We start from the raw sequence: 230,686 nt of genomic DNA, 5'->3' as shown, positions 1-230,686 counted from the left end.
TTCTTTGTTGGAGCATGATCTTTTCCAAAAACCGGTTCCCACTTTTTGGGATCATGTTCTAGTGCCCGCCCTGCCGCATTCCGTCCTGTTCCTGTGCGGCATGAACGCCGTGCGCTCGCCGATCGCCGAGCAGCTGGCGCGCCGCATGCTGCCCGCCACCACCTTCGTCGCTTCGGCCGGCGTGCGCGCCGGCGAGCGCGACCCGTTCGTCGACGCGGTGCTGGCCGAGGAGGGCCTGTCGCTCGGCGAGCGCCAGCCCAGGACGCTGGAGGAGCTGGAAGACGACTATTTCGACCTGATCGTCACGCTGGCGCCGGAAGCGCATCACGCGGCGCTTGAGCTCACCCGCTCGCTCGCCGTCGAGGTCGAATACTGGCCGATGCCCGACCCGACCGACACCGGCGGGACGCGCGAGCACATCATGGCCGCCTATCGCGACGTGCGCGAGCGGCTGAAAGCGCGCATAAGCCGACGTTTTGCGGCACCAGGGCCCAAAAGCGCCCCGGATTAAGCTTGTTCACAAGCGCACGATTATCATATAGGTTCCGCGCAAATTCCGGCCCGGTGCTGGAACGCCCATCCAAGCAAAGGTATCGAATGCCGAAGGAAGAAGTCCTCGAGTTTCCAGGTGTGGTCACCGAACTGCTGCCCAATGCGATGTTCCGCGTGAAGCTCGAAAACGAACACGAAATCATCGCCCACACGGCCGGCCGCATGCGCAAGAACCGCATCCGCGTGCTGACCGGCGACAAGGTCCTGGTCGAGATGACGCCTTACGACCTGACCAAGGGCCGCATCACCTACCGTTTCAAATAGCAAACCGGCCTCAAGCGCGATGAGCATCCTGCAGAAGCTCGTGCTTGCCTCGGGTTCGCCGCGCCGCATCGAACTCTTGCAGCAGGCCGGCATCGAGCCGGACCGGGTGCTGCCTGCCGATGTCGACGAGACACCGCTGCGCGCCGAGCATCCGCGCTCGTTGGCCAAGCGCCTTTCCAAGGACAAGGCCGAGAAGGCCCTGGCCTCGCTGAAAGGCGAGGAGGACTATGCGCCCGCCTTCATCCTCGCCGCCGACACGGTGGTGGCGGTCGGGCGGCGCATCCTGCCCAAGGCCGAGACGATCGACGACGCCATCAATTGCCTCGGCCTGCTTTCCGGCCGCTCGCACCGGGTCTATTCCGGCATCTGCCTGATCACGCCCGGCGGCAAGCTGCGCCAGCGGCTGGTGGAGACCAGGGTGCGCTTCAAGCGGCTGCCGCGCGAGGAGATCGACGCCTATGTCGCCTCGGGCGAATGGCGCGGCAAGGCCGGCGGCTATGCCGTGCAGGGCCTGGCCGGCTCCTTCGTCGTCAAGCTGGTCGGCTCCTACACCAATGTGGTCGGCCTGCCGCTCTACGAGAGCGTGGCGCTGCTTTCCGGCGAAGGCTTCAAGGCGCACCAGAACTGGCACGCCGCGCGCTCATGAGCATAGTCTAAACATGAGTTCGGACGACAAGGTCACGCCGCTGAGGCCGAAGCGGCCCTGCCCCGAATGCGGAAAACCTTCCTCGCGCGAGCATTATCCGTTCTGCTCGGCGCGCTGCAAGGACATCGACCTCAACCGCTGGCTGAAGGGCGCCTATGTCATTCCCGGCCGCGACGGCGAAGAGGAAGAAGACGACGCGCCCAAGCCGGGCCCGACGCCCAAGGACGAGCCCTGAGCGCAGCCGGCGCCCGGCCGTTTCCGAGCGATTTTTCTTTCCTGACGAAATCAACACCTAGGCGCTGGACAGGCAGGATTCCCGTGCTATAACCCACGCGCTTTCAAGGGGCGCCGCCTGGTGCCTTCGCGAAACCCGGCGGGCGTATCCCGTTAGCCGGCACAGGCCCAGATAGCTCAGTTGGTAGAGCAGCGGACTGAAAATCCGCGTGTCGGTGGTTCGAATCCGCCTCTGGGCACCATTTCACTTTCCCATCGCTTCTCACGACGTCTCACCAATCAATACAAATCAATGACTTAGCCTAGTTTGGCGGTTTATGATGACCCACCGCGTACCGTTGCAACGCATCGGTTTGTGGGTAACGATTTAGGCGTTACCCATTACCCGGGAGGTCCGTTACCCATGTCTCTCTCCGACTTCGCCTGCAAGAACGCTAAGCCCAAAGACAAGCCGTATCGTCTTGCTGATGGCGACGGGCTTTATCTCCTCGTCCGGAACAACGGCTCCAAACTCTGGCAACTGCGGTACCGCTACCTGGCACCATCTCTTCATGGTCCGTTCCGGGCGCATGTCCCGGCATTCGCTGAGGCGTCCATGCCTCAGTTTCCACACTTGGCTCAATTTGTCTGTCTTTCGACGCGAGCGTCGTGGTCAGGCGAATTTCATCGCATTTCGGCAAACCCGCGCAACGGGCTCACCGCCCTGCGCCGCGTTCGGAACGACCGCTCATCGTGTCATCGTTGATGAGCCGTGGCGCGCTGATTAAGCCGAACCGTCAGCCGCCATCCGGCTGAGCATCACAAAGTTCCGGATCTCAACCGGGCTCGCCAGCAGTTGATCGAGCCGATCAAACAGCGGCTTCAGATGAGGCATCGCCAGATGCCGGTCGAGATCGTCTTTCGTGCGCCAGTTCTCATAGAACATGAACACGCATGGGTCGGCCGGATCGACATGGAAGTCGTAGTTGATGCAGCCATCCTCGGCGCGGGTCGGCTCGACGAAGCCCGACAGGATCGCCTGCAGTTCCTCGCGCGTTTCGGGCCTGGCCACGACCGTGCCGATGATGGTGTAGGGAGCCGTCACGTCACTTCCTCCCTTGGCTCAACGCGACCGCGAGGATGATGATGGCGCCGCGCGCGATGAGCTGCTGGCTGAACTCCAGCCCCATAAGGATGAGGCCGTTGTTGATGAGGCCGATCATCAGCGCGCCGACGATCGTGCCGATCACCGTCCCGGAACCGCCAAACAAGCTGGTGCCGCCAAGCACGGCGGCGGCGATAACGGACAGTTCGTCGCCCTGCCCAAGCTGGAATCTGCCCGATTGCAGCCGGCCGGCGTAGAGCATGCCAGCCAGCGCCGCCGCCATGGCCGAGATGATGAGGACGCGGAACTTGATGGACTTGGTGTCGATACCTGAATAGCGCGCCGCGACCTCGCCACCACCCGTGGCAAGCACGCGCCGGCCGAAGCTCGTCCGCCGCAGCACGACATGACCGATCGTGCCCAGCGCCAACATCCAGATCAGCAGCACCGGCACCGGTCCGACATTGCCGCCGCCGAATATCCAGGAATAGGTTTTCGAAATGATCGGCACCGCGGCCGTATCGCTGATCCACATCGCGGTGCCGGTGGCGATCCCCATCATGGCCAGCGTCGTGAGGAAGGATGGAATGCCGATCCGCGTCGTCAGCAGCCCGTTGAAGGTGCCAATGACGGCGCCGGTGGCAAGACCGGCCACGATGCCGGCGAGCGGTCCTCCCGCGTCGATCGACATCGCCGTGGTGACCGAAGCCAGCCCCGCCACCGCCCCAACCGAAAGGTCGATTTCGCCGGCGGACAGGACGTAGGTCATGGCGATCGCCATCACCGCGATCATTGCCGTCTGGCGCACGATGTTGAGCAGATTGTTGGGCTGGAGGAATCCCTTGTCGAACAGCGTGACCGCGAAGACGACGAAGATGGCGACGAAGCCGATATAGATGATGTTCTGCCGCCAGTTGGCCAGGCCAAGCCTCGCCGTCAACGAGGCTTTGGGTGCGGTTGCCTGGCTAGTGGACATGTGTTTCTCCCTCACCCTTCGCCAGCGCGTTCTGGATGGCGATCTGCAGCTTGCGCTCGGCGGCCTGCAGCCGCGCGACCGGATCGTCCACCGGCGCCGACGGATCGTCGAGGTCGGCGCGGCTGACATCGTCCACCAGGCGGCCAGCCGAGACGATGATGATGCGGTCGCAGGCCGACAGCATCTCGGACAGCTCCGACGAGATCAGGACGATCGCCTTGCCGGCTTTCGCCAGCTCGCGCACCAGCGTGATGATCTCGGACTTCGAGCCAATATCGATGCCGGCGGTTGGTTCATCAAGGACCAGGATTTCCGGGTCGGTCGAAAGCCATTTGCCGATGACGACTTTCTGCTGGTTGCCGCCTGAAAGCGTACGCACCGCGCTGTCGCGCGATGCGGTCTTGATCCGCAGCCGCGCGATCTGCTCATCCGTAAGGTCGCGTAGTTTCTTTCCCGAGACAAATGTCTTGCGGCTCAGCCGGTCCAGCACTGCGAGCGTGACGTTGGAGGCGACGGAATGCTCGGCTATCACGCCTTGGCGCAGGCGGTCCTCGGGCACCAGCGCGACGCCGGCTTCGATGGCTTCGCTCGGCTTCGTGATCGCCACGGGTTTGCCGGCGATGCGTATCTCGCCTTCGACGACCGGATCGATCCCGGCAATGACGCGCGCGATTGCCGAACGCCCGGAACCGAGCAGTCCGGCCAGGCCGACCACTTCACCCCTGTTGACGACGAAGCTGACATTCTTCGGCTTTTCCGGGCCTGAAACGTTGTGGAGTTCCAGCAGCGGTTCGCCGAGACTGGATTGGCCGCGCACCACGTCCGACAGGCCGCGCGAACGCTTGCCGACGATATGCTCGATCATCGTCTCGATCGGCAGTTCCGACAGCGGCGCGGTAATGACGTGGCGGCCGTCGCGCAGGATGGTGGCGCGGTCGGCGATGCGGGCGATCTCGTCCATCCGGTGCGAAACATAGATGATGGCAACGCCTTGCGACTTCAGCTTGCGCAGGAAAGCGAACAGGCGTTCGACGTCGGAAATCGCCAGCGCCGTCGAAGGTTCGTCCAGCACCAGCACCCTTGCGTCTTGCGAGATCGCCTTGACGATCTCGGTCAATTGCCGCTGTCCCGCGCCCAGATTGCCGACGGTAGCCTTCGGATCGACCTCGACCTCGAGCATCTTGAACAGGTCCGCGGCGCGCCTCTCGGCGGCACGGTCGTCGATCAGGCCGAACGCACCCTTGGTTTCTCGGGTGAGAAACACGTTCTGCGCCACCGTCAGCGTCGGGATCAGGCTCATTTCCTGGAAGATCATGGCGATGCCGGCTCGGCGCGAGGCTTCGGGCGATATCTCCGTCAGCGGCTTGCCATCGACGAGAACGGTGCCGGCGTCAGGCACATGCACGCCGTTCAGCACTTTGAGGATGGTCGACTTGCCGGCGCCATTCCCGCCGAGCAGCGCGTGGATCTCGCCTTTTTCCACCTGCAGGTCGACATCGATCAACGCCTTGACCCCGCCAAAGGATTTGCTGACGCCCTTCATCTCCACCGCATGAACGGGCGTCGCAGCGGTCATGGTCGTACCTTGGTCCACTGACCGCTTTCACCGGATTCGATCAATGCGTCGGCGACGCGCTCGGTCCTGTAGCCATCCTCGAAATTGGGCGACGGCTGCTTGCCCGAGGCGATGGCCGAGAAGAAATCGAAACACTCGACAATCTTGGTTTCGGAGTAACCGATGCCGAGCGCCGGGATAGGCCAGAGGCCTGAGCCATAAGGGTGCGCCGGACCGGAATACACAGTCCTGAAGCCGCGGGCATCGGCAGGGTCGTCGGCAAACATCACCTGCAATTCGTCGCGCCGTTCGTAGTTGAATGCAATCGAGCCCTTGGTGCCGTGGATCTCGAAGGTGATGAAATTGTTGCGGCCATAGGCGTTGCGGGTCGCCTCGAGCGAACCGATGGCGCCGTCGGCGAACTTCAGCAGTGTCACCACCTCGTCGTCGACATCGACTTCGACGCGCTCGGCTCCGATGTTCCTCTCGGCGGCGCCGAGCCTGTCGAGATTGCCGTGCTGGACGGGCCGCGTCTTGTTGTAGGTGCGCACCAATGCGCTGACCTCGGCGATCTCGCCCACCAGATAGCGGGCAAGGTCGACGACGTGGCTGCCGATGTCGCCGATCGAGCCCGAGCCGGCGATCTTCTTCTGGAAACGCCATGACAAGGGCGAGTCCGGGTCGGCCGACCAGTCCTGCAGATAGGTGCCGCGGAAGTTCAAAATCCTGCCGATGCGGCCTTCCTCTATGTACTGGCGGGCGAGCGCCACCGCCGGCGTGCGCCTGTAGTTGAAGGCCACCATGTGGATGACGCCGGCCTTGTTGACCGCATCGAGCATGGTCTTTGCTTCGTCGCCGCCGCGCGCCAGCGGCTTTTCGCAAATGATATGCTTGCCGGCCTGCGCTGCCGCGATCGCAATCTGGGCATGGCTGTCGTTCGGAGTGACGATGTCGATGACGTCGATGTCCGGCCGCGTCACCACTTTGCGCCAGTCCGCGGACGATTCCTCGAAGCCGTAGCGGCGGCGGCCTTCGTCGGCCAACGCATCGGTGATGTCGACCACCACTTTGCGCACCGGGTTGGCGGGCGCGGGCCAGAAAAACATCGGCATGGCCGCATAGGCCATTGCATGGGCCTTGCCCATGAAGCCGCCGCCAATCATCGCCACGTTGAGCGTCCTGGTCATGATGGTCTCCTGATCGAATGAAGAAGGGGCGGCCGGCAGGGAGTGCGCCGGCCGCAGGGCGCGCTACATGCTGCCCTTGATCTTGTCGGTGGCCTCGGCGTGGTAGACGGCTTTCCAGCCCTCGAGCAGCGTGTCCTTGGTGACTGGAAGTGCCGGCAGGGCGACGAAGGCCGGCGCCTGCTTGCCGATCAGGCCGTAGCCGGCGAGCAACGCCTCGGTGACACCCTGGTCGAACGGACGCTGAGCACCCAGACCCTTCACGAAGCCGCCGCTCGCCATGTTGATGGCGACGTTCTCACCGAGGTCGCAAGTGGTGATGACGAGGTCGTCACGGCCGGCGGTGCGCGCCGCCGAGATGACGCCCTCGGCCGGCACGTCCCACACGGCCCAGATGCCATTGATGGTCGGGTGGGAGGTGAGGATCGCCGATGCCGCCTTGTCGGCGTCTCCAGAGAAGTCGGGACCGCCGATGCCTTGCTCGGCGACGATCTTGATGTCGGGATAATTGTCGGCGATCGTCTTCTTGAAGGCGTCATAGCGCTGCTTGGTGACGAAGAAGTCGGCGGCGTGGAAGATAAGCCCGATGTCACCCTTGCCGCCCAATGCCTTGGCCATCAGATGTGCCGCCGCGACGCCGTTGCCGTAGTTGTCGGCCGAGACGACGGAAACGTAGTCCTTGCCGGCGACAAGGCCGGCCGGGACGTTGTCCATGAACACGAGCTTCACGCCCTTGTCGGCCACGGCCTTGTAGGCGGAGGCTGTCGCGGACGGGTCGGTCGGAATCGAGACGATGATCTTGGGGTTCTGCGCCATCACCGTTTCGAGGTCCGCGACCTGCTTCTCCGGCTTGAAGCCGGCATCGGTGGTGGCGATCACCTCGATGCCCATCTTGCCGAACTGGTCCTTGAGCCCGGCGATCTGAGCGCGCGACCAGTCATTGCCGCCATAATGCATGACGATCGCCGCCGTCGCCTTCATCGCTTTGATCTTTGCCAGTTCCTCCTCGTTCAATGACACAGCCGAGGCCGGAGCCGGCGTTTCACCGTTCGGTCCTTTCGAAAGGACGGTCTTCTGCAGCTCGGCAAGCGCTGAATCCGGATCGGCGAAGGCGGGGGCAGCCGTGTAGAGGCTGGTGGCCAGCAGAGCCGCCGTGAAAGCTCCGGCTATTGTCTTGAAATGCGTCATTTCGGTCTCCTCCCTGATGACAGGCGCAATGCCCGTTGGTTCAACTCGGCCCCAAGGCCTTTTTCAGATAGTCCATGCTGAGTTCCGCGCCTTGCTTCGGATCAGGCCAGGCATCGAGCTCGGCGGCAATCCATCCGGAAAATCCGATATCCTTGAGCGCCTCGACGATCGGCGCCATGGCGAGATCGCCGCGGTCGAGCGGCGTGAAGGCGAAGGGATCACGCTGCCAGCCCTTGAGATGGACGTAGCTGATACGGTCCCTGAATTCGCGGATCTGCGCGGCCGGATCCCCGCCGGCGGCAGCCAGATGCGCGGTGTCCGGACAGAAATCGATTGCGGTATGCCTGAAGACCTCGCGGACTTCATCGGGGCCCTCGACAATCGTCGACAAATGCGGGTGATAGTGCGCGCGCAAGCCCGCCTTGGCCGCGATGTCGATGACCTTGTCCAGCGCCGCGCCGAGGCGCTTGAAATCGTCTTGCTGGCGGCCGCTCGCGCGCTTGGCGCCACCGCCGACCACAAGGTGCTCGGCGCCGAGTTCCGCGGCTGCACCGGCCACGCGTTCTATGCGCGCCAGTTCCTCGCCCAGTATATCGTCGAAAATGAAGTTGGCGCCTGAATAACCGGCGACGAGCACGACGCCACACTGTTTCAACGCGCCGCGCAACTCGCCATAGCGGCCTTCATAATCCAGAAGATTGCCGTCGAAGAGTTCGGTGCCCGCATATCCGGCGGCGCCAATGTCGCGGATCGCCTGCTCCATATCGCCGAAAGTGCGATAGGTCAGCTGGGTGATCGACGTCACACCGACGGCATTTCCGCCGAGCGCGCCCCAGCAATTCGCGTGATAGGCCAGCTTCACCTGCATGTCTATTTCCTCCTGCGCAGCCAGAAGCTCAGGTCGCCTCGCCGCGGCCAGACCCGATTTTCAAGCCGGCTCTCCTCCAACTAAACCCGAACTTATGCGCGCTGTTCCGCCGCCGTCAATCATTAAAATGCAAAAGCTGCCATACTTTTGTTTTAAAACAGCATAAGTTAGCGCTTGATCCGTAAATGTGTGCGCGCTACCCATGCCGAGCGGGACGACTGGCCAGAAGCTCGATATGAGGCGCGACAAGGGTATGGACGAGGGCAGCACGGCGGCCGGAGACATTGCCAAGCCGCGGCGCGCAGCCGGCCGGCCACGCGCCAGCGAATCCGCACATGGAAGCCTGGCCATGCTTCTCAACCTTGTGCGGACAGGGGCGGCGACCACCCGCCAGGGGCTGGAGAACCAATCCGAACTTGGGCGAGCCGTCGTTGCCGACCGTCTGGCTACACTGCTTCGGCTCGGGCTGATCGAGGAAGGCGAGCTTGGGCCGGCCATTGGCGGTCGCGCACCGCGCCATGTTCGCTTCCGGCCGCGTGTGGGAATGATCCTTGTCGCCGTGCTGGATCATTCGTCGCTGGCAGTCGGTGTGTCCGATCTCGCTGGAGGTCTGCTGGCGGAGCATCATGAGGCCGTCGAGCTTGCGGCGGGACCTGAACCGGTGGTCCAGCGGCTGGCAACGCTATTTGCCTGGATGCTGGAGGAGCATGGCAGCGAGGCTGCCATCTGGGGCGTTGGCCTGGCGGTGCCGGGAGCCGTCGAGAAATCGGATGGCCAGCGGCTGTTCGCCCCGGCGCTGAACGCGTTCCAGAATTGGGACGGCTTTCCCTTCGTCGAGCAGCTGGCCACCGCGGTCGGCGCGCCGGTGTGGGTGCGGAGCGGCGTCCAGACGATGACCATGGGCGAGCTGAAATCCGGCAGCGGCATCGGCCTGACAGATATGATTTTCGTCAAGCTTGGACGCTCGATCGGCGCCGGCGTGATATCGGAAGGCGTGCTGCACAGGGGCGCGCAGGGCGCGGCAGGCATGATAGGCCACACATTCATCGAGGGCGGAACCCTCGAGAGCGTCGCGGGCAGCGAAACGCTGGGCCGCGAGGCGCGTCTCGCCGCGGAAAGCGGACGCAGCGCATATCTCGCCGAAGTGCTGGCGCGCGCAGGCGATGTCACCGTCACCGATGCCGGCCACGGCGCCCAGCTGGGTGATATGTTTTGCATCGATCTTCTGGGGCGCTGCGGCCGCGCCGTTGGCGAGGTGCTGGCGCCCCTTGCCAATCTTCTCAACCCGTCGCTGATCGCGCTCGGCGGCAACGTTGCCGAGACCGGCGATATCCTGCTGGCGGCGGTGCGCGAGGCGGTCTACCGCCAAGCGCATCCGGTCGTCACCCGCGACCTGCGCATCGTGCGCTCGCAGATGGGGGGGTCGGCGGGGCTGGTCGGCGCCGCGCAGGTTGTGGCGGAATCGCTGTTCGATGCGCGGTTCCTTCAGGGCTGGATCACGCTAGGTTCGCCGCGCGAGCATCCCGAATTCAAGGAATTCCTCGCGCAGGCTTCAGCCGAAAGCAGCAACCGGCCAGTCAGACCAAGACCGCCGGCAGGGATGCCGGCCTAGCATTTGCCGATCGACTCAACGCCGCGACAATCCGGGGAGGTTAGAAAATGGCGATCACGGGCCTTGGGCCGCATGGCGAAAGAGCGGTTCCCGCCGATCAGGTCGGACTGTCGGAAGCCGACGCCGATGCCGCCCGCAGCCGGCGTTTCGCGGTCGCCGTCGTTCTGCACACCACAAAGAGCGACTGGGCAAAGGAGGAACTGGCCGGAATGGTCGCGACGCTTGGCCGCTACGGCGCCGCGGTGGTCGAGGTCATCGATTGCGCCTTCGATGTCGACAGGCAGGTTTCCGAATTGCTCCGCCTTGCCGGCGAGCCGGTCGACGCGGTGGTTTCGATTCCCATCGGCAGCAGCCGGGCCGCCGATGCGCATCGCGCCATAGCCGGCGCGGGAAAAAAGCTTGTCCTGCTCGACAACGCTCCGACAGGCATGCTTCCTGGAAAGGATTATGTCAGCGTCGTTTCCACCGACAATTTCGGTCTCGGGCAAATCAGCGCGGAACTGCTTGCGCCGCATGTGCCGCAGGGCGGCAAGGTCGGCGTTCTGGCCTATGGCGTGGATTTCTTCGCCACCCATGAGCGCGAGATCGCTTTCCGCAAATGGATGGCGGCCCGGCGCCCGGATCTTGCCGTAGTGCGCGGCAAGTTCGCCGATGTGACACAGGCGAAAACCGTGACCGCCGCCCTGCTGCAGGACAATCCCGATCTTTCCGGGCTGTTTGCCGTATGGGACGTGCCTGCAATGGGCGCCGCCGCGGCAATCCGGGAGGTCGGGAAGGCGATACCGATAACCACCGTCGACCTTGGCAACGAGGTAGCGACCGACCTTGCCAATGGCGGTCTCATCAAAGGAATTGCCGCGCAATTGCCTTACGACCAGGGGAGCGCTGCCGGCGTCGCCACCATCCTTGGGCTGCTGGAACGCCGGCCTCCGCCGTGGATCGCGCTTCCCGGGCTGAGTGTGACAGCCGGCAATGTGGTGGAAGCCTATCAAGTCGTATGGCGTGCTCCGGCCCCCGCCGGCCTGCTCAGAGCTCGCAGGCTTCGAAACGACTGAACCGGCCGGGCCCAACGACCCGCCTTTGCCTTGTTTTGAGAGTCCCGTCGTTACCCGGTCTTGTCGAGGCTACTTGCCCGACTGCGAAACATTGCCCTGGACGATGCGGTCGATCACCATGGCGCAAAGCAGGATCGCGAAGCCCGCCAGAAGCCCCTGCCCAACGGCGGCGTATTGCAGCGCGTTCAGCACGTCCTCGCCGAGGCCCTTGGCTCCGATCAGCGAAGCGATGACGACCATGGAAAGGCACATCAGGATGGTCTGGTTGATGCCGGCCATGATCGACGGCCTGGCCAGCGGCAGGTCCACCCGGGTGAGGAGAAACCATCGCGTCGCGCCATAGGCCTGCGCGGCCTCGCGGATGCTGGCTGGAACACCCTGCAGGCCTAGCGCCGTCAGGCGCACGACGGGCGGCGTGCCGAAGATCAGCGTGGCAATGATGCCCGGCGGCTTGCCGATGCCGAACAGTGCGATGACGGGGATCAGGTAAACGAAGGCCGGCATGGTCTGCATGAAGTCCAGCACCGGGCGGATGGCGGCATAGACGCGCGGCCGACGTCCGCACCAGATGCCGAGCGGAATGCCGATCGCCAGACACAGGATCGCCGCCGTGCCGAGCAGCGCGATCGTGTCGAGGCTTTTTTCCCAGAAGCCGAGCAGTGAAAGATAGGCGAGTGCCGCGCCAGTGAAGATGGCGACGCGGGGACCGGCGAGTTGCCAGGCAAGCAGCAGGACCAGCGCCATCGTCACCGGCCACGGCATGGCGGTGAGAGCATAAGCCAGGGCATCGAGGAAGCCTGACAGGCCACGCGTGATGAGGCTGAAGAACGCATCGCCCGACTGCGCGATCTGGTGCATCACCGCATCGAGCCCGGACGACAGCGACGCCTGCCAATCCCTGTTCGATGGCGCCGCCGCCAGCCAGGGCGCGGGTGCGGCGACGGCAAAACGATAGGCCGTGAGCGCAAAAATCGCGACGCAGAAAAGCGCGGCAAATGACGCAAGCAGATGGTTGCGACCGCGATGAAGGGTGCGATCCGAACGCCATCGGGTAAAACGGCGTTCAAGCATGCCGTTGGCGAGCAGCCCGCCGAGCGCGGCGCTCACGAGTAGCGTGGCAAGGCCTGTTGCAAGGAAGCGCGGACCTTGGGCGCGCGCCGCCGTCGCGGTGGCCACGGCCTGGGTCGCGGCGCGCTCAAGCGCCTTTGCCGATTTGTCGAGGCCATCGGCGTTGGCGGCGCCTGAATCCTTCGCGGCCTGCGCCTGCTTGGCTCGCTCCTGCGCCTGTTGCGTCAGACGCTCGGCGCGGCTCTGCTCCGCGGCTCCCAGATTGCCGGAGGCGCCGATGCTGATCTGCGCGACGGCCGCCATGTGGAGCAGGAGCGTTATCCAGAACAGCAGCAGCAGATTTCGCGAGGCCGCCCAGACAGGGCCCAACAGTGCTGCGGCCAGGTTGAACGACCAGGCTGTTCCGGTGGCGTTCCTGATGCTTGCAAACGCGCGGACATAGTAGTCGGAACCCTGGACCGCGAATTCGCGGGCGAGCGCGTCCTCGGACTCGGCCTGCGGCTGGATCATCCCATCGGGAGTTGGGGGCATATGCGTGTTCACACCGTGTCCCCCTTTCTCAAGCCGTTGAGGATCGACTGCCGGTCGACGATGCCGACGATGTTGCCTTTAGCGTCCTCGACGGCCAACGGATCCGGCGACGCCGCGGCGATGTCCACGAGGGTGGACAGAAGATCCTGCTCGGCGACCCGGCGCAATTTGTGTTCCTGCGGGCCAGCCTTGGCGACGGGCCGCATGACGCGCCGCGCGGTGATGACGTTGAGGCGCGGAATATCGGCGATGAACCTGGCGACGTAGTCGTGCTTCGGCGCCGTGACCATCTCCTCCGGCGTGTCGGTTTGAATGATCACGCCGTCCTTCATGATGGCGATCCGGTCACCGATGCGGATCGCCTCGTCGAGGTCGTGGGTGATGAAGATCACCGTCTTGCCCATCGACTTGGAAAGCGCCACGAACTCGTCCTGGAGCTGCCGCCTGATCAGCGGGTCGAGCGCGCTGAACGGCTCGTCCATCAGAAGGATCGCGGGATCGGCCGCGAGCGCGCGCGCCAGTCCGACACGCTGCTGCATGCCGCCGGAAAGCTCCTGGCAGTAGCGGTCCCCCCAGCCGGCGAGATTGACCTTGGCGAGCGCCGCCTCGGCGACGTCGAAGCGACGCTGCTTGGTTGCGCCCTGAATTTCCAGCGGCAGCGCGACATTGTCGCGGACCGTGCGATGAGGCAGAAGCCCGAAGCTCTGGAACACCATGCCGATCTTGCGCGAACGCAGCGCGCGAAGCTCGGCTGGCGTCTTCGCCAAGATGTTCTCGCCATCGATGAAGATTTCGCCTGCCGAAGGTTCAAGCAGGCGATTGATGTGGCGGATCAGCGTCGATTTTCCGCTGCCCGAAAGACCCATCACGCAAAAGATCTCGCCGCGGGCAACCGAAATGTCGATGCCGGCGACGCCGACCACGCAGCCGAAGCGCTCGGCGACCTGCTGCTTGTCCAGCCCCTCGCTTCGGATCGCCGCGATGGCCTCGCGCTCGCGGATGCCAAAAACTTTCCACACCGCCTTCATGACGATGGCGGCGTCCGAACCCTTCGCGGCGTCGCGCGAAAAGGAGGCTGGAGGATGCGCTTGCATCATCGCTCCCGCCTCTTATGCGCAACGGCTTCGCGCATTGTCGCCGCGAAGCCGTCACGATCAGCAGGTTTTGCCCTCTCGGTCAGTGGCCGAACCACTTCGAAACCGTTTCGGGATTCGCCTTGATCCAATCCTTCGCCACCTCGTCGGCAGGCTTCTTGTCCACGATGATGGAGTATGCCCATTTGCTCACATCGTCAGGCTTGAACTGCATGCGCTCGAGCGCGGCGACGAGGTCCGGCTGGCGGTCGGCCAAGGACGACGCGTAGGCGATATGAACGGTCGTCTTGGCGTACGCCGACGATATCTTGGATTTCTCGAACCATTGCGGGTCTTCGTTTGCCTGGACGACGACAAACTTGGCCGCATCATATGCCGGCTCTTCGAGGAATTTCAGCTTGTAGCGGGCGAAATTCTGGTGCGGGCCGTAGCAATATCCAACCCAGGGCTTGTCCTGCTTGGCCGCGGTGTCGAGCGTGGCGTTCGAAATCGCCTCGTCGGTCGCCTCCAGATTGAAGAAATCTGCAAAGCCGTAGTCCCGGGCGCGGACCTTCTCGATGTTGGTCGACTGCCAGCCCGGCGCTCCGATCCAAATGTTGCCCTTGCCGTCGCCGTCACGATCGAAGATCTTGGCGTTGTCGGGATTGGCCAGATCCGAGACATTCTTGATGCCGAATTTGTCGTAGGTGACCTCTGTCACGCAATAGCCCTGCTGGGCTTCGTAGCTGTTCTGCGCCAGCTTAACCGACTTCTTGTCCTTGACGTATTTGTCGACGAGACCCTGCTGGTTGGGAAGCCAGGTGTCTGGCCAGATGTCGACCTCGCCCTTGTTGCGGTCCATCGCTTCCCAGATCACCGGCACGGCGGTGGTGGTGACCGTCGATATCTGCAGGCCGAGTTCCTGCTCCGCCGCAGCCTTGATGACATTCATCACCGCCGTGGCGGTCGCGTAGTTTGGATCTGGCATCGTGACGTCGGCCGAGAAAGCCGATGTCATCGAGCCAGCAAACGCCATGGCCGATAGTCCGAGAAGATAAGGTTTCATTCGGGTTCCCCAATCCTGGTGTCTTTGTTGATCTTGGCGTCAGGTTAGCGAAACGGGCAGGCAATCCATCCCCTATTCTTCTGCATTAGCAAAAACGATGACTCGCATAAGGCCTTGACGCGCAACGTGCTTTTCAACGCTCAGAAATAATCCTGGTCGGCCATGCTCTCCTTGCGCCTGGCGATGAAGGCCCGCAGTTCTTCGTCGATCGCCGGGTCGAGGCCGGGGTCCGCATAGTCGCTGAGAAGCTTCTTCCACTGGCGATTGGCGCGCTGGGCGGCGTCCAGGCCGCCCTCGGAATTCCACTGCTCGAACGAATTGTTGTCGCTGATCGTCGAGCGGTAGAAGGCCGACAGGAAGTTCGACTGCGTATGGGCGCTGCCGAGGAAATGCGACCCCGGCCCGACTTCCTCGATGGCTTCCATCGCCTGCGCGTTCACCGACAGGTCGATGCCCTCGAACAGGCTCATCACCTTGCCGCAAAGATCGGCGTCGATGATGGTCTTCTCGAAGCCGGTGACGAGCCCTCCCTCCAGCCATCCGGTCGCGTGGTTGATGACGTTGGCGCCGGCGAGGAGCGACATCAGCAGGCCCCAGGTCCCTTCCTGCTCCGCCTGCGCGTCGGGCAGCTTGGATGCCGAGAGCGTGCCGACGGTGTGGAACGGAACGCCGACCCTTCGTGCCAGCTGACCCGCCGCCAGAACCATCTTTGCCGCTTCCGGCGTGCCGAAGGTCGGCGCACCGCTTTGCATCGAGATGGTGCTGGCGAAGCTTCCCATCAGGCAAGGCGCTCCGGGATTGATGAGCTGGACGAGCGAAAGGCACGCGAGCGCTTCCGCCAAGACCTGCGCCAGCGTGCCGGCGACGGTGCAGGGGCTCATCGCACCGGCGAGCGTCCATGGGGTGCAGGCGACCGGCTGGTTGTTGCGCGCATAGACCTTGAGCGATCCCGACATGTTGGCGTCGAGCACCAGCGGAGCGTTGGTGTTGGAGACGTTGTAGAGCACGGCGTTCTCTGCGACGAACGCCTCGCCGAAGACGATCTTGGCGATGTCGACCGCGTCCTGCGCCCGCATGGAGCCGATGAACGCTCCCATGAAAGGGCGGTCGGAGTAGCGCACATGCGTGTAGAGCATGTCGAGGTGGCGCTTGTTCGCCGGAAGGTCGACCGGTTCGCACACCACGCCACCGGAATGATGCAGGTAAGGGATCATCTGGTGGATCCGCACCAGGTCGCGGAAATCGTTCAGCGTCGCATAGCGACGGCCCCGGTCGAGATCGTGCACGAAGGGCGGGCCCCAGGACGGGCAAAGCACCGTGTTGTCGCCACCGATCACGACGGTGTTGGCCGGGTTGCGGGCATGCTGCTTGAATTGCCGCGGCGCCGTCGCCTGGACCAGCTTGCGGCACATGCCGGGCTCGAAGCGGACACGCGTCCCCTTCACATCGGCTCCGGCGTCGCGGAAAAGACCGAGGATTTCCGGATCGTCATGGAATTCCATGCCGATCTCCTTGAGCAGGCGGTCGGCATTGGCCTCGATCAGGCTCAGCCCCTCCTCGTCGAGGATGTTGAACGTGCCGATCCTGCGGCTGATATAGGGACGGCGCGGTGCTGGCGCGCCGCGTTGTACGAGACGCGCGGCGCGGCCACGCGAGCGCGCCGGGGATGCTGCCTCGCCAGGTTTGACGACATCTTCCATGGTGTGCCTCCAGACGTTCAGATGGATGCCGCGGACTGCAAATGGTCCAGCCCACGCAACCGCAGATTTCGTGGATCGTAGGGAGCTTCCCGCAGCTCGCGCGCCGCGCGTTCATTGCCCAGGATCGAGACGCCGAACTCAAGTTCGGGCACCCCCGGCCTGAGATAGGCAAACGCCAGCACCTTGCTGGTACGGAAGCCGTAGCCGCCGCTGGTGATGACGCCGACCGGCCGGCCCTCGTGCAGGACGGCATGACTGTAGAACGGGAGCCGTTCGCCATCGTCCTCGATCTCCAGCAGCGCCATCCGCCAAGGGTGCGCCTTCTGCCGTTCGAGCATCGCCTCGCGGCCGACGAAGGAACGCCCGTCCGCCTTGACCAGGGCGCCCAGTCCGGCCTCGAGCGGCGTACGCTCGGTCGTGAGGTCCGCGCCCCAGCCGCGATAGCCCTTCTCCAGCCGCATGAAGTTCAAGGCATAGACGCCGAAGGGGCGCAGGCCGTGCTTGGCGCCGGCCTTGCCGATGGCCTCGTAAAGCCGGCGGAACTGCGCGAGCTGGACATGCAGCTCCCAACCCGGCTCGCCGGCGTAGGACACACGAAGCGCGGTCACCTTGATGCCGGCGATCCTGATCGTCTGCGCCGACAGCCAAGGGAAGGCCGCGTTCGAGAAATCGACCTCGCTGACCGCCTGCAGAATCTCGGCGGCGTTCGGTCCCATGACGCCCAGCACACCACGCCTCTCGGTGATGTTCTCGATGACGACACCGGCAAAAGTGGCCGACCGGGCGCGAAGCAGGTCTTCGTCATGCCGTTCGGCCAGCGCCGCGCTGGTCAGGTAGAAACGGTGCTGCTCGAGCCGCGTGACCGTGAACTCGGACGCGACACCGCCCCGCTCTGTGAGAACGTGGATGAGACCGATGCGGCCGACGCGCGATGGCGGCGTGTTGGCGCCCAGGGAAGCCATGAAGGCTTCGGCGTCCGGCCCGCTCACCTCGAATTTCGAAAAGGCCGAAAGGTCGATGACGCCGGCGCCGTCGCGGACCGCGAGGCATTCCCCTTTTACCGCGCCGAGCCAGCCCGGACGTTTGAAGGTCAGCTCCGGGTTACGGTCGATGCTGCCGGTCGCGAACCAGTTGGGCCGCTCCCAGCCATAGGCAGCGCCCAGCACCGCGCCTTGCGACAACTGGATATCGAGCGCCGGTGTGGTCCGGCGCGGGCGCGCCGCCTCGCGTTCCTCGTAAGGGTAGTGGACGCCGAATTGCAGGCCGAAGCATTCGACCGCCTTGTCGACGCGATAGTCGCGGTCGGCATAGTTGCCGAACCGCCGCGGATCGATGGCCAGCGCATCGCGCGGCGGCTCGCCGTCGACGATCCAGTCGGCGAGGAAGGCGCCGGCGCCGCCGCCTTCCATCACGCCCATGCTGGACCCTGTCAGAAGCCAGCCGTTCCTAAGGTTGAACGCAGGGCCTACCAGCGGATTGGCATCCGGCGTGAAGGTGATCGGGCCATTGACCACGGTCTTGATGCCGGCATTGGCGAGCGCCGGCACCCGTTCCATCGCCAGCGCGATGATATGCTCGACGCGGTCGAGATCGGGCGGCAGCAGCTCCATGCCGAACTCGGGCGGCACGCCGTCGATCGCCCACGGATGAGCCGCCTTCTCGTAGGGCCCGACGATGTAGCCATCCCGCTCCTGCCGCAGGTACCAGCTTTCCTCCGGATCGCGGATGATCGGCAGTTCCTTTTCGCCGGCCGCGATGCGCGCGGCAATTTCAGGCACGGTGTCGGTGACGACATATTGATGCAGCATCGGCACGACGGGCAGGTCGATGCCCATCATCGTGCCGATCTCGCGGCACCAGGTGCCGGCAGCGTTCACCACGTGCTCGGCCGTGATATCGCCTTGCGCGGTACGGACCAGCCATTCGCCCGAAGCCGTGCGCTCAATCGACAGCACCGGATTGTGCCGGACGATTTCGGCGCCGCGCGAACGCGCGCCGGCAGCCATCGCGTTGGTGGCCAAAGTCGGATCGACATGGCCGTCATGCGGCTCGTGGAAGGCGCCGAGGATGCCGTCGGTTTCGCAGAGCGGGTATATTTTCTTCAGCTCGGCCGGCGTCAGGATGTTGAAGTCATAGCCGACGAAGCGGCCAAGGCCTTGCACATGACGAAACTCAGCCATCCGCTCCGGCGAGCGCGTCACGCGCAGCGCGCCGCTTGCATGGAAGCCGGTCGGTAGCCCGGTTTCGGCGGTGAGCACCTCGCGATAGAGACGCACGGAATGGGCCCGCATCTCCATGATCGTGGCGTTGTGGGCAAAATGCGTGCAAAGCCCGGCGGCGTGCCAGGTCGAGCCCGCTGTCAGCTCCTGCCGCTCGACGAGCACGACGTCGCCCCAGCCGCGCTTGGCGAGGTGATAGAGAAGGGAAACCCCCATGGCGCCGCCGCCGATCACGACGACGCGGGCATGCTGTCTCATAATGTCTCCTGTTGGCCGCGCATTCTGCTGCCGGTTGGATCGTAGGGTGGTCTTTCGAGAAGCCTGAGGCCGAAGCGTTGCCCGGCGACCGCGATCTCGTAGTTCGAAGCGGCCAATTGCTGCCTGGTTTCGCCCGGATCGCAGGCGACATAACCGAGGCAGAGGCTCAAGCCGGTGCGGAAGCCGAAGCCGCCCGAGGTGGTCAGTCCGGCGAACTTGCCGTCCCGGTAGATGGGCTCGTCATGCAGCAGAAGCGGATTGGCGCCGTCGACCGCGAAATGCAGGAGGCGGCGCCCAAAGCCCTGCGCCCTCTGCGCTTCGAGCGCTTCACGGCCGATGAAATCGCCCTTGGTCCAGGAGACGGCAAAACCCAGTCCGGCCTCGATCGGCGTCTCCTTCGGCCCGATATCGTGGCCCCAGTGCCGATAGCCCTTTTCCAGGCGGCAACCGTCCAGCGCATAATGGCCGCAAAGGACCGCGTCATGCGCCTTGCCGGCGTCCCGGATGGTCGACAGCAGGCTTTCGGCGCATTCGACGGGGACATAGAGCTCATAGCCAAGCTCGCCGACGAAGCTGACCCGCGTCGCCCGCACATCGACCATGCCGACGTCGATGCGCCGTGACGCCGAGAAGGGAAAGGCCGCCTCCGACAAGTCCGCGTCGGTCAGTTCCTGCAGCAATTCACGGGAACGCGGCCCCATGACGCCGAGGACCGCTTCGGCCGAGGTGGCGTCGAACACCAAGGCGTCCAGCCCGAGATCACCGGCGTGCCTGGCGATCCAAGCGAAATCCTTCTGCCGGGTCGCCGCGCCGGAAACGATCCGGAAGGCGGTCTCGCCGCAGCGCGTGACCGTGATGTCGGCCTCGATCCCGCCATGGCGGTTGAGCATCTGCGTGTAGACCGCCCTGCCCTCCGCAACGTCGACATTGTTGGCCGCCAGCTGTTGCAGCAGTTTCGTCGCATCGCGCCCGGTGACATCGAGCTTCGTGAACGGGGAAAGCTCGAACAGCCCGACGCCGCTCATCATGGCGACCGCCTCGCGTTCTGCCGCCGGCCACCAATGCTGCCTGCCGAAAGTGTAGCGCGGCTCACGCTCGCCTTCATTGCGGGCATACCAGAGCGGCCGCTCCCAGCCGGTCGGCGCGCCGAACACCGCTCCGGCCTCGGCCAGCGTGCCGTGCCAGGTTGAGCGGCGCAGGCCACGGCCGGCCTTGGACTGCTTGTACGGCCAATGCATGCGGAAGAGGTCGGCGACCGATTCCTCCATGCGCGCCTGCACGAAGCCGCGGGACGCGGCGCTGCGGTCGAAACGCGCGATATCGAGGGGCCACAGATCGAGACCCGGCTCCCCATCGACGATCCACTCGGCCATCGCCTTGCCGGCGCCGGCAGACGACATCATGCCAGTCGAATTGAAACCGGCGGCGACGAAGAAGCCGCGCAGATAGGGCGACTCGCCCATCAGGGGCTGGGTGTCAGGGGTGAAACTCTCCGGCCCGTTCATGAAGTGGCGGATGCCCGTCTCGGCAAGCGCCGGAAAGAGCCGCAGCCCGGCCGACATGAAGGGTTCGAACTGGTCCCAGTCTTCCGGCAATTCAAGGAAGGGCCTGTCGCCAACCGGGCCGGTGAGGTCGAGAACCTTGGCGTTGGGCTCGAAGCCGCCGAGCACCAGCTTGCCGGAATCGCCCTTGACGTAGATGCCCTGGTCCAGGTCGCGCACGATCGGGAAAGGACTGGGCAACCCGGCCAACGGTTCGGTCACCGCATACATGTGCTCGGCCGCCTGCAGCGGCACCGGCACGCCGGCCATGGCGCCGATTTGCCTTGCCCAGGCGCCGGCGCAGTTCACCGCAACCTCGCAGCGGATCGTCATGCCCGAGGCGAGCTTGACGCCGGCGACGCGGCCGTTCTCGATGATGAAGCCGGCACAGGCCGTTCCTTCCAGGATCCGGATCCCGGCGGCGCGTGCCCGCCTGGCGTAGGCCGCGCAGATATCGACCGGATTGGCCTGGCCGTCTTCCGCCACCCAAAGCGCGCCCACGAGCCCGTCCAGCGCAATTCCTGGAACCCGCTCGCCGACGACATCCGCTCCAACGATCTCCACCTTGAGACCGCAGACGTCGCCCATATGCGCGATGCGTTTGAGCTCGTTCATCCGCTCTTCCCGGCGCGCCAGCCAGACCCCGCCGGTTTGCCTGTAGCCGGAAGTCTGGCCGGTCAAATCCTCGAGCTTCGGGAACAGTTCGGTCGCGTATTGCGCCAGGCGCGTCAGGTTGAGCGTCGCCCTGAGCGGCCCGACGATCCCGGCCGCGTGCCAGGAGGTGCCGCTCGTCAACTGGTTGCGCTCGATGAGAACGACATCGGTGACGCCAAGCTCGGCAAGGTGATAGGCGACACTCAAGCCGATCACGCCGCCGCCTATGATAACGATCCTCGCGTCTTGCTTCACCGATGCGATACCCTTGTCGTCGAAACGGCGCGATCTTTCCCGCCAAGCAGGCTTGCGCTCAATGGGATTTCTGCAACATTAGGAAAACTTATGTACGGTCCCGCGAAGGAGCCCTGGTGAAGAGCGGCAGCTTCGACTTCAACCTTTTTCGATCGATCGAGGTCTTCGCGGCCGTCGTCGAAACGCGGCATGTGACGCAGGCCGCGCAGATGCTCGGCATGACGCAGTCCGCCGCATCGCAGCATCTGAAGAACCTGGAAATAGCCCTCGGCGTCAGCCTGATCGACCGCAATCTGAGGCCCATCGAGCTGACCAAGGCCGGGATCGCGCTGCATCGGCGGGCCACCGCGATCCTGGCGGAAGTCGAGGGGCTGCGCACCGACGCCCGCCGCATCAACGCCGCACCGCTGCCGCTGCTCAGGGTAGCGCTGCTGGCCTCCATCGCCACCACGCTGGCGCCGGCGCTTTCCGTGCTGGCGCGCAAGAATTTCGGCATTCCCGAGCTCAGCCTCTTTGCCGGGCTTGCCACCGACCATGTCGCGCTGCTTCGCGCACGCCGCGCCGATCTTGCGGTGACCTCGGGCGAGCTGTTCGAGATCGAGGGGCTGACGCGCTACCCGGTCATGACGGAGCGGTTCCTGCTGGTGACGCCCAAAGGCTTTTCCGGCGACGTCGGCGACATCACGAAGCTTGCAAGAAAGCTCGCATTCGTGCGTTTCTCCAGGGAGACGCCGGTCGGTTTGCGCGTCGACCAGCATCTCAGCCGGCTGCGCATAGAATTGCCGCGGGCGATGGAAGGCGACCGCTCCAGCGTCGTGATGGCGCCCGTTGCGGCAGGCATGGGTTTCGCCATCCTGACGCCGACCCTGCTCATCGACGGCCTTGCCGAGGGCATGGAGATCGACATCCATCCGTTGCCGTTCACCAGCCTGTCCCGCAACATCCTCCTGGTCGCGCGCGAGCGCGAGCTTGGGGATCTGCCCGAGGCCTTTGCCGCACGTACCGCCGAAGTGCTCAAACAGACGATAAACGAACGCCTGCCCGATCTGCCTCCAGACCACTACGCCTTGGACCCGTCCGTCGCCTCAACATGAGGCAGACCGCATTGCCTTCGTCAGATCCGCCAGCTGCTAATCGGCTGCATCAGTTATCCTGATGGATGATTTTGCCGGATGCCTTCGGCGCGCGTCCATGTTCTATCCTGCTCCCATCCAATCCGGGAGGCCAAGATATGAACGCTCCTCATACCCATTCATCGCTCGCGATCGACTGGTCGACGCAAGGTATCGTCGACCGCAGGAACCGCTTCTACTCCGCCTCCCAGCGCAAATTCGTTCCCTACAAGGATCCGCTGATCATCAAGCGTGGCCGAGGGCAATATGTGTGGGACGAGCAGGACGGGAAATACATCGACCTGCTTGGAATGAACCTTTGCATCTCGGTGGGACACGCCCACCCGCAGGTCGTCAAGGCGGCGAGCGAACAGGTCGCCGAACTGACCCACTGCACGACCATGTTCTACCATCCGGTGCCTGCCCAATATGCCGAAGAACTGGCGGGCACGATGCCGGCCGGTCATGAGTGGGTCGTCCATTTCACCAACTCCGGCGCCGAAGCGATCGACCTCGCGCTGCTGATGGCGCGTTCGCACACCGGCAACATCGACATGCTGGCGCTCGCCTCCAGCTATCACGGCGCCACCTTCGGCGCACAGTCGGTGACGGGGATAGCCGGCTTTCGCCACTCGGTCCCGCAGCTTGGCGGCGTGGCGTTCGTGCCCGAGCCGAACCAGTATCGCGGCATCCACGGCGAAGGCGTGGAGCCTTACCTGAAGGAGATCGACCGGGCGATCGCGACGTCGACGAGCGGCAGGCTTGCGGGCATGATCATCGAACCCGTGCAGGGCTATGGCGGCATCGTCCCCATCCCCGAAGGCTACATTGCGGGCGCGTTCGAGCGCGTGCGCGCCGCGGGCGGCCTTTGCATCATCGACGAGGTGCAAGCCGGCGTCGGACGCACGGGCGAGGCCTTCTGGTCCTTTGAATCGCATGGCGTGGTGCCCGACATCGTGGTGGTGGCGAAGGGCGTGGGCAACGGCATCCCGCTCGGCGCGGTCATCGCCAAGCGCGCGGTTGCCGAAACGATGGCCGACAAGTTCTTGTTCCATACCTACGGAGCCAACCCCGTCGCCTGCGCGGCCGGCAGGGCCGTCCTAAAGGTGATGCGAGAGGAGCGGCTGCAGGAAAACGCGCGCGTTGTCGGCGGCGCGCTCAAGGCCCGGCTCGAGGGCCTGAAGGAACGCTATCCGATCATCGGCGACGTCCGAGGCCGCGGCCTGATGCTTGCGATCGAGCTCGTCAGGAACCGCGCGACGAAGGAGCCGGCGCCGGAGGAAACGCTCGCGGTCTTCGAGGAGACGCGCCGCAACGGGCTCGTCGCCAGCCGATCCGGGCCCTATCGGAACGTCATCCGGATGTGCCCGCCGCTCTGCCTGGCGATGGCGGACGTCGATGATGTCGTCGACAAGTTCGAAAGAAGCTTCGCCGCCATAGCTCGGTGACGGCGTGGCTGCGCAATGCACGGCATCGGCCATTGTCCTGTCTGGCCGTGTGTTGCGCGTTACAGGGCTTGTGGTTGCGGCGAGCGACGATCGTTCGGCGACAATCCACGTTGACCGTGGTCACATGCCTATGATGTGGCTTGGCCGTTTTTTTGCGTTCTGCCGGCCGCTTGCGGCGAGGCATAGAGCTGCGATGGCGCCGCCCAGGCCTCGTCGCCGTCCCTGCGCTCGCCGGTGATCAGAGTGCGCATCTGCGCAAGATAGGTCTCTATGAAAAAGGCCGTCTGCGATTCCAGCGGCGTATAAGGCCCGGGGCGATAGGCGCGCGAGGCAATCCCGTCGGCGTTGTCTTCCGTGATCTTCTTGTCCTGAACGGTCGTCACATCCCACATCCATGAAATCTTGTCGGCGTCGACCGACACGTCGGCGTCCTTGTCGACCAGCCACGTCAGGATCACGTCGGTCTCGTTGGCGTTGCGCGGAATCATCTGGAACATGGTCAGATAGTCGTTGGGGGCGCTCAGGAACGAGAGCCGACCGATCCGGAAGCCATTCTCGCCGCCGTCGAACTTGCCGCGTCCACCCATCAGGCACGAGACCGGCTGGCCATCGTCGGAGAGCGTGAGACGGCCCGAGCCGATCGGCTTGCGATGCATGGCGTAGGGCATCGTGTCCAGGTCGCCAGGCTCCCACACGCCCTTGTGGAATTCGGCATCGCCGATGGCGCTGTGCCAGGCGTCGATCTCCTGCTTCCATTCGGAGGCGTTGTAGTCGTCGCGCATGGCGGTCACCTTCACATGGCCGTTGACCCGGAAATATTCGGGGTGAGCCGGGCGACAGTGGTAGCACTCGAGGAAATTCTCCAGCACCAGCTTCCAGTTCGCCTTGGTCAGGTAATTCTTGCGCGCGACGATGCGTGCGTTAGCGACCCCGTTCTCGCGCAGGAGATCGGTCAGCCCGGCCGCCGCCGGCTCGATGTCAGGCAGGCTGGAGGCATCGAGGCCGCATATCACCAGGCCGCCGATCACCTTCATCGGCACCTTGTGCAGCCCTAGACTGTCGCCATCGACGCCTTCGGGCAGGTCGCGCCGGGTCTGCAACTCACCGGTCAGCCGGAAGGACCAGGCATGATAGGGGCAGACCAGCAGCTTGCCGCGGCCATCCTTGACGCACAGGCGCGAGCCGCGATGGGTGCAGACGTTGTAATAGGCGGCAATGTCACCCTCGCCGTCGCCATGACGGGCGACGATGATCTCCTCGTCGAACAGATGACGGATGACGTAACTGCCCTTCTCCGGAACTTCGCACGAATGGGCCACGATGACCCACTGGCGAGGGAACCACAATTCGCGCTCGAGCGCGAAGATATCCGGGTCGAGGTAGAAGGCCTGCTGCAGCGACCAGTCCTTGCGGTGCTCGTCAATCAAGCCGACCACGCGCGCGCGATCGAGATCGGACAACATCTTGTCGTTTGCATACATGGTGGGCTCCAGGGCTGGCTAATGCCTTTTGATCAGGGTTGCAGCGAATTGCAGCACTCATCAACCATGGATTTGGCAGGCTTCCATCTCAAAAAGTCATGGAATACTGTTACCGTCGATGAAGACGCTCAAAGCCTCGCTCCCCCTGCTCAACGCGATGGTCGCTTTCGAAGCGACCGCGCGACGCGGCAACCTGACGGCCGCCGCCGAGGAGCTCGCCATTGCGCAGTCGGCGGTGTCGCGCCACATCGCCAATCTGGAAAAGCGGCTCGCGCTGGACCTTTTGGCGCGCAAGGGCAACCGCGTCTCGCTGACCGAAAACGGCGCCGCGCTGGCCGAGGCGATACGAGACGGACTGGGCACGATCCGCGACGCCGTCGCGCGCCTGCAGGAGGCCGATCGCGATTCCCTCGTCATCGCCAGCGGCTACGACCTCGTCCAGGCGTGGCTGATGCCGCGGTTCGACCTCGTGACCTCGCTCGTCACGCATGGCCGTGTCACGCTGCTGACCTCCAGCAATCCCGACGATTTCGGCCGGCCGGAGGTCGGGATTTCGATACGCTTCGGGCGCCCCGAGCTTTGGCCTGGCTTCGCCGCCCGCAAGCTGTTCGACGGGGAGTGGTTTCCCGTCTGCTCGCCGGGCTTCCTCGAACGGCACCCGGCTCTGGCCTCGGAAGATCCGGCGGCCTTCCTCAACGTGCCGCTGCTGCATCTCGCCGCTCCCGAAGATGCTATCGACAATTGGAGATCCTGGATCGGCACCACCCGGAGCCTGCCCGGACCGACATTCTCCAGCTATCTGTCGATGATGCATGAGGCGATAGCCGGCCGCGGCGCGGCGCTCGCCTGGACCGGCTTCGTCGAAGAGCAGCTGAGGCTCGGGCACCTGGTGCAGTTGACCGGGACCCCGCGCCGCCATGCCGATGCGTTCTACATCGTCACCCGCAGGAAGACGACGCCAACCGAACAGATGGTGGCGCAAGCCCTGCTCGACAGCGCGACGGCGCGCTGATCTTACTCCGCGGCGGTGGCGAAACGCCTGGCGCCGTGGCGCGCGCTCCATGCGGGCATCGAGGCCTCGACATCTTCCTCGCTCGGGAAGGCATCGCGTGCGTAGCGATCGATCCTGAACCGAGCCGGATCGACCAAACGCGGCGCGTCCAGCAGGATATCGGTGGCCAGCCTGCCGAGGCCCGGCCCGTGGCTGACGCCGGTCTCGTTGTCGCCACCCGCGACGACGATGTTCGCATGGCCCGGCACATGCCCGACCATCAAGCCAACGTCGGGCGTGTAGCAGGGAATGCCCTGCGACCAGTTCGCGACCTTCGAGCCGCGCAGCGGCGGGAAGACGTCCTGCAGCTTCTCCATCTGCTGATCGACCATGGATTGCATCAGCTCGCGGTTATGCGGCTGGCCGGGTTCGAGGTCGCTCTCTTCCAAGCGATGCATCGGCGTGTAATGGCTCCCCGTGCCCCACATGATCGCGCCAAAGGTCTCGCGCAGCCAAAGCCGCAGCTCGCGGCACTGGATGGTCGGCAGCGTCGAGGGCAAGCCTCGATCATCGGTGACCACGCGCGTGGCCAGCACCCGCAGCAGCGGCAGATGCCAGTCTAGGCTGGCGAGGATCTCGTTGTTCCAGGCGCCCGCCGCCACGACCACGCCATCCGCCTCGATGATATCGCGGTCGGTTTCCAGCGTGACCTTGCCGCCGACGTCGCTGATCTTCCGCACCTTGGTCCTGTCGCGCACGACGCCGCCGAGCTTCTTGATCTCGCTGACCAGCACGCCAAGCGCGAGCTTGGTGTCGAGCTGGATGCCATGCGGATTGTAGGCGCCGGAGTGAACTTTCGCCGGATCGACCAGCCCGCCCATCTTCTCGCCGATCTGCGCGGCGTTCAGATCCTGCATCTCCTTCGGCGCATAAGGCGAGCTGAGCACCGGCATCACGAAATCCTCGCGCCCTTGCGGCGTCAGCGCCATGATCAGCGTGCCGTTCGGCCGGTAGCCGATCTCGGTGCCCAGTTCATGCAGCATGCGGTAGAAGTCGAGGCCGTATTGCTGCAGGCGAAGGCCTTCCTCGCCGGCCGGGATCATGCCGGCCGACCAATGCGAGACGAAGCCGGCGCCGGCGCTGGTCGTTGCCGCGCCCGGCTCGGTCGCCTCCACGAGCGTCACCGTCTTCACACCCGATTTCAGCAGATGGTAGGCGGTGGAGCAGCCGATGATGCCGCCACCCACGACCACGATATGTTTGCTGTTGGTTGCTGCCGGCATTTCTCTTCCTCCTTAAACCGTCGCGGTCGAAGAACCGCCAACATAGGTGTCAAGCCACCAGACGATGCGGGCGGCGGTGTCGATGTATTCCGGATAGCCGCGCAGGCTATGGCCGGCGTTCGGATAGGTCGCGAGCGCGCTTGGCGAACCCGAGCGCAGGGCGGCGAAATGGCACTCCAGCGCCTGGCCGGGCGGCGTGCTCTTGTCGATGACGCCGGCCATGACCAGCGTCGGCACCTTGCTGAGCTGCCGGTAAAAGGCGGGGCTGCGGGTAAAGTAGGCGCCGCCCTCTTCCCATGGCGAGGATTCCAGCATCAGCGCGTCGAATTCCGGTATCTGCGTCGTGCGGTGCTGGCTGTACCAGTCGCCGACGGGCGAGATCGGAATGGCGGCGGCGAAGCGGTCGCTGCGCGTCGGCAGCCACGCGGACATGAAGCCGCCATAGCTGGTGCCGGTGACGGCGACGCGGCCCCGGTCGACCAGGCCTTTCTCCACCAGGGCATCGATGCCGCTCAAAATGTCATCGGCATCGGCGCCGCCCATGTCGCCCTGCACGGCGCGGGCGAACGCATCCCCACGCCCCGTGCTGCCCCTCGGATTGGGAAACAAAATCGTCCAGCCGCGCGAGACGAGCAGCGGCGCGGCGCGCGTCCGCGCCATCCAGCGGTTGCGATGGGACGAGATCGGCCCGCCATGGATATCGACCAGCAACGGCGTCGGCCCGGCCGACGCCCGCGGACGGACAAGCCATCCCTGGATTTCGAGTCCGTCGCGGGCGCGCCAGGAAAATGGCTCGGCCTTGCCACGGCCGGCCATCGCGGATTGCGCATCGGACGCCACGAGCGAGGCGAGCTCGCGCAGTCCGCCGTCGGCGATCTCGGCAAGGAACGGCGCCCGGTCGTAAGCCTCCGCGATCAAGAGCGAGCCCGCCGCCCCAACCGGCGCGCTGGAGGGCGCCCACTCGCCGCAGGTCAATTCGGTCGACGACCAGCGTTCGATCACCCCTGCACCGGAGGCATCGCAATCGGCCACCACCGTCTCGTGGCTACGGATGCCAGCCATATGCAGGCTGGTGGCGGAGCGCCATTCGATCGACGTGACGTCGATCAAATTGGTCGGAACGATCGCAACCTCGCCGCTCAACGGATCGAGGATCGACAGCTGCCCGGCAACAAGGCCGCGGTCGCTGCAGAAGGCCTCGATGAAGGCGATGCGAGCACCATCGGGCGAGCCGCGAGGAACGCCGATCTGGTCGCGCGGCGTGTGAAGAAGCCTCGCCGATCCCGACTTCGGGTCGATGAGCGAAAGCTTCGCCGCATACCAGCTGCCTTCGCCATGGTCATCGCTGGTCACGGCGGCGATCCTGTCGGTGCCGCACCAGCTCGCTTCCCAGACATTGACGGGCGCCGATGTGAGCGGCGCAGGTTCGGCCTGCATATCCCAGAGCCAGATCCGGCGCCAAAGGTCCTCACCCTCGCCCCAACCGACTTCGGGCAGCCAGGCGGGCGCATCCGTCTTCTGCTTCTGCGCGTAGCCGCCGTGAATTCCAGCCAGATCCGCGCCGGTGCCGGCAACGACAAGCAGCAGCCTTTGGCCGTCTGGCGACCAGTCGATCATCTCGATCCGGCCGGGGACGTCCGCCACCGCCGTGCCCTCGCCGGCGGACCAGATCTCGATGCGGTCGACGCCCGCCTCGCCACCCGCATAGGCGACCGCCAGGATCTGGCCGTCCGGCGAAAGACTGATTTGCCTGGTCTCCGCATCATTGAGCCGTCGAGGCGATCCATCGCCGCGCCGCACCTGGTAGAGACGGCTGACCGGCGCGCTATCGAGGCCGCCTTCGAAGCTCTGGCCGATGAAAAACATCGCATCGTCGGAGGTGTGGCCGCAAAGAGAGCGGGCCGCGAAGACGTGCCCATCCGGTCCGAAGAGGGCGGCATAGAGGCCCTGTGCCTCGGCGAATTCCGTTGCGGAGCGGAAATCCCCGGACATCCGACCGGTGGCCGGCGCGATCACAGATCCGGAATTCCGCACCCTGCTCATCTCGACTTCCCAATGCCGCGCTCAACCTGGCGCTATCGCCACGGCAAGCTCACGGACCCAACCATAACGACAGCCCGCGCATTGTCTAGACACCGGTGTACATTAGATTGGGCCAGGGGCCTTGGCGGCACGATGGGCGGTTGACCCGCCATGATCGGAACGCGCAGATTTCGAAGGCGACGAAAACAATCCGGACACAGACACGATGAGCCTTGACGACAAAGTCCAGTCGATCCTGAAAAGCGAAGTCGTCTGGGATGCGCATTCCGGTTTCATGCCCGACCCGGCCGCGGACCTGAACAATCTGCGGATCTGGCGCGACGCGGGCGTCGACTATCTTTCCATCGATGTCGGCTTCGATCTCCTGCCCTGGGAAAAGACGGTCGCCACGCTTGCCTATTTCCGGCACTGGATCCTGGCGCGCCCGGCCGACTATGCGCTCGTCTCGTCGACCGATGAAATCCTCGCCGCGAAGGCGCAAGGCAAGCTGGCGGTCACCTTCGACATCGAAGGCATGAACGCGCTGAACGGCCGGGTCGAAATGGTCGAGTTCTACCATCGCCTCGGCGTCCGGCAGATGCTGTTCGCCTACAACCGCAACAACCTCGCCGGCGGCGGGTGCCACGACGAGGACACGGGTCTGACTGCGTTCGGCCGCCAGGTGATCGACGAGATGAACCGCCTCGGCATGTTCGTGGACGTGACCCATACCGGCTATCGCACCACGATGGACGTGATGGAGTATACGGACCGGCCGGTGATCTTCTCGCATTCCAACCCGAAAGCGCTCTGCGCCCATGGGCGCAACATCACCGACGACCAGATCAAGGCTTGTTCCCGAACCGGCGGCATCATCGGCGTCGTCGGCCTCAACCGCTTCCTCGGCGAGGGCCGCACCGATTCCGAACGGCTGGCCGACCACGTCGAATATCTGATCGACCTCGCCGGGCCGCGCCATGTCGGCATCGGGCTCGATTATGCTTTCCCGGTCGAGGTCGAAGGCATCGAGGACATCATCTCCAGCAATCCGCATTTCTGGCCGAAGAACGAATATCCCGAAGGCAAGACCACCTATTCCACCCCGGGCCAGACGAAAGAACTCATCGAGGTCCTGCTGCGCCGCGGCCACTCGGAACGCACTGTTCGCGACGTGATGGGCGGCAACTTCATGCGGCTGGCGCGCGAGATCTGGAAATAGCGATCGAAACGGCTGTCGCGTCGATCGCACATCACCGGAAAAGGCGTCCCATTCGACGACATATGACGCATTTTTTTCACTAGACATATGTGTATAGCCGGGGCAGGCTGAGGCAAACAAGACCTTTGGAAGGGTCTCCCGCAGCCGAGCCGGCGCTGGCGGGCAACATAAACAAGAGGGGCAGGGCAATGATCAAAGCCGCGAACATCAACGTGACGCGCCGTGGGGTGCTGGCCGGTGCCGGGGCTCTGGGCCTCGCCTCGCTGATCTATTCCACCAAGCGCTCACAGGCGGCCGGCTCGGTTCTCAAGGTGCGCTCATATGGCGATATCCAGACGCTCGATCCGGCCTTTCGTCTTGCCGCGCCCGAAGGCGATATCACCAATGTCATTTTCGCCGGCTTGGTCGTCGCCACGCCCGGTGACAGCTGGGGCTGGAAGCCGATGGCAGTGGAGAAGATCGAGCAGCTCGATCCGCTCACCGTCGCCTTCAAGCTGCGCGACAATATCGGCTTCACCGACGGCTTCGGCCAGATGACGGCGGAGGACGTGAAATTCTCTATCGAGCGCCTCGCCGATCCTGCCAACAAATCCCCTTATGCGGGCGACTGGGCGACGCTGAAGGAAGTCGAGGTCAAGGACAAGCTCTCGGGCATCATCCATCTGAACAAGGCGTTCGCGCCGTTATGGACCTCGACCTTGCCGACGCCGTCGAGCACGATCCTGTCCAAGCGCGCCGTGACCGAGGCCGGCGGCAAGCTCGGCGTGAAGCCCGTGGCGCAGTCGGGCCCTTATCTGCTCAAGGAATGGACGCCCAAGCAGCGCACCGTGCTCGTGCGCAACCCCGACTGGAAATACGAGCAGGGCGGCTATGACGAGATCCACGTCCATCCGATCGAGGACGAAAAGACCGCCGAGCTCGGCTATGAGGCGGGCGACCTCGACTACACCTGGACGTCCGTGTCCTCGATCAAGCGGCTGAAGGAAACGCCGCCGGCCGACACCGTCGTGGTCGAGAAGCCATCGCTCGCCTTCGTCTGGCTCGGCATGAACCAGATCGCGGCGCCCTTCGACAATCCGGACCTGCGCCGCGCCGTGCAGTACGGCGTCGACCGCAAGGCCGTGGTCGACGCGGCCTATTTCGGCGCCGCCGCCACCTCCACCGGCATCATCGCGCCTGGGCTCATCGGCCACCGCGAGAAGAACCTCTACGAATACGATCCCGACAAGGCGCGCGAGCTGGTCAACAAGGCCGGCGCCAGCGGCGTCACCGTCACGCTCGACATCCTCAACAAGGCGGAACGCCTGTCGGCGGCGCAGGTCGTGCAGGCGAACCTGCAGGACATCGGCGTCAACGTCGAAATCAAGCAGAACGACAGCGGCACGTTCTGGACGCTGGGGTCGAAGCAAAACCCTTATTACAAGAAGCTCCAGATGGTGCTGTCGCGCTTCTCGATGCAGCCCGACCCGAGCTGGGCGACGGAGTGGTATACGACCAGCCAGATCGGTGAGTGGAACTGGGAGCAGTTCAGCAGCGAGGAATTCGACAAGCTGGTCACCGAAGGCAAGATCGAGCTCGACCCGGCCAAGCGCGACGTCATGTACAAGAAGATGCAGGACCTGATGGAGGAGAGCGGCTGCTACGTCTTCCTCACCCACGAGGTCACCGGCGTGATGTACCGCAAGAGTGTGGCGGCCGCCCTCAAGCCGAATGGCGAGCCCTGCTTCGCGGACTTCAAACCTGCCTGACGTGATGGAAGACGACGGCACGGCGCGGGGCGGGATGGCCGGCTCCTGAGATGCTCCGCTATGCGCTGAAACGACTGGGGCTGGGCATCATCATCGTGAGCGTCGCGATGGTGATGCTGTTCGCTATGATCTATGTGATCCCGGGCGACCCGGCATCCGTGGCGCTCGGCCCGCGCGCCACGCCCGAGATGATCCAGGCCTTGCGCAGCCGCATGGGGCTGGACCAGCCGATCTGGATCCAGTTCTTCAGGTTCTATTTCTCGGCGCTGCGCGGCGACCTCGGCACCGAGGTGCTGTCCGGGCGGCCGGTGCTGGACGTCGTGTTCGAGCAGCTGCCCTACACCCTGGCGCTGATCGCGGGCGCGATCTCATGGTCCGTGCTGCTCGGCATTCCGCTGGGCTGCATCGCGGCGGTGCGGCGCGGCGGCTTCGTCGACCGCGTCATCGGCATCCTGTCGGTCGCGGTGATCGCGGTGCCATCCTTCGTCATCGCGATCTATTCGCTGCTGATCTTCGCCGTCGCCCTGCAGTGGCTGCCGGCCATCGGCGCCGGCGAGCCCGGCAATCTCGCCAGCCAGCTGAAACATCTTGCCCTGCCTTCGCTGGCGATCGGCGTCGGCTGGGTCGGCTACATCGCGCGCATGGTGCGTGCTTCCATGCTGGAAACGCTGGAAGCCAGCCACATCCGCACGGCGCGCGCTTTCGGCCTGACCGATCGTCGCATCACCTATTCCTATGCCTTGCGTATCGCCATCCTGCCGACCGTCACGCTGCTCGGCGTCGGCATCGGCAACATGGTGTCTTCGGCCGTCTTCGCCGAGATCGTCTTTGCCCGCCCCGGCATCGGCAAGCTGGTCTACGAGGCGATCTCGGTGCGCAATTATCCGGTCGTCACCGGCGCCGTGCTGGTGACGACGGTTTTCTTCGTCGTCGTGAACGCTCTCGCCGACATCCTCATTGGTGCGTTGGACCCCCGTGTCAGAACAAGTCTTAATTGACCGGCCATCGCGGCAGCGCGTCGCCAAGATCGGCCGCGTGCTTCGGCGCATCCTTCGCGAGCCGCTCGGCGCGTTCGGTCTCACCCTGGTCGTGATCGTCGTTCTGTCGGCTGTCTTCGCCGACGTGCTTACCAGCTATTCACCGACGAAGCTCGCGCCGGCCGAGCGCTTCGCGCCCGCGAGCCTGCAGCACCTGCTCGGCACCGACCATCTTGGACGCGACCTGTTCTCGCGTGTGCTCCATGGCGGCCGCATCGCGCTGGCCATTGCGCTTGGCGCGACCGGCCTGTCGCTCATCGGCGGCATCGTGCTCGGGCTCATCGCCGGCTACGGGCCCCGCTGGCTCGACAATCTGATGCTCCTGCTCTTCGATGCCATCAAGAGCTTCCCGACCGTGATGCTGGCGCTCACGCTGGTCACGCTGACCGGACCTTCGCTGCTTGCGGTGCTGATCGTGGTCGTGCTGGTCAATGTGCCCGGCTATGCCCGCATCATCAGGACACAGACGCTTGTCCTGAAGTCGGCCGAGCATGTCATGGCGGCGCGCTCGATGGGCGCGAGCACCGCGCGCATCCTCACCATCCACATATTGCCCAACGTCATCGGCCCGATCCTCATCCTCGCATCGATGGACATCCCGGTCGTCGTGGCGATCGAGGCGGGTCTGAGCTTCCTCGGCCTCGGCGTCAGGCCGCCTCTGCCAAGCTGGGGCGCGATCCTGAACGACGGCTTCGTCAACATCCGCGATTCATACTGGATCGTGGTCGCCGGCGGCCTGCCGATCATCCTCACCACGCTCGGCTTCACCTTCCTCGGCGAGACCCTGCGCGACGTTTTCGACCCCCGGCTGAAGAGGCGCGAATGACCGTCCTCGACGTCAAGGACCTCAGCGTCGACTTCGCCACCGAAGCCGGCACGTTGCAGGCGCTGCGCAAGGTGAGCCTGAAGGTGCCGGCGAACCGGATCGTCGGCGTCGTCGGCGAGTCGGGCTGCGGAAAATCGACGCTGATCAACGCCGTTCTCGGCCTGCTCGCCGACAATGGCAGGGTCACGGCAGGCCAGATCCTGTTCGAGGGCAAAAGCGATCTCGTTCATCTCGACGGCACAGGCATGCGGGCGCTGCGCGGTCAGAGGATCGCAACCGTCTTCCAGGACCCGATGGGGGCGCTGAACCCGGTGCTGTCCGTGGGTAAGCAGATGCGCGACATCCAGTACCGCTCCGGACGGTCGCGCAAGGAGAAGGACGCGCTCTCCGTCGAGATGCTGCGCAAAGTCCGCATTCCAGATCCCGAGCACCGACTGGCGCAGTTTCCGCACGAATTCTCGGGTGGCATGAAGCAGCGTATCGCCATCGCCATGGCGCTGCTGATGCGGCCCTCGCTGCTGATTGCCGACGAGCCGACGACGGCGCTCGACGCCACGCTCGAAGTCGCCATCATCGAGTTGCTCAGGGACCTGCAGAAGCAGATCGGCTGCTCCGTGCTGTTCATCTCGCATCATCTGGGCGTCATCGCCGAGCTGTGCGACGAGATGATCGTCATGTATGCCGGCGAAGTGGTCGAACGCGGCTCGACCCGCGACATCTTCCACAACCCGCGACATCCCTACACGAAGAAGCTGCTCGCTTGCGATCCGGCAAGGCTCGCGCGCCGCGAGCCGCGGCTGCCCACCATTCCCGGTACGCTGCCGGACCTGCGCAACCGCCCCAAGGGCTGCGTTTTCCAGTCACGCTGCGAGCTAGCGGACGACGTCTGCTCCACGATGCCGCCCGACACAGCGCTGAGCACGTCCCATGTCGCGCGATGCTGGCACACCGACGAGACGGCCGGAGCGGCCGCATGACGACAGAGCCCCTGCTTTCCGTTTCCGATCTTCGGGTGCGTTTCCGCATCGGCGGCATGATGAGCGCGCTGGCCGGCCGGCGGACGGAAATAGAAGCCGTCTCCGGCGTCGGCTTCACGCTGGAGCGCGGCCAGACGCTTGCGCTGGTCGGCGAATCCGGATCGGGCAAGACGACGCTGGCGCGCGCCGTCGACGGGCTGCAGCCGGCCGCGGGCGGCTCGATCCGCTTCGAGGGCCGCGAGTTGCGCGACCTGCCGAAGAAGGACTGGAAGCCGCTCCGGCGCAAGATGTCGATGATGTTCCAGGACCCGGTCGGCTCGCTGTCGCCGCGCCTCAGCGTCCGGTCGCTGCTGGCGGAGCCTTTCGCCATCCACGGCCTGTCCGGCCGCAGCCTCGATGCCGAGGTCGAGCGCCTGCTCGCCCTGGTCGGACTGCCGCGCGATTTCGCCGACCGTTATCCGCACCAGCTCTCCGGCGGCCAGGCACGCCGGGTCGGCGTCGCAAGGGCCGTCGCGCTCGACCCGGAGCTGATCATCGCCGACGAACCGACAGCCGGGCTCGACGTATCGATCCAGGGCGAGGTGCTCAACCTGCTCAACGACCTGCGCGACCGCATGGGCCTGTCGATGCTCATCATCACCCACAATCTGCACGTGGTCCGGCAGATCGCCGACCGGATGGCGGTGATGTATCTCGGGCGCTTCGTCGAGGAAGGCGAGACCGAGGCGATTTTCCGGGCGCCGCATCATCCCTACACAGCGGCATTGCTGTCCGCGAACCCCGAACCAGATCCGGACAAGGTGCATAACCGCATCGCGCTGCCGGCCGAAGTGCCATCGCTGCTCGACAGGCCTTCGGGCTGCGAGTTCCACACACGCTGTCCGTTCGCGCAAGACATCTGCCGGACGCAGGCACCCACCCCGTCCGCGCTCGGCTCGAGCCGGCTCACCTGTCACTTCCCGCTCAATGCCGGCCCAAGCGCCGTCGAGGCAATCGCCGCAAGTTAAAGAAGGTCCGTCCGATGAAAGACATCCGCGTGGTCACCGATTTCCCGCGCAAAGTCCGTGAGATCGAGAACCTGTGGATCCCGATGCCGGACGGCGTGAAGCTCGCCGCGCGCATCTGGCTTCCGGAGGACGCCGGGGCCGATCCGGTGCCGGCCATCCTCGAATACCTGCCCTACCGTAAGCGCGACGGAACGGTGGAGCGCGACGCGCTCACCCATCCCTATTTCGCCGGCCACGGCTATGCCGGCGTGCGGGTCGACATGCGCGGCACCGGCGACAGCGAAGGCGTCTGCAAGGGCGAATATCTGAAGCAGGAACAGGACGATTGTCTCGCCGTCATCGAATGGCTGGCGGAGCAGCCCTGGTGCTCGGGCGCGGTCGGCATGATCGGCATCAGCTGGGGCGGCTTCAACGGGCTCCAGGTCGCCGCCCGTCGCCCGCCGGCGCTGAAGGCAGTGATCTCGCTCTGCTCCACTGACGACCGCTATAACGACGACGTCCACTATCTCGGCGGCGCGCAGATGTGCGACAATCTGTTGTGGGGCACGACCGCCTGGGCAATCGCCATGACGCCGCCCGATCCGCTGATCGTCGGCGACCGTTGGCGTCAGATGTGGGAGGGTCGCCTCAACGGCAACAGCATATGGATGCAGGACTGGTTCGAGCATCAGCGCCGCGACGACTTCTACAAGCACGGCTCGATCTGCGAGGACTATGCCGACGTTGAGATTCCCGTCTATGCGGTCGGCGGCTGGGCGGACGGTTATCCGAACCCGATCTTCCGCATGCTCGAAAGCCTGCCGGGCGTCCGCAAGGGGCTGATCGGCCCGTGGGGCCACAAATATCCGCATTTCGCCATGCCGGGGCCGCGCATGGGCTTTCTCCAGGAATGCCTGCGCTGGTGGGACCAGTATCTCAAGGGCATCGACACAGGTATCGCCGACGAACCCATGCTGCGCGCCTGGATGCAGGACCCGGCGGCGCCGGCCGCGATCTATGACGAGCGCCCCGGGCGCTGGGTGGCGGAACCGTCCTGGCCGGGTCCCGGCGTCGGCCAGCACACCCTCGCGCTCTCGCCCGGCAAACTCGCCGAAGACGCCGGCAGCGGCGATGTCCTGACGATCCGCTCGCCCTCAACGGCGGGGCTCTCCTCTGGCGCGTGGTGCGGCTACGGCGTGCTGCCGACCTTGCCTGTCGACCAGCGCATGGAGGCCGGCAACGCGCTCGTCTTCGAGACCGAGCTGCTGGAGGAAGCCGTGGAAATCCTCGGCTTCCCGGAATTCGAAGTGAAGCTCGCCTCGGACAAGCCGGTCGCGCTGATCTCCGCGACCCTGTCGTTGGTGCAGGAAGACGGCGCCGCCTCGCGCGTGAGCTACGGCGTCCTCAACCTCACGCACAGGCATGACGATCTCGATCTCAAACCGATGACGCCGGGCGAGGCCGAGGCGGTGCGCTTCAAATTGCGCTGCTGCGGCCAGCGCTTCGAGAAAGGCCAGCGCATCCGGCTCGCCATCGCCACCGGGCATTGGCCGATCGTCTTCCCGGGGCCGGAGAACGCGACGCTTTCGATCTATTGCGCCGGCAGCAGACTGATCCTGCCGGTGCGCAAGCCGCAGCCGCTCGACAAGACGCTCGCGGCATTCAAGGGGCCGGAAAGCGCCGCGCCGATGGCGCAGGACGTGATCAAGGCGGGCGAGCCTTTCCGGCGCGAGGTGACCACGAACCAGATCACCGGCGAGGCCACCTACACAGTCGTCATCGACGGCGGCACGGTGCGCCATCCGCATACCGGGATCACCCTGTCGCAGAGACAGACCGAGATCTTCATCGTCCACCCGGACGATCCGAACTCGGCGCGCGGGACCGTGACCTGGGACAAGACCTATTCGCGCGGCGACTGGAACGCCCGTGTTTCGGTCTCCGCCACGGTGCGCGCATTGCGCGATGTCTGGCGCATGGAAACGCATCTCATCGCCCGCGCCGGCGAGGAGGTCGTGGTCGACCGCGAGGAAGTCAAGGAATTTCCACGCGATCTGAATTGAAGTGATCGCGGAACGGGGAGCGGTCAGCCGGGGCTTTTCAGCAGCATCTTTTCGGCGAAGGCCTCGACCTCTCCTGCACGAGGCTCTTCGCCGGTGTGCGTTAGCAGGTAGGCTGGCGTCAGGAAAAGACGGTTGCTGACCGGCTCGACGATCTCGAGCGAGTAATAGCCGATCTGCGTGAAGTAGAGCACGCGCGCCCGCACGAACGCTTCCGTGTCGGCATAGCCGTGCCGCGAGAACATCGCGCGGACGGCGTCGACCCGCGTATCGTCTTCCTCGCTGACGATCCGATGCACATCGGCGGACTGGCGCGACCAGGCGCGCACGGCGAAATCCAGCCGCGGATTGAACAGCGATTCATCCAGCCAGCACTCGAAGACATTGAGCACCGCCTGCGTGATCGACGCGGCCGGCCGGCCGGCCTGCTCGACGATGAAACGCGTGTTGTTGTTGCGCCAGTAGTCCAGCAGTTGGTCGAGCAGGTCCTGGCGGCTCTTGAAGTACCAGTAGAAACTGGAACGGGAGACGTTCAGCTTCTGCCCCAGCGCAAGCACGCGCACCGCTTCGACGCCTTCGGAGATCAACGTCTCCAGCGCGAGGTTCATCCAGTCCTCGCGCGTCACCTTTGTATTGCCGATCAGACCGGACCGCCGCATGACTTCATCAGCATTGGAATCGGAGAACATAGCGGGCCGGCCAAGTTTGAACGCCGGCTAGATAGACCTGAAACCACCCCACTACAACACTTGCGCTTGTTCGAACCACTCCCAAAGATACGGGGCAAGGCCGCGGTCGACGTGGAGCCGCGCCCGATCGGGGTTGCCGAACCGGTAGAAGAGAACGCCGGCGCCGGCAAAGAGGATCGAAGCCGAGCGGCTTGCTGCCCCCGGATCCAGCGCCGTGCCCCTGGCGATCAGGCGGTCCAGGCCCGACCCCTCGATCTCGAACACATGCAGCCCGGCATCCATGACCGTGACCGCGAAACCGGCCGCGTGCCAGCCGGCCACGATGGGGAACGGCTGTCCCCCGACCGCAAGAACGCGGTCGCGCGCGATCCGCACCATGTATTTGTCGCCGTTGGCAATTGCGCCGGCTCCGACACCTTCGCCAGCAAGCCCCGAAGCCTTCGACCAAGCCGCAAGGTCGCCGCTGACCAGAAGCTGGTTCAGCCCGCCAAGCGTTCGCACGCTGACGCTGCCTTTGCTGAGCGTAGCAGTGGCGAAGTCGGGCGCCGCCGGCCACTTTTCGGCAAGGTTACGCATGGAGCCGACTCCCTTCCGGATCGAAGGCGCAAGGCGCGACGATCGTCGCCTGCCGCACAACGCCAAGATGCTGAACGTCGATGGTCTCGCCGTGCCGCGCCGCGCCGCGTTCGATGAGCGCCAGGCCAACCGGACGTCCCAGGGTTGGGCTCTGATAACTGGAGGTGACGAAGCCGATGCTTCTGAGCCGGCCCTCGCGCTTCTCCACGCCATGCGCGCCGGTCGCCAGCGGCGCCTCGCCTTCGCGAAGCGCGAGGCCGACGAGATGATTGCGGTCCGCGCGGTTCCCCGCTTCGGTGAAAAGCGAGCGCCGACCGACGAACTCGCTGGCGCGTTTGGTCCGCGGTCCGGCGACGCCCAGATCATGCGGCATGGTGGTCCCGTCGGTGTCCTTGCCGATGACGATATATCCCTTCTCGGCGCGCAGGATCATCAGCGATTCAAGCCCGAGCAGCACGGCGTCGAAGGCGCGGCCCTCCTGCTGCATCCTTGCCCACAGCGCCTCCGCCCGATCGGCGCGGATGGAGATTTCGTAGCTGCGGTCGCCGGTGAAGGAGACCCTGGCGATGCGAACCTCGTTGCCGGCAAAGCGGCCGGCGGCGACGGCCATGTGCGGCAGGCTGGCATCGTCAAGTGCTGCGCCCAGGTCGAGCGCTTCCACGACCTGGCGCGCATTCGGACCCGAAACGGTCAAGGTCGCGTATTGCGCGGTGGCATTGTGGATATAGACCGCGTCGCGGCCGAAGCGGTCCTGCCGCCATTCCTCGAGGCGCGCATGGACCGCGGTGACATGCGACGACGAGCAGGAGACGATGAAGCGATGCTCGTCCAGGCGAACCAGGACGCCGTCATCGAAGACGACGCCGTTTTCCGACAGCATGAAGCCGTAGCGGCAATGGCCCGGCTTCAAGGTCGACATGGTGTTGTAATAGATGAAGTCGACAAACTCGGCCGCGCGCGGGCCGATTACTTCGATCTTGCCCAGCGTCGAGCCGTCGAAGAGCGCCACGGATTGCCGGGCGCGCCGCGCCTCATCCTGGATCGACGCGCCAGCTTCGCCGCCGCCATAATAGGCAGGCCGCAGCCAACCGCCATATTCCTGGAACACCCCGCCTGCCGCACGGTGGTTTGCCTCCAGCGGCAGACGGCGGACCGGAGCGTGCATGCTGCCCCGGCGCGACCCGACCAGGCTGGCGAAGGGGACAGGCGTGAAGGGCGGGCGGTAGGTGGTGGTGCCGACCTCCGGAATGCCGCGCCCGGTGATGTCAGCGAGCAGCGCCAGGCCGTTCAGGTTCGACGTCTTGCCCTGGTCGGTCGCCATGCCGAGCGTGGTGTAACGCTTCAGGTGTTCGACCGAGACGAAGTTCTCCCGCGCCGCGAGCTCGACGTCCTTGGCGGTGACGTCACTCTGGTAGTCGATCCAGACGCGGCCCTTGGCCTTGGGTTTCGGCCACAGGCTGGCGACGCCGAGCGTTGCTTCCGCTCCCGTGCCGCGAGGCGCTGGCGACGATGAGCCGAAGTCACCGGGGGCCGCGGCGCCGCTGGCCAGAGCATCCGAAAGCGAGACTGTGCCGGCCACGGCGCCGGCGACGCCAATCCCGTCGACGGCTTCGCCGGGGATGAAGGCCGCAAGTTGATCGCTCCAGGCGAGCTTGCCTTTCGCCTGCGAGAACAAATGCACGGTGGGTGTCCAACCACCAGAGACAAGCACGCAGTCGGCCGCAAGCGTCGTGCCGTCGTCGAGCAGTACACCCTGGACAGCATTGCGCCCGCGCGCCGCCATGATCGTACGACTCGCCAGAACGCGAACACCTGTTCCCGCTTGCGCGCCGCCCTCACGCCGGCAATCGACCACCGTCACCGAAGCGCCGGCCGCCGCGAGCGCCGAGGCCGGCTCATAGGCGCTGTCGTTGTTGGTCGCGACGACGATCTCGCGGCCGACAAGCACGCCATGCCGGCGCAGATAGCTGAGCGCCGCATCGGCGGACAGGATTCCCGGAAGGTCGTTGTTGGCGAACGGCACGGGACGTTCGATCGCGCCCGTCGCAAGCACGATGCGGCGGGGCCGCACGCGCCAGAGCGTGTCCGGCCTGCCGTCGGAGTGGCGCTGGTTGAGCGCGACCAGATTGGGGTCGTAAAGGCCGAAGGCAGTCGTATCGCTCAGCACCAACTGACCGCCGCTCTTCAGCCTGGCGACCGTCGCCTCGACCCACGCCTTGCCTTCGACGCCATCGACTTCGCCAGCGCGGTGGCGCAGCGAGCCGCCGGGATGCGCCCTGTCGTCGACCAGGATGACCGAGTGTCCGGCCGCCGCCGCGCTGGCCGCCGCGGCAAGGCCGGCGGGCCCGGCGCCGACCACCAGGACGTCGCAATGATGGTTGACCTGATCGGAGACCTGGCGCGGCTTCCAGTCGCTGTCGACGACGCCAAGTCCGGCCATGGCGCGGATGCGCGGTTCGAACAGGTGCCAGTCCGGCCACATGAAGGTCTTGTAGTAGAAGGCAGCCGGCAGGAAGCGCGCGAAGCGATCCAGGACCGCGTTGCGGTCGTTCTCGGCCGTGGGCGAAGCGTTGACACTCCTGACCTTGATGCCGTCGACGGCTTGCACGGTCGTGGCGCGCGCATTCGGCACGCGGCCGACCGCGCTCTCGACATCGACCAGCGCGTTGGGCTCCTCGACGCCGGAGCCCCAGATGCCGCGCGGCCTGTGGTATTTGAAGCTGCGGCCGACAACGGCCTGGCCGCTGGCGAGCAAGGCTGAAGCGATCGTGTCGCCCGCAAAACCCTCCACGCGCCTGCCGTCGAACGTGAAGCTCAGCGGGCGGTCGCGGTCGATGTCGCTGCCGCCGGCGGTGAGACGGGAAGCGCTCATGCGCCGTGCTCCGCTTCGCCGAGCACGGAAGAACCCGACACCTTGTGATTGACGCTGTCGCGGCTCATGGCGAAGAACTCGCCGCAGGTCAGATGCACCCAGATCTCGCGGGTCGGCCCCTTCGGATTGTCGCGCATGTGGAGATAACCGGCCCAGCGCTCGGCGGTCACCTCGCTGCCGTCCGGCCTCAGATTGCCGGCCTCGCCGCCATAGTGAAACTCGCTTTCTTCGCGCGGCCCGCAGAACGGACAGGGAAAGAGCTGCATCTTTTCTACACCTTCAATGGGCGATGCCGGAGCCGGCGGCCTCGTCGACCAGGCGGCCGCGAGCGAAGCGGTCGAGATCGAAGGGCCGGCTGATGTCGTGATGCCTGCCGGTGGCAAGCAGATGCGCAAGCAAGGTGCCGCCGGCGGGGATCGCCTTGAAGCCGCCGGTGCCCCAGCCGCAATTGAGGAAAAGGCCGGGCAGCGGCGACTCGCCGATGATGGGCGAGGAGTCCGGGACCACGTCGACGATGCCGGCCCATTGCCGCATCATCTTCAACTGGCCGAAGATCGGGTACATTTCGAGCATACCGGCGATCACGCCTTCCAGCACCGGCAGATTGCCGCGCTGGCCATAGGACGGGATGCGGTCGAGCGCGCCGCCGATCACCAGTTCGCCCTTGTCCGACTGGCTGACATAGACGCCGGTGTCCGGCGAGATCACCACCGTGTCGATGATCGGCTTGACCGGTTCGGACACGCAGGCCTGCAGCGCGTAGGAATTGACCGGCAGCCGGAACCCCGCTTTCGCCGCCAGCACCGACGAATGGCCGGCCACAGCCATGCCCGTACGCTCCGCCCGGATCGCGCCGCGCGAGGTGACGACGCCGCGGCAGCGCCCGTCTTCGATGATGAAGTCGGAGATCTCGCAATTCTGGATGATGTCGACACCGAGACGGCTCGCCGCCCGTGCGTAACCCCAGGCGACGGCATCGTGGCGGGCGGTGCCGCCGCTCGGCTGCCAGGTGCCGCCATAGACGGGGAAGCGTGTGCCGGGGCTGAAATTGTAGATCGGCACGACGCGACGCACGTCCTCGACCGAGAACAACTCGCAATCGATGCCGTTGACCTGGATGGCGTTGACCGACCGCGCGGCGGTTTCCATCGCGGATTCGCTGTGCGCGAGCGTGAGGATGCCGCGCGCGGAAAACATCACATTGTAGTTCAGGTCCGTCGAAAGGCTCTTGTAGAGGCTGTGGGCCAGCCCGTAGATCGCCGCGCTTTCCGGGTAGAAGTAGTTCGAACGCACCACCGTCGTGTTGCGGCCGGTATTGCCGCCCCCGATCCAGCCCTTCTCCAAGAGCGCGACGTTGGTGACGCCGTGATTTTTGGCGAGATAATAGGCAGTGGCGAGGCCGTGCCCGCCGCCGCCGATTATGATCGCATCATAGCGCGATTTCGGATCAGGAGAGCGCCAGGCCTTTTCCCAACCGGTCTGACCGGCGATGCCTTCCTTGAAGAGCGAAAGGGCCGAGTACTGCCTCGTCATGCGCCCAAACCGTCGTCACAGGCCGGCGGCATCGCTCCACCGCAAGGGCTTGGCCGCCGTGTCTCCAGCTCGAACATGTGCATCGATTGCCCCTTACGATAACCCGCTTTGCCGTTGGTGCCGAACACCCGTGGCCAGCCCGAAGGGCACACTTAGCGCGAATGTACACCTGTGTCCATTCAAAGCGTATGACGGGCTTGCGCGCGTTTCACAGATTTCGGGCATTGGCCGAACGAGACCGGTAAGCGCCGGCACGCTCATCGGAGCCACTCCGGCGAGCGCTCGACGAAGTGCGGCGAAGGCCTCCGCATGCAGTGCTCCTCGAGGCTGGACCGCTTTAGTTTGCGCCCGACACTCGTGGCGTCCGGTTCAAGACGTCAGGCGACGGCGTCGGGTCATGCCGACTTCTTGCTTCGGCCGTGCCCAGGAAAGCGGCGAGCTTTTCGTTGAAGATTGCCGGCTTCAGCAGGAAGGGCGCGTGCTTGCCGTCCTGGATGTCGTCCGGCTCGCCGGTCCACTGCTCCAGTTTGAGGTCCCGGAAATATTGATGGTTCAGGAACGGGTCGTTCGAGCCGTTCAGGATGGCGAACGGCACCGAGGCCGAGCGTAGGAAGCGCATCTGCCGCGGCCAGTCGACGATCTGGAGCTTGCCCAGCGTATAGGCGCGGGCACGCCCGTCGGTCCGCCGCACGGCGCGATGGAGATGAGCCGTCTGCGGTGCCTTCGGACCGGTCGTCGACGCGGCGAAGTCGCGGCTCTCGGCCGGCGACAGGAAGGTCTTGCTCGCCAGAACGAAATGGCTGGTCGCGGCATAGGCGCGCCCGACATCTTCCGGAACGACCCTGAGCGGCGGCGTGCCGGAAATGGCAAGCGCCCTCATCGGATAGCCGCGGGCCGCGAGCTCGATAGCGATATAGCCGCCCAGCGACCATCCGAACACAAAGGGGTTTGCCGCGCCGAGCGCCTTGAGCACGTCTTCGGCCACGTCGGCGAAGGCCTCCACGCTATAGTCCTTTTCCGGATCGGCGTTGTCGGACACGCCGTGACCAGGCAGATCGAAGGAGATGACGCGATAGCGGTCGCGAAACGCCTTGAACTGGTTGGCGAACACCTCCTTGGCGGAGGAGTTGCCGTGGATGAAGAGAAGCGCCGGCTTGTCGCCGCCGGTGTCGGCCACCGCGATCCTGCCGTGGCGGGTGGCGACGATCGTCTCATGCGCTCCGGTCATCGCCTGCCGTTGCCCGAGGCCGAAGCGGCGGCGCAGCCTGGCCGTCGCCTGCGAACGCACCACGTCGAGCGCTTCACGAAATGTCTGCAGCAATGCCCACAACCCGCCCGGATAGAAGATCAGGATGACGATCAGCAACAGCGACATGATGATGTTGCGCCAGGCGCCGTAGGCGGCGAAGACCTCCGACACCATGGTCACGAAGAAGGCCGCGAGGATCGGACCCCAGATCGTTCCGGCGCCGCCGAGCAACAGCATCGAGAGCAGCAGGCCAAGCAGCCCGAGGCCGAAATTGTCGGGAGAGGCAACCCGCATGTAGGAGCCGTAGAAGCCGCCGGCCACACCGCTCAGCGCGGCGCTCACCGTCAGCGTGAACAGCCGGGTGCGCGTTTCCGACATGCCGCGGGAGATGGCGTAGTATTTATGGTCTCGCATGGCCACGATGGCGCGGCCGAAACGCGAGTGGGTGATTTTGTAGAGGATGATGGTGGAAGCCACCAGCATCAGCAGGGCCAGGTAGTAATAGCCGACCTTGCCGCCGCGGTTGAAGCGATAGCCGAAGAGCTCGAGCGCCGGCAGGCTTACCATGCCCGATGTGCCGCCGGTGATGTCGGATTGGCTGATGATGATCTGGTAGAGCACCTGCGAGGCAGCGATGGTCACCAGGATGATGTAGATGCCTGAAAGCCTGAGGATGGGCAGCGTTATGAGGGCCGCGACAAGCCCCGCGGCGACCCCGGCGAACGCTATGCCCAGCCATGGTGACAGGCCGAGGGTCTGGCCGACCAGCCCGAACGCGTAGGTGCCGATGGTGAAGAGCGCGACATGGGCGAAATTGAACAGGCCGCCATACCCAAGGCTGAGGTCCCAGCTCGAGGCCACGATGCCGAACACGAATGCCAGCACCAGGAGATGCCGCAGATACATGTTTGAAGACAGCAGCGGCACAAGCGCCAGCACGGCCAGGACGATCAGGACCGGGATCAGCCCCGAACTGCGGGCGAAGGACGGGCTGTACCGCATCAGACGGATTTCCTGTATCGGCCGAACAGGCCTTCTGGCTTGGCGACGAGCACGACGATCATGATGGCGAAGAGCACCGTCGGGCTCCAGTAGAGGCCGACGAGATAGGTCATGACGGCCTCGAGCAGGCCAACGATGAAGGCCGCGTAGATCGGGCCGGTGAAGCGCGCGATGCCGCCGAAGATCACCACGATCAGCGCTTTCATCAGCGGGTCGGAGCCCATCGAAGGGTTCATGAAGCGGGTGGAGCCGATCAGGATGCCGGCCAGCGCCGCCAACGCCGCCGACAGACCGAAGGCGATGGCGTAGAGCCGCTCGACATCGATGCCCATGAGCTGCGCCGCCTCGCGGTTCTGCGCCACGGCGCGCATGGCGCGACCAAGCGGCGCGCGCTGCAGGAACACGCCGAGCGCCGCCAGGATGACGATCGCCAGCGCCACCACCGCCATCTCGTTGCGGGATATGGTGATGCCGAGGATCGACATGTCGCCGCCGAGCAGCGGCGAGAGCTGCTTGTTGCGCGGACCCCAGACGAGGTTGATGACGTTTTCCAGGATGGTCGCGCCCGCCAGCGTGGTGATGACGGATTTCACCACGATGTCGGGGCTTCGTTCGAAAGGCTTGATGAGGAGGTAGTAGACGAGCATGCCGATGACGAACATGCCGATGATGGAGACCGCCGCCCCGGCCAGCAGACCGGCGCCCGAGGCCTCGGTGCTGGCGATCTGCCAGGCGATGTAGGCGCCGAGCGCGATGAAGGTGCCGTGGGCAAAATTGAAGATGCCGAGCGTCGTCCACACGAGCGCCAGCCCGGTCGCCATCAGCGCATAGAGAGCGCCCAGCACGATGCCGCCGAGCAGGATCAGGTTAAGCGTCTCAAGGGTCAATGGTGATCCTCGCCGAACATCAGTTTCATGATCTCTTCATGCGTTGGCATGTCCGCCTTCTCGATGCGGCGCGAGATGCGGCCGTGGTCGAAGAGGTAGAGCGTGTCGATCAGTTCCTCGAGGAAGGCGATATCCTGATCGACCACGATCAGCGGCACGCCGGATCCCCGGATGGTCTGAATTGCCGATGCGAGTTCCCCGCGCAGCTTGGGCGACAGGCCCAGCGTCGGCTCGTCGAGGATGAGAAGCTTCGGCGCCGCCATCAGCCCGACGCCTATGGCCACCATCTGGCGCTCGCCGCCTGACAGGAAGCGTATCTTGTGGCCGAGCCGCTCGTGCACCCGGGGAAAGAGCCGGAAAACCTTGTCCAGCGTCTCCGCCGCATTGGCGCGCCCGCGGGAAGCGTAGGGCGCGATCGACAGCGTTTCCGCGACGGTCATGTCCGGGAACAAAAGGTTTCCCTGCGGGACATGGATCAGCCCGGCGCGCGCCACCGCTTTCGGGTCCATCCGGCGCCGGGTTATGGCGTCGTAGTTGAAATTGCGCCAGCGCCGGCTGCCGCGCGCGCCTGGACGGTTGAGCTGGACACCGTCGAAGAAAATGTCCCCATCCCACGGATCGATGATGCCGGACAGGGTTCTCAGGAACGTCGTCTTGCCGTGGCCGTTCGGACCGAACAATCCGACGCTTGCGCCCTGCACCAGCGAAAGGTCGATCTTGCGGAATATCTGCAGCGGCTCGTAGCCGCCGTCGAGGGCCCTGACATCGAGGAGAAGCGTGTCCGTCATCGTGCCTGCCCCAGATAGGCTTCGATCACTTTCGGATCGGCAACGACTTCGGACGGAAGCCCCTGGGCGATCACCCGGCCCTGGTCGAGGACGATAAGCCGGTCGCAGACCGACATCAGCAACGGCAGGACGTGCTCTATGAGCAGGATGGCGATGCCGCGCTGGCGCAGCCCGAGAATGAGCGCCTTCATGTGCTCGATCTCGCCGGGTGTCAGGCTCGACGCCGGCTCGTCGAGCAGCAGCACGCGCGGCGACATAGCCAGGGCGCTGGCAATCATCAATATCTTGCGGAAGAAGATCGGGAGGGTTGCGGTCGCAGCGTTGTGCAGCGTCTGGGGAAAGCCCACCATGTCGAGCACCTCGATCGCGGCGATCTCGTCCTGCTTCTGCCCTTGCCTCTTGCCGCTATGCTCGATGGCCACCAGCACATTGTCGATCGCGCTCAGCGAGGCGAAGATGCTTTCGCGCTGGAAGGTGCGGGCGATGCCGGAGCGGCTCACCGCCTCCGGCGCTACGTTCTGGATCTCCTTCCCCTCGAAAACGACGCGGCCGCTGTCGGCCGGAAAGGGGATGTTGGTCAGAATGTTGAACAGCGTGCTCTTGCCGCTGCCGTTCGGCCCGGCGACGCCGAGTATTTCGTTCTCGGCCAGCGCGAAGCTGACGCCGCCCACGGCGCGCAAGCCGCCGAAGGACTTGGTGAGATTTTCAGCCGTAAGGATCATGCAAGACTGCTTTGACGAAAGACTGCTTTGACGAAAGCGGAACGCTGTTGGGCTTCGGTGCCTTGAAGAAGTGCCGGCGCGATACGTCGCGCCGGCAAATCGGACATTTGGATGCCGACCGGAAGGCTTCTGCTACTGCTTGATCCAAGGCGGAAGCTTGAAATCGCCCGTAGCGTATTTCTTCGGCCCGATCAGGAAGCGCTTGCCGTCCCAGATCTGGTAGAAGGTCACCGGAATGTGGTTCTCGTCCTGTACGGCGAGATGCGTTGCCGGGTCGAATTCCACCGGCCCCGGCGCGGCGTCGAACTTGGTTTCGCCGAGCGCCTTGCCGATCGCGTCGTGATCCTTGGGATCGCCGACCTTCTCAAGCGCGGCGAAATACATTTCGGCCTCTTCGTAGAGAGCCGAGCCGTAGACGCCCGGAGCGACCTTGTACTTATCCTGGAACTTCTTCAGCACTTCCTGCCCACGCGGCCAGCCGGGCGAGTCGATGGCGCCGCCGATCAGGTTGTAGAGGACGCCATTCGACTGTTCCTTGGTCAGGTCGACGAATTCTGGCACCGAAGGCGCGTATTGCAGGAACACCAGACTCTGGGTCGGCTGTTCGAGGAACTGTTTCAGGAACAGCGCGGAGTTCGAGGGCTGATAGTCGGTGTTGACCACGAGGTCCGGCGGGTCCTGCCGCACCTTGGCAAGGATCGCGCGCCAGTCGTTGACGGGGCCGAACGGCACCATCTCGTCCACGGTCACGGTCCAGCCGGCGGCGGAGAAGGACTTCTTCATGCCTTCCGAGATGACCTTGGAATAGGGGTTGTCGGACGAGATCATCGCCAGCTTCTTGCTCGCCGGCTTGAACTTGCCATCCGCGATCAGCCCATCCAACAGGGGAAGCACGTCCGTCTCGTAGCCCTTGTAGGACGGCGAGAGCGACCAGCAGCAATTGTAGTTGCCCGGATCTTTGCTGACGATGCCGGCAAACGAACCGGACGGACCGGACGAGATATAGGGCATGTTGGCATCGGCGAAGAGATCGACCTCGAACAGCGACAGGCTGGCATAGCCCGTAAGCACGACCTGCACGCCGTCGGTGTTTATGAGGCGCTGCGCCGCGCTGCTGACATTGTCGGGCGATCCGTCCTTGACGTCGGCCGAGATGATCTCGAACGTGTGGCCGGCCACGCCGCCCTTGGCGTTCCGCTCGTCGACGGCGAGCTCGACGCCCTTGACGAAGTCCGCGCCGTCGGAGGCCGAAGGCCCGGAAAGCGGCGCGAGCACGCCGATCTTGACGACGTCGGCTGCCGCCACGCCCATTGCCGTGCCCAAAGCCGACGCGCCCAGCGCGCCGACGAGAAGCAATTGTCTCAGTAGTCCCCTCTGCATGAGATCATTCCCCATTTTTGCGATGTTCAGTTCCACGGCATGCCCTCTCAGGCATGACGCGCATGGTCAATCAGCCGGTCGATGAAGCCGACACAACGTTCGAGCTGTTCGACGGTGATCCATTCGTCGGTTATGTGCGCCTCGCTGTCGCGCCCCGGGCCGCAGAGGATGGTCGACATGCCGGCGGACTGGAAGATGCCGGCCTCGGATCCATAGTTCACGGCCGTCACCTCGTTGCGGCCGGCAAAACGCTTGGCAAGCGTTTCGGCGTGCGAGCCCGCGTCGGGGACGAATGGCGGAACGTCATAGGCGATATTGGTTGCCACGGCCGAGCCGGCGAAGCCTTCCTTCATGGCCGGAACGACCTTGCCGTCGCTGAACGCCCGGAACCTTTCGACCAGCGTCTCCACGATGCCGCCGCTTGTCGCCCGGACATCCCACTGGAAGGCGCAATCGCCAGGTATGGCGTTGCGCGCCGTGCCGCCCTGGACGACGCCGACGCTCACCGTCGTGTAGGGCACGTCGAACGGCGACCCGGCCTCGGGTGCCGAACGAAGTTCGTTCGCGTAGGAGCGCAATTCTCCCATCAGGTCCATGGCGTGGAAGATGGCGTTCACGCCGAGGTCGGGGCGCGACGAATGACAGGCCTTGCCGGTCACGGTGGTGAGCAGGCCGGCGCTTCCCTTGTGCCCGCCGACGACGCCCATGCCGGTTGGCTCGCCGACGAAGACGGCAAGTTGCGGCGGTAGGGTCTTCGCCATGTGCTCGATGATGCCGTGCACGCCCAGGCATCCGACCTCCTCGTCATAGGACAAGGCGAGATGGATGGGCGCGGCAAGCGGCTCCTTCAGCATGGCGGGTATGCCGGCCAGTGCGCAGGCGATGAAGCCCTTCATGTCCGAGGTGCCGCGGCCATGCAGCCTGTCGCCGTCGCGCCACATGTCGAACGGATCGCGCGACCATTCCTGTCCGTCGACCGGGACGACATCGGTATGGCCGCTCAGCACATAACCTGGGCGATCGGCCGGCCCGATCGTGGCGAACAGGTTGGCCTTGGTGCCGGTCGCATCGGGGATGATGACGCTCTCAACCCCGAAACCGGCAAGGTAGGCCTTGATGAAGTCGATCGCCTCCAGATTCGACCGGCTGCTGACGGTGTTGAACCCGACCAGCCGGCCCAGGAGCTCGATTTCGGAAGAATGTGCCATTGTCTGTCCTGGTCCGTCCGGTTCGGCGCAGCGATTGCCGGTCAAAGCCTGTAGAAGCGCTTGGCGTTGTCGTGGAACAATTGCGATTGCTCCTGTGGCGACAGGACGGCCGCGATCTGCTTGAAGGTGTCATAGATCTGGTCGAAGCTCATCTGGATCTTCGAGACCGGATAATCCGTGCCGAACATGCTGCGCTCGGTGCCGAAACAGTCGATGCAATGCATGGCGACGTCGCGCACGCTTTCGAGCGTCCAGTTGCGATCATAGGCGCCCGGGTTCGATATCTTGATGGCGATGTTGGAACAGGCGGAGATGTGCTTCAGGCCGTCGCGCCAGCGCTGCATGCCTTCCGGATCGCGGTCGATCGGGCTGCCGCAATGGTTGATGATGATCTGCAGGCCGGGAAGCGCCTCGGCGATCTCCCGCACGACGCCGGCCTGGTAAGGATACATCATAAGCTCGAGATTGAGCCCGTGTTCCTGCAGCCGAGCGATATCGCGGCGCCACTGTGGGTTGCGCCCAAGCTCGGGGTCGGTGACGAAGCATTTCTTCGGGTCCGGGTGCCAGCTCAAAATGCCTCGGATGCCGGTCACCCGGTCGAACGCCGCCTGCCTTGCGATGGCGTCCGCCGCTTCAGGCTTGCCCAGCGAAGCACCGCCGACATAGCGCGAGGCCACGCCCTTCGACTTGTCCAGGGTTTCCAGCCAGCGGGTCTCCCCTACCGGATCGCCGGCCCACAACGCCTCAATGTGGACCGTGGCGACGATGTTATGTCCGCGGGAATCGCGCACGTAATCGTCCACCAGATAGTCCGTGGCGATCTCGGAAAGGCCGGCCACCGCCTGCAACGAAGGGTCTGTGGGCAGCAACCACGGATGCTTGCCCATGGAAAGATCCCACAGGTGATGGTGCGGATCGATGATCGGTCCCGAATACATGAAGACTCCCGGTGTGGGGATGCGGCCAAGCCGGGAAGGTCAGCGTTCACGACTCCTACCGGAACCCGCATGCTAACCGTCCCTGACCGGTCCGCAACCCAAGCGGTCATAGTGATTGCAACAAAAATGCCGGTATTGTCTTTCCAGGACACGATTTTGCAGGAAGGACTCCACCAGCATCCGTCTCAGTCCACGGCGACGGACCAGCCATGCCTGTCGGGCACGGTCCCGGCATGGAGCCCCGTCAGGTGCTCAAACAACTTCGCCGCGACCGGTCCGGTCTGGCCGCCATTGACGACGATCTTTTCGTCGCGCCAGGCGAGCTCGCCCACCGGGGAGATAACCGCAGCAGTGCCGACGCCCCACATCTCCTCCAGCGTGCCGGCCTTCGACGCCGCCACCACGTCCTCGATGTCGATGGGCGCCTCGGCCACCTCCATGCCCCAGTCGCGCATGAGCGCGAGCACGCTGTCGCGCGTGATGCCCGGCAGGATCGAATCGCTCAGTGGCGGCGTACGGATGCGGCCGCCGATCTTGACCATGATGTTCATGGTGCCGACCTCCTCCAGGAAGCGGCGCTGGACGCTGTCCAGCCACAGCACCTGGCTGAAGCCGGCGGCGGCGGCCTCGCGGCCGACCTTGAGGCTCGCCGCATAGTTGGCGCCGGCCTTGGCCGAGCCGATCGCGCCCTTGGCCGCGCGCACGCGCGTCTCCGAGACGAGGATGCGGACCGGGCCCGCGCCTTCCGAATAATAGGAGCCCACGGGGCAGAGGAAGATGAGATAGGTGCAGGTCCTGGAAGGCCGCACCACCATGTAGCCCTCGGTTCCCACCATGGTCTGGCGCACATAGATGGCGTTGCCACGCTTGGCCGGCACCCAGTCGCGGTCGAGATCGATCAGCTTGCGCATCGCCGCGAGCACGAGGTCGGGATCGACCGCCGGCATGCACAACTCGCCGGCGCTGCGGTTGAGACGCGCGATATGGGCCTGCGGCCGGAAGAGATGGATCGAGCCGTCCTCGCGGCGATAGCCCTTGGACCCGTCGAAGATCGACTGGGCATATTGGATGACGGAGGATGAGGGGTGGAGCTGCAGCGGGCCGAACGGCACGATGCGGGGATCGTGCCAGCCACGCCCTTCCGTGTATTCCATCTGGAACATATGGTCGGAGAAGTAGTCGCCGAAGCTCGCCTTGAGATCTTGCGGGATGGGCTTGCGCGCTGCAGCGCGCGTGACGGGAATGTCATGCATGATGCTATGGGTATCCTGATTGTCGATGTGGTCCGCAGGCCGTGCCCGCGCAACCGAAGTGTCGTTCAGGCCGGGGACGCCAAGTGACCGAGGCAGTCGCCGGCCTCCACCAGCGAGAAGGTGCGGATGCAGACGGCGAAACCGCCATGCCTGAAATGGACGGGCACCGGTTCGGCCCAGGGATTGTCCAGATCGTAGATCAGACCGGCAAGCGCGCCGGCCGGTACCTCGTCGCCGAGCGCGAAGCGCGGCTCGAAGAAACCCCGGCGCGAAGCAAAGGCATAGAGGCCCGGATCGTCCATCACCAGCCGGCGGACCTTTTCGCGGCGCTTCGGCAAGGGTGCCGCGGGGGCCAGCACCTTCAGATGCGACAGCACCGAGCGCAGGCCGTTCTCCACCACGCCCAACCCTTCGATATTGACCGTCGAGCCGCCGCCGAACTCCCCGGTGACGAAGAAGACGTTGTTCTGGTGCGCATAGTTGCCGATGACGCGGTCTTCGCCGCTCAACGCCCGGATGCTGTCGAAATACACCACGTTCGGCGGGTCGAAGGCGTCGATGAATTCTTCCAGGCGCTGCTTCTGCGCGGGATCGGACCAGCGCGGCGCGAGCAGCGTCGGCAGGTATTGCAGCGAGCTGCCGCCGGCGTGGAAATCGACCAGGTAGTCCGAGCGCGGCAACAGCTCGGTGGTCACGTAATGGGCGATCATCTCCGTCGCCGTGCCGTTGCGCTTGCCTGGAAAGGTGCGATTGAGGTTGATGGCGTCGATGGGCGAGGTGCGGGTGCCTGCGACAAAGGCAGGATAGTTGACCGCCGGAACGACGATCAGCCGTCCCGAAAGCCGGGAAAGGTCGAGCTCGCGCACAAGGCGCGCCAGCGCGATCGGACCCTCATATTCGTCGCCATGGACGCCGCCGGTCAAAAGGATAGTCGGCCCTTCGCCGTTCTTCGCGACCGCGATGGGGATGGCGATGTGGCCATAGGCGGAGCGATGCACGGAATGCGGCAGCCGCAGCGTACCCGTCTGCAGCCCATCGCGATCGAAGTCGATATTCGTTCCGATCATGGACTTGTCGTCGCTCATCGCATCTCTCCCATACTTCATCTGCCCTTCATCTGCATCGGCCGGCGAGCGTAGGGCGAGCGGGAAAGGCAAGTCTTGCGCGATAGGGCCTAAAGCGCGTCGCGATCCTTCAGATTCGCTCCATGCGCTTTAGGTTCTTGATTTCATGCATGTCTTTGTCCCGAAACTGGTTCCCACTTTCGGGAGACATGCCTTAATCTTTCGCAGATCGGCCATGGCCGGCGGGCCGTCCGGGCCGGCCCATCCCTTCAGACGAGCTCGCGCCGCCAGCGCAGCGGGGTCAGGCCGGTAGCCTTGCGGAAACAGGTGGTAAAATGGCTCTGGTCGGCGAAACCGCAGGTAAGCGCGACATCGGCCAGCTGCAGCTTCTGTTTCCTCAGCAAGTCCTTGGCGCGATCGACGCGCCTGTGCACGATGAAATTGTGCGGGGTCTGGCCTGTGGACTGGCGGAACATGCGCGTGAAATGCCGAACGCTCCACCCGGCCAGACGGGCGAGATCGGCCAGCGCGATTTCCTCCTGCAGATGGGCGTCGATGTAATCGCAGACACGCCGCCATTCGCGCGAAGAGAAGGCGCCTGTCGCCGGATGCGGCGTCCCGGCTTGCGCGAGGATGAGAACCTGGCAGATCAGCGCGAGCACCATATTGTCCGCGAGCATGCGGCCCAGCGGACCTTCCGGATCGCCAAGCGTCCAAAGCTGCTGAAGAAGCGTGCTCACCACGGGGTTGGGCGCAGTCGAGCCGGAAAGCGGCTCGAGCGCCGATGACAGATCGTCGGGACATTCCGGACCGAGCAGGCTCCTGACATGGTCGACCGGCACCGCCAGTATGACGAGCTTGCGGGGGCCGCCGACGCGCCAGCGACTCTCGACGTTGGGCGGCACGATGATGAGATCCCCGGTGCGGGATTTCCCCCCTGCCCACCCGGCCCCCATGTTCCAGTCGTAGGAACAGGCCGGCGCCGACAAAGGCGTGGATATGACGACTTCCTCCACGGCCGGGTCGGCAAGCTCATGCCTCCCCTGCTCGACCAGTATCATGCTGGACCGTCCGGTGCCCTGGACGGTGCGGTGCTGCTGGGGAAAGGCGGAATAGGAGGACTTGCGGTAGAATTCCGCATAATTCTCATACGCTCCCGGCGCGAACTGCAAATCCTCGGTCCTCATGACCGGCCTCCAACGAGCCAGACTCTGTCATGCAAGTTCGACCTGAAGCGGGTCGGCGTTTCAAGGAAAACTCGCACTGCTCCGCTCGCGTTTGTAGCATGAACTTTTCCGGGGATCGCAAGATGCGTTCCCCGGACCGTGCTTTAAGTTTTTGTTTTTATGCATGTCGTCATCCCAGAACCGCTGCGCACTTCCGGGCGACATGCATTTTGTTTTTATGCATGTCGTTATCCCAGAACCGCTTGCACACTTCCGGGCGACATGCATGAAGGACGCACTTTGCCGGCTCAACGGACCGGTCGCTCAGACGAGCGGATCGGGAGCGGCGCTTTCGCCGCGACCCTGCTGCAGGATCATCCGTCCGCGATCGGAAGAGGCACGGCGGAACTTCGACGCCGCCTGGTAGTCGGTGTCGTTGTACCAGGCCTGGGCCGTGGCTTCGTCCGGAAATTCCAGGATGACCATGCGGTCGGTGAAAGCCTCGCCCTCGCAGGTGATCACCGGATCGCCCCGCGTCAGGAACTTCCCGCCGTACTTCTTCAACGTGGCAGGGGTGAGCGCGGTGTACTTCTTGTACGTCTCGGGATCGTGGACCCTCATCGTGCAGATCATATAAGCGGCCATGGCCTCCTCCTTGATTTTCAATCGAGCTTATAGCTTTATCAAAGCGCATTCACGATAAATTTCGGTTGTTATCGCTGACCTTTCGCGCATAATCGCCAAGATTGGAGAAAAATATAGCTGAAAGCGCCATGATTGCACTGGATAGTATCGACCATCGCATCCTGCGCGAGCTGCGGCAGGACGGCCGCATCTCGACGGTGGATCTGGCCGAGCGCGTCGGCCTTTCGCCCACGCCCTGCGCGCGCCGGCTGAAGCGCCTCGAGGAGACGGGCGTGATCCAGGGCTATGCGGCCCGCATCAATCCGGCGGCGCTGGGCCTCGGCGTCTGCGTGATGGTTTCCGTGCGCCTGGGGCAGCAAGGCCCCGAAGGTGCCGGTCAGTTTCTGGACGAAGTGACGAAACACCCGGAGATTACCGAATGCCTGCTCGTGACGGGAAACATCGACTACCTGCTGCGGGTATGGGTGAAGGACATCGCGGCGCTTCGCGAATTCATCAGCAACGTGCTGCAGTCGATCCCATCGGTGGCCGAGACGTCGACGATGGTGGTGCTCAACCCAGACGAGACCAATCTTTAGGCCAGGAAATGTTGGTGCAGGAAACATAGCTCGCCAAGTGGTCTATGGCGGCTTACGGCGAGTTGATCCGGCAATCGGCGAGCGAATTGTCGGACGGGAATGGAGGGAGCTGACATGGCATTCGATATTGTTGGGGCGGCACAAGCGCTGGTGCGCGGCCATCGGGACAACACGCAGTTCGTGACGATCGAGGGGCTGTCGGACCTTGCCTCCGCCTACAAGGTGCAGGACGCCTATGTCGGAGCGATCATCGGCGACGACCGCGTAGCCGGGTACAAGATCGGCCTAACCTCGCACAGCATGCAGAGCATGTGCGGGATCGACCATCCCGTCGCCGGCGCCGTTTTCGGGCGGCGGGTTATGCACAGCGGAGCAAAGCTCTCGCTGACCGGCTATGGCCATCTCGGCGTGGAGTTCGAGATCTGCGCCCGACTCGGCCGCGATCTCGCGCCGCGCGCCGCACCCTATACGCGCGACGAGGTCGCCGCGGCGGTCGATGGCGTCTGCGCGGCGGTCGAGGTGGTGGACGATCGCCATGCCGATTATTCGGTATTGGACGTGCGCTCGCTGGTCGCCGACAATTCGTGGAATGCCGGCGTGGTGCTGGGCGATTTCGTCGTCCCGCCCGCCGCGCTGGAGGAGGTCGAGGCGATCGTCTACCAGGACGGCGTCGAGATCGGCAGAGGGGTCGGCGCCGATGCGCTCGGCCATCCCTATGAGCCGCTGGCCTGGCTGGCCGACCATCTGGGCGCCTCCGGCAGGGGCATGAAGGCGGGCGACATCGTCATGACGGGCAGCATCGTGCGCACGCGCTTCCCCGACAAGGCTTTTTCCTATCGGTTCGACATTGCCGGTCTTGGCAGCGTCGAGGTCAGCGGCGCCTGAGCCGCGGCATCATCGGAGAGAACGGATGGAACTTGGATTGAAGGGCAGGAACGCGCTCGTGCTAGGCGCTTCGAAAGGGTTAGGCCGCGCCGTGGCCAAGGAGTTGCTGGACGAGGGCGCGCGCGTGGCGATCTGCGCCCGCACCGCCGCAGCGCTGGAAAAGACCGCCGGCGAGATCGGCGCGACCGCGCTCGTCTGCGACCTGGCGAAGCCGGGCGCGGCGACGGAACTGGTTGAGCGGGCCAAGGCGACACTGGGCGCGCCGGACATCGTGGTGGTCAACACCGGCGGCCCGCCGACCGCGCCCTTCGACGAGATCACCATCGAGCAATGGCGCGCCGCCTTCGACAATCTGTTCATGAGCGCGGTGGAGATCGTGCGGGCGGTGCTGCCTTCGATGCGCGAGAAGAAATGGGGCCGCGTGCTGTTCGTGACCTCCATCGCCGCGAAGGAGCCGATCAACCGCTTCGCCCTGTCCAACTCGCTGCGCGCCGGCATCCACGGATTGATCAACACGCTGAGCAAGGAAGAAGGAGCCAACGGCATCACCTTCAACGCGCTGATGCCGGGCTATACGCTGACCGAGAGGCTGGCGGATGCGAAGCTTGACCTGGAAAAGGTGAGCCAGGCGATACCCGCCAGGCGCATCGGCCGCCCCGAAGAGTTCGCGGCGCTGGCAGCCTTCCTCGCCTCCGACCGCGCCTCCTACATAACCGGCCAGGCCGTCGCCTGCGACGGCGGCGCGCTCTGGTCCATCTGAAGGCGGCCTGCCTCACAATGGAGGCCTATTCGAACGAGTAGGTAAATCCTTCCGGCGACGCACCCACGGTGACTTTCGCCATCTTCTTGCCCTCGAGCGAGCGGTTGAGCACGCCGCGGCTCAGTTCCGGCAGCAGCGTGTTGGTGAGGATGGCGTCGATCATGCGCCCACCGGATTCGATCTCGGTGCAGCGCGCCTTGACCAGGTCCATCACGCCGTCGCCGATCACCAGTTCGGCGTCATTGGTGGCCTTGAGGCGCTTGGCGATCTTGCCGAACTGGTGACGGGCGATCGCCTCGATCATGGAATCCGACAGCGGGTAATAGGGTATCGTGACGACGCGGCCGAGGAAGGCAGCCGGAAAGACCTTCAGCAGCGGGGCGCGCAGCGCGGTGTCGAGGTCGTCGATGCCGGTCCGCACCGTGCCGTTCTTCGTGCGATCCATGATGACGTCTGAACCGACATTCGAGGTGAGCAGGATCAGTGTGTTCTTGAAGTCGATGCGGCGGCCTTCGCTGTCGTCCATCATGCCCTTGTCGAAGACCTGGAAGAAGATCTCGTGCACGTCGGGATGCGCCTTTTCGACCTCGTCGAGCAGGATCACCGAATAGGGTTTCCTGCGCACGGCCTCGGTCAGGATGCCGCCCTTGCCGTAACCGACATAGCCGGGCGGCGCGCCCTTGAGCGTCGAGACGGTGTGCGCTTCCTGGAATTCCGACATGTTGATAGAGATCAGGTTCTGCTCGCCACCGTAAAGCGTCTCGGCCAGCGCCAGCGCGGTTTCGGTCTTGCCGACGCCGGAGGGGCCGCAAAGCAGGAACACGCCGACCGGCTTTTCCGGCGCGCCGAGGCCGGCGCGGCTGGTCTGCACGCGCCTGGCGATCATCTCCATGGCGTGATCCTGGCCGACGACCCGCTCGGACAGGGTGGCAGCGAGCCTCAGCGCCTTTTCCGTCTGGCTGGAGAGCATGCGCCCGGTCGGGATGCCGGTCCAGTCCTGGACGACGGCGGCGCCCGCGTTGCGGGCGACCGACGGCAGGATCAGCGGTGTCTCGCCTTGCGCGGCGGCGAGCTCGGCCATCAACTCGCGCAGCCGCGCAAGGTCGGCGGTGGCTTCATCCGCCGGTTCGGCGGAAGCCGCTTCGGCCTTCGCGGCCTTGGCCGCCTTGGCTTTGGAGGACTTGGCCTTCTTGGCATCGGCAGCCTTGCCGTCGCCAGTCTTGCTCTCGCCAGTCTTGTTCACGGGCGCCTTTGCCGCGCCCTCCGCGCTCTCTGCCTCCGCGGCACCGTCCTCGGCTGCCTCATCGAGCGGCACGCCCTCGCCGCGCAATTTTGCGCGCAGGTCCAGTATCTCGGTGACCAGCGCCTTTTCCCGGTCCCAACGCGCCTGGGCGGCGGCCAGACTGGTCTCGGTTTCCGCCAGCCCGGCGTCGACGCGGGCCTGCCGGTCGGCGACGTCGATGCCGATCGCCGCCTCGCGGCCGATGATGCCGCTCTCGACCTCCAGCGCCTGGCGCCGGCGCAAAATGTCCTCGACTTCGGCCGGCGTCGCATGTTGCGAGACCGCGACGCGGGCGCAGGCGGTGTCAAGCAGACTGACGGCCTTGTCCGGCAATTGCCTGGCCGGGATATAGCGATGCGACAGCGAGACCGCCGCCTCGATCGCCTCGTCCAGAATCTGCACCTTGTGGTGCTGCTCCAGGACGCCCGCGACGCCGCGCAGCATCAGCACGGCCACCGCTTCCGAAGGCTCGTCGATCTTGACCACCTGGAAGCGACGGGTGAGCGCCGGGTCCTTCTCGATGTGCTGCTTGTATTCGGCCCAGGTCGTGGCGGCGATGGTGCGAAGCTCGCCGCGCGCCAGCGCCGGCTTCAGGAGATTGGCGGCATCGCCGGTGCCGGCAGCACCCCCGGCGCCGATCAGCGTATGCGCCTCGTCGATGAACAGGATGATCGGCACCTCGGAGGCCTGGACCTCGTCGATGACCGCCTTCAGCCGCTTCTCGAACTCGCCCTTGACGCTGGCGCCTGCCTGCATCAGCCCGACATCGAGCATGCGCACGCTGACATTCTGCAATGTCGGCGGCACGTCGCCCTGGGCGATGCGCAGCGCAAATCCCTCGACCGCCGCCGTCTTGCCGACGCCGGCCTCGCCGGTGAGGATCGGGTTGTTTTGCCGGCGCCGCATCAGGATATCGACGATCTGCCTGATTTCCGGATCGCGGCCGACGACGGGATCGATCTTGCCGTCGCGAGCGCGCTGGGTGAGGTCGGTGGCGTATTTCGCCAGCGCCGAATCCCCGCCAGGACCGCGTTTCATCGGCGTTTCGGTGGCGCGCTCGGCGGGCGGTGAGCCGGCTTCGAGCGAGCCTTCGGTGACGTCGGCGAAGCGGGAAACGACCCCGTCGGCGTCGATCTTGTCGAACTCGGCGCTGATCTTCGACACCAGGCCTTCCAGCACCGGCGTCTTCAGGCAGGCGAGCAGGATATGGGCGCTGCGCACCTCCTCCACGCCGAACTCGAGCGTCGCCAAGTTCCAGCCTTCCTGGATGGCGTGGAAGATGTGGTCGGAGAATTCCTCCACCGAGGTCGCGCCATAGGGCAGCCTGTCGATGGCGCGGGTCATGTCGGCCGTCAGCCGGCTGGCATCGATACCGGCGTCGGCGACGATCATCTGCACATCCGAGCGCTCGGACAGAACCAGCTGCTGGATGAAATGGACGAGCTCGACATAGGGATTGCCGCGCAGCTTGGCCGTGTCGGCCGCGGCCTTGAAGGCGCGCACCCCCGTGGCGTTGAGCTTGGCGACCAGTTCCTTACGCTTGAAACTCTGCGATGACCGGCGCTGTTCCATCGAACCTGCTCCCGCAACCTGCCGACCGTACCCTGCCATATAAGCGGCTGCTTGACAAAGCCGGGTGACGGATAGGGCGTTTGAATCCATCCAGGCGGCACCGCCCGGTTACACAAGCCTTGCAAACTCATGGCAACAAACACCGGATTGCTGCCCGGGCTATGCGAGCCATTTCACATACCGGGTCCGGCAATCGCGCAATGGGTTTGGCCCGAAGAAAACGGTCGCGTTTAGCTTCCGTTAGTTTTTGCGCAGGTGCTCAATTGTCGTCGCGTGAGGCCGGTGATAACGTTACGTCACATAGGGGTCTCAGGGCCGCTGGCTGGGGGTTGGTGTGATTGATCTCGCACTCTGGCTGAATCCTCTGAACGGTGCGAATCCGTCGGGAGAGGACTTGCGCAACGACCCGGCCTTTCATGAGCTGGAGCGCCTGGCCGAACCTCAGCTCAAGGTTGTCCATGACGGCAACGGCAAGCCCACGTCGCAATCCAGCCCGGTCGACTGGGCGGCAGTGCTTGAACAGGCCGAAGAGCTGCGCTCCCGCGGCCGGGACCTGCGCCTGCTGGTCATCGTCGCGCGGGCCTTGGCCAGCGAGGAAGGGCTGGCCGGCCTCGCCGAGGGCCTGACGCTCATCGCCGGGACCTTCGACCAGCATTGGGACACGATGCATCCGGCATTGCGGGCGAACGCGGCGCCGCGCGACGCCGCCTTGCGCCGCATCAATGCCTTGCTCGATCTCCAGAATGCCCAGGGAGGCCTGCTCACGAGCCTGCGCGGAACCATTTTCTTTTCGCCGCGCCAGGTCGGACCGATCAGCGGACGTGATCTGGAACAGGGCGCGCTCGACGAGCGCGTCATGCTGCAGGAAGCGGCCTCGGGGCTGAACGCCGCCGAGAGGGCGGCACTGGTAAGCGCGCACAATCAGTTGCTGAACCGGGTGCGCGCCGGATGCGCGGCGCAAATCGATCAGGCCGGCGAGGCGATGACGTCGATGCTGGCAGACCTACGTGCCGCGATCGGCGCCCTCGAAGCGGTGGACGCCGCGCTCAACGCCCGCATCGAAGGCCATGGCGCCACCGTTCCGGAATTGAAGAAGTTCCTGCAGCGTTTGCTGACGACGCTGGAGCGGAGTTCCGGTGCCGGCGGCACGGCGAACGGTGCCGCGAAGCCCGCTCCGCAGGCGGCAGCGGAACCAGCAATGCCCGCCCGCAACGGTCATGGAGCCGAGACGATGGCAAGTGGGGCAAGCCCTGTGGAAGCAAGCACCGGTCTGCCGGATCGGATCACCTCGCGTGACGAAGTCGTCAAGTGCCTCGACCTCGTCGTCGCCTTCTACGACCGCACAGAGCCGTCCAGCCCCATCCCGCATCTTGCCCGGCGCGTGCGCCGGATGGTGCACATGGATTTCGTGGAACTGATGGAAGATCTCGCCCCGTCGGGGCTGAAGGAGTTCCGGCAGCTTGCCGGTGTTCCCGATCCTAAGAAGCCGGCCCAGAAGGATGAAAGGTAGAAAAGCATGCCAGCAGAGAGCAAAGCGAAGGTCATCGAAAGAAACCGCGCGCCGCGCGTGCAGATCGCCTACGACGTCGAAACCTACGGCAGCCCGACGACGATCGAACTGCCGTTCGTCATGGCCGTGATGGCCGACCTTTCGGGCGCTTCGCAGACCAAGGAAGCGTCGAAATCGGTCCTCGACCGCAATTTCGTCGAAACCGACGCCAACCGCTTCCCCAAATTCATGGAAGCGATGGGGCCGCGCGTGAAGGCCCGGGTGAAGAACACCCTGCCGCAGGCCGAAGGGCAGGAGCGGGACGAAGAGCTCGCCGTCGACCTCACCTTCTCCAAGATGGGCGACTTCGCGCCGGACAAGGTCGCCGAGCAGGTGCCGCAGCTGGCCGAGATCCTGAAGATGCGCCGTCAGCTCGAGGAGCTGCTGGGCTTCATGGACGGCCGCGTCGACGCCGAAAAGCGCATTGCGCAACTTCTGAACAACGAGCCGCTGCTGAGCAAGATCGCCACCCAGGCGATGGATGACGGCAAGGGCGAGGAGTAAGTCATGGCCGAACAGCAAAAGAACGCAGCCGCCACCGCCGAGGCGGAAGCCATCGATCTCGGCGAATTCAGCGGACTCCTTGAGAAGGATTTCAAGGTCAAGAAGGATGACAGCGAGAAGCTGCAGCAACTGGTGCGCAACCTGGCGCTTGCCGCGCAATCGCGCTCCGAGACCACGACCATCTCGTCCAATGCTATCAAGTCGATCAAGTCGCTGATCGCCGGCATCGACAAGATGCTGACGACGCAGGTCAACGAGATCCTGCATGCCCCGGAAGTGCGCGAGATGGAAGGCACCTGGCGCGGCCTCTGGTACCTGATCAACAACACCGAGACGGATACCAAGCTCAAGATCCGGGTGATGAACATCTCCAAGGAGCAGCTGGCCGACACGCTGGAAGACTATGAAGGCCAGATGTGGGACCAGAGCCCGATCTTCAAGAAGGTCTACACGGACGAGTATTCGATGCTGGGCGGCGAGCCGGTCGGCTGCATCATCGGCGCCTATGAATTCTCCAACCATCCGCGCGATGTCGGCCTGCTGCGCAATATTTCGGGCGTCTGCGCCTCGGCGCATACGCCGTTCATCGCGGCCGCCTCGCCGCGGCTGTTCCGCATGGACAGCTGGCAGGAACTGCCCAACCCGCAAGACCTGCAGATGATCGTGAACAACCCGGCCTATGCTTCCTGGCAGTCGCTGCGCGAAAGCGAGGACGCGCGCTATATAGGGCTCACCATGCCACGCGTGCTGGCGCGCCTGCCCTATGGCTCGGAAACCGTTCCGGTGAAGGGTTTCACCTTCGAGGAAGAGGTCGGCGGCGACCACAACAAATATGTCTGGATGAACGCCGCGTTCCCGATGGGCGTGAACATCAATCGCAGCCACAAGCTTTACGGCTGGGGCACGCAGATCCGCGGCGTCGAGAATGGCGGCACGGTGCTCAACCTGCCGGTGCACGCCTTCCCGACCGACGACGGCTCGATCGCGATGAAATGCCCGACCGAGGTCGCCATCGACGACCGGCGCGAGGCCGAGTTGGCCAAGCTCGGGCTGATGCCGATCCTGCACCGCAAGAACACCGATCTTGCGGCCTTTATCGGCGCGCACTCGCTGCAGGACGACGAGACGCGCGCCGGCCGGCTGGTCGATCCGGACGCGCAGGCCAATGAGCGGCTCTCCGCCAATCTGCCCTACCTCTTCCCGGTGTCGCGCTTCGCGCATTACCTCAAGGCGATCGCCCGCGACAAGATCGGTTCGTTCAAGGAACGCACCGACATGGAGACCTGGTTGACCGAATGGATCAACCGGTACGTGCTGGCCAATCCAGCCTTTGCCGACGACAAGGCGCGCGCCAAGCGCCCGCTTGCCGCGGCCGAGGTCCAGGTCGACAGCGTCGAAGGCCGGCCCGGTTACTACAATGCCCGTTTCTACCTGCGTCCGCATTACCAGTTGGAAGGCATCAACGCCTCGCTCCGGCTGGTGTCGGAACTACCGTCGGTGAAGGGCTGAAATCGTTAAGCGTAGTCATCTTGTTTCGTTTGAAAGCGGTGGAGAAAGACAATGCCTGATAGAGCCGATGCGCCTTCGATGAAGATCGACGGTTTCCTGAAAGTCCCGGATATCAAAGGCCCGAGCAAGCGCGACGGCCACGAAGACGAGATCGAGATCCATGGCGTCGATTACAAGATGATCGCGCCTTACGATCCCAATTCGCTGTCGCGGCGCGGCCGCGTGTCGATGGGAATGATCAAATTCTTCAAGCATTACGACAAGTCGTCGCCGTACCTGAAGAAGGCGCTGTTCGAGAACAAGGCGCTGGACGAGGTGGTGTTTTCGGCCCGCCGCACCATCGACGGCGAGACCAGCGACTATCTGGTCGTGACGCTTACCGACGCTTCCGTCATGGAGTACGACATGCGGCAGGCCCACGACGAGGCGGACCTGATCGAGGAAGAAGTCAGCTTCGCCTACAAGAAGATCAAGTTCGTCTACGACAAGGACGACGAGATCGAAATGGATGTCTATGTCGGCAAGTGAGGCCAAGCGGCCCGGCGCGAAAGCGCAGCTCGCCGGCAGCTCCCGGGCAAAACGCGAGGCGGTCCAGCCCTCCCTCTGGGACCGCCTCGTCAACGATCTGCCCGGGCTGACGTCGGAGATCGACGGGCTGCGCCGTCTGCTGGAAGAAGAACTCGGCGCCGAGCGCGTCGAGGCTCTTCTTGCAGGAAGCGCGCGCGTCATCGATGCCGATGCCGAACTGACAGCCGAGCAGAAACGACGACTGCACCGGCTGGTCTTCCAGACCGAGCATCGCACCGAGATCGAAAGCCGCGGCGTGGTGGTGTCGGCACGCGTGCTCAGGGAAGCGGTCCGGCGCGACATCGAGGCCCTGTTCAACACCGAGCGTTTCGAGTTCGTGCCGATGCTTTCCGATGCCGAGCACGAACAGCCCTTGGACGAGCTGCCGCCACTCGCCGATTTTCCGGAGGTGCGCCGCAGCGTCGTCAACTATGGCGTGCCGTCCTTTTCGGGTCGCTCGTCGCGCGATTTCGACCGCGATACGCTGGCGCGCGAGATCCGCGCGGTGCTCGCCACCTTCGAGCCGCGTCTCAAGGAAAGCGCCACGACCGTCAACGTCACGCTTGGCGACAAGACCGTCGGCCTCAAGATCGAGATCGACGCGGTGCTGATCATGACACCGACGCCGGAACGCATGCGGCTGCGCACTACGATCAATCTCGACAACGGCCTGGCACGAACCGAATTCCGGGAGACCTGAGGATGGATCGGGTCTTCGTGGAGTATTACGAAGAGGAACTGACCCATATCCGCGCGCTGGCCGCGGAATTCGCCGACATGCATCCGGCGGTCGCCCGCAACCTTTCCCTCGACACGGTCCCCTGCCCCGATCCCTATGTCGAACGGCTGCTCGACGGCGTGGCCTTTCTTGCCGCGCGCACGCGGCTCAAGGTCGACGCGGAGCGCTCGCGTTTTTCGCGCGCGGTGCTCGACGTGCTCTATCCGGACCTGGTGACGCCGGCGCCGGCGACGGCGATGGCCGTGCTGAAACCTGGGCAGCAGGTGCAGTCGATGATCGCCGGCCACGCCGTCGCGCGCGGCACCCGGCTGGTTTCCGGTCTGCATCCAGGACTTTCGACCCGCTCGACCTTCACCACCGCGCAAGAGGTCACGCTGTGGCCGATCGCGATCACTTCTGTCAGCTATTTCCAGGACCGCAGCGCGCTGGCCGCCGCAGGCATCGCCCAGGTCGGCGGCGTGCGCGGCGAAGCGGCGTTCCGCATCGCGCTCGCCCGGACCGGCAAAGGCAAGCTCAACGAATTGTCGCTCGACCGTCTCGACCTCTATTTCGCCGGGCGCGCCAAGGCGCCGCTCATCTTCGACGCGCTCTTCGGCGCGTGCTTGGCCGTCGGCGCGCGGGCGGAAGGCAAGACCAATCCGCTCACCGCGCTGCCCGAGCCCGAAATGATCGGGATCCACGACGACGAAGCGCTGATGCCGCGCACCCGCCCGACATTCGAGGGATACCGGCTGCTGCGCGAATATTTCATCATCCCCGAGCGCTTCCACTATGCGCGCGTGGCCGGCCTGCAGCCGGTGGTGCGCAAGTGCGATGGGGGGATAGAAATCATCTTCCTGTTCCGGCGTCCGGTGCCGGAACTCGCCGATGTGACGGTGGCCGATTTCGAGCTGTTCGTGACGCCGGTGATCAATCTCTTCGAACGCGAGTGCAACGTCATCGAGATCGATCCGCGCCGGACGCGCCAGGTGCTGCACGCCGACCGTACCCGGGCGCGTGACTTCGAAATCTTCCGCGTCACCCGCGTGGAGGACGCCGACGCTGAAGGCAACGAGGCGGTCATTCCCGAATTGTTCAGCCTGGGGCAGAACCGCGGCAGCGGCTGGGTCTATTCGACGGAGCGGCGCCCGCGCCGGGCCACGGAGGACGAGCGGCGCGACGGCCTGACCCGCACCTCGTACACCGGCGACGATGTTTTTATCGCGATCTCGCGCCCGGCCGGAAGCCCGGCGAACCGGCCGCTCAAGCGGCTCGACATCATGGCGCTCTGCACCAACCGCGACCTGCCGATCCTGGACGACACGCCGACGCTGACACTGGAGACCGCCGATCCGGTCGAAGCGGTGCGGTTGCTCGGCGCGCTGCGGCCGCCGCAGCCGGCGATCCCGGCGGCGCTGCCGGCCGGCGCCGAAGGCGAATCCCGCGCCGACAATCTCGCCTGGCGGCTGGTGGCGCAGCTCTCGCTCAACTTCCTCAGCCTCGCCAAGGAAGGCCGCGGCGTCGATCCGTTGCATGCGCTGCTCGACCTCTACGCCGACCGCGGCGATCCGAGCCTTGCCCGCAACGTGCATTCGATCACCCGCATCGACTCGCGCCCGGTGATCGAGCGGCTCAAGATCGACGGGCCGATGTGTTTCGGCCGCGGCACCGAGGTGACGCTGCATGTCGACCAATCGGTGCTGGCGGGTCAGAGCACGCTGCTGCTCTCGGGTCTGCTGGCGCGGCTGTTCGCCCGACATGCCGGGATAAATGGTTTCGTGCGGACGCGTACGCGGTTGCTGCAGAAGCAGGAGGATGTGCCATGGCCGATGACGCCCGGCAATCGCTACCTGATCTAGCGCAGCCGGTTTCCAACGAAGCCGAGGAACTGCCGGAGGGCTTCGATTTCTTCGAGCTGCTGCGCCGCCTCGAGCAGCGGCGCGGACTGTTTGGCCATTCCGGAAACGCGGACCGCGAGCCGGCAAGGCTCGGCCAGCATGTGCGCCTGAGCTTCTCAGCCAGGGACGTGGTCAAGTTCCAGAACGCCACGGAAAAGGCTCCGGCAAGGGTGACCGTCGCCAATCTCGGCCTGCTCGGGCCGGAGGGGCCGATGCCGCTGCATCTGACGCGCTGGGTGCTCGACCGGCTGTCGCAGCGCTGGTTCACCGGCGCCGACGCCGAGCAGACCAGCGACACGACCTTCGTCGACTTCGTCAACATCCTGCAGCATCGCATGATCGCGCTCTATTACCGCGCATGGGCGGACGCGCATCCGGCGGTGCAGGTCGAACGTTCGGTCGGCGGACGCGTCCGCGCCATGCTGGAGGCCATGGCCGGCATCGGCCTTCCCGGCACTCAGGATCCCGAGCTCGACACGGTGCGGCTGCGTCAGGCCGGATCGCTGGCCAACCAGGTCGACGGCGCCGAGCGTCTGACGCTGTTTCTCGCCACCGCCTTCAAGGTGCCGGTGCAGATCAAGGAATTCGTCGCCGCCTGGATCACGATTCCCGCAGCGCTGCAGAGCCGCATCGGCAAGGCCTATGCAACGCTTGGCGGCGGCGCGACGATCGGGCCGCGCGTCTTCAGCCGGCAGAGCAGGATCGAATTGCGCGTCGGTCCGCTGAGCCTCGACGACTTCAAGTCCTTCCTGCCCGGAGAACGACGCCTTGCCCTGTTCAAGAAGGCGGTGCGCGACATGATCGGCGAGGCGCTCGATGTCAACCTCAGGATCGTGCTGGCGCGCGAGGCGGTGCCGCCGCCGAAGATGGGAACCATCCAGCTCGGCCGGACCTCCTGGCTTTCGCGCCCCGCCGAACAGGGCGATGCCGACGATCTCAGGTTGCGCACCATCGTCGGCTGGCGGCCGGAAATGGCGGAGGCAGCCGCATGAGCCTGCTTCTGACCCTGGAACAAGGCCCGCGCTCGCAGGCGGTCAGGCAAACCCGGCTGGACGAGGGCGAGCTGGTGATCGGCCGCAGCGCCGATGCCGGCTGGCAGATCGACGACCCGGACATGTTCGTCTCACGCGCGCACTGCAAGATCAGTGGCGGGCGTGATGGCTACTACGTCACCGACACGTCGAGCAGCGGATTGTTCATCGACAATTCCGAGAGCCCTCTGGGGACCGGCAGGTCGACGCGGCTGCAAAGCGGCATGCGGCTGCGCATGGGCGATTACGTGCTCCATGTCGAGGTGCAGCCCAGCGCCAGCCATACGTCGATCGGTCAAGCGCCGATCGCCAACGCCGCCCCGGCGTGGTCGTCGCCACAATCGCGGACGCCACCCAGCATCGGCGGTGACGATTTCTTCTCGGCCAAGGTCGAGGAAGAGCCGCAGCGGCCGCGCCCGGCCGGGTTGCCCAATCCATTCGAGCAGCCTGTGCCCGGAGCTTACGATCGCGCCTCGATCCAGCGCAGCTCACCCGCCTTCGACGACCCGTTCAGCCTCGATCCGGTGGCGACGCCGGCCTCGAACGACGAGCCCGCCGCCGGCGGGCCGGACCCTTTCGGCTTCGGCGAGATGCCATCGCGCAACGATATCGCCGAGCCTGCGCCGAAATCGCCCGGCTTCGACGATGATTTCAGCTTCGGGCCAGCCGCGACGCCTGCTTCCAGCAACGGCACCGATCCAGCTGGTCGAGTCGAGCGCCCCGCCGAGAAGGCCGCCCGCCCGTGGGAGATCCCGGTTCAGGCGCCCGAACCACCTGCCCCGCCGCCTCGTCCCGTTCCCGCGCCGAGGCCGTCGCGCCCGACGCAACAGGCGCCCGGCGACATGGCGTTGCGCGCGGCGTTCCTGCGCGGCATGGGCGTCGAGGAGGCGGATTTCCCCGGGCGCGACGCGATCGCCGAGATGGAAAAGTTCGGACGGGAATACAGGCTGATGCTCGACGGTCTGATGCAGCTGCTGCGCAAGCGCGCCGAGGAAAAGGGAAGCGCGCGCGTCGCACAGACCATGGTCGGCGCCTCCGAGGTCAACCCGCTCAAATTCCTGCCGACGGTCGAGGATGTCATCGTCACCATCATCGCGGAACGCAGCCCCGGTTTTCTCTCCGGCGAGGCGGCGATCGGCGACGCGGTCAAGGACCTCGCGCAACACCACGTGCGCGCTTGGCGCGGCGTGCAGGCGGCACTTCGGCGCATGATCGACCGTTTCGATCCGGCCGCCATCGAGGAAGAGCTCAAATCCAATTCCGCGATCGGCAATCTGCTCGCCGGCGGACGCAACGCCAAGCTGTGGGAGCTTTACCAGAAACGCCATCGCGACATCGCCCAGAGCGCGGAATCGAGCTTCCTGGGCGAGATCGGCGCAGATTTCAGGGATGCATATGAAGAGGAGTAGGGACATGATCGACAGACGCGAATTCATCATTGCCATCGGCGCCACAGGGCTGCTTGCGGCTTGCCAGAGCGGCCCGCCGAAACCATCCGTCATCTCGGTCAACGTGACCGGCGGCGCCGGCATGAATCCGGGACCGGGTGGCGGCGACCGGCCGGTGACGGTGCTGGTGATGCGGCTTGCCAGCACCGGCAAGTTCAACTCGGCCGACTATTTCGCGTTGCAGGGGGGCGCCAGCGGGGTGCTTGGGGCCGATCTGATCGGCATGGACACGATCTCGGTGGCGCCGGGCAAGACCGCGGCCAAGACCATCACGGTCGAGCCGAACGCGACGGCGCTCGGCTTCGTCGCGCTGATCCGCGAGCCTGGCGGACGCAACTGGCGCACGACCAAGTCGGTTTCGCCGGGGTCAAAATTCACCATCAATGTCGGCCTCGGCAAGGGCGGCATTTCCGGCTGACGGCGAGACAACCACGGCAGTGCAGAGAGTGGCAGCATGAGCGACGCAAACAGGGTGCTGTGGTCGGAGGGCCTGTTTCTCAGGACCCAGCATTTCCAGCAGCAGGACCGGTTCTTCGAAGGCATGGTGCGCGGCGCCTTGCAGGCCGGCCAGCTCCACACGTTCGGCTTCCAGCAGCTGACGCTCGACCAGTCGCTGCTCGATGCCGGCCAGGTGTCGATCGTGTCCGCCCGGGGCATCTTCCCGGACGGCACGCCCTTCTCCATTCCGGAGCTGATGGATGCGCCCAAGCCATTGCCGGTCACGGCCGACACCGGCGCCGGGCCGGTGCTGGTGGCGCTGCCGCTCGAGCCGCCGGGCGGCGTCGGATTCGATCCGGCACATGCCGCATCGACGGGGGCACGCTACCACGGCAAGATCGTCCCGGTGCGCGATGCCGTGCAGGGCGGCGCCGATCCTGAGGAGATCGAGGTCGCCCGGCCGCAAGCGGTGCTGCTGGCGCCCGGCAAATCGGTCGGCGGCTACACCGCGCTGCCGGTCGCCGACATCAAGGGCGTGCGCGCCGATGGCGGCGTCTCGCTCGACCAATCCTTCCTGCCGCCGACACTGATCACCGGCGCCGTCCACTGGTACCGGCAATTGCTGCAGGAGGTGGTCACCGGCCTCGACCAGATCGCCGAGGCGCATGGCAAGATGGTGATGGGCGGGGCCGGGCGCAGCGTCGAGGATCTCTTGATGCTGCACCTCGCCAACGCCGCGCGGCCGCGGCTTGCGCATATGCTGGCGCAGGATGTCTTCCATCCGGCCGAGCTCTATCTCGAGCTTGCCGGCCTCGCCGGCGAGATGGCCACCTACGGTTCTAGCTCGCGGCGGCTCGGCGAATTGCCGGCCTACGACCACATGGCGCCCGGCCCAGCCTATATGGCGCTGGCCGACGCTCTGCGTTCGCTCATCCTCAGCCTGCGCTACATCGAGCCTAAGTCGCGCGCGCTGCCGGTCATGCGGCACGCGACCAATGTGTGGAAAGTGCGCATCGACAACCCGAAGCTTCTGGTCGCCAGCCGCATCGTCATCCGCGTCGGCTCCGAGCTTTCGGAGGACGCGCTGCGCAAGATCTTCGTCAATCAGGCGACGGTCGGCTCGGCGGACCAGTTCGAGGGCCTGTGGAAGTCGCGCCTGCCCGGCATTCCGCTGAAACCGCTTCATTCGCAGCCGCGCGAGATCCCCTATGACGGCGACCGGCTGTGCCTGGAGCTGGACCAAAAGAGCGAGCACTGGGCCTCGCTGCTCGACGCCCCCGGCTTCGTCATCGGCGTTTCCGGTGTGCTGCCGAGCGAGCCGCAGGTCGACTGCTATTCGGTGAACAGGTGAGCCCATGAGCCGGGATGATCCTTTCGGACTGTCGGAGGATCGCGAGCGCACCCGCATCCGGCTGACCGGTGCCGCGCCCCGGCCGATGGCGCCGCTGGCGCCGGGAGCGCCGGTCAAGCGGGCGCGCGCCCATCCCAACACGCTCATCAACATCTTCGCGCCGCTGCTCGAATTCGCACCCGAGCTCGAAAGCGCGCTGGCGCCGGAGAACCCGGAAGTGATGCGCACGCGCCTGCTCGACGAGCTGGTGCGGGCGCGCGACGCCGCGGTGGCGGCGGGCTCTTCGCTGGAGCGCGCGGACCAGGCGGCATGGGCGGTGGCGGCACTGCTCGACGATCTCGCGCTCAACACGCCATGGGGCGGCGCCAGCGCCTGGCCGCGCCAGCCGCTGGTCGTCATGCTGCGCGGCGACGTCGATGCCGGCACCCAGTTCTTCACGCGCCTCGACGAGCTCGAGCGGCATCCGAACCGCGACCGCGAGATGCTGGAGCTGCAATATTACTGCCTGGCGCTCGGCTTCCGCGGCAAGTACCGGGTGCCCGGCCGCGCCGGCGACCGTTCGCTCAATGCCGTGCGTGTGGCGGCGGCGCGCTTCCTGCGCAACGCCGATGCCGAAGATGCTCCGCTGTCGCCGAACTGGAAAGGCGTGATCGCCTCCGACGAGCCGCAGCGCTTCATCGTGCCGATCTGGGTGATGGCGCTTGGCGCCGTTGTGATTGCCGCCGCCGCCTATATCGGCCTGTCGATGGGCCTGAGCAGCCAGGCGGTCGAGCTCTCCGCGCTCGTGCGCACCTTGCCGCCAGCCACGCGCGGCGACGTTACCCGAGCCGCGCCGCAGCAAGATGCGCCCGAACCGCCGCAGCCGGTCGATTTCGCGCTCCTGCCGGAATTCAAGGCCGAAGCGCCGGACAGTCTCAAGGGCGCGCTCAGCGGCACCGAGAGCGTCTCGCTGGCCAAGCTGGTCATCCAGTCCTCCAATCCCGAGCTCTTCCAGTCTTCGCGACCGACGCTGACGGAAGGCTACGAGCCGCTGATCGCGTCGATCGCCAAGGTGATCCTGGACAACAAGGAGCTGATCGGAAAAATCACCGTCGTCGGCCATACCGACAATGTGCGGCTGCAAAAGTCCAATCCGTTTGCCAGCAACCAGCGTCTGTCGGAAGCGCGCGCCGAAACCATAGCCAAGCTTCTGGTGCAGGGCGGCGTGCCGGCGGAGAGCATCTCGTCCGAGGGGCGCGCCGAAACCGATCCGGTGACGGACAACTCGACACGTGAGGGCCGCGCGCTCAACCGGCGCGTCGAGGTCCTGGTCGAGAAGAGGCTCTGAGATGTTCATCCTGCGCTTCCTCTGGGCCGTCATCACCTCGCGATTCCTGTGGACGCTGATCGGCATCGCGCTGCTTTCGCTGCTGATCTGGGTGTTCGGCCCGATCGTGCAGGTCGGCCCTTACGCGCCGTTCGAATCCGACAATGTGCGCATCGCCATCATCGCCGGGCTGATCATCCTGTGGCTGATCTGGCTGATCATCGCGCAGCGCCGCGCGATACGCGCCAACCGCATGTTCGTCGCCGAGATCGCGGCGCCCGTCGCCGAAAAGCAGCTCACGCCCGGCGAGGAGAGCGTCGCGGCCGTCGGCGCCAAGTTCGGCGAGGTGATGGCCGAGCTCAAGCGCCGCAAGCTCGGCGGCCGGAAATTCCTGCGCGAGATGCCCTGGTACGTGATCGTCGGTCCGCCGGCGACCGGCAAGACCACGGCGCTGCGCCAGTCCGGCCTCAATTTCCCGATCGACCTCACCGACGATCTGCAGGGCGTCGGCGGCACGCGCAACTGCGACTGGTTCTTCTCGGAAAACGCAGTGCTGATCGACACCGCCGGCCGCTATGTACAGCAGGAAAGCCAGCCGGATGTCGACGCGACGGAATGGCTTGGTTTCCTCGATCTCCTAAAGAAGCACCGAGGCCGGCGCGCGCTCAACGGCGTCATCGTCGCGCTGTCGATCGACGCGCTCTCGGAGGGCGACGAGGCGATCAAGGCGCATGGCAGAAAAATCCGCCGCCGGCTGGCGGAGCTGAACGATCGGCTCGAGATCCGCCTTCCCGTCTACCTGATGCTGACCAAGGCCGACCTGATCAAAGGCTTCGAGGCCTTCTTCGGCGGCTTGTCGACGACGGCCCGCGAGCAGGTGTGGGGAATGACTTTCCCACTCGACGCCCGCGTCAATGCCGGCACGATCCAGACAGAGCTCGCCAGGCTCGCCGCCGAGTTGGAGCGGCGGCTGGTGCCGCGGCTCGAAGACGAGGACAAGCTCGGCCAGCGCGCCGAGATCTTCCGCTTCCCGGCGCAGCTTGCGAGCCTGTCCGAGCCGATCCAGGTGCTGGTCGAGGCGATGTTCGGCGAGAGCCGCTACGAGGAGGCCGCCTGGCTGCGCGGCCTCTATCTGACCTCGGCGACGCAGGAAGGCGCGCCGATCGATCGGCTGACCGCGGCGTTGTCGTCGTCCTTCGGCCTGCCGCCGCGCCGCGCCATGCCGGCGGCGCGTGTCGAGAAGCGCAGCTTCTTCCTGCGCAATCTTCTGACCGAAGTCATCTTCAAGGAAGCCGGCCTCGGCACATTCGATCCGCTGGCGCAGCGCCGCCGCGCCTGGATCTGGCGCGGCGCGGCCGCGGCCTGTGCGCTCGCCGCGCTGCTCGCCGGCGGACTGTTCACCTGGTCCTATCTCGACAACCGCAATGCGATCACCGAGCAGGCCGGCCAGTTCGAAGCGCTGCAGCAGCCCCTGACCGACGTCGCGGCGATGCCGGCAGCGGTCGAGCAACCGACCATGGACGGCGCGCTGGCTGCGATGGACGCGGTGGCGACATCCCGCACCCCACCGCCGGACGCGGTCCACAATCTGCTTGGCCCGACCGCCTCGGCCGAGCTCATACGCGCGCAGACCGACACCTACGACCATGCGCTACGCAACGTGCTGGAGCCGCATATGGTCGCGCTGCTGGAGGCCACGATGTGGCGGCAGATCCGCGATCCGGATTTCATGCTGGGCGCGCTGAAGACCTACCGCATGATGACCGGCCTGTCGCAGATGGACACCGATTTCGTCCAGAACTGGTGGGTGAACAGCCTGCCGCAATTCGCGCCGGCCGCACCCTTCCCGACCGCCGACGCCGAGGAGCACCAGCTCGCCGCGATCCGCCGCATGGCGGTCGACGACAGCTACATCGCGCCGGACAAGGAGCTGGTCGCCGAGGCGCTGAAGACGGTATGCACGATCTCGCTGCCGGAGCGCGCCTACAAGCAGCTTCTGGCCGACCCCGAAGTGGCCGCCGTCAAGGAATGGGTGCCGGCCAATTTCGCCGGGCCGAACGGCGCCAAGGTGTTCGCGCGCCGCTCCGACAAGACGCTGCGCGTCGGCGTTCCGGGCCCCTACACCTATGCCGGCTTCCACGATGCGATCCTCGACCGGGTCGAGGATGTCGCCGGGCAGGCGGCGCTCGACCGCGCCGTGTTTGCCGGCGGCTGCTCGGAGAATTCGGAGACATCGGTCTCGGCGCTGTCGGAAGACATACTGAAGCTCTATTACGACGACTACATTTCGCAGTGGGACAGTTTCCTGCGCGACATGCGGCTGGCGCCGCTGACCGACCTCAACGTCGCGAGCGAGAACCTCAAGGATCTGTCCAGCGCCGACTCCGCGCTGAAGCGCCTGCTGACCGCGGTGGTGCAGGAGACCGACCTGACCCGCTCCGACGATGCGGCGGCCGACGACAAGAGCGGCACCGCAGCCAAGACCGGGTCGAAGCTGCTCAGCAAGCTCGGCAAATTGGGCAAGGTGGTCAAGACTGGCGCAAAGCTCCTGCCGCGCGCGGGTTCGGCCGACCAGGTCGACATGACCGGCAGCCTGGTGGCGGAGCATTTCAAACCGCTCAAGGGCACGATCGCCCAGGTCGACGGCCAGCCGCCGGCGCTCGACGCCGCCATCGTGGCGCTGACGGCGCTATCCAATGTGCTGCAGACCGTCACCGCCAACCCCGATCCGCAGGACGCCATCAAGAAGCAGGGCGGCCTTGCCGAACTGACAGGCGCGGTCGCCAGACAGGCGCAGATCCTGCCTTCGCCGATCAACGACTGGCTGGGCGGCATTGCCGGCGACACGAGCGGCCTGTCGCAGAAGGCCGTCACCAATGAGCTCAACGCCATCTGGCGCGCCGACATCCTGCCCTTCTGCCAGGCAGCGCTCAACAACCGCTACCCGTTCAGCCCGGAAAGCGCGGTCGACGTCAATGTGCGCGACTTCCAGCGCCTGTTCGGGCCCACCGGGCTGATCGACGCCTTCACCAACGACCATCTGATCAACTATGTCGACACCGCCAGCGAGCCGTGGAAATGGCGCGCCGATTTCGGCCTCGATCCGGCGGCGCTGGCAGCCTTCGAGCAGGCGCGTCACATCCGCGACGATCTGTTTCCGGGCGGCACCGGCCCGGTGATGAATTTCACCCTGGAGCCGAAGGACCTGTCGCCCAATGTGGCTCGCATGACGCTCAACCTCGATGGCCAGACCATGGAGTACTACAACAACGCGACAAGGCCTCAGCCGATGACCTGGCCGGGCAAGGACGGCACCGGCGTCATCTCGCTCGCCTTCCAGCCGGTCGACGGCTCGCCCGAGGTGATGCTCAACGAGACCGGCAGCTGGGCGTGGCTGAGGATGCTGCGCGGCGGCCGCTTCAACGCGACCAAGCTCACCGACGTCTATAGCCTGCGGCTCGGCACCAAGGGGATGTGGGCCGATTTCGAGCTCAAGGCGGCCAGCGTCGAGAACCCCTACACGCTCGAAATGTTCAAGAAGTTCACATGTCCGCCGCAGATCTGATCCTGCCCGGCTTCTACGGCAAGATGCCCGCCGCCGGTGATTTCGTGACGCGGCGGCTGCCGGGCGATTTCGTGCGCATGTGGGATCGCTGGCTGGCGCAGCACATCGTGCCGCTGTTCGGGTTAGAGACCTGGCCGACAGGCACGGCGCTGCGCTTCCTCAGCGGCCCTGGTTCCTTCGGCGCCTCGGCCGGCATCGTGCTGCAAAGCGCCGACAGGGTCGGCCGGCAATTTCCATTGAGCGTCGTCGCAAGGCTGCCGGAGGCGTCCCTCAAGCTGGCCTATGCGGATGCATGGTTCGAAAGCATCGAGACCGCCGCCCTCGCCGCGCAGCAGGGCGAGCTGGCGCCCGACGAGCTCGACGCGGCGCTGGCTACCCTGCCCGTTCCGCTTGTCGACGGCGGGCTCGATGTCGTCGACAACCTCGTCATGTGGACGGCGCATACGGATATTTTCGACATCGATCCGCAGGCGCCGCAGCCGACGCTGGAGCAGATCTTCGCGGCGAGTTGGGAGACCAACTGATGCTGGGTCAAATCTGATGTTCGTCAGCCAAAACACCACGCCGTTTCTCGCTGAGACTTTTCCGTATCAGGACAAGCATTGCGCCAAGTTCTGCGTCGCGGTCGTGCGCGCGACATACGACGTCGACGAACATGGCAACTGCACGCCGAGCAAGCAGCAGTCGCCTTTCGTCTACGCCGATACCCATTACGGCGACCCGGAGTTCACCTCCATCCGCGCCGAAACCGACTTCGCTCCCATCAAGCCCAAATGCGAGGTCCTGCTCGACGCGGTGGCGATGGCACCGCAAGGCAGGCAGGCAGAAGAAATCGAGGTGCGCCTCGTCGGCCCCGGATTGGACAAGCGCGCGGTGGTGACCGGCCAAAGGCGCTGGTTCAGGGGCGGGCTGGGCATCCAGGCTTCACGGCCGACACCCTTTGTTTCGATGCCGCTGGCATGGCACCTTGCCTTCGGCGGCACCGACCGAACGGACCCCGACCCGGCGAAGCATCGCAGCGACGCCATCAACCCGATCGGCAGCGGCTACCTTGCCGGTCAGGGCAATATCGACGGCACCCCGCTGCCATGTGTCGAGAACCCGCAATCGAGAATGCGTATCTGGAACGACCGGCCGCATCCCGTCGGCTTCGGGCCGGTGCCGCGCTTTGCAAAGGAGCGTGCGCGCTATGCCGGTACCTATGACAAGCACTGGATGGAAAACGTCCTGCCATTCCTGCCGCAGGATTTCGATGACCGGTATTTCCAGGCCGCGCCCGAGGACCAATGGCTCGAAAGGCTTTCCGAAGGCATGATGTTCGGCTGCGCCGGCATGAACAAAGGCGGCATCTTCAAGGTCAAGCTGCCTGCGCTGTCGGTACCGGTGCGCTTCATGTACGACGACAGGACCGAGCACAAGGTGGCGACACCGGACACTCTGACCATCGTGCCGCATGAAGGCAGGATTGTCCTGGTGGGGAGAGTCGGCACGAAGCTGCCTCGTAAGTTTGTGAAGCTGCAGCACGTCAAGGTGGGCAGGGATCCGGAGCCCATCTATCCCAAGCCGCATTACGCCGGATTGAAGGAAGCCGTGGCGGCACTGGCCAAAATGCGCAGGAGACGATGACCGCGATTTCCTGCATCAGTCTCGTCTGCCCTGTCGGCTACACGCCGGCAAGCGCTGCCGCCGCAATGCGGGCACGTATACCGGTATTCGAAGAACTGATGTATTTGGACAGAGGCGGTCAGCCGCTTCGCGGCGCCAGGGTCGAGGCTATTCCACCAGAGACGCGCGGACGCGACCGTCTTCATGCCTTAGCCCGACTCGCCATCGAGCAGATCGATGGTGAGGTTGCGGCCCTGCTTCCCTGGGGCGAGATGCCCTTCCTCCTGTGCACGCGCGACGCCGACATGCCCGGCGCGCGCATCAACGGCATTTTGGCCGGGCTAATGGCGCCAAACGGGGCGCCGCTGGCTGGAAGACGCTCCTTCCACATCACCAATGGACAAATCTCGGCGTTTGTTGCGGTAGAACAGGCGCGCAGGCTGTTGAACGAGCGCAATGCGGAAGCTTGCCTCATTATGGCGATCGACAGCCTGATCGACGCTCGCTCGCTAAGTTGGCTCGACAACAGGATGAGATTGAAGACGAGCCAGGTAACGGATGGCCTCATTCCCGGCGAGGCGGCCTGCATTCTGGTCGCCAGCAAACGCCCGATCGTCAGTGGATCTCTGCGGTTGCGAGGGCTGGGCTTTGCGATCGAAACGGCGACCGCCGGCAATGAGGACCCATTCCGGGCAAATGGCCTCAGCGCGGCATTGAAAGCCGCACTTGCGGAGGCCGCCGTGCAGATGCACGAGGTTGCGTTTCGGCTGAGCGATGTGGCGGGCGAGTCCTACGCCTTCGAGGAGTTGGTGCTGGCGCAGGTACGCAACATGCGCCAGCCACGTCTCGAAGAGCAACCGGTGTGGCACGCCGCTGATTGCATGGGTGATTGTGGAGCGGCGGCCGGCCTCGTTCAATTTGCCTGGGCGGAGCAGGCTTTCAAGCGCGGATATGCGCCCGGCGAACTTGCGGCGCTGCACGGCAGTTCGATGGCGTTCGGCGGCCGAGCTGCCGCCTTGGTTTCGACCTGAGGGGAGCGAGGATGACGAAGAACGTCTTTGCCGGAACATGGGAAATCGCTGCCGAAAACGGCATGAACAAGTCGATCGCTCGGTTCCCTGACGTCTGCATGTCGCCACCCTCGCCCCCCGCTGGGCCGATCCCAATTCCATATCCGGATACCTCGTTCTCGAACAATCTGAAGTCCGGTTCTTCCACGGTGCTGATCGGCGGCAACGGCGCCGCGCTGGCCCAGAAGTCATATTACAAGGAGCCTGTTTTGGGCGACGAGGCCGCAACTCGCACATTTGGAGCGAATATCCTGACGCATCAAATAACGGGTAAGACCTACTTTCAGGCTTGGTGCATGGACGTACTCTTCGAAGGCAAGAATGTGTGCCGGCACCTGGACATCACCACAAGCAACCATGCCTGTCCGCCAAGCACCACGGTGCCACTGCCATCTGCGGAGATGATGGCAATGCCTGCCCAGCAAGCGCTTGACGAGGACAAATGCCCATGTTGCGGCGCACCGTTGCATCCCTATCAGAAGGGAGACGATGGGAAGCCGCTGAAGCCGATCTCGGAGAAAGATTACTACGAGAAGAAAATCAAAACTATTGAAGACGCAACGAAGGCAAAGCTAAATAAAAAAAATGCGGCAAGAGTTCAATACAAGCTTGACGCCTTGAAGCAAGCCCGCGCCGATGCCGACAAGCTTATCGCCATGAAAGAGGCTTCACGTCAAAAGGTAGCAGCCGCAAAAGCGGCAGGCGCGAGCCCGTCCGACGCTGCAAAGGCGGGATGTCCAAATGTCACAGAAAAGGACGGTCAGGGGTGCGGAACATATTTCGACACCCAGGACGTTAAGTACAGCAGCCCGGTGATGGTTGGTGCGACAGGGCAGATCCCACTCGACACGGTAAAGAAGCTGGCGAACGCCGACTTCAGTTCAACTCAGTACCACAGGGTGATCGGCAATACGGGTCCGACACCGAAGGACACGGCGATCCAAAAATGGGAGGAAGCGAACCAGCCTCATAAGGTCGGAGCCGATGACATCATGGATCATAAAACACCAAAACAGGCTGGAGGGTGCAACAGTGCATATAACACCGCTCCGCGGTCTTGGTACAATTCCAACCCTGATTGCGCTGAAATCGAGAAGCTTCAGGGTCAGTTGGAGACTCTTCAATGAGACGATTTGAGGCTCTCGCCCACTCGCTCATAATCGACCCTCCGCTGAGCGAAGCCGAGATAGCCGAGCTGCGGGTGGCGACCGACCCGTGGAAGGCCCTGGCCTACCTCGTACATCGCGCAGCAAACGGTGATTTTGCTGAGATCGGCAGAATCGAAGCTCTGATGCGCTCCTACGACAGCGCTCTGTTCTGGAGCGCGGCCACAACCTTTGCAGGTATTGCCGGTCCGTGGAGATCAGTAAGGGCAATCGCCGAAAGCTTTCGCGCGGAGCGCCATCGCTACGGAGTGCAGTACTATATCTCCAACATGCTCATGTATTCCTGCAACCCAGCGCATGCCGAGCTGTTGCTGGAACTTTACGAAGCGGGAGAGGATGACGAGATTCGCGATCACATAGCCAGAAATCTGTCGCTGCTGTTTGAACGTGACATCGGTCCAGTTTTTTTCGGGGCGGTCGAGTCCGACAAATATCCGCTTGACGATGATGACGACAGTTCCGAGGCTGTCGACTACGCCGGCCTAGGATATGTGGAGCTTTTCGCAAAGGTTCGGGACTTTGAAGGTTATCGCAGAACCGTCCTCGATGCTCGCGAGGCAATTCAAGCGGCAGGCATTCGGCCTGGCAGCGCTGTGTTCGAGGGCGAAGAACTTGATGCACTGCGCCTGACCAAAACATATGCACAGCAGATGGCGACTGATTCCGTAACGGCCAACAGGGCCTTCGAAGGTCTGCGGCTTTTGTCCGCCATGGTGGGCTTGAGCTGCCTAGGCATTGTCAATGATTCCGGTAATCTCAGTCCGCTTGGCGCTTCCGCACTTACCGAAGACCTTATCGATTCCCCCTTGATCAGTGGGATGGCGCCAGGCCATCGATACTTCGTTGGGCACCCAATTCCGAGCTGAAGCAACCCTCCTTGTCAACCTCGAGCGGGCTGGTCGAGCCCCTCGCGCCATGCGTCCACCTTGTCTGGCAAGGCAAGCCTGACCACGCGATCCTCGAACCGCTTCGCCGCCACTGGCCCCAGTTCCGACGGATCAGAGGTAAAAAGTTTGGTTTCTTCACGAGCTTCCGGATAGAGGTCCAGAAACGCCCCGCGAGCTGCCACGGCAACATTCGGCTCTCGCATCCGTTCGATCAGCCAGGGCAGCACGGATCGATCGCCGAGCATGCCGATGCCACGTACGGCAACAGGCGCGGTGTCGGAAGACTTCATCAGTCCACCCAGCCAGGCGCGCACCTCTTTTTCCGGTCCCGCCTTGACCGCAGCGCGTAAAGCGGCCAGCGCGTCGAGACCGCCGGCGGCGGCCGCTTTTCGCAACTCGGCGCGCGCGAGATCGGCGGAGCTGATTTCCACCAACGCCCACCCTGCCCAAAGCCGCACGGCATCGTCTTGAGCCTGCATTGCAGCCTTCATCTCCTGCGCAAGGTCGGTGCGTTTCAGCCTTCCAGCCAGCCGCAGGCTGAGCGCACGTGTGTCCGCATCCGGGTCGCGGACGAGCCGCCCAAGCAACTGCTTCGGATCGACATCATGTGCAACGCAAGCTGCAACGCCGAGATAGCGCAGAAGCGCGTCATGTGCACCCAACCAATCCCGTACGAGTTTCCCGATCTTCTGTGGCTTGTGCCACGCGAGCGCACCGACCAGCCCTTGCCGTTCCTCCGCTCGACGCGCGGCCTCTATCGAGGTCTCTAACCGCTTTGCGTCTGCCTGCTCGATTGCCATCCAACCTGAGACGAAGAACTCGCCCTTCTCCGGAAAATCCTCAAGCAGTCGATCCGCAAACGGCCATGCAGCGGCGCCGGCGATACGAAGACCGTCGAGGTTGATCTCGACGCGCTGGCCGATCTCGGCGATCACCCCTTGGTCCACCGGGTCCTCCAGCGACAGCGTATCGCGTTGCGCCCACAGGAAAGCCGTCTGCTCAACATGCTGGCGCACCACCTCGGCAGAGATGCGATGCGGCGGCGTAAAGGTCCGGGTGGCCAGCGACGTCATGGAAGCGCGATCAGTTCAAGTTGATCGAACCGCCGCGGATGCGCTGTGTGCCGCTGGCATGGCTGACAATATGCGCACCGCGGATTGTAATTCGGCCGTCTTCATCCATGATGATCGTAGCCTTGCCGCAGCGCAGCTCGATCCTCTCCTTCGCGGTGATGATGACGCTCTCTCCGTCGCGAACCACTTGCGGCGCTGAAGCACCCGGCTTCACGACGCGACCGACGATTAGCGGCTTGCGCGGATCTCCCTCCTGGAACAACAGCGCTACCTCACAGCCGATCATGTCCACCGTAAGTTCACAGAGACTTCGTGCCGGCAGCGCGGTCTCTTCCAAATTCCCAGGAAAAACCACAAGCGGCGCCTCGTCGCCGAATCCCAGAAAGGCGCCGATGACGACGCCCTGTATGCGTTCCGTGACCTTGCCCATCACAGCCCTCAGTTCTGATTGATCTTCGAACCCTTGATGACGACGTCGCTGGACGCCTTGATGATGATCTTGCCGGATCCGTTCACCGATATGTCCTTGCCCTCGATCGCGATCGTGCCATCCTTCTTCATCATAATCTTTGCTGACCCGGTCTGGATCAGAATCTCGTCGCCGGCATCGATCACCAGCTTCTTGCCTACTTTGATCGAGCTATCTTCGCCGATGTTGATAAAACTGCCTTTCGCTATGCCCAGCGAATGGGCGCCACCCACACTCGTGGAATCATCGGCTCCGATACTGGCGCTGCGCGCCGCGCCAACGCTGAAAGACTGAGCGCTTCCAACGGTGACACTTTGATCCGTGCCGACATTGACCGTCTGCGCCGCACCGATGTCCCAGCCGTCCGCGGCGCCGATGCTGTGGCTCTGGTTGATGCCCACGGTGACCGACCGCGATGCGCCAATCGTGTTCGCTTGCGAAGCGCCCACGGTCCTCGCTTCGGCAGCCCCCACCGTATCCACGCGCGCGATACCCACCGTGACCGTCTGGTTCAGACCCACCGTCTGCGAATGGTTGGCGTCGATGTTTTCGGTCGAGTTGGACACGACGTGGATGGTCTCGTTCGCCTGGACGGTCAGCGAGCGGTTCGCGCCCACCGTCTCCGTGTCGTTCGACCCGATATTCGTCGTCTGGTCGACGCCGATCTTGACCGTCTTGTTGTTGCCGACATCCTCGTCGAGGTTGTGGCCGACGGAGTGCTTGGCGTCGTGGTCGATGCGGTCGGACTGGTCATGCTGCACCAGCTTGTTGCGGTCGTGCTTGACCAGCAGGTGGTGGTCCTTCTGGGCCTGGAAATTGACCAGCTCGGAGCCCGCCTTGTCCTCGAACATCAGCTCGTTGTAACCGCCGCCGCCTTTCGAGGAATTCGACTTCCAGCCCGACTGCGTGGCGTTGCCCGGCAGCCCGTAGGGCGGCATCTGCGAGGCGTTGTAGACGCGGCCGGTGATGATCGGCAGGTCCGGATCGCCCTCGATGAAGTCGACGATGACCTCCTGGCCGATGCGCGGGATCTGGATGAAACCCCAGTTGCTGCCGGCCCAGGTCTGCGAGACGCGCACGAAGCAGGACGAGTTCTGGTCCTTCTTGCCGAGCCGGTCCCAATGGAACTGCACCTTCACGCGGGCATATTTGTCGGTGAAGATCTCCTCGCCCGATGGGCCGACGACGGTCGCCGTCTGCGGGCCGCGCATGATCGGCCGCGGCGTGATGCGCGGCGGCCGGTAGGGCAGTTTGGTCGGCGACACGCCGAGCACCACCTTGAAATTCTCGTTATGGGCCTCGTTCTGGGTCCGGTAACCCGGGTCGAACAGCCGGTATTCGGCGCTGACCACCAGATAGTCCTGGTTCTGGTCGTCGCGCGGAAAGCTTTCCAGCGTGAATTTGCAGCCGGAAAAAAGGCCGCGCACCGTGCCTACCGCCGTGCTGTGCTGGTGCACCGCCTGGAGTTCCTCGCGGCGGATTCCGGCGATCTTGTCGCCTCGTCCGACATCGAGATGCGCGCCGGGCTGGCGATAATTTTCGCCGGAGGCCTCCTTGTGGGCGAAAGGCTGGGCGGATTTCGCCATCAGGTCGGCGCCGGGCTTCTCGAAATCATAGTCGGTATGGGCATAGGCGCCCGGCCGCACCGCGCTGCCCGGAATCCATTCGGTGATGTATTCGACGTCGCGCCGCGAGCCGTGGCCCTCGAAATTGTAGAGCACCTTCTCGTAGCCGGGTGCTGGCTTCAGCTTGCTCGTAGCATCGCAGAGGATGAGCGTGTGCTTGCCCTCGTCATGCTCGAAGAAATAGAAGATGCCTTCGTGCTCGAGCAACCGCTGTACGAAATCGAGATCGCTCTCGTCGTACTGAACGCAATATTCGCGCTGGGGATAGGACCCCTGCAGCCGCTTCTCGAATTTGGCGATGCCGTATTTCGAGAAGATCTTCTCGACGATCTCAACCGCTGTCATGTTCTGGAAGATGCGGCAGTCGGTGGTGTTGCCGAGGAACCAGAGCCATGGCCTGACCGTCGCCTCGTAGAAGGCCAGCCGGTCCTCGATGCGGGTCAGCTTGAAATCCGACACGAGGCCGCTGAACCAGCGCTTCGGATCGGATTCGCCCTCGACCGAAACGACGCCGCCCAGCATCTTCAGCGGATCTATGTCGCGGTTCTTCGAGACGAAGCCGGCCGTATAGGCGAAACAGCGGCTGATCTCATCGCGGCCGATGAGATGGGTGAAGGTCAGGTCGGCGCCAGCCGGCGTCTTTACAACCGTGGCACGTTCGTTCGGCATGGGTCGTGCCCCTCCTCGACGCGGCCGCCAGTGTGATGGTTTGAAACCCCCGCTCTATTAACTGCGTCACGTTCGGGAGCGTTCGAATTCACCGCACCGTACCCCCACAACCTAGCACATGTTTGATGGAGGCCAAATAACAGCAATGGCTAAAGCGCGCCCGAACGCCGGTGTGAAACGCTCCTCTCCCGCTCGGCTTGCAACCTGCTAGAATACCGAAGCAATTCCGGGGAGGGCGCCTGGCGGCTTTCCGCCTGGAATTGTGCGAAAGATAAGCATTTGTTGACCAAGTTCGGCGACGCTTCCGGATGTTCATCTCTCTCCAGATCAGCAATGTCGACAAGGTGCCGGCCGGGACCGCCGCCAGCTATGCCGCCCGCGACCGCAGTTTCGAGATCGGCCGCGAGAATTGCGACTGGACGCTGTCCGATCCGGACAAGTTCATCTCGGGCCGGCATTGCGAGGTCCGCTACCAGGCGGGTTCGTTCTGGCTCTACGACCTTTCGCGCAACGGCACTTTCGTCAACGGTTCCAACCAGCGCATCGCCGGGCCGCATCGGTTGGTCCAGGGCGACCGGCTTTTAATCGGCCGCTACGTCGTCGGCGTTTCGATCGAAGACGAACGGGCAGCGACCGGGCATCCGCAGGCCAGGACGGGGTCGACGCAGCGCGAGCTGCCGCCCTCGACCGGCCGCCCGATGGATCCCGGCCATGAGCCGTTCTTCAGTCCGGCGGAGCAGCGCCCGACCGGGGCGGCGCCCGCCTCGACATCCTCGGCCCTGCCGCCCGTTCCGGCAGCCCCGGTCAATCGGCCGGCCGAAGCGGACGCGACGCTGCGGGAGATCGCCAGGGCGGCAGGCATCGCGCCTGAATTGCTGCAGTCGCGCGATCCGCATGACGTCGCGGCCGAGATCGGCGCGGTACTGAGGACCACGGTCGAGCAATTGTCCCTGCTGCTCAAGGCCCGCGCGGCGGCAAAGGTGCTCGCCAAGAGCGCGCACCGCACGATGATCGGCGCCGAGGACAACAACCCGCTGAAATTCGTGCCGGGCACCGACGACATATTGGAGATCATGTTCGCCAAGCGCAGGGCGGGCTATCTCGATGCCAGGCACAGTGTCGAGGATGCGTTCCGCGACCTGAAGACGCACGAAATCGCGACCTACGCCGCCATGCAGGCCGCGCTGTCGCGGCTGCTCGACGACCTGTCGCCGGAGGCGATCGCCAAGAAAATCCCGCCCGCGTCCTTCTCGTCCAGGAAGAGCCAGGCCTGGGATGCGCTGGTCGCGACATGGCGGACGATGGAAGACAAACACGAAAACGGCATGCTGGATGTCTTTCTCGCGTATTTCGCCGAAGCCTACGCCAAGGCCGACAAGCAGAAATAGACGCAGGGCACGGACCGCGCCCGCCGTATGTGACGGGTCTCATAGAAGAAGCCGCCTCTTCGCGCATCTTGGCTCCCGATTTCAATCGGCGGCCCCGTTTCAATTGGGTATCCGGGCGACTAGAATGCGCAGGGACGCTTGCCCGGCGGGCAAGGCGGCGGGGCTTGGGGCGTGTGCAGCAATGTCATGTTTCGGCGATATGAGCCTTTCCATGCGGCCCGCCGCCAAGGCTCAACCTGAAACGCGTTTCTCCGGGCGAAGGCATGGTCGTCGCGCCGCGACAGCGGGTCGTCGCCGATGAGCTCGAAAGACGATCCCACGGGACGGACGGACAAGACCGTCATCCGCGCGCCCCGGCCGAAGCAGAAGCCGCTTGCCGCTCCCGAGAGGTCGGAAGGCGCGCGGCCTGCTCCATCGTCCGCCAGGGAATCGACGGTGTTCGACCCCGGCGGCGGCCGGCAGATGCCCGCCGGCTGGTCCTCCGGAACCGTGCTTTTCCAAGGGCCGACCCCGGGGGCAGAGGCCAATGCGGCGCCGGGGTTGCGGCAGGATGCGCTGCTCGACGCCGCCGAGGGCGTGCAATACGCCGCGGCAAATCCGATCCTTGCCGCCGCGGCGCCACTGTTGATGCTCTTCGGCCAATTGCGGCTGATGCCGGTCGAACGGCAAGCCGTACCCTTGGCGGAGCATATCGCCGACGCGATCGAGACCTTCGACCGCGCGATCGCGAAAGCCGGCATTGGTGAGGAAGACGCGAGGATCGCCAAGTTCGCGCTTTGCGAAACCGCCGACGACCTCGTCGGCAACCTGCCCTGGTCGGGCAAGGACAGCTGGCCTCAGCACAGCCTGGTGACCCACTTCTTCCACACCCAACCGACGGGCGCCGGCTTCTACGAAGCGCTGAACAACGTCCTCGCCAGGCCGGAAGCGCATTACGACCTGCTCGAGCTGATGCATGCCTGCCTGTCGCTGGGTTTCGAGGGCCAGTATCGGGGGCTTGCGGGCGAGCGAAATACGCTCGAACGCATCCGCCGCGACGTCTACGACACGCTGCGCTACTTCAAGCCGCGCGCCGCCGAGGACATCTCGCCGCGCTGGCAAGGCATGGCGGCAGCGTTGCCGAAGCCAAGGGCGCGGCTGCCGCTCTGGGCGGTCGCGGCCGCCGCGGCGACGCTGGTGACGGCCGCCTTCTTCGGACTGCGGGTGCTGATCACCGACGAGGGCGACGCGACCGCCGGCGAATTGCTGGCGCTCAATCCGTCGACGCCCGTCACCATCGAGCGCGCCAGCGTGGCGGCGCCCACTGAGCCGGCGCAAGCCAGCCCGCTGCCGGCCGCGCCCCCGGATACCACCCGGATCGACCGTATCCGCGCCGCGCTTGCCAAGGAGATCGCCGGCGGCGGACTGAGCGTCGGCGAGAAGGGCGAGTTCATCGTCGTCGAGATCAACAACCAGCTTCTGTTCGCGTCCGGCCAGGCGGAGCTGAAGGCGCAGTTCAAGCCAATCGCGGCCGACATCGCCACGGCGCTCGACGCCGAAACCGGGCCGATCAACATCGTCGGCCACACCGACAATGTGAAACCGAAGAAGTCGAGCACGTTCAAATCGAATTTCGATCTTTCCGTCGCGCGCGCCAAGGCCGTCCAGGCATTGGTGGCCAAGCAATTGAAGGATCCTTCGCGGCTGAGTGCCGACGGCAAGGGCGAGGACGAACCGATCGCCGACAATGGCACGGCGGATGGCCGGGCCAAGAATCGTCGCGTCGATGTGATGATCCCGAAACAGGAGACCTTGCAGACCAGCGCGGCGGAGAGCGGCGACTGATGCGCTGGCTGCTGCGGATCTTCAGCTTGGCTGCGCTCGCCGGTTTCTCGGCGACGGTCTGGTATGCCGGGCCGCTGATCCGCTTTGCCGATACGCACCCGCTTGGGCCCGTGTGGCTCAGGGCCACGATCATCGGCGTCAGCGTTGCGGTGCTTGCCCTGTTCTACGGGCTCCGCTTCTGGCGGCGGCGCGGGGCGCAAAAGGCGCTGGAAACGGCCATCGTGCGCAGCGATGAGCGCAACGACGATTCACAGGTGCTCGAAGCGCGCATGAGCGAAGCCATCGCGACGCTGAAGCGGACAAGCGGCAAGCGCAATTTCCTCTACGACATCCCCTGGTACATCATCATCGGCCCGCCAGGCGCCGGCAAGACGACGGCCCTGGTCAATTCCGGGCTGAAATTCCCGCTTGCCGGCTCCGGCAGCGCGCAGCCGGTGGCCGGCGTCGGCGGCACGCGGTCCTGCGACTGGTGGTTCACCGACGAGGCGGTGCTGATCGATACGGCCGGCCGCTATACGACGCAGGAGTCGGATCGCGAGCGCGACAAGGCGAGCTGGCTCGCCTTCCTGGGATTGCTCAAGAAACAGCGCACCCGGCAGCCGATCAACGGCGTCATCCTCGCCATCAGCCTTGCCGACCTGATCGGCTTCGACGACCGGCAGCTCGACGCGCATGTCACCGAGATCAGGAGCCGCCTGCGCGAGCTGCACGAGACGCTGAAGATCCAGTTCCCGGTCTATCTGCTTTTCACCAAGGCCGATCTCGTCGCCGGCTTCATGGATTATTTCGGCGATTTCGACGAGGTGCGCAGGCGCAAGGTGTGGGGCGCGACGTTCCAGACCGCCGACCGCACCAAAAACATGGCCGGCGAGGCGCCGGCTGAATTCGACGGGCTGGCGAGGCGGCTCGCCGAAGAGGTCGCCGACCGCCTGCAGGAAGAGCCCGACCCGGTGGCGCGGATCGCACTGTTCGGCTTCCCCGCCCAGTTCGGCGCGCTGAAGAACCGGATAAGCCAGTTTGTCGGCAGCCTGTTCGATACTTCGCGCAGTCAGGTCAATGTCAGCCTGCGCGGGCTCTATTTCTCGTCGGGCACCCAGGAAGGCACGCCCTTCGATCAGGTGCTGGGCGCGATCGGCCGCAGTTTCGGCAGTGCCTCGCAAGCGCACCTTTCCGGCGCCGGCAAGAGCTTCTTCCTGCACGACCTGCTGACCGATGTGATCTTCCCGGAATCGGGCTGGGTGTCGTTCGACAGGGCTGCCGAACGCCGCACCCGGTTCGCAAGGTTCGGTAGCCTGGCCGCGATCGCGCTGGCGGCCTTGGCGGCGCTCAGCGTGCTGGGCCTCAGCTTCTTCGCCAACAAGCAGCTGATCGCCTCCACAAGACAAGCCATGGCGCATTATCGCGACAGCGCCGATAGTCTGCTGAAGAGCACGACGGTGACCGACGTCGACCTGGAAAACGTCATCGGTCCGCTCGACCAGTTGCGCAACCTGCCGGCCGGTTTCGAAAACGGCGACCAGGGCAAGCCGATCGAGGAGACCTTCGGGCTCAGCCAGCGGGAAAGGCTGCTGTCGGCCTCCAAAACCGCCTACCGGCAAGCGCTGGAACGGAGCTTCCGCTCGCGGCTGCTGGTGCAGGCCGAACGGACGATCCAGGCCAGGATGGCCGATCCGATCGCGCTCTACGAACCGCTCAAAATCTACCTGATGCTGGGCGGCAAAGCGCCGAAGGTCGACGACGAGTTGATCGTCTCGTGGATGAAGCAGGACTGGGAACAGAACCGCTACCCTGGCGAGAACAACCGCGAGGGCCGCGCGCAGCTCGAAAAGCATCTGCGCGCCATGCTTTCGCTCGACGACGCCTACGATCCAGTCTTCGAGCTCAACCAGCCGTTGGTCGAGGCCGCGCAGCGCTCGCTCGGACGCATGAGCCTCGCCGACCGTGCCTCGGCGCAGATCAAGTCGGCGGTCTACGCAGCAAGGCTGCAGGACTTTTCCATCGCCGCGAAAGCCGGTCCGGAAGCGCAGCTGCTGTTCGAACGCACAGACGGCAGCGAGCTCGCCGACCTTCGGGTCCCCGGCCTCTACACGCGCGCCGGGTTCAACCGCTTCTTCCTGCCGCAGCTGTCGCGCATCGCGCAGATGCTCGTCGACGACCAGTGGGTGCTCGGTGGCGGCGGCGAGCAAGGCGGCATCGACCAGGACCTGCCCAAGCTCGGTCCCGAGCTCATCGACCGCTACGGCAAGGAATTCGCCGCCGCCTGGAACGGCGTGCTCGACCAGTTGAAGCTCAAGGCGATGCTGAAGGACAAGCCGCAATATCTGGCGCTTTCAGCCGTCGCCTCGCCGGACTCGCCTCTCGCCCAGTTGTTCACGGCGATCGCCGATGAAACCGCATTGACGAGGGACAGCGCCGCCGAGGGCGACATCGGCACGGCGCAGCAGGACCCCGCCAGCATGGCAAAGGGCCTCGCCCGCATCGGCCTGCAGATCGCCGGCGGCAAGTCGCAAAGCCGCGCCGGCGCAAGCTCGGCTGTTGCGCAGAATGCCGGCGCGGGCGTCGAGGCGCAGTTCCGCTCGTTCCAGGCGCTGGTCGGCGGGGCCGCCGGCCGCCGGCCGCTCGATGCGCTGACGCAGAACTTCCACGACATCTTCCAGAGCCTGAAGCTCGTGGCTGATGTCCCCACGCAGACCGAACGCGTCAACGCCAACCTGCAGCTGCAGATCTCGACATTGCGCGCTAATGTCTCGCGCCTGCCCAAGCCGCTGGCGCGGATGGTCAACGCGGCGGCGGACGAGTTGGAAGGCAATGTCGCCGAGGCCTCTGTCGCCAACCTCAACCAGACCCTCGATCAGACCGTGACGCGCGCCTGCGAGGAGGCGGTCAACGGCCGCTATCCCTTCACCCGCGACAGCGCGGACGAGATTTCGATGGCGGATTTCACCAAGCTGTTCGCGCCGGGCGGCCTGATGGACCGTTTCTTCGCGCAGAACCTTGCGCCGCTGATCGACATGACCGGCCAGGAATGGACCTGGAAACAGGACGCCCGTTCCAGCAAGGACCTGGCAAAATCGACCTTGAAGGCGTTCCAGGCGGCGGCGGAAATCCGCAGCGCCTTTTTCCCTTCCGGCGGCTCGGTGCCCTCGGTCTCGATCACCATCACCCCCACGTCGGTGAACAGCGAGGTCGACAGCGCCGTGCTCAACGTCGACGGGCAGACGGTCCAGAGCGCGCAGGCCGGCAACGCGCCGAGCATCGTGACATGGCCGAGCGGCGCGGCGTCCGGATCGGCGAGCCTCAGCCTCGTACCGGAAATGCCCGGCCGCGACTCCGCGCTGAAATTCGAAGGGCCGTGGGCGTTGAAGCGGCTTTTCGACAAGGCGACGATCACTGGCGACGGCGCCAGCACCGAAGCCCGTTTCGTCATCGGCGGACGCGATGTTGCCTACACGATCCAGGCCGGCTCGGGCGCCAATCCCTTGCTGTTGCCGGCCTTGTCCGGCTTCAGCTGTCCGAAGGCGTTCTGAGATGGCTGGGTCGAGCCTTCATTTCGGTACTCTAATGTACACGCTTGTGGCAAAGTGGCCCGGGCACGCGGCCCATGGCTGGTCACAGAGGACGCTCGCTGAGCGCTTGGTGGCAAATTGAGCACTGTCGCCCTCCCTATTGAAAGCTTCGGCGTGAGCCACCAGGGCTGCGTGCGCGACCACAACGAGGACAACTACCTCATCGAACCGCAGACCGGGCTCTGGGTGGTGGCTGACGGGATGGGCGGGCACGAGGCCGGCGAAGTCGCCTCGGCCAGCATCGTCGATCACCTGGCGACGATCGGCATCGCGAGTTCGGCGCCGGACCTTCGCGCCCGCTTCGAGGACCGGCTCAGCCGCGCCAATGCCGAGATCCGCGACATATCGCGCTCGCGCGGCATCACCATAGGCTCCACTTTCGCGGCCCTGCTTGCCATGGATGGGCGCTTCGCCTGCCTGTGGGCCGGCGACAGCCGCATCTACCTCGTGCGCAGCGGCTCGATCTTCCAGGTTTCGAAGGATCACACCGAGGTGCAGGAACTGCTCGACCGTGGCATGATCAGCACTGAGGAAGCGCGCACCTGGCCGCGCCGCAACGTGATCACGCATGCTGTCGGCGTCAGCGACGAGCTCGAGATCGATTTCCAGCAGGGCGAGTTGATGGCGGGCGATGTTTTCGTTCTGGGCACCGACGGACTGACCGCGCATGTCAGCGACGCCGAGATCGAGGCCGCGGTCAGATCCGCCACGCCGCGGACGGCATGCCAAAGCCTCCTGGATACAGTGCTGGCCCGCGGCGGCACCGACAATGTGACCATCGTACTCGTGAAGATCGGCGGCGGGCGCGACGGCGCGCTCCATTCGGATCGGTCCGCAGTGGAAGGCCTGGCCAGATGAGCGACGACGACAAGACGCGGATATCGACGAACATCGCCTATGCGGGCGTCGGGACGCAGCTCAGCGGCATCTACGAACTCGACGAGAGGATCGCCTCCGGCGGCATGGGCGAAGTCTATCGCGGCCACAACATCCAGACCGGCGACCATGTGGCGATCAAGATCGTGCTGCCCGAATTCGCCCGCGACCAGACGATCCTGTCGCTGTTCCGCAAGGAAGCGTCGATCCTCAACCATCTCTCGCACGACGCGGTGGTGCGCTACCACGTCTTCACCATCGACACGGGGATCGGCCGCCCCTATCTCGCAATGGAGTTCGTGGATGGCCAGTCGCTGTTCGACGTCATGCGGCGCGGGCCGATGCCGGGGGACGATGTGCGCCGGCTGTGCCATCGGCTCGCATCGGGACTCGCCGCGGTGCACCAGGCAGGCGCGGTGCACCGCGACCTCTCGCCGGACAACATCATCCTGCCCGGCGGTCGGGTGGAGCGCGCCAAGATCATCGATTTCGGCATCGCCCGTTCGGCCACCGTCGGCGGGGAAACGCTGATCGGCGGAAAATTCGCCGGCAAATATAATTACGTCTCGCCGGAACAACTCGGCCTCTATGGCGGCGAGGTCAGCGAGCAATCCGATATCTACAGCCTCGGCCTGGTGCTGGCCGCGGCGCTGCGCGGAAAGCCGCTCGACATGAGCGGCTCGCAATACGAGGTCATCGAGAAACGCCGGACCGTGCCGGACCTGTCGGATATCGATCCCGACTTCCATGAACTGATCTCGGCCATGCTGCAGCCGGACCCGCGCGACCGGCCGGCCAGCATGGCCGAGATCGCCCGGGCGACGCGCGGCGAGGATCTCGAGCCGACATTGCCGCCGCCGGTGTCGTTCGGCGCACGCGAACGCTCCGGCCTGCCGCGCGCCGGCTGGTCGACGCCGCCGGACCCGAAGCCCCAGCCGTCCACGCCTCCCGGCGAACCCCGCTTCGTCGAACATGTGCGCCCCGCATATCTGTCGGAGCCACGGCCTGTGCCGGCGGCCGCCGCGGCCAGCACGCCCGCGCCGGCTGCGCCCAAAAAGGTTTCCCGGATGCCCGCCATCGCCGGCGGCGTCGCGGCGATCGCCGTCCTGGCGGCAGGCGGCCTCTATTTCAGCGGCGTTCTGGCGCCCGCGCCGGTGACGGAAACATCCAAGCCGCTGACACCGAAGCCGATCGCCGAAACCACCAAACCAGTGGCGGAAGCACAGCAACCGGAGGCGCCGAAGCCTGACAGCGCGAAGCCATCCGCCCAACCCGATGCGGAGGCCAAGACGCCCGTCGAGCAGCCGGCGCCGCCAGCCACCCAGCCGGAGAGCGAGGCCAAAAGCCAGACGCCTGAGGTCGAGACCAAACCCGTGCAACCTCCGGCCCAACAGTCGCCGACGCCCGCGCCGGCTCCCGCACCAACGGCCGCCGAAAGCCAGACGCCGCCAAGCGAGCCGGCGGTCAAGACGCCGGAACCGAGCCAGGCTGCTGAGAACAAGCCGACGCAGGAGGCAAATCCGCCAGCGGTCAAGCCGGGCGTAAAAGACCTCGTGGACATGCTGTCCAAGCTGCCCAAGCCGACGGCTTCCTCGCCCCCGGCTTCGCAAAGCCAGGCATCGACGCAGCCGACCCCACCACCGGCCGAGCCGAAGGCGCAGACACCGACAGCCAGCCAGCCGGAAACGCCGACCGCGCCGGCACAACCAACGCAACAAGCGCAGACACCGGCGGCCAAGCAGCACGACACCGACGTCGCCATCAATGTGCCGAAGCCGGCGCTTCCGTCACTGGAAGAAGACACGGCCAAGTGGAACGACCAGCGCTCCTGGGTGCGCGATTTCAGCGGCGGCAATTGCTTCTACGCGAACGTGACATCGGGACCCGGAGCCGCCCCGACGATCGAGGGATACGGAACGGCGGTCCAGCCCTTCGAGCAATTGCTCAACGATTTCCAGACGCGGTTTCATATCGAGCCGGACATCAGCGTGCGCCTCATCACCCTGTCCCAGTGCGGCGTGCCCACTTTCCTTCGCTTCCTCGACCGTAGCTCGGCCGCGAAGCCGCAGCTTGTGCTGGACCGGACATCGATCCCGGACGGCTCGCCGGTCAGCGGCGCGCTGTATACGGGCGGCGGGCTCGTTTCGAACATCATGCTGATCGACCACAAGGGCGTCGCCTTCAACCTCGACGACCGCATGGTGCCGCAGACCGACAAGGTGACCTTCAACATCCCGATCGGCCTCGCCGCCGCGGACAAGGCGGCCGGCAAGGCGGTGCCGCAGATCATGCTGGTGATCACCGGGCCGAAGGACATCCAGGCAGCGATGTTCTCCAGGCCGACGCCGGCCTCGGAGCTTTTGCCCAGGATCCTCGAGGAGATCGAGGCCGACGGGTCGCAGTTTTCCGCCACGGCCACCTATTTCCGGCTTGGCGGATAGCATGAACGCCGATGGATTCTTGCCGCTCGCGTTCCTTTTGCCAGTCCTCGCCACGCAAGCAGCGTAGCCGGCTCCGATTGCCGTTACCGGGCCGCATGACGCTCGCAGCGCTGCTTGGCGCGGCGCTGCTCTCGATCCTTTCGCCCGGCAAGGCGCATGCCGAATTCACCGTCTGCAACCAGACGCTCGACGTCGTCAATCTCGCGGTCGGACAGAAGGTCGACAATACCGACCAGACGGACGGTTGGTGGACGATCGGCGCCAATCAGTGCGTCAACGTCATCCGCGAGGAGCTGACCAACCGCTACATCTATCTCTACGCGACGGACGTCTTCGGCCACGCGATCCTCAACGGGTCGACCGAGATGTGCGTCGATCGGCGGCGCTTCTCGATCCGCGGCATCGAAGAGTGCTGGCAGCGCGGCCATATCGCGGCGCGCTTCGTCGAGGTCGATACGCAGGAGCAGGTGCGCTGGACCTATTTCCTGACCGGAAACAGCCCGTGACGCACTCGATCGACACGAGCTTCAAGGCAAAGAAGCAGGCGCGCCTGGCAGGTCGCCGGCGCAAGCTCTGGCGCCGGGCTCTTGCCGGCCTTGCCACACTCGCCGTCGTCGCTCTGGCCACCGGCTTCTACCTGACCAGGGACTACTGGTCGTTCGGCGACGAGGATGAAGAGCTGCATCCGGTCGAGGGCATGGAAGACATGCCGCCCGACGCCTCGGTCTATGTGCCGGCGATCATCGATCTCGCCGGCGATCCGATGTGGATCACGCTGGCGCCCGATGCCGACACCGCGACCAAGGGCAAGACCGTCGCGCGCCCGGCAGAACTCGACAGTTCGGGGGCTTCGCCGCAGATCGAAATCCTCTCCGACGTGATGCTGAGCGCCAGCGAAAAGTTCATGACGACGATCCCGTCGACACAGGAGGATTTCGCCTTCTTCCAGGCGCAGCGCCAGGCCGCCCCCAAGCCTTCGGCAACGGCGCCCGACGACCAGCAACCGGCCCCGCTGGCGCCGGCCGCTCCGGCCGCGGCGCCGAACGACCAACAGGGCGATCCGCAAGGCGATCTGGAAAACGACCTGCAGGCGGCGCCGGACGAGAGCGACGCCGGCTCGGCGCCCAAGGCCGACGCCGACGACCCCGAGGCCGGATGGGGCGAGACCATCGACCAGGGCGAGGCAGCACTCCCGGCTTTCAAGAAAACCGCGATCGAGAACAACACGACCGTTGCGACCGTCATCAGCGAATATCAACGCTTCGAGGCGACCGAGGACACTTTCGTGAAGATCCTGAACGACCGCAGCCTGGACAGCTTGGCGCTCGACGCGCATTTCTCCGCCGACGACGCGAAGCTCGCGGGCGAGGCGCTGAAGGCGCTATTCAACCGCGACGGGCTGGAGGCCGGCTTCGTCGTGGCCATGCGCGGGTTCCGGCCGAACCGCGAGACGACGACCATGTCGCTGATGCAGGTCTCCGTCTATGCGAGGAACGTCTATGTCGGCACGCTGACGCGCAATGCGGCCGGAGCCTTCGTGTCGGGCGTCGACCCCTGGGTGCGCGAGGACCTGTTCAACTACTCCGGTGCCTCCGACCAGGGCGGGCCGAAGCGTCAGTACCGCCTGCTCGACGCGATCTATTCGACGGCGGCTCGCAACAAGGTGCCGACCAGCGTCATCGGCGAGGCGATCATGTATCTTTCGCGAGGGCAAGACCTCGACGCCTTCGCCAGCGAGGACCAGCGCCTGGTGCTGATCTATTCGCAGACGCCGCGCGGCCAGGGCGAGATTTCCGGGCGTGTGCTCTATGTCGGCGTCCAGGGCACGGACAAGAGCCTCGACTGTTTCGTCTTCCAGCAGAGCGACGGCCAGTACGCCTGTGTGACCGGCGACGACCAGGTCCGCTCGCTGAGCGTCACCAACGGCATGGTCACGCCGGTCGCCGGGGTGATGACCTCGACCTTCGGCCCGCGCAAGCATCCGATCCTGGGCACGGTCCGGATCCACAAGGGCGTCGACTGGGCGGCGCCGGTCGGCACGCCGGTCATGGCCGCCTTCGACGGCGAAATCTCGTTCCAGGGCGATGGCGGCAGCTACGGCAATCTGGTGAAGATCACGCATGCCAACAGCCGCGAGACGCGCTACGCGCATATGCAGAAATTCGCCATCGCCAGCGGCGTCGGCACCAAGGTGAAGGCCGGTGACGTCATCGGCTATATCGGCACCACGGGGCTTTCGACCGGCCCGCATCTGCATTTCGAGCTCTACCAGAATGGCGAGGCGATCGATCCGCTGGGGACGGTCACCACGGTGGCCACGGCCGTTGCCGTTAGTTCCGGCGGCTCCGGCGACGCCGCGGTCGAGACGCTGACCGACCGGATCGTGCATGTCGAAAGCGGCGGCAGCTCCCGCGCCAAGAACCCGCTTTCCTCGGCAACCGGCGCCGGCCAGTTCATCTCCAAGACCTGGATCCGGATGATGAACACCTATCGGCCCGACCTTGCCCGCTCGCTATCGACCGCCGACCTGCTGGCGCTTCGCTACGACGCGACACTGTCGCGCGAAATGGTGCGCAACCTCGCGCGCGAAGGTGAAGCCTATCTGCGCGCCCGCGGCCACCAGATTACCGCCGGCCGCCTATACCTCTGCCATTTCCTCGGTATGGAAGGCGCGCATCAGGTGCTGGCGGCGCCGGGTTCGTCGCAGCTGAGCGCGGTTCTGGGATCGGCGGTGATCCAGGCCAATCCGTTCCTGACCGGCAAGACCGCGAGCTACGTCGTCGACTGGGCCGAGCGGAAGATGGGACAGAAAGCGCCGCGCGTGACGACCGATCAGGGCCAGCCGACGACGACAACCACCGAAGTCCGGCAGACGTCGCCGGAATTCGAAAAATACAAGCAGGCGATCACCACGCTGATAGGCTCCATCCAGGACACGCTCGAGCCCGGTTAGCCGGTTCACCAAACCCTGCGTTTTTGGATGAGCCGATTGGTTTTCAGGCCGGCGACTGGTATATTAGCGGATGTTCACGGAGGAAATTCGGGCCTCTCGTGAACCAAATCTGTGGTCGAGATCACAGACACCCAAGACACGATTTTGGCAGAAGCGACGCTGTCGCTTACGAAATTCAGCATGCGCAGACATCGATAACGCGCCCCGAGAGGCGGAGGGTTGATCCATAAAGGCGTTCGCCATCCTTTTGGGCGGGTTGATCCTGCTTTTCCATGCCGCGTTCGGCGCCGAGGCCGCCACGCCCGACAGCAAGCGTGTCGCGCTGGTCGTCGGCAACAGCAAATATGTCAATGCCGTCGCCTTGCCCAATCCGGCCAACGATGCCCACCTCATCGCGTCCACGCTGCGCAATGCCGGCTTCGAGGTGATCGAAGGCGTCGACCAGGACAATGCCGGCATGCACAGCCTGATCAGCAAGTTCACCGAGGAGTCCTACAATGCCGACCTCGCCGTCATCTACTATGCCGGGCACGGCATGCAGGTCGACGGCAAGAACTACCTCATCCCGATCGATGCCGAGCTGACATCGCCGGCCTATCTCAAGACCCGCACGGTCCAGATCGACGAGTTCATGGCGGCGCTGCCGGCCGATCCAGCTGTCGGCATCATCATCCTCGACGCCTGCCGCGACAATCCGCTGGCACGCACGCTGGCCGCCGCGCTGCCGAAGAGCCGCTCGCTCGGTGCCGGCCTGGCGCCGGTCGATGCAAAGGCCGACGGCATGGGCACGGGCGGCGTCCTGATCGCCTATGCGACCGACCCCGGCGCCATCGCTTTCGACGGCAATGGCGTCGACAGCCCCTATTCGCTGGCATTGGCCAAGCACCTGACCGAACCGGGCGTCGAGATCCAGAGCGCGTTGACGCGGGTGCGCGGCGAGGTGACGGAAGCCACTCAAGGGAGGCAGCGGCCGTGGCACAATGCCTCGCTGGGGCGCGAGGTGTTCCTCGGCAAGCCATTGGCACAAACAGCCTCACCCGCCGCGACGCCGGCCGACGGAGCCCAGGCGACGGCGTCGCCTGCTCCCGTGGCCAGCGAGGCGCCATCCTGGGAGGTCGAGCAGCGGCTTTGGGACGAGGCTTCGAAAAAGAACGCCATACCCTATTACGAGGCTTATCTCGACCAGTTCCCGAACGGCCGTTTCGCCACGGTGGCGAAGCTCAACATCGACCAGTTGAAGGATCCGACCGCGGGCAAGCAGGTCGCGGCGCTCGGCGCGGACGATGCAAATGCCAATCCAGGCTCGGCCGTTCGCACTTCGGTCGGCATCACCGACGAGATGAGAAAGACGCAAGGCACCGAGCTCACGGAAAGCGCCATCGGGCTCGACCGCGACAGCCGTATCGACCTGCAATTGCGCGTCGAAGCGCTGGGCAACGAGTTCGGCCAGGTCGACGGCAATATCGGCCCGCGGACGCGCCAGGCGATCGGCATCTGGCAAGACAAGAACGGCCTGCCGTCAACCACCTATCTGACCCGCGAACAGCTGGCGTTGCTGGTGGCCCAGACCGACCCGATGATGGATGCCGTGCGCACCAAGAACGCCGCCGACCAGGCGCGCACCGCGCCACCCAAGAAACAGGTCGTGCAGAAGACCCGCACGCTGAAGCCGGTGGCGCAGCAAAAGCCGCGCCGGAAACAGACGCAGGTCGTTCAGCGCAGGCGCAACAGCGAGACCGTGGTTCGCGAAGACGCGCCACCGCCGAGAGACAACAACGACTTCCTGACCAAGGCATTGATCTTCGGCACCGGCATTGCGGTGGGCGGCGCTCTCAAGAACTGATTGTGGATGGGAGCCCGGCCTGTCTGCAGGACTCCCATCGACGGTTCGGCGCCGGCGGTCTATTCCGTCCTGATCCGCATTTCCACCCGGCGATTGACCGGGTCGTAGGGATTGGAGACGCGGGGGTGCGACTTGCCGAGGCCGATCGCTTCGAGCCGCGCCGATACAACGCCGTTGGCTTCGAGGAAGGCGGCCACCGATTGCGCCCTTCGCTGCGACAGGTCCTGGTTGTAGCGATCCGTGCCGGTCGCATCGGTGTGGCCTTCGACGACGAAGCTGAACGTGCTCAGCCTATTGTCCTTCAGCGCCTTGGCGAACTCGTCCAGTTCCGAGCGCGCGGTCTGGTCGAGCTGGGCCGAATCCAGGGCGAAGTTGATCATCATGTCGAGGCCGGCCTTCTGGGGGGCCTCGTTCTTCTGGGCCTTGCTCTTGCACTCTTCCTCGGTGCCGACGCAGATGCCGCGTGAGGCGCCAAGATTTTGGCCGGCGAAGAATTTTACGATGTCTTCCGATTTCTGAAGCGGATCGGCGTAGACGTGCGTTGAAAAAAGCACGGCCGCCAATGCCAAGGCTGAGCTGCCCCACCGCATGACCGTCACTCCTGTTTGACCTGAGCGGGTTTTCGCTGGCGCGGACTATATCAAATCTCGAAACGATTGTCTGTGAACAAGCGCACGTTGCCAATGGCCGCCGCCTGCTAAAGGTTAAGGATTGACCGGCGTTCAGCCGCGGGTTTCAGTGCTATTTGTGCCGGTGCTCGGGGTGTGGCAGCCATGGCCAATGAACTCGGATACAGAACGGCGAGAGATCTGTTTCTTGCCTGTCCCGCGATTGCCCGGGACATGAAATCGCTGGCCGCCGCCCAACCCCCGCTGGAATTCTGCCGTGCTTTGCTCGCCGGACGCGTGCCGGAGGAAGCCGTCACGTTCTGCGCCTACCTCCTGCCCGAGCGCGCCGCGGTCTGGTGGGGGCATGAATGCCTGAGCAATCTCGCCGAGCTCCTTGCCGAAAGGGATCTCGAACTGCTGGCGCTCGTCAATGACTGGGTGGGCGAGCCCGGCAATCCTCGCCATCGAGCGGCGCTCGCCAGTGCCGTCGATCCCTCGCCCGCAACGCCGGCTGCATGGATCGCTCTGTCCGCGGCGTGGCGTGACCCGGCCTTCGACATGCTTTCGACCGGATTTCCCGCCGCTCACGCCGTCAACGCCGGGATTCTGGCGGGGCTGGCGCGCGTCTCGACCGCCGACCGCTTTGGCGTGCTTTCCGCCTTCGTCGAGATGGGCATCCAGATCGTGGAGATGGAAGCGCAGCGGCAATCGGTCGACGCGTATTAGGGCTTGCGCCGGACAAGCCTCTGAAAGCCGCAATTCCAAATAGGAAGCCGCTTCCCACTCTCTCGGGATGCTCTAATCCAGGATCATTTGCAGCCGCCTTGCGCCCATCTGGCCAAAGCGACCTTGAAGCGGGTGCCGAGCGGATGCTGCAGGCGCAGCACGGAAACGTCGTTGGCGGCGAAATTCTTCGCCTGCTCGCAAAGGCGCGTCTCGTTCCACTCGTGACAGCCGTCGCAGTGTTTGCCTTGCCAGACCGACTTGTCGAGCCCTTCGACCGGGCTGAAAAGCGGTTCGCTCTTGATTAACTGGGCTATGCTCTTGCCGTCGATCGCCGGGTCGCCGAACTTGACCGGGCGATCGAAAAGGATCGGCCCGTCCGTCGCGAGCTTCGGGATCTTTTCGCGCAGCGCATTGAGGGCAAGCTGGTCGTCGGCCTGGCCAGACGCCGCGCCGGTGTTGCGCGTCTCGGAACCCGCTTCGGCCTGCGGCGCGCTCGCGTCGCCGACGATCAGCGGCGCGTTGAGGTCGACCTTGTGCAGCACCACCTCGGTGGTCAGCGAGACGTTGATCCAGGGGCGCTGCTTGCCAGCGGTCGTCTTGAAGACGTCGCTGGTCACCCTGTTCATCGCTTCGGTGATGGAGACGTTGGATTCGCCGATATGCTGGAGCAGCGCCGTGGTGAAAGGCGAGTGGTCGCCCGACCCGTCATAGGCTAGCTGGTTCGGGCTGGCGGCAAAGGCGACCAGCGTGCCGGCGCCGCCATTCTCGATCGGAATCTCGGCAAGGCCGCTGCTTGCGCCTTTTATGCCCGCGCTCTTTGCCAGCACGTCCGCAAGCGGATTGTCCCGGCACGCATCTAGGAAAACGAGCCTTATGCTGGTCTCGCGCGACATCTGGCGCAGGACGAAATCGACGGAGACGGCTTCAAAATCGAGCGACGTCTCGTCCTCGAGCGCGGCGTCGACCGGAAGCAGATAGTTCTTGCCGGAGACCTGCAGGCCATGGCCGGCATAGAAGAAAAGCGCGATGTCGGCACCGCGCACCTGCTTGGCGAACTGCGCGACCGTAACCTGCGTCTGCTGCTTGGTGAGGTCGAAGCCGGAGACCACCTCGAAGCCGAGGTCCTTGAGCCGCTCGGCCATGGCCTGCGCATCCCGTGCCGGATTGGCGAGCGGCGCCGCATGCTGATATTGCGAATTGCCGAGGATCAGCGCGACCCGCCGCTCGGCGCTCGCGGCCGTCAACGTCAAAAGCAGCGCAAGCGCCGCGAATACCGCGGCGCGAAGCATGCCACCGAAAAAGGCGGTCGGGGCGAAACTCACCGCCACCTCAGTTGGCGAGCTTGCTTGCGGAGAATTCGATCCGCCGGTTCAGCGCCTTGTTCTTGAGCGTATCATTGGCGGCGACAGGCTTGTCCTCGCCATAGCCGGCGGAGCTGATCTGGTTGCCCGGAACACCATCGGCGACCAGAGCCTCGGCGACCGCCTTGGCGCGCCGTTCGGAGAGCGCCTTGTTCGCCTCGGGTGATCCGTCGGAATCGGTATAGCCGGACACCTCGACCTTGAGGGTCGGGCATTTGCCGACGACGCCTTCGACCTCGGCCAGGAGCGGGCGGCTCTTGGCGTCGAGCCTGGCGCTCGCCTGGCGGAAATAGATGGCGCCGGTGCGCGAGAGCACAGCAAACCTGTTGAGGCACTCCTCGTCGCTGAAATTGGCCTTCGCCGCATCGGTTGTGACAGGACCGACCTCGGCAGTCGAGGTCGCAACGGCCTGTACGGCGGCCGGCTTGCCGCCATCGGCGTTGAAGACGAAATCGAACGACACTGAAGCGGTCGGCACGATGTTGGTCACATTGGCGGCCTGCTGCAACTTGTCGACGTTGGGCAGCAGGCCGAAATCCTCGACATGGACAGCGACGGGCGCCTCCGAGGCGACGGAAACCTGGGTATCGCTGATCATGGTGACGACGACGCTAGCCTCCAAATCCTTGCTGACGCCATGCAGGCTGAGATGGAACGGCAAGGTCGTCTTCACCCGGCGCTTGGTCGGCAGGTCGGCGAACGCGGCGGGGTCCACCTTCGCCGTCACCTCGGCCGTGGGATAGGTGAATGTCTCGAAGAACAGGAAGCGCATGCGGACATTGCGCAAGTCGACGCCGGTGTCGACGGAATTGAGGTCGAAGCTGATCTTCGCATCGCCTGCTGAACTCAACGATCCGGTGATGTTCCTGATCTTGTTGGTCTCGACGATCGTGTTCTTCTTGACCGACTGGTAGGTGAGTACCGAGGCGGACGGGTCGAGCGTCCAATTGGGCGCGGCGCTGGCTGCCTGCGACCAGAAGACCAGAAGCGTGCCAACGACAAAGCCAAAAGCCGCGGCCCTAGTCCGCGCTTTTTGCCACAATGCAACGACTTCGAACATGGAACGCCCCCGCCAGGACAACCCGATCTCGATACCGGCACGTGGCGGGAGCATAGAGCACTTGGCCCTGCTTGGCGAGCGATTACGGCGGGCTCGATAAATGACCCGCCGCAGCTAGCGAGTGCTCATCCCCAACCGCCGCCTCCGCCTCCGCCGCTGCCCCCGTTACCTCCGCTGCCGCCTCCTCCGCCCAATGGCGCAATGACGGGCGCGGTTTCGGTCTGCACGGGCTTGATCAGTTTCTTGGCGGTGACCTTCTTGCGTTGGACGACTTTTGGCGCGGTCGTGGTGCGAACGACCTTCGTCCTGTGCTTCGCCGTCGGTGCCGGCTCGATCCTGGGCGTCACGGTCGTACACCCGGCGACCGCGAGAACACCCGATAGGATCGTTGCGACGATTGCGTGTTTCGATGCCCAGCCCACCACATTGCCTCCTTGTGATCAGAACAAGTCCCGGCGCGGATTGGCTTGTTCCCAGACCGCCCTGGCCGTCTTGACCAGCTGATCGTCCAACGAGCCGTCCGCCGTAATCTTCGATTTGAGTTCCCCACGCATCTGTTTCAGAGCCGCAGTCTTCGCCTTCGCCCCGAATTTCGCCAGCGTCGCCTTTGCGTCCGGAATCTCATTGCGTAGATCGAGCGCCGCCGCGAAAGCGAGATAGCGCGCGGCCACGGCCTGATCGGCCTTGTCGCCTCTTTGCATCTCCAGCGCCGCGCGATCATACGCAGCCGACTGATCGCCGCGGTCGGTCGCCAGCTCGAACAGCTTTTGCGCTTCAGCCAAATCCTGCTGCACGCCAACCCCATCCCGGTACATGCGTGCAAGGCTGCCGGGGGCATAGGGCTGGCCGAGATCCATCGACTTCTGGAACAGCGAGAGCGCGGTCTTGGGGTCTTTTTCGACCCCCGTGCCGGCGAGATAATTGCGGCCGAGCAGGTTCATCGAATACATATCCTGCCGCTCGACGCCCGCCTTGAGGAAAGCCACGGCGCGCGCCGGATCGGCAGGCACGCCGTTACGACCTTCCGTGAAGATCGCGGCGAGATCGTTCATGGCATAGGTATGGCCCATCGCCGCCGCCTTGAGCAGCAGGTCAAGCCCCTTGCCGGTATCGCGGTCGACGCCGTAGCCGTTGAACAAGGCCCGGCCCCATGAGGTCATGCCATAGGGGTCGCCCTTCTCGGACGCCGCGGCATAGAAAGTGTTGGCCTGCTTGCGGTTGGCGGGGATGCCCGTGCCGGTCGCGTTGAGGTAGCCGAGCTCGAACACCGCGCGGACATGTCCCTTGTCGGCGGCCGCCTCGATCGCCTTCCTGGCCTCGTCGACCTTGCCGGCGGCCAGCAGCGCGCGCCCGAGCTCGTAGTGGAAGCGCGCGACATCGGGATAGGCCTTCACCGCCGCCCGGCAGGACTCCACCGCGCCGGCGGCGATCTCGTTCGGCAACAGGCCGGGGACGACACCCTGAAGGTCCAAAGGTTCGCCTGCCTGCGTGTCGCACGGGTCGACGCTTGGCGACAGCTTCATTGTCGCCGGCTTTGACGGCGTGTTGTCGGCCCTGATTTCGACGCCGACTATCAATGGCTGGACCGTGCCTATCTGAGGTTCGTAACGCAGTTTGTCGACTTCATCGGCCATCAGGCTCGATTGCGGCGACAGGGTTCGATCCGGCAGCGACAGTGTCCCGGTTGCCGGATAGCTCGCAAGCTTCACGCTTACGGCCGGGTCCTTGGTCGGGAAATCCAGCTTCAGCGGCACGGGGCCGACACCGACGGGAACCTTGAGGTCGCGGTTCTCGATCGCCTCGGCGGCGCCGGCGATATGGATGCCGCGCTCCACCACCTCCTGCTTCTGCTCGGACTCCAGCGAGGCGACGAGCTGCTTGCCCGCAGCGCCCTCGCCGTTCTTGACCCGGAACACCAGTATGCCCTGCGAGCCGCCGCCCCATTCGTCATGCGTGGTGTAGGCCAGCATATCGACCTGGTCCTCGGCGTCGGCCCCCTTCGGCACGTCCATCGCGAGCCGTGGCAGATCCTTGCCCTCTATCGGCTCGCCCGTCGCGACCGGCTTGCCGTCCAGGGTCAGGCGCCCCAGCGCCGGCGGCCTTTCGATGCTGATGGTGACGGCGCCGCCGTCGACATCGACCGGCACCGGCAGGTCGAGCGCGACTGGTCCGACGCCCGACGGCACGGTTTTTTCCAGCACCGGCGGCAAAGCCGGCCGGCTGGCGCGACGCATCAGCACCACCTCGTCGATCAGCGATGAGTTCTCCCACGGAACCTGCGCACCCTTGGTGGCCTCGACCACGTCGCGGCGCACGGCAGCCATCACCGAGCGTATCTCCTGGTTCGGCGCCAGCGCGCGGCGGGAGAAGGCGGATGAAAACGGGCTGAGATCGCCGGAGCCGTCATAGGCGACCGCGCCGGGCTCGGTGGCGAAGGCTATCAGCGTGTTCAGCGAACTTTTCACCTGCGCAAGGCCGGTGCCGCCGACGGCGATCAACTGGTCGCGCAGCCAGTAGTCCTTGCGCGGAAACGGATTGTTGCGGCAAGCGTCGAGGATGATCACCTGGATTTTCGATTTGGCGCGCAATTGCTGCAGCACGTCGTCAAGCTTGACCGCCTGGACCTCGATGTCGGCTGCAGCCTTGAGCGACGCATCGACCGGGATCAGGAAATTCTCGCCGCCGATCTGAAAGCCGTGACCGGAATAGTAGACGACCGCCAGATCCGCGCCGTCCGCCGCCGCGAGATAGTTGCGGAACTCCTTCTCGAACTGGAGCTTGGTCAGGTCCTTGGCGACGAACACATCGAAGCCGGCCAGCCGGAAGGTGCTCGACACGTCCTCCGCATCCTTGTCGGGGTTCTTGAGGGCCGGGATTTCACGGTATTCGGAATTGCCGATGACAAGGGCAACCCTTCGATCGGCGCGCGCCTGCACCGTCGTGAGGCCCACGAGGATCAAGGCTGCAATCAGCGCGCAGCGTCGCAGCATGGCAAAATCCCTAACCGCTATGACCTGTCGGCCACAAGAACGCAGCTTGCGACGCGGAGGTCTGTTAAAGAGTTCACAATCCGCCCAGACAGGATGGAACCCTTGCACTAACGACAGGATGCATGCGTATCGTCCAATCCGGCTGAGATTACCGCAGAGACTTCGACACCGCAACGGATCCGCAACAACGAACCGGATCGCGGCCATTGGCGGGCTCCCAGCCCGACCATTGCCTCCGCGCCGCACTGCGCGTTTATTAAAGGCGCCGAAAGCAGCAACCGGGAACCATATGCTGATAGAGACGAAGCTCCAGCCGCCTTATTTGCGCGATGCCCTGGTTCAGAGGCCGCGGCTGCTGCGCACCCTGGATGCCGCGACGGCGGGGAAGCTGACGGTGGTGACTTCGCCCGCCGGCTTCGGCAAATCGACCCTGCTCTCGCAATGGGCGGCCGGCATATCCGGCGGCATCGCCCAGGTCGCCTGGCTGTCGATCGACCGGCTGGACAATGATCTCGCTCGCTTCCTCAAATACCTCGCCGCCGCGTTCCACCGCGTCGACCCCGACATTGCCGGCAATGCGGAATCGCTGATCGACTCCAGCCCGGTGACGCCGGTCGATTCCATCCTCACCGCTATCATCAACCAGCTGTCGCGCCGGGCCGCGCCGATCTACCTCGTTCTCGACGACGCCCATCTGATCGTCTCCGGCGAGATCGCCGCCTGCATCAACATGCTGGTCGCTTATGCGCCGCCGGCCTTGCGCATCGTGCTCGCGACCCGAGGCGAGCTGCCGCTCGAGCTCGCCCATATGAAGATGAAGGGGCATGTCGTCAGCCTCGGCGACAGCGACCTGCGCTTTTCGCTTGAGGAGACCGAGGATTATCTTGCCAATGTCTGCGGCCTCGACCTCGCCGTCTCGGCCGTGGTGGCGCTTCACCACAAGACCGAAGGCTGGCCGGCCGGCCTGCAGCTTGCCGCCTTGGCGTTGGCGCATGAGGGATCGCGAGAAGCCTTCATCGCCGAATTTTCCGGCAGCCAGCGCGACGTGGCTATGTTCCTGACCCACGACGTGCTCGCCCGGCAGGCGCCCGAGATCCAGGATTTCCTGCTCAGGACCTCGATCCTCGACCGCTTCTGCCTGGGCCTCGTAGAGGCGGTCTGTCCGGGACGGGACTGCGCCGCGGCGCTGGCGACCATCGAGCACTCGAACCTTTTCCTGATCGCGCTCGATTCGTCCGGCCAATGGTTCCGCTATCATCACCTGTTCTCCGAATTCCTCCGCAATAGGCTGGACGCCTGGGCGCCGGAAGCCCGCAGGGACCTGCATCGCGCCGCCGCCGCCTGGCTGGCCGCCCGGGGCCATATCTCCGACGCTGTCGACCACGCGCTCGCCAGCGGCGATGCCGACCATGCGGCGCGCCTGGTCGAGGAATGCGCCATGCCGCTCACCATGCAGGGTCACATCCCCAAGCTCACCGAGTGGCTGAACCAGCTGCCCCCAGATCTCATCGCCGCCCGCCCTCGCCTGCTCCTGGCGCGTGTCTGGGCGCAGTTCCATATGAGCCGGCCGCGCCAGGCGGTCCGCATCCTCAAACAGGCCAAAAACCTTGTCGGGCAGCTTTCCGAGCGCGGCGAGATCGACCGCGCGACCACCCGCTCGCTCAAGGCCGAGCTGCAGACGCTGACGGCCGGCGTCATCAGCGCCACCGACCGCTCCCGCACCGCGACCCGCGTCGCCTCGCGCTGGCTTGCGGATTTTCCCGAAGACGAGCCTTTCGCGCGCGGTACGCTCGCCAATATCTGCGCCTTCAGCCACTATTCGCTCGGCGAGCTGGACGCCGCGCGCCTGCGCAGCCTCGCGGCGCGCGACCATCATGCCGCCGCCAATTCCGTTTTCGGCATCGTCTATTGCGACCTGCTGCTGGGACTGGTCGAGATTTCCGCCGGCAACCTCGCCGAAGCCCACCAATTGCTCGACCGCGCCTGCCGGCTGGCCCGCGAGCGCCTGGGGTCCGGTTCCTACACGGAGGCGATGACGGCGATCTTCCATGTCGAGCTCGCCTATGAATGGAACGACCTGCAGGGTGCCGAACGCATCCTGCACCAGCACCGGCAGATCATCGAGGAATGCGGGCTCGTCGTGCACGAGATGGCCTGCAAGCTGCATCTGGCCCGGCTCTCCGCCGCGCATGGCCGGCACGACGAGGCTATCGTCTTCCTCGAACGGGCCGAACGGCTGGGTATCGAGAAGCGCTACCGCCGGCTGACGGCCGCCGCGCTGAACGAGCGGGTGCGGCTGCTGTTGTCGCGCGGCGACGTCCGCGCCGCACGGCTGGCGCTGCGCTCGCGCGGCATCGAGCCTTCGGCCGAAAGCCGGCCCGCCCCGATCCATCCGCTCGACGAATATGCCCATATCGGCGCCGCGCGCGTGCTGATCGCCGAGGGCCACCCGGCGAAGGCCATCGCCGTGCTCGACCGTATCGCCGAACGCATGCGCCGCGACGGCCGCCTGCGCGGCTTCATGCAGGTGCGGGCGCTCGTCGCGATCGCCGCGCACAGCGCGGGCGAAACGCTGCTGGCGCTGGCGGCGGCGGTCGACGTCGTCACCCTGGCGCTCCCGCAGAACGCTTTGCGCTCGCTGATCGACGAGGGCCTGCCGATGCGCGAGGTGCTCGAATTCGCCCGGGCGCGAATTCCGGCCTGGTCGCGCAATTCCAGCACGGCGACCTTTGTCGACGCGCTTCTGCGCGAGTTGGGCAAGACCGCGCCGGAACGCGCGCGTCCGATTGCAATCGCCGCGAGGAAGCAAATGCTGAGCAGCAAGGAAACCGATGTCGCCGCCCTGCTGCTTCGCGCCTACACCAACCGCCAGTTGGCCGAGACGCTGTCCATGGCCCCCGACACGGTGAAATGGCACCTGAAGAACATCTTCGGCAAGCTCGGCGTCTCAAGCCGGACCGAAGCGGTCCTCAAGCTGAAGGAAATCGGGCTCGACGGCTCAACGGAGCGCCAGCTGGCCGGATAACCACCCGAAGGGGTGGGCTCAAAAAACCCACCCTTTACCCGAAGGTGTCGGGACAGCGCTCATGCAGCGGGCCATCATCCGGCCGAAATACGCTGGGTGGGAGCCGCATGGCGACTGGTTTCGTTTTCCACGAACTTTATCTTTGGCACAACACCTGGAACTGGAACCAGGTCTTCCCGCCGAGCCTGACGGTTCAGCCCGGCACCCATGCCGAAAATCCCGAGACCAAGCGTCGCCTGCGCAACCTCCTGGAAGTGAGCGGCATCCTCGACCATCTGGTCACCATCAAGCCACGGCGCGCCACGGTCGAGGAGCTTTCGCGGGTCCACACGCCGGCGCATATCGCCAAGATCAGGGAGATCAGCGACCGCGGCTATGGCGACGCCAGCTCGTTGACGCCGCTCGGCGCCGGCAGCTATGAAATCGCTCTCCTGGCGGCCGGCGGCGCCATCAAGGCCATCGAAGCCGTCATCACGGGCCAGGTCGACAACGCCTATGCGCTGATCCGCCCGCCGGGCCATCACGCCACCGCCGATGTCGGCATGGGCTTCTGCCTGTTCTCGAACGCCGCCATCGCCATCCGGCATGCGCAGCAGCTGCATGGGCTGACCCGGATCGCGACCGTCGACTGGGACGTGCATCACGGCAACGGCACGCAGTCGATCTTCTACGACGATCCGAGCGTGCTTTCGATCTCGCTGCATCAGGACAATCTGTTCCCGGCCAATTCCGGCGCGATCGCCGAGAATGGCGAGGGCAAGGGCAAGGGCTTCAACATCAACGTCCCGCTGCCCCCGGGGTCCGGTCCCGGTGCCTATGCCGCGGCGTTCGAACGCGTGGTGATCCCGGCGCTGACGCGCTTCAAGCCGGAGCTGATCGTGGTGCCCTCGGGCTTCGACGCCTCCGGCGTCGATCCGATGGGACGCATGCTGATGAATTCCAGCGGCTACCGCAGGCTGGCGCGCATGCTGCTCGACGCGGCGCGCGAGCTGTGCGGCGGGCGCCTGGTGATGACGCATGAGGGCGGCTACTCCGAAATGTACGTGCCCTATTGCGGCCTTGCCGTGATCGAGGAGCTTTGCGGGCACCGCACGGGCGTCGAGGACCCGTGGGACCAGTTGATGGGACAATGGGGTGGAATGTCGGCGCAGCCGCACCAGACGGCGATCATCGACCAGGCGGCCGAGCTGGTCAAAAACATAAACTGACAAAAACTCACAAGGGGAATCGAGATGAAGCGCAGTTCGAAACTCACCACGCCGAATGTGATTGCCGGCTCGCGCCGCAATTTCCTGATCAAGGGCGGACTTGCGACCGCCGCGACGCTGACCGGCATGCCGGCCATGCTGCTTGCGATGAACAACGAGGCGCGCGCCGAAGGCGACCCGATCCCGGTCGGCCAGTGCGGGCCGACCACCGACTTCGCCGCGCCCGACGGCATCGAGTTCAAGAACGGGTTGACGCTCGCCTGCGAGGAGATCAACGCGCTGGGCGGCATCCTCGGCCGACCGCTGGAGCCGTCCTTCGAGGACACCGCGCAGATGGGCGATGCCACCAACGTGCAGGCGGCGCAGCGCCTCGTCGACCGGCATGGCGTGCACGCCATCCTCAACGGCTACAATATCGGCTCGGGCGCCGCCATCCAAGAGGTCGCCGCCGACAACGGCATCGTCTACGTCCACTATGACACCACGATCGGCCACAACAATCTGGTGAAATCCAACCCGGACCGCTACTGGGGCTCCTTCCAGGGCGATCCCGCCGAATACTGGTATGGTCCCGGATTCCTGAAGTTCCTGCAGGGACTGGAGGAGAACGGCGAGTGGAAGCGCAAGAACAACAAGATGGCGGTGATCCTGTCGGCCGGCGTCTATGCCTCCAACATCGCCAACGCCGTCAAGGAGCAGGCCAAGAGCTATGGCTGGGACATCAGCCTGTTCGAGACCGTCAGCGTGCCCGCGTCGGAATGGGGACCGACGCTGGCCAAGATCCGCCAAGATCCGCCGGCGGTGATCTGCATCACCCACTTCCTGCCCGCCGATCTCGGTCAGTTCGCGCTGCAATTCGCCTCCAATCCGACGCCGAGCCTGGTCTACATGCAATACGGCCCGTCGATCCCGGCCTTCCGCGACATCGCCAAGCAGGCGGCGAACGGCATCATCTACGCGACCGTCGTCGGCGCGCTGCAGGACGAGATCGGCACCGCCTTCGAGAAGCGCTACAAGGAAAAGTTCGGCCCGAACGCCGGCCACAATTCCGGCGCGCAGCCCTATGACGGCGCCTATGTCTGGGCGACCGCCGCCGCACTTGCCGGCGGCACGGGCGAGCCCGGCAACAACGACCAAAACCGCAAGGTTGCGGCCCGGATGAGCTCGATGATATGGCGCGGCGTCACCGGCACGACCCGTTTCATGCCGCTCGAGAACGCCGCCTACACCTATCCGACCCAGGTCAACGATTCATCGCTCGGCATGCCGCACCAGTTCCTGCAGATCCAGGACTACACCAAGGGTCCCGGCCTGATCGCGCCGGCGCCGTACGGCACGACCAAATTCATGATGCCGCCATGGATCAAGGCCTAGCCGGATGACGGGAGACGCCGCCGCGACGCCATTGCTGTCGTGCAGGCATGTCGGCAAGTCCTTCGGCGCGCTGGCGGCGGTCCGCGATCTGTCCTTCGATGTCGGGGCGGGAGAAATCCTCGGCATCGGCGGACCGAACGGCGCCGGCAAGACGACGCTGTTCGAGGTGATCTCGGGGTTGAACCCGGCCACCACCGGCACGATCGTGCTCGACGGCCAGGACATCACCGGGCATGCGCCCGAGCAGATCTGCCATGCCGGCGTTGCCCGCACCTTCCAGCTCAACGCCGGCTTCGACAGCATGACCGCGCGCGAGAACGTGCTGGTGGGCGCCTATTTCGGCCGCAGCAACCGGGCCGTGCCGACGCTGCGCGCCGGTCGCGCCGCGCATGAGGCCGCCGATGCCGCGCTTGAGACGCTTGGCATCGCCGATCGCGCCGACAAGGTCACCGGCAAGCTGCCGGTGCTCGACCGCAAGCTTTTGATGATGGCGAGCGCCATGGCGACGAAGCCGAAACTGCTTTTGATGGACGAGCCGGTCGGCGGCCTCACCGCGCGTGAGGTCGACCGTGTGATGGATGCCGTGCGCGCCATCAAGGCGGCGGGCGTCACAATCATCCTCATCGAGCATGTGATGCGCTTCCTGGTGCGCCTCTCCGACCGCATCATGATCATGCATCACGGCGAAAAGATTTTCGAAGGCCTGCCGACAAAGCTCCTCGACGACCGCATCGTCGTCGACGTCTATCTCGGCCAGGGCGCCTCCGAGCGGCTGCGCTCCTTCATGGAAAACACGCATGGCTGAGGCGGCGCTCGAGATCGTCGACGCCAGCGCCGGCTATGCCGGCCGCATCGTGCTCGACGCCATCAAATTGTCGGCAAGGAAGGGCGAGCTCACCGCCATTGTCGGCCCCAACGGCCATGGCAAGAGCACCCTGCTCAAGGCGATTTCCGGACTTGTCCCAGTGACGTCGGGCGAGATCCGCCTCGACGGCCAGCGCATTGACCGCCTGCGCCCCGACCAGATCGTCGAACGCGGCGTCATCCAGGTTCCGCAGGGCGATCTGCTCTTTCCGGCGATGACCGTGCACGAGAACCTTCTTATGGGCGCCTATGCCAACAGCGGCGGACTGGCCGAGCGGCTGGACTTCGTCTTTGCGCTGCTGCCCAAGCTGAAGGAGCGCCGCAACCAGACCGCCGGCACGCTTTCAGGCGGCGAGCGCCGAATGTGCGGCATCGGCCGCGGCCTGATGGCGGGCGGCGCGGTGCTGATGCTCGACGAGCCTTCGCTCGGACTGGCCCCGATCGTCATCGAGCAGATCTACGAGGTCATCTTCAACCTCAGGCGCGAGGGCCGCACCATCCTTCTGGTCGAGGAGAATGCCGAGCGGATCGCCGAGCATGCCGACATGATCCACCTGCTCGACAATGGCCGCATCGCCTGGTCGGGCCTGGGCGCCGAACTGATGGCGCGCCCGGAAATCGTCGAAACCTATCTCGGAGTGTGAGCGATGGACGTCCTGATCCAGATCATCGCTTCCGGCCTGACGCTCGGCGCCATGTACGCGGTCGCCACCATCGGCCTCTCGCTGGTCTACGGCTCGCTCAACATGCTCAACATGGCGCATGGCGCCATCCTGACGCTCGGCGGCTATATCTGCTACGCGGCCATCGTCCATGCCGGCCTCAATCCGGCGCTGGCGCTGCTCGCCGCCGCGCTCGTCTGCGCGCTGGTCGGGCTGCTGATCTATTTCTGCGCGGCGCTGCCGTTGCTCAGAGCCGAGAATTTCGAGACCAACATCTTCATCGCCACGATCGGCATCGGCAGCGTCATCGAGAACCTGATGCTGAAGGGTTTTGGACCTTATCCGATCCCGCAGCCGCTCGCGGTCGGCGGCCAGGTCGTCATCGGCAATGTGCACATACCGCTGCAGAACGTCTTCATCCTCGGCGTCGCCATCGTGCTGATGGTGACTGTCGCCATCCTGCTGCAGCGCACCAGCACCGGCCGCGCCATCCGCGCCACCTCGATGAACCGCGAGGCGGCGCAGCTCATGGGCGTCAGGGTCGGCCGCGTCTACGCGCAGGTGCTGGCGCTCTCCGGCGCGCTCGCCGCCGTGTCCGGCATCATGATCAGCTCGATCGCCACGCTGACGCCGGTGATGGGCGGCGACCCGATGCTGAAGGCCTTCATCGTCTGCGTGGTCGCGGGGCTCGGCAATGTCTACGGCGCCGTGATCGCTGCGATCGCGCTCGGGCTGCTCGAGGCCGCCACCCAATATGTGCTCGGCGTGCGCTGGAGCTTCGCCACCTTGCTGCTTCTCGTCATCCTCGTGCTGATCTGGCGGCCCTACGGCCTGTTCGGCAAACAGCAGGTGGTGCGCCTATGACATCCATCCGCCGAGACATCCTGATCGGTATTATCTGCCTGGCTCTCGCCGCCGCGCTCCCGCTTGCCATGCCCGGGCGCTACGTCATCACCCAGTCGACGCTGTTCTTCATCTGGGCGATCGTGGTGGTGCAGTGGAACCTCGTGCTCGGCATAGGCGGGATCTTCTCGCTGGCGCAGATGGCGCTGTTTGCCACCGGCGCCTACGCCACCGCAATGCTGGGCTTTTACTGGAAGGTGCCGATGCTTGCCGCCATCCCGATGGCCGGCGTCGTCGCCGTCGCGGTAGGCATGCTGATCGGCCTCGCGTGCCTGCGCCTGCGTGGCCCTTACGTGGCGCTGCTAACGCTGGCGATCGCGCAGGTCATGTATGTGCTCATCGTCAACGACACCGACTGCTTCACCACGGTCGGCGGCTGCATGCCGCTGTTCGGCGGCGTGCGCGGCATCGGCCAGTTCGGCGACATCGGCCTGCGCGCGCTGTTCCCGTCGAAGTGGTATGTCGCCCACTATTATGTCGGGTTGGCGCTGCTGGCGGTCGCAGTGACGATCTCGATCGTCGTCATCCGGGGACCGCTGGGCCTCGCCTTCCGGGCGTTGCGCGACAATTCGGACTACGCCATGTCGCGCGGCATCAGCCGTTTCAAATACCAGCTCTGGATCTTCGCGGTCTCCGCCTTCTTCACCGGCATCGCCGGCGGCTTCTACGCCATCCATTTCCGCGTCGTCGGCCCGACGGTGTTTTCCTTCTCGACGCTGCTGTTCCTGATCGCGATGATCGTCATCGGCGGCCTCGGCTCGATATGGGGCCCACTGCTCGGCGCCGCCGTGCTGATGCTGGCCGACGAAGGCATGCGGGAGCTGTCCGACTACCGCAACATCGGTCTCGGGCTGCTGCTGGCGGTCTTCGTCATTGCATGGCCGAACGGGCTGAACGGCTGGCTGCAGCGAAGCCGAACCAGCCGCAATTGACGACGGCTTTCATCGCCGCCATCGGCATTCGCGACGGCAAATCCGCGATCCCGGCGAGGACGCCCGGTCTTATCCGGGCATCCTCGGAGACTCACCTCGCCTGGGCGGTAGATTACTTCTCCGCGTAAGTCGGCCTGCCGTCCGCGCCCTTCTTCCATTCGTAGATGACATAGTCGGGACGCGTGATGTCGCCCTTCTCGTCATAGCCGATGTCGCCGATCGCCGTCTTCCACGGGCCGCCTGCCTTGATGGTCGCGCCGACCTTCTGCGCGTCGTCGGCCGAGCCGGTCTTGTCGATCGCCGCGGCGACGATCTGGACCGCCGCGTAGGAGTAGAGCGTGTAGGCTTCCGGCTCGAAGCCGGCGGCGCGGAACTTTTCGACGATGTCCTTGGCGGCGGGGTTTTTGCGCGGGTCCGGCGAGAAGGTGTTCAAGGTGCCGATAACGGAATCGCCGGCGATCGAGGCGAGCTCGTTCGAGACCATTCCATCGCCCGAGAACAGCGTCGCCTTCAGGCCCTGGTCCGCCGACTGGCGCATGATCAGGCCCGCCTCGGTGTGGAGGCCGCCAAAATAGATCAGCGTGACGCCCGCTGCCTTCATCTTGGCGATGAGGGCGGAGAAGTCCTTGTCGCCGACATTGATGCCTTCATACATCACCTCGGTGATGCCGTCGGCGTTCAGATCCTTCTTGGCGACATCGACGAGGCCCTGGCCGTAGGGCGTCTTGTCGTGGACGATGGCGATCTTGGCGTCCTTGAAGTTCGCGGCGATATAGTCTCCCGCAACCTTGCCCTGCTGATCGTCGCGACCACACGTACGGAACGTGTTCCACAGGCCGCGCTCGGTGTATTGCGGGTTGGTCGATGCCGGCGAAATCTCGAGCACGCCGTTCTCGGCATAGACTTCCGAGGCCGGGATCGACACGCCCGAGTTGAAGTGGCCGACCACATATTTCACGCCGTCCGCGACGAATTTGTTGGCGACCGAAATGCCCTGCTTCGGATCGGAGACATCGTCGCCGATCTCGATCTTGATCTTCTGGCCGAGCACGCCACCGGCCGCGTTGATATCGGCGGCGGCCTGCTCGGCACCTTTCTGGAACTGGGCGCCGAACGCCGCGTTCGGGCCGGTTATCGGTCCGGCTACGCCGATGACGATGTCCGCCCAGGCGTTGCCCGCGAAGGCGACAAGCGCGGCCGCGGCGACCGCGGACAAGAGATATTTCTTCATATGAGGCTCCCATTTTGCGTGGTGGGCATTGGTTGAGGCTTCGATGCGATGCCCACGTCCGACGCATCGAGCTGACTTGAGTTGGCGCGGACCGCTTGTGCCGTCGGGCGGCGGTCAGGCCGTTGCGACCGGTTCAGGACATGAGTTCCACCGCCAATGCCGTGGCTTCGCCGCCGCCGATGCAGACCGCCGCGATCCCGCGCTTGAGTCGGTGCTTGCGAAGCGCCGAAACCAACGTGACGATGATGCGCGCGCCCGACGCGCCGATCGGATGGCCGAGCGCGCAGGCGCCGCCGTGGATGTTCACCTTGTCGGCCGGCAGATCGAGCTCTCGCATCGCCGCCATCGGCACCACGGCGAAAGCCTCGTTGATCTCGAAGAGATCGACGTCGCGGATATCCCAGGCGATCTTTTCGCAGAGTTTTTGGATGGCGCCGATCGGCGCTGTGGTGAAATGAGCCGGAGCTTGCGCATGCGTGGCATGGCCTCGGATTGCGGCGAGTGGCACGATACCCCTCTTCTGCGCATCCGAACCGCGCATCAGGACAAGCGCCGCCGCACCGTCCGAGATCGAGGAGGAATTGGCCGCCGTGACCGTGCCGCCGTCCCGGAAGGCCGGCTTGAGCAACGGGATCTTATCCAGCCGCGCCTTTGCGGGCTGTTCGTCCTCATGGACGGCCTGAGCGACCCCACCATCCCTGACGGCGACAGGAGCGATCTCGTCGGCAAAATCGCCATTGGCGATCGCCTTCTGCGCCTTCCGCAGGGAGTCGATGGCAAATGCGTCCTGGGCATCCCTGGTAAATTGAAAGGCCTCGGCGCAGTCCTCGGCAAAGGTTCCCATCAGACGGCCCTTGTCATAGGCATCCTCCAGGCCGTCGACGAACATATGGTCGACGACCTTGTGGTGCCCCATGCGGTATCCGGAGCGCGCTCGCTCCAGCAGGTAGGGTGCGTTGGTCATGCTCTCCATGCCACCCGCCACGGCAACCGTCGCGCTGCCGGCGGCAATGCGATCATGGGCAAGCATGGCCGCCATCATGCCGGAACCGCACATCTTGTTGACGGTGGTGGCCGGGACGCCCAGAGGCAGGCCTGAGGCGAGCGCCGCCTGACGCGCCGGCGCCTGCCCCTGGCCCGCGGCCAAAACGCAGCCGACGAGCGCCTCATCGACGGATCCGATCCCGACCCGCGACCGTTCCAAGGCCGCGCGGAGCGCGGTGGCCCCAAGTTCGGCAGCCGCAACGTTCTTGAAAACGCCCTGAAACCCGCCAAGCGGCGTCCTGGCTGCTCCGGTGATTACGACAAGGTCTGCATGCTGGCGCAAAAAACTCCTCCGTTGTTGCCGGGCTAGCGCGGCGCCATGCGCAACGCGCCGTCGAGGCGGATGACCTCGCCGTTGAGCATGGTGTTCTCGCAGATGTGCTTCAGCAGGCCGGCATATTCGTCCGGACGACCGAGGCGCGGCGGGAAAGGCACGCTGGCGCCCAGGGCATCGCGCACCTCCTGCGTCATGGCGGCCATTATCGGCGTCTCGAAAATCCCGGGCGCGATGGTGACGACACGAATGCCGTGCCGTGCCAGCTCCCGCGCGGCCGGCAGTGTCAGCGCGGCCACGCCACCTTTGGACGCCGCATAAGCCGCCTGTCCGATCTGCCCGTCGAAGGCCGCGATAGAGGCCGTGTTGACGATCACGCCGCGCTCGCCGCCGGCGTCGGGCTCGCCCTCCGCCATCGCCGCCGCGGCGAGCCGCAGCATGTTGAAAGTGCCGACGAGATTGATGGCGACGGCGCGGGCAAAAAGATCAAGGGAATGCGGAGCGTTGCGTCCCACGATCCTTTCGCCCGGCGCCACGCCGGCGCAGTTCACCAGCCCATGGATGCGTCCGAACACATCCATCGCAAGCCGGATGGCGGCGACGCCATCGGCCTCGCTGGTGACGTCGCCCTGCTGGAAACGCACCCTGCCGCCCAATCCGGCTGCCACCGCCTGGCCCGCATCGGCGTTGATATCGATCGCCAGCACGCTGGCGCCCTCGCCGGCGAGCATGCGGGTGACGGCCGCTCCCAAACCGGAGCCGGCCCCTGTCACCAGAAATGTCTTGCCTTCAATCTGCATCCAACATGCCCCGTCTTCAGGGCATATTGGCTGCAAGCGAAGTGGCATACGATGACCGTAGGACCGAGATTTGGTGATCGATTTTGCAATGTTTCGGGACTGCTTTGCCTGCGCGTCAGTTCGCCGACGCGTTGTCGCGCAGATCGATATCGGACGAGGCTTCGCGGCGGAACAGGGCCGGGCTCTTGCCGGTCCATTTGTGGAATGCGCGATGGAACGCGCTCGGCTCGGAAAAGCCGATGTCGGCGGCAAGGTCGGCGACGCTGCGTCTGCCGTTGAGCAGGGCCTCCATCGCCAGCGCCCTGCGCATCTCGTCCTTGATCGACCGGTAGCTCTGGCCCTCCGACTGGAGCCTGCGGCGCAAGGTCGGCGCCTGCATGCGCATGCCGGCGGCAAGCCGCTCGAAGCTCGGCCACGCCGCCGGCGCGGTGGCGTGCAGGCGTCCGCGTATGGCCGCCGAGAGCCCCTCGTCATGGCGGTAGCGCACGAGGATGTTGGCCGGTGCCTTGCGCAGGAATTCGCGCAAGCCGCAGGCGTCGCGGATGACCGGCAGCTTCAGGAATTCGGCGTCGAAGACAAGGCGGCTCTGGGGCTGGTCGAACCGCACCGGCGCACCGAAGAACAGACGGTAGTCGCTTCCCGTCGGCGGGATGCTGCATTTGAAATCCACCCAGCGGATGGGAAGGCGCCGGCCCACCAGCCAGCAATTCACGCCATGGACGATGATCCAGAAGGTGCGGTAGGCGAAGGCCGAGCGCAGCGGCCCGGAATCGCTCAACCTGATTTCGGCGAGCCCATCCCCGACGATCAGCTCGCCATGCGGATCGTCGAGCACGGCGCGCAGGAAGCGCAGGCCCCTGCGCAAGGCATGCTCCAGCGTCTCGGTGGTGAGCAGCGCCTGGCAGAGCAGCGCGAAACTGCCGGCCCGCATCGGCCTGGCGCCTTCGCCGAAGAACTCGTCGTCCATCTCCTGCGCGACGGCATGCCAGAGCGCGCCATATTGCTCGGTCGAGATCGGCCCGGAAATTACCGGCGGCAGCCCGACGCTCGCCAACAGAGGCTCGACCTCGACGTCGTGGCGGCGAAGGCATTCGAGCGTGTCGTCCATGAAACAGGGGGCGATCATCCGGCGCTGCATCGCGTGGGGCTCCGTCCTCCTTCTGCTAGCGCTCGCCGCGATCGAAGGTGGCGGCGCCGACACCCTGTTGCCGCAGGGCGGTCCTGGCGACCTTCTCCGTCGGTGTCCGGGGAAGCGGCGTGTCGGTGATCTCGATGTAGCGCGGCACCATGTGGCGCGGCGCCGATGCTCGGAAATGCGCCAGCAATTCGGCCGCCTCCAGCGTCGAGCCAGGCCGCCGCTGGGCCACGACCATGATGTCTTCCTCGGTGAACTCCGACGGAATCCCGAACGCGGCGCTCTCGACAATGTCGGGGTGCTTCTCGGCGACGGTCTCGACCTCGTAGGCCGAGATGTTCTCGCCGCGCCGCCGGATCGCCTCGTTCAGCCGGTGCTTGAAATAGAGCCAGCCATCCTCGTCCAGGCAGCCGGCGTCGCCGGAATGGTACCAGAGGTTCCTGAGCGTCTGCACCGTCTTGGCGTCCGCCCGGTAATAGCCGGAAAACATGCTCCAGTTCTTGCGCGGGCGCGACACGATCTCGCCGACGGATCCGTGCGGCAGCGGCCGGTCCTTGTCGTCGACGATCGCGACTTCCCAATCGGGATGCGGACGGCCGCAGGAACCCGTTCTCGTATCTCCTACGGTGTCGAGGGTCACGAAACCCGTCTCGGTCTGCCCGTAGCCGGTGACGAGCCGCATACCGAAGCGCCGCTCGAACGCCTCCTTGTCCGGCACCATGGGGATACACTGGCATATGCGCACTGGATTGGCGCCGTCGCCATCCGAGGGCGGCTGGCGCGACAGGATGACCGCCATGGCGCCGAGCAGGTTCGTCGCCGTGGCGCCGCTGGCCCGGACCTGGTCCCAGAAGCGCGAGGCGCTGAAGCCGTCGACCAGCGTCGTGCGGGTGCCGTAGATCAGCGGCAGATAGACGCCGAACATCTGCGCGTCGGTGTGGAACAGCGGCAGTGCCGAGAAATAGCTGTCGGCGGTCGTGTAGCCGAGATTGAGCGCCATCCCCGCCGCCCAGGAATAGCAATGATGGTGGGACATCAATGCGCCCTTCGCCGGGCCGGTGGTGCCCGAGGTGTAGAGGATCGCCATCGGGTCGAAATAATGGGTGTCGGCGAGATCGAAATCCGGCTGTCCGGCCATGCATTCCTCGAAGGAGACGATGCGGCCGATCCTGATGCCGGCCGCCCGGGCCTCGCTCGGATCGACGCCGACGAGGATGAGCGTGCGCAAGTCCGGCAGACGGTCCTGGACCCTGGCGAGATCGTCAAGCGCGCTGGCGTCCGCGACCAGAACCCCGGCGCCGCAGTTGTTGAGGTTGTGGCAGAGCAGGTCGCCCTTCAGGCCCGGATTGCTAGGCACCTCGATGGCGCCAAGGCTCGACACAGCGAACCACGTCGCGACCAGCTCGAAACAATTGGGCAAGAGCATCGCTACCCGGTCGGACTTGCCGATACCGAGGCCGCGCACGCCGCGCGCCAACCGGGCCGAAGCGATCCGCATCTCCTCGAAACTGGCGGAACGTCCGCAGATGTCGATGAACGGGCTGTTGCCCAGGCGCTCGGCCTGCTGCTGCAGGATTTTCGGCAGCACCCGGTTCTCCAGATCGTCGTCGTCCTGGCCCGGGATGTAGAAGGAAGGGGCGAGTTCAAGCATGGTCATGGATCAAAAATTCTTTGCCCGCGCCTGGGCGTCCAGAGACAGGAAACCGCTCACCGTGGCCCTGGTCTCGAGCGCCATCGCGTCGGCAAGGGAAGAGTGGAAGCCGTTGTTGATGGCCTGCTTGATGTCCGCCACGGCGCTTTCCGGACGCTCCGCTATCGCCAAAGCGAGTTTTCTCGCCTCGTCGAGCAATTGCCTCTCGGGAAAGAGCTTCCAGGCGATGCCGACCTCGAGCGCTTTCCTGGCATCATGCTTCTCGCCCAGGATCATCAATTCCTTGGCGACCTGCGGCCCTGTCTGCTTGGTCAACAGCGCGGTGATGCCGCCGGTGACGAACAGCCCGTAGGTGACTTCGGGAAAGAACCAGCGCGCGTTGTCGGCGAAGAGCGTGAAATCGCAATTCACCGCCCATTCGAGCGCGCCGCCCACGCACCAGCCATGCACCGCGGCGATGACGATCTTGCGCGACTGCATGATCTGCAGGGTGATGTTCTGGATGGCGTCCACCCAGGCCTGTGTCGTGGCCTCCGAGGTGGTCTGGGAGTCGAGGTCCTTGAGGTCGTCGCCGGAGCAGAAGGCGCGTCCCTCGCCATGCAGGATGACGGCGCGGATCGACGGGTCCGCTTCGGCCTGCGCCAGCGCCTCGGACAGCCCGTCGACGAGCTGCCTGTTCATGGCGTTCAACCGTTCGGGACGGTTGAGCTTGACCCAGGCGATTGCGCCGTCGTGCCTGGAAATGACTGCGCCCATCTTCTCGTCCCCCATCTTGGCATTCTCCTCAAACGATCATCGGTTCGGCGTAAGCGCCCCAGACCTCGCGCAGCGCAGCGCAGATCTCGCCAAGCGTCGCCTTCGCCTTCACGGCCTCGATGGTCTTCGGCAAAAGATTGATGTCGTCAGACTTCGCCTGCTCGGCGAGTTCCTTCAGCAATTCCCTGACACGGGCGTTGTCACGCCCCGCCCGCACCGCCTGGAGGCGGTCGATCTGCAGCTGCGTGCACGCTTCGTCATAAGGATGGATGTGCACCTCGGCCGATCGGCTGGCCTCGTCGACATAGCGGTTGACGCCGACCGAGATCTTCTCGCCGCTATCGATCTTCTGGAACGTCTCGTAGGCAGAGTCCGCGAGCTTCTGCTGGAACCAGCCTTCCTCGACCAGCTTCACGGCGCCACCGCGCTCGTCCACTTCGTCGAGAAGCTTCCAGATCTCGGTCTCCATGTCGCGGGTGAGCCGCTCGATGAAATAGGAGCCGCCGAGCGGATCGATGACGGAGGTCACGTTGATCTCGTCGCGGATGATCTGCTGGGTGCGGATGGCCAGCTTCATGGCCTCTTCGGTCGGGATGGCGAAGGCTTCGTCGAGGCCGTTGGTGTGCATGCTCTGGCAGCCGCCCAGCACGGCGCCGAGTGCCTGGATGGCCGTGCGCATGAGGTTGTTGTGGTGCTCGACCTTGGTCAGGCTCATCGCCGCGGTCTGCACATGCACCCGCAACCGCATGGACTCCGACTTCCTGGCCTTGAAGCGTTGCGCCATGATCTTGGCGTAGACGCGCCTTGCTGCCCTGAACTTGCAGATCTGCTCGAAGAAATCCTGATGGCTGATGAAGAAGAAGGACAGACGGGGCGCGAAGTCGTCGATGTCCATGCCGGCGCCGGTAACCTCCTCGCAATAGGCGATGGTGAAGGCCATGATGAAGGCGATCTCCTGCAGCGCGTTGCCGCCGACATCCGAAAGGTGATAGCCGCTGAGGCTGATCGGATTGATCTTCGGCGTCGCCTTGGCGCTGTACATGATGAGGTCGCGCAACAGCCTCACCGCCGGGCGCACCGGATAGATCCACTCCTTCTGCGCAACGTATTCTTTCAGCGGATCGGCCTGCAACGTGCCCGCCAGCTTGTGGAGGTCGTAGCCGCGCCGTTCCGCGACGGCGACATACATGGCGTAGACCACCCAGGCCGACGGATTGATGGTGAGCGAGACCGAGATCTTTTCCAGGTCGATCCCGTCGAAGAGCCGGTCGACATCGTCGACCGTGTCGATGGCGACGCCGACGCGCCCGACTTCACCGAAGGCCCGTGGATCGTCCGAGTCCAGACCAAGCAGGGTCGGCAGGTCGAAATCGGTGGAGAGCCCGGTCTGGCCGGTCTGGATCATGTATTTGTAGCGCTGGTTCGTGGCCTCGGGATTCCCGAAGCCGGCGACCTGCCGGATGGTCCAGGGCCGGCCGCGATACATCGTCGGATAGGCGCCGCGGGTGAAGGGATAGGCGCCGGGGAAACCGAGCTCGTCGGCCGGAATGTCGGCGATGTCGGCGGCCGTGTAGACACGCTTCAGCGGAATGCCGCATTCGGTCTCGTAGACCGGCTTTTCCTCCGGCCTGCTGCCAAGCGCGGCGGCGAGTTCCTTCTCCTCCCACGCGGTCTGTTTCTCGCGGATGTCCTCGATCGCGGTTTGCGAGAACAGGTTCATGTCGCTTGCCCCTCGTTCGTCCAGCCGAGCAGAAGGCGAGCCGCGCCGGCGGGGTCCATGTCCCTGTTGACGACGGCCCGGATGTGCTCTCCGATCTCGCCGGCCCGCTCATCGAATTTGCGCTGGAAAAGATATTTGGCCGCGCCAAGGATCCGCGTCCGGCAAATGCCCCGCTGCCGCTCGACCAGCTCGCCGCTTTCGCGCAGATGCGACCAGTGCCTGGAAATGGCGTCCTTCAGCTCGCCGAGCCGCTCGCCCGAGACTGCGCTGACCGCAAGCACGGGCGGCGTCCATTTCGATCCCGCCCTTTCCGAGCCTAGGGTCATCATGCCGCACAGGGCCGAAACGGTCGCCGCCGCCTCCGGCTTGTCGGATTTGCTGACCGCGTGGATATCGGCGATCTCCAATATGCCGGCCTTGATCGCCTGTATGTCGTCACCGAGACCGGGTGCCGAGAGAACGACGATGCTGTGCGCCGCCGTCACCACCTCCACCTCGTCCTGGCCGACGCCGACGGTCTCGATGATGATGGGCGAGTAGCCGGCGGCGTCGAGGACGTCGACCGCCTGCAGCGTCGATCGCGCGAGGCCGCCCAGATGGCCGCGCGTCGCCATGCTGCGGACGAAGGCCTGGGAGGACGAAGCCGCCTCGCTCATGCGCACCCTGTCACCGAGGATCGCGCCGCCGGAGAACGGGCTGCTCGGATCGACGGCGACGACGCCGACCTTGTGCCCCTCCGACGCGAAAGCCCGGATGAGGGAAGACACGAGCGTGGACTTGCCGGCTCCCGGAACGCCGGTGATGCCGACGACATGCGCCTTGCCGGTGTGCCTGTAGATTTCCGCCAGCGCCGGCGCTGCCTCCGGATAGCCGGCCTCGGCGCGCGTGATCATGCGGGCGATGGCCGCAACGTTGCCCGAGAGGATCTCGGGCACAAGCTCCGTCGATGGCCTGTATGCCGCGCGCTTTACCGGTCGCGAAGGCATGGAGACGGTCATATGCGACCACGAGCGGCAACCAGGTTCCTGATCGTCGTCACGATCAGTTCGGCCCTCGCCTCCTGCGGCACGATCGCGTCGACGCCGCTGTCCCACAGGGCTGCATAGTCCTGTTCGGGGATAACGCCGCCGGCGACAACGAAGATGTGGTCCGCCTTCTGCTCGCGCAGGCAGCGCCCCAATTCCCGGAACAGCGGAACATGCGAGCCGGAAAGAAGGCTGACGCCGATGACGTCGACGTCCTCCTGCACCGCCGCCGCCACCACTTCGTCCGGCGACTTGTAGAGGCCGGTGTAGACGACCTCCATGCCGGCATCGCGCAGGATCCGCGCAACCACCTTGGCGCCCCGGTCGTGCCCGTCCAGCCCCAGCTTGGCGACAAGCACGCGGATGGTGCCAGTCGCCGCGTCCCGGTCCGGCGCGTCGCCCATAGCCTGTTCGGTCATGCTCGCTTCGCTCATCGGTTTCTGTCCGTCACTCGGCAGCCATGCGGCCGCTCGCGGACAGCACCGCCTCGATGGCGTCGGAGATCGTGCGCAATCCGAGGTCGAGCTCCTCCTCGGAGATCGTCAGCGGCGGGGCGATGCGGAACACGCCGCCCATGCCGGGGAGCTTGACGATGTTCATGCTCAGTCCGCGCTTGAATGCCTCGGCGGCAATTTTCGCGCCGAGCTCGTGATCGGGCTCGCGGCTCTCTCCGTTCTTGACGATCTCGACGCCCAGCATCAGGCCGCGACCGCGGACATCGCCGATGCATTCGAAGCGCTGCTTGAGGCCGGACAGGCCGTCGAAAAGCCTTCTGCCGAGATGGCGCGCGCGCTCGACAAGGCGTTCCTCTTCCACGACGTCGAGCACGGTCACGCCGACGGCGGCCGGCAACGGATCGGAGACGTGGGTGGTGTAGAACAGGAAGCCGCGCTCATGCGCGGTTTCCTCGATTTCGGCCGTCGTCATGACAGCCGCCAGCGGAAGGCCTGCGCCGATGGTCTTCGACAGAGTGAGGATGTCCGGCGTGACGCCGTCGCGCTGGAAGGCGAACATATCGCCGGTGCGGCCGACTCCGGTCTGCGCCTCGTCGAGGATGAGCAGCATGCCGCGTTCGCGGCATTTCTGCTTCAGCGCCGCGAGATAGCCCTGCGGCAGCTCCAGCATGCCGCCGCTCGACAGGATCGGCTCGGCGATAAAGGCCGCGAGGCTGCCGGTCGACTGGCTGTCGACCAGGGCGAACGCGTCATCGAGCTCGGCCGCCCAGTCGAGCGAGCCGTCGGGTTTCTTGAAGCGCGGGCGAAAGCTGTTCGGCGCCGGGATCGCGATCGAGCCGACCGCCGCCGGGCCGTAGCCCTTGCGCCCGGCGCTGTAGGTGGCGGAGGCCGCAACGCCGGTCATGCCGTGCCAGCTTTTGGAGAAGGCGACGATCTCGTGCTTGCCGGTCACCAACTTCGCCATGCGGATGGCCGCCTCGTTCGACTCCGCGCCCGTCGAAAGCAGGAGCGCCCTGTCGAGGCCGGGCGCCAGCCCGGCGAGGCGCTCGGCCAGCTCGACAACCGGACGGGACAGCATGCCGCTGAAGAGATGCGCGACCGTTTCGACCTGGCGGCGCACCGTCGCGACGATCCTCGGATGCGCATGCCCGAGCAGCGCGCTCATCTGGCCGGAGGTGAAGTCGAGTATGGGCCGGGCATCGGCGTCGTAGACGAACGAGCCTTCGGCCCGCTCGATGATGGCGGGCTCGAAGGCGCCGCCATATCGGATGAGGTGCTTTCGCGCCGCCGACCAGAAGGCATTGTCCAGGTTTCTCGACATCTCGCAGCCTCGCTAAAACGCAAGCCCGGAGATTAGCGGCTGGCGCTACAGCAGTAAAATTGATAGATATCGGACTCCGTTATCAATGGAATTGATATGCCCGCGCCCCTCGATCTCAGATTGCTGTCGACCTTCGTCCGCGCGGCGCATTCCGGAACGCTCAGCGCCACCGCCGTGCAGGTCGGGCGCACGCAATCGGCGGTGACGATGCAGATACAGCGGCTCGAAGACGCGCTCGGCGGCCAGAGCCTGTTCCATCGAAGCGGTAGCGGCGTGCGCCTCACCGGCAGCGGCGAGCGCTTCCTTGCCTATGCCGAGCGCATCCTCAAAATCCACGACGAAGCGGTTTCGGCTTTCTCCGGCAAGGGCCTGCAGGGATCGATCATCTTCGGCAGCCCGGAAGACTATCTGAGCGCCTTCTTTCCGACGCTCTTGAGAAGTTTCGGGAGCCTTTATCCGGACATCGAGATCAAGGTGGTGTCGGCACCGACCGTCGAGCTGCACAATCTTCTGCATGCGCGCCAGGTCGATCTGGTGCTGGTCTCCATTCCTGACGCGAGCGCCTCCAGGGAGGTCGTGCGCACGGAAGCGATGGTCTGGGTCGGCAGCAAGCCGACATTGGAGATGCACGAGTTCGGCGAGACCGTACCGCTGGCCCTGCCGGCATCGAACGCCATGGACCACAAGGCTGCCTGCGACGCCATGGCCCGCGCCGGGCTGCGCTACAAGATAGCCTATGCCAGCAACAGCCTTACCGGCCTGATAGCGGTGGCGCGCTCCGGCCTTGCGATAAGCGTGATGACACAGAAAGCCGTCCCGCCGGATCTGTTCATCCTCAACGCACCGCTTCCGAGACTGTCCCGGCTCGGCGTTCTGATCGCCTTTGCGGAAACCACGCGATCGCCGGCCATCGAGGCGTTCGCCAATCACATCCGAGGTATCCTGCCGTCGCTGTAATCGGCTCGCCGCCGTCAAGATGGGGCGAGCAATGGTCCAACCATCGATTAGCCCTCCCAGAGGCAGCCAATCCCCGCTAGATGTGGGGGCGCATCGGATGAGCTATCGGGAGCAAAAATGATCCTACTGACGAGAGCTGTGGTTCAGCCCTGGAATTGCGACATGATGGGCCACATGACGACGCGGTTCTACGTCGCGTTCTTCGACGACGCCATCAACATCCTGCTCGGACAGGCGACCGGCTGGGCGCCGACGACGCCCGAATGGGCCGACAGGGGGTGGGCGGACGTCCGGCATGAGATCGACTTCGTCGGCGAGGTGCCATCGGGGGTCATCGTGGAAATCTACGGCACGGTCCGCACTGTCGGCCGCACGTCGATCCAGGCGGATTACGAGATGCGCAGGCTCCATGGCGGCGAACTCGCGGCCAAGCTGGCCGCCAAGACGGTCTTCTTCAATCTTGCGGAGCGGAAATCCACCCCGCTGACGGAGCCTATGCTCGAGCGCCTGAAATCCTGGATGGCCGCTGCGCCAAGCCATGGCGGCGAGGCTTGAGCTGCGTCGATGGCGCTGAGGGCCAGGGAAGGCTCCCAGCCGAGATCGATCAGCTCGCAAGCCCGCCAAAACACAAATATTTCAGCTCGAGAAAGTCATCCAGGCCGTATTTGGAGCCTTCGCGACCGAATCCCGATTGCTTGATGCCGCCGAAGGGCGCCACTTCGGTCGAGATCAGGCCAGTGTTGATGCCCACCATGCCGTACTCCAGCGCTTCGGCAACCGCCCAGACGCGGCTGGTGTCCTTGGCGTAGAAATAGGCGGCGAGCCCGAATTCGGTGTCGTTTGCCATTTCGATGACGTCGTTGACCGTGTCGAAGCGGAACAAGGGCGCCAACGGGCCGAACGTCTCTTCCCGGGCGACCGCCATCCGCGAGGTTACCCCGGTCAACACCGTCGGCCGGATGAAGTTGCCGCCGAGCGGATGGTCCGGGCCGCCCGCGACGATGCTGGCGCCTTGCGAGACGGCATCCTCGATGTGGCGCCTGACCTTGGCGACGGCGCGCTCGTCGACGAGCGGGCCGATCTCGGTGCCCTCCGCGAAGCCGTCGCCGACTTTGAAGCCATTGACGCGGCTCGCCAGCTTCTCGGCGAACGCATCGTAGATGCCGCTCTGCACATAAAGCCTGTTGGCGCAGACGCAGGTCTGTCCGGCATTGCGGTATTTCGAAACGATCGCGCCTTCGACGGCAGCATCGACATCGGCATCGTCGAACACGATGAAAGGCGCGTTGCCGCCGAGCTCCATGCTGAGCTTCATCACTTGCGCGGAGGCTTGCGCCATAAGCGTCCGGCCGACCTCGGTCGATCCCGTGAACGTGAGCTTGCGAACCTTGGCGTTTTCGCAAATCTCATCGCCGAAGTCCGAACTCTTGGTGATCGGGACGATGCTCAGCAGCCCGGCCGGCACGCCTGCCCTTTGCGCGAGCACGGCCAAGGCCAGGGCGGAGAGAGGTGTCAGCGCCGCCGGCTTGAAGACCATCGAGCAGCCCACCGCCAGTGCCGGAGCAATCTTGCGCGCCACCATCGCCGAGGGAAAATTCCAGGGCGTGACCGCGCCGACGACGCCGACGGGCTGCTTGATGACGATGATCCTCTTGTCGCGGGCATGGCCGGGAATCGTGTCGCCATAGACCCGCTTGGCTTCTTCGCCGAACCACTCGATGTAGGATGCGCCGTAGAGGATTTCGCCTTTGGACTCGGCGAAGGGCTTGCCCATCTCGGCGGTCAGGATCGTCGCCAGGTCGTCGAGATTGGCAATGGTCAGGTCATACCAGCGCCGCAGGACGGCGGCGCGCTCCTTGCCGGTGCGGGCCGCCCAGTCCTTTTGCGCGACATAGGCCACGTCGATCGCCTTGGCGATCTCGGCGCGCGTGAAATCGGGCAATGTCGCCAAGACTTCGTTGGTCGAGGGGTTGGTGACCTCGAACGTCTTTCCGGACTGGGACCGGCCAAGCCACTCATTGCCGATCAATCCCTGTTCCCGGATCAGATCCTTGTCCTTGATCTTGCCAAGCAGTGTCGCGGATACGGCCATGGTCAGGCACCTTCACTGGATTGCGATTGGCCCTTGAGGAGAAGCGCCCGGGCCTGGGCGGTGATGGGCGCGTCGATCATCCTGCCATCGACGAGGCGGGCCGCGCCGTCCCGAGCGGTGTCGACGACGCGCCGCGCCCAGCGCAATTGTTCTTCGCTTGGCCGGAATGCGGCAGTGACATGCGATATCTGGGCGGGGTGGATGCAAAGCTTCCCGCCGGCGCCGTGGTCCAGGGCCTGCCGGCATTCGAAGGACAGCCTGGCGGTATCCGTCACCTCGAAGGACGGGCCATCCAGCGGCAGGGCCTTGCCGGCGGACCTGCTGGCCACGGCCAGCCGCATCATGGCATGCGCCCTGAGGGCCTCGGAGGCGGCCACGCCCAGGTCGAGGGCGAAGTCGGCAGGCCCGAAGGCCAGTGTGGCGACATGAGAATGACCGGCCAAGGCAGCCGCTTCCTCCAGCCCACGCGCCGTTTCGATCAGGGCGATGATCTCGACGTCGTCACCCAATGCCTGCACGACCGCATCGAGCGTGACCGGCGACTCCGCCTTCGGCAGGCATATGCGTCGCAGTCCCAATGCCTTGAGCGCGGCAATATCCTCGCCGTACCAGCTGCTGTCCGCGGCGTTCACGCGAACATAGGCGGGGTTATGCAGCGCCAGCATCTGGCGGAGGTTGGAGCGGGCGGCGTCCTTGGCGGCAGGCGCGACCGCATCTTCGAGATCGACGATCACCGCGTCGGCGCCGGACCGGTCGGCCTTGTCAAACCGTTCCGGCCGATCCGCCGGTACGAACAAAGGCGCGACCAAAGGGCGGCGTTGGGTGCCGTGCGGGCTCATGGCGCCGGATCCCGACCGACATCGGCCTCCATATGGACGACACCGCCGTCGCCTTGGGCCCAGAACCGCTGGGCGTCAGGGGAAGCGGCGATGGTCAGGCGGCGGCCGGCGATCGCCGGCGCAACGCCTCGATAGCGGAAAGTCGCCGGGATGCCCGTGCCGTGAGCCGCCGCGAGGTTGAGCATCAGCGTGGCTTGCAGCGGGCCGTGGACCACCAGACCCTCATAGCCTTCCGCCTGGGTGGCGTAAGGCAGGTCATAGTGGATCCGATGGCCGTTGAACGTGATGGCCGAATAACGAAACAAAAGCGTGGACGACGGGACCACGGTCCACGACCTGCCGACGGGACGGCCTGGCGCCGGGGCGGTCTTCTCGCGGTCCGGTGCGACGTGCTTCGGCACCGCGGCCTCGCGATAGACGATATCGTGCCGTTCGCTCAGCGCGATGCCGCGTGACGTATGATAGCGATGATCCACCGCGACGAACCAGAGCTCGCCCGACCTGCCTTGCTTGCGGACAATGTCGCGGATCGTGGAGACCCGCCGGACTTCATCGCCGATCCGCAAGGCGTCGTGCACCTGCAATTCACCACCCGCCCACATGCGGCGCGGCTGGGGCACCGGCGGCAGTGACAGGTTCATGGCCGGATGGCCATCGGCTCCTAACTGGTCCATCGCGGCGATCGCCGGCGACAGGCACCAATGGATGCCCAACGGCGCGAAGCCGGCGGCCACCGGCGCGAGATGGGGCTCGAATATCGCCCTGAAGCTTTGCACGAGGCGCTCCGAAACGACATCGAAGCTCTCGCTTTGACGGCCAATCCATTCGGCGAATGGCTTCTGCTCGGTCGCGTTCACTTCACTCGCCCGTCAGTAGGAACGTGGCATTCCGAGCACATGCTCGGAGAGATAGGACAGGATGAGGTTCGTCGAGATCGGCGCCACCTGGTAGAGTCGGGTTTCGCGGAACTTGCGCTCGACATCGTATTCTTCGGCAAAGCCGAAACCGCCATGGGTCTGGACGCAGGCATTGGCGGCCTCGTTCGAGGCATCGGCGGCCAGCATCTTGGCCATGTTGGCTTCGGCGCCGCAGTCGAGGCCGGCCTCGTAGAGACGCGTCGCCTCGCGGACCATCAGCTCGGCCGCGCGCATGTTGGCATAGGCCCTGGCGATCGGAAACTGGACGCCCTGATTGGCACCGATCGGCCGGCCGAAGACGTTGCGCTCGCAGGCATAGGCCGAGGCCTTCCCGATCAGCCATTTGGCGTCGCCGATGCATTCGGCGGCGATCAGGATCCGCTCGGCATTCATCCCGGACAGGATATAGCGGAAACCCTTGCCTTCCTCTCCGACCAGGTTTTCGGCAGGGACCCTGACGCCGTCGAAGAAGACCTCGGTCGTGGAGTGGTTCATCATGGTGCGTATGGGCCGGATCGAAAGACCCTGCTTGAGTGCCTCGCGCATGTCGAGGATGAACACCGACAAGCCTTCGGTGCGCTTGGAGACCTGGTCCTTCGGGGTCGTGCGGGCAAGCAGCAGCATGAGGTCGGAATATTCGGCCCGGCTTGTCCAGATCTTCTGGCCGCTCACGACATAATGATTGCCGTCCTTGCGGGCGAATGTGCGGATCGAGGTCGTGTCGGTGCCGCTGGTGGGCTCGGTGACACCGAATGCCTGCAGCCTCAGCTCGCCAGAGGCGATCTTCGGAAGATAGCGCTGCTTTTGCTGCTCATTGCCATGCCGCAGCAGCGTCCCCATGACGTACATCTGCGCGTGGCAGGCGGCGCCGTTGCACCCGGCGCGCTGGATCTCCTCGAGCACGGCGGCCGCCGCCGAAAGCGTCAGGCCGGCACCGCCATACTCCTCGGGGATCAGCGTCGCGAGGTAGCCGGCTTCGGTCAGCGCGTTGACGAAATCCAGGGGGTAGGCGCGGTCGGCGTCGAGCTTGCGCCAGTATTCGCCCGGAAACCGCTCGCAGAGCCGACGCACGGCCTCGCGGATCTCCTCGTTGTCGACATCCTTGAACATCAAGCGCTCCGCGCGGCACGTGCCTGGGGACGCGCGTCTCCAGCGATTTCAAACAAACCCAGCGAGCGCACCGGACGGTTATCGGGCAGTGCAAGGATGGCGCCGATCAGTTCGTCGGCCCGGGCTTGCGAACTGCCGCCGGCAACGAGCTGCGCGCGCGCTTTCTCGGAGAGCTCGGCCGCCGTCACCGGATTGTCGGGATCTCCCTTGGCGTCGTGTCGCGCGGCGGAAAGGCGCCGGCCGGAAGCCGTCTCCACCTCGATTTCAGCGCCCCACGACTCGGGGTAGGCAGCCTCGATCCTCGGCGCCAGCCCGACGTCGACTTTCTTGCGTTCGCCCGCCATCCGCTGCCGGGCATCGGCATCGAAGCTCGCCTGGTCGACGCGGCCGTCCGCCAGTGCGATCGCCACCGTGTGCTGCAGGGAGAACTTGGCGCTGTAGGGATCCTCGGGGGCAGGCCGGTCGCACACGTCCAGCGCGGCCCGGTAAGCGCCGACCTTCACCTTGGCGATGGCTTCGCCGGCTATCTCCTTGTGCAAGGCGATGGCGCCGTCGATCGCCGGATGGGTATGACGGCAGCAGGGCCATGGCTTGATCGAGGTGTTGATCAATTGCCAGGGCCGTTCGGGCGCGGCCGTCACCGCGTCCGGAATCGGGTCGGCGCACAGGCCCGCATAGAAGCCCTTTTCGCCCTCCAGGATGTTTTGCGCGCCCGTGAAGCCTTCCCTGGCCAGGAACGATGCAAGCACGCCCGACTCCGCTGCCCGGGCGGTATGAAGATGCTTGCTCATGGCGCCTTCGGCCAGGAACTCCCAAAGTCCCGATGACTGGGTCCCGGCGTTGCCGAGCGCCCAAACGGTCCTGTCGTCATCGAGGCCGATGAGCTCGGCCACGGCAAAAGCCGCGCCGAACGGCCCGCAGGTCGAGGTGTTGTGCCAGACCCGGTAATGCTTCTTGCCGACGGACATGCCGACGCGGCAACAGGCTTCGTATCCCGCGAGAACCGCGCGGAGGAACGCTTCGCCGCCAAGGTCGTGATCGTGGGCCACGGCCCAGGCCGCGGGAATGACGACGCTTCCCGGATGGGTCACCGAATCCCGATGCAGGTCGTCCATCTCCAGAATATGGGACAAACCGCCGAGATAGAACGCCTTGCGTGCCGTATCCGCCCGCGCCGGCGGCGCGACCGCCTTGAGCATGCGGGCAGGTTCGGTCGGCAACGCGCCAAGCGCGCAGCCAAGCGTATCCAGGACGAACAGCGATGCCCATTCCAGATCGCGTTCGGTCACCGGCTTTTCACGGATCAACCGGGTCAGGTCGCGGGTCAGGCTCATAGCGTTCTATTCCCTATGCGTTGGGATCCAGCCGTTTCCGGCGGACCGAACTCCCGCCGCAAAGCCACATCGTGTTCGCCAAGCGAGGGCACCCTGCCCAGTTCGGGGCGCTTGCCATCGACCGTGACCGGCGGCGCGAAAAGCTCGACCGGACCGATCGCGGTCTCGACCGCGACCCTGGTCGCGCTGCGATGCGCCGCCAGATCCGCCATGGTCGACACGCGGCCATATCCAAGGCGCACCTGGTCCAGCAGCTCGCACAGCGCTGACATGGTGTAGGGCGCCAGGATCGCCTGCACGCATGCGTCGAGCGGTTCGCGGTTCTTGATGCGCAGGACGTTGCGTTCGAATCTCGGATCCGTCGCGACCGACGGCTGGCGCAGAACGCTCTCGCAGAAGACGGCCCATTCGCGTTCGTTCTGGACGGCGATCAGGATTTCCCCATCGCTCACGCGAAACAGTCCGTAGGGCGCGATCGACGGGTGGGCGAGGCCGAGCCGGCTGGGCTCCTTGCCGCCGTAATGGCGCGCCAGATAAGGCACGTTCATGTATTCGGCGAGGGTGTCGAACAAGGAGACTTGCAGGTGAGCCCCTTCGCCTGTCCGGGCGCGCATGATCAGGGCTTCGAGGATGGCGGCATAGGCGGCCTGGCCGGTGGCGATATCGGATATCGATATGCCGACGCGGGTCGGACCCGACGTCGCCGATCCCGTGACGCCAGCCAGACCCGCTTCCGCCTGGATGAGCAGGTCATAGGCTTTCCGATCGTGATCGGGCGTTCCCGGCGCGTAGCCACCAATGTCGCACACGATCAACCTGGGGAACCGCCGCCTCAAGTCGGCGCTGCCGATGCCCAGCCGGTCGGTGGCGCCGGGCACCAGGTTCTGGATAAACACGTCGGCCGTGGCGAGCATCGCTTCGACCAGCGCCAGATCATCCGGTCGCTTCAGGTCGACGGTACAGGATTGCTTGCCGCGGTTGTTCCAGATGAAATAGCTGGACAGGCCGTGGACGTAGTCGTCGTAGCCGCGCGCGAAATCGCCCTCGGGGCGCTCGAGCTTGATGACGCGCGCACCGGCGTCGGCGAGCCGCGACGTCGCCAGGGGCGCAGCCACGGCTTGCTCCAGCGAGACGACGGTTGTTCCCTCCAGCGCGCCTGGCATGGCTCGCTCCTTATCCTGCTTTTCCGATACCATCGCACCGGAAGGGTCCCCTCCGTCAAATAGCGTTTTGTAATGGGAGGTATAGCGAAACGACACAGTCGACCGTCCGCCCGCCGTGCCCTAGCCAAACAGGTCGGGGCGCTGGTTTTCGTCGGAAAGCTCGGCGCTCCAGGCCTGATCCTTCACCAGCTGGCGCAGTATATCCCACGACAGCTGACCCACTGCCCGGGGAGCCGTCTGCAGCGGGCGTTCCGTCGAATAAGCCAGATACACTTTCCGGGTGATGGGCGGGTCTTGGAAACTCCATGCCCGGAACAGGCCGGCCTGGGTCTCGGCATTGATCGCCATCCGCGGCAGGATGCCGAAACCGATACCACGGGTCACCAGTCGCTTGATCTGGGTATAGGAGTCGATTTCGATCGCCGGGTTGATGGCGACTTGGACCGACGTCGCGACGGCTTCGATCAGCTCCCGCAGACCGTGGCCGGGGCCCGGCACGACCAGGGGCAACCCGGCGACGTCGCGCAACTCGACGGAAGACCCCCGAAAGTCGCCGGCGCCCGCCATGGACGGGTTGGCAAAGAGACAGATTTCCTCGGACAGGCCGTGGTGAACCGCGAGACCCCTCGGGTTCGACGTCGCATAGATCATCGCGAGGTCGACTTCGCCGCGCTTCAACCACTCGAGAATGTAGCCGCTCATCGCCTCGACGACGCGGATGCGCACCTCGGGGAAGCGCTCGCGCGCCGCTTCGATCAGCGGCGCCGCGAGAAGCTCGCTCACCGTGCCCGGAAGGCCGAAGCGCACTTCGCCGCGCGGCGCGATGGCGGCGCCCCTGACGCTGTCGCTGATTTCCGCGAACTCGGCGAGAATGCGCTTGGCATGCACCATGAGCCGCGCGCCGGCTTCCGTCGCGCTGACGCCGTGCGGCCCGCGATGAAGGAGCGGAAGCCCAAGCTCCTCCTCCATATGCCTGACATGCTGGCTCAGCGCCGGCTGCGCCACATGGAGCTGCGTGGCGGCTTTCGAGAACGAACCGCTTTCGACGACCTGGGAAAAATATTTAAGCTGACGAAGATCCAAAACGGCTCCCTGCGGCCCATCAAGGGACACCGTATAATATTTCGTTATTGAGGCAACGGCAAAATAGCGGCGATCCGTCTATCCCTGCCCCAACAAGACCGCTTCCGCGCTGCCCTTGGATTTCCTGATGCGTCCTGCCAGCCGCCGGATTTCGTCGATCAAAGCGGCCAGCACTGCATGCTGGGAACCGACGTCTCGGGGCCGAACGATGGCGATGGTGCGGGCCATGTCGCTGCCCTCTATGGCATAAGCGCTCAGCGTGTGTTCCTCCAGTTCGCGTGTCACGCTGGAATGCGGCAGGATCGTCGCGTATTGCGTGCTCTTGTCCGCGATGACGGCTTTCACGGCGCTGAGTGAATCGAGTTCGAGCTCCGGCTTCAGCGCAACACCTCGCCGCTGATAGACCCGGTCGATGATCCGCCTCAACTCATGGATCTCGCTCGGCAGTATCAATCGCAGCCGGCCGATGTCTGCAAGTCCACGTGGCGCATCGGCCGTGTCGACCGCATAGGACGTCACCAGCACGAGGCGCTCCGCGAACAGATCGACGACGTCGAGCCGATCCGGAGAACCGGGCCGGTAGGTAAGCGCAGCGTCCAGTCGGCCGCCGCGCATGAGACTGGCCAGGTCGCCGCTATAGGCTTCCACCACATTGAGCGTCACGCCCCGATATTGGGCTCCGACGAAATTGCGGATGTCCTCGAGAAACAGCGGTGCGATGGTCGGGCATATTCCGAGCACGATCTCGCCTTTGAGCTTGTCCGAGCGCTGGCGCACCGTGCGGACGGCGTCATCCAGCCCATCGATGTGCAGGCGCGACTGGCCAAGGAGAAAGCGCCCCTCGGTCGTGGGCTCCGCACCGCGTCCGCTCCGCTTGATCAAGGCGATGCCGACTTCCTTCTCGAGCAGCTTGATCTGCCGCGTCAGCGACGGCTGGGCCACGCCGATGGATTGGGACGCACGCGAGAAGCCGCCATGCTCGCAGACCGCAATGAAATAGCGCAGGCGCCTGAGGTCGATGCCTTCCATGCCCCGCCGCCCCCGCTAGACCGTGATGGCGTTTCGTTGAATCGCCATCACGATCCAGCTCTTTGTTGGAGCATGATCTTTCTCCGAAAACCGGTTCCCACTTTTCAGAATCATGCTCTACCGGCCTGTCACGCGATCGAGGAGCCGTGCGATCCATGGCGTTGTCGTCGGCTCGAACAGCGGGTTGATGTCGGGCACGAGGACGATCTTGTGGCGCGGAAGCTCGTCGATGACGGAGAGACGTCCCCGATAGGCCAGCCACCACACGATGAACACGCCGACAAACCAGAAGAGGACCTGCCAGATCAGGAGCGACGGCACTCCCGGCGCCACGACGGTCCCGGCAAAAACCGGCTCGCTGAAAAAGCTGTTGCCAAGGATCGCGCCGGGCCCGAGCGCAAGGAACGCCCATAGCAGCGTCAGGGACCATTTTGCCGTTGTGGCCGCCTGGCCTCCGTTGCGCGCCCGCTGGCCCTCCGCGAAAGCGTCGTGGAGGCGATCCCTGCGATCCCGCTCGGAACCGGCGCGGGTAAACAGGCTGACAAGCAGGCAGGCCGCGAAATTGGTCGCCAGTCCCCATCCCGCGGAATGAACCGTCAACGGCCAGCGGCCCCATGGCAGGTCGACGAACAACCGCTCGAACAGCACCAGCCCGAAGCTCTCGGTGAACATGACGCAAAGGCTGCCGACGATCAAACCGGCGAGCACGCCGCTGCGGCTGATCCAACGCACCCAGCACAGGCCGAGCACCGCCGGCAGCAACTGCATGGACAGGCTGAGCGTGAGGGACGAGAAGATCGTCGCGCTGAGTGGCGCAAAGCTCGCAACGGCGGCAACGGCTCCATAGACAAGAGCCAAGGTCACGCGCGCGGCAAAACGGCTCGCGCGCCCGTCCATGCCCGGAATGACATAGCGAGACGTCAGCTCGATGGTGCACACCGATGCACCCGATCCGGCAAAGAATGCCACGGCGATCTGGCCCGACGCGACAAGAAGGACAGTAAAGCCCACCGCCACCGTCGGATCGAGCGTCGCCAGACGGGCGGTAAAGGCCGTCAACGAACCGGCGGCCGAAATCTCGGCGGCCAGGACCGGCCCGACCAGCATCAGGGCGCCGGCCGCGACACCGGCGATCATCCAGACCTGGCCGAACGCGAAACCACGGCGCGGCGCGCTCGTCACACCCAGGAAGCTGAAGCCGGGGCTGAGCGCGATGCCGCCCAGGGACAGCGCGAAGGTCAGTCCCGCAAATGTGGTCCACAAGCCGCCGGCCGGCAGTTCCTTGCCAATGCCGGCGCTGAACTGGATCACGCCTGGAATCTTGTCCGGGAGCACGCCGCCGGTTGTGCCGATACCGGTGGCGGCAAAAGCCAGCTTGTCGATCGCAAAGCCCATGAACCCACCGAAAAAGACGATGAGGGCCAGGATCAGCAGGGACTGGGCGGCGACGAAGTAGGCGATCGCGCGCCAGCCGCCGATCACGCTGCAGAGAAACAGCGCGAATGCGATCGACCAGATCGCCAGACCGGACGGGATGTCGTTGGCGGTCGCGGCGCTTACCAGCGCGCCCGCCTGGGACAGGCACATGGCCGAGAAGGGGATGCTGAAAAGGAACAGCACGAACAGCATGTAGATGCGCAGGGTCGTGCTTCCGAAATAATCGCCGAGCAGGTCGCCGAGGGTGCGCAGCGAGGTCAGCCGGGCCGCGAGCCAGATCCGCTTCTGCGTGATGGCGGCGGCCAGGGCCACGCAGATGAGGCCGACGGCGACCTGATTGTACTGCAGGCCGAAAGTGGAGAGCAAACGCAGATGATCGGGAAGGCCGAGGCTGGCCAGTGTGACGCCGGCGCTGGCGAAGATGATCACCCATGGCGGCAAGGCCTGGCCGGCATCGACGAAGTCGCCGGGCTCCTGGGCGTGCCGATTGCTGATGGTCGCAAGGTAAAGCCCCAGGACCGCGACGATGCCGAGGACGGAAGCCAGCAACGGGCTCATCGATCGTCTCCCGCCGGGCTGGTTGGATCCCGGTCGCCCGCCCGGAAGTCGCGGATGACGTCGAAGGCGTCAAAGGCCTGCCGCGCTCCGAACCGTGTGATCAGGTAGAAAACGATCACGGCCCCGGTCGCGATGAACCCGATGCTGACCGGCAGGAAGTTGCGCGCGGCAAAGGGCGCGCTGACCAGCGACAGGATCACGAACAGCACCAGCGCGAACCCATAGATGACGAGACCGAGTGCCAGCTCGCGGGGCGAGAAGCCGGTGCCGTAGACCACATTGACGATCACGTGGGCGACGAAGCCGGCTAGGACGGCCGCGAACCCGGAAAGGACGTAGGGCGCTCCGCCCTGGCCAAATCCGTAGTCGAACAGGATCGCGGCGGGCAAGGCGGCCGCCAGCCAGCACGCCATGACCAGGGCGTGGCGGTCCAGCGCTTCGTTTTTGCCGAGCGGGGTCATCGAATGCTCTCGCTAGTTGGACTCGCTGCTCAAGGGCGCGTTCAGTCGTCCTTGTCCTTCGGCGTCTCCGGTCCCTGGAAGTTCCGGAACGACATGCCGCCGGCGCTTCCGAGGTTCTCGATCGGCAGGCCCAGATCCTTCATGAGGCCGTCCACGAAGGCGACCTGGGTGCGATATTTCATGGCGGAATTCACGACGCGGTCCGTCATGTTGCCGCCGCCCGAGCCACCTTCGGCGGTCCCGAGGGTCTCGGACGGGCTGTTGAGTCCGGGCAGGCCGTCGACCTGAAGGATCTTGATCGACTCGATGTTCTCCATCGGCTTGACCGTCTCGCGGATGATGCTCGGCAGGTTCCGGACGAGGTTTTCGTAGATGGCGCTGCGCCTGCTGGCGTCCGAGCGGGTGTTCTCGGACTCGTTGAGCATGCGCTGGCCGGCGGCGTCCTTGGCATAGCGAACCTCGGCCGCGTTGGATTCGGCGATCTCGGCCAGGGCCCTGAGCTCGGTCGCCTCCTTCTCGGCCTTGGCCGAAGCGACGACGCGCTGGGCGTCGCGCTCGACCCTCGACGAGGACTGGATGAGCTCCACCCGCTTGATGCGCTCGGCCACTTCCTCTTCGCGCGCGCTGTTGATCTGCTCCTCCATCTCGACCTGCTTTTTCAAGGCCTCGGCGGCTTCGGTCTTCGCATAGGCCTCCTCGATCGACTTGTTGATGACCGCGATGAGGCGCTCCTTGTCGACGATCTCGACCTCTTTCTGCTGCTCGATCTCGTACTTGTCGACGAACTTGCGCGCCGCGATGCGCAACTCGTCGATCTGGCGGTTAGCGGCGATCGAGGCGTCCTGGATCTCCTGGAACGCCTTGGTCTCGGCAAGCTTGATCTTCTGGTTCTTCTCGATCTCGAGCTGAACGATCTCCTCGTCCACCCTCAGCCGCTCGACATCCACATCGTAGCGTTTCTGGAGGCGAGCCTTTTCCTGATCGGCCTCGGCGAGCTCGCTGCTGATGCGGACCTCTTTCGACTTCGCCACGACCAGCAATTCGATCGCCTTATCGGTCTCGATGCGATGCGCCTCGGTCTCGCGCTGCTTCTCCAACCTGGCCTGGTCGACTTCGGCGGTGGACGTCGTCTCGATGATCGACAGCTCCTGGCGGGAGCGGATTTCCGACTCCTTCACATGCTGCTCGTTCTCGATCCGCTCCGCCTCGACTTCGCGGCGGTTCTGGATCCGCTGCATGTCCAGCTGGCGCCGCGACATGATCTCGGTCATTTCGGTCTCTTGCTGCTTCTTGATCTCCAGCGAGCGCACCTCCGATTGGGTGTTGATCCGTTCGGAGTCGATCAGACGGTCCTTGGCGATGCGGATCCGCTCGGCTTCCTGCTCACTGCGGATCCGGGCGTTCTGAATGCTGATCGTGGAGCTCGACCTTTCGGCCTCGATGTCGGCGAGTTGGGTGGCTTTGCGGATTTCGATCGCCTGCGCCTGCTCGATGCGGGCGTATTCGAGGTCGCGTTCGATCTCCAAAGCCCGCTGCTCGGTTTCGAAATCCTTGAGCTTGATGCCGATCCGCGATTCGTTTTCGATGCGGTTGCGGAGCAGGCGGCGCTCTTCGATCTGCTCGGTCAGCTGTGTCAGACCTTCGGCATCGAAAGCGTTCGAGGGATCGAACACGGAAATGTCGGTCTGGTTGAGGCTCGTCAGGGAGGCGTTCTCCAGCTCGAGGCCGTTCGACCCGAGGGTCGTCGCCGCGAGGGCGGCCACCTCGCTCATGTAGCGGCCGCGGTTGGTGTGGATTTCATCCATCGTCATCGTCGACGCGATGGCCGACATCGCATCGACGAACCGGCCTTGGACGATCTCCTTCAGCGCGGCCGGATTCTGGGTGCGCTCGCCAAGGGTGCGGGCGGCGATCGACACGCCGGCTTCCGTCGGCACCACGCGCACGAAGAACTCGGCGACGATGTCGATGCGCATCTTGTTCCTGGTGATCAGGGACTGCTCGCCGAGCCGGCGGATTTCCACCGGGATCGCGTTCATGTTGACACGCGTGATGTCGTGGACGATCGGGATGATCAGCGCGCCGCCGCCCATCACCACCCGCTCGCCGCCGAGGCCGGTGCGCACGAAGGACTGGTCCTTGGACGAGTGCCTGTACAGCCAATGCAGCAGATAGACACCGATCGCGATGATGATCGTTACGAGAATAACGACTGCAATCAGATCTGAGCCATTCATGAGAATATCCTCCACTTAACCGCGTGCGCCGGGCGTGCCGGCGCGAAGATTGACAGCCCTCAGAAACGCTCCTCGCCGGCGACGGCGAGGACGATCATCGAGACGGCGATGAGATTGACAAGGTCGGCAATGGTATAGAGCACGATGACCGGCGCCACGTGGCCGGTGCCGATGACGACGTCCACGAAATGCAGGATCGGGTAGATTGCCCAGCCGATCGTCATGATCAGCCTGATCCAGAAATAGCCGAGCCGGATCGGCCGCGTCGACTTGCCGACGGCGTCGGCCATGGCGCCGAAATACGACTCGCCGACGATATAGAGCCAGAAAGCGATCGACAGCAGCACGCCAAGGGTCGGGTTGAAGATCCGCGCGTCGCCCAGGTAGCGGGAGAGGACCATCAGGATTGCCGCCGCCAATGTCCGCCAGAACACTCCGACAGGCACTTTCCCGGCGATGCGTGCGAAGAAAAACAGCGATGCGACCTGCATCGGCTGGACGACGAACCAGGCGACGTATCGGGAGGCGGCGCTGAGCTGCTGGCCCGCCAGCCAGATGTTGGAGGCGGCATAATATTCAAGACCCGACGCCAGCAAGGCAACGCCTGAAAGCGCCAGCGGGACGCGCCACCGCTCGGAGGTCCATGTCAGGCCCAGCATCGCCAGGGCGGCTGTGGCGAACGTGGCGAGGGTCGCGACGCTGAGCGCGGTGCTGACCACGGCGCTTGATTGAAAGAGTGTTCCAAACATGGGCTTTCCCTAGACCTGGGCTCTGATGTGAGGGGCGCGGCCGTAGAGCGCGACCATCGGCAGGATCAGAAGACCGAAGATGAATTGTTGCCATTCGTATTTGAGCCCGATGCCGATCAGAAAGGCGCTCAGGACCTGCAGGACGAGAACCCCGATCACGGTGTAGCCATAGCCGCCGTACCCGCCCATCAGCGACGTCCCGCCGATCACGACCGCGGCCAGGGTCGTGAAAAGATACTGGTCGCCGACCCCGATGAAGCCGCCGCCGCTCCAGCCCAAAAGCAGGCATCCGGTCAGGGCGGCTGAAAAGCCGCTGATGGCGTAGGCGATCGTCCAGTATTTGAACTCGGAAACGCCGATCAGCTTGGCCGAGCGGCGGTTCCCGCCCAGAGCGTAAATGTAACGGCCAAAGGCGGAGTAGCGCAGCCCGACGATGACGATGATGGCGATCGCGATCCACAGGAGAATGGTCGGCGGCACCGCGAGGCCGAAAGTGCGGCCGTTCATGGCGGCGAGATTCTGCAGCCACTTGGGAACGGTCCCGAAAACATTGCCGCCGAACGACGATCCGATGCTGGTGAGAATCTGAACGAGCCCGGCGATCGAGAAGCCCATCCCCAATGTCAGGATCAACGCCTGGCCCTGCAGGCGGTAGGATAGGACGCCATTGAGGAAACCTAGTGCGGCGCCGACCACCAAGACGAAAGCGACCGCCAGCCACGACGGAACACCGAGCCCGATCAGGAACAGAAGCCCGATGTTCGAGGAGCCGATCACGAACGGGATCGACAGGTCCAGGCCGCCGAGCAGCGCCACCAGCGTCTGCCCGACACAGGCGATGCCGAGGAAGGCTGCAAACAGCAGTATCGCCTTGATGTTGGCGGCGGAAAGAAACCCGTTGATCGTGAAGGAGCTGATCACGATCAGCGCCAGCAGAACGATCAGGCCGATGAAGGCGCTGCGGCCATGGGCGAAGCGGTTGCTGACCTTGAACGCAAAGACCAGAATCGCTTCCAGCAAAAGGAAGGCGATGAGGTTGCCGAGGGTGCGGAATGACGGGACCGTGGCGGTGATCAGAAGGTACACGATCAGCATCACCGCCATGGTGACGATCAGCACCCGGTTGCCGGACCAGACGCCGCCGACGCCGGCCGGCGCCGCGTTGTCCGTTTCCGGGGACGGAGCGCGGGTCTCGAAGATGACCGCGACATAATTGATCAGCCAGAACAGCACGGCCGCCAGAACGATCGTGTAGAGGATGACGATCTGGGCGCTGATCCCTTGCCAGAATCCAAGCCCGAAGCTGATCGCGGCAACAACGAAGGTCGCGGCAAGGTTGAACCATACCAGGGCGCGTGATCGCGGAACGAAAAGGCCGCCGCGTCCACCCTCGCCGAACATGTCGCTCATGGCGCGTTCCCCGAGGATTGTCCCGTCGCCAAAGTCCCGGGAACGTGGCTTTGCTCGCCGACGACCACGAACAGCAGCAGGATGAGCGCCGAGACGAAGACATAGATGAAGGCGCCAAGGCGCACCGAAGCGGCCTCTGCCACGATGACGCGGATCGTGAAGGTCAGCACGGCGAGAACAACGGCGAAGCCGAAGACGGTCTTCTGCAGCGGCGTCAAATCGGGCAGGACCGGGCCGCTTCCCGACTGCATGACCGGCAGCAGCAGATAGCGGGTCATCACGTCCGCGTCCGGCTTCAAGGCGCCGCCGGCGACCGCCGCCACCGCATAGGTGTCGCGGGTACTGACATAGAGCATGATGCCGACGACAACGCAGCCCAGGACCACAAAGGCCGCAAAGGGCGAAATGAAATAGAGGTATCGCCCGATGACCGGCACCAGCAGGGTCAAGAGCAGCGACAGAACCAGGATCAATCCATAGAACAGCTGCGTCACGAAGGCTTGCGTGGCGCCGAAATTGAAGGTGGCCAGGACATAGCCGATCAGAAAGAGGTTGAGCGCTCCAAGCAGCCCGCCCGCCACGCCACCGCGGCCGCCGGACAGGCTGACCCCGCCCAGCACCAGGGCGGTCACCGCCGTCAGCGTCATCGTGGTGCCCTGCGTCGGATCGCCGGACGCGATCAGCGCCGTGTAGCAGATAGCGCCCAGGCCGACGAAAAGCCCGGCGATGACGTGGGCGCCGACCCGCACCACATTGATGCGAACGCCGCTCGTATAGGCCGCGCGCTCATCGTAGCCCATCAGGCGCAGGTTGGCGTAGAACGAGGTCATGGTGAACAGCAGCCAGGCAGCGATGGCCAAGAGCACGATCAGCAGGACCGGCGAGAAGATCGTGTTGCCGATGCCCCATGACGCCATCCATTCGGGCGCGGTGCCGCCAGGCCTTGGGAGGATGACGAGATTGATGCCGGTCAGGGCCAGGAAGCCGCTGAGCGCGACGATGATCGGCTGGACGCGCACGAAAATGATGATCAGGGCGAAGAAGAGTTGATAGAGAACGCCGATCCCCAGGGCGACCAGGAAGACGCCGAAGGGGCCGGTCACGATGCCAAGGCCGTTGAGCTTGACGATCGTGACGTTGATAAAGGCGAGCAATGGCCCGACCGCCAGGTCGACCGTGCCACGCCCCGCCACCGCCAGGGCCATGAGCGAGAATGTCGCCAGGATCAGGGGCGCCGACACGATGATCGCGCTGCCGAACCCCGACAAGGAGACGAGGTTCGGCCCCCTGATGACCGCGGTGCTCAAGAGCAGCGCGATCAGCAGGATCGGGACCAACAGGTAGGTGTTTTGGGAACCCCTGGACTGCGACATCAACTTTGGTCTTTCGTTGCCAGCGCAACCTAGAACTCGATGACCTTTCGGCCTTCACCCGGTCGCTCGCCGCGGCCCGCGGACCTGCTGTCGGACACGCTGCGTCCCGACAGGGCATTGCCGCCCTGGCCGCGGCGTTCAGGGTCCGCGCTGAGGATTTTCTTCAGCACGGGGGTGACGACTTCCTTGAACTTGACCGGATCCTCCGAGGTCGGGAAGTGACCGCCGCCGAAGATGATGCATTCCGAGTTCTTGACCTTCTCGGCGGTGCGCTGGGTCATTTCCGGCGTGCAGGCGAAATCGTACTCGCCGGTCAGGAAGTAGATCGGCACCTTGCCGGAAATCTTCTGGCACTGATCGCGGAAGTCCGAATCGACGCTGTAGAAATACAGGTCGCCCTTAAAAATGCCGGGGCCGCCCTGCGCGTAGTACCACCAGGTCTCCCAGCGGTAGTCGTCAGGCGACTGCGGGGCCATGAGGCCGAACACCGAGGTGGCGACCACTTCGCCGCCATGGATGTGGGGATGATGCAGCGGATCGATCCACCAGCCCGGGGAGTAGTCGCAAGCCTCGAGGGCGATGAAGGCGGAGAATTCGCTCTCATAGCGCAGCGCCAGCGCCAGGCAGATGTTGCCGCCCATCGACTGGCCCATGAGGACGGGCTTGCGCAGGTCGAGCGCGCGGCAGAACGCCACGATGAACTCGCAATAGAACTTGGTGGTGAGCTTGTACTCATCTTCCATCAGGTGGAAGTCCGCCGGCGGGATCGACTTGCCGTGCCAGGGCATGTCGAACGCGATGACGCGGAAATTGCTGCTGATGTCGGGATCGCACAGCTGATGCCGGTACTGGCGGCCGTCGGTGCCGGCGGTGTGCAGGCAGACCATCGGAATGCCCTCGCCATGTTCCTCGTAGTAGGTGCGGTACGTCTTGCCTTCGCACTGGACATAAACGTAACGCCCGACAATGGGATCGTGTGTATTCATGACAACTCTCCTGCGCTGCCGTTAAACTTGTCGCATCAGCGAGAGCATACGCGTCAGCGCCCGCAGATTCTGCCAGAAGGGGAGCGAATTGCCCTCGATGATCAGCTGCTTGTGCAGCGGATGCGCCATCGCCCATATGTCGTTGAACATCGGCGGGGGGATTTCCTGGGCGAATTTCGACCAGGCGCTGCTCGGCGCCTTCAGCCAGAATTCCACGCCCATGTCGTTCGGCGTGAGGCCCTGGGCGATCTTCTGGATCTTGCCGCCTCGAACGTCCACCAGATATTCGGTGTCGTCGAAGCCGAGGACGAACTTGCTCGTAAAAAAGCGTCCGATCACCGGCAGGATGCGGTCATCGTTGACCTTCCTTGCCCATCGTTCGATCCACTCCAGATCAAAGCTGCTCCTGCTTCCATATCTACTCATATGATCCTCCTGATTGGGGAATTCCTGACCCGTTCCTAACCGGGCAATGACTTCTTCGCCGGCCCGTAGACTGCCACGAAAGACGCTGCATCGATGGCCACCGGCATGATCGCGGCCGCAAATGCTCCAAGATCGGCGTCGGCGGGCAACTCGACCTTGTCCACCTTGAGAGCATAGAGGGTGAAGAAGTACCGGTGCGCCCGGTCTGGCGGCCACGGGCCCCCGTAGCCCTTGCCGAACCCCGGGATCTTGAATGTCACGAAATCACTGTTGAACTCGGTCGCCCCCCGAGGCAATCGCGAGCTGCCGCTGGCGCCTTCGGGCAACTGACGGACGTCGGCCGGGATGTCGGCCACCAGCCAATGCGCAAACGAGCGTGGAAAATTGAATGCTTCCGGCAGGTCGGGATCGGTGATGGCGAGGGCAAAACTGCGCGTGCCGTCCGGCGGACCCGACCAGACAAGGCCGGGCGAGAGCCGGTTGTCCTCGGCGAACCGGTCGGGAATGATGCTCCCCGGCGGGATATCAGGACAACTCAGCACAAAAGACGGTGTTGCCGCCATGGGGTTCACCTCCTGTTTCAAGAGCTTCACAGGCCTCGGCACCGGCCTACCCTGCTCGAGCCTCGGGCTATGGCTCTGCGGGAGAGCCGCCGGGCTGGCCTGGCCATTCTCGTTTGCGGCCTCGCCAGGCAAACGCGCCGTCGCGCGGCGACCGAACATTGCGTTGAGGATGGCGTGACCCTCGAAGGGCGGCTCGAAATCCGACGATATCGCGCCGTTGCGAAACACATGGACCCGCGTGCACAGGTTCAGGAATTCCTCCAGCTCGCTCGACAGGAAGATCACCGCGTTGCCGCGGGCGGCGAATTCCTTGAGATTGCGATAGAGATCGAGCTTGGCGCCAACGTCGATGCCGCGGGCCGGATCGTTCAGGACCAGAACCACCGGCTTCTCGGCAAAGGACCGCGCGATCAGCACCTTCTGCTGGTTGCCGCCGGACAGCGACGTGATCAGGTTCTGGGCACTCCCCATTTTGACGGCCAGCTTGCTGGATTCCCACTCGAACACCGGTGTCAGCTTGGTGCGGTTGATGAGGTTGAGGACCCCGCCGGAACGGTATTCGCGGTACACGGGAAGCAGCAAGTTCTCGAAAATACTCAGATTGGCGAAGATGCCCTCTTTCTTGCGATCGCCGCTGACGTAGCTGATGTTGTTGCGTCGCGCCGAGGCCAGATCCGTGACCTCGCTGGCCTTGCCGTCATTGACAACGACCAGCCGGCCGCCGACCGGAGACTGTATGCCCGCGATGCATCTCACGAAATCCGCCTGCCCCTGCCCGTCCAACCCGGTGATGCCGACGACCTCGCCGGGATAGAGGGTGAAGTCGATGGGGGCTGCATCCGGCCAGATGCGAAAGTCCGTCGCGCGCAGAACCGGGCGGTCGCCGAGCCGCTCCGGCAAGGGCTGATCGCGGCTTGTGCCGCTGCGCTCGGCGCCAGCGATCAGCTCGAGGATCCTGGCTTCGGTGATCTCTTCCCTGGCCAGCTTGCCGACATCGACGCCGTCGCGCAAAACGGTCGCGCGGTCGGCGATGCGCACCAGTTCCGCGATGCGGTGGGTGACGATCAGGATGCTCGCCCCGCGCTGCTTCAGCTGCCGCATCTTGCGGAACAGCCTCTCCGTGGAATCGAAGTCGAGCGCCGCCGACGACTCGTCGAGGATCAGCACCTTGGGATCTGTGAGCAGGGCCCTGGCTATCGTCACCCACTGCTTGATGCTCAGGGGCAACTCGCCGACCAGCCCGGAAAGGTCGATGTCAAAGCCGAGAAGCTCACGCATCAACGCGGCGGCTTTCGTCTCTTTTTCCTCCCGGTTCATGGAAGAGCCGAGAAGGCCGTCGGCGCCCAGGTAGAGGTTGTCCAGAACCGAGCACTCGTCGGCGACGAGCACCTCCTGAAACACATTGGAGATGCCGAGCTGGCGCGCCTCATGCGGGGACGTCGCGGACTTTCCGAGGATCGAAACCTGGCCGCTGTCCGGAATCAGCACGCCGGATATGACCTTCGCCAGCGTGCTCTTGCCCGAGCCGTTGCCGCCAATGATCGCATGAACCTCTCCCGCATAGGCCGTCAGGTTGCAGCCGCCGAGCGCGACGGTTGGCCCGAAAGTCTTCCTGACCGAAGAGAGTTCAACCGTGGGGTACGACATTCATGGGTCCAGTTTGCCGGCGGAGGTCGGCTAGACTTGCATAGAATAAAGGGAAGACCACCCCGTCGCGGTCGACGGGGTGGCCGAGCCTTGTTGCGGTCAGTTCGCCTTGAACGCCTCGGGATCGGCCGGGCGCAGGAAGAACTGGTCGAGGTAGTCCTTGCTTGCCCAGTTTTCCGCGCCGACATTGTACCAGCCGTCGGAGTCTTCGCTGCAGTCGGCCGGGACAGCCTTCTCGAGCTGGTCGTAGGTCATGATTTGCGGCTTGGTCAGGATGGACTGGATTTTCGGGCCCTGGCCTTCAAGCGTGCGCATCATGACGTTCCAGCCGAACTCGAAGTCGTCGCCCGGAGGCCAGGCGTGGATCGCCTGGGAGATGAAGTCCTTGTTGTTGCGCCAGTAGCACAGGGCGCCGATCTCGCCGCCGATCGAGAATGGAACCATGTCGCGGCCGCTCTGCTGCAGCGCGCGCAAGGCACCGAGCTCGGATGCCGACTGGATGATGATGCCGTTGAGATCGCCCGGATTGGTGGCCAGCCATTTCTGGATTTCGGACTGGGCGACCTGATCCGTCCACATGCCGGCGACCTGGCCCACGACCTTGATGTCGGGGTATTTCGCCAGCGCCTTCAGGACGCCGACATTCTGCGAATCCGACGCCGACGCGCCGGGAATGCCTTCGACGATCAGGACATTGCCCTTGCCATTGATCTGCTTGGCCATCCATTCGCCGAGCATGCTGCCGCCCACGACGAAATTCGCCGAAGTGTTCACGGCATAGGGCGAGGTGAGATAGCCGACCGCGGAAAAGACCGGGACGTCGCGCTGGTGGGCATATTCGACGGTCTGGTTCAGCGAGGTCGGGTTGGAGCAGCAGACGATGATCGCGTCGACGCCCTGGTCCACCAGCTGCCGCATCTGCTGGATCTGCGTGGAATCGTTGAGGTTCGACTGGGTGATGATGACGTCCTTGACCAGACCGAGCTTCTTCCATTTCGGAATGATCTCTTCCTGCAGCCGCTTCATGACGTCGGCGCGCCATGTGTTGCCGGCATAGGAACTGGCGTAGCCGATCGTCCATGGCGGCCCTTTCTTCGGCTTCCAGTCGCGGTAGGCGCTTTCCGCGAGCGGCTGCATCGGATCCATCATGTCCTTGTTGTAGAGCTCATCCTGGACGTTCTTGGGCAATTCATCCACACCACCGGCAAAAGCGGGGGTGACGCCGGCGATCGTTGCGACAACGGCAAGCGATCGCAACATGGTTGCGAATATCGTCAATTTTTCCTCCCTTGGCGCCGGGCGTTGGACCGTCGGCACGTTGAGTTCACTGGAACCCAAGGGGGACTATCGGGCAATCGGGACTTTGGAGGTAATACATTTTTGGAATGCATGATATACGCGCTTGCTATGGGGCCGATGACGCTCCACCCGCGACAGCGGAGCTCAAGCAAAGCGATCTTGCGCCCCCGCCCGGCTGATCGCGCGCGAATGGCGGACAGGCCGCCCTCCGGCCACGCAGTGGGGTCGCATGCGGCGGCCATGGCGTTCCTGCCGCTGATTTTCGAACTTTCCCGTCGCCATTGGACTGGCCGCGAAACCGGCCTTGCCGGCTTCGTCCGTCTATCCGGCGTCAGCGGCATGATCGGGGGCTGGGGAGGGCTGGCGCGGCTCCCAGACTCCCAGCTTGCGCAGGATGCGCACCTCATCGCGGATGAGGGTCGTCAGCGCGCGTATGACCGTCGTGGTCGGCCGCTGGCTGGATGTCGCCAGAAGCAGTTCCCGTTCGATCGGCGGGTTACGGATGCGCCAGTAGTTGATCCTGCCTTCTGCGACGAGGTTGTGGCAGCTCGAATAGGACAGGATGGTGTAGCCTATCCCGGCTTCGACAAGCCGCAAGGTCGAAGGCATGGCGTCGACCTCGACTTCGATGTTGGGCTCGATGCCGGCGGATCCGAGGATGTGATCCAGAACCACGCGCAGCCCATGCGGCCTTGCCGGCAGGATCATCGGCAAGCGGGACATCACGTCGGCGTCGACCGGGCCGGGCCCGAGATTGTGCGGGTCGCTCTTGGCGCCGAGCAGGAACAGCTCGTCGCGCAGAATGGGCTCAGCCAGAAGGTTGTTCATCCTCGGAGCGTTGTACAGGACCGCGACGTCGATCTTGCCCATCACCAGCCATTCGAGCAGATGGCCGCTGAAGCCTTCGATCACCCGCAGGCTCACCTGGGGGAACTGGGCACGGAAATTCTGCACCAGGGGCGCCGTCAGCACGACGCCGACCGATGGCGGCATTCCCAGCACGATCGTGCCGCGCGGGTTCGAGCGCAGCGCCGCCAGTTCCGTCTCGGCGCGCGCGGCCTGCTCGAGCAATGCCACGGCGTAGCTTTGCAGGATCTTGCCGGCTTCCGTAAGCACGATGCCGCGGCCGTTGCGGTAGAGCAGCGCGACGCCGACCTTGTCCTCCAGCGACTTGATCTGCCGGCTGAGCACCGGCTGGCTGATGGAGAGCGCCACCGCCGCGCGCGAGAAACTGCCGAACTCGGCCACGGCGGTGAACAGCTGCAGTTGCTTCAGATCGAACATGTAAATGCGGCCTCCGGCTCGAATGCGGTAACCGCATTGTCGAAGCACGCGGCAAACGCCGGAGTTTGGGACACAAGGCGATGGTTGACAAGTGAGGCCCAACCGGCGCGCTGCAAAGCTGTTATGCGGCGAGCGAAGCTTATGCTGCGCTCCGGAATTGGCTTATTTGCTAGCCCATGGCCCTCTGAACGAGCACGGCCTTCCCGGAGTAAAAACTTTGCAGACTCGAACGCTTGGGTTCGTTGGGCTCGGCCGCATGGGCGCGCCCATGGTAAGACGGCTTGCGGAAGCAGGCCACCACGTCATCGTCCATGATCGCAGGCCGGATGCCGCCGCGGACCTGCCGGGCAATTCGATAAGCGTCGCCGCCACGGCCGCCGCCGTCGCGGACGAGGCCGAGGTGGTGTTCTGCAGCCTGCCGACGCCGCCCATCGTCAAGGACGTGGTGCTCGGCGCCGACGGCCTGACATCGGGTTCGAAGGCCAAGGTGGTGATCGACCTGTCGACGACCGGGCCCAGCATGGCCAAGACCATCGCGGCGGAATTGGCCGGCCGCGGTATCGCCTGGGTCGACGCACCGGTTTCGGGCGGCATCGCCGGAGCCAGCAACGGCTCGCTCGCGGTGATGGTTTCGTGCAAGAAATCGGTATTCGACGAGATCGAGCCTGTGCTGGCCAATTTCGGCAAGCGGTTCTACTGTGGCGAAAACGCTGGCACCGCGCAGGTCGCCAAGCTCGGCAACAACATGATCGCGGCGGCCGTCATCCTGCTCTCCGCCGAAGCGCTTGCGATGGGTGTGAAGTCCGGACTGGACCCGCGCATCATGTGCGACATCATCAATGCGTCGAGCGGCCGCAACAGCGCCACCCAGGACAAGTTCCCCCGCGCGGTGCTGCCGGGAACGTTCGATTTCGGTTTCGCGACCGCCCTTTCCTACAAGGACGTTCGCATGTGCGTCGACGAGGCGGAAAATCTGGGCGTGCCGATGGTCGCGGGATCGCTGGTGAGGCAGATGCTCGCCGCCACGAATGCCCGTTTCGGACCGGACTCGGACTTCACCTCGATGGTGCGCATCGTCGAAGAATGGGCGGGAATAGAAATCCGCGCCTAGAGCGGCTCGGCGCTTCACCGAGCCGCTGAGCCGCTCTAAGTCTTTGTTTTTACGCAATTCCGGACGGAAAACCGCTCCACACTTTTCCTGGAATTGCTCTAAAAGGGCAGGAACCGCGGAGGACTTGGGATGGCAAGCTTCACGAAGCAATTGGCTGACACCCTGGTCGACCTGCCGTTGGAACTGTTCAGCCCGGCCGCTACCGCCAAGGCCAAGCTTTGCCTGCTCGATTTCCTCGGCTGCGCCTTCGAGGCGTCCGCGCTCGATCCGAGCCAGCAGGCGCTGGCCGCGGTGACGCCGGCGCGCGGCGGCCACATCATCGGCGAAACCCGGCAGGCCACACCAGCGGATGCGGCTTTCGTCAACGCGGTCAAGGGGCATGGACTGGTCCGCGAGGACATGCATGCCGGCTCCGTATGCCATCACGGCGTCGTCGTCTGGCCGCTGCTCCTGGCGCTGGCCGAGACGAAGACGGTTTCGGGGGCGGATCTGCTGCGGGCGGCGATCGTCGCCTACGAGGTCGGCGGCAGGCTCGGCCGGATGCTGATCGACCGGGAGCTTTCGACGCTGTTCAGGCCGACGGGACTGGTGGCTCCAATCGGCGCGGGATGCGGCGCCGCGCGGCTGCTCGGCCTCGACAAGAAGCAGACCGCGGCAGCGATCGCCTTTGCCGCCAACACGTCTTCCGGCCTGAACCAGTGGCCGCAGAGCGGCGGATCGGACATGTTCTTCCATCCCGGCTTCGCCGCGCGCAATGCATGGATGGCCGTCCAGCTTGCGGCCGCCGGCGCCTATGGCAGCCCGGACGCGCTCGAGGGAAAATCCGGCTATTTCGCCGCCTTCGCGCGCCGGCCGATGCCGGGGCCGGTGCAGCTCTTCCCCGATGGCGAGGCCGATATCCTGGCCGTTTACCACAAGGCGGCGCCCGCCTGTAATTTCGCCCAGACGGCCTGCCAGACCGCGCTGAAGCTCGTCGAGATGATCGGCCCCGGCGCCGCGCCCGTCGAAAGGATCCGTATCCGCGTCCCCGCCGCCGCCGCGGCCTATCCGGGATGCGACAACACCGGACCCTTCGAGCGTTCGCTTCAGGCCAAGATGAGCATTCCCTATGGCGTTGCGGCGGTGTTCGCCAGCGGCCACCTGTCGGAAGACAATTACCGGGACCTGCGGGACAAGGAGACGCTGCGGCTGATCGATGCCTGCGATCTCTCGGCGAGCGAGGAACTGACGGCGCAGTTTCCGGCCAGGCAAGGCGCCAGCATCGATGTCGTCCTCGGCGACGGGCGGCAGCTGTCGATGGGCCTTCAGGACGTCATGCCGGCCACCGAAGCCGAAATCCGCGAGCGCTTCCAGTCGGCTGCCGCGCCGATCGTGGGCGGCGAGGTGGCACGATCGATCGAGGACTTTGTCGACCGGTTGGACTCCAAGAAGGATGCCGGCCGGCTGATGCCGCTCTGCGCCACCAAGGAAAAGGCGAAGCAGCGAAAAGCCGCTTGAACGCCAAGGCCCGTGGAGGGGTCTGAATGACAGTTCGGCAGAGGACAGCTTTCGTTACCGGCGCGGCGAGCGGCATCGGCCGCGCCATCGCGACAAGCCTCAGGGCCGAGGGCGCGCGCATCGTGCTTGCGGACCGGCAGGCCGACACACTTCAGGCGTTGGCGAGCCAGTTGGGCGGCGAGGTCTTTCCGCTTCCGCTGGACATTGCCGACGCGTCGGCCGTCGATGCTTGCCTGGAGCAAGTGCCGGCGGAATTCCGCGACATCGACATACTGGTCAACAATGCCGGCCACGATATCGGCGGCCGCATTCGCTTCGACCAGGGATCGCCGGACGATTGGTCCGCGATCATCGAGACCAATCTGATCGGCCTGATGCGCGTGACGCGCGCGATCCTGCCAGGCATGGTCGCGCGGGGCCGCGGCGACATCGTCAATATGAGCTCGATCAGCGCGCTCCGGATCGTGCCCGAGCAGGCGCCCTACTCCGCCAGCAAGGCCGGCGTGCACATGCTGAGCGACATCATCCGCGGCGAGCTCGCGGAGACCCCGCTGCGCGTCATCGAGATCATGCCCGGCCTGACGCGCACCAACATCGTCACGACCCGGCACCGCGGCGACGAGGAAGCGGGGCGGCAATATTTCGAACGCTTCGGCATGGCGCTCGATCCCGAGGATGTGGCGCGCTGCGTGATGTTCGCGCTGAGCCAGCCGCCGCATGTCCAGATCGCGCAGATGTTCGTGCTGCCGACGAACAGATGGTAGGTCCCGGCCAACGGCTGTAGTCGTCCGCCCTTGAACCGGCTGCTGCCAGCCGGTTCAGTGCACGGCGGCGTACATGATGCGGCTTTCGGTTGCCTCGGCGATGTCCATCTCCTCGACAACGCGTCCCTGCCGCGCAACGAGGATGCGGTCCGAGAGAGCGAGGATCTCGGGCAGATAGGACGAGATCACCACCACCGCCATGCCGCTGTCGGCAAGCTCGTTGATGAAGTTGTGGATCTCGACGATGGTGCCGACATCCACGCCGCGCGTCGGCTCGTCCAGGACGACCAGTTTCGGCTTCTGGATCAGGGCTTTCGACAACACCACCTTCTGCTGGTTGCCGCCGGACAGCTCGATCACGCGCGCGTCGGCGTCGATCGCCTTTACGCCCAGCCGCTTGGTCCAGGCCGTGGCAAGCTTGCGTGCGTCGCTCGGCGTGACCACCGTCAGCGGATTGATGCCGGTCGCCAGCGCGCCGAGCTGGACGTTTGCGGCAATTGTCATCGTCTCGAAGAAGCCCTCGATCTTGCGGTCCTCGGTGACATAGACGATGCCGTCGCGCACCGCGGGGCGCGGCGTTCGGTAGCGGACCGGCCGGTCCTCGAAGCGCACCGTGCCGCCGTGAAAATAGTCCCGCTTCAAGACGCCGGCGACAATCTTCATCGTCTCCGTCCGTCCTGCGCCGACAAGGCCGAACATGCCGGTGACCTGGCCCGCGAACACCGAGAAGGAGGTGTTGCGGACCGTGTTGCCCATCGAGAGGTTCTCGACGCTCAGGATCTTGTTGCCCATCGGCCGCGCCTTGCGCCGGTCGCCGGCGTAGAGCTCGCCGGACAGGCTTCGCCCGACCATCGCCTGCACGATGCGATCGCGGTCGAAATTGCGCGTGTCGTCGGTGACGACGACCTTGGCGTCGCGCATCACGGTGATGCGGTCCGACAGGTAAAGCGCTTCCTCCAGCGCGTGGCTGATGAAGATGATCGCGATGCCCTGCTCCTTCAGCCGGCGGGCCAGGTTGAAGAAGTGGAATTTTTCTTCCGGCGTCAGCGTCGCCGTCGGCTCGTCGAAGATGATCAGCCGGGCATGGTGGTGCACGGCGCGGGCGATCTCGACCATCTGCTTCTTGCCGGCGCCCAGGGTGGAAACCTGCGAGGTGGGATCGACGTAGAAATTAAGCGACAACAGATAGCGCTGCGCCTGGATGTTGAGGCCGCGCAGGCGGTTGAAGAGCTTTTCGTCGCCAAGATAGATGTTCTGCGCCACCGACATGGACGGAACCAGGTTGGTCTCCTGGAAGACCATACCGACGCCGTGCGCCAGCGCGTCGGAGGGCGAGTTGAAAACCGTCGGCTTGCCGTCCAGGACCATCTCGCCCGAGGACGGCTGATAGACGCCGGCAAGCACCTTCATCAGCGTCGACTTACCGGCGCCGTTCTCGCCGAGGATGGCATGGATCTCGCCCGGACGGACGTCGAGGTTGACGTCCGAGATCGCGAGCACGCCGCGGAAGTCCTTGGACACCCCGCGCAATTGAACCAGTGAATTCATGCCGCCGTCTCGTCGTCGATTGCCACGATCTTGCCCGAGCCCTTGGCGCCGGCGATCAACCTGCCGCCTGCCTCGCAGAGCGACGTCACGCCATGGACATCGCCATCGGCGCGGCTCTGGTAGCTGCGCAGCATGGCCATGCGATCGTCGCATCGCACCACCAGGCCGGTGGACCATGTCGGCGACCACGGCTTGAGCATGTTGAGCTTCTTGCGAGCGCCGCCCTGGATCGGTTCGAGAAAGCTCTTTCCGGTCGCCAGCGCCGGCGCGATCCAGTAGGCCGGCTCGATCGTGTCGACCATGCGGCGCCGGTATTCGTCCTCCTTGAGCACGAATTCGACCAGCGGATTGCGCGGCGCGAACATCGCCAGCCAAAAGCCGCCCGAAGCCGATGGCGTCATGCGGCCCGGATAGGCTGGCAGAGCCGCGAGCGCGACGCGGGGCTGCGAGCCGCCCGTCAGCGCAAGGACGCGATGCCGCCACGCTTCGGCGACGAAGATGTCCTTTCCCGAAAGCGCCAGCCCTGCAGCGAACTCCAGCCCGCCCAGAAGCCGTTCGGCGCGGCCGCTGCCGGTGTCGATCCGCCACACCGAGCCGCTCGCCGACTTGGTCATCAGGTCGCGCTTCCACTCGCTCGCCGCGTGGCGATCCGATCCGACGGCGACGAACAATGTCGTTGGATCGGCGAAGGCCATGGCCGTCACGCAAGATGGGTTGAGGCCTTCGATGGCCAGCGGCCGCGAGGCGGCGCCGGGGCCTTCCAGGAGAATTCCGCGTCCTTCCACCGCGATCGCCAGGCTTTCGCCCAGGGCGGCGATGCTGGTCACCGGTCCCTCCATCGAACAACGTGCGCTCAGCTCAAATTGCGAGGCATCGCCGGCGGTCGACAGCGTCAGCAGATCGTTGCCGGAAGAGCAGAGCATGCCGTCATGCGCGGCCGTGAGATTGTCGACGCCGTCGAGCTGCATCAGCACCGGCATCGCATCCAGCTTGGCGTTCGGGCGCAGGGGCCCGTCCAACGGCGGCACGGTGCTGCCGGTGAGATCGAAGCCGCGAAAATTGGCCCAGGCTTTATAGATGGCGGCGATCATGAGCGGGCGCCCCAATAGGCGTCCTGCGCGCACCAGTTCGGATCGGCATCGGGCAAGCGGTAGCGCCCGATGCGGTTGTTGGAGACGCCACCGAGATAGAGCCAGCCGCGATGCTCGCGCATCGAGGTGATCATGGGATGGTTGAGGCCGCCGAGGTCCCAGAGATTGTCGAGGATCTCGCCCTTCTCGTTGAACTTCACCACGCAGCCGGTGTTGATGTTGGGATAGAGCCACTGGTCGGGCGCGACGCGACGGGCCATCCGCTTGCGGAAGCCTGGCATGCGCAGCGCCAGATCGAGCGCGGGTCCGCGCATGCCGAGCAGCGCCAGCCAGTAATTGCCGTCGGAAGACCGGTTGATGTTGTCCGGGTAGCCCGGAAGGTTGGAGATCACCTTCTCGACCTTGCCCTTCTTCGGACCGTCGAAATAGTAGCGGCTGATCGAGCAGGTCCAGCTCTCCGCGAACATGAAGGATTGCCCGTCGGCGCACATGGCGACGCCGTTGGCGAACACCAGTTTCGGGATTTCCGTGTGCGTCTTGCCGGTGCGCGGATCGTAGCAGATGATGCGGCCGCTGGCGCGGCTCTCGAGCGCGTCAGTCGCCCAGTCCTCCTGCTCGTAGCGGATGGTCGCCTCGCTGAAATAGATGCGGCCGTCCGGCGCGACATCGACGTCGTCGGCCAGCCGAAGGCGCGAATCGTCCACCACCGAGAACCAGCTGCGGTTCGTCTCGTCGGTCAGCTTGGTGACGGTCTTGTCGGGCGCCACCTGGAAAAGCCCCATGCCGCCGATGCAGACGAGCAGATTGCCGGTCTTGTCGAAGGCCATGCCGAGCGGGTGGCCGCCGATATGCGCGAACACCTCGGAGCGCTTATGGTCGGGACCGAAGAAGCGCACGATGTCGCCGTGGCGCGTGCCGCAATAGAGATTGTCGTCGCGATCGAGGATGACGTCCTCCGGCCCTTCGATCTCGCCGAGGCCGATGATCTCGACGGAGCGCAGCCGGTCGTTGAGCACATAGGGGGAGCCTGGCGCATCGACTTGCGGCGAAGGCGGCAACGACAGATAGGCGGGCGAGACATAGACCTTGGCGAGGATGCGGTGGCGGTGCTTCTGCCAACGCATGTCGACGAAGACGGCCAGCAAAAGGATCGCGCCGAGGATCGTTGAATTTATCGGACCGCTGATGCCGAGATTGATCAGGCCGTTGGTCAGCATGAGCACGAGCAGGCTGCCGATGATTGCCTTGGCGACGGAGCCGCGGCCGCCACCGATGGCGGTGCCGCCGAGCACCGCGGCGGTCAGCGCCTGAACCTCCAGGCCGACGCCGGTGTCGGATCCCGTGCTGCCGAGCCGGGCCGCGAACAGCAAGCCGGCGAGCGCGCACATGGTGCTCGACGCGACATAGGTTAGGAACACCATGAAGCGCACGTCGATGCCGGCATTGAAGGCCGAGCGGCGCGCCCCTCCGACGGCCGTCAGCCGCCAGCCGGGCCGCATGCGCGACAGCATCAGATGCCAGGCGAGCGCGATGATCAGCGTGATCACCAGCGACACCGGAACTCCGAGCACCGTGCCTTCGCCGATGAACACCCACAGATCCGACATCGAGAACCCCGACATGATCGAGGTGGACATGCGCACGAAGACGATCTCGTAGAGCGAGCGGAAGATGATGAGGCTGACCAGCGTCGTCAGGAAGGCGCGCAGCCGCAGATAGCCGATCAGCACGCCGTTGATGGCGCCGCAGATCATTCCCATGACGAGAATGCCGACGAGAACCGCCGGCACCGGCAGCTCGTAGACATTCACGCCGATGAGCGAGAACAGGACGGCAAGCGAAAAGACCGAGGCCACCGAGAGGTCTATGCCGCCCGAGATCATGACGACGGTGAGCGCCAGGACGACAAGCCCGAATTCGGCGAACTGGCGCGCCAGATCCGACAGGCTGGAGAGCGAGAGGAAGTCGGGAATGATCGATCCCATCACCAGCACCGTCAGAACGAGCGCGGTGAACGGGATGGCGTTGTCGACCCATCGCTTGGACATGATCTCCCCGATCAGATGATCGGGGAGATAGCGCGAGCGCAGTGACGCTAGGATGTCGCTGGACATGATGCTGATTGACTTGCCCCGGCTCACTTCAACTGGTCGAGCGACCAGCAGGTGCGCGGACCGATATTGTCCTTGGTCAGCAGCGTCAGCGGCGTGTAGTAGGAGGTCTTCGATTCACCGGCCTTGGCGGACGACAGCAGCGTCTGGACGATCTGCTGGTTGATCGCGTTGCCCTGCAGCGGCACGTCATAGCTGATGATCAGGTCCAGAAGCCCCTTCTCGATGTTGTCGCAGCCGATCTGATTGCCGCCGCCCGAGGTCACGACATAGACGTCGTTGGCCTTGCCCGCCGCCTGGATGGCAGCGCCGGCGCCGACATCCTGGTTGTCCCAGTTGCCGATCACGCCGCAGAGGTCGGGATGCTGCTGCAGCACCGTTTCCATGATGGCGCGCGCCTTGGCCGGATCATACTGGGCGGCCTGCTCGGACACGATCTTGATCGCCGGGTCCTTGGCGAAGGTCTGCTTGTAGGCATAGAGCTCATAGAGATCCGAGGCCGCGGTGGGCTGGCCGCGGATGATCGCGATCTTGCCAGACTTGCCCGATCCCGTGCCGCACTGCTTCACCAGCGCGTTCGCCTCGATATAGCCGACGCGCGACCAGTCGGCGCCGACATAGGCGTCGGTCGGCACGACCGATTCCAGGTTGAGCTGGACCACCTTGATGCCGGCGTCCATGGCGCGCTTCAGCAGGCGCGCATAGGACTGGACGTCCGGATTGTGGGCGATGATCAGGTCGGGCTTCTCGGCGATCAGCGCCGTCAGCGCGCGCGTGCCGGCATCCGTGCTCCAGTTCGGGTCGCGGATCTCGAGCGTGTAGCCGAGGTCGGCCGCCTGCTTGCGCATGATCGCCGCCCAGCCTTCCGTCAGGTCGAAGCCCATGGCCAGCGGAATGAAGACGACGCGCTTGCCCTTGAGACCGTCATAGAACGGATTGCGCGACGGATTGTCGAGGCCGTCATCGGCGTGAGCGGCCCTGACCAGCCCGAGCGCCATGAGCCCGGCCGCCAGGATACTTCTGAATTTCATGGTTTCCTCCCGTTGAGATTGCAAGCTCTGTTCAGATGTCGCCCTGGCTCTGTTGCGAAGTCTGCTCGTCCCTCGGATTGATGAAGCTATCGACCGTGATGGCGAGCAGCAGGATCAGGCTCTTGATGAGGTTCTGCATCGTGTAGGTGATGTCGAGGATGGTCATGCCGTTGAGGAGCACGCCGACCAGCAGCGTTCCGACCAGCACGTTGCGCACGCTGCCGCGGCCGCCGCTGAGGCTGATGCCGCCGAGCACGACGACCAGCAGCACGTCATAGATCATCGTCGAGTTGTAGACGCGGGTGCTCATTCCCGAGACGGCAGCGGCCATCACCACGCCGGCAAGGAAGGCGATCAGGGCGCTGATCACATATTGCGCCACGATCAATGGGCGCAGCGGCAGACCGGTGATGCGTGCGGCGAGCGCGTTGTCGCCGGCCGCGTAGACGAACCGGCCGAAGCGCGTGCGCATGAGCACGAGCGCGACCAGCGCGGCCAAGACCGCGAAGGCGACGATCGGCATCGGCAGGCCAAGGAAAGCACCCTGCCCGAGGGCATCGAACCACGCGACGCCGGCAGGCGAATTCTGAACGTCAATCTGGAACAGGAAGGCTCGTCCCGAGCCATACATCACAAGGCCCATCGCAAGCGTCGTGAAGATGGCGGGAATGTCGGCGTAAGCGATCAGGATGCCGCTTGCCAGGCCGATGGCCAACGCCAGCAAGGCGCCGTAGACCAGAGCCGTGTCGAAGGGCGTGCCGGCTTGCGCCATCGAAAGCACCCAGGACAGCGACACCACCATGGTCGCCACCATGGCAAGGTCGATGCCGCGGCCGATGACGACCAGCCCCATGCCGAGGCCCAATATGCCGAGGATGGAGACGCTGCGTACCAGTGCGATTAAATTTCCGGCGGTCAGGAAATTGTTCAGCGTGGCGGCAAAGACCACGAACAGCGCGACGGCGAGCGCGAACACCACGCCCTCCTGCGACAACCGCGCCTTGGCCATTGCGCCACCTCCCGAACCAGGCCTTTCGGCCCGGTCGCGAACCCCCTTCGCGACCTGCTTTTCCTCCGGGCGACCATCCCCTTTTTGGGTGGCTCAAGACATATCCGCTCAGAGAATATCAGTTATGTTTCATGTCGGATCGGGCATAGCGCGCGGCATTGGGTGGAGCTTTGGGAGCAGAAGGCCGGACGCGTTCGGCAAGGCCTGCCATGCGATAAGCGCCATAGCTGTTATCCGGATTCCGTACAGCCTCGTCGCTTCACTCCTCCTTGCCAATCACGCAAAACTGCTGACCGACAGACGGGGGCGCTAAGGCGCCCCTTACACCGGGAGGAAATGATGACGGACGAGCCGCGCAAACAGACGTCGGGGGTCTACAGACGCCGAGTGGGCGATGCCATGATCACCGTCATCAATGACGGTTTCCTCGATATCAGCGTGGCCATTCTGCGCGGAACGGAGCGCGGCGACATGGAGGGCCTGATGCGCGAGCAGTTCCGCCATACGGAGCCGCGCCTGACGGTCAATGCCTTCGTCATCGAGACCGGCAAGAACACCGTCCTGGTCGATGCCGGCGGCGGATCGACCACGGTCTATTCCATGGGGCTGCTGCCGCAGAATCTCGAGGCCGCCGGTTTCAAGCCCGCGGACTTCGATACCGTTCTGCTCACGCATATCCATCCCGACCATTCGAGCGGCCTCATCGACACGGCCGGCAAGCCGCTCTTCCCGCGTGCCGAGATCATCGTGCACGAGGACGATCTCGACTTCTGGTCCGATCCGGAAAAGCGCGGAAAGTCGGCGGCGGCCGTGCCCTATGCCGGCTCGGCGGATGCCTTGCTGACGACATATCGGGGCCGCTTCCGCCCGACGAATGGCGGGGACGTGGTGCCGGGCATCAGGCAGCTGCCGCTGCCTGGACATACGCCCGGCCATAGCGGCTATCAGCTCGACTCGGCCGGCGAGACGCTGGTGATGTGGGGCGACACGGTGCATGTGCCGGAGATCCAGATTCCGCGGCCGCAGGTCACCAGCGAGTTCGACGTCGACGAAGCGCTGGCGCATGAAAACCGGTGCAAGATCTTCGAGCATGTCGCCAACGAGCGGCTGCTCGTCACCGGCGGGCACCTGCACCTTCCCGGCTTCGCGCATCTGGTGAAGGCTGGCGCGGGCTACCGGCTGGTGCCGGAAGCCTGGCTGGTTCAGCTTTAGAAAACGGACACGGAAAAATGGGGCCGGCCCGATAGGACCGGCCCCGATCCGTTTCGCGAGAACTATCAGTCGGTCACTTCGACCCAGGTCTTGCTCTTTGCGTCGTATTTGACCAACGTCACCTGCTCGGCGGTGATGGTGATGTGGCTCTGCTCGGTGAAGCCGATGGTGCCGGTCATGCCCTTGAAGCCCTGGACCGCGTTGAAGCCTTTCTGCAGGTCTTCCGGCTTCGTCGACTTCACGTCCTTGATGACCTGCGCCAGCATCTTGATGCTGTCATAGGCGCCGGCCGAGAACGGCGTGGCATCGACGTTGAACTTCTTCTTGTAGGCGTCCTTGAACGCCAAAAGTTCCGGACCCGGATGCAGCTCTGTCGTCAGCATCGCGGTGATGGTCCCGTCGGCAAGGTCGCCGGCCAGCTTCGAGTAGGTGTCGTCGGCATTGGTTTCGTCATTGCCGTAGACGATGGCGTCATAACCGATCGAATGCAGGTCCTGCACGAAGGCGGCCTGATCCTGCGGCGTCAGCCAGACGTCGACGCATTTAATGCCCGCCGCCTTGATGGCGTTGACCTCCGGCATCAGGCCGGCGGTCGCACCCGTCGACCAGTTCTCGGTGATCGCGTGATCCATAGCGATCTTCTTGCCGGCCTTGTCATAGGCAAGCTGGATGCCGAACAGACCGCCCTGCCCATAGGTGGATGGATCATGCAGCACCGCAAGGCCGTCGGGGCAGTGCTTGAGCGCATGCTGGCCGATCTTCTCGCCCCAGGCGAAGGTGTTGAGGCCGAAGTCGAAGACCCACGGATTGGGCGGGCTGGTCGGACCGTCCGGATTGACGGTCAGGCCGCCATCGTCGACGACACCGATGGTCGGGAACTTGTGGCGCTGCGCCAGCTGCGCCGTGACCGGGCCCGTATCCGGCGAACCGGCGATGGCGATCGCGCCCTGCGACATCAGCTTTTCATAGAGCTGGCCGGACAGCGTGGCCGACGCATTGTCGTTATGCGGGTCGAGCTTGAAGGTGTGGCCATCGACACCGCCGGCGGCGTTGACCTCATCGACCGCCATCTGCGAGCCGTTCACGGTGGCGACGCCGGTCGAACCATAGGCGCCGGTCGTTCCCGCGATCAGGCCGATGAGATATTCATCCGCGGCGCCGGCTTGAACGCCGAGCCCCCAGAAAGCCGTCGTGGCCAGCAACATCGCGGAAGTCGTCGCGAGTTTTCTCATGTTTGATTTTCCTCCCTGCGATCGGTGGGCATGAACCGACAACCCGATCGCTCAATTTGCCCTGCGCTTCCCGCGCCCTCTCGGTCTCGAATTTTGCTATCCCGTTGCCCGGCCTTGTCAACGCGAGCGCCAGCGCTCCGGAACCGGTTCCGCGACCTTCCAAACGCCGCTGCAGAAACCCGCCGAGCACGATCGCCGACGCGATCGTAAGGAAGCTCGATTCTCGGTCTAACTCATTATTTTTATTTACTTTTTATGCCAAATTGGCTTGATCTCTTCGCGCATGAAGGCACGTCCCGGGCAGGCCTCGTCGCCCCGCGTTTCAACGCTCCGAAACGCCGTCCAATCGCTGCGCTCATAGCTGTTATGTCACTCGCATCAGCTATTTCCGGACTGTCACTTTCGACTAGGTATTTTGGTACCGGCGCAGCATGCCAGAGCTGGACATTCGGTATGAAACCCGGGGCGACATGGAACCCCGGCCCGACGGTTCACGGATGAACCGGGGCGGCTATCCAACGGAAGCGTCTCCCGCGAGGCGATCAAGCCGGCTGAGGAGGCGACGCCGGCCGGAGGAGAGGGGAAAGCCACCAGTGCTGCAATTCGTGTTGAGCGGGGTAGCGATAGGATCGATCTACGGTCTGATCGGCATGGCGCTCGCGATCTCGTTCTACGTCACCCGCATCATCAATTTCGCGCAGGGCCAGCTGATGATGGTGACCGTGATGGTCACCGCCGAGCTCGCCTCTTCCGGCTATCCGGTCTGGCTGGCCGCGCTTGCCGGCCTGGCGTGCTCGTGCATCGTCGGCATCCTGTCCTATGTCATCGCGGTGCGGCCGATCCTTTTGTCGAACCGCTTCAGCTTCGGCTGGCTGGTGTCGACGCTGGGCTTCGCCGTGATCGTGGAAAACGCGGCCGCCTATATCTGGGGCCCGACCTCGCAAGCCTTCCCGCCGATCCTCAACGGCATCAGCCTGCCGATCGGTGGCGCGGTGCTGACCGCACAGCAGCTTCTCGCCATCGTCACCGCCGCGGTGCTTGCCGCCGGCTTCGAGATCGTGCGGCGCTACACGCTGTTCGGCAAGCTCGGCATGGCGACGGCGGCCGACCCCGAGATGGCGTCGGCCATCGGCGCCAACACCACTATCGTTGCCATCGTCGCCTTCGCGATCTCCGCCATCTACGCCGGGATCGCAGGCCTGCTCATCGGACCTTCGACCTTCGCCAATCCCTATCTCGGCGATACGTTCGGCACCTACGGCTTCATCGCCATGATGATCGGGGGCGGCACCGAGCGGCCGATAGCGGCGATGTTCGGCGGCCTGCTGCTCGGCGTCTGCGCCGAAGGCGCCAACGCGCTGATCAATTCGCAGGCTTCGGACTGGTTTCCCTTCATCGTGCTCGTGCTCATCCTGATCGTCTCGCCCAAAGGCCTGTTCAGCACCAGCAATCCACTGTTTCGCCCGCGCCGGGTGGCCGTGACGCGCGGCTGAGGTCGAGCATGGCCCCTGCATTCGATACTCAGTCGGGCACCGCCGCTCCAAGGCTTCGCATCGGCCGCTGGCGCGCCGCCGGGCTGGCCGCCGTCCTGATCGCCTATCTGGCGGCGACCGCCTATGTCGCCCACACCGACCTCGGCCTCCAGAGCCTGGTGCTGGTGGCCGCGGTCTTCGGCATCCTCGCCATCAGCCTCGACCTGGTGGCCGGGATGCTCGGCCTCTACTCACTGGGCCAGGGAGGCTTTTTCGGGATCGGCGCCTACGCGACGACGATCCTTGCCAACGACTATGGCTGGAACGCCTTCGGCCTGCTGGCGCTGGTCCTGGCGGCGACGGGGCTGATCGGGATGGCTGTGGGCGCGATGTCGCTCAGGGTCAGTGGCCTCTACTTCGCCATCACCACCTTCATCTTCACGCTGGTGCTGACGGTCCTGGCGACCGACATGGTCACCGTCACCGGCGGCCTGCAGGGCTTGCTCGGCCCGGCCTTCCCGGATTTCCCGGCAAGCCTGGAATGGCTCGGCACACCCTTGGTGTGGTGCATCATGCTGGCGCTGCTCGCCTGCCTCGGCCTGGTCTGGAACATCCGCCATTCGCCGCTCTACCCGATCCTGCTTTCGATCCGCGACGCCGAGCCTTTCGCCGAGGCAGCCGGTGCCCGCACTGCGGCGATCAAGGTCGGCGTCTTCAGCGTCTCGGCGGCGATGGCCGGAGGGGCTGGCTGGCTCTTTTCCTTCCTCGGCGTTGTCTCTCCTAGCCAGTTCGACTGGTCAGTGTCGCTGAACGTGCTGGTGATGGTGCTGATCGGCGGCATCAACACCAGCATCGGTCCGGTCGTCGGCGCGATGTTCGTCTCGATGTTCCCGAATGTCGTCAACATCAATCCCTGGCTGCAGGAGATCGTCTACGGAGCGCTGTCGATCCTGGCGATCACGCTGTTGCCCGACGGCGTCGTCGGTATCGCGCGGCGCGCGCTTGCCCGGCGCGCCGGCGGCATTGCTCCGGCCGCGGAAGCCGCCTCGGCCGAAGCCATGCCCACCGCGCCCGCCACCGCGGCCTCGCCCGCTTCGCCGACAGACTCCGAGGTCATCGTGGAATGCCGGGGTATCGAATTCGGCTACGGGCTCGGCCCGAAGGTGCTGCGCAATGTCGACCTGGCCGTCCGCCGCGGCCACATACACGGACTGATCGGCCCGAACGGTTCGGGAAAAAGCACTTTGGCCAATGTGATATCGGGGCGCCTGACGCCGCATGCCGGAGAGGTCCTGCTCAAGGGCACGCGCGTTGACGGCATGCCAGCGAGCAGCCGTTCGCGGCTGGGACTGCGGCGCACCTTCCAGGCCGCGCAGTTGGTCAAGGAACTGACGCCGACGCAGAACGTCATGGTCGGGCTCTTCGACCGCGTGCCGCGCATCGTCGGCCGCGCGCCGCTCTGGCCGATGCTTGCCTCCGGCCGGCGCGATCTCGCGGCCATGCAACGCCGCGCCAGCGAGGCTCTCAGCCTCGTCGGCGCCGGCGACTGGACGGCAAGGCAGGTGGCGGACGTGCCGCACGGCATCGAGCAACTGACCCAGCTCGCCTCGGTCTGCGTCGCCGGGCCGGACATCATCGTGCTCGACGAGCCGGCGACCGGACTTTCCGCCAAGGAGGTCAGGCATCTGGCCGCGATCCTGGCCAATCTCAAAACCCAGGGCGTGACGATGATCATCATCGAGCACCAGACGCGTTTCCTGTTCCCGCTCTGCGATCGCGTGACCGTGCTCAACGCCGGCGAGGTGATCCTCACCGGCTCGGCCGACGAAGTGCGCGCCGACCCGGTGGTAAGACAGGTGTATCTCGGCGAATGAGCGAGCAGCCCACTCTCGAAATCAACTCGCTGAGCGCCGGCTACGGCCGCTTCGATATCGTGCGCGACGTGGCGCTCAGCGTCGGCAAGGGCGAGGCCGTCGCCTTGCTCGGCCCGAACGGCGCCGGCAAGACGACGGTGCTGCGCGCGATCATGGGCCTCGTCAAGCAGCGGCGCGGCCTGATCCGGATCGGCGGCACCGACGTCTCGGCGCTGCCCACGCACCGCATCGCACGCGGGCTTGCCGCGATCGCGCCCGAGGGACGCCGCCTGTTCCTCGACCAGTCCGTTGAGGACAATCTGCTCCTGGGTGCCCTGCATCTGCGGCACGACAAGGCCCGCATCCAAACATTGCTCGCCTCGGTCTACGATCTCTTCCCGGTCCTCAAGGCCTATCGCCAGCGGCTGTCGTCGTTCCTGAGCGGCGGCGAGCAGCAGATGGTCGCGATCGGCCGCATGCTGATGAGCGACCCAGAGATCATGCTGCTCGACGAACCCTCGGTGGCGCTTTCTCCGGTCGCCGTCGACATCGTGGTCAAGGCGATGCTGGAGCTGCGCAAGCGCGGCGCCTCGCTGCTTCTGGTCGAACAGCGCACCGACGTCGCAACCCGCGTCTGCGACCGGCTCCATGTCATGACGCATGGCGAGATCGTCGACGAGATGAAGCCGGAGACGATCCGCTCCGGCGGCATGTCGATCCTCAACAAATATCTCGGCTAGAGCAATTCCAGGAAAAGTGCGTAGCGGTTTTCCGTCCGGAATTGCGTAAAAACAAAACTTAGAGCGGTTCGGCGATTCCGTGAAACGCTGAACCACTCTAAAGCCCGAGACTGTCTCGGTCGACGTTACGCCTCTCAGGCCGAGGCGGCGTAGCGCCGGGCGAGCGCCGACATGCCGACGGCCAGCACCAGGATCCCGCCCTTGAAGATCGGCTGGAAATGGGTGGGCGCGCCGAAGATGCTGAGCCCGTTGAAGCCGACCGCCAGGATCAGCACGCCGACCAGCGTTCCGGTGATGTGGAACTCGCCCTCGCGCAAGGTGGCGGAACCGAGGAACACCGCGGCGAAGGCGTCGAGCAGATAGCCGTCGGCGGCGGCCAGCGTACCGCTGCCGAGCAGCGACGACAGCAGCGTTCCGGTGAGCGCGGCGCAGAAGCCGGCGGTGGCGAAGGCGAAGATCTTGATGCGGTCGACGCGGATGCCCGAGAGCCTCGCAGCCTCCATATTGCTGCCCACGGCCTGCATCTTCTGGCCGATATCGGTCTTGTTGAGCACCGTCCACAGCGCCAGCAACACCACGACCATGATGATCACCGGGTTGGGCAGGCCGAAGACGATCCGGCCGAGCGAGATGTCGGTGAAGGCGCGCGGGATGCCGGTGGCGATCGGAAAGGCGCTGTAGGTGAAACCGATGCCCGTCAGCATCGTTCCGATGCCGAGCGTGGAGATCACCGCATTGATCCTGACCTTGGTGACGAGCAGGCCGTTGAGGATGCCGATCCCCGAGCCGAGAGCCAGGGCACACGCGATGCTCAGCCAGATCGGAAAGCCCTCATACGCCATCAGGCCGGTGACGATGAGGCCGACGAAGCTCGCGACATAGCCGATGCTGAGATCGAACTCGCCGACGACCAACGTATAGGTCAGGCCGCTGGCGATGATCGCGGTGAGCGAGGCCTGGCTCAGGATGTTGAGGAAGTTCGCGCGCGACAGGAAAATGCCGGGGGCATTGATGGAGAAGAACAGCACCATCAGCAGCAGCCCGATGATCGTTCCGTAGCGCGACAGGCCGATCAACGCGGTCCGCTTCCACGAGGATTTGCGGGGCTGCGGCGCTTCCTTTGCCACGGGCACAGTCTCGGCCGTCATGCGGCTTCTCCTTGATCGTCATGCGCGTCTTGATAGCTGAGCTCGATGATGCGCGCTTCGGTGATGTCGGCGCCGGTGAGTTCGCCGGTGATGCGGCCCTCGCGCATCACCAGGACGCGGTCGGCCAGCAGCGTGAGTTCCTCCACGTCGGAGGAAATCACCAGGATGCCGACGCCGGAACGGGCAAGCGCGCGGATGGCGTCGTGGATCTCCTCGCGCGCGCCGACGTCGACGCCCCGCGACGGCTCGTCGAGGATCAAAAGCCTGGTGCCGGCATTCAGCCAGCGCGCGATCAACGCCTTCTGCTGGTTGCCGCCGGAAAGGCCAGCGATCTTGGCGGCGACGCCCGGCGTCTTGATGCCGAGATGGGCAACGAGGCTTTCCGCCTGCCGTCGGCTCTTGGCGTCGGACAGGAACGGAAGACCAGGCACGCTGCGCAGCAGCTTCAGCGTCGAGATGTTGATGTTGAAGGCAACCGACTGCTGCAGCATCACCCCTTGCGAGCGACGCTCTTCCGGCACCAGCGCGATGCCCGCTTTCACCGCTTCGGACGGGTTGGCGACGTGGAGCCGCTTGCCGTCCAGTTCGAAATGGCCGACCTCCGGGCGAGCGAGCCCGGCGACGAGATGAGCGAATTCGGTGCGGCCGGCCCCGACCAGCCCGCCCAGCGCCAAAACCTCACCCTTGTAGAGATCGAGGCTCACATCCTTCACCGCCTGCTTCCAGGCAATGGAGCGCGCGGAAAAGACCGGCTGCCGGCTGCGGTCGGCAGCAAGCCGGTCGCGCTCGTCCGGCGTGCGGATGGCGTGGCCGATGATGGCGCGGACCAATCCCTTCTTGTCCAGCGCGCCGCGCTCGGCCTCGTTGACGATGCGGCCGTCACGCAGCACGGTGATCCTGTCGCAGAGCTGCAGCACTTCTTCCAGCCGATGCGACACATAGAGGATGGCGACGCCCTGAGCGGCAAGGTCGCGGATGATGGCGAAGAGCTGCTCGCTTTCCGGCTCGGAGAGCGAGGCTGTCGGCTCGTCCATGGCGATCATGCTGGCGTCTCGCGTGAGCGCCTTGCCGATCATGACCAGCCAGCGCTGGGCGACCGACAGCTCCGAGATTTTGGTATCGAGCGGAAAACGGATGCCGACGCGCTCGGCCGCGGCGCGCGCCGCGACGCCCGAGCGCTTCCAGTCGATCATGCCGAACCGCGTCGCCTTCGGCGCGCCAAGCAGCATGTTCTGCAGGGCGCTGAAATGCGGAATCAGGTTGAGTTCCTGATGGATGAAGGCAAGCCCGGCGCGTTCCGACGCCTGTGGTGAGCCCATCTGAAGCTCGTTGGCCGCGATCATCACGCTGCCCTGGTCCGGGCTGGTGACGCCGGCTAAACAACGAATAAGCGTCGACTTGCCGGCGCCATTGGCGCCGACAAGGCCGTGCACCCGGCCGCGCTCGATGTCGAGATCGGCGCGGTCGAGCGCAAGTTCTCCCGCAAAGGATTTGGTCAGGCCACGGATGCGCATCCATGCGTCGGCGGCCGAAGCGGTCGCCGACACCTAGCCACTCCGTTTCACGGAGCGGCCCGACCGGCAGGTCTCACATGCCATTGGGATGTTCGGCCATGAACTTGTCGACATTGTCCTTGGTCACCACCACGCCGGGGATCTCGATGGTCTTCGGCTGCCAGGAATCGCCGGCCTTCTGAGAGTCGAGAATGGCCTGGAACACTTCCTTGCCTTCCTGATAGGCGGGCTGCCAGACGGTGGCCGTCATGTCGCCTTCCTTGACCAGCTGCAGGGCCTGGGCGCTGCCGTTGATCGACACGGTGGTCACGTCGGTGCGGCCAGCCTGGCGCAGCGCCGCGACGGCGCCCTGCATCGGCTCGTCCCAGCACGACCAGATGGCGAGCGGCGTGTCGCCGCCGGCCGGATGCGCGGTCAGCCAGGCCGCGGCCGTGGCGTTGCCGAACTGGACCTGTCCGGGCGCGACCACTTCGCTGTAGTCCACCTTGACGTCCGACTTGCCCTTGACGCCTTCGTCGAAGGCTACGCCGCGGTCGATGCAAAGCTTGCCCGGATGGAAGGTCATAGCCAGCACATTGGCCTTTTCGCCGGCCTTCTCCAGAAGGTATTTCACTGAATCGTCGCCGACCTGCCGGCCGCTGGTCGTCGCCACGATACCGGGGACGATCTCGCCGCCCCAGGTGCCGACAGGGATGTGCGCGTCACGCGCCGCCGCCAGGCCGGAGCCGATCGAGCTGCTGGCGAAAGCCAGCACGAAGATGGCATCGACGTGCTGGGCCGCGAAGTTATTCATCGCCGCGTTGGCCTGATCGGCGCTGGCCTGGGTGTCGGTCACCTTGACGTCCCAGCCGGCCGCCTTGGCGGCATCCGTCGCACCGCCGATGACCGCAATGTTGAGCGCATCGTTGGCCAGCAGCGCGACGATGCCGAGCGTCTTGTGGTCCTGCGCCTGCACTGCGGTTGAAACGATCATCGTTCCGGCGGTCAGTAAGGCAAGCAAAAGCCTTTTCATCTGGGAAATCCTCCTCTCCCGTTGGTGCCGGCCCATGGCGGGCCGACCGTTTCCTCTCCTCGGACTCCGATCAGGGGCGCCGGGACATCGGCTAGCCGTGTCCGTCGGGCGCCCCTATCGGCCGCTTGCATGCACGACTCCGTTGTGGCTCGCGCGAGCCGACATGAGACGGAGGTGTCTGCCGCTTAATCTTGGTACCGGTACCATATGGTAGTTTTAGCAGACCGGCAATAGCCACCATCGCTTGCCCCACGAAATTCGGCTTTGCGCCGCCACATGTGATTTGAAATGGGCGAGATCGCGTTGCTCAGCTGATTTCTCTTGTTATCGGTATCAAGCTAGGGCTATGGCTGAAGCAGCCGAAATGGAGAGCGCCGCGAGCGCGTAACAGCTCGAACGAGATGGGAGCAGACATGAAAGTGACCTATGACTTTTCCGGCAAGAACGTCATCCTGATCGGAGGGACGACCGGCATCGGGCGGGCCACGGCGCTGGCCTTCGCCAAGGCCGGAGCCAATCTCTACGTTTCCGGCATCGGCGCGGAGACCGGGGAAAGCCTCAAGGGCGAGGTCAAGCCGCTTGGCGTCGAGATCGAATTCGAAGAAGTCGACGTTCGCGACAGCAAGGCGATGGCGGCCCTGCACAAGCATGCCTTCGAGCGTTTCGGGCGCATCGACATCGCCTTCAACAATGCCGGCGTGCCGGGTAAGACCGCCCCGGTGCACGAACTCGAGGACGCCGACTACGACCTGCTGATGGATGTCAACCTGCGTGGCATCTTCAATGGCCTGAGGCATCAGATCCCGCATATGACCGCCAAGGGCGGCGGCGCGATCGTCAACACCTCGTCGCTGTTCGGCGTCATGGGCTTTGCCACTACGGCGGTCTACTGCGCCAGCAAATGGGGCGTGATCGGCCTCACCAATTCGGTGGCGCTGGAAGTCGCGCGCAAGAACATCCGCGTCAACGCCATTGCGCCCGGCTCGGTGATGACGCCGCTGCTGCGCGGCATGTTCGGCAGCGAGCAGAGCGCCAAGGACACGGTGCTGCCGATGATCCCGATGGGCCGGATCAGCGACCCGTCCGAAATCGCGCAGCTGGTGCTTTTCCTGTCGTCCGACGCCGCGTCCTTCATCACAGGGCAGGCCGTGGTGATCGACGGCGGCGGCTTCGTCGCGGGCGCCGACAAGCTCTGACAGATTCAAGGCTGAGGCTAAGTCCCCAGCCTTGCTCTTCCCCATCTGGGGATTTGTTTTTTCGCAATTCCGGACGGAAAACCGTCGCACACTTTCCTGGAATTGCTCTAGCCGACGCAGCTCTGCTCGCCCTTGGCAAGGGCGATCTCCACCACTTGAAGCCCCCTGTCCGTCAGCCGCGACGGGAATGTGGTACGCAGCCTGTCTTCATGCACCGGGATCACCCGGCGCACCTCGCCGCCGACCGATTTCAGCATCTCGGCGCTGGAGAAGATCAGATTGTGCTGGCTGCCCACGGCAAGGCCGATCGGCACGATCTGCGGCGCAGCCGGATCGAGCCCGGTCAGATTGTCGTAGGTGTAGATGAGGTCGCCTGCGAAGATCCAGCGGTCCTCGCCGCCACTGGTGCCGTCGTTGCGGACAGTCACATACATGCTGCCATAGGTGTGGGTGTCGGCGGCGAGATGGACGTCGATCCCCGGCAGCACGTTTTCCTGGTCGCCGTCGATGCAGATCATGCGGCCTTCCTTCGCCGCTTCGACCGCGCGCACGATGTCGGCCGGATCGCCGCCGCCCACCAGGAAGCGGTATTCCGGCCCGAGCGTGAGCGCCCAGACCCATTTGTCCAGCTCGCTCTTCTGGACGTAGAATTTGGCGTTGGGAAACAAATGCATGGCGCCCATGTGGTCGAAATGGGCATGGGTGATGAAGACGCTGGTCACGTCCTCCGGCTTCACGCCGCATTCGGCGAGAACCGCGCGCGGACCGTGGTAGTTCGAAACGCCGTAGGCGGTGGCCAGTTGCTCACCATAGGCAACATGGTCGTAACCGGTATCGATCAGGATGGTTTCGCCGCCGCCTTTGAGAAGCGCATAGGCATAGGGAAGCTTGCGCGTGCCCTGGTGCTGCGGCCCGTACATCATGACGCTGAAGGGGAATTTCTCCACCGCCGCATATTCGAGCACCCAGATCGAGTAGTGAGCCATTCAATCCTCCCTTATAGATTAGATGCCTTGCCCAGGCAGGCGCGGCGCGTGGACGGCGCAGCAGGCCTGGCCGAAATCGATGAGTTCGAAACCCGGCAGCAGTCGCGCCGTCGCCCGCAGATGATCGCTCGTCGCGCGCAAGGCGCGCGTCAGCGTGTCGAACCGCTTGTCCGATCTGTCATGCGCCCCGCGGCAGGCCGTCGCCGCGGCACAGGCTTCCATGAGCGTCTCGGCAGCACCGCGCATATGATGATAATGGTGCGCGGCCGGCTCCGGCGCCTGCAACGCGCGAACGGCTTCGGCCGCTTGCACGACAGACTGCCTTGCGCCGGACAAGGCGCCCTCGGCCAGCGCCGCCTGGCGGCGCGACGTCAGCAGGAGCAGCGCATAGCCCGAGAGCTGGGTCAGGGTCTGGCTGATCAATTGCTGCGCCGAACGCGCCGAATCGGCATAGCGCAACAGCGACTGCTCCGTCACGCCGACGCAGGAATACACGCCCATCGCAAATCCTCCACGCCGGCATCGCGGCGTCCTCCTCCTTTGGGCATTACCCGATTTTGATATCGGTAACAACAGAATTGCTCCAACCGACGCCGACAGCTTGTTTGTTCGACACGGTAGTGATTTGATGCGCGCCGGCCGGACCGAGCGATAACAAACATGCCCAGGCGATCATCCGAGGACACCAGCAAGCGCAATGGAAGCGCCAGGATGCGCGACGTCGCGGTTCGCGCCGGCGTCTCCACCATGACTGTTTCACGGGTGCTGAACGAGCCAGGCAAGGTGTCCGAGGACATGCGCGAGCGGGTCCTGAAGGCGGTTCGCGAGATCGGCTACCTGCCGAACCATCTGGCGGGAAGCCTGTCCTCGAACCGCTCGACGACCATCGGGCTGATCGTTCCCAGCATCGACAATTCGATCTACACGCAGACAGTCAAGGGCCTGTCGGAGGTGCTGAAGCGCTCCGGTTTCCAGCTGATGATCGCAGAATCGGGATATGATCCCAATGAGGAAGAGGAGCTCATCACCGTCTTCCTCAGCCATCGGGTCGGCGGGCTCGTCCTGCACAGCACGGAGCATACACACCAGGCCATCGAGAAGATCCGCAAGTCGGGCATCCCGGTTGTCGAGAACGGAAATATCCCCAAAGAACCGCTCGATATGGTCGTAAGTTATTCAAATCGCGACGCTTCTTACGCGATGACCATGCATCTCGGCAGGCTCGGCTACCGCAAGATCGCCTTCGCCAGTCTCTATTCCGTACACAATGACCGCTCCCAGGACCGCTTGAAAGGATACCTGGCGGCGCTCAAGCAATTGGGGCACGAACCCGACCCGCGCATGGTGCTGGAGACGGGACGCGGCCTTGCCGCCGGTGCGGAAGTCGTGGCGCGGGTGATGCAGAGCGTGCCGGAGGTCGACGCGCTTTTCTGCGCCGGCGAAGTTCTGGCCGCCGGCGCGCTGTTCGAGTGCCAGCGGCGCAACTGGGCAGTCCCCGGCCGCATCGCGCTCGCCAGCTTCGATGACGTCGACCTGTTGCGGCATGTCAGCCCTTCCGTCACCACCTTGCGGCTGCCACGCTACGACATCGGCGAGCGTACAGCGCGAATCCTTTTGAGCCGCATCATCGACGGCGCCGACCATTTGCGCGGCAGCGTCGTCGACCTCAAGTTCGAGGTCATCCAGCGCGAGAGCACCTGACCTGTCCCCGGGACCGGGGCACGACACCGCTTTCCGCTTTTCCATGATTGCATTTTGTTACCGGTACCAATATAAAGTCGAGACCTGCACGGCAGTCGCGTGCCTGGCGGGCTGTCGGTAGGAGCGAGGGGTCTTGGCAATGCTCACAAAGTGGCGGAACAGGATTTGAGCTTGTCGAAAGAAGCCGAGGGGGCAGCGCCCTCCACCCGGGCGAAGCCGCTCAACGAATGCACCGCCTTGATCACGGGTTCTACCGCCGGTCTTGGACAGGCGATGGCGGCAAGGCTTGCCGAGTCCGGATGCAGCGTCATGCTGCACGGGCTGGAAGACGCCGAGCAGATCGAGGCGCAACGTGACGACCTTGCCCGCAAGACGGGCGCCCGCATTGCCTACCACAAGGCCGATCTGTCGACGCGGTCGGGGGTCGAAGGGCTGATCAGCACCGCGATGTCGGTGCTTGGTCCGATCGACATCCTCGTCAACAATGCGGTCGTCCGGCACTTCGCGCCGGTCATGGATTTCCCGGCCGAGCAGTGGGACCTTGCGCTGGCGGTCAACCTCTCCGCCGCTTTCCATGCCATCCGGCTTCTGCTTCCCAACATGCGCAACCGGAATTTCGGCCGGATCTTCAACATCACCTCGGTCTACGGCATGCGCGGAACGACCGACCGCGTCGGCTATGTGACGACGAAGTCTGCTATCCTCGGCTTGACCCGCGCCGTGGCGTTGGAGAACCTGGATCGCGACGTGACCTGTCACAGCCTCTGCCCAGGGTCGGTGCTGACGCCGGGCACGGAGGAACGGGTGGAGAGGCTGATGGCGGAGCGTCGCATCGACCGGACCGCGGCCGAGCGGCTCTTCCTCGAAGGCAAGCAGCCGGGCGGCAACTTCGTCTCCGCCGGGAGCATTTCGGACCTGCTCGTCTTCCTGTGCGGCCCGATCGCCCGCGACATGACCGGATCCGTGCTGCCGGTCGAAGCGGGCTGGCTGGCAAGTTGAGCCGGCGCTGAAGCAGACCGGCATCGCCAGCCGGCGATGCCCGTAGCAGTTCATCGTTCCAAGGAAACGCCGACCTGCTCTAACTATTTGTTTTACGCAATTCCATACGGAAAGCCGTTACACACTTTTCCAGGAATTGCTCTAGACGGAGCCACCCATGGACGATCTGTACGAAGTCTACGCCATCCGCTACGGCCACCACGACCGCAACGCGGCCGCGAATTTCATCGGCGGCGACCCGCACGACGGCCCGATGCCGCTCGACTACTTCGTCTGGGCGATCGTCGGCAAATCGCGCACCTTCGTGTTCGACACTGGCTTCGACGCGAAAGTCGCGGACCGGCGCCAGCGCAATCTGCTGCGACCCGTCGGCGAAGGGCTGAAGATGATCGGCATCGATCCGGACAAGGTCGAGGATGTCATCATCTCGCACATGCATTTCGACCATGCCGGCAATCACGAGCTGTTCCCGAAGGCCCGCTACCATGTCCAGGACGTGGAGATGGCCTACTGCACGGGACGCTGCATGTGCCACAACTATCTCAGGCATCCGTTCGACTATGAGGACGTGGCCAGCATGATCGGCAAGCTCTATGCCGGGCGCGTGACTTTCCACGATGGCGTCTCCGAAGTCGCCCCGAACCTCACCGTTCATCGCGTCGGCGGTCACTCGAAAGGCCTGCAGGTGATACGGGTGAAGACGCAACGCGGCTTTGTGGTGCTCGGCTCCGACGCCTCGCATTTCTACGCCAATTTCGAGCAGAACCGGCCTTTCCCGGTGCTGGAGAGCGCGACCGACATGCTGGACGGCTACGCCACCATGCGTAAGCTCGCCAGCACGCCGAACCACATCATTCCGGGCCACGATCCGCTGGTGCTCGCCCGCTATCCCGCCGCGCTGGCGGGCGTGGACGACATCGTGCGCCTCGACCTCGACCCTATCCCCGGGGCGCCGTGAGCGCCTTATGATCGATGCCCCCTGACGGTCGAAAACCTCGGGGCGTTCGTCACAATCGCATGGAGACGACAATGAACAATCTCAAGCTCGGCCTGGCTGGCGCCGGCAGGATGGGAACGCCGATGGCGAAGCGCCTGATGGCGGCCGGCTACGGCGTCAGCGTTTATGACACGAATGCCGCCGCCGTCGAGGCGTTGGCCGCTCTGGGCGCCGGCAAGGCAGCGACCCCCGCCGAGCTGGCTAAGAGCTGCGACGTGGTGTTGCTTTCGCTGCCGACGCCGGAGATCGTGCAGGCCGTTTGCCTCGGTCCTGACGGGCTCACCTCCGTCAAGGGCGCAAGCATCGTCATCGACCTATCGACCACCGGTCCGCGAACGGAGCGTCTCGTCGCGAGCGGCCTCAAGGCTGCCGGTATCGCTATGGCCGACTGCCCGGTGAGCGGCGGCGTGGGCGGCGCTGAAAAAGGAACGCTGGCGATGATGGCCGCCTGCGACGAGGCGACGATGGAAACGATCCGCCCCGTCCTCGAAACGCTCGGCAAACCGGTCCATGTCGGCCTGGAGCCGGGCATGGGCCAGATGATCAAGGTGATCAACAACCTGATGTCGGTGACGGCTTTGTCGATCGCTTCCGAAGCGCTCGTGCTCGGCACCAAGGCCGGGCTCGATCCGGACGTCATGCTCGAGGTCATCAATTCAGGCAGCGGCAGTTCCAATGCGACGCTGACGAAGATCCCGAAATTCGTCCTTACCCGCGGCTTCGATTTTGGCTTCGCCATCGGGCTGTCCGCCAAGGACATCCGCCTCTGTCTCGAAGAGAGCGACGCGCTGGGCGTGCCGATGATCGTCGGCGGCGCGGTGCGGCAGTTGCTGACCGTGGCAAAGAGCGACCTCGGCGCCGATGCGGACCTCACCGAAATCATCAAGCCGATCGAAGGTTGGGCCGGCGTGACGGTCGCCGGCAAGAAAACCCAGGCCTGATAGCAACCGGAACACACACGATGAGCGCCAATTCCCCCCAGGCGATTGCTCCGGGCCTGTCGCGCCGGCTTGCGGCGTTCGTGCGCAATTCGCAATGGAGCGACGTGCCCGAACCGGTACGCGAGCATGCGCTGCGCGCCCTCTTCAACGGCTTCGGGACCGCGCTTGGAGGTTCCTCCGACCAGGCGATCCTGCGCCTTGCAGCGAGCCTCGCGCCCTTCTCCGCCGGGGCAGCCGCGACCGTGATCGGTCAGGGTGCGCGGCAGGACGCGCCGACCGCGGCGTTCCTCAACGCGGCGTCGATGAACGTGTTCGATTTCGACGACACCCATCAGGGCACGATCATCCACCCGACCGCGCCCGTGGCGCCCGTCGTGCTGGCCCTGGCCGAAGCCCGGCCGGTCAGCGGGATTGAGCTTCTGCATGCCTTCGTTCTCGGCGTGGAAGTAACCTGCCGGATCGGCAACGCGATCTCGCCGGGTCACTACAATCGCGGCTGGCACATCACCTCGACCTGCGGGATCTTCGGCGCCGCCGCCGCCGCGGCGAAGCTTCTCGATCTCAGCGAGGAGGAAATCCTCTGGGCCTTCGGCAATGCGTCCGCCCAGGCATCGGGCCTCGTCGAGACACTGGGCTTCATGGCGAAGAGCGTCGGCGTCGGCACCGCCGCGCGCGGAGGCCTGCTAGCGGCGCTGATGGCGCAGGGCGGGGTCGAAGGACCTCCAATGCCCCTCGAAGGTCCGCGCGGCTTCCTCAAGGTGGTATGCGACGCGCCTAAGCCTGAGCTGATCGAGCGGGGACTGGGCAGCGACTGGGAAAACCTGCGCAACATGTTCAAGCCATATCCTTGCGGCGTGGTGCTCAACCCCGTCATCGACGCTTGCCTCAAGCTGCGCCGAACGCCTGATTTCTCCGCCGCCCTTGTCAGCGACATCACGGTGCGCGGCTGCCCGCTGCTCAAGGCGCGCGCGGACAGGCCAGACGTCACCACGGGCCGGGAGGCGCAGGTCAGCGCGCAGCATGCGGTCGCCGCCGCCCTGCTGCGCGGCACGGCGGGCGCGGCCGATTTCAGCGACGCGGCAGTGAACGATCCTGATGTGAAAGCATTGCGCGCCAAGGTGCGCCCGATCGAGATAGACGAGGCCATTCCGGTCGAGGCGGCATACATTTCGGTCCACTGCAGCGACGGGTCGCGTTTCGAGACGAACGAGTTGGCCGCGACCGGAAGTCCGGCGCGGCCGATGACGGATGCCGCTCTTAGCGACAAATTCTCCGCCCTCGCCCGCTATGGCTGCCCGGCGATCGATGCCGGCGTGCTGGCCGAGAGGCTGTGGGCGCTGCGCGATGCCGGCGACGTCGGTTCGATCATGGCGCTGGCCCGGCCGGCCGCATAGCTACGGCAGCCGCTTTGCCCGACCTTAGCGATTGTGCTGCGGCGGCTTCCAGACATGGGTGGAGATGATGTCTCGCAGCTCCGTGCGCACGGCGCGGAACAGCGGACGGAACGTCGAGGACATCGGCTTCTGCGACGACGTCGCAAGGATCAGCTTGCGCGTGATCTGCGGCTCGAACGGCCAGACCTCGATGCGGCCGGCTTCGGCAAGCAGATGCACGGAAGCATAGGGCAGAACCGTATAGCCGCCGCCCTCCTCGACAAGCAGCAGCGTCGACGGCATCGCCTCCAATTCCATCTCGATGCGCGGATAGATGCCATGCTCGGCGACGATGTTGTCGATCAGCCGCCGCAGGCCATGCGGCCGGCTCGGCAGGATCATCGGCAGTTCGGCAAGCACGCCGAGGCTCACCGGGCCGCGCGGCAGCAGAGGTTCGGCCAGCGCCGGGCCGATCAGGAAAAGCTCGTCATCGGCGAGCGGCTCGGTCAGCACCGAAGGGTGGTTGGGCGAGTTGTAGAGCACCGCCGCGTCGATGCGGCCGGCTATCAGCCATTCGAGGATGTGGCCGCTGAACCCTTCGATGACCTGCAGCGCGACGTTCGGGAACTCGTTCTTGATCTTCTTGACCAGCGGCACCGTCAGCACCGTGCCGACGGAAGGCGGAACGCCGAGCACCAGCCTGCCGCGCGGCGAAGCCCGCAAGTTGGACACCGCATTCTGCGCAAGCCGCATGCGCTCGACGATTTCGTCGGCATGCGATTTCAGGAGCGCCCCGGCTTCGGTCATCACCACGCCGCGGCCGTTGCGGTGGAACAATTCGACGCCCAGTTCCTCCTCGAGCCCGCGGATATGGCGCGTGATCATCGGTTGGGTGACGTTGAGATCGAGGGCTGCCTTCGAGAAGCTGCCCGCCGAGCCGACCGCGATGAAGACCTGTAACTGCTTCGTGTCCAACTCAAACCATCCAACCCGCCGCCGGGCGGTGCTTTGCCCGAAGCTTTCGACCTACGTGCGGAACGGATATTTCAGGCCGCGCACGTTCAGGAACACGGCATAGACCGACGTCGTCGCCGTGATGAACAGCCTATTGTGCCGCGCACCGCCAAATACGACGTTCGCCACCATTTCCGGCACCAGGATCTTGCCGATCAATTCACCGGCCGGCGTGTGGCACTGGACGCCGTCCCAGGCGCTGATCCACAGGTTGCCGGCGATATCGACCCGGAACCCGTCCGGAATGCCCGGCGATATTTCGGCGAACACGCGCGAATTTACCAGCCTGTCGCCGGCAACGTCAAACGACCTGACGTGATGCGGCGCGCTGCGATCGGTCAGATAACCGGAATCGGCGATGTAGAGCGTCTTCTCGTCCGGCGAGAAGGCAAGGCCGTTGGGCATCGAGAAATCATCGGCGACGACGGTGACGCGGCCGGATTGCGGATCGATATGGTAGACGCGGCAGCTGGGCTGCTCCTGATCGGCCCGGCGTCCGACATAGTCGGAGATGATGCCGTAATTGGGATCGGTGAACCAGATGCTGCCGTCCGACTTGACCACCACGTCGTTCGGCGAATTGAGCCGCTTTCCCTCGAAGGAGTCCGCGAGCACGGTGATCGAGCCGTCCCATTCGGTGCGCACGACGCGGCGTTCGCCCTGCATGCAGGTGACGAGCCTGCCTTCGCGGTCGCGGGTGCTGCCGTTCGGATTGGCCACGTTGCCGCGGAACAGCGAAACCGCGCCGGTCTCCTCGTCCCAGCGCAGCATGCGGTCGTTGGGGATATCGCTCCAGACCAGCGTGCGCAGGTCGGCGAAATAAACCGGCCCCTCCGCCCAGCGGTTGCCGGTGTGCAGCGTTTCGAGAAAGGCGACCGGATCGATAAGGTCGCCGAAGCGCGGATCGATGATCTCATAGCAGGACATCGGCGGTCTCGCTTATAGGCGGATGGCAATGATCTGGATTGGCGAACCGGACGGTGGACCCTCCGACCCGCCAATATTCAGCGCTGGACGAACGGGGCCGGAATGGAGTTTCCGGCGTCGATCCAGACGCTCTTTTCCTGGAGATATTCGTAGATGGCGGTGCGGCCGTTTTCCCGGCCGAAGCCCGACTGCTTGTAGCCGCCAAAGGGCGAGAGATAGCTCGTCGCGCGGTACATGTTGACCCAGACGATGCCGGCCTCCAGCCGGTCCGGCAGCCGGATTCCACGCCCGATATCCTGCGTCCACAATCCGGCGGCGAGGCCGTAGATGCTGTCATTGGCGATGGCGACGGCTTCATCCTCGTCCTCGAACGGAATGATCGACAGAACCGGGCCGAAGACCTCTTCCTGGGCGATGCGCATCGACTGGCTGACATTGCCGAAGATGGTCGGCTCGACGAACCAGCCATCGGCGATCGCCTTGTCCTCGGGTACCTTGCCGCCGAGAAGCTGCTGGGCGCCCTCGTCCCGGGCGATGCCGATATAGTCGAGGACCTTCTTGCGTTGCGGCTGCGTCGTGATCGGCCCGACCTGCGTGTCGGGGTCGAGCGGGTCGCCGATCCTGGCGGTTTTCGCGAACGCCACCAGCTTTTCGACCACCTGGTCGTAGACGGAGCGCTGCACCAGCGCGCGCGAGCCCGCGATGCAGGTCTGGCCGGTCGCCGCGAAGATGCCCGAGACCAGCCCGGGGATCGCGGCCTCCAGCTTGGCGTCGGCGAAGACGATGTTCGCCGATTTGCCGCCAAGCTCCAGTGTCACCTTCTTCAGTCCACTGGCAGCGGCCTGGTAGACGCGCCGGCCGGTGGCGTCGCCGCCGGTGAAGGCGACTTTCGCCACCCTCGGATGCGTGACCATGCGGTCGCCGATCTCGTGGCCGAAGCCGGTTATGATGTTGACGACACCTTTCGGGAAGCCCGCCTTCTCGAACAGTCTTCCGAAGAAGAGCGCCGAGACGGACGAGAATTCCGAAGGCTTCCATACGACGGTGTTGCCAGCGGCCAGCGCCGGCGCCAGCTTCCAAGTCGCGAGCATCAGCGGCGAGTTCCATGGCGTGATCGCCGCCACGACGCCCAGAGGCTCGAGCTTGGTGTAGTTGAAGACGCCGGGCTTATCGATCGGGATGACGCGTCCCTCGATCTTGTCGGCCAGCCCGCCGAAGAAGCGGAACCATTGCGGGATGTATTTGCACTGCATCCGCATTTCGTTGATGAGCTTGCCGTTGTCCCGCGTCTCGAGGACGGCGAGGTTTTCCGCCTCCTCGGCGACGAGGTCGGCAAAGCGCGACATGATCTGGCCGCGCGCGCTCGCCGTCATCGACCGCCATTCCCCCCGGAAGGCCTGTGAAGCGGCCTCGACGGCCGCATCGACATCGGCGACGCCGGCGCGCGGAACGAGCGCCCAGGCCTTGCCGGTGAAGGGATCGAAGGACTCGAAATACTCGCCCGACGCCGCGGCGGCCCAACGGCCGCCGATCAGCATGGCAAGCTTGTCCTCGGCGAGCGGCGGACGCTGGATCATGCGCCGATTTCCTGCAGGGCCTCGCGGGCATTGCGGAAAGCGTCGACGCCGGCCGGCACGCCGGCATAGATCGCGACCTGCAGCAGCACCTCGCGGATCTCGTCCTTGGTGACGCCGTTACGGATCGCGCCCTTGACGTGCATCTTCAATTCGTGCGGCCGGTTGAGAGAAGCCAGCATGGCGAGGTTCAGCATGCTGCGCGTCTTGCGGTCGAGCGTCTCGCGGCCCCATACGGCGCCCCAGCAATATTCGGTCACCAGCTCCTGCATGGGACGATTGAAATCGTCGGCGCTGGCAAAAGATTTCTCCACGAACTCGGCGCCGAGCACCGCCTTGCGGATTTCGAAGCCCTTGTCGAACATGTCCTTACCCATGGGGTTATTCCTTTCTGGTCTGCTTGGGAGGGATCAGAGGCCGGGTGTCGGCCGGTATTTGCGACCGCGCGCCAGCACACGGCCGAGCGAACCGTCGGTTAGGTAGATCTGGGTGGCCTTGGAATCGTATTGCACGCTTTCCTGGCCGGGATAGCCGAGCAACTCGCGCACGCGCGGGTTCATGTAGTAGGTGCAGATGGCGATCGTCGTGACGGCCGAGAAGGCGGCGCCGTCTTCCTTGTTGAGCTTCTCGAGATGCGCTTCCGCGCTCAATGCCGGATCGGCGTCGAGCCCGCGATTGAACCCCTCCTTGAGGTCGACGCGGAAATCGAGCGCCTTCTGAGCATCGGCGAAGCCGCAGACCGAGCCGAACGCCGGCATGTCGCCATGCGCCGGAATGAGGAAATCCGCCAGGGCGAGGAAAGTCTTGTCTTTGCTCATCTCAGGCGACCTTCTGGTTGCGCCGTTCGGCGATCATGCGGCGCGTGTTGCGCAGCGCCACAGCCATGATCGTCGCGGTCGGGTTCGTCGCTCCCGAGGTCGGGAAGGTCGAGGCGTCCATGATATAGAGGTTGGGCACATCATGGCAGGCGCCCCACTGATCGACGACGGAGCGCTTCGGATCGTCGCCCATGACGGTCGTGCCGATCAGGTGCCAGCCGGATTCGCGCACCGGTGTTGAAACAAGCGTCTCGATGGCGCCGGCGGCATGGACCGATTCCAGGCAACGGTCGATGTTGAACTGAAGCAGGCGGTTCGAGTTCTCGTTGACCTTGTAGACGATCTGCGGCGCCGGCAGGCCGTCGGAATCGACAAGGTCCTTGGACAGCACCACCTGGTTGTCCTCTTCCGGCAGATCCTCGCCGACGATGCCCCAGATCAGCGAATGACCGAAGCGGCGGGCGACGTTCTCGTGCAGGTTGGCGCCCCAGAAATCCTGGAAGCGTCCCTCTTCGGCGACATAGACCTTGGAGCCGATGGCGCCCGACATGCCGACCGGGCCGCCGGACGGCATGCAGTTCCATTTCGATCCGCGCACGAAGCCGCGCCGCTCGTCGCTCTCGTAGAATTCGAGCGAGTAGACCTGCTGCCCGAACGGGCCGCGCCAGGAGTCCAGCGGGTCCTCATAGGAGGCAAGGATGCTGGCGAAGGGATGCATCATCAGCCGCTTGCCGACCATGCCGGAAGAGTTGGCAAGCCCGTCCGGGTTCTTCGCTCCGCCCGACATCAGCAGCAGCCGCGGCGTGCCGACGCCGTTGGCGCACAGGATGACGACCTTGGCGCGCTGGCGCCGGTCGCGGCCGTTGGCGTCGACATAGACGACGCCGGTGGCCAGCCCCTGCTCGTTGGTCTCGACCTCCTTGACGCGAGCGCGCGTGACGAGCCGGGCTCCGGCCTTGAGCGCAAGCGGCCAGTGCGAGCGGTCGGTGGTCGACTTCGCGCCTTCGGGGCAGCCGGTGAGGCAGGTGCCGCGCCGCACGCAGGCGTTCAACTCGCCGAATTTTTCGGACGGTATCGCGTTGCTGCCCGGCCACCAGTGCCAGCCCATGCGCTCCATGCCGAGCGCGCCGCGCAGACCGACGGAGCCGATCGGCAGCGCCGGGAAGGGATATGGTCCCCGCGGCGGAAACGCCGGGTCGCCGGCAAGGCCGGACACGCCGACCTCGCGCTCGATCTCGAGCTGGTAGGGGAGCAGATCCTCATAGGTGAAAGGCCAGTCTTCGGCCACGCCGTCGAGCGACCGGACGCGGAAATCGGAGGGCAGGAAATGCATCCACTGCGCACCGTAGAGCGTGGCGCTGCCGCCGACGCCGGCAAACATCAGCGGGTTGATATCCGTGGTCGAGGTATCGACCGGATAGTCGTTCGGGTTGTCGCGCACGTTCGGGTTGGGGTGCCACAGCTTGGTGCTGACCAGCTCATGCTCCGGTCGGGCGCCCGTGTAGTCGTTGTATTCAGGCCATTCGCCCTGCTCCAGCACGACCACCGAGAGGCCGGCACGCGCGAGATGGAGCGCTGCGACCGAGCCCGAAGGCCCGGCGCCGACGATGGCGACATCCACTTCCTCGTCGCGCCGCGCGCGGGCGCCACGTTCGCTCAGGCTCTCGACATTCATTTGATACCTCCCTCGATGGCTGGCGACCGGCTCATGCGAGCCGCGTGCGGTAGAACGCAGCCGCGCCTATGATGATGATGCCCTTGATGATGAGCTGCATCTCGATCGGAAAGCCCAGCAAAAGCACCAGATTGTTGATGACGACCAGCACCGCGACGCCAAGCAGCGCGGCAAAGATGTTGCCGCGTCCGCCAGTCAGCGCCACGCCGCCCATGACCGCCGCGACGATCGAGTCGAGCTCGTAGCCCTGGCCGACCCAGTTGGAGACCGTCCCGACATAACCGAGCAGGAACAGCCCGCCTATGCCGGCGCAGACCGAGCAGATGACATAGCAGAGGATGATGACGCGATCGGGCGCGACACCGTTAAGAAAAGCCGCCTTGGGATTGCTGCCCACCATGAATATCTCGCGCCCGAGGCGCGACCGGTGCAGCACGACGCCGAAAACGATGGCCAGCAGCGCCAGGGTGATCAGGTTGACCGGGATGCCGAGGATGCGGCCCGACGCGAGAAAGCCCATGCCCGGCGGCAGCGTGCTGATCGGCGCGCCGCCCGTATAGGCAAAGCGGACGCCCTGCAGGATGATCATCATGGCCAGCGTGGCAAGGAACGGACTGACGTTGCGCTTGGCGACCAGCCAGCCGTTGACGAGGCCGACGACGGCGGAGAAGGCGATCGCCGCCACGAAGATCAGCGGGATGGCATCGTTGGTCGTCGCCTTGAACGCGGTTGCAAGCACGGCCACCGTCGCCATCAGCGAGGCGACCGACAGGTCGAGCCCCCGCACCAGGATGACGAAGGTCTGACCGACGACCACCATGCCGAGCGGCGCAGCGATGGTGAGCACGTTGACCAGATTGGCCGGCCGCAGGAAGGTGGGCGAGAGCGCGGCCGCGACCAGCAACAGCGCGACGAAGAAGACGATCAATCCATAGCGCTCGAAAACCGACGCGGCGGACACGCTTCTGGGCCGGGGCAGCGGTGTCTCCAGCGGTGCCATCACTGCCTCCGCCTCGTGGTGTGGATGCTGACGGCGATGATGATGATCAGGCCCTGGATCACCCACTGGTAGTAGGAAGACACGTTGAGGAAGTTCAGCAAATTGTTGAGCATCGTCACCAGGAGCACGCCGAGCAGCGTGCCGAGGACGCCACCGCGCCCGCCGGCGAGAACCGTGCCGCCGACAACCACCGGCGTGATCGATTGCAGCGTCAAGGCGGCGCCGATGCGCGGATCGCCGACGCCGGTGCGGGCGGTCAGGAAGATTGCCGCGAGCCCGGCGCACAGGCCCGACAGCGCGTAGGCCATGACCACGATGCGGTTCACCGGCAGGCCATTCAGCCGCGCCGCCTCGCGGTCGCCGCCGACGAAATAGATGCTGCGGCCCGAGCGCGAGCGCTGGAGCCAAAGGCCGGCAAGGGCGAAGATCGCGACGAGGACGATCGCCGTCGCCGGGATGCCCCACAGCTTCGCGTAGGAAAAGTCGGCCAGCCCGCGCGGGACCGATCCGCCCGGCTCCTTGTTGTACATCAGCGTGCCGCCGAAGATGATCGACGACATGCCGAGCGTGACGATCAGCGGATGGACGCGCAGCACGATGGTGAGCAGGCCGTTGAGCGCGCCGATCGCCGTCGCGGCGACGAGGGCCAGCGGCAGGGCCAGCCAGAGCAGGTCCGGCCGCCATTCGAGGAAATGCGCGATGAAGACGGTCGATGCGCTGACCAGCGAGCCGACGGCAAGGTCGATGCCGCCCAGGAGCACCACGAATGTCTGGCCGAGGCTGACCATGCCCAGCACGACGAGCTGCTGGAACAGGTTGCCGAAGTTGCGCCAGGTGAGGAACCGGTCGGACAGGAAGCCGCCCGCCACGACGAGCAGGATGAGCAACGCCACCACGATCACATAGGACAGCGAAAGCCGGTTGCGGCGGAATTCGGCGACGACGGCACTCATGCGACCTGCTCCAGCCGGGCCGCCTTGCCCTCGCGCCGGTCGATCGAGCGCACGGCGAGATCCATGATCGCCTCTTCGGTGGCGGACGCGCCGTCGATCTCGCCCGCGACATGGCCCTGCGACATCACGAAGATGCGGTCCGACAGGCCGATGATCTCCGGCAGCTCGGAGCTGATCATGAGAATGCCGACCCCCTGCTCCGCCAGGTTGCGCACGATACGGTAGATCTCGACCTTGGCGCCGATGTCGACGCCGCGCGTCGGCTCGTCGAGGATGAGCAGCTTGCTGGCAATACGCGACCAGCGGCCGAACAGCACCTTCTGCTGGTTGCCGCCGGAAAGATTGCCGACCTTGACCTCCGGCGAGGGTGCTGCCACCGCGAAGTTGCGTATCTGCTCGAGCGCGATTTCGCGCTCGCCGCGCCGGTCGATCAAGCCTCGTCTGGTGACGCCGGCCAGATCGGGCGCCATGACATTGGCCGAGATGGGCAGACCGAGGAAGAGCCCCTCGTCCTTGCGGTTCTCGGTCAGGAATCCGACGCCGTTGCGGATCGCCTCGCGCGGCATGCGCCGATCGAGCCGCCTGCCCTCGAACTCGATCGTGCCGCCGTCGAGGTCGCGCGTGCCGAAGATGACCTCCGCCACTTCGGTGCGGCCCGAGCCGACCATGCCGGCAATACCGACGACCTCGCCCGGCTTGACCGCGATGCTGACATCGCGCACGCGGTGGCCGGCGCGAAGGTTGCTCACCTTCAGGATATCCGGCCCGCTGGCCGGCGCCTTGCGGCGTGCAGGATAGATCTGCTCGAGGCGCCGCCCGACCATCTTGGTGATCATCTCGTCGCGCGTCAGATCGCCGACCGGGCCAGTGCCCGCCACCTGCCCGTCCTTCAGGATCGTCACGCGATCGGCGATCTCGAAGATCTCTTCCAACCGGTGCGAGACATAGACGATGCCGACGCCTTCGCGCTTCAGCCGCCGCATATTGTCGAACAGGAGATCGACCTCATGGCCGGAGATCACGGCTGTCGGCTCGTCGAGCACGAGCAGCCTCACCTCGCCGACCAGCGCCTTGGCGATCTCGACCATCTGCTGGTCGGCCAGCGGCAATTCGTCGATCTTGGCATGGGTTGAGATCTTCACGCCGAGCTGCGACAGAATCTCGGCTGTCCGCGCATGGCGGGCGCGGCCGGAGATCAGCCCCAGGCCGTTGCGCGGCTGTGCGTCGACCAGGATGTTCTCGGCCACCGAAAGCTCGGGAAACAGAGCGAGTTCTTGGTGGATGACGTGGATACCCGCCGCGCGTGCCTGCTTGGGCGACTGCCAGGAAACCGGCTTGCCCAGATAGGTCATGCTGCCGCCATTCGGCCTGATGGCGCCGCCCATGACGCGGATGAGGGTTGATTTTCCCGCACCGTTCTCGCCGAGAAGAGCGTGGATTTCGCCAGGACGAACGGCAAAATCCACCCGGTCCAGGGGTTTTACGCCCGGATACTCCTTCTCGATGCGACTGAGCTCGATGACGGGAGTGACCATTTATCCGATGCTCGAAATTCCGGTTACGCCAGGGTGTGCGTCCGAAGGAACGCACACCCTGTCAGGCTGGGAGGCTTACTTCGGATAATCGGGCTTGAACGTGCTCGGATTGTATCCGGCCGGCAAGCCGTTGCTCGGTGAAAGATCGCCCGGGTCGCTCATGCTGACATGATCGAGAAGGTGCCGGTCGCCCTTGACCGAAACCGTATCGGCTCCAGGCGAGGTCACAACGTTGAAGCTGACCTCGACCTTTTCAGGAACCGGGATGCCCTTCATGACGTCAAGCACGGTCTCGATGCCGGTGATGCCCATCGAGGTCGGATAGTCGATGCCGACCATCTTGATGTTGTGCTGGGAGGCGAGCTGATACATCAAGGCGATGTCGCCACCGGTCATCGGCGGAATTTCACCATCCTTGTAGCCGGCCGCGAGGAAGGCCTGGATGGCGCCCGAGCCCTGCAGCGCGCTGTCGGCCAGCACGCCGTTGATCTCCTTGCCGTGCTTCTGGATGAGCGCGGCCATCACCGATTTGCCGGTCGCGGGGTTCCAGTCGCAATACTGCTTCTCCAGCACCTTGATGCCGGGGAACTTGCCGAACACCTCTTCATTCGCCTTGATGCGGATTTCGGCGACGCTTGAGCCGGCGATGCCGGGCAGCATGACGATGTTGCCCTTTCCGCCGAGCGTCTCGCACATCCACAGGGCCTCCAGGCGGCCGAGCGCCCAGTCCGAGGCGGTGATGTAGGTGATGTAGTTGCTCGCCGTCTTCACCTTGCGGTCGACCATGATGACGGGAATGCCCTGCTCCATGGCGCGCCCGACGACGGAGTCCAATGCGTCTTCCGTGGCGGCGGCGATCAGCAGCACGTCGACGCCCTGGCTGATCAGGTCCTGGATGTCGGCGATCTGCTTCGAGGGATCGTCATTGGCGTCGGTCGCCAGAAGATGCGCGATCTCGTCGCGATGCTGGCCGGCGGCCCAGAACACGCCATGCTGGAACGCAACGCGCCAGGCATTCGATATCGAAGCGTTGGAGAAGCCGATCGTATAAGGCCCTGCCTTCTTCCACTTGGAGGTGTCGACCATCGAGTTGGCGTTCGGATTCCAGATCCAGGTCCGTGGTACGCCGTAGTAACCCGGCTTGGTTTCCTCCGCCGCGGCGGGGGCAGTCGCGCCGAGCCCCAGGGTCGAAACGGCGCCGGCGGCCGCCAGGGCAGCAGGTGCCTTTCGGATGAAGCTCGCACGAGATATTTTTTGATCGAAGATGCTCTTTATAGTCATACTTTCCTCCTCCTTGGCACCTTTTTTGGATGCCGATTGCTCCTACCCCAAGTAAAAATTGGAAAATTTATAGTCTATTTCGTATTTTATATAGAAAAATACAAAGCACCCGGCGACAACCGATTGCCCAAGTCTCCCAACGCTTCGGATTAGCAGCCGCATCGCCGCGAAGGTCAATCACCTGAGTTGTAATAGCTGCTATTACGATTTTCTCGATTGGGCACGGCAACGGTTGCGATCTAATAGGCCACAGGTACCGGGAGCCTGAGGTACGCCCGGGGAGGATCGACCCTTGAAAATTCTCGTTGTGCTGCGAATGATTCCGGATTCCGCGGGCGAGCTCGAACTGACGAGCGACGGACGCGGCATCGACCGCGAATGGCTGGATTTCCAGCTCAACGATTTCGATGACCATGCGCTGGAAGAGGCGATCCTTTTGAAGGAAGCCGTCGGCGCCACAGTCGTGGCCGTCGCCATCGGCGAGGGAAGCAACCGTGTGCTGCAGATGGCGGTTGCCCGCGGCGCGGACGAGGCGGTCGCGCTCGAGGCCGAGGGGGATGGTATAATCGAGTCGCGCGCGATTGCCAGCTCGATCGTTGCGCTCGCCCGCTCCAAGGCCGCCGACCTCGTCCTTTGCGGCGTCCAGTCGACCGAGGATCTGTTCGGCCAGCTCGTGCCTTATGCAGGCACCCTGCTCGGCTGGCCGCATGTTTCCGGGTCGAGCAGGCTCGGCATCGAAGGCTCGGCCCTTCGCGTGACGCAAGAGCGAGGCGGCGGCATTGCCGCGACCTACGAGATTGCGCTGCCGGCGGTGATCGGCGTGCAGACCGCCTCCAAGGCACCGCGCTATGTTTCGGGCAGCAAGCTCAGAGAGGCTTCGAAGACGGCCATAGGCAAGGCACCGTCCGAACCTGCCGGGTTCGAAAGATCGGCCGAGATCGTCGCGCTAAGGCTGCCTGGCCAACGCGGTACCGGCGAAAACCTGGGAGACAACCCCGAAAATGTCGCCGAGAGGCTGGCCAGCATCCTGGCGGCCAAAGGCTTTGCAGGAGTTTAAGCGATGCGGATTGTCGCCTGCACGGAAGGCTCATTTGGCAAGCTCGAGCCGTTTTCACTGGAAATGATCGCGGCAGCGCGCGGCGCTGGCGTAGCCGGCGACGAGGTTGTCGCTTTCTTTGCCGGCCAGGAACTGGAGCCCGCTATCGCAAACCTCGGCGCCGCCGACAGGCTTGTCGCTGCGAGCGCCGGCAATGCCGAACTTATCGCCGCCGAATCCTATGCGCGGCTGCTTAGGGATACCGTTGCAGCCGAGGAGCCCGACCTTGTGCTGGTGCCCTACTCCGCCAATGGGCTCGACGTCGCCGGCGATCTCGCGGCGCGCACCGGTTGGCCGCTGGTCTCCTATGTCAACGAAATTCGCCGCGACGGAGACCGGCTGACGGTCGTCGCGCAGGTCTATGGCGGCAAGATCCTGGCGGAATGCAGCGTGCCCCTGCCGGCCATCCTGATGGTCAATCCCGGCGCCTTCGCCGAGGCGGAACGGCGTGCCGTAGATGCATCCAAGGTGCAACATTCCGATGCCACGGCCGTGGTGGCCGAGGGCAAGGTTCGTCTCGTCGGCGTCGATGTTCCCAGCTATGACAGCGTCGACCTCACGACGGCCGAGCGGATCGTCTGCGTCGGCCGCGGCATCGGCGACGAGGCCAGCATCGATATAGCGCGCGGGCTGGCGGACATCCTTGGCGCGGAGATCGCGGGCAGCCGCCCGGTGGTGGACAGCGGCTGGCTGCCCAAGGTGCGGCAGGTCGGCAAATCCGGCCAGAAGGTCAAGCCGAAGCTCTATCTCGCGCTCGGCGTTTCCGGCGCCCCGGAGCATCTCGAAGGCATGTCGAAGTCGGATCTCATCATCGCCGTGAACACCGATCCCAAGGCGCCGATCTTCAATGTCGCGCATTTCGGCGCGACCTGCGACCTGTTCGATCTCGTCGCCAATCTGAGCGAGCGGCTGCAGGCGGCGTCCGGCCGCTGATATGAGCGAAACACCGATACTGTGGATCGTCACGCTGGCGGCCATCGCGCTGACGCTTTGGCGCTCCCGCCGCTACATCGTGGCGTTGGCGCAGGCGCCAGGCGCAAGCCGCTTCGATCAGCCCTGGCGCCGCCTGGAAGGCGTGGCCGTCGCGATCGGCCTGCATCGCAAGATGCTGCGCAAGCCGCTGTCGGGGATCCTGCACGCGCTGATCTTCATTTCGTTCTTCGTCCTGTTCACCGTCACGATCGAGGCCTTCGGCTCACGCCTGTTCCCCGGCTTTTCGCTAGCGCCAATCGGCGGCGACAGCTGGATCGCCCTGCTACAGGATCTGTTTGCGGTGCTGATGCTGCTGGGGCTCGGCCTGGCCGTCTACCAGCGCTATGTCCTGAAGCCGGCGCGGTTCAGCGGATCGAGTGGATCGGACGCGGCAATCATCTATGTGCTCATCCTGCTCATCGTCTCGTCCCTGCTGATCGAGGCCGGCGCGCGGATCGTCGGCGGTGCCGACGGGTCATGGCGGCCGGTCGCTTCGCTGGTCGCCGACCTGCTCCGGGCCTTCAGCGTTCCAACTCATCCGACGGAGCGGATCGCCTACTGGATCCATATCGGCGCCATTCTCGCCTTCCTGGTCTATATTCCGGGGTCCAAGCACCGGCACATGTTCCTGGCCGCGCCCAACATCTATTTTCGCAACCTCGAACCGGTGGGGATGGCGCCAGCCGTACCTTCGGAGCGCGGGAGCCCGGGCGTCACATCGCTTGCCCAATTCGACTGGAAGCAGACGCTCGACCTGTTGTCCTGCACCGAATGCGGACGCTGCCAGGCGGTCTGCCCCGCCTACGCCTCGGGCCTGCCACTCAGCCCGAAGATGCTGATCACCGATCTGCGCGACGCCCTGACGAACGATGCAGCGGCCCCTCTGGTCGGCGGCGTGATCGCCGAAGAGACGCTGTGGGCCTGCACGACCTGCCGCGCCTGCATGGAGGCCTGTCCGGTCGAGATCGAGCATTTGCCCAAGATCATCGACATGCGGCGCCATCTCGTCGATGAAGGCCATGTCAGCCCCATGCTGCAGGACGCGCTGTCGAACCTCACGCGGCTCGGGAACTCGATGGGCAAGCCGTCCAAGATGCGGGCGCGCTGGACGAAGGAGCTCGGCTTCCCGGTCAAGGACGCGCGTAGCGAACCGGTCGACGTGCTGTGGTTCGTCGGCGACTACGCATCCTACGATCCGCGCGTCCAGGACGTGACCCGCAAGGTCGCCGAGCTTTTCACGGCCGCCGGCGTCGATTTCGGCATTCTGTTCGATGCCGAGCGCAACAGCGGCAACGACGTGAGGCGCGTCGGCGAGGAAGGCCTATTCGAGACGCTTGCCCAATCCAACATCGACGCGATCCGCGCATGCAGCTTCAACCGCATCGTCACTACGGATCCACACAGCCTTAACGCGCTGAAGAACGACTATCGTCATTTTGGCGGCGAGTTCGAGGTGCTTCACTACACGGCGCTGCTTGCCGAGCTGGTCGCGGCGGGCAGGCTCGACATCGCCCCGGCTGGCGGCGCGTTGGTGACCTATCACGATCCTTGCTATCTCGGCCGCTACAATGGCGGCTTCGATGCGCCCCGCGACCTCATCAGGGCGGCGGGCTACACTCTTCACGACATGCCGCGCTGCCGGGAGAATTCTTTCTGCTGCGGCGCCGGCGGCGGCCGCATCTGGCAGGGCGACGACGGTGTGAAGGAACGCCCCAGCGAGAACCGCATCCGGGAGGCGCTTGGGCTAGGCGTCGGCATGTTCGTCGTCGCCTGTCCCAAGGACAAGGTCATGTACACCGCCGCCACCGATGCGCTTGGCGTGGCGGGTCAGTTGAAGATCGTCGACGTGGCTGAGCTGATCAGCCTCAGGGAGGTGCCCGCGGCCGAAGGCTACGACCGGGTCGAGGGCAGCGCGATCAACGGCTGACCGCGCCGGGCGCTGTTTGCGAGGTCAGGCGCCGCTCCACATCGCATCCGGTACCACCACCAGCTTGCCGACGAAGTCCTTGCCCATGAAGTCCGTCTGGGCGCGATGGAAATCGGAAAGCTTGTAGACGCCGCCGACCAGCGGCTTGATCTTCTTTTCCTCGATGTAGCGCACGATGCGGCGGAAGTCCGCGCGCGTGCCCTGGCTCGAGCCGTTGAGCTGGAGCTGCTTCAGATACATGGTGCGCAGGTCGAGCTGAACCATCGGCCCGGCAATGGCGCCGGCCGTGGTGTAGCGGCCTTCGGGCCGCAGGATGCGCAACAGGTCGTTGAAGATGGCGCCACCGACGAGATCGGCCACCACGTCGATGGGCTCGCCGCCGGTCGCCTCGTTGACGGCCGTGAGCAGGTCGGCCACGCCGCGCGTGATCACCTTCTCGGCGCCGATGTCGAGCACCGCCTGTTCCTTGCCTTTGCCGACGACAGCATAAGGAATGGCGCCGCGCGCCCTCGCCAATTGCACGATGCCGGAACCGACGCCGCCCGAGGCGCCTGTGACCAGAACGCGTTCGCCGGCCTTCAGCGCCGCGCGCTCCAGCATCTGCTCTCCGGTGAGATAGGCGCAACAGAAGGTGGCGAGCTCGACATCGCTGAGCCCGGTGTCGACGACATGCGCGTTCTCGGCCGCCAGCGCCTGGTATTCGGCGTAACCACCGTCGCGGCCATGGCCCATATAGTCGATGTCGGCCAGCGAGTCGTCGTCGCGGTTGTAGATCGAGAAGTCGACCATGACGCGCTCGCCGATGCGGCCCGTGGGCACGCCGTCGCCGACAGCGACGATGGTGCCCACCGTGTCAGTGCCCTGGATGCGCGGGAAGGTGAGCGTGTTGCCCTGCCGGCGCCAAGTCGACACGGCAGCCGCATCCTCCTCGGTGCCGTAGGCGCCCTGGCGCACCCAGACATCGGTGTTGTTCATGCCGCAGGCACTGACCTTGACCAGCACTTCGCCGGCGGCCGGCGCGGGCACCTTCACATCGGTGCGGTAGACGAGCTTCTCCAGTTCACCGTGGCCCGTAAGCTGCACGGCGGCCATGGTGGCGGGAACGGTTCTGGTCATGGCATTCATGTCGCTTCTCAGATGTCGCTTTCTCAGATGCTGGCAAGCACGCTGTTCACCGCGTCGGCGGTCCTAGCGACGATGATGTCGGCCTCCTCGCGCGTCAGGCAGAGCGGCGGCGCGAAGCCGAGGATGTCGCCCTGCGGCATGGCGCGGCCGATGACGCCGCTGGCGGCCAGCGCCGTGGCGATCTGCGGCCCGACCTTCAGCGCCGGATCGAAGAAGACGCGGTCGTCGCGATCCTTGACGAATTCGATCGCGGCCAGCATGCCGTCGCCGCGCACCTCGCCGACATTCCGGTGGCCGCCGACGGCCTTGGCGAGCTCGGCGCGGAAATAGGCGCCGGTCTCGCCGGCGTTCCGCACCAGGTCCATCTCGTCGATCAGCTCGAGATTGGCGACGCCTGCGGCAACGCAGATCGGATGCGCCGAATAGGTCCAGCCATGGCCGAGAGAGCCAAGCTTGTCGGACCCCTTGACCAGCACCTGCCAGACCTTGTCGGAGACGATGACGCCGGACAGCGGCGCGTAAGCCGAGGTCAGGCCCTTGGCGATGGTGATCAGGTCCGGCTTCATGCCGTAGTGGTCGGAGCCGAACATGGTGCCGAGACGGCCGAAGCCGGTCACCACCTCGTCGGCGACGAGCAGCACGTCGTATTTGTCGAGCACGGCCTGGATCTTCTGCCAGTAACCGGTCGGGGGGGGCACGATGCCGCCGGTGCCGAGGATCGGCTCGCCGATGAAGGCCGCGACCGTTTCCGGGCCTTCGGCGAGGATCATCTCCTCGAGCTTGTCGGCGCAATATTGCGAGAACTGCTCCTCGCTCATCGAACGGTCGGCGCGACGGAAATAATAGGGCGCCTCGGTGTGCAGGATTGGCGCACGCGGCAGGTCGAAGGCGTTGTGGAAGAGCTCGAGCCCGGTCAGCGATCCGGTCATCACGCCCGAGCCGTGATAGCCGCGCCAGCGCGAGATGATCTTCTTCTTTTCCGACCGTCCGAGAACGTTGTTGTAATACCAGATCAGCTTGATGTTGGTCTCGTTGGCATCGGAGCCGGAGAGGCCGAAATAGACCCTCGACATGCCCTTCGGCGCGCGGTCGATGATCATCTTGGCAAGCGTGATCGAGGCTTCCGTGCCATGCCCGACATAGGCATGGTAATAGGCGAGGTTCTTGGCCTGCTCGGCGATGGCATCGGCGATCTTCTGGCGGCCATAGCCGACATTGACGCAATAGAGGCCGGCAAAGGCATCGATGCTCTTCTTGCCGGTATTGTCCCAAACGGTGACGCCTTCGCCGCCGGCCATGATGCGGGCCGGCGACTCGCCACGCGCATGCGTGCCCATATGCGTCGAGGGATGGAAGAAGTGGTCGCGATCCCAGGCGGAGAGTTCGTTGGACTGTTCGAGCATTTTTGACTCCTGACGAGAATGAGGCCTGCGCAGCTTACGCTACATCGAGGCAGAGGTATTTGAGGTCCGTAAAGGCTTCGAGTCCGTGGCGCGAGCCTTCGCGGCCGATGCCGGACTGCTTGACGCCGCCGAACGGAATCGGCGCGCCGGTGATTTTTACGCGGTTGATCGCGACCATGCCGTACTCAAGGGCGCGGCCCATGCGCGCCTGCCTGGCGCCGTCCTCGGTGACGACATAGGCGACCAGGCCGTATTCGGTGGCGTTGGCGCGGGCGACGACTTCCGCCTCGCCGTCGAACGGCGCCACGGCGGCGACCGGGCCAAACGTTTCCTCATGCATGATCAGCGCTTCGTCCGGCACATCGACGAGCAGCGTCGGCTGGTAGAACAGCGGGCCGGCGGCGTGGCGCTTGCCACCCACGAGGCAACGCGCTCCCTGCGTGAGCGCATCGGCGACTTGCTCCTCGACCTTCTTCACCGCCCGCTCATGCATCAGCGGCCCGATCTCGGCGTCGGTGGATAGACCGTTGCCGACGCGGAGCTGCTCGATGCGGCGCGCGAAGGCGGCGCAGAAGCGGTCGTAGATCGGCCGCTGCACATAGATGCGGTTGGCGGCGAGGCAATCCTGGCCGGAAGTGGCGAATTTGGCGTCGAGCGCGATCGCCACCGCTTTGTCGATGTCTGCGTCGTCGAAGACGATCAGCGGCGCGTGGCCGCCGAGTTCCATCACCAGCCGCTTCATCGTCGAAGCGCTCTGCGCGGCGATCAGGCGGCCGACTTCGGTCGAGCCTGTGAAGCTCATGGCGCGGACCCTGGCGTCGGCGCACATCGCGCCAACGATGGTGCGCGCGTCGCCGGTGATGACATTGAAGACGCCGGCCGGCAGCCCGGCGCGCTCGCCAAGCTCGGCCAGCGCCAAAGCCGAGAGCGGCGTTTCGGAGGACGGTTGCGCCACCACCGTGCAGCCGGCGGCCAATGCCGCAGCGGCCTTGCGGGTGAGCATAGCCGACGGAAAGTTCCAGGGCGTGACGACGCCGACCACGCCGAGCGGCTCACGGCGCACCGACATCTCGGCATTCGGCAAATGGCTGGTGACGCTTTCGGCGTTGAGGCGTTTTGCTTCCTCGGCATACCATTCGACGAAAGAAGCGGCGTAGTCGATCTCGCCCAGCGATTCCTTCAGCGGCTTGCCCTGTTCCAGCGTCATCAGCAGCGCCAGGTCGTCCTTGGCGGCGATGATCAGATCGAACCATTTTCGCAAGGTTTTCGAGCGTTCCTGCGGCAACAACGCCCGCCAAGCGGGAAACGCGCGGGACGCGGCATTGATCGCTTTCGTCGTCTGGGCGGCATCGAGTGCCGCCACGAAGGCGACGGTAGCGCCGGTTGCCGGATCGGTGACCTCAAAACTTGCCGCCGCTTCGCTCGCCGTCCAATGGCCGTCGACATAGGCGAGCGCGCGCAGCAGCCGGCGATCGGCGAGGCGATCAAGCGCTTCATGGTGGTTGGTACGGGCAAAATGCGCGGACATCCGTCAGGTCTCCCGGTGCCGAAGGCGATAGGGAGAGGCTAGTCTCGTGATGAAGACAAAGAGGCTATTTCGGCAAGCCGACAGAGAGAGATTGTCTCTATTGGCCGCTCGTCGCAGACAATCTCTCTACCTCAGGGTTGCTCCGGCAGAAGGTCGGCCACCGGCAGCACGGTCTCGTCCTTGACCGTCTTGGTGACGATGTAGGTGAAGTAGCGGTCGATGCCGATCTCGCGTTCGAGCAGGCTATCGACCAGCCGCTGATAGGCATCGATGTCGCGCGCCATCACCTTCAGGACATAGTCGACGCCGCCGCCGACCGACCAGCAGGCGACGATTTCCGGGACATCGCGCACCACCCGCTCGAAGCGGTCGAAATCCGCCTGGCGGTGGTTGGCCAGGGTCACCTCCATCAGCACCGTCGCCACGGGTGCGATAACGCGCATGGCGATCGCGGCGTGATAGCCGGACACGATGCCGGCCTTTTCCAGCTTGCGCAGCCGCATCCAGCATGGGGTCGGCGACAGGCCGACCTTCTCGGCCAGCGCCAGCTTGGTTATGCGCCCGTCGCGCTGGATCGCGTCGAGAATCCTGAGGTCGATCGGGTCGAGTTTCGCTGCCGCCATGCGGGATCCGCCTTTCGTCGCGGACACCATGACGATGCATTATTTCGATTGTCAATTGCACTGATTTCGATCTCTAATAAGTCATGACATTGTGGCAGCCAGATCCTGCTCTCATCCGCCGGCCAGCCTATCTCTCGCTGGCCGACCAGTTCGCGCGCGCCATCCATGATGGTCGGCTGGCCAACGGCACGCGACTGCCTACGCATCGCCGGCTGGCGGATGATCTGAAGCTTTCGGTGCAGACCGTCAGCCGCGCCTATGAGGAACTGATCCGCCGCGGGCTGATTTCCGGCGAGGTCGGCCGCGGCAGCTTCGTGCAGACGCAGCGCCGCGAGCCGGAGCCACCCTATATCCCGGAGCGGCTGGGCGAAGTCATCGACCTCTCGATCCTGAAGCCGGTCTGCGAGCCGATGCATCTGGAGAAATTGAAGCAGGCGCTGGGGTGGCTGGCCGAGAACCTGCCGTCGAGCTCGGCGCTGTCGTTCCGGCCGAACATGGTGTTCCCGCGCCACCGCGCGGTCGCGGTCGAATGGCTGAAGCTCTGCGGCCTCGAAGCGTCGCCGCAGAATGTCAGCCTGACCAATGGCGCCACCGCCGGCATGACGGTGGCGCTGATGAGCGTGGCGCCGCCCGGCTCGACGGTCGCCACGGAGGCGATCGGCCACCACACGCTGATCCCGCTTGCGCGCTATCTCGGCTTCAACCTCGAGGGCCTGCCGATCGACGGCAACGGGCTGATTCCCGAAGCGCTCGACGAGGCCTGCCGCCTATCGGACATCCGCGCCGTGTTCGTCCAGCCCTCGGTGATCAATCCGACGGCGACCTTGATGGACGCCACGCGTCGCGAGCAGATCGCCGCGGTTGCCCGCAAGCACGACATCGCCATCATCGAGAACGACGTGCTCGGCCCGCTGGTGGAAGGCCGGCCGGCCGCGGTTGCCGCCTTTGCGCCAGAGCGGACGCTCTACGTCACGTCCTTCACCAAGATCACCGTGCCCGGGCTGCGCATCGGTTATCTCGCGGTGCCGGACCGTTATGTGGCCGCCGTCGCCAACCGCCATCTCGTCTCGAACTGGATGGCGACACCGATGGTGGCGGAGATCGCCACGCGCTGGGTGAATGACGGCACGGCGATGGAACTGGTCAACTGGCAGCGCCAGGCGTTGAAGCGGCGCCAGGAGATTGCCGCCGAAATGCTTACGGGCGTCGACTACCGCGTCCATCGCGACGGGCTGCATCTGTGGCTCGAACTGCCGGGCGACCGCGCCGAGGAGAGCTTTGTCTCGCAGGCGCGGCTGCGCGGGGTGGCAATCGCGCCAGGCACCTCGTTCCGCATCGCCGACACGCCCTGGCGTCCGGCCGTGCGCATCTCGCTCGGATCGACGACCGAGGGGGAACTGCGCGCGGGCCTGAGCGTTGTCGCCAAGCTGCTGCTCGGCGACCCGGAGCATCTCCTGCTCGCCATCTGATGCACAAATGAAGCTCAGATTGCCCTGAAATTGTGCCGCTCCGGAAATATTGTCATGATATTATTTTCCCAATTGACATGATTTGGCGCGTTTCGCATCGTTAAGGGCATAGGCTTCTCCAGAACGGGGAAATGGATTGCCCACGCCCATCATCAAGGTTGATGCGATTTCGAAGAGCTTCGGCGCCTTCAAGGTGCTGGACGGCCTGTCGATGCAGGTGATGCCGGGCGAGAAGCTGGCGCTGATCGGCCCTTCCGGATCCGGCAAGACGACGATCCTGCGCATCCTGATGACGCTGGAAAAGATCGACGGCGGCCACATCCAGGTCGACGGCGAGCAGCTCTACCATATGGAGCGCAACGGCCAGCTGCTGGCGGCCGACGAGCGGCATCTGGCCAGGATGCGCCAGAAGATCGGCATGGTCTTCCAGCTCTTCAATCTGTTTCCGCACAAATGCGTCATGGACAACGTCACCCTGGCGCCGATGCTGACAAAGGGCGTCGCGCGCGCCGCCGCCGAGAAGCGGGCGATGGAATTGCTCGACATGGTCGGCCTCGCCGACAAGGCAAAAGCGATGCCGGCGCAGCTTTCCGGCGGGCAGAAGCAGCGCGTGGCGATCGCAAGGGCGCTGGCGCTGTCGCCCAAGATCATGCTGTTCGACGAGGTCACCTCGGCGCTCGATCCCGAGCTCGTCGAGGAAGTGCTCAACGTCATGCGCAAGCTCGCAGCCGAGACCGACATGACGATGCTTCTGGTCACCCACGAGATGGGTTTCGCCCACGACTTCGCCGACCGCGTGCTGTTCTTCGACCGCGGACGGATCGTCGAGGAAGGCAAGCCCGATGAGATTTTCCGTCATCCCAAACAGGAAGGAACGCAGAGCTTCCTGAAGAAGATCATCGCGGCCGGACATCGCGTCTGACCGCAATGCAAACGGGCGGCGCAAGCCGTCCCGAGGCGACGAGAGCCGCCGCGAAACCAAGCAAACCAAGAACAGAAACAAGGAGTTGGGAACAATGAAGAAACTTGGCATTCTGGCTGGCGTCGCCGGCCTCGCGCTGACCGCCGTGCTCGCCGCCACGAGCGCCGGCTCGGCCGATGATAGCAAGCTCGAGCAGTTGAAGGCTCAAGGGTTCGCCCGCCTCGCCATCGCCAACGAGCCGCCCTATACGGCGGTAGCCGCCGACGGCAAGGTTTCGGGCGCCGCGCCCGACGTGGCGCGCGAAATCTTCAAGAAGCTCGGCGTCGCCGATGTCGTGGCCTCGATCTCCGAATATGGCGCCATGATCCCCGGCCTGCAGGCGGGCCGCTTCGACGTCGTCACCGCAGGCCTGTTCATGAAGCCGGAGCGCTGCGCGGCGGTCGCCTATTCCGAGCCTGTGCTTTGCGATGCCGAGGCGCTCTTGGTGAAGAAGGGCAACCCGAAGGGCTTCAAGAGCTATGAGGACATCGCCAAGGACGCTTCCGCGACTGTCGGCGCGCCTGGCGGCGGCACCGAGGAGAAGCTGGCGCTGAATGCCGGCGTGCCGCGCGACCGCGTCATCGTCGTGCCGGACGGCCAGAGCGGCCTGAAGATGGTGCAGGACGGCCGCATCGACGCCTATTCGCTGCCGGTGCTCTCGATCAACGATCTGGTCAAGAAGGCCAACGACCCTAACCTCGACGTCATTGCCCCGGTGGTCGGCGCTCCTGTCTATTGCGACGGCGCCGCCTTCAAGAAGGGCGACGAGGCCCTGCGCGACGCCTATGACGTGGAGCTCGCCAAGATGAAGAAGTCCGGTGAGTTCGCCAAGATCATCGAGTCCTACGGCTTCTCGGCCGCGGCCGCGATGTCGACGACGCGCGAGAAGCTCTGCTCGGCGAAGTAAGGCGCGGCTTTCTTCCTTCTCCCCGTTCACGGGGAGAAGGTGGCTCCAAGAGCCGGATGAGGGGCGGCGCCAGCATTTCAAGGTTCGCGCTGCCCCTCGTCTGCCTACCCATCCTACGCTGCAGCCAAGCTGCAGCTACGAAGGGCGAACCGGCATCTTCTCCCCGTGCACGGGGAGAACGGACTTGTCGCGGCTGCCCCGCACGACCGCAAACGATAGGAAATTTTACACCCAAATGACCGGCTATCTCGGCCTGATATTGCAAGGGGCGCTTGTCACCATCGAGCTGACGCTGATGGGGTCGGTGCTTGCGCTGATCATGGCCTTCCTTGCCGGCATGGGGCGCGTATCGCGCTTCTTCATCCTGCGCGCGATCGCTACGGTCTACATCGAATTCTTCCGCGGCACCTCGATCTTCGTGCAGCTGTTCTGGGTCTATTTCGTGCTGCCTTTCGCCGGCCTGTCGCTGACGCCCTTGCAGGCCGGCGTGCTGGCGCTGGGCTTGAATGTCGGCGCGTACGCGGCGGAAGTCGTGCGCGGCGCCATCCTGTCGGTCGGCCGCGAGCAATACGAGGCCTGCACGGCGCTCAATCTCGGCCGCTGGCAAGGCATGCGCCACGTGATCCTGCCGCAGGCGCTGCTGGTCATGCTGCCGACCTTCGGCAACAACGCGATCGAGCTGCTCAAGGCGACCTCGGTCGTGTCGCTGATCTCACTCGCCGACCTGACCTTCCAGGCGCAGGTGGTGCGCTCGCAGACCGGCAGCACGCTGATGCCCTTCGTCTCGGTGCTGGTCATCTATTTCGCCCTTGCGCTGATCATCTCCTGGGGTGTTCGCACGCTGGAGCGCCGCATGGCGCGCGGCCTCGACGGAGTGCGCGTCTGATGGATTGGGCCAGATAATGGATTGGGATTGGAACTTCGTCTGGGAGATCATGCCGACCCTGATCCAGGGCGTGAAGATCACCATCCTGGCAACCATTCTGGGTTCCGTCCTGGCGGCGATCGTCGGTCTTGGGATCGCGCTGGCGCGGCGCTCGGAGAACCGGATCGTCGCGCGCGGCGTCGGCTGGTTCGCCGAGTTCATCCGTGGCACACCGCTCCTGGTGCAGCTCTATTTCATCTTCTACGTGCTGCCCGATATCGGCATCCTTTTGCCGCCGCTGGTGGCGGGCGTGATCGGGCTTGGCCTGCACTACGGCACCTACACGGCCGAGGTCTACCGCGCCGGCATCGACAATGTGCCGCGCGGCCAGTGGGAGGCGGCCAAGGCCTGCAATCTGAGCGGCCGCCACACCTGGACGCATATCATCCTGCCGCAGGCGATCCCGCCGATGATCCCGGCCTTGGCCAACTATTTCATCGCCATGTTCAAGGAGACGCCGCTGCTTTCGGCGATCACAGTGCTGGAGTTGATGAACCAGGCCAAGAGCGTCGCCAACACCTATTACCGCTACATCGAACCGATGACGCTGGTCGGCGCCTTCTTCCTCGTCATCAGCCTCTGCTCCGTCGTGCTCTTACGCTGGCTGGAGCACCGCTACGGCAGGATCGAAAGATGAAAGTCATGAAACCATTGCCCGACATCCGCCTCGAAACGGCGCGCCCCACGCTGGACCCGCGTCCGCTGCAAAAGTGCGTCGGGCTGATCGCCCTGGCCACCGATCACACGAGCGAGGTGGATTTCCGCCGTATGGTGGCAAGCGAGCGCATCGGCGTCTATGTCGCGCGCATTCCTTATGCCAATCCCACGACGCCGGAGAATTTGCGCAAGATGCAGCCGTCGCTCTCGGCGGGCGCGGCGCTGATCCTGCCGGACGAGCCGCTCGACGCGGTCTGCTACTCCTGCACCTCGGCCTCCGTGGTGATCGGCGATGCCGAGATCGAAGCTGCCATCCACGCGGCCAAGCCCGGCGTCCCGGTGGTCACGCCACCGATGGCCGGCATGCGCGGGCTCAACGCTTTTGGGGTGAAGCGCATCAGCATCCTGACCCCCTACACCGTCGAGACCAGCCGGCCGATGGCCGCCTATTTCGCGTCACACGGCTTCGACATCCAGAGCTTCTCTTGCCTCGGCTTCGAGGACGACCGCGAGATGGCGCGGATCACGCCGGCATCCCTCGTCGAGATGGCGCGCAAGGTCATGCATCCGCAGGCCGATGCGCTGTTCGTCTCTTGCACCGCGCTGCGCGGCGCGCTCGCGGTCCCAGGCATGGAAGAAGCGATCGGGCGTCCGGTCGTCACCAGCAACCAGGCCAGCGCCTGGAACTGCCTGCGGCTTTGCGGCGACGACACGCCGCGACCGGAGTTCGGCCGGCTATGGACCAAGCCGCTACCCCAGTGATCGAAATGCCCGTGATCGAATGACTGTTGAGCTTAAGCATATTCGCGCCGCGCGCGAACGCATTGCCGGTAAGGTCGAGCGGACACCTTGCGTTGTGTCGCAAAGCCTGTCGGACCGCGCGGGCCATCCTGTTCATCTCAAGCTGGAGCACCACCAGACCACCGGCGCGTTCAAGCTGCGCGGCGCTTCCAATGCGATCGCAGCATTGAGCGCGGAAGAAAAATCGCGCGGCGTTGTCGCCGCCTCGACCGGCAATCACGGCCGGGCACTCGCGCATGCGGCGAAGCTCGAAGGCATCCGCGCGGTGATCTGCATGTCGAGGCTGGTGCCGGAAAACAAGCTGGACGCCATCCGTCGCCTCGGAGCCGAAGTCCGCATCATCGGCAACAGCCAGGACGACGCCCAGCAGGAAGTCGACAGGCTGGTGGCGGAAGAGGGACTGATCATGCTGCCGCCCTTCGATCATCCCGACATCGTCGCCGGACAAGGCACGCTTGGCCTGGAGATCTTGAAGCAGGTTCCAGATGCCGCCGCGGTGCTGGTGCCGCTCTCCGGCGGCGGGCTGGCGGCGGGCGTCGCCGCGGCCGTCAAAGGGGTGGGTCGAGGCACCAAAGTCATCGGTATCTCGATGACGCGGGGCGCGGCGATGAAAGCCAGCCTCGACGCCGGCCGCCCGGTGCAGGTCGAGGAGCTGCTGACATTGGCGGACTCGCTCGGTGGCGGCATCGGCCTCGACAACCGGCTGACCTTCGCCATGTGCCGTAGCCTGCTCGACGATGTGGTCCTGCTTTCAGAGGACGAGATCGCCGCTGGCATCCGTCATGCCTACGAACAGGAGCGCGAGATCGTCGAAGGCGCGGGGGCCGTCGGCATCGGCGCGCTGCTCGCAGGGAAGATCAAGGCGAAAGGACCGGTGGTGGCCATCCTGTCGGGCCGCAACATCGACATGGCGCTGCATCGGAAGATCGTTTGTGGCGAGGTGTCCTCACGCACGGAGCGCGCCGCATGAGCCGCATGACGATCCTCACCGAAGCCGATCTGCGCAAGACCGTGGCGCTCGATCTCGACGCCGTCGCCTGCGTCGAGAACGCCTTCCGCGCCCTGGCCACGCTGCCGGTGGCGATGCCGCCGATTCTGCGGTTAGACATTCACGAGCATCGCGGCGAGGTCGACGTGAAGTCCGCCTATGTGCCCGGCATCGATGGCTTTGCCGTCAAGATAAGCTCCGGCTTCTTCGACAATCCGGCGCTGGGCCTGCCGAGCGGCGGTGGCATGATGGTGCTGCTTTCGGCCAAGACCGGCGTGGTCGAGGCGCTGCTGCTCGACAATGGCTATCTGACCGATATCCGCACCGCCGCCGCCGGCGCGGTCGCGGCCCAACATCTGTCGCGTGAGGACTCCAAGGTCGCGGCGATCTTCGGCGCCGGTTTGCAGGCCAGCCTGCAATTGGAGGCACTGCGCCTCGTGCGGCCGATCGAGGAAGCGCGCATCTGGGCGCGCGACGCCGCCAAGGCAGACGCGACCGCCGCGGGCCTGCGCGACAAGCTCGGCATCATGGTTCGGGCCGAACCGGATGCGGCAAATGCGGTGGCCGGCGCCGACATCATCGTCACCACGACGCCTTCGACAGAGCCGCTGATCAAGCCGGGCTTCGTCTCGGCCGGACAGCACATCACGGCCATGGGTTCGGACGCCGAGCACAAGAACGAGATCGCGCCGGCGATCCTGCGCATGGCCGATCTCTATGTCGCCGACAGCGCCAAGCAGACGCGGCGTCTGGGCGAGCTCCACCACGCCATCGAGGCGGCGGTCTTCGCCGCCGACGCCGAGGTCACCGAACTCGGCCAGATCATTGCCGGCGTGAAACCCGGTCGGCGCTCGGCAAGCGACATCACCATCGCCGACCTCACCGGCACAGGCGTGCAGGACACGGCGATCGCCACTTTGGCTCGCGACCGTGCGCGCGCGGCAAAGGCCGGAACCATTTTCGAAAGCTGATACCCGGCCGAGAGGCCCAACAAACGAGGACCAAGAACAATGCAACCAAATTTGAAATTCTCGCGCGGCGAATTTGCCGATCGCCTCGCCAAGACGCGCAAGGCCATGGAGGCGAAGGGCGTCGATCTTCTGATCGTCAGCGATCCTTCCAACATGGCCTGGCTGACGGGCTATGACGGCTGGTCCTTCTATGTGCATCAGGCGGTCGTCGTGCCGCCTTCGGGCGAGCCGGTCTGGTACGGCCGCGGCCAGGATGCCAACGGCGCCAAGCGCACCACCTATCTCGCGCATGACAACATCGTCGGCTACGCCGACCATTACGTGCAGTCGACCGAGCGGCATCCGATGGATTATCTCGCCGAAGTGCTGGCCGAGCGCGGCTGGGACAAGCTCACCATCGGCGTCGAGATGGACAATTACTGGTTCTCGGCTGCAGCGTTCGCGGCACTTCAGAAGCATCTGCCCAACGCCCGTTTCGCCGATGCGACCGCGCTGGTGAACTGGCAGCGCGCGGTGAAGAGCCCGACCGAGATCGACTACATGCGCAAGGCCGCGCGCATCGTCGAGGCCATGCACCAGCGCATCGTCGACAGAATAGAAGTCGGCATGCGCAAATGCGATCTGGTCGCCGAGATCTACGATGCCGGCACGCGCGGCGTCGCCGGCATCGGCGGCGACTATCCGGCGATCGTGCCGCTGCTGCCGTCGGGCGCGGATGCCTCGGCGCCGCATCTCACCTGGGACGACAAGCCTATGAAGGTGAACGAAGGCACGTTCTTCGAGATCGCCGGCTGCTACAACCGCTATCACTGCCCGTTGTCGCGCACGGTCTTCCTCGGCAAGCCGACGCAGGCTTTCCTCGACGCCGAGAAGGCGACGCTGGAAGGCATGGAAGCGGGGTTGGCCGCGGCCAAGCCCGGCAACACCTGCGAGGACATCGCCAACGCCTTCTTCGCCGTCCTGAAGAAGTACGGCATCGTCAAGGACAACCGCACCGGTTACCCGATCGGTATTTCCTATCCGCCGGACTGGGGCGAGCGCACCATGAGCCTGCGTCCCGGCGACCGCACCGAGCTCAAGCCCGGCATGACCTTCCATTTCATGACCGGCCTGTGGCTGGAGACGATGGGGCTGGAGATCACCGAGTCGATCCTGATCACCGACACCGGCGTCGAATGCCTGGCCAATGTGCCGCGCAAGCTCTTCGTGAAGGACTGAGGCCGATGTCCGCTTTGCGTCCGTCGCCGATCGCGCCGACCGTCGACTTCGAGCGCGACGGCGTCCAGCACGGCTTCCTGCGCCTGCCCTACAGCCGTGACGATTCCGCCTGGGGATCGGTGATGATCCCGGTCTGTGTCGTGCGCAACGGCAAGGGTTCGACGGCGCTGCTCACCGGTGGCAATCACGGCGACGAATACGAGGGGCCACTGGCGCTCTACGAGCTCGCGCGCACGCTTGATCCGAAAAACGTCTTGGGCACGGTCATCATCGTGCCGGCGATGAACTATCCGGCATTCCGCGCCGGCACGCGCACCTCGCCGATCGACAAGGGCAACATGAACCGCGCCTTCCCCGGACGGCCGGACGGCACGGTGACGGAAAAGATCGCCGACTATTTCCAGCGCGAACTGCTGCCGCGGGCGGACATCGTGTTCGACTTCCACTCAGGCGGCAAAACGTTGGATTTCGTGCCGTTCTGCGCGGCGCATACGCTGCCCGACAAGGCGCAGGAGAAAAAAGCCTTCGCCGCCGTCGAGGCTTTCTCGGCCCCGTTCTCCATGCGCATGGCCGAGATCGACGCGATCGGGATGTATGACACCGCCGCCGAGGAGATGGGCAAGGTCTTCGTCACCACCGAGCTCGGCGGCGGGGGAACCTCTCGGGCCGAGACGGTGCGGATCGCCCGGCGCGGCATCCTCAACGTGCTGCGCTATGCGGACATCGTCGATGGTGCGGTCGAGAAGGGTAGAACTCAGTGGCTGGACATGCCGTCGGGCGATTGCTTCGCCTTTGCCGAGGAGGACGGGATGATCGAGACGATGGTCGATCTCGGCGAGTCGGTAAAGGATGGCCAGGTGATTGCTCGCATCCATCCGGTCGGCCGTACCGGCCAGGCGCCGCAGGAGATCAAGGCCAGGATGTCGGGGCTGCTCGCCGCGCGTCATTTCCCGGGCTTGGTCAAGGCGGGAGATTGCGTCTCGGTGCTGGGCGTGGCCGTTCAGGGATAATCCCGGCGCGGCGGCGTCGGCATGGACGGAGCAGGCCGGCCCGGGGCAACCGGGCCGGCCGCGTGCTTAGAATGCCGGCTCGACCGAGCCGACATTGTCCTTGGTGACGACGGTCAGCGGGATCGGCAGCCGGTCCTTGACCTCCTTGCCGTCCATGATCTCGGCCATGGTGTTGATCGCCAGGCGGCCGTCCTCGACCGGCGACTGCACGATGGTCGAGTACATCTCGCCGCTCTTGATCGATTCGAAAGCGTCCTTCTGGCCGTTGATGCCGACGATCGGCGGCGTCGGCTTGGACGGATTGGCTTCCTTCCAGGCGTCGATGAAGCCACGCGCCATGGTGTCGTCATTGGCGTAGACGCCGGTGATCTGGTCGCCGAAGCGGGTGATCAGGTCGCGGCTGACAACGAGCGCCTTCTGCTGGTCGAAGTCGGCATTGACCGTGTCGAGCACCTTGATGTCGGCGTTGGTTTCCTTGAGGTGATCGGTGAAGCCGTTGACGCGGCCGATGGTGGTGCCGTTGCCGGCCTGGCCGGCGATGATGACCACCGAGCCCTTGCCGCCCAGCGCCTTGCTCAGCGAATCCGCCGCCAGCTTGCCCTCCTCATAGACGTCCGGTCCGGTGAAGGACTTGATGAACGTCTTGGCATCGTCGCTCATCGGCGAGTTGATGAGGATCGCCGGAATGTTCGCCTGCTGCGCGCGGGCAAGACCCGGAATGTAGGCCTGCGGGTCGAGCGGCCACAGGATGATGCCGTCGACCTTGCGCGCCACGCAGGTGTTGAGCTGCTCGGTGCCCTTCTGCACGTCGAAGTCCTGGCTGAGGCTGAGTATCTCGACGCCGAGTTCCTTGGCGCGGGCCTCGAGCGCCTTGTTGGCCGGCGTCGCATAGGCGTGCGAATCCGCCGCCGTGACGTAGCAGACTGTTTTGGCGCTCGCCCATCCGGTCGAGGCCAGAAGCGCCACGGCCGCGATCTTGAGCATGCCTTTCTTGCCAGTCATATGTTTCCTCCCGATCATAGGTTTCCTCCTTGAGTGATTGGTTTGTCGCGAACGAGCGCTGGGCGCGTGCCCGGAGCCCTCCCCTTGGCAGTAACGGCCCGATCGAGCACGACGAGCAGGATCAGGATCAGCCCGGACACGACCTGCTGGACGTATGCGGGTATGGACTGGAACTCCATCGCGATGGTCAGCGAGCCGATCGTCAGCACGCCGCCCAGCGTGCCGAGCGCGGATCCCCTGCCGCCTTCGAGGCGGGTTCCGCCGACGACGACGGCGGCGATGACGGCGACCGTCAGTTCCGAGCCGAAGACGGGCGAACCGGTGTTGGTGACGAGGCTCTGGAGGACGCCCGCGAGGCCGGCCAGCGTGCCGGCGAAGACGAAGCCCAGAAAGACGATGCGGTCCGAGGCGATGCCGCTTTCCTTGGCGGCGGCCGGATTGGAGCCGACGGCAAAGACGTTGCGACCCGGGATGGTGCGCGTCAGCCAGACATGCAAGAGCACGATCAGGACGATGAACAGCGCGCTGCGGATGGTGAATATCTCGAGATAGGTCTTGGCCAGCGCCAGCGACAGCATGATGTCGGTGCCGGTCACCGGCTGGCTGTTGGTAACCCAATGCGCGAGCGAGCGGAAGATCAGCATCGTGGCCAGCGTCAGCACCAGCGAGTTGACCTTCAGCCCGACGACCAGGGCGCCGTTGATCGCGCCGGCAACGGCGCCGACGAGGATGCCGACGATCGCCGCCGGCAGGATGCCGATCTCGCGCTGCAGGATGACCGAGACGATGCCGGCCAGCGCGAACACCGCGCCGCCGGAGAGATCGATCTGTCCGGCGATCAGAAGCACGGTCAGGCCGATGGCGATCAGGCCGATGGTGGCGGCCCGGTCGAGGCCGAGGCCGAGCGTGGACGGTGCCAGATAGCCCGGCACGACCAGCGCCGAGACGACAAGCGTCAGACCGAGGATGATGAGGACGCGATATTGCGAGGCCAAGACCAGGAAGCGCATCATGCCGCTCCCCGCTTGCGCAGCGCGGCGTCCATGCCGACTGCGCAGACGATGAGGATGCCCAGCACAAAGCCCTGGACCGGAGTGCGCACCCCTTGCAGCACCATGACATTGGTTAGGAGCTGCACGAAGACGAGCCCGGCGACGGCCCTCGGCACCGAGCCGAAGCCGCCTATGATCGAGACGCCGCCGACGACGACCGCGGTGATGGCGCTGAATTCGTAGCCGGAGCCGATCAGCGGCCGCGCGCTCTGCAGGGTCAGGCCGAGCAGGCCGCCGCTGACGCCGGACGCGAGCGCAGTGATCACGAAGGCGCCGGCCTTGACCGCCTTGACGGGCACGGCGCTGGCTTCGGCGGCGCTGTAATTGCCGCCGGTCGCCAGCGTCCAGCGCCCCCAGAAGGACCGCGAAAGCACGAAATGGCCGATGAGCGCGACGACCAGGAAGATCAGCACCACGACCGGGATGCCGAGCAGCCGCCCTTTGGCGAATTCGGCCGAGGCCGTGTTCGAGCCGTAGACGATGACGCCGCCGACCGCGGCCTGGACGATGCCGAGGCCGATGGTTCCGACGCCAAGCGTGGCGATGATCGGATTGATGCCGGCATAGCCGACGAGAACGCCGTTGAGCAGACCGATCAGCCCGGCCAGCGCGACCGCCAGGACGAAGGCGGGCACGGGGCCGACCAGCGGCTGCAGCCCCAGCGAAAGGATCGCGCCGCAAGCGATGGTGGCGGGCACCGACAGGTCCGCCAGGCCGCCGACCACCAGCACGAAGGTCATACCGACCACGACGATGCCGACGATCGACATCGAGGTCAGCACGTTGAGCAGATTGCCGGCGGTGAAGAAGGCCGGGCTGGCGAATGAGCCGTAGAGGATGACAGCTAGGATGGCCAGCACAAGGCCGGCCTTCGACAGCGCATCGACGAGCCTGCTGCCGCGCGTAAAACGGTCGTTGCGGTTCACGCCGCTGATCTCCATGGCTGCGTCCGTCACGCCGCTTCCTCGCCGGTCGCGAGCGCCATGATGCGCTCCTCGCTGAGCTCGGCACGCGTCAGCGGCATCGAGGCGCGACCGTCGCGCATCACCACGACGCGGTCGCATACGCCGAGGATTTCAGGCAGTTCCGACGAGATCATCACCACCGCCATGCCGTCGGCGACCAGCTGGCCGATGATGTGATGGATCTCCGCCTTGGCGCCGACATCGACGCCGCGCGTCGGCTCGTCGAGGATCAGCACGGCGGGCTTTGCCGCCAGCCATTTGGCGATGACCGCTTTCTGCTGATTGCCGCCCGACAGGAGATTGATGCGCCGCTCGCCATCCGGCGGCGAGATCGAGAACTGCTTGACGTAAAGGGCCGACAAGGAACGGTCGGCGCTGCCCCTGATGCGGCCGAAGCTGGTCAGGCGGCGCAGGATCGGCAGGCTGATGTTCTCGCGCACCGACATGCCAGGCACGATGCCGTCGCCCTTGCGGTCTTCCGGGACGTAGGCGATGCCGGCGCGCACCGCTTCGGACGGCGAGCTGATGACGACCTTGCGGCCGTCGACGCTGACGCTTCCCTCGACCAGACGCGACAGGCCGAAAATGGCGCGCGCGACTTCGCTGCGGCCGGCGCCGACGAGACCGGTCAACCCAAGGATCTCGCCGGCCCGCACGTCGAAGCTGACATCGCGGAAACTCGCGCCATCGCCTATGCGCTCGACGCGCAGCACCGATGCGCCGATCTCGGCGGGGCTCTTGGGAAAGACGTTGCTCACCTCGCGGCCGACCATCAGCCTGATCATCTCGGCCGCGGTGATCCCTTCGATCGGCCGCGTCTCGATCATCGCGCCGTCGCGCAGCACGGTGACCTCGTCGGCGATCTCCAGCACCTCTTTCAGCCTGTGGCTGATGTAGACGATGGCGATGCCTTCGCCGCGCATCTTGCGCAGGATGCGGAAGAGCGCCGCCGTCTCGTGTTCGCTGAGCGACGATGTCGGCTCGTCGAGCACGATGATGCGGGGCTGGGCCGCATAGGCCTTGGCGATCTCGACCAGCTGCTGCTGGCTGATCGAGAGATTGCCCAGCCGTTCGCGCGGATTGATCGCGGCGCCCAGTTCCTTGAGGATCGCCGCGGCCTTCCCGATCATCTCGCCCTTGCGCAGCCAGCTCCATCTGCCGGGCATGCGGCCGAGATAGACGTTCTCGGCGACGGTCAGGTCGGGGACAAGATTGATCTCCTGGTGGACCATGCGGATGCCGAGCGCCTGCGCGTCCGCCGGCTTGCGCATGCGCACCTCATTGCCGCCGACCCAGATGGTGCCGCTGGTCGGCGCGTATGAGCCGTTGAGCACTTTCATGAGGGTCGACTTGCCGGCGCCATTCTCGCCGACGACCGCGTGGACGGTCCCGAATTTCACGGCGAAATTGACGTTCGACAGCGCCTTCACGCCCGGAAACGTCTTGCTGATGCCTCGCATGTCCAGGGCACAATCCGCCACGGCAGTCATTTCTGGCTTGGTCCTCCCTGGCAAGACGGCCCGGCGCGGCCGGCGCGGGATCATCGGTCATGTCGAGCGCAGTGACCGGCTCCTCAAGCCGACCCCGAAGGCCTTCGCGAAACCACGCTTAGGCACCCTGAAACGCTCCCGCCGCGACGCCGATCATCGCGACGGCCGGCACTATTGCACTAATATAACAGTTCTGGCAAGCTGGTTTTCAGCGCGCTTTTGAGAGCGAGGCAATCAGCTTGACACATACGTGCATTCCGGTTGGCATTCTAATATAATTTATCAATTGCGTGGATGAGCGATGGGATTTTCCATGGATCTAGACCCTTCGACCCTCAATCGGGCCCTGCCGCTGCGCGATCAAATCTACAACAAGATCCGCAACCTGATCGTCGTCGGACAGCTGAAGCCGGGCGAGATCATCAACGAAGTGGCGATTGCCGAGGCGCTCGGCGTATCGCGCACGCCGGTGCGCGAGGCGGTCAAGCGCATCAGCGATGAAGGGCTGGTCAAGATCCTGGCGCAGAGCGGCACCTATGTGGCGCCGATCAGCCGCGCCGATCTCGAGGAAGCCTATGTCATCCGCCGGGCGCTGGAGATGGAGAGCGCCAGGCGCGCCGCGGCCAAGATGACGCCGCAGGCAGCCGAACTCCTGGAAGACAACATGGCCGCTCACAAGCTCGCCATCTCGCGTGGACGCTATGCCGTCGCGATCCAGCTCGACGACGTCTTCCACCGCAGCATAGCCGAGATCTGCGGCCTGCCGGCGATCTGGCGGGTGGTCGACATCTCCAAGGCGCAGATGGATCGCGGCCGCTACCTCGCGATCCCCAGGCCCGGCTATGGCGAGCAGACGATCGAGCAGCACGAGGCCATCCTCGACGCACTGAAGCGCCAGGACGCCGAGGGCGCCGCGCAGGCGATGGAGAGTCATCTGGAGACGTCCTTCCGCAACACGCTCGAAGTCGCCGCCGAGCTCCTCGGCTGAACGATCCGGCACGCCAAAACCAAGCGAGACCAGCTTATGAAGAGAATGGGGCTTTGCATCGGCCTGAAAGCCGAGGCGATCGAGGAATACAAGCGCGTCCATGCCGCGGTGTGGCCCGACGTGCTCGAGGTCATCAGCCGCGCCAACATAAGGAACTACTCCATCTTCCTGCGCGAGCCGGAGAACCTGCTGTTCGCCTATTGGGAATATCACGGCGACGATTTCGCAGCGGACGCCGCGCGGATGGGCGAAGCGCCGGCGATGCGCAAATGGTGGGAGCTATGCGACCCGATGCAGCAGCCCTTGACCACCCGCGCTTCAGGCGAGTGGTGGGCGGCGATGGAGGAAGTCTTCCACCTGGACTGAGCCGCTCGCGACGTCGATGGACGGGGCAAGGATTTGCGCGCGGGCGGCAACCCCAGCTCTGCCGGGCCCATGCGAACAGTGTCCACAACAGCGGTTCCAACGAAACGCGATCGAGCGCTGCTTGACCACTGTCATTCTATTATATTAGTATTCCCGTCTATCAAATCTCGTGGCCAACGCCAGCGAGAAATCTTCTTCAGAGTCTTGGGCCATGGCACGCTTCATCAAGCTTTCGCACGCGGACAACATCCTGCTCGCGGTCGATCCGCTGGCGACCGGCGAGAAGGCCGGCGACGTCGCGGCGCGGGCCAGAATCCCGCGCGGCCACAAGATGGCCATGTGCGACATCGCGGCGGACGAGCCGATCGTGAAGTACGGCCAGACCATCGGCTTCGCGCGCGAAACGATCGCGGCCGGGGACTGGGTGCACGAGCACAACGTCTACCTGCGCGATTTCGAGCGGGACTACGGCTATGGCGCGGACGCCAGGCAAACGGCGATGCTTCCCGACGACGAACGAGCGAGCTTCATGGGGTACCGCAGACCGAACGGCAAAGTCGGCACGCGCAACTACATCGCCACGCTGACTTCGGTGAACTGCTCGGCCAGCGTCGCGCGCTTCATCGCCGAGGAGGTCAATCGCTCCGGCATCTTGCGCGACTATCCCAATGTCGACGGCATCATCTCGCTCGTCCACGGCACCGGCTGCGGCATCGATACCAAGGGCCCGGCCTACGATCTCCTGAAGCGCACACAATGGGGGTTCGCCACCAATCCCAATGTCGGCGGCGTGCTGATGGTCGGGTTGGGCTGCGAAGCCTTCCAGATTCCGCGCTGGATGCAGTCCTACGACATCGAGGAGAGCACCACCTTCCGCACGATGACGATCCAGGAAACCGGCGGCACGCGCAAGACGGTCGATGCCGGGGTGAAGGCGATCGTCGAGATGCTGCCGATCGTCAACGCCGCGCGGCGCACGCCGCAACCGGCCTCCGAGCTGGTGCTGGCGCTGCAATGCGGCGGCTCGGACGGCTATTCCGGCATTAGCGCCAATCCGGCGCTCGGCGCGGCGGTGGACCTGCTCGTCGCGCAGGGCGGGACCGCCGTCCTTTCGGAGACGCCCGAGATCTACGGCGCGGAACATCTTCTGACCCGCCGCGCCGAAAGCCGGGCGGTCGGCGAAAAGCTGATCGAGCGCATCCGCTGGTGGGAGGACTACACCGCCCGGCACGACATGGAGATGAACAACAATCCCTCGCCCGGCAACAAGCTGGGAGGATTGACGACCATCCTGGAAAAATCGCTCGGCGCATCGGCCAAGGGCGGCACCACCAATTTGCGCGCGGTGCTGGAATATGCCGAGCCGATCAGCGAGCGCGGCCTCGTCTTCATGGACACGCCAGGCTACGACCCGGTTTCCGCGACCGGACAGGTCGCCGGCGGCGCCAACATTTTGTGCTTCACCACCGGGCGCGGCTCGGCCTTCGGCTGCAAGCCGACGCCTTCGATCAAGCTCGCCTCCAACTCGTTCATCTTCGAGCAGATGCGCGACGACATGGATATCAACTGCGGCGACATACTGGACGGCGTGACGCTGGCGCAGAAGGGCGAGGAAATCTTCGCGGAGATCCTGCGGGTGGCCTCCGGCGGGCGCACCAGGTCCGAGGCGCTGGGCTATGGCGACAACGAGTTCGTGCCGTGGAGCCTCGGCGCCACCATGTAGCGCCGCGATGACGGATCGGAAGCTCAAGCATTCCGGCGCAGTGCGGCCGATATCCGAAACATCCGCAACGAAATCACACTGGAGGAAACGCCCGCTATGAACAGGATCGATCTGGACGGTCAGCACGCGGTGGTGACCGGCGGCGCGCAAGGCCTCGGCTTCGCCATGGCCAAGCGCTTTGTCGCCTCGGGCGCCACGGTCACGCTTTGGGACCTCGACGAGGCGCGCCTCGACGCCGCCAGGCAAGAACTCGGCAAGGCCGCCACGACGCTGGTGGTCGACATCGCAGACTGGGACGCGGTCGACGCGGCCCGCGCCAGGACCGAGGAGATCGCCGACAAGATCTCCATCGTGGTGAACTCCGCCGGCATCGCCGGTCCGGCGGCGCCGCTCGACGTCTATGACGTCGACGTCTGGAAGAAGATCATCGACATCAACATCAACGGCACCTTCTACGTCAACCGCGCCGTCGTGCCCGGCATGAAGGAGCGCAATTACGGCCGCATCGTCAACATCGCTTCTGTCGCCGGCAAGGAAGGCAACCCGAATGCGGCCGCCTATTCGGCCTCGAAGGCAGCCGTCATCGGCCTGACGAAGTCGCTCGGCAAGGAACTGGCGCAATACGACATCGCCGTGAACTGCATCTCGCCGGCGACCGCCCAGACACGCATCCTCGACCAGCTGACGTCGGAGCATATCGAATATATGCGCTCGCGCATTCCGCGCGGCCGACTGCTCGAAGTTGACGAAGCCGCCGCCATGGTCGCGTGGTTGGTCTCGAAGGAGAACAGCTTCACCACCGCCTCGACATTCGACCTGTCGGGCGGACGCACCACCTACTGAGCAATTCCAAGAAAAATTGCGCTACTGCACCACGCGCTTCTCAAGCTTGCGGGCAAGGGTGCGCCGGTGCAGGCCGAGCCGGCGCGCGGTTTCGGAGATGTTGAAGCCGGTCTCGACCAGCGTTTCGTGGATGCGCTCCCATTCGAGGTTCTTGATCGAGGTGGGGCGGCTGGTGAGCGGCACCGAAACGTCGCCCTCGGCGCGGCCGAAGGCTGCTTCGATGTCGTCGGTGTTGGCGGGCTTGGCCAGATAATGGCACGCGCCGAGCTTGATCGCCTCGACCGCCGTGGCGATGCTGGCAAATCCGGTCAGGACCACGATCCGCATCGACGGATTGCGGGCGCTGAGCAGTTTGACGCATTCGAGACCCGATCCGGCTCCGAGCTTCAGATCGACGACGGCGTAAGCCGGAACGGCCTTTTCCAGCGCGACAAGCAGCGCGTCGCGGTCGTGGGAGACCACGACGTCGTAGTCGCGCTTCTCGAAGGAACGTTTGAGCGTCCGCGCGAAAGTCGCGTCGTCCTCGACGACAAACAAGGATCGATCAGATGTCACGATCGCCTCCATCGGTCAGCGCCGCCAGCGGCAGCGAAAGGGTAACGCGGGCGCCCTCGGCCAGGTTGTGCGCCGAAACGTTGCCACCGAGCTTGCGCACCACATTGAACACCAGGAAGAGGCCCAGGCCGCCGCCTGGCCGCCCCTTGCTCGACATATAGGGCTGGCCGAGTGCGGCCAGAATATCCTTGTCGAAACCCGGTCCGCGATCCTCGACGGAGAGCACCAGCTTCTCATCCTGCCGCTCGGCAGTGATGCCGACCCAATCGTGCGATGCTTCCTGCGCATTGTCGAGCACATTGAAGATCACTTGTTTCAGCGCGGTGTCGGACACGATCTGCTCGTCCGGCTCGAAACCGTTGCCGTAGTCGAGCTTGAAAGGCTGGCGGCTGACGCGCCACTCCTGGACGAGATCGTCGAGGAATTGGCGGATCGTGGTGCGGATGGTGCCCTCGCCTCGCGCCTGGCCGGATGACATCAGGATGCCGGTGACGATGCTTTTGCAGCGCTCGACCTGCGCCTGCATCTCGGCCACGTCCTCGGAAAGCTCGCGGTTGCGTTTGATGCCGCGCATCTGACGCCAGTCGGACAGGATGACCGAAATGGTCGAGAGCGGCGTGCCCAGTTCATGCGCGGCACCCGAGGCCAGCAGGCCCATGCGCACGATGTGGTCTTCCTCGGCCGAGCGCTGGCGCAGGTCGGCGAGATAGGCGTCGCGCTCGCGCAGGTTGCGGTTGATGCGCGTCATGAAGATCACGATCAGGCCGGCGGCCAACACGAAGCAGATGAACATGCCGCGCAGATGCAGCGCCAGGAGATCGCTGCCGCCGTGATACGGTAGCGCGATCGGCTGAAAGACGAAGATGAGGAAGACGAAGCAGGCCGAGGCAGCCGCCACCAGGATCCAGGTCGACCATGGCGCCAGCAGCGCGGCGCCAAGCGTGATCTGCAGCAGATAGAGCGACACGAACGGGTTGGAGGCGCCGCCGCTCAGGTAGAGCTGCGTCGTCAGCGCCGCCATGTCGAAGATCAGCGCGACGAAGAGCTGCGCGTTGGAGATGCGGCGATTGCCGCGAAGCGCCAGCAGGCTGAAGATGTTGAGCCCGACGAGGAAAAGCACGACGCCGGCCATCTCGGCCAGCGGCAACGGAATGGCGAACCAGTATTGCGTCACCAGGATGGTCAGCACCTGCCCCGCTACAGCCAGCCAGCGCAGCTGGATGAGGAGCAGCAGGTTCTTCCTGTTCGTCACATCGGAATTGGAGGCGGCGCCTCCCTGGCCGGCGGGCGGAACCGTCAGGATCGGCTTGTCGTGGTGAAACCGCGCGATCGAGATGTTCATCTTGCCGCGTCCCGCTTCCGACGTCCGGCGAGGATCGGCCTGGCGAGGGCGATCGCCAACATCGCCGCCAGGGCAAACCAGGTCAAAGCATAGACCAGATGGCTGTTGCGGAAGGTGACGACGGTGAGCCCGCCGCGCGGCCAGCTGTCCGCGCCGGACGCCCCGGCATCGATGAAATAAGGTGCGACATCGGTCAGGCCGCGCGCCCTGGCGATTGCCGCGACGTCGCGCGAATACCAGCGATTGGCCGCCGGATCGTTGCTGCGCAGGAACCCGCCGCCGGGCTCGCTGATGCGCAGCAATCCGTCGACCACCGTAGGTGATGTCAGGCCGCCGCTCTGTTGTTGAAATTCCGCCTTGCGTTCCTGCGGAACAAAGCCGCGGTTGACGAGGACCGTGAAACCGCGGTCGTCGCGCATCGGCGTCAGCACCCAATAGCCGCCGCCAAGCTCGGTCACTGCCTGCACCAGCGTGTTGGCGCCACCCTGAAAGCGCCCGCTCAACTGCACATGGCGATATTCGTAGTCGGGCGCTTTGAACCCGCTCCAGCTCTGGGGGCCAGGCGCAGCGACGACGGGAGCATGGATGCGCTGGTCGACGCGGACGATCAGGTCGAGCTTCCAGACCCGTCTTTCCAATTGCCAAATGCCGAGCCCGAGAAACACCAGGACGCCGAGAAGCCCAGCCAAAGCGAGCAAGAAGCGCGAGGCGGAGCCCTTCGAGGGCGCGGCGTCAGTGCCGATAGCTGCCCGGCCGATCATGTCTTTCGCCTCGACTTTGGCCCTCCCCACGCCCGACGCATCCGCGCCCAAAACAGGCTCATGGCATCTCCCGCATCTCGTGGAGCCCGGGCATCATGTTGGCGTTGAGGTGGTACATCACCCAGAGTGAGCCGCTCAGCACGATGACGACGAGGATCACCGTGAAGATGAGAGCCAGCATCGACCATCCGCCTTCCGAGGCGGGGTTCATGTGGAGGAAGAAAACCATATGCACCACGATCTGCACCACCGCGAAGGCCATGATGATGATGGCCGTCGCCTGCTTGTTGTCGATGGCGCCGGTCATGACCATCCAGAACGGGATGGCGGTCAGGATGACCGACAGGACGAAGCCGATCAGGTAACCCTTCAGCGACCCGTGCGCGGCGCCGCCATGCGTGTGGTCGTGACCGGCATGATCATGAGCGCTCATCTGAGCATCCCCATCAGATAGACGAAGGTGAAGACGCCGATCCAGACGACGTCGAGGAAGTGCCAGAACATCGAGAGGCACATCAGCCGGCGGCGGTTGGCCTCGATAAGGCCGTGCCTCGCGACCTGCACCATCAGCGTCAGCATCCAGACGATGCCGAAGGTGACGTGCAGGCCGTGCGTGCCGACCAGCGTGAAGAAGGACGACAGGAAGGCGCTGCGCTGCGGCGTCGCGCCCTCATGGATCATATGCGCGAATTCGTAGAGCTCGATGGAGAGGAACGCCAGGCCGAACAGCATGGTCACGGCGAGCCAGGCTTGCGTCGCGCCGACGCGGCCCTTGTCCATGGTCAGCATGGCGAAGCCATAGGTGATCGAGGAGAGCAGCAGCATTGTGGTGTTGACCGCCACCAGGCCGAGATCGAACAGGTCCTTCGGCGCCGGACCCGCCGCGTAATTGCCGCCGAGCACGCCATAGGCAGCAAACAGCATGGCGAAGATCAGGCAGTCGCTCATCAGATAGAGCCAGAAGCCGAGCATGGTGCTGCCGCCTTCGGCATGCGCATGCTCTTCTTCCAGATGGAAGACCGGTTCGGTGCCGGCCGTGATCGCCGTCGATGCCATGCTCAAGCCCTAGCCCCCTGAGCGGTGAGGAGCACCGTCCTCGCCTCTTCCGTTTGCTCGACCTCGGCAGCCGGGATGTCGAAGTCGCGGTGGTAGTTGAAGGTGTGGCCGATCGCGGTGGCGATGAGGCAGACGAAGCTCAGCGCCGCCAGCCACCACATGTACCAGATCAGGCCGAAGCCGAGCGCGACGCTGAAGGCGGCCAGGATGACGCCGGTGCCGGTGTTTTCAGGCATGTGGATCGGCTTGAAGCCGGAGAGCGGCCGCCGATAGCCGGCCTTCTTCATGTCCCACCAGGCGTCGTTGTCGCGGATGATGGGCGTGAAGGCGAAGTTGTAGGCCGGCGGCGGCGAGGAGGTCGACCATTCGAGCGTGCGCCCGTCCCAGGGATCGCCGGTGACATCGACCAGTTCCGCGCGCTTGCGGATGGAGACGAAGATCTGGACCAGGAAGGCGGCGATGCCGCAGGCGATCAGCACCGCGCCGAAAGCGGCGATGACGAACCAGATCTGCAGCGAGGGATCGTCGAAGACGCGCATGCGGCGCGTCACGCCCATCAGGCCGAGAATGTAGAGCGGCATGAAGGCGAACCAGAAGCCGAGCACCCAGCACCAGAACGAGACCTTGCCCCAGAACGGATCGAGCTTGAAGCCGAAGGCCTTTGGCCACCAGTAGGCGATGCCGGCGAACAGGCCGAACAGCACGCCGCCGATGATGACGTTATGGAAATGGGCGATCAGGAACAGGCTGTTGTGCAGCACGAAATCGGCCGGCGGCACGGCAAGCAGCACGCCGGTCATGCCGCCGACGGTGAAGGTGAGCATGAAGGCCACCGTCCACATCATCGGCAGCTCGAAGCGGATGCGACCGCGATACATGGTGAAAAGCCAGTTGAATATCTTCGCACCCGTCGGGATCGAGATGATCATCGTGGTGATGCCGAAGAAGGAATTGACGCTGGCGCCGGAGCCCATGGTGAAGAAGTGGTGCAGCCAGACGAGATAGGACAGGATGGTGATGACCACCGTGGCGTAGACCATCGAGGTGTAGCCGAACAGGCGCTTGCCGGAGAAGGTCGAGGTGACCTCGGAGAAGACGCCGAACAGTGGCAGGATGAGAATGTAGACCTCCGGGTGACCCCATATCCAGATGAGGTTCACATACATCATCGGGTTGCCGCCGAAGTCGTTGGTGAAGAAGTTGGTGCCGACATAGCGGTCGAGCGCCAGAAGCGTCAGCACCGCCGTCAGCACCGGGAAGGACGCCACGATCAGCACGTTGGTGCAAAGCGAGGTCCAGGTGAAGACGGGCATGCGCATCATGGTCATGCCGGGCGCGCGCATCTTGATGATGGTGCAGATCAGGTTGATGCCGGACAAGGTCGTGCCGACGCCGGCAACCTGCAGCGCCCATATGTAATAATCGACGCCGACGTCGGGACTGTAGTTGATGCCCGAGAGCGGCGGATAAGCCAGCCAGCCGGTGCGGGCGAATTCGCCGACGAACAGCGAGGCCATGACCAGTATGGCGCCGCCGACCGTCATCCAGAAGCTGAAATTGTTGAGGAATGGAAAGGAAACGTCGCGTGCGCCGATCTGCAGCGGCACGACGAAGTTCATCAGCCCGGTGACGAAAGGCATCGCCACGAAGAAGATCATGATCACGCCATGGGCGGTGAAGATCTGGTCGTAGTGATGGGAGTTGAGATAACCCTCGGAACCGTTGAAGGCGATGGCCTGCTGCAGGCGCATCATGATGGCGTCGGAGAAGCCGCGCAGCAGCATGACGAGACCGAGCGCCATGTACATGATGCCGATCTTCTTGTGGTCGACGCTGGTGAACCACTCGCGCCACAGATAACCCCAAAGCTTGAAGTAAGTGATGGCGCCGAGCACCGCGAGACCGCCGAGCGCCACCACGATGAAGGTGACGACGACGATCGGCTCGTGCAGCGGCAGCGACTCCAGAGTGAGGCGGCCGAAGATGAATTTGGTCAGCGTCTCAGGCATCCGCCATTCCTCACAATTCGAAGCGCAGCAGACCGAGCGACGGCGTCTTGGCGTCGGCGCGACGGCTGCCTGCGCCTGGACTGAGCAACCCCGCCCCGCGCAGCGGGGAAAGATCGCGGACCGGCCAGTATTTCTGATCGGCATTGCGGGCCGCGCGCGAGGCGGCGGCCGCCTCTTCCGCCGTGCAGATGCTGGCGACGTAGGACGGGTCGTTGCCGAACACCGCGCCGCGCCGGGCAAGCTTGTCATATTGCAGCGGCAAGGTGTTGCGCACGCCGGCCAGCCCCAGGCCGCCCTTGGCGTCGATCGACATCATCTCGTTCATGCACATCTTGCCGCGCTCGACGCACAAATTGAGGATGGCGCCGAAGAGGTCCGGATCGACGGAGGCATAGTGGCGGACCGGCTCGTTCTCGCTCGGACGTTCGAGTTCGAGATAGCTGTCTCGGTTGAGCGGGGCCTGCGCGCTCTTGGTCTGCGTCACCCATTCACCGAACGCCTGGTCCGAGAGGCCATGGAACGCAAAGCGCATGCCGGAGAAGCCGGCGCCGCTGTAGTTGGCCGAGAAGCCGGTATAGGTGCCCGGACGGTTGATGACGGCGTGCAGCTTCGTCTCCATGCCGGGCATGGCGTAGATCTGCCCGGCAAGGGCCGGAATATAGAAGGAATTCATCACCGTGGACGAGGTGATGCGGAAGTCGATCGGCTGGTTGACCGGCGCCGCCAGCTCGTTGACGGAGGCGATGCCGTAATCCGGGTAGATGAAGAGCCATTTCCAGTCGAGCGCAACGACGTCGATCCTGAGCGGCTTGTGGGCCTGCGTGACAGGCTGTCCCGGCTCGATCCGGTCGATGCGCCGGTAGGGATCGAGAAGATGGGTGCCGAGCCAGGTGAGCGCGCCAAGGCATATGATGACGAGCAGGGGAGCGGCCCAAATCACCAGCTCCAGCTTGGTCGAGTGGTCCCAGTCGGGCGTATAGGTCGCCGTGGTGCTGGATTGCCGGTAGCGCCAGGCGAACAGCACGGTCAGCGCCATGACCGGCACGATGATGAGCAGCATCAGCAGTGTCGAGACGACGAGCAGGTCGCGCTGCTGCGCCGCCACATCGCCCGCGGGCGCCAGCACGACCAGATCGCAGCCGCTGAGCAGCAAGGCCAGCGGAAAAAGAAGCAAGGCTCCGGATCGTTTCATCAAACGCTGCCCTCGATGGCCCTGCAGCAGTCACTGCAGGTTGCGGTGCGATATGATCAACGGCTACCGCCGCCGGCAGCGCAACGACATTGGACAATTTGTCCAATGCCCAGCCGGGGTGGCTTTGGCGAAACTGCGCACGCATAATGGATGACAAGCGCATTTCGGACCGGGCTCGTCCCGGACCGAGCTCGGTGGCGACGGACAAGATGGCTGAAACTTCGACTACCGGAACTGACAGCAGGCTGATCGGCTCGCATCACGGCCAGGTCAGCGCCGGCGATATCGCGGTCGGCGTGATCATCGGCAGGACGTCGGAATTCTTCGATTTCTTCGTCTATGCGATCGCCTCCGTGATCGTGTTCCCAAAGCTTGTGTTTCCGACGCACGACCCGCTGGTCGGAACGCTCTATTCCTTCGCCATCTTCGCGCTTGCCTTCGTCGCTCGCCCGTTCGGCACCGTGCTGTTCATGGCGCTCGACCGCGCCTATGGCCGCGGCGCCAAGCTGACGATCGCGCTGTTTTTGCTCGGCACCTCGACCGTCGCCATGGCGTTCCTGCCCTCCTATGAGGATGTCGGCGCGGTCGCCGCCTGGCTGCTGGGGCTTACCCGGTTCCTGCAGGGCCTTGCGCTCGGCGGGACATGGGACGGACTGCCCTCCCTGCTGGCGCTGAATGCGCCGCAGAACCGGCGCGGCATCTATGCGATGATCCCGCAGCTCGGCGCGCCGATCGGCCTCATCGTGGCAAGCTCGCTGTTTGCCTTCTTCGTCGCGAACCTCTCGGCGGACGACTTTTTCAGCTGGGGCTGGCGCTATCCCTTCTTCGTCGCCTTCGCCATCAATGTCGTGGCGCTGTTTGCCAGGCTGCGCATCGTCGTCACGCCCGAATTCTCGAAACTCTACGAGAGCGGCGATCTGCAGCCGACCCGCATCAGGGACATGGTCAGGACGGAAGGCCGCAACGTCGTGGTCGGCGCCTTCGCGCCGCTGGCGAGCTTTGCCCTGTTCCATATGGTGACGGTGTTTCCGCTGTCCTGGGTGTTCCTGTTCACCAATGAAGGTCCTGAGCGTTTCCTGGTGATCGAGGCGGTGAGCGCGCTGTTCGGCATCGCGGCGATCGTCGCATCGGGCCCGCTCGCCGACCGGGTCGGACGCCGCGCCCTGCTCGGCGGCGGCGCGGTCGCCATCGCCGCCTTCAGCGGCTTTGCCCCGCAGCTTCTCAATGGCGGCACCCTCGGCGAGACGGTGTTCATGGTGCTGGGCTTCATCCTGCTGGGATTAAGCTTCGGACAATCCTCGGGCGTCGTGGCGTCCAGCTTCTCGCGCCAGCACCGCTATACCGGATCGGCGGTGACGTCGGATCTCGCCTGGATGTTCGGCGCCGGCTTCGCGCCACTTGCCGCGCTGCTTCTGGCCGGTAATTTCGGCCTCATCGCCGCCGGCGCGTATCTGCTTTCGGGCGCCGCCTGCACGCTCATCGCGCTCTGGATAGACAGGCAGGCGTCCACGACCGACCGCTAGCAGATTGTCGCAGACGTCAGACCTGGTAGAAATCCCGATACCATTCCACGAAGCGCGGGACGCCGACCTCGATCGGAATCCTGGGCTTGAAGCCGATCACCTCCTCGAGCGAGGTCACGTCGGCGAAAGTCGCCAGGACGTCGCCCGGCTGGAGCGGCATCAGGTTGCGGATTGCCTTGCGCCCAAGCGCGTCTTCCAGCACGTCGATCAGCCTGTTCAACTCGATGGGCGAGCTGTCGCCGATGTTGTGGATCCTGAACGGCGCATTGCTTGTGGCGGGATCGGGCGCGGCGCTTGTCCAATCGGGGTTGGGCGTCGCGGGGTGCCGCATGACGCGGACCACTCCCTCGACGATGTCGTCGATATAGGTGAAATCCCGCTGCATGTTGCCGTGGTTGAAAACGTCGATCGGCTGGCCGGCGAGGATGGCCTTGGTGAAGATGAACAAAGCCATGTCGGGCCGTCCCCACGGACCGTAGACGGTGAAGAAACGTAAGCCCGTCGTCGGCAGCCCGAACAGATGGCTGTAGGTGTGGGCCATCAGCTCGTTTGCCTTCTTGCTGGCGGCATAGAGGCTGAGGGGATGGTCGGCGGAATCATGCACCGAGAACGGCATGCGCGTGCTGCCGCCATAGATCGAGCTCGACGACGCATAGACGAGATGGCCGACCGAGGCCTGCCGGCACCCTTCCAGGATGTTAAGGAAGCCGTTGAGATTGCTTTGCGCATAGACGTGCGGATTGACCAGCGAATAGCGGACGCCCGCCTGGGCGGCGAGGTTGACGACGATCTCCGGCGCGACCGACGCAAAGAGCGCCGAGATGCGGTCGCGGTCGGCGAGATCGACATGCTCGAAGCGAAAATTCGGGAACGCCTTCAGCCGCTCGAGCCGCGCCTGCTTCAGCGCGACGTCGTAATACTCATTCATGGAATCGAGGCCGAGAACCTGCCAGCCTTCGGCAAGCAGCCTGTGGCAAAGGTGAAAACCTATGAAGCCGGCGGCGCCGGTGATCAGGATCGGCCTGCTCGACGTCAATGCATACCCCTAACGCTGCAGCCTCAGGCCGTTCGAAAACTTGCGCCTTTTATGGCAGGCCGGCGACGAATTCAACGATATGCTTTCTTCCGTCGTTCCAACGCGGGCCCGGTCATCGGGGCGGCTGAGGGGCCAAAGGCTGCAGAGTCTTCAACATGGCGACCAGTTGGCTCTGCTGATGGGCGCCGGTTTTCTGGAAGACGCGTTCGAGATAGGTGCGGGCGGATTTGACGGTGATGCCGCCCCGTGCGGCCGTTTCCGCCAAAGTGAGGCCTGCGGCAAGATCGGCTGCCAGCCGCGCCTCCGCCGGCGTCAGATCGAACAAGGCGTTGAGCAGGCTCGCCGAAGGCACAAGCGCGCTCGGCTTGACGGGCGTGGCCATCACCAGGATATCGGCGTTGCCGAAGATGTCATGCGCCGAGCGCCGCAGCGGCAACAGGTGGACGACGAACGGCGCCTCGCCGCCAATGCCAGGCACGGGGATCGATCCGACCGCATTGTCGGCGCAGCTCATGCCGGTCACGGCCAGCTGGAACAGCCGGTTGGCGTCGCGGTCGGCGATCGCCAGTCCGCCATAGGCCACGGATAGGAAGGCCGTGTCGAGCCTGTCCAGATGCGTGTTGGTCGCCATGACGCGTCCGTTGGCCGACAGCACGGCGGCCGGCAACCCCAGCAGATCGAGGGCCGAGGTGGCTGCGGCCGCGCGCTCCACCCGCAGCCGTCCGGCGACAAGGCTGGCGCGGGCAAGATGCGGCCGCAGCACATCGAGCCCGTCGACCTCGCCTTGCACGAAGCCGCCATCCCGGATCCATTTCTGGAAGACGAAGGTCGCCAGCTCTCCGGTCGGCATCGGGATCGCCGTGCACAGATGCGCGCCGATGCCGAATTGCCGCAGCATGATGCGGGCCGGATCGCGCTCGATCTCATCGGGGCTCATGAAGTCGTCGACGCGCACGAAGCTCGCCGGCTGCAGGCCGCACATCTTCTGCACACTGTCGCAGAACTTCCAGAAATCGCCCTTGACGAACTCGTCGAACAGCGGCCGCAGATTGTCGAGCGTCGTTCCGCGCGGCGGGCCGTCGTCGCTGAAGAAGAAGACCTGGGCGCTGGCCGAATTCGACAAGTCGCTCGCCTTCCGAAGCACCGAATTCCACCGCTCCGGAACGAAGGCCGCCTCGTATACGGTTTCAATCAGGTCGATCATGGCGGCCTTTAGGAACGATGCGGGCCGGGCAGGCCCAGGAGGCCACCAGTATCCGACAGCGCAAATGCGATCTCAAGCCAATGCTCATATGCGAGCGCGCTCAGGGAGCGGATCGGCCAACGCGGAATGAGATTTTGCGCATTGGCCCGATTGGGGATCTGCTTTTCTTGGTGATCCGCATTCGGTGGGGCAAACTGCTAACGGGCTGTCAGGAGGAGAAATGAGAGCACGCGCGGCGACGGTCGGAGATCTGGAAGATGTTTTCCGCGGCCTGTCCAAGCGAATGTCGGACGAATATGTGGCGGCCGGCAAGGACAGCAAAAGCGCCTATGACAATCTGATGATGAATTTGAAGGAAGGTCGGGCGCATGCGCTCGTGCAGGACGACAGGACGGTGGCGATCATCGCCTGGCATGAGCATGCGGACGCCGCCGATACGCTGT

Annotated in this window: 193 protein-coding genes and 1 tRNA gene (1 of these 194 running past the window's edge); 88 read left to right on the top strand and 106 right to left on the bottom strand. The window is 64.8% G+C overall.

Translation table 11 applies throughout. From position 1 onward, the window contains the following. The first annotated feature begins 61 nt into the window (after nucleotides 1-61). From LB572_RS02415 to LB572_RS34330, 6 genes are all read left to right on the top strand, one after another. Nucleotides 62-511, top strand: a complete 450-nt coding sequence (locus tag LB572_RS02415; protein WP_224666555.1) for a low molecular weight phosphatase family protein — start codon at nucleotides 62-64, stop codon at nucleotides 509-511. 86 nt (nucleotides 512-597) lie between these two features. Continuing rightward, nucleotides 598-816, top strand: coding sequence for a translation initiation factor IF-1 (infA, locus tag LB572_RS02410; protein ID WP_006200926.1), 219 nt, complete (start codon nucleotides 598-600; stop codon nucleotides 814-816). A 19-nt stretch (nucleotides 817-835) separates the two neighbouring features. Then, nucleotides 836-1,462: a Maf-like protein gene (locus LB572_RS02405; protein WP_140801899.1), complete on the top strand. Its 627-nt coding sequence runs from the start codon at nucleotides 836-838 to the stop codon at nucleotides 1,460-1,462. A 13-nt stretch (nucleotides 1,463-1,475) separates the two neighbouring features. Further along, nucleotides 1,476-1,697: a DNA gyrase inhibitor YacG gene (gene yacG, locus LB572_RS02400; RefSeq protein WP_140801900.1), complete on the top strand. Its 222-nt coding sequence runs from the start codon at nucleotides 1,476-1,478 to the stop codon at nucleotides 1,695-1,697. A 165-nt stretch (nucleotides 1,698-1,862) separates the two neighbouring features. Further along, nucleotides 1,863-1,938: transfer RNA gene (locus LB572_RS02395), tRNA-Phe, on the top strand. A gap of 161 nt (nucleotides 1,939-2,099) precedes the next feature. Continuing rightward, nucleotides 2,100-2,441: an Arm DNA-binding domain-containing protein gene (locus LB572_RS34330; RefSeq protein ID WP_263497748.1), complete on the top strand. Its 342-nt coding sequence runs from the start codon at nucleotides 2,100-2,102 to the stop codon at nucleotides 2,439-2,441. Nucleotides 2,442-2,459: 18 nt separating this feature from the next. On the opposite strand, the gene LB572_RS02385 is transcribed toward LB572_RS34330, so the two are convergent. The 6 genes from LB572_RS02385 to LB572_RS02360 all read right to left on the bottom strand — a co-directional run bounded on the left by LB572_RS02385 (nucleotide 2,460) and on the right by LB572_RS02360 (nucleotide 8,551). Continuing rightward, entirely contained in the window at nucleotides 2,460-2,780 is a 321-nt protein-coding gene (locus LB572_RS02385) for a putative quinol monooxygenase (protein WP_140801901.1), read from the bottom strand. A gap of 1 nt (nucleotide 2,781) precedes the next feature. Continuing rightward, nucleotides 2,782-3,756, bottom strand: a complete 975-nt coding sequence (locus LB572_RS02380; RefSeq protein WP_140801902.1) for an ABC transporter permease — start codon at nucleotides 3,754-3,756, stop codon at nucleotides 2,782-2,784. Continuing rightward, nucleotides 3,746-5,332 (bottom strand): sugar ABC transporter ATP-binding protein, encoded by a 1,587-nt coding sequence (locus LB572_RS02375; RefSeq protein WP_224666554.1) that lies wholly within the window; start codon nucleotides 5,330-5,332, stop codon nucleotides 3,746-3,748. Before LB572_RS02375 ends, LB572_RS02380 begins: the two co-directional genes overlap by 11 nt. Further along, on the bottom strand, nucleotides 5,329-6,498 hold the full coding sequence (locus tag LB572_RS02370; protein ID WP_140801904.1) for a Gfo/Idh/MocA family protein: 1,170 nt from the start codon (nucleotides 6,496-6,498) through the stop codon (nucleotides 5,329-5,331). Before LB572_RS02370 ends, LB572_RS02375 begins: the two co-directional genes overlap by 4 nt. A 63-nt stretch (nucleotides 6,499-6,561) precedes the next feature. Continuing rightward, nucleotides 6,562-7,683, bottom strand: coding sequence for a substrate-binding domain-containing protein (locus LB572_RS02365; protein ID WP_140801905.1), 1,122 nt, complete (start codon nucleotides 7,681-7,683; stop codon nucleotides 6,562-6,564). Between the two features lie 40 nt (nucleotides 7,684-7,723). Continuing rightward, nucleotides 7,724-8,551, bottom strand: a complete 828-nt coding sequence (locus tag LB572_RS02360) for a sugar phosphate isomerase/epimerase family protein (protein ID WP_224666553.1) — start codon at nucleotides 8,549-8,551, stop codon at nucleotides 7,724-7,726. A gap of 349 nt (nucleotides 8,552-8,900) precedes the next feature. Here LB572_RS02360 and LB572_RS02355 point away from each other — a divergent pair, with 349 nt between their 5' ends. Then, nucleotides 8,901-10,163: an ROK family protein gene (locus LB572_RS02355; RefSeq protein WP_224666552.1), complete on the top strand. Its 1,263-nt coding sequence runs from the start codon at nucleotides 8,901-8,903 to the stop codon at nucleotides 10,161-10,163. A gap of 47 nt (nucleotides 10,164-10,210) precedes the next feature. Further along, complete coding sequence (locus LB572_RS02350) at nucleotides 10,211-11,218, top strand: substrate-binding domain-containing protein (RefSeq protein ID WP_224666551.1); 1,008 nt, start codon at nucleotides 10,211-10,213, stop codon at nucleotides 11,216-11,218. 69 nt (nucleotides 11,219-11,287) lie between these two features. Here LB572_RS02350 and LB572_RS34565 read toward each other — a convergent pair whose 3' ends face one another. From LB572_RS34565 to LB572_RS34560, 6 genes are all read right to left on the bottom strand, one after another. After that, nucleotides 11,288-12,829, bottom strand: coding sequence for an ABC transporter permease (locus LB572_RS34565; RefSeq protein WP_224666550.1), 1,542 nt, complete (start codon nucleotides 12,827-12,829; stop codon nucleotides 11,288-11,290). Continuing rightward, nucleotides 12,826-13,911 carry a betaine/proline/choline family ABC transporter ATP-binding protein gene (locus LB572_RS02340; protein ID WP_318013969.1) on the bottom strand — a complete coding sequence of 362 codons (1,086 nt, stop codon included), beginning with the start codon at nucleotides 13,909-13,911 and terminating at the stop codon, nucleotides 12,826-12,828. Before LB572_RS02340 ends, LB572_RS34565 begins: the two co-directional genes overlap by 4 nt. Before the next feature lie 82 nt (nucleotides 13,912-13,993). Next, complete coding sequence (locus tag LB572_RS02335; RefSeq protein ID WP_224666549.1) at nucleotides 13,994-14,956, bottom strand: glycine betaine ABC transporter substrate-binding protein; 963 nt, start codon at nucleotides 14,954-14,956, stop codon at nucleotides 13,994-13,996. A 140-nt stretch (nucleotides 14,957-15,096) separates the two neighbouring features. Continuing rightward, entirely contained in the window at nucleotides 15,097-16,656 is a 1,560-nt protein-coding gene (locus tag LB572_RS02330; RefSeq protein WP_224666548.1) for a trimethylamine methyltransferase family protein, read from the bottom strand. A 17-nt stretch (nucleotides 16,657-16,673) separates the two neighbouring features. Further along, nucleotides 16,674-19,133 (bottom strand): GcvT family protein, encoded by a 2,460-nt coding sequence (locus tag LB572_RS02325; protein ID WP_224666547.1) that lies wholly within the window; start codon nucleotides 19,131-19,133, stop codon nucleotides 16,674-16,676. Next, nucleotides 19,130-21,592 carry a GcvT family protein gene (locus LB572_RS34560; protein WP_412033529.1) on the bottom strand — a complete coding sequence of 821 codons (2,463 nt, stop codon included), beginning with the start codon at nucleotides 21,590-21,592 and terminating at the stop codon, nucleotides 19,130-19,132. The genes LB572_RS02325 and LB572_RS34560 overlap by 4 nt, the downstream gene beginning before the upstream one ends. Nucleotides 21,593-21,699: 107 nt before the next feature. On the opposite strand from LB572_RS34560, the gene LB572_RS02315 reads away from it, so the two are divergent. Next, nucleotides 21,700-22,677 carry a LysR family transcriptional regulator gene (locus LB572_RS02315; RefSeq protein WP_181179141.1) on the top strand — a complete coding sequence of 326 codons (978 nt, stop codon included), beginning with the start codon at nucleotides 21,700-21,702 and terminating at the stop codon, nucleotides 22,675-22,677. A gap of 137 nt (nucleotides 22,678-22,814) precedes the next feature. Further along, a complete protein-coding gene (locus LB572_RS02310; protein WP_224666545.1) occupies nucleotides 22,815-24,143 on the top strand; it encodes an aspartate aminotransferase family protein in 1,329 nt (442 codons plus the stop codon). A gap of 128 nt (nucleotides 24,144-24,271) precedes the next feature. Here the strand turns inward: LB572_RS02310 and LB572_RS02305 are convergent, their stop codons facing one another. Then, nucleotides 24,272-25,624 carry an aromatic ring-hydroxylating oxygenase subunit alpha gene (locus LB572_RS02305; RefSeq protein WP_224666544.1) on the bottom strand — a complete coding sequence of 451 codons (1,353 nt, stop codon included), beginning with the start codon at nucleotides 25,622-25,624 and terminating at the stop codon, nucleotides 24,272-24,274. A gap of 118 nt (nucleotides 25,625-25,742) precedes the next feature. Here LB572_RS02305 and LB572_RS02300 point away from each other — a divergent pair, with 118 nt between their 5' ends. Further along, entirely contained in the window at nucleotides 25,743-26,636 is an 894-nt protein-coding gene (locus tag LB572_RS02300) for a LysR family transcriptional regulator (protein ID WP_140801916.1), read from the top strand. A 2-nt stretch (nucleotides 26,637-26,638) separates the two neighbouring features. Here LB572_RS02300 and LB572_RS02295 read toward each other — a convergent pair whose 3' ends face one another. Both LB572_RS02295 and LB572_RS02290 read right to left on the bottom strand, forming a co-directional pair. After that, nucleotides 26,639-27,898 (bottom strand): NAD(P)/FAD-dependent oxidoreductase, encoded by a 1,260-nt coding sequence (locus LB572_RS02295; RefSeq protein WP_224666543.1) that lies wholly within the window; start codon nucleotides 27,896-27,898, stop codon nucleotides 26,639-26,641. Between the two features lie 12 nt (nucleotides 27,899-27,910). After that, on the bottom strand, nucleotides 27,911-29,941 hold the full coding sequence (locus LB572_RS02290; protein WP_224666542.1) for an alpha/beta hydrolase family protein: 2,031 nt from the start codon (nucleotides 29,939-29,941) through the stop codon (nucleotides 27,911-27,913). A 205-nt stretch (nucleotides 29,942-30,146) separates the two neighbouring features. Between LB572_RS02290 and LB572_RS02285 the strand changes: the two genes are divergently transcribed. From LB572_RS02285 to LB572_RS02255, 7 genes are all read left to right on the top strand, one after another. After that, nucleotides 30,147-31,139, top strand: a complete 993-nt coding sequence (locus tag LB572_RS02285) for a dipeptidase (protein WP_224666541.1) — start codon at nucleotides 30,147-30,149, stop codon at nucleotides 31,137-31,139. A gap of 188 nt (nucleotides 31,140-31,327) precedes the next feature. Beyond that, entirely contained in the window at nucleotides 31,328-32,887 is a 1,560-nt protein-coding gene (locus LB572_RS02280) for an ABC transporter substrate-binding protein (protein ID WP_224666540.1), read from the top strand. A gap of 50 nt (nucleotides 32,888-32,937) precedes the next feature. Further along, a complete protein-coding gene (locus LB572_RS02275; RefSeq protein WP_140801921.1) occupies nucleotides 32,938-33,885 on the top strand; it encodes an ABC transporter permease in 948 nt (315 codons plus the stop codon). Between the two features lie 37 nt (nucleotides 33,886-33,922). Next, the gene (locus LB572_RS02270) at nucleotides 33,923-34,750 is read left to right on the top strand and encodes an ABC transporter permease (RefSeq protein ID WP_224666539.1); all 828 of its coding nucleotides are present in this window, start codon (nucleotides 33,923-33,925) and stop codon (nucleotides 34,748-34,750) included. Continuing rightward, a complete protein-coding gene (locus LB572_RS02265) occupies nucleotides 34,747-35,727 on the top strand; it encodes an ABC transporter ATP-binding protein (RefSeq protein ID WP_224666538.1) in 981 nt (326 codons plus the stop codon). The genes LB572_RS02270 and LB572_RS02265 overlap by 4 nt, the downstream gene beginning before the upstream one ends. Further along, the gene (locus LB572_RS02260) at nucleotides 35,724-36,734 is read left to right on the top strand and encodes an ABC transporter ATP-binding protein (RefSeq protein WP_140801923.1); all 1,011 of its coding nucleotides are present in this window, start codon (nucleotides 35,724-35,726) and stop codon (nucleotides 36,732-36,734) included. Before LB572_RS02265 ends, LB572_RS02260 begins: the two co-directional genes overlap by 4 nt. A 14-nt stretch (nucleotides 36,735-36,748) precedes the next feature. Next, a complete protein-coding gene (locus tag LB572_RS02255) occupies nucleotides 36,749-38,776 on the top strand; it encodes a CocE/NonD family hydrolase (protein WP_224666537.1) in 2,028 nt (675 codons plus the stop codon). Between the two features lie 23 nt (nucleotides 38,777-38,799). Here LB572_RS02255 and LB572_RS02250 read toward each other — a convergent pair whose 3' ends face one another. The 16 genes from LB572_RS02250 to LB572_RS02175 form a co-directional block, all read right to left on the bottom strand. Next, the gene (locus LB572_RS02250; RefSeq protein ID WP_224666536.1) at nucleotides 38,800-39,432 is read right to left on the bottom strand and encodes a TetR/AcrR family transcriptional regulator; all 633 of its coding nucleotides are present in this window, start codon (nucleotides 39,430-39,432) and stop codon (nucleotides 38,800-38,802) included. An 81-nt stretch (nucleotides 39,433-39,513) separates the two neighbouring features. Next, the gene (locus LB572_RS02245) at nucleotides 39,514-40,038 is read right to left on the bottom strand and encodes a hypothetical protein (protein WP_224666535.1); all 525 of its coding nucleotides are present in this window, start codon (nucleotides 40,036-40,038) and stop codon (nucleotides 39,514-39,516) included. After that, nucleotides 40,031-42,910, bottom strand: a complete 2,880-nt coding sequence (locus LB572_RS02240) for a sarcosine oxidase subunit alpha family protein (protein ID WP_224666534.1) — start codon at nucleotides 42,908-42,910, stop codon at nucleotides 40,031-40,033. Before LB572_RS02240 ends, LB572_RS02245 begins: the two co-directional genes overlap by 8 nt. Continuing rightward, nucleotides 42,907-43,176: a sarcosine oxidase subunit delta gene (locus LB572_RS02235; protein ID WP_140801928.1), complete on the bottom strand. Its 270-nt coding sequence runs from the start codon at nucleotides 43,174-43,176 to the stop codon at nucleotides 42,907-42,909. The genes LB572_RS02240 and LB572_RS02235 overlap by 4 nt, the downstream gene beginning before the upstream one ends. 13 nt (nucleotides 43,177-43,189) lie before the next feature. Continuing rightward, nucleotides 43,190-44,443, bottom strand: coding sequence for a sarcosine oxidase subunit beta family protein (locus LB572_RS02230; protein WP_224666533.1), 1,254 nt, complete (start codon nucleotides 44,441-44,443; stop codon nucleotides 43,190-43,192). A gap of 337 nt (nucleotides 44,444-44,780) precedes the next feature. Next, nucleotides 44,781-46,694, bottom strand: a complete 1,914-nt coding sequence (locus LB572_RS02225) for an alpha/beta fold hydrolase (protein ID WP_224666532.1) — start codon at nucleotides 46,692-46,694, stop codon at nucleotides 44,781-44,783. Next, nucleotides 46,694-47,581: a branched-chain amino acid ABC transporter permease gene (locus LB572_RS02220; RefSeq protein WP_224666531.1), complete on the bottom strand. Its 888-nt coding sequence runs from the start codon at nucleotides 47,579-47,581 to the stop codon at nucleotides 46,694-46,696. The genes LB572_RS02225 and LB572_RS02220 overlap by 1 nt, the downstream gene beginning before the upstream one ends. Beyond that, nucleotides 47,578-48,369, bottom strand: coding sequence for an ABC transporter ATP-binding protein (locus LB572_RS02215; protein WP_224666530.1), 792 nt, complete (start codon nucleotides 48,367-48,369; stop codon nucleotides 47,578-47,580). Before LB572_RS02215 ends, LB572_RS02220 begins: the two co-directional genes overlap by 4 nt. Beyond that, nucleotides 48,366-49,091, bottom strand: coding sequence for an ABC transporter ATP-binding protein (locus tag LB572_RS02210; RefSeq protein ID WP_224666529.1), 726 nt, complete (start codon nucleotides 49,089-49,091; stop codon nucleotides 48,366-48,368). The genes LB572_RS02215 and LB572_RS02210 overlap by 4 nt, the downstream gene beginning before the upstream one ends. A gap of 132 nt (nucleotides 49,092-49,223) precedes the next feature. Beyond that, nucleotides 49,224-50,471, bottom strand: coding sequence for an ABC transporter substrate-binding protein (locus tag LB572_RS02205; protein WP_224666528.1), 1,248 nt, complete (start codon nucleotides 50,469-50,471; stop codon nucleotides 49,224-49,226). Nucleotides 50,472-50,518: 47 nt separating this feature from the next. Next, a complete protein-coding gene (argE, locus tag LB572_RS02200; RefSeq protein ID WP_224666527.1) occupies nucleotides 50,519-51,679 on the bottom strand; it encodes an acetylornithine deacetylase in 1,161 nt (386 codons plus the stop codon). A 41-nt stretch (nucleotides 51,680-51,720) separates the two neighbouring features. Then, nucleotides 51,721-52,617 (bottom strand): amidohydrolase family protein, encoded by an 897-nt coding sequence (locus tag LB572_RS02195; protein WP_224666526.1) that lies wholly within the window; start codon nucleotides 52,615-52,617, stop codon nucleotides 51,721-51,723. Between the two features lie 185 nt (nucleotides 52,618-52,802). Continuing rightward, entirely contained in the window at nucleotides 52,803-53,870 is a 1,068-nt protein-coding gene (locus tag LB572_RS02190) for a branched-chain amino acid aminotransferase (RefSeq protein WP_224666525.1), read from the bottom strand. Between the two features lie 65 nt (nucleotides 53,871-53,935). Further along, nucleotides 53,936-54,955 carry a succinylglutamate desuccinylase/aspartoacylase family protein gene (locus LB572_RS02185; RefSeq protein ID WP_224666524.1) on the bottom strand — a complete coding sequence of 340 codons (1,020 nt, stop codon included), beginning with the start codon at nucleotides 54,953-54,955 and terminating at the stop codon, nucleotides 53,936-53,938. A gap of 248 nt (nucleotides 54,956-55,203) precedes the next feature. Beyond that, a complete protein-coding gene (locus tag LB572_RS02180) occupies nucleotides 55,204-56,121 on the bottom strand; it encodes a helix-turn-helix domain-containing protein (RefSeq protein WP_224666523.1) in 918 nt (305 codons plus the stop codon). Between the two features lie 303 nt (nucleotides 56,122-56,424). Further along, complete coding sequence (locus tag LB572_RS02175) at nucleotides 56,425-56,745, bottom strand: DUF1330 domain-containing protein (protein ID WP_140801940.1); 321 nt, start codon at nucleotides 56,743-56,745, stop codon at nucleotides 56,425-56,427. Between the two features lie 128 nt (nucleotides 56,746-56,873). Between LB572_RS02175 and LB572_RS02170 the strand changes: the two genes are divergently transcribed. The 3 genes from LB572_RS02170 to LB572_RS02160 all read left to right on the top strand — a co-directional run bounded on the left by LB572_RS02170 (nucleotide 56,874) and on the right by LB572_RS02160 (nucleotide 58,968). After that, entirely contained in the window at nucleotides 56,874-57,323 is a 450-nt protein-coding gene (locus LB572_RS02170) for an Lrp/AsnC family transcriptional regulator (RefSeq protein ID WP_140801941.1), read from the top strand. 114 nt (nucleotides 57,324-57,437) lie between these two features. Beyond that, on the top strand, nucleotides 57,438-58,208 hold the full coding sequence (locus LB572_RS02165) for a 2-keto-4-pentenoate hydratase (RefSeq protein ID WP_224666522.1): 771 nt from the start codon (nucleotides 57,438-57,440) through the stop codon (nucleotides 58,206-58,208). A gap of 25 nt (nucleotides 58,209-58,233) precedes the next feature. After that, a complete protein-coding gene (locus LB572_RS02160; protein WP_224666521.1) occupies nucleotides 58,234-58,968 on the top strand; it encodes an SDR family oxidoreductase in 735 nt (244 codons plus the stop codon). 25 nt (nucleotides 58,969-58,993) lie between these two features. Here LB572_RS02160 and tssH read toward each other — a convergent pair whose 3' ends face one another. Further along, complete coding sequence (tssH, locus tag LB572_RS02155) at nucleotides 58,994-61,822, bottom strand: type VI secretion system ATPase TssH (protein ID WP_224666520.1); 2,829 nt, start codon at nucleotides 61,820-61,822, stop codon at nucleotides 58,994-58,996. Nucleotides 61,823-62,156: 334 nt separating this feature from the next. Here tssH and tssA point away from each other — a divergent pair, with 334 nt between their 5' ends. From tssA to LB572_RS02070, 17 genes are all read left to right on the top strand, one after another. Then, nucleotides 62,157-63,332, top strand: coding sequence for a type VI secretion system protein TssA (gene tssA, locus LB572_RS02150; protein ID WP_224666519.1), 1,176 nt, complete (start codon nucleotides 62,157-62,159; stop codon nucleotides 63,330-63,332). Between the two features lie 6 nt (nucleotides 63,333-63,338). Next, nucleotides 63,339-63,875, top strand: a complete 537-nt coding sequence (gene tssB / locus LB572_RS02145) for a type VI secretion system contractile sheath small subunit (protein ID WP_112095031.1) — start codon at nucleotides 63,339-63,341, stop codon at nucleotides 63,873-63,875. Between the two features lie 3 nt (nucleotides 63,876-63,878). Further along, nucleotides 63,879-65,384, top strand: a complete 1,506-nt coding sequence (tssC, locus tag LB572_RS02140; RefSeq protein ID WP_224666518.1) for a type VI secretion system contractile sheath large subunit — start codon at nucleotides 63,879-63,881, stop codon at nucleotides 65,382-65,384. A gap of 78 nt (nucleotides 65,385-65,462) precedes the next feature. Next, the gene (locus tag LB572_RS02135; protein WP_181166839.1) at nucleotides 65,463-65,912 is read left to right on the top strand and encodes an Hcp family type VI secretion system effector; all 450 of its coding nucleotides are present in this window, start codon (nucleotides 65,463-65,465) and stop codon (nucleotides 65,910-65,912) included. Then, complete coding sequence (gene tssE, locus LB572_RS02130) at nucleotides 65,899-66,651, top strand: type VI secretion system baseplate subunit TssE (protein WP_224666517.1); 753 nt, start codon at nucleotides 65,899-65,901, stop codon at nucleotides 66,649-66,651. The genes LB572_RS02135 and tssE overlap by 14 nt, the downstream gene beginning before the upstream one ends. A gap of 2 nt (nucleotides 66,652-66,653) precedes the next feature. Further along, nucleotides 66,654-68,528 (top strand): type VI secretion system baseplate subunit TssF, encoded by a 1,875-nt coding sequence (gene tssF / locus LB572_RS02125; RefSeq protein ID WP_224666516.1) that lies wholly within the window; start codon nucleotides 66,654-66,656, stop codon nucleotides 68,526-68,528. Next, nucleotides 68,492-69,559, top strand: coding sequence for a type VI secretion system baseplate subunit TssG (gene tssG, locus LB572_RS02120; protein ID WP_224666515.1), 1,068 nt, complete (start codon nucleotides 68,492-68,494; stop codon nucleotides 69,557-69,559). The genes tssF and tssG overlap by 37 nt, the downstream gene beginning before the upstream one ends. After that, nucleotides 69,556-71,007: a type VI secretion system-associated FHA domain protein TagH gene (gene tagH / locus LB572_RS02115; RefSeq protein WP_140801950.1), complete on the top strand. Its 1,452-nt coding sequence runs from the start codon at nucleotides 69,556-69,558 to the stop codon at nucleotides 71,005-71,007. The genes tssG and tagH (LB572_RS02115) overlap by 4 nt, the downstream gene beginning before the upstream one ends. 4 nt (nucleotides 71,008-71,011) lie before the next feature. Continuing rightward, nucleotides 71,012-71,464, top strand: a complete 453-nt coding sequence (tssJ, locus tag LB572_RS02110) for a type VI secretion system lipoprotein TssJ (RefSeq protein ID WP_140801951.1) — start codon at nucleotides 71,012-71,014, stop codon at nucleotides 71,462-71,464. A gap of 36 nt (nucleotides 71,465-71,500) precedes the next feature. Then, nucleotides 71,501-72,835, top strand: coding sequence for a type VI secretion system baseplate subunit TssK (tssK, locus tag LB572_RS02105; protein ID WP_140801952.1), 1,335 nt, complete (start codon nucleotides 71,501-71,503; stop codon nucleotides 72,833-72,835). 4 nt (nucleotides 72,836-72,839) lie between these two features. Next, complete coding sequence (gene tssL, locus LB572_RS02100; RefSeq protein ID WP_224666514.1) at nucleotides 72,840-74,162, top strand: type VI secretion system protein TssL, long form; 1,323 nt, start codon at nucleotides 72,840-72,842, stop codon at nucleotides 74,160-74,162. A gap of 1 nt (nucleotide 74,163) precedes the next feature. Further along, the gene (tssM, locus tag LB572_RS02095; protein WP_224666513.1) at nucleotides 74,164-77,706 is read left to right on the top strand and encodes a type VI secretion system membrane subunit TssM; all 3,543 of its coding nucleotides are present in this window, start codon (nucleotides 74,164-74,166) and stop codon (nucleotides 77,704-77,706) included. Then, a complete protein-coding gene (tagF, locus tag LB572_RS02090; RefSeq protein WP_224666512.1) occupies nucleotides 77,688-78,230 on the top strand; it encodes a type VI secretion system-associated protein TagF in 543 nt (180 codons plus the stop codon). The genes tssM (LB572_RS02095) and tagF overlap by 19 nt, the downstream gene beginning before the upstream one ends. A 16-nt stretch (nucleotides 78,231-78,246) precedes the next feature. Next, a complete protein-coding gene (locus tag LB572_RS02085; protein WP_224666511.1) occupies nucleotides 78,247-79,332 on the top strand; it encodes a DUF2169 domain-containing protein in 1,086 nt (361 codons plus the stop codon). Continuing rightward, entirely contained in the window at nucleotides 79,329-80,342 is a 1,014-nt protein-coding gene (locus LB572_RS02080; RefSeq protein WP_224666510.1) for a hypothetical protein, read from the top strand. Before LB572_RS02085 ends, LB572_RS02080 begins: the two co-directional genes overlap by 4 nt. A gap of 11 nt (nucleotides 80,343-80,353) precedes the next feature. After that, nucleotides 80,354-81,508: a PAAR-like domain-containing protein gene (locus LB572_RS02075; protein WP_140801958.1), complete on the top strand. Its 1,155-nt coding sequence runs from the start codon at nucleotides 80,354-80,356 to the stop codon at nucleotides 81,506-81,508. Next, nucleotides 81,505-82,413: a hypothetical protein gene (locus tag LB572_RS02070; RefSeq protein ID WP_224666509.1), complete on the top strand. Its 909-nt coding sequence runs from the start codon at nucleotides 81,505-81,507 to the stop codon at nucleotides 82,411-82,413. The genes LB572_RS02075 and LB572_RS02070 overlap by 4 nt, the downstream gene beginning before the upstream one ends. A gap of 14 nt (nucleotides 82,414-82,427) precedes the next feature. Here the strand turns inward: LB572_RS02070 and LB572_RS02065 are convergent, their stop codons facing one another. The 3 genes from LB572_RS02065 to tssI are packed head-to-tail and all read right to left on the bottom strand — an operon-like array spanning nucleotide 82,428 to nucleotide 86,270. Continuing rightward, a complete protein-coding gene (locus LB572_RS02065; protein WP_224666508.1) occupies nucleotides 82,428-83,507 on the bottom strand; it encodes a hypothetical protein in 1,080 nt (359 codons plus the stop codon). 10 nt (nucleotides 83,508-83,517) lie between these two features. Then, a complete protein-coding gene (locus LB572_RS02060; RefSeq protein WP_140801961.1) occupies nucleotides 83,518-83,937 on the bottom strand; it encodes a DUF6484 domain-containing protein in 420 nt (139 codons plus the stop codon). A gap of 8 nt (nucleotides 83,938-83,945) precedes the next feature. Beyond that, entirely contained in the window at nucleotides 83,946-86,270 is a 2,325-nt protein-coding gene (gene tssI, locus LB572_RS02055; RefSeq protein ID WP_224666507.1) for a type VI secretion system tip protein VgrG, read from the bottom strand. Between the two features lie 308 nt (nucleotides 86,271-86,578). Here tssI and tagH (LB572_RS02050) point away from each other — a divergent pair, with 308 nt between their 5' ends. The 8 genes from tagH (LB572_RS02050) to LB572_RS02015 all read left to right on the top strand — a co-directional run bounded on the left by tagH (LB572_RS02050) (nucleotide 86,579) and on the right by LB572_RS02015 (nucleotide 101,161). Continuing rightward, the gene (tagH, locus tag LB572_RS02050) at nucleotides 86,579-87,658 is read left to right on the top strand and encodes a type VI secretion system-associated FHA domain protein TagH (protein ID WP_224666506.1); all 1,080 of its coding nucleotides are present in this window, start codon (nucleotides 86,579-86,581) and stop codon (nucleotides 87,656-87,658) included. Nucleotides 87,659-87,955: 297 nt separating this feature from the next. Further along, nucleotides 87,956-89,482: a type VI secretion system protein TssL, long form gene (gene tssL / locus LB572_RS02045; protein ID WP_224666505.1), complete on the top strand. Its 1,527-nt coding sequence runs from the start codon at nucleotides 87,956-87,958 to the stop codon at nucleotides 89,480-89,482. Then, complete coding sequence (gene tssM, locus LB572_RS02040; protein WP_224666504.1) at nucleotides 89,482-93,009, top strand: type VI secretion system membrane subunit TssM; 3,528 nt, start codon at nucleotides 89,482-89,484, stop codon at nucleotides 93,007-93,009. The genes tssL (LB572_RS02045) and tssM (LB572_RS02040) overlap by 1 nt, the downstream gene beginning before the upstream one ends. Before the next feature lie 117 nt (nucleotides 93,010-93,126). Next, nucleotides 93,127-93,906 (top strand): PP2C family protein-serine/threonine phosphatase, encoded by a 780-nt coding sequence (locus LB572_RS02035; RefSeq protein WP_140801966.1) that lies wholly within the window; start codon nucleotides 93,127-93,129, stop codon nucleotides 93,904-93,906. Further along, nucleotides 93,903-96,365 (top strand): serine/threonine-protein kinase, encoded by a 2,463-nt coding sequence (locus tag LB572_RS02030; RefSeq protein WP_224666503.1) that lies wholly within the window; start codon nucleotides 93,903-93,905, stop codon nucleotides 96,363-96,365. The genes LB572_RS02035 and LB572_RS02030 overlap by 4 nt, the downstream gene beginning before the upstream one ends. A gap of 11 nt (nucleotides 96,366-96,376) precedes the next feature. Further along, nucleotides 96,377-96,871: a DUF1036 domain-containing protein gene (locus LB572_RS02025; RefSeq protein WP_318013965.1), complete on the top strand. Its 495-nt coding sequence runs from the start codon at nucleotides 96,377-96,379 to the stop codon at nucleotides 96,869-96,871. Continuing rightward, nucleotides 96,868-99,318: a M23 family metallopeptidase gene (locus tag LB572_RS02020; protein ID WP_224666501.1), complete on the top strand. Its 2,451-nt coding sequence runs from the start codon at nucleotides 96,868-96,870 to the stop codon at nucleotides 99,316-99,318. Before LB572_RS02025 ends, LB572_RS02020 begins: the two co-directional genes overlap by 4 nt. Nucleotides 99,319-99,565: 247 nt before the next feature. Beyond that, nucleotides 99,566-101,161 carry a caspase family protein gene (locus LB572_RS02015; protein ID WP_224666500.1) on the top strand — a complete coding sequence of 532 codons (1,596 nt, stop codon included), beginning with the start codon at nucleotides 99,566-99,568 and terminating at the stop codon, nucleotides 101,159-101,161. Between the two features lie 59 nt (nucleotides 101,162-101,220). Here LB572_RS02015 and LB572_RS02010 read toward each other — a convergent pair whose 3' ends face one another. Then, nucleotides 101,221-101,751: an OmpA family protein gene (locus tag LB572_RS02010; protein ID WP_224666499.1), complete on the bottom strand. Its 531-nt coding sequence runs from the start codon at nucleotides 101,749-101,751 to the stop codon at nucleotides 101,221-101,223. 183 nt (nucleotides 101,752-101,934) lie between these two features. Here LB572_RS02010 and LB572_RS02005 point away from each other — a divergent pair, with 183 nt between their 5' ends. Next, nucleotides 101,935-102,495 (top strand): DUF6931 family protein, encoded by a 561-nt coding sequence (locus LB572_RS02005; protein ID WP_224666498.1) that lies wholly within the window; start codon nucleotides 101,935-101,937, stop codon nucleotides 102,493-102,495. Nucleotides 102,496-102,578: 83 nt separating this feature from the next. On the opposite strand, the gene LB572_RS02000 is transcribed toward LB572_RS02005, so the two are convergent. The 3 genes from LB572_RS02000 to LB572_RS01990 all read right to left on the bottom strand — a co-directional run bounded on the left by LB572_RS02000 (nucleotide 102,579) and on the right by LB572_RS01990 (nucleotide 107,906). Next, a complete protein-coding gene (locus LB572_RS02000) occupies nucleotides 102,579-103,817 on the bottom strand; it encodes a caspase family protein (RefSeq protein WP_224666497.1) in 1,239 nt (412 codons plus the stop codon). Nucleotides 103,818-103,824: 7 nt separating this feature from the next. Further along, a complete protein-coding gene (locus LB572_RS01995) occupies nucleotides 103,825-104,916 on the bottom strand; it encodes an OmpA family protein (RefSeq protein ID WP_224666496.1) in 1,092 nt (363 codons plus the stop codon). 440 nt (nucleotides 104,917-105,356) lie between these two features. After that, nucleotides 105,357-107,906, bottom strand: a complete 2,550-nt coding sequence (locus LB572_RS01990; RefSeq protein WP_224666495.1) for a caspase family protein — start codon at nucleotides 107,904-107,906, stop codon at nucleotides 105,357-105,359. A gap of 289 nt (nucleotides 107,907-108,195) precedes the next feature. On the opposite strand from LB572_RS01990, the gene LB572_RS01985 reads away from it, so the two are divergent. The 7 genes from LB572_RS01985 (at nucleotide 108,196) to LB572_RS01955 (ending at nucleotide 116,874) form a co-directional block, all read left to right on the top strand. Next, nucleotides 108,196-110,931 carry a LuxR C-terminal-related transcriptional regulator gene (locus tag LB572_RS01985; RefSeq protein WP_224666494.1) on the top strand — a complete coding sequence of 912 codons (2,736 nt, stop codon included), beginning with the start codon at nucleotides 108,196-108,198 and terminating at the stop codon, nucleotides 110,929-110,931. Nucleotides 110,932-111,038: 107 nt separating this feature from the next. After that, a complete protein-coding gene (locus tag LB572_RS01980; RefSeq protein WP_140803054.1) occupies nucleotides 111,039-112,139 on the top strand; it encodes a class II histone deacetylase in 1,101 nt (366 codons plus the stop codon). A 24-nt stretch (nucleotides 112,140-112,163) separates the two neighbouring features. Further along, on the top strand, nucleotides 112,164-113,513 hold the full coding sequence (locus LB572_RS01975) for an ABC transporter substrate-binding protein (RefSeq protein ID WP_224666493.1): 1,350 nt from the start codon (nucleotides 112,164-112,166) through the stop codon (nucleotides 113,511-113,513). Between the two features lie 4 nt (nucleotides 113,514-113,517). Next, entirely contained in the window at nucleotides 113,518-114,318 is an 801-nt protein-coding gene (locus LB572_RS01970) for an ABC transporter ATP-binding protein (protein WP_224666492.1), read from the top strand. After that, nucleotides 114,311-115,021, top strand: coding sequence for an ABC transporter ATP-binding protein (locus tag LB572_RS01965; RefSeq protein ID WP_224666491.1), 711 nt, complete (start codon nucleotides 114,311-114,313; stop codon nucleotides 115,019-115,021). Before LB572_RS01970 ends, LB572_RS01965 begins: the two co-directional genes overlap by 8 nt. A 3-nt stretch (nucleotides 115,022-115,024) precedes the next feature. Further along, nucleotides 115,025-115,903 carry a branched-chain amino acid ABC transporter permease gene (locus LB572_RS01960; RefSeq protein ID WP_224666490.1) on the top strand — a complete coding sequence of 293 codons (879 nt, stop codon included), beginning with the start codon at nucleotides 115,025-115,027 and terminating at the stop codon, nucleotides 115,901-115,903. Further along, the gene (locus LB572_RS01955) at nucleotides 115,900-116,874 is read left to right on the top strand and encodes a branched-chain amino acid ABC transporter permease (protein WP_224666489.1); all 975 of its coding nucleotides are present in this window, start codon (nucleotides 115,900-115,902) and stop codon (nucleotides 116,872-116,874) included. Before LB572_RS01960 ends, LB572_RS01955 begins: the two co-directional genes overlap by 4 nt. A gap of 112 nt (nucleotides 116,875-116,986) precedes the next feature. On the opposite strand, the gene LB572_RS01950 is transcribed toward LB572_RS01955, so the two are convergent. From LB572_RS01950 to LB572_RS01905, 10 genes are all read right to left on the bottom strand, one after another. Further along, on the bottom strand, nucleotides 116,987-118,105 hold the full coding sequence (locus LB572_RS01950) for a branched-chain amino acid ABC transporter substrate-binding protein (protein WP_140803059.1): 1,119 nt from the start codon (nucleotides 118,103-118,105) through the stop codon (nucleotides 116,987-116,989). Nucleotides 118,106-118,238: 133 nt separating this feature from the next. Next, nucleotides 118,239-119,432, bottom strand: a complete 1,194-nt coding sequence (locus LB572_RS01945) for an acetyl-CoA C-acyltransferase (RefSeq protein WP_224666488.1) — start codon at nucleotides 119,430-119,432, stop codon at nucleotides 118,239-118,241. A gap of 23 nt (nucleotides 119,433-119,455) precedes the next feature. After that, nucleotides 119,456-120,223 carry an SDR family NAD(P)-dependent oxidoreductase gene (locus LB572_RS01940; protein ID WP_140803061.1) on the bottom strand — a complete coding sequence of 256 codons (768 nt, stop codon included), beginning with the start codon at nucleotides 120,221-120,223 and terminating at the stop codon, nucleotides 119,456-119,458. 115 nt (nucleotides 120,224-120,338) lie between these two features. Then, nucleotides 120,339-121,361 (bottom strand): AraC family transcriptional regulator, encoded by a 1,023-nt coding sequence (locus tag LB572_RS01935; protein ID WP_224666487.1) that lies wholly within the window; start codon nucleotides 121,359-121,361, stop codon nucleotides 120,339-120,341. Nucleotides 121,362-121,386: 25 nt separating this feature from the next. Further along, on the bottom strand, nucleotides 121,387-123,015 hold the full coding sequence (locus tag LB572_RS01930) for an AMP-binding protein (protein ID WP_224666486.1): 1,629 nt from the start codon (nucleotides 123,013-123,015) through the stop codon (nucleotides 121,387-121,389). A 3-nt stretch (nucleotides 123,016-123,018) separates the two neighbouring features. Further along, complete coding sequence (locus LB572_RS01925) at nucleotides 123,019-123,780, bottom strand: enoyl-CoA hydratase/isomerase family protein (protein ID WP_224666485.1); 762 nt, start codon at nucleotides 123,778-123,780, stop codon at nucleotides 123,019-123,021. 13 nt (nucleotides 123,781-123,793) lie between these two features. Beyond that, on the bottom strand, nucleotides 123,794-125,485 hold the full coding sequence (locus LB572_RS01920; RefSeq protein WP_224666484.1) for a methylmalonyl-CoA mutase family protein: 1,692 nt from the start codon (nucleotides 125,483-125,485) through the stop codon (nucleotides 123,794-123,796). Beyond that, on the bottom strand, nucleotides 125,482-126,420 hold the full coding sequence (gene meaB, locus LB572_RS01915; RefSeq protein WP_224666483.1) for a methylmalonyl Co-A mutase-associated GTPase MeaB: 939 nt from the start codon (nucleotides 126,418-126,420) through the stop codon (nucleotides 125,482-125,484). Before meaB ends, LB572_RS01920 begins: the two co-directional genes overlap by 4 nt. A 59-nt stretch (nucleotides 126,421-126,479) precedes the next feature. After that, nucleotides 126,480-126,929 (bottom strand): cobalamin B12-binding domain-containing protein, encoded by a 450-nt coding sequence (locus LB572_RS01910; RefSeq protein WP_140803108.1) that lies wholly within the window; start codon nucleotides 126,927-126,929, stop codon nucleotides 126,480-126,482. A gap of 28 nt (nucleotides 126,930-126,957) precedes the next feature. Continuing rightward, nucleotides 126,958-128,286, bottom strand: a complete 1,329-nt coding sequence (locus LB572_RS01905) for an aspartate aminotransferase family protein (protein ID WP_224666482.1) — start codon at nucleotides 128,284-128,286, stop codon at nucleotides 126,958-126,960. A gap of 96 nt (nucleotides 128,287-128,382) precedes the next feature. Here LB572_RS01905 and LB572_RS01900 point away from each other — a divergent pair, with 96 nt between their 5' ends. Both LB572_RS01900 and LB572_RS01895 read left to right on the top strand, forming a co-directional pair. Continuing rightward, nucleotides 128,383-129,243 carry a LysR family transcriptional regulator gene (locus LB572_RS01900; RefSeq protein WP_224666481.1) on the top strand — a complete coding sequence of 287 codons (861 nt, stop codon included), beginning with the start codon at nucleotides 128,383-128,385 and terminating at the stop codon, nucleotides 129,241-129,243. Between the two features lie 117 nt (nucleotides 129,244-129,360). After that, complete coding sequence (locus LB572_RS01895; protein ID WP_224666480.1) at nucleotides 129,361-129,798, top strand: acyl-CoA thioesterase; 438 nt, start codon at nucleotides 129,361-129,363, stop codon at nucleotides 129,796-129,798. A 49-nt stretch (nucleotides 129,799-129,847) separates the two neighbouring features. Here the strand turns inward: LB572_RS01895 and LB572_RS01890 are convergent, their stop codons facing one another. From LB572_RS01890 to LB572_RS01800, 19 genes are all read right to left on the bottom strand, one after another. Then, nucleotides 129,848-131,335, bottom strand: coding sequence for an NAD-dependent succinate-semialdehyde dehydrogenase (locus LB572_RS01890; protein WP_224666479.1), 1,488 nt, complete (start codon nucleotides 131,333-131,335; stop codon nucleotides 129,848-129,850). Nucleotides 131,336-131,337: 2 nt separating this feature from the next. Continuing rightward, entirely contained in the window at nucleotides 131,338-132,174 is an 837-nt protein-coding gene (locus LB572_RS01885; protein ID WP_224666478.1) for an HpcH/HpaI aldolase/citrate lyase family protein, read from the bottom strand. Then, on the bottom strand, nucleotides 132,171-133,031 hold the full coding sequence (locus LB572_RS01880; protein WP_140803071.1) for a MaoC family dehydratase N-terminal domain-containing protein: 861 nt from the start codon (nucleotides 133,029-133,031) through the stop codon (nucleotides 132,171-132,173). The genes LB572_RS01885 and LB572_RS01880 overlap by 4 nt, the downstream gene beginning before the upstream one ends. Nucleotides 133,032-133,043: 12 nt before the next feature. After that, nucleotides 133,044-134,201: an acyl-CoA dehydrogenase family protein gene (locus LB572_RS01875; protein ID WP_140803072.1), complete on the bottom strand. Its 1,158-nt coding sequence runs from the start codon at nucleotides 134,199-134,201 to the stop codon at nucleotides 133,044-133,046. Then, the gene (locus LB572_RS01870) at nucleotides 134,201-135,535 is read right to left on the bottom strand and encodes an MmgE/PrpD family protein (protein WP_224666477.1); all 1,335 of its coding nucleotides are present in this window, start codon (nucleotides 135,533-135,535) and stop codon (nucleotides 134,201-134,203) included. The genes LB572_RS01875 and LB572_RS01870 overlap by 1 nt, the downstream gene beginning before the upstream one ends. After that, on the bottom strand, nucleotides 135,532-136,794 hold the full coding sequence (locus tag LB572_RS01865) for a CaiB/BaiF CoA-transferase family protein (protein WP_318013964.1): 1,263 nt from the start codon (nucleotides 136,792-136,794) through the stop codon (nucleotides 135,532-135,534). The genes LB572_RS01870 and LB572_RS01865 overlap by 4 nt, the downstream gene beginning before the upstream one ends. Before the next feature lie 24 nt (nucleotides 136,795-136,818). After that, nucleotides 136,819-137,781 (bottom strand): LysR substrate-binding domain-containing protein, encoded by a 963-nt coding sequence (locus LB572_RS01860; protein ID WP_224666476.1) that lies wholly within the window; start codon nucleotides 137,779-137,781, stop codon nucleotides 136,819-136,821. 78 nt (nucleotides 137,782-137,859) lie between these two features. Beyond that, nucleotides 137,860-138,810: a LysR family transcriptional regulator gene (locus tag LB572_RS01855; protein ID WP_224666475.1), complete on the bottom strand. Its 951-nt coding sequence runs from the start codon at nucleotides 138,808-138,810 to the stop codon at nucleotides 137,860-137,862. A gap of 117 nt (nucleotides 138,811-138,927) precedes the next feature. Beyond that, nucleotides 138,928-140,805, bottom strand: coding sequence for a hypothetical protein (locus LB572_RS01850; RefSeq protein WP_224666474.1), 1,878 nt, complete (start codon nucleotides 140,803-140,805; stop codon nucleotides 138,928-138,930). Further along, nucleotides 140,802-141,266, bottom strand: a complete 465-nt coding sequence (locus LB572_RS01845) for a hypothetical protein (protein WP_224666473.1) — start codon at nucleotides 141,264-141,266, stop codon at nucleotides 140,802-140,804. Before LB572_RS01845 ends, LB572_RS01850 begins: the two co-directional genes overlap by 4 nt. A 41-nt stretch (nucleotides 141,267-141,307) precedes the next feature. Continuing rightward, entirely contained in the window at nucleotides 141,308-143,503 is a 2,196-nt protein-coding gene (locus LB572_RS01840) for a flotillin family protein (protein ID WP_224666472.1), read from the bottom strand. 59 nt (nucleotides 143,504-143,562) lie between these two features. Next, nucleotides 143,563-144,252, bottom strand: coding sequence for a bacteriorhodopsin (locus tag LB572_RS01835; protein ID WP_224666471.1), 690 nt, complete (start codon nucleotides 144,250-144,252; stop codon nucleotides 143,563-143,565). 9 nt (nucleotides 144,253-144,261) lie between these two features. Beyond that, a complete protein-coding gene (locus LB572_RS01830) occupies nucleotides 144,262-145,662 on the bottom strand; it encodes an ABC transporter permease (RefSeq protein WP_224666470.1) in 1,401 nt (466 codons plus the stop codon). Further along, nucleotides 145,659-147,035: an ABC transporter permease gene (locus LB572_RS01825; protein WP_224666469.1), complete on the bottom strand. Its 1,377-nt coding sequence runs from the start codon at nucleotides 147,033-147,035 to the stop codon at nucleotides 145,659-145,661. The genes LB572_RS01830 and LB572_RS01825 overlap by 4 nt, the downstream gene beginning before the upstream one ends. Nucleotides 147,036-147,064: 29 nt before the next feature. Then, a complete protein-coding gene (locus tag LB572_RS01820; protein WP_140803082.1) occupies nucleotides 147,065-148,021 on the bottom strand; it encodes an alpha/beta fold hydrolase in 957 nt (318 codons plus the stop codon). 21 nt (nucleotides 148,022-148,042) lie between these two features. Further along, nucleotides 148,043-148,447, bottom strand: coding sequence for a hypothetical protein (locus LB572_RS01815; protein WP_073988889.1), 405 nt, complete (start codon nucleotides 148,445-148,447; stop codon nucleotides 148,043-148,045). A 35-nt stretch (nucleotides 148,448-148,482) separates the two neighbouring features. Continuing rightward, on the bottom strand, nucleotides 148,483-150,657 hold the full coding sequence (locus tag LB572_RS01810) for a YbhB/YbcL family Raf kinase inhibitor-like protein (RefSeq protein WP_224666468.1): 2,175 nt from the start codon (nucleotides 150,655-150,657) through the stop codon (nucleotides 148,483-148,485). 99 nt (nucleotides 150,658-150,756) lie between these two features. Next, nucleotides 150,757-151,917 (bottom strand): ABC transporter substrate-binding protein, encoded by a 1,161-nt coding sequence (locus LB572_RS01805; RefSeq protein WP_412033528.1) that lies wholly within the window; start codon nucleotides 151,915-151,917, stop codon nucleotides 150,757-150,759. A gap of 360 nt (nucleotides 151,918-152,277) precedes the next feature. Next, nucleotides 152,278-153,240, bottom strand: a complete 963-nt coding sequence (locus LB572_RS01800) for a LysR substrate-binding domain-containing protein (protein ID WP_224666466.1) — start codon at nucleotides 153,238-153,240, stop codon at nucleotides 152,278-152,280. Nucleotides 153,241-153,397: 157 nt separating this feature from the next. Between LB572_RS01800 and LB572_RS01795 the strand changes: the two genes are divergently transcribed. The 3 genes from LB572_RS01795 (at nucleotide 153,398) to LB572_RS01785 (ending at nucleotide 156,612) form a co-directional block, all read left to right on the top strand. After that, complete coding sequence (locus tag LB572_RS01795; RefSeq protein WP_318013962.1) at nucleotides 153,398-154,351, top strand: NAD(P)-dependent oxidoreductase; 954 nt, start codon at nucleotides 153,398-153,400, stop codon at nucleotides 154,349-154,351. A 129-nt stretch (nucleotides 154,352-154,480) separates the two neighbouring features. Then, a complete protein-coding gene (locus LB572_RS01790) occupies nucleotides 154,481-155,848 on the top strand; it encodes an MmgE/PrpD family protein (RefSeq protein ID WP_224666464.1) in 1,368 nt (455 codons plus the stop codon). Nucleotides 155,849-155,874: 26 nt separating this feature from the next. Continuing rightward, nucleotides 155,875-156,612, top strand: coding sequence for an SDR family oxidoreductase (locus LB572_RS01785; RefSeq protein WP_224666463.1), 738 nt, complete (start codon nucleotides 155,875-155,877; stop codon nucleotides 156,610-156,612). 54 nt (nucleotides 156,613-156,666) lie between these two features. On the opposite strand, the gene LB572_RS01780 is transcribed toward LB572_RS01785, so the two are convergent. Genes LB572_RS01780 through LB572_RS01760 form a run of 5 tightly spaced genes read right to left on the bottom strand, consistent with a single transcriptional unit; the run spans nucleotide 156,667 to nucleotide 163,402 of the window. Next, nucleotides 156,667-158,160 carry a sugar ABC transporter ATP-binding protein gene (locus tag LB572_RS01780; RefSeq protein WP_224666462.1) on the bottom strand — a complete coding sequence of 498 codons (1,494 nt, stop codon included), beginning with the start codon at nucleotides 158,158-158,160 and terminating at the stop codon, nucleotides 156,667-156,669. Beyond that, nucleotides 158,157-159,251 (bottom strand): hypothetical protein, encoded by a 1,095-nt coding sequence (locus LB572_RS01775; protein ID WP_224666461.1) that lies wholly within the window; start codon nucleotides 159,249-159,251, stop codon nucleotides 158,157-158,159. Before LB572_RS01775 ends, LB572_RS01780 begins: the two co-directional genes overlap by 4 nt. Beyond that, nucleotides 159,248-161,365 carry an ABC transporter permease gene (locus LB572_RS01770; protein WP_224666460.1) on the bottom strand — a complete coding sequence of 706 codons (2,118 nt, stop codon included), beginning with the start codon at nucleotides 161,363-161,365 and terminating at the stop codon, nucleotides 159,248-159,250. Before LB572_RS01770 ends, LB572_RS01775 begins: the two co-directional genes overlap by 4 nt. A 23-nt stretch (nucleotides 161,366-161,388) precedes the next feature. Beyond that, nucleotides 161,389-162,393: a sugar ABC transporter substrate-binding protein gene (locus LB572_RS01765; RefSeq protein ID WP_224666459.1), complete on the bottom strand. Its 1,005-nt coding sequence runs from the start codon at nucleotides 162,391-162,393 to the stop codon at nucleotides 161,389-161,391. A gap of 31 nt (nucleotides 162,394-162,424) precedes the next feature. Further along, nucleotides 162,425-163,402, bottom strand: a complete 978-nt coding sequence (locus LB572_RS01760; protein ID WP_224666458.1) for an ABC transporter permease — start codon at nucleotides 163,400-163,402, stop codon at nucleotides 162,425-162,427. A 339-nt stretch (nucleotides 163,403-163,741) separates the two neighbouring features. Between LB572_RS01760 and LB572_RS01755 the strand changes: the two genes are divergently transcribed. Continuing rightward, nucleotides 163,742-164,614 carry an MBL fold metallo-hydrolase gene (locus LB572_RS01755; RefSeq protein WP_224666457.1) on the top strand — a complete coding sequence of 291 codons (873 nt, stop codon included), beginning with the start codon at nucleotides 163,742-163,744 and terminating at the stop codon, nucleotides 164,612-164,614. A 65-nt stretch (nucleotides 164,615-164,679) separates the two neighbouring features. Here the strand turns inward: LB572_RS01755 and LB572_RS01750 are convergent, their stop codons facing one another. Next, nucleotides 164,680-165,846 (bottom strand): ABC transporter substrate-binding protein, encoded by a 1,167-nt coding sequence (locus LB572_RS01750; protein ID WP_224666456.1) that lies wholly within the window; start codon nucleotides 165,844-165,846, stop codon nucleotides 164,680-164,682. Between the two features lie 593 nt (nucleotides 165,847-166,439). Between LB572_RS01750 and LB572_RS01745 the strand changes: the two genes are divergently transcribed. The 3 genes from LB572_RS01745 to LB572_RS01735 are packed head-to-tail and all read left to right on the top strand — an operon-like array spanning nucleotide 166,440 to nucleotide 169,911. Then, nucleotides 166,440-167,339, top strand: a complete 900-nt coding sequence (locus LB572_RS01745) for a branched-chain amino acid ABC transporter permease (protein ID WP_224666455.1) — start codon at nucleotides 166,440-166,442, stop codon at nucleotides 167,337-167,339. 8 nt (nucleotides 167,340-167,347) lie between these two features. Beyond that, nucleotides 167,348-169,192, top strand: a complete 1,845-nt coding sequence (locus LB572_RS01740; protein WP_224666454.1) for a branched-chain amino acid ABC transporter ATP-binding protein/permease — start codon at nucleotides 167,348-167,350, stop codon at nucleotides 169,190-169,192. Next, nucleotides 169,189-169,911: an ABC transporter ATP-binding protein gene (locus LB572_RS01735; RefSeq protein WP_224666453.1), complete on the top strand. Its 723-nt coding sequence runs from the start codon at nucleotides 169,189-169,191 to the stop codon at nucleotides 169,909-169,911. The genes LB572_RS01740 and LB572_RS01735 overlap by 4 nt, the downstream gene beginning before the upstream one ends. A 134-nt stretch (nucleotides 169,912-170,045) precedes the next feature. Here LB572_RS01735 and LB572_RS01730 read toward each other — a convergent pair whose 3' ends face one another. The 3 genes from LB572_RS01730 to LB572_RS01720 are packed head-to-tail and all read right to left on the bottom strand — an operon-like array spanning nucleotide 170,046 to nucleotide 173,585. Continuing rightward, on the bottom strand, nucleotides 170,046-171,059 hold the full coding sequence (locus LB572_RS01730) for an ABC transporter permease (RefSeq protein ID WP_140803097.1): 1,014 nt from the start codon (nucleotides 171,057-171,059) through the stop codon (nucleotides 170,046-170,048). Continuing rightward, on the bottom strand, nucleotides 171,056-172,606 hold the full coding sequence (locus LB572_RS01725; RefSeq protein ID WP_140803098.1) for a sugar ABC transporter ATP-binding protein: 1,551 nt from the start codon (nucleotides 172,604-172,606) through the stop codon (nucleotides 171,056-171,058). Before LB572_RS01725 ends, LB572_RS01730 begins: the two co-directional genes overlap by 4 nt. A gap of 40 nt (nucleotides 172,607-172,646) precedes the next feature. Beyond that, nucleotides 172,647-173,585 (bottom strand): sugar ABC transporter substrate-binding protein, encoded by a 939-nt coding sequence (locus LB572_RS01720; protein ID WP_224666452.1) that lies wholly within the window; start codon nucleotides 173,583-173,585, stop codon nucleotides 172,647-172,649. Nucleotides 173,586-173,998: 413 nt separating this feature from the next. Between LB572_RS01720 and LB572_RS01715 the strand changes: the two genes are divergently transcribed. Beyond that, nucleotides 173,999-174,781 (top strand): SDR family NAD(P)-dependent oxidoreductase, encoded by a 783-nt coding sequence (locus LB572_RS01715; protein ID WP_224666451.1) that lies wholly within the window; start codon nucleotides 173,999-174,001, stop codon nucleotides 174,779-174,781. Between the two features lie 107 nt (nucleotides 174,782-174,888). Here LB572_RS01715 and LB572_RS01710 read toward each other — a convergent pair whose 3' ends face one another. Together LB572_RS01710 and LB572_RS01705 are read right to left on the bottom strand one after the other, a co-directional pair. Further along, entirely contained in the window at nucleotides 174,889-175,767 is an 879-nt protein-coding gene (locus LB572_RS01710; RefSeq protein WP_224666450.1) for an N-acyl homoserine lactonase family protein, read from the bottom strand. Between the two features lie 18 nt (nucleotides 175,768-175,785). After that, nucleotides 175,786-176,268, bottom strand: a complete 483-nt coding sequence (locus tag LB572_RS01705) for a hypothetical protein (protein WP_224666449.1) — start codon at nucleotides 176,266-176,268, stop codon at nucleotides 175,786-175,788. 159 nt (nucleotides 176,269-176,427) lie between these two features. Here LB572_RS01705 and LB572_RS01700 point away from each other — a divergent pair, with 159 nt between their 5' ends. The 5 genes from LB572_RS01700 to LB572_RS01680 all read left to right on the top strand — a co-directional run bounded on the left by LB572_RS01700 (nucleotide 176,428) and on the right by LB572_RS01680 (nucleotide 181,799). Further along, nucleotides 176,428-177,468 (top strand): LacI family DNA-binding transcriptional regulator, encoded by a 1,041-nt coding sequence (locus LB572_RS01700; protein WP_224666448.1) that lies wholly within the window; start codon nucleotides 176,428-176,430, stop codon nucleotides 177,466-177,468. A 171-nt stretch (nucleotides 177,469-177,639) separates the two neighbouring features. After that, nucleotides 177,640-178,467, top strand: coding sequence for an SDR family NAD(P)-dependent oxidoreductase (locus tag LB572_RS01695; protein WP_224666447.1), 828 nt, complete (start codon nucleotides 177,640-177,642; stop codon nucleotides 178,465-178,467). Nucleotides 178,468-178,624: 157 nt separating this feature from the next. Further along, nucleotides 178,625-179,425, top strand: a complete 801-nt coding sequence (locus tag LB572_RS01690; RefSeq protein WP_224666446.1) for an N-acyl homoserine lactonase family protein — start codon at nucleotides 178,625-178,627, stop codon at nucleotides 179,423-179,425. Between the two features lie 14 nt (nucleotides 179,426-179,439). Continuing rightward, entirely contained in the window at nucleotides 179,440-180,405 is a 966-nt protein-coding gene (locus LB572_RS01685; RefSeq protein WP_224666445.1) for an NAD(P)-dependent oxidoreductase, read from the top strand. A gap of 20 nt (nucleotides 180,406-180,425) precedes the next feature. Next, a complete protein-coding gene (locus LB572_RS01680; protein WP_224666444.1) occupies nucleotides 180,426-181,799 on the top strand; it encodes an MmgE/PrpD family protein in 1,374 nt (457 codons plus the stop codon). 24 nt (nucleotides 181,800-181,823) lie between these two features. Here the strand turns inward: LB572_RS01680 and LB572_RS01675 are convergent, their stop codons facing one another. The 10 genes from LB572_RS01675 to LB572_RS01630 form a co-directional block, all read right to left on the bottom strand. Beyond that, entirely contained in the window at nucleotides 181,824-182,753 is a 930-nt protein-coding gene (locus LB572_RS01675; protein WP_140804257.1) for a LysR substrate-binding domain-containing protein, read from the bottom strand. 51 nt (nucleotides 182,754-182,804) lie between these two features. Continuing rightward, nucleotides 182,805-183,719, bottom strand: a complete 915-nt coding sequence (locus tag LB572_RS01670) for an SMP-30/gluconolactonase/LRE family protein (RefSeq protein WP_224666443.1) — start codon at nucleotides 183,717-183,719, stop codon at nucleotides 182,805-182,807. A gap of 77 nt (nucleotides 183,720-183,796) precedes the next feature. Next, on the bottom strand, nucleotides 183,797-185,296 hold the full coding sequence (locus LB572_RS01665) for an aldehyde dehydrogenase (protein WP_224666442.1): 1,500 nt from the start codon (nucleotides 185,294-185,296) through the stop codon (nucleotides 183,797-183,799). Beyond that, on the bottom strand, nucleotides 185,293-185,670 hold the full coding sequence (locus tag LB572_RS01660; RefSeq protein WP_040985791.1) for a carboxymuconolactone decarboxylase family protein: 378 nt from the start codon (nucleotides 185,668-185,670) through the stop codon (nucleotides 185,293-185,295). Before LB572_RS01660 ends, LB572_RS01665 begins: the two co-directional genes overlap by 4 nt. Nucleotides 185,671-185,703: 33 nt before the next feature. Next, complete coding sequence (locus tag LB572_RS01655) at nucleotides 185,704-186,111, bottom strand: hypothetical protein (RefSeq protein ID WP_224666441.1); 408 nt, start codon at nucleotides 186,109-186,111, stop codon at nucleotides 185,704-185,706. A gap of 1 nt (nucleotide 186,112) precedes the next feature. Then, the gene (locus LB572_RS01650) at nucleotides 186,113-187,786 is read right to left on the bottom strand and encodes a GMC family oxidoreductase (RefSeq protein ID WP_224666440.1); all 1,674 of its coding nucleotides are present in this window, start codon (nucleotides 187,784-187,786) and stop codon (nucleotides 186,113-186,115) included. A gap of 31 nt (nucleotides 187,787-187,817) precedes the next feature. Continuing rightward, nucleotides 187,818-188,786: an ABC transporter permease gene (locus LB572_RS01645; RefSeq protein WP_140804249.1), complete on the bottom strand. Its 969-nt coding sequence runs from the start codon at nucleotides 188,784-188,786 to the stop codon at nucleotides 187,818-187,820. Further along, on the bottom strand, nucleotides 188,786-189,739 hold the full coding sequence (locus LB572_RS01640; RefSeq protein ID WP_224666439.1) for an ABC transporter permease: 954 nt from the start codon (nucleotides 189,737-189,739) through the stop codon (nucleotides 188,786-188,788). Before LB572_RS01640 ends, LB572_RS01645 begins: the two co-directional genes overlap by 1 nt. After that, nucleotides 189,736-191,274 (bottom strand): sugar ABC transporter ATP-binding protein, encoded by a 1,539-nt coding sequence (locus tag LB572_RS01635; RefSeq protein ID WP_224666438.1) that lies wholly within the window; start codon nucleotides 191,272-191,274, stop codon nucleotides 189,736-189,738. Before LB572_RS01635 ends, LB572_RS01640 begins: the two co-directional genes overlap by 4 nt. A gap of 75 nt (nucleotides 191,275-191,349) precedes the next feature. Next, nucleotides 191,350-192,555 carry a substrate-binding domain-containing protein gene (locus LB572_RS01630; RefSeq protein ID WP_140804243.1) on the bottom strand — a complete coding sequence of 402 codons (1,206 nt, stop codon included), beginning with the start codon at nucleotides 192,553-192,555 and terminating at the stop codon, nucleotides 191,350-191,352. A gap of 292 nt (nucleotides 192,556-192,847) precedes the next feature. On the opposite strand from LB572_RS01630, the gene LB572_RS01625 reads away from it, so the two are divergent. Genes LB572_RS01625 through LB572_RS01615 form a run of 3 tightly spaced genes read left to right on the top strand, consistent with a single transcriptional unit; the run spans nucleotide 192,848 to nucleotide 196,550 of the window. Then, nucleotides 192,848-193,612, top strand: coding sequence for an electron transfer flavoprotein subunit beta/FixA family protein (locus LB572_RS01625; RefSeq protein ID WP_140804241.1), 765 nt, complete (start codon nucleotides 192,848-192,850; stop codon nucleotides 193,610-193,612). Nucleotides 193,613-193,615: 3 nt separating this feature from the next. Continuing rightward, nucleotides 193,616-194,584: an electron transfer flavoprotein subunit alpha/FixB family protein gene (locus LB572_RS01620; protein WP_224666437.1), complete on the top strand. Its 969-nt coding sequence runs from the start codon at nucleotides 193,616-193,618 to the stop codon at nucleotides 194,582-194,584. 1 nt (nucleotide 194,585) lies between these two features. Beyond that, complete coding sequence (locus tag LB572_RS01615; RefSeq protein ID WP_224666436.1) at nucleotides 194,586-196,550, top strand: (Fe-S)-binding protein; 1,965 nt, start codon at nucleotides 194,586-194,588, stop codon at nucleotides 196,548-196,550. A 24-nt stretch (nucleotides 196,551-196,574) separates the two neighbouring features. On the opposite strand, the gene LB572_RS01610 is transcribed toward LB572_RS01615, so the two are convergent. From LB572_RS01610 to LB572_RS01595, 4 genes are all read right to left on the bottom strand, one after another. Then, nucleotides 196,575-197,675, bottom strand: a complete 1,101-nt coding sequence (locus tag LB572_RS01610) for an alcohol dehydrogenase family protein (RefSeq protein ID WP_224666435.1) — start codon at nucleotides 197,673-197,675, stop codon at nucleotides 196,575-196,577. 23 nt (nucleotides 197,676-197,698) lie between these two features. Further along, the gene (locus LB572_RS01605) at nucleotides 197,699-199,078 is read right to left on the bottom strand and encodes an aspartate aminotransferase family protein (RefSeq protein ID WP_224666434.1); all 1,380 of its coding nucleotides are present in this window, start codon (nucleotides 199,076-199,078) and stop codon (nucleotides 197,699-197,701) included. A gap of 34 nt (nucleotides 199,079-199,112) precedes the next feature. After that, the gene (locus LB572_RS01600; protein ID WP_224666433.1) at nucleotides 199,113-200,606 is read right to left on the bottom strand and encodes an NAD-dependent succinate-semialdehyde dehydrogenase; all 1,494 of its coding nucleotides are present in this window, start codon (nucleotides 200,604-200,606) and stop codon (nucleotides 199,113-199,115) included. A 131-nt stretch (nucleotides 200,607-200,737) separates the two neighbouring features. Then, entirely contained in the window at nucleotides 200,738-201,229 is a 492-nt protein-coding gene (locus LB572_RS01595) for an Lrp/AsnC family transcriptional regulator (protein ID WP_224666432.1), read from the bottom strand. Nucleotides 201,230-201,312: 83 nt separating this feature from the next. Here LB572_RS01595 and LB572_RS01590 point away from each other — a divergent pair, with 83 nt between their 5' ends. The 10 genes from LB572_RS01590 to doeB all read left to right on the top strand — a co-directional run bounded on the left by LB572_RS01590 (nucleotide 201,313) and on the right by doeB (nucleotide 211,136). Then, nucleotides 201,313-202,698 carry a PLP-dependent aminotransferase family protein gene (locus LB572_RS01590; RefSeq protein WP_224666431.1) on the top strand — a complete coding sequence of 462 codons (1,386 nt, stop codon included), beginning with the start codon at nucleotides 201,313-201,315 and terminating at the stop codon, nucleotides 202,696-202,698. Between the two features lie 136 nt (nucleotides 202,699-202,834). After that, nucleotides 202,835-203,620, top strand: coding sequence for an ectoine/hydroxyectoine ABC transporter ATP-binding protein EhuA (gene ehuA, locus LB572_RS01585; protein ID WP_263497744.1), 786 nt, complete (start codon nucleotides 202,835-202,837; stop codon nucleotides 203,618-203,620). Nucleotides 203,621-203,714: 94 nt separating this feature from the next. Further along, nucleotides 203,715-204,566, top strand: coding sequence for an ectoine/hydroxyectoine ABC transporter substrate-binding protein EhuB (gene ehuB, locus LB572_RS01580; protein WP_224666430.1), 852 nt, complete (start codon nucleotides 203,715-203,717; stop codon nucleotides 204,564-204,566). 235 nt (nucleotides 204,567-204,801) lie between these two features. Beyond that, the gene (gene ehuC, locus LB572_RS01575) at nucleotides 204,802-205,452 is read left to right on the top strand and encodes an ectoine/hydroxyectoine ABC transporter permease subunit EhuC (protein WP_140804221.1); all 651 of its coding nucleotides are present in this window, start codon (nucleotides 204,802-204,804) and stop codon (nucleotides 205,450-205,452) included. Nucleotides 205,453-205,468: 16 nt separating this feature from the next. Next, complete coding sequence (ehuD, locus tag LB572_RS01570; RefSeq protein ID WP_140804219.1) at nucleotides 205,469-206,128, top strand: ectoine/hydroxyectoine ABC transporter permease subunit EhuD; 660 nt, start codon at nucleotides 205,469-205,471, stop codon at nucleotides 206,126-206,128. Between the two features lie 5 nt (nucleotides 206,129-206,133). After that, on the top strand, nucleotides 206,134-206,910 hold the full coding sequence (gene eutA, locus LB572_RS01565; protein ID WP_224666585.1) for an ectoine utilization protein EutA: 777 nt from the start codon (nucleotides 206,134-206,136) through the stop codon (nucleotides 206,908-206,910). Between the two features lie 19 nt (nucleotides 206,911-206,929). Then, a complete protein-coding gene (eutB, locus tag LB572_RS01560) occupies nucleotides 206,930-207,919 on the top strand; it encodes a hydroxyectoine utilization dehydratase EutB (RefSeq protein WP_224666429.1) in 990 nt (329 codons plus the stop codon). Continuing rightward, entirely contained in the window at nucleotides 207,916-208,908 is a 993-nt protein-coding gene (locus LB572_RS01555; RefSeq protein WP_224666428.1) for a cyclodeaminase, read from the top strand. Before eutB ends, LB572_RS01555 begins: the two co-directional genes overlap by 4 nt. Before the next feature lie 39 nt (nucleotides 208,909-208,947). After that, a complete protein-coding gene (doeA, locus tag LB572_RS01550; RefSeq protein ID WP_224666427.1) occupies nucleotides 208,948-210,126 on the top strand; it encodes an ectoine hydrolase DoeA in 1,179 nt (392 codons plus the stop codon). A gap of 5 nt (nucleotides 210,127-210,131) precedes the next feature. Further along, entirely contained in the window at nucleotides 210,132-211,136 is a 1,005-nt protein-coding gene (doeB, locus tag LB572_RS01545; protein WP_224666426.1) for a N(2)-acetyl-L-2,4-diaminobutanoate deacetylase DoeB, read from the top strand. Between the two features lie 66 nt (nucleotides 211,137-211,202). Here the strand turns inward: doeB and LB572_RS01540 are convergent, their stop codons facing one another. The 4 genes from LB572_RS01540 to LB572_RS01525 are packed head-to-tail and all read right to left on the bottom strand — an operon-like array spanning nucleotide 211,203 to nucleotide 215,615. Further along, on the bottom strand, nucleotides 211,203-212,138 hold the full coding sequence (locus LB572_RS01540; protein WP_224666425.1) for a sugar ABC transporter substrate-binding protein: 936 nt from the start codon (nucleotides 212,136-212,138) through the stop codon (nucleotides 211,203-211,205). A gap of 14 nt (nucleotides 212,139-212,152) precedes the next feature. Beyond that, nucleotides 212,153-213,151, bottom strand: a complete 999-nt coding sequence (locus LB572_RS01535; protein WP_224666424.1) for an ABC transporter permease — start codon at nucleotides 213,149-213,151, stop codon at nucleotides 212,153-212,155. After that, nucleotides 213,148-214,146: an ABC transporter permease gene (locus LB572_RS01530; protein WP_224666423.1), complete on the bottom strand. Its 999-nt coding sequence runs from the start codon at nucleotides 214,144-214,146 to the stop codon at nucleotides 213,148-213,150. Before LB572_RS01530 ends, LB572_RS01535 begins: the two co-directional genes overlap by 4 nt. Continuing rightward, nucleotides 214,143-215,615: a sugar ABC transporter ATP-binding protein gene (locus tag LB572_RS01525; protein WP_224666422.1), complete on the bottom strand. Its 1,473-nt coding sequence runs from the start codon at nucleotides 215,613-215,615 to the stop codon at nucleotides 214,143-214,145. Before LB572_RS01525 ends, LB572_RS01530 begins: the two co-directional genes overlap by 4 nt. Nucleotides 215,616-215,958: 343 nt before the next feature. Here LB572_RS01525 and LB572_RS01520 point away from each other — a divergent pair, with 343 nt between their 5' ends. From LB572_RS01520 to LB572_RS01505, 4 genes are all read left to right on the top strand, one after another. Further along, a complete protein-coding gene (locus LB572_RS01520) occupies nucleotides 215,959-216,633 on the top strand; it encodes a GntR family transcriptional regulator (RefSeq protein WP_224666421.1) in 675 nt (224 codons plus the stop codon). Nucleotides 216,634-216,669: 36 nt separating this feature from the next. Next, nucleotides 216,670-216,999: an L-rhamnose mutarotase gene (locus LB572_RS01515; protein ID WP_224666420.1), complete on the top strand. Its 330-nt coding sequence runs from the start codon at nucleotides 216,670-216,672 to the stop codon at nucleotides 216,997-216,999. A gap of 211 nt (nucleotides 217,000-217,210) precedes the next feature. Further along, nucleotides 217,211-218,722 carry a UxaA family hydrolase gene (locus LB572_RS01510; RefSeq protein WP_224666419.1) on the top strand — a complete coding sequence of 504 codons (1,512 nt, stop codon included), beginning with the start codon at nucleotides 217,211-217,213 and terminating at the stop codon, nucleotides 218,720-218,722. Between the two features lie 96 nt (nucleotides 218,723-218,818). Further along, entirely contained in the window at nucleotides 218,819-219,565 is a 747-nt protein-coding gene (locus tag LB572_RS01505) for an SDR family NAD(P)-dependent oxidoreductase (RefSeq protein WP_224666418.1), read from the top strand. Nucleotides 219,566-219,586: 21 nt separating this feature from the next. Here LB572_RS01505 and LB572_RS01500 read toward each other — a convergent pair whose 3' ends face one another. From LB572_RS01500 to cyoA, 7 genes are read right to left on the bottom strand one after another with little or no spacing between them, the layout of a single operon-like run. After that, entirely contained in the window at nucleotides 219,587-220,120 is a 534-nt protein-coding gene (locus tag LB572_RS01500) for a response regulator transcription factor (protein WP_181179412.1), read from the bottom strand. After that, nucleotides 220,110-221,462: an ATP-binding protein gene (locus LB572_RS01495; protein WP_224666417.1), complete on the bottom strand. Its 1,353-nt coding sequence runs from the start codon at nucleotides 221,460-221,462 to the stop codon at nucleotides 220,110-220,112. The genes LB572_RS01500 and LB572_RS01495 overlap by 11 nt, the downstream gene beginning before the upstream one ends. Next, nucleotides 221,459-222,223, bottom strand: a complete 765-nt coding sequence (locus LB572_RS01490; protein ID WP_318013973.1) for an SURF1 family protein — start codon at nucleotides 222,221-222,223, stop codon at nucleotides 221,459-221,461. The genes LB572_RS01495 and LB572_RS01490 overlap by 4 nt, the downstream gene beginning before the upstream one ends. 58 nt (nucleotides 222,224-222,281) lie before the next feature. After that, the gene (gene cyoD, locus LB572_RS01485; protein WP_140804194.1) at nucleotides 222,282-222,656 is read right to left on the bottom strand and encodes a cytochrome o ubiquinol oxidase subunit IV; all 375 of its coding nucleotides are present in this window, start codon (nucleotides 222,654-222,656) and stop codon (nucleotides 222,282-222,284) included. Further along, nucleotides 222,653-223,279 (bottom strand): cytochrome o ubiquinol oxidase subunit III, encoded by a 627-nt coding sequence (cyoC, locus tag LB572_RS01480; protein ID WP_140804267.1) that lies wholly within the window; start codon nucleotides 223,277-223,279, stop codon nucleotides 222,653-222,655. The genes cyoD and cyoC overlap by 4 nt, the downstream gene beginning before the upstream one ends. Before the next feature lie 2 nt (nucleotides 223,280-223,281). Beyond that, nucleotides 223,282-225,288: a cytochrome o ubiquinol oxidase subunit I gene (gene cyoB, locus LB572_RS01475; RefSeq protein ID WP_224666416.1), complete on the bottom strand. Its 2,007-nt coding sequence runs from the start codon at nucleotides 225,286-225,288 to the stop codon at nucleotides 223,282-223,284. A 10-nt stretch (nucleotides 225,289-225,298) separates the two neighbouring features. Next, entirely contained in the window at nucleotides 225,299-226,480 is a 1,182-nt protein-coding gene (gene cyoA / locus LB572_RS01470; protein ID WP_224666415.1) for a ubiquinol oxidase subunit II, read from the bottom strand. Nucleotides 226,481-226,689: 209 nt separating this feature from the next. Between cyoA and LB572_RS01465 the strand changes: the two genes are divergently transcribed. Further along, entirely contained in the window at nucleotides 226,690-228,003 is a 1,314-nt protein-coding gene (locus tag LB572_RS01465; RefSeq protein ID WP_224666414.1) for an MFS transporter, read from the top strand. Between the two features lie 16 nt (nucleotides 228,004-228,019). Here LB572_RS01465 and LB572_RS01460 read toward each other — a convergent pair whose 3' ends face one another. Together LB572_RS01460 and LB572_RS01455 are read right to left on the bottom strand one after the other, a co-directional pair. After that, complete coding sequence (locus LB572_RS01460) at nucleotides 228,020-229,039, bottom strand: NAD-dependent epimerase (RefSeq protein ID WP_224666413.1); 1,020 nt, start codon at nucleotides 229,037-229,039, stop codon at nucleotides 228,020-228,022. Nucleotides 229,040-229,151: 112 nt separating this feature from the next. Beyond that, the gene (locus LB572_RS01455) at nucleotides 229,152-230,243 is read right to left on the bottom strand and encodes a helix-turn-helix transcriptional regulator (RefSeq protein WP_224666412.1); all 1,092 of its coding nucleotides are present in this window, start codon (nucleotides 230,241-230,243) and stop codon (nucleotides 229,152-229,154) included. A 220-nt stretch (nucleotides 230,244-230,463) separates the two neighbouring features. Between LB572_RS01455 and LB572_RS01450 the strand changes: the two genes are divergently transcribed. Then, nucleotides 230,464-230,686, top strand: partial view of a hypothetical protein gene (locus LB572_RS01450; RefSeq protein WP_224666411.1) — the 5' portion only. 218 nt of this gene lie beyond the right edge of the window; the window shows 223 of its 441 coding nt (coding positions 1-223); its start codon is at nucleotides 230,464-230,466; the stop codon falls past the right edge of the window.

It is taken from the genome of Mesorhizobium sp. BH1-1-5 (assembly GCF_020165615.1).
Lineage (GTDB): Bacteria > Pseudomonadota > Alphaproteobacteria > Rhizobiales > Rhizobiaceae > Mesorhizobium.
Note: the sequence above shows the minus strand (reverse complement) of the source record. Positions and strands in the feature narration are given on the sequence as shown.

Coding starts and splice junctions, on each gene's coding strand:
- LB572_RS01770 (WP_224666460.1), bottom strand. CDS start 161,365: ATGTCCAGCGACATCCTAGCGTCACTGCGCTCGCGCTATCTCCCCGAT.
- LB572_RS01685 (WP_224666445.1), top strand. CDS start 179,440: ATGCCCCCTGACGGTCGAAAACCTCGGGGCGTTCGTCACAATCGCATG.
- LB572_RS01910 (WP_140803108.1), bottom strand. CDS start 126,929: ATGACCGAACAGGCTATGGGCGACGCGCCGGACCGGGACGCGGCGACT.
- LB572_RS02355 (WP_224666552.1), top strand. CDS start 8,901: ATGCTTCTCAACCTTGTGCGGACAGGGGCGGCGACCACCCGCCAGGGG.
- LB572_RS02275 (WP_140801921.1), top strand. CDS start 32,938: ATGCTCCGCTATGCGCTGAAACGACTGGGGCTGGGCATCATCATCGTG.
- LB572_RS02030 (WP_224666503.1), top strand. CDS start 93,903: ATGAGCGACGACGACAAGACGCGGATATCGACGAACATCGCCTATGCG.
- tssL (WP_224666505.1), top strand. CDS start 87,956: ATGAGCTCGAAAGACGATCCCACGGGACGGACGGACAAGACCGTCATC.
- LB572_RS02365 (WP_140801905.1), bottom strand. CDS start 7,683: ATGACGCATTTCAAGACAATAGCCGGAGCTTTCACGGCGGCTCTGCTG.
- LB572_RS02065 (WP_224666508.1), bottom strand. CDS start 83,507: ATGACGTCGCTGGCCACCCGGACCTTTACGCCGCCGCATCGCATCTCT.
- LB572_RS02305 (WP_224666544.1), bottom strand. CDS start 25,624: ATGTATGCAAACGACAAGATGTTGTCCGATCTCGATCGCGCGCGCGTG.
- LB572_RS02010 (WP_224666499.1), bottom strand. CDS start 101,751: ATGCGGTGGGGCAGCTCAGCCTTGGCATTGGCGGCCGTGCTTTTTTCA.
- LB572_RS01875 (WP_140803072.1), bottom strand. CDS start 134,201: ATGTTCAAGGATGTCGACAACGAGGAGATCCGCGAGGCCGTGCGTCGG.
- LB572_RS01720 (WP_224666452.1), bottom strand. CDS start 173,585: ATGAAAAGGCTTTTGCTTGCCTTACTGACCGCCGGAACGATGATCGTT.
- LB572_RS01965 (WP_224666491.1), top strand. CDS start 114,311: ATGGCTGAGGCGGCGCTCGAGATCGTCGACGCCAGCGCCGGCTATGCC.
- doeA (WP_224666427.1), top strand. CDS start 208,948: ATGCAACCAAATTTGAAATTCTCGCGCGGCGAATTTGCCGATCGCCTC.
- tssI (WP_224666507.1), bottom strand. CDS start 86,270: ATGCCGAACGAACGTGCCACGGTTGTAAAGACGCCGGCTGGCGCCGAC.
- LB572_RS34330 (WP_263497748.1), top strand. CDS start 2,100: ATGTCTCTCTCCGACTTCGCCTGCAAGAACGCTAAGCCCAAAGACAAG.
- tssC (WP_224666518.1), top strand. CDS start 63,879: ATGGCCGAACAGCAAAAGAACGCAGCCGCCACCGCCGAGGCGGAAGCC.
- LB572_RS02180 (WP_224666523.1), bottom strand. CDS start 56,121: ATGAGGACCGAGGATTTGCAGTTCGCGCCGGGAGCGTATGAGAATTAT.
- tssE (WP_224666517.1), top strand. CDS start 65,899: ATGTCGGCAAGTGAGGCCAAGCGGCCCGGCGCGAAAGCGCAGCTCGCC.
- LB572_RS01690 (WP_224666446.1), top strand. CDS start 178,625: ATGGACGATCTGTACGAAGTCTACGCCATCCGCTACGGCCACCACGAC.
- LB572_RS01900 (WP_224666481.1), top strand. CDS start 128,383: ATGCCCGCGCCCCTCGATCTCAGATTGCTGTCGACCTTCGTCCGCGCG.
- LB572_RS01870 (WP_224666477.1), bottom strand. CDS start 135,535: ATGAGCCTGACCCGCGACCTGACCCGGTTGATCCGTGAAAAGCCGGTG.
- LB572_RS01535 (WP_224666424.1), bottom strand. CDS start 213,151: ATGATGCGCTTCCTGGTCTTGGCCTCGCAATATCGCGTCCTCATCATC.
- LB572_RS02185 (WP_224666524.1), bottom strand. CDS start 54,955: ATGAGCGACGACAAGTCCATGATCGGAACGAATATCGACTTCGATCGC.
- LB572_RS02285 (WP_224666541.1), top strand. CDS start 30,147: ATGAGCCTTGACGACAAAGTCCAGTCGATCCTGAAAAGCGAAGTCGTC.
- LB572_RS01665 (WP_224666442.1), bottom strand. CDS start 185,296: ATGATCCAGCGTCCGCCGCTCGCCGAGGACAAGCTTGCCATGCTGATC.
- LB572_RS02335 (WP_224666549.1), bottom strand. CDS start 14,956: ATGAAACCTTATCTTCTCGGACTATCGGCCATGGCGTTTGCTGGCTCG.
- LB572_RS02260 (WP_140801923.1), top strand. CDS start 35,724: ATGACGACAGAGCCCCTGCTTTCCGTTTCCGATCTTCGGGTGCGTTTC.
- LB572_RS01515 (WP_224666420.1), top strand. CDS start 216,670: ATGAAGAGAATGGGGCTTTGCATCGGCCTGAAAGCCGAGGCGATCGAG.
- LB572_RS01635 (WP_224666438.1), bottom strand. CDS start 191,274: ATGGTCACTCCCGTCATCGAGCTCAGTCGCATCGAGAAGGAGTATCCG.
- LB572_RS02025 (WP_318013965.1), top strand. CDS start 96,377: ATGGATTCTTGCCGCTCGCGTTCCTTTTGCCAGTCCTCGCCACGCAAG.
- LB572_RS01855 (WP_224666475.1), bottom strand. CDS start 138,810: ATGGAAGGCATCGACCTCAGGCGCCTGCGCTATTTCATTGCGGTCTGC.
- tssK (WP_140801952.1), top strand. CDS start 71,501: ATGAGCGACGCAAACAGGGTGCTGTGGTCGGAGGGCCTGTTTCTCAGG.
- LB572_RS01610 (WP_224666435.1), bottom strand. CDS start 197,675: ATGAATGCCATGACCAGAACCGTTCCCGCCACCATGGCCGCCGTGCAG.
- LB572_RS02380 (WP_140801902.1), bottom strand. CDS start 3,756: ATGTCCACTAGCCAGGCAACCGCACCCAAAGCCTCGTTGACGGCGAGG.
- LB572_RS02265 (WP_224666538.1), top strand. CDS start 34,747: ATGACCGTCCTCGACGTCAAGGACCTCAGCGTCGACTTCGCCACCGAA.
- LB572_RS01670 (WP_224666443.1), bottom strand. CDS start 183,719: ATGTCCTGCTATGAGATCATCGATCCGCGCTTCGGCGACCTTATCGAT.
- LB572_RS02190 (WP_224666525.1), bottom strand. CDS start 53,870: ATGCATGACATTCCCGTCACGCGCGCTGCAGCGCGCAAGCCCATCCCG.
- tssB (WP_112095031.1), top strand. CDS start 63,339: ATGCCAGCAGAGAGCAAAGCGAAGGTCATCGAAAGAAACCGCGCGCCG.
- eutA (WP_224666585.1), top strand. CDS start 206,134: ATGAAACCATTGCCCGACATCCGCCTCGAAACGGCGCGCCCCACGCTG.
- LB572_RS01705 (WP_224666449.1), bottom strand. CDS start 176,268: ATGGGCGTGTATTCCTGCGTCGGCGTGACGGAGCAGTCGCTGTTGCGC.
- LB572_RS01490 (WP_318013973.1), bottom strand. CDS start 222,223: ATGATCGGCCGGGCAGCTATCGGCACTGACGCCGCGCCCTCGAAGGGC.
- LB572_RS01810 (WP_224666468.1), bottom strand. CDS start 150,657: ATGTCGTACCCCACGGTTGAACTCTCTTCGGTCAGGAAGACTTTCGGG.
- LB572_RS01680 (WP_224666444.1), top strand. CDS start 180,426: ATGAGCGCCAATTCCCCCCAGGCGATTGCTCCGGGCCTGTCGCGCCGG.
- LB572_RS01800 (WP_224666466.1), bottom strand. CDS start 153,240: ATGTTCGATCTGAAGCAACTGCAGCTGTTCACCGCCGTGGCCGAGTTC.
- LB572_RS01940 (WP_140803061.1), bottom strand. CDS start 120,223: ATGCAGATTGAAGGCAAGACATTTCTGGTGACAGGGGCCGGCTCCGGT.
- eutB (WP_224666429.1), top strand. CDS start 206,930: ATGACTGTTGAGCTTAAGCATATTCGCGCCGCGCGCGAACGCATTGCC.
- tssL (WP_224666514.1), top strand. CDS start 72,840: ATGAGCCGGGATGATCCTTTCGGACTGTCGGAGGATCGCGAGCGCACC.
- LB572_RS01645 (WP_140804249.1), bottom strand. CDS start 188,786: ATGGCACCGCTGGAGACACCGCTGCCCCGGCCCAGAAGCGTGTCCGCC.
- tssG (WP_224666515.1), top strand. CDS start 68,492: ATGGCCGATGACGCCCGGCAATCGCTACCTGATCTAGCGCAGCCGGTT.
- LB572_RS02085 (WP_224666511.1), top strand. CDS start 78,247: ATGTTCGTCAGCCAAAACACCACGCCGTTTCTCGCTGAGACTTTTCCG.
- LB572_RS01825 (WP_224666469.1), bottom strand. CDS start 147,035: ATGTCGCAGTCCAGGGGTTCCCAAAACACCTACCTGTTGGTCCCGATC.
- LB572_RS01455 (WP_224666412.1), bottom strand. CDS start 230,243: ATGATCGACCTGATTGAAACCGTATACGAGGCGGCCTTCGTTCCGGAG.
- LB572_RS02330 (WP_224666548.1), bottom strand. CDS start 16,656: ATGGAAGATGTCGTCAAACCTGGCGAGGCAGCATCCCCGGCGCGCTCG.
- LB572_RS01660 (WP_040985791.1), bottom strand. CDS start 185,670: ATGGGTAAGGACATGTTCGACAAGGGCTTCGAAATCCGCAAGGCGGTG.
- LB572_RS01980 (WP_140803054.1), top strand. CDS start 111,039: ATGGCGACTGGTTTCGTTTTCCACGAACTTTATCTTTGGCACAACACC.
- LB572_RS01525 (WP_224666422.1), bottom strand. CDS start 215,615: ATGCGAGGCATCAGCAAGACGTTTCCGGGCGTGAAGGCGCTGTCGAAC.
- LB572_RS02310 (WP_224666545.1), top strand. CDS start 22,815: ATGAACGCTCCTCATACCCATTCATCGCTCGCGATCGACTGGTCGACG.
- LB572_RS01710 (WP_224666450.1), bottom strand. CDS start 175,767: ATGGCTCACTACTCGATCTGGGTGCTCGAATATGCGGCGGTGGAGAAA.
- LB572_RS02205 (WP_224666528.1), bottom strand. CDS start 50,471: ATGCAGAGGGGACTACTGAGACAATTGCTTCTCGTCGGCGCGCTGGGC.
- LB572_RS01765 (WP_224666459.1), bottom strand. CDS start 162,393: ATGAAATTCAGAAGTATCCTGGCGGCCGGGCTCATGGCGCTCGGGCTG.
- infA (WP_006200926.1), top strand. CDS start 598: ATGCCGAAGGAAGAAGTCCTCGAGTTTCCAGGTGTGGTCACCGAACTG.
- LB572_RS01925 (WP_224666485.1), bottom strand. CDS start 123,780: ATGGGGGACGAGAAGATGGGCGCAGTCATTTCCAGGCACGACGGCGCA.
- LB572_RS02370 (WP_140801904.1), bottom strand. CDS start 6,498: ATGACCAGGACGCTCAACGTGGCGATGATTGGCGGCGGCTTCATGGGC.
- LB572_RS02300 (WP_140801916.1), top strand. CDS start 25,743: ATGAAGACGCTCAAAGCCTCGCTCCCCCTGCTCAACGCGATGGTCGCT.
- argE (WP_224666527.1), bottom strand. CDS start 51,679: ATGGCACATTCTTCCGAAATCGAGCTCCTGGGCCGGCTGGTCGGGTTC.
- LB572_RS02280 (WP_224666540.1), top strand. CDS start 31,328: ATGATCAAAGCCGCGAACATCAACGTGACGCGCCGTGGGGTGCTGGCC.
- LB572_RS01555 (WP_224666428.1), top strand. CDS start 207,916: ATGAGCCGCATGACGATCCTCACCGAAGCCGATCTGCGCAAGACCGTG.
- LB572_RS01715 (WP_224666451.1), top strand. CDS start 173,999: ATGAAAGTGACCTATGACTTTTCCGGCAAGAACGTCATCCTGATCGGA.
- LB572_RS01785 (WP_224666463.1), top strand. CDS start 155,875: ATGACAGTTCGGCAGAGGACAGCTTTCGTTACCGGCGCGGCGAGCGGC.
- LB572_RS01830 (WP_224666470.1), bottom strand. CDS start 145,662: ATGAGCGACATGTTCGGCGAGGGTGGACGCGGCGGCCTTTTCGTTCCG.
- LB572_RS02195 (WP_224666526.1), bottom strand. CDS start 52,617: ATGTATTCGGGACCGATCATCGATCCGCACCATCACCTGTGGGATCTT.
- LB572_RS02175 (WP_140801940.1), bottom strand. CDS start 56,745: ATGGCCGCTTATATGATCTGCACGATGAGGGTCCACGATCCCGAGACG.
- tagH (WP_140801950.1), top strand. CDS start 69,556: ATGAGCCTGCTTCTGACCCTGGAACAAGGCCCGCGCTCGCAGGCGGTC.
- LB572_RS01700 (WP_224666448.1), top strand. CDS start 176,428: ATGCCCAGGCGATCATCCGAGGACACCAGCAAGCGCAATGGAAGCGCC.
- LB572_RS02290 (WP_224666542.1), bottom strand. CDS start 29,941: ATGAGCAGGGTGCGGAATTCCGGATCTGTGATCGCGCCGGCCACCGGT.
- LB572_RS01995 (WP_224666496.1), bottom strand. CDS start 104,916: ATGTTCGAAGTCGTTGCATTGTGGCAAAAAGCGCGGACTAGGGCCGCG.
- LB572_RS01510 (WP_224666419.1), top strand. CDS start 217,211: ATGGCACGCTTCATCAAGCTTTCGCACGCGGACAACATCCTGCTCGCG.
- LB572_RS02075 (WP_140801958.1), top strand. CDS start 80,354: ATGACGAAGAACGTCTTTGCCGGAACATGGGAAATCGCTGCCGAAAAC.
- yacG (WP_140801900.1), top strand. CDS start 1,476: ATGAGTTCGGACGACAAGGTCACGCCGCTGAGGCCGAAGCGGCCCTGC.
- ehuB (WP_224666430.1), top strand. CDS start 203,715: ATGAAGAAACTTGGCATTCTGGCTGGCGTCGCCGGCCTCGCGCTGACC.
- cyoC (WP_140804267.1), bottom strand. CDS start 223,279: ATGGCATCGACGGCGATCACGGCCGGCACCGAACCGGTCTTCCATCTG.
- LB572_RS02060 (WP_140801961.1), bottom strand. CDS start 83,937: ATGGGCAAGGTCACGGAACGCATACAGGGCGTCGTCATCGGCGCCTTT.
- LB572_RS01540 (WP_224666425.1), bottom strand. CDS start 212,138: ATGACTGGCAAGAAAGGCATGCTCAAGATCGCGGCCGTGGCGCTTCTG.
- LB572_RS02255 (WP_224666537.1), top strand. CDS start 36,749: ATGAAAGACATCCGCGTGGTCACCGATTTCCCGCGCAAAGTCCGTGAG.
- LB572_RS01950 (WP_140803059.1), bottom strand. CDS start 118,105: ATGAAGAAATATCTCTTGTCCGCGGTCGCCGCGGCCGCGCTTGTCGCC.
- LB572_RS02235 (WP_140801928.1), bottom strand. CDS start 43,176: ATGCAGCTCTTTCCCTGTCCGTTCTGCGGGCCGCGCGAAGAAAGCGAG.
- LB572_RS02160 (WP_224666521.1), top strand. CDS start 58,234: ATGGAACTTGGATTGAAGGGCAGGAACGCGCTCGTGCTAGGCGCTTCG.
- LB572_RS01600 (WP_224666433.1), bottom strand. CDS start 200,606: ATGTCCGCGCATTTTGCCCGTACCAACCACCATGAAGCGCTTGATCGC.
- LB572_RS01495 (WP_224666417.1), bottom strand. CDS start 221,462: ATGAACATCTCGATCGCGCGGTTTCACCACGACAAGCCGATCCTGACG.
- LB572_RS01975 (WP_224666493.1), top strand. CDS start 112,164: ATGAAGCGCAGTTCGAAACTCACCACGCCGAATGTGATTGCCGGCTCG.
- cyoA (WP_224666415.1), bottom strand. CDS start 226,480: ATGAAACGATCCGGAGCCTTGCTTCTTTTTCCGCTGGCCTTGCTGCTC.
- tssM (WP_224666504.1), top strand. CDS start 89,482: ATGCGCTGGCTGCTGCGGATCTTCAGCTTGGCTGCGCTCGCCGGTTTC.
- ehuC (WP_140804221.1), top strand. CDS start 204,802: ATGACCGGCTATCTCGGCCTGATATTGCAAGGGGCGCTTGTCACCATC.
- LB572_RS01935 (WP_224666487.1), bottom strand. CDS start 121,361: ATGCAGCGCCGGATGATCGCCCCCTGTTTCATGGACGACACGCTCGAA.
- tssJ (WP_140801951.1), top strand. CDS start 71,012: ATGATCGACAGACGCGAATTCATCATTGCCATCGGCGCCACAGGGCTG.
- ehuD (WP_140804219.1), top strand. CDS start 205,469: ATGGATTGGGATTGGAACTTCGTCTGGGAGATCATGCCGACCCTGATC.
- LB572_RS01990 (WP_224666495.1), bottom strand. CDS start 107,906: ATGCTGCGACGCTGCGCGCTGATTGCAGCCTTGATCCTCGTGGGCCTC.
- LB572_RS01985 (WP_224666494.1), top strand. CDS start 108,196: ATGCTGATAGAGACGAAGCTCCAGCCGCCTTATTTGCGCGATGCCCTG.
- LB572_RS01895 (WP_224666480.1), top strand. CDS start 129,361: ATGATCCTACTGACGAGAGCTGTGGTTCAGCCCTGGAATTGCGACATG.
- tssF (WP_224666516.1), top strand. CDS start 66,654: ATGGATCGGGTCTTCGTGGAGTATTACGAAGAGGAACTGACCCATATC.
- LB572_RS01650 (WP_224666440.1), bottom strand. CDS start 187,786: ATGAATGTCGAGAGCCTGAGCGAACGTGGCGCCCGCGCGCGGCGCGAC.
- LB572_RS01605 (WP_224666434.1), bottom strand. CDS start 199,078: ATGCTCGAACAGTCCAACGAACTCTCCGCCTGGGATCGCGACCACTTC.
- LB572_RS01735 (WP_224666453.1), top strand. CDS start 169,189: ATGAGCGAGCAGCCCACTCTCGAAATCAACTCGCTGAGCGCCGGCTAC.
- LB572_RS01740 (WP_224666454.1), top strand. CDS start 167,348: ATGGCCCCTGCATTCGATACTCAGTCGGGCACCGCCGCTCCAAGGCTT.
- LB572_RS01595 (WP_224666432.1), bottom strand. CDS start 201,229: ATGGCGGCAGCGAAACTCGACCCGATCGACCTCAGGATTCTCGACGCG.
- LB572_RS01640 (WP_224666439.1), bottom strand. CDS start 189,739: ATGAGTGCCGTCGTCGCCGAATTCCGCCGCAACCGGCTTTCGCTGTCC.
- LB572_RS01505 (WP_224666418.1), top strand. CDS start 218,819: ATGAACAGGATCGATCTGGACGGTCAGCACGCGGTGGTGACCGGCGGC.
- LB572_RS02170 (WP_140801941.1), top strand. CDS start 56,874: ATGATTGCACTGGATAGTATCGACCATCGCATCCTGCGCGAGCTGCGG.
- LB572_RS02325 (WP_224666547.1), bottom strand. CDS start 19,133: ATGAGACAGCATGCCCGCGTCGTCGTGATCGGCGGCGGCGCCATGGGG.
- LB572_RS01780 (WP_224666462.1), bottom strand. CDS start 158,160: ATGAATTCACTGGTTCAATTGCGCGGGGTGTCCAAGGACTTCCGCGGC.
- doeB (WP_224666426.1), top strand. CDS start 210,132: ATGTCCGCTTTGCGTCCGTCGCCGATCGCGCCGACCGTCGACTTCGAG.
- LB572_RS01465 (WP_224666414.1), top strand. CDS start 226,690: ATGGCTGAAACTTCGACTACCGGAACTGACAGCAGGCTGATCGGCTCG.
- LB572_RS01820 (WP_140803082.1), bottom strand. CDS start 148,021: ATGAATACACACGATCCCATTGTCGGGCGTTACGTTTATGTCCAGTGC.
- LB572_RS02375 (WP_224666554.1), bottom strand. CDS start 5,332: ATGACCGCTGCGACGCCCGTTCATGCGGTGGAGATGAAGGGCGTCAGC.
- LB572_RS01815 (WP_073988889.1), bottom strand. CDS start 148,447: ATGAGTAGATATGGAAGCAGGAGCAGCTTTGATCTGGAGTGGATCGAA.
- LB572_RS01840 (WP_224666472.1), bottom strand. CDS start 143,503: ATGAATGGCTCAGATCTGATTGCAGTCGTTATTCTCGTAACGATCATC.
- LB572_RS01775 (WP_224666461.1), bottom strand. CDS start 159,251: ATGATCGCCGCCATCTATAAAGCCTGGGCCAATTTTCGCGGCTTCGAT.
- LB572_RS01805 (WP_412033528.1), bottom strand. CDS start 151,917: ATGTTGCGATCGCTTGCCGTTGTCGCAACGATCGCCGGCGTCACCCCC.
- LB572_RS02295 (WP_224666543.1), bottom strand. CDS start 27,898: ATGCCGGCAGCAACCAACAGCAAACATATCGTGGTCGTGGGTGGCGGC.
- LB572_RS01890 (WP_224666479.1), bottom strand. CDS start 131,335: ATGGCCGTATCCGCGACACTGCTTGGCAAGATCAAGGACAAGGATCTG.
- LB572_RS01760 (WP_224666458.1), bottom strand. CDS start 163,402: ATGGCCAAGGCGCGGTTGTCGCAGGAGGGCGTGGTGTTCGCGCTCGCC.
- LB572_RS01750 (WP_224666456.1), bottom strand. CDS start 165,846: ATGAGAAAACTCGCGACGACTTCCGCGATGTTGCTGGCCACGACGGCT.
- LB572_RS01520 (WP_224666421.1), top strand. CDS start 215,959: ATGGATCTAGACCCTTCGACCCTCAATCGGGCCCTGCCGCTGCGCGAT.
- LB572_RS02350 (WP_224666551.1), top strand. CDS start 10,211: ATGGCGATCACGGGCCTTGGGCCGCATGGCGAAAGAGCGGTTCCCGCC.
- LB572_RS01930 (WP_224666486.1), bottom strand. CDS start 123,015: ATGACCATGCTTGAACTCGCCCCTTCCTTCTACATCCCGGGCCAGGAC.
- LB572_RS02210 (WP_224666529.1), bottom strand. CDS start 49,091: ATGATCCTTACGGCTGAAAATCTCACCAAGTCCTTCGGCGGCTTGCGC.
- LB572_RS01920 (WP_224666484.1), bottom strand. CDS start 125,485: ATGAACCTGTTCTCGCAAACCGCGATCGAGGACATCCGCGAGAAACAG.
- LB572_RS01755 (WP_224666457.1), top strand. CDS start 163,742: ATGACGGACGAGCCGCGCAAACAGACGTCGGGGGTCTACAGACGCCGA.
- LB572_RS01730 (WP_140803097.1), bottom strand. CDS start 171,059: ATGACGGCCGAGACTGTGCCCGTGGCAAAGGAAGCGCCGCAGCCCCGC.
- LB572_RS02080 (WP_224666510.1), top strand. CDS start 79,329: ATGACCGCGATTTCCTGCATCAGTCTCGTCTGCCCTGTCGGCTACACG.
- tagF (WP_224666512.1), top strand. CDS start 77,688: ATGTCCGCCGCAGATCTGATCCTGCCCGGCTTCTACGGCAAGATGCCC.
- tssM (WP_224666513.1), top strand. CDS start 74,164: ATGTTCATCCTGCGCTTCCTCTGGGCCGTCATCACCTCGCGATTCCTG.
- LB572_RS01655 (WP_224666441.1), bottom strand. CDS start 186,111: ATGAGCAAAGACAAGACTTTCCTCGCCCTGGCGGATTTCCTCATTCCG.
- LB572_RS02165 (WP_224666522.1), top strand. CDS start 57,438: ATGGCATTCGATATTGTTGGGGCGGCACAAGCGCTGGTGCGCGGCCAT.
- LB572_RS02360 (WP_224666553.1), bottom strand. CDS start 8,551: ATGCAGGTGAAGCTGGCCTATCACGCGAATTGCTGGGGCGCGCTCGGC.
- cyoD (WP_140804194.1), bottom strand. CDS start 222,656: ATGAGCGCTCATGATCATGCCGGTCACGACCACACGCATGGCGGCGCC.
- LB572_RS02135 (WP_181166839.1), top strand. CDS start 65,463: ATGAAGATCGACGGTTTCCTGAAAGTCCCGGATATCAAAGGCCCGAGC.
- LB572_RS01905 (WP_224666482.1), bottom strand. CDS start 128,286: ATGTCGAGAAACCTGGACAATGCCTTCTGGTCGGCGGCGCGAAAGCAC.
- LB572_RS01960 (WP_224666490.1), top strand. CDS start 115,025: ATGGACGTCCTGATCCAGATCATCGCTTCCGGCCTGACGCTCGGCGCC.
- LB572_RS01790 (WP_224666464.1), top strand. CDS start 154,481: ATGGCAAGCTTCACGAAGCAATTGGCTGACACCCTGGTCGACCTGCCG.
- cyoB (WP_224666416.1), bottom strand. CDS start 225,288: ATGCCTGAGACGCTGACCAAATTCATCTTCGGCCGCCTCACTCTGGAG.
- LB572_RS01955 (WP_224666489.1), top strand. CDS start 115,900: ATGACATCCATCCGCCGAGACATCCTGATCGGTATTATCTGCCTGGCT.
- LB572_RS01615 (WP_224666436.1), top strand. CDS start 194,586: ATGAGCGAAACACCGATACTGTGGATCGTCACGCTGGCGGCCATCGCG.
- LB572_RS02005 (WP_224666498.1), top strand. CDS start 101,935: ATGGCCAATGAACTCGGATACAGAACGGCGAGAGATCTGTTTCTTGCC.
- LB572_RS02225 (WP_224666532.1), bottom strand. CDS start 46,694: ATGCGGTACAGCCCGTCCTTCGCCCGCAGTTCGGGGCTGATCCCGGTC.
- LB572_RS01850 (WP_224666474.1), bottom strand. CDS start 140,805: ATGAGCCCGTTGCTGGCTTCCGTCCTCGGCATCGTCGCGGTCCTGGGG.
- LB572_RS02240 (WP_224666534.1), bottom strand. CDS start 42,910: ATGAGCGCTTCCCGTCTCACCGCCGGCGGCAGCGACATCGACCGCGAC.
- LB572_RS01630 (WP_140804243.1), bottom strand. CDS start 192,555: ATGACTATAAAGAGCATCTTCGATCAAAAAATATCTCGTGCGAGCTTC.
- LB572_RS01885 (WP_224666478.1), bottom strand. CDS start 132,174: ATGAGCCCGCACGGCACCCAACGCCGCCCTTTGGTCGCGCCTTTGTTC.
- LB572_RS01970 (WP_224666492.1), top strand. CDS start 113,518: ATGACGGGAGACGCCGCCGCGACGCCATTGCTGTCGTGCAGGCATGTC.
- LB572_RS02230 (WP_224666533.1), bottom strand. CDS start 44,443: ATGACGAGGCAGTACTCGGCCCTTTCGCTCTTCAAGGAAGGCATCGCC.
- LB572_RS02245 (WP_224666535.1), bottom strand. CDS start 40,038: ATGCGTAACCTTGCCGAAAAGTGGCCGGCGGCGCCCGACTTCGCCACT.
- LB572_RS01620 (WP_224666437.1), top strand. CDS start 193,616: ATGCGGATTGTCGCCTGCACGGAAGGCTCATTTGGCAAGCTCGAGCCG.
- tagH (WP_224666506.1), top strand. CDS start 86,579: ATGTTCATCTCTCTCCAGATCAGCAATGTCGACAAGGTGCCGGCCGGG.
- LB572_RS02340 (WP_318013969.1), bottom strand. CDS start 13,911: ATGCAAGCGCATCCTCCAGCCTCCTTTTCGCGCGACGCCGCGAAGGGT.
- LB572_RS02215 (WP_224666530.1), bottom strand. CDS start 48,369: ATGACGGACACGCTTCTCCTCGATGTCAGGGCCCTCGACGGCGGCTAC.
- tssH (WP_224666520.1), bottom strand. CDS start 61,822: ATGGAACAGCGCCGGTCATCGCAGAGTTTCAAGCGTAAGGAACTGGTC.
- LB572_RS02250 (WP_224666536.1), bottom strand. CDS start 39,432: ATGCGGCGGTCCGGTCTGATCGGCAATACAAAGGTGACGCGCGAGGAC.
- LB572_RS01845 (WP_224666473.1), bottom strand. CDS start 141,266: ATGACCCCGCTCGGCAAAAACGAAGCGCTGGACCGCCACGCCCTGGTC.
- LB572_RS01590 (WP_224666431.1), top strand. CDS start 201,313: ATGACATTGTGGCAGCCAGATCCTGCTCTCATCCGCCGGCCAGCCTAT.
- LB572_RS02405 (WP_140801899.1), top strand. CDS start 836: ATGAGCATCCTGCAGAAGCTCGTGCTTGCCTCGGGTTCGCCGCGCCGC.
- LB572_RS01835 (WP_224666471.1), bottom strand. CDS start 144,252: ATGTTTGGAACACTCTTTCAATCAAGCGCCGTGGTCAGCACCGCGCTC.
- LB572_RS02070 (WP_224666509.1), top strand. CDS start 81,505: ATGAGACGATTTGAGGCTCTCGCCCACTCGCTCATAATCGACCCTCCG.